The 227,874-nt window shown below is 72.3% G+C and carries 202 protein-coding genes, 1 tRNA gene, 1 rRNA gene and 3 pseudogenes (1 of these 207 cut by a window edge); 144 read left to right on the top strand and 63 right to left on the bottom strand.

The genetic code is table 11. The features are described from left to right. Positions 1-135: 135 nt before the first annotated feature. Positions 136-252, top strand: a 5S ribosomal RNA gene (gene rrf / locus AMK18_RS24860). Between the two features lie 30 nt (positions 253-282). Here rrf and AMK18_RS34955 read toward each other — a convergent pair. Further along, on the bottom strand, positions 283-1,635 hold the full coding sequence (locus tag AMK18_RS34955) for a hypothetical protein (protein ID WP_198957081.1): 1,353 nt from the start codon (positions 1,633-1,635) through the stop codon (positions 283-285). On the opposite strand from AMK18_RS34955, the gene AMK18_RS34950 reads away from it, so the two are divergent. Then, complete coding sequence (locus AMK18_RS34950) at positions 1,606-2,358, top strand: tetratricopeptide repeat protein (protein WP_198957080.1); 753 nt, start codon at positions 1,606-1,608, stop codon at positions 2,356-2,358. The genes AMK18_RS34955 and AMK18_RS34950 overlap by 30 nt on opposite strands. Before the next feature lie 50 nt (positions 2,359-2,408). Here AMK18_RS34950 and AMK18_RS24850 read toward each other — a convergent pair whose 3' ends face one another. Beyond that, positions 2,409-3,689 carry a DUF1015 family protein gene (locus AMK18_RS24850; protein WP_073864552.1) on the bottom strand — a complete coding sequence of 427 codons (1,281 nt, stop codon included), beginning with the start codon at positions 3,687-3,689 and terminating at the stop codon, positions 2,409-2,411. A gap of 71 nt (positions 3,690-3,760) precedes the next feature. On the opposite strand from AMK18_RS24850, the gene AMK18_RS24845 reads away from it, so the two are divergent. The 4 genes from AMK18_RS24845 (at position 3,761) to AMK18_RS24830 (ending at position 7,865) form a co-directional block, all read left to right on the top strand. After that, positions 3,761-4,789 (top strand): HAD-IIA family hydrolase, encoded by a 1,029-nt coding sequence (locus tag AMK18_RS24845; protein WP_073864551.1) that lies wholly within the window; start codon positions 3,761-3,763, stop codon positions 4,787-4,789. 150 nt (positions 4,790-4,939) lie between these two features. Continuing rightward, complete coding sequence (locus tag AMK18_RS24840) at positions 4,940-5,899, top strand: FecCD family ABC transporter permease (RefSeq protein ID WP_073864550.1); 960 nt, start codon at positions 4,940-4,942, stop codon at positions 5,897-5,899. Continuing rightward, entirely contained in the window at positions 5,896-6,966 is a 1,071-nt protein-coding gene (locus AMK18_RS24835; RefSeq protein ID WP_018103590.1) for a FecCD family ABC transporter permease, read from the top strand. Before AMK18_RS24840 ends, AMK18_RS24835 begins: the two co-directional genes overlap by 4 nt. A gap of 68 nt (positions 6,967-7,034) precedes the next feature. Continuing rightward, the gene (locus tag AMK18_RS24830) at positions 7,035-7,865 is read left to right on the top strand and encodes an ABC transporter ATP-binding protein (protein ID WP_073864549.1); all 831 of its coding nucleotides are present in this window, start codon (positions 7,035-7,037) and stop codon (positions 7,863-7,865) included. Positions 7,866-7,904: 39 nt separating this feature from the next. On the opposite strand, the gene AMK18_RS24825 is transcribed toward AMK18_RS24830, so the two are convergent. Then, positions 7,905-8,252 (bottom strand): SCP2 sterol-binding domain-containing protein, encoded by a 348-nt coding sequence (locus tag AMK18_RS24825; protein WP_073864568.1) that lies wholly within the window; start codon positions 8,250-8,252, stop codon positions 7,905-7,907. A gap of 42 nt (positions 8,253-8,294) precedes the next feature. Between AMK18_RS24825 and AMK18_RS24820 the strand changes: the two genes are divergently transcribed. The 6 genes from AMK18_RS24820 to AMK18_RS24795 all read left to right on the top strand — a co-directional run bounded on the left by AMK18_RS24820 (position 8,295) and on the right by AMK18_RS24795 (position 14,382). Further along, positions 8,295-8,579, top strand: coding sequence for a hypothetical protein (locus AMK18_RS24820; protein ID WP_376457431.1), 285 nt, complete (start codon positions 8,295-8,297; stop codon positions 8,577-8,579). Positions 8,580-8,586: 7 nt separating this feature from the next. Beyond that, a complete protein-coding gene (locus AMK18_RS24815) occupies positions 8,587-9,402 on the top strand; it encodes a TlyA family RNA methyltransferase (protein ID WP_073864548.1) in 816 nt (271 codons plus the stop codon). Beyond that, positions 9,399-10,304: an NAD kinase gene (locus tag AMK18_RS24810; protein WP_018103595.1), complete on the top strand. Its 906-nt coding sequence runs from the start codon at positions 9,399-9,401 to the stop codon at positions 10,302-10,304. Before AMK18_RS24815 ends, AMK18_RS24810 begins: the two co-directional genes overlap by 4 nt. A gap of 41 nt (positions 10,305-10,345) precedes the next feature. Next, entirely contained in the window at positions 10,346-12,091 is a 1,746-nt protein-coding gene (gene recN / locus AMK18_RS24805) for a DNA repair protein RecN (RefSeq protein ID WP_198957078.1), read from the top strand. A 207-nt stretch (positions 12,092-12,298) separates the two neighbouring features. Beyond that, positions 12,299-13,372 carry a glycosyltransferase family 4 protein gene (locus tag AMK18_RS24800; protein ID WP_073864546.1) on the top strand — a complete coding sequence of 358 codons (1,074 nt, stop codon included), beginning with the start codon at positions 12,299-12,301 and terminating at the stop codon, positions 13,370-13,372. 74 nt (positions 13,373-13,446) lie between these two features. Continuing rightward, entirely contained in the window at positions 13,447-14,382 is a 936-nt protein-coding gene (locus tag AMK18_RS24795; RefSeq protein ID WP_073864545.1) for a sulfurtransferase, read from the top strand. 70 nt (positions 14,383-14,452) lie between these two features. On the opposite strand, the gene AMK18_RS24790 is transcribed toward AMK18_RS24795, so the two are convergent. Beyond that, the gene (locus AMK18_RS24790; RefSeq protein WP_026171587.1) at positions 14,453-16,255 is read right to left on the bottom strand and encodes a glycoside hydrolase family 15 protein; all 1,803 of its coding nucleotides are present in this window, start codon (positions 16,253-16,255) and stop codon (positions 14,453-14,455) included. Positions 16,256-16,657: 402 nt separating this feature from the next. Here AMK18_RS24790 and AMK18_RS24785 point away from each other — a divergent pair, with 402 nt between their 5' ends. From AMK18_RS24785 to AMK18_RS24720, 14 genes are all read left to right on the top strand, one after another. Further along, positions 16,658-18,331, top strand: a complete 1,674-nt coding sequence (locus AMK18_RS24785) for a CTP synthase (protein WP_018103600.1) — start codon at positions 16,658-16,660, stop codon at positions 18,329-18,331. A gap of 90 nt (positions 18,332-18,421) precedes the next feature. Further along, the gene (locus AMK18_RS24780) at positions 18,422-19,048 is read left to right on the top strand and encodes an NUDIX domain-containing protein (protein ID WP_073864544.1); all 627 of its coding nucleotides are present in this window, start codon (positions 18,422-18,424) and stop codon (positions 19,046-19,048) included. Positions 19,049-19,252: 204 nt separating this feature from the next. Next, the gene (locus AMK18_RS24775; protein WP_073864543.1) at positions 19,253-21,316 is read left to right on the top strand and encodes a tetratricopeptide repeat protein; all 2,064 of its coding nucleotides are present in this window, start codon (positions 19,253-19,255) and stop codon (positions 21,314-21,316) included. Positions 21,317-21,458: 142 nt separating this feature from the next. Then, on the top strand, positions 21,459-22,574 hold the full coding sequence (gene ald / locus AMK18_RS24770) for an alanine dehydrogenase (protein WP_018103603.1): 1,116 nt from the start codon (positions 21,459-21,461) through the stop codon (positions 22,572-22,574). A 368-nt stretch (positions 22,575-22,942) separates the two neighbouring features. After that, positions 22,943-24,061, top strand: coding sequence for a ParA family protein (locus AMK18_RS24765; protein WP_018103604.1), 1,119 nt, complete (start codon positions 22,943-22,945; stop codon positions 24,059-24,061). Beyond that, positions 24,058-24,642, top strand: a complete 585-nt coding sequence (locus AMK18_RS24760; RefSeq protein ID WP_018103605.1) for a hypothetical protein — start codon at positions 24,058-24,060, stop codon at positions 24,640-24,642. The genes AMK18_RS24765 and AMK18_RS24760 overlap by 4 nt, the downstream gene beginning before the upstream one ends. A 94-nt stretch (positions 24,643-24,736) precedes the next feature. Then, positions 24,737-25,717, top strand: coding sequence for a segregation and condensation protein A (locus AMK18_RS24755; protein ID WP_073864542.1), 981 nt, complete (start codon positions 24,737-24,739; stop codon positions 25,715-25,717). Next, positions 25,714-26,361 carry an SMC-Scp complex subunit ScpB gene (scpB, locus tag AMK18_RS24750; RefSeq protein WP_073864541.1) on the top strand — a complete coding sequence of 216 codons (648 nt, stop codon included), beginning with the start codon at positions 25,714-25,716 and terminating at the stop codon, positions 26,359-26,361. Before AMK18_RS24755 ends, scpB begins: the two co-directional genes overlap by 4 nt. Further along, positions 26,361-27,521: a pseudouridine synthase gene (locus tag AMK18_RS24745; protein ID WP_073864540.1), complete on the top strand. Its 1,161-nt coding sequence runs from the start codon at positions 26,361-26,363 to the stop codon at positions 27,519-27,521. Before scpB ends, AMK18_RS24745 begins: the two co-directional genes overlap by 1 nt. 126 nt (positions 27,522-27,647) lie before the next feature. Further along, on the top strand, positions 27,648-28,298 hold the full coding sequence (gene pnuC, locus AMK18_RS24740) for a nicotinamide riboside transporter PnuC (RefSeq protein WP_073864539.1): 651 nt from the start codon (positions 27,648-27,650) through the stop codon (positions 28,296-28,298). Next, on the top strand, positions 28,295-29,374 hold the full coding sequence (locus tag AMK18_RS24735; RefSeq protein ID WP_073864538.1) for an AAA family ATPase: 1,080 nt from the start codon (positions 28,295-28,297) through the stop codon (positions 29,372-29,374). Before pnuC ends, AMK18_RS24735 begins: the two co-directional genes overlap by 4 nt. Continuing rightward, entirely contained in the window at positions 29,371-30,105 is a 735-nt protein-coding gene (locus AMK18_RS24730; RefSeq protein WP_073864537.1) for an NUDIX hydrolase, read from the top strand. The genes AMK18_RS24735 and AMK18_RS24730 overlap by 4 nt, the downstream gene beginning before the upstream one ends. Beyond that, positions 30,102-31,118, top strand: coding sequence for an ADP-ribosylglycohydrolase family protein (locus AMK18_RS24725; protein ID WP_073864536.1), 1,017 nt, complete (start codon positions 30,102-30,104; stop codon positions 31,116-31,118). Before AMK18_RS24730 ends, AMK18_RS24725 begins: the two co-directional genes overlap by 4 nt. A gap of 3 nt (positions 31,119-31,121) precedes the next feature. Next, complete coding sequence (locus tag AMK18_RS24720; protein ID WP_073864535.1) at positions 31,122-31,904, top strand: nucleotidyltransferase domain-containing protein; 783 nt, start codon at positions 31,122-31,124, stop codon at positions 31,902-31,904. Here the strand turns inward: AMK18_RS24720 and AMK18_RS24715 are convergent. Next, the gene (locus AMK18_RS24715; RefSeq protein WP_018103614.1) at positions 31,893-32,594 is read right to left on the bottom strand and encodes a nucleotidyltransferase domain-containing protein; all 702 of its coding nucleotides are present in this window, start codon (positions 32,592-32,594) and stop codon (positions 31,893-31,895) included. The two genes, AMK18_RS24720 and AMK18_RS24715, sit on opposite strands and share 12 nt — an antisense overlap. A gap of 129 nt (positions 32,595-32,723) precedes the next feature. On the opposite strand from AMK18_RS24715, the gene aroH reads away from it, so the two are divergent. From aroH to der, 5 genes are all read left to right on the top strand, one after another. Continuing rightward, positions 32,724-33,086: a chorismate mutase gene (gene aroH / locus AMK18_RS24710; protein WP_073864534.1), complete on the top strand. Its 363-nt coding sequence runs from the start codon at positions 32,724-32,726 to the stop codon at positions 33,084-33,086. Continuing rightward, on the top strand, positions 33,083-34,168 hold the full coding sequence (locus AMK18_RS24705; RefSeq protein ID WP_018103616.1) for a prephenate dehydrogenase: 1,086 nt from the start codon (positions 33,083-33,085) through the stop codon (positions 34,166-34,168). Before aroH ends, AMK18_RS24705 begins: the two co-directional genes overlap by 4 nt. Positions 34,169-34,454: 286 nt before the next feature. After that, complete coding sequence (gene cmk / locus AMK18_RS24700) at positions 34,455-35,171, top strand: (d)CMP kinase (protein WP_018103617.1); 717 nt, start codon at positions 34,455-34,457, stop codon at positions 35,169-35,171. Beyond that, entirely contained in the window at positions 35,168-35,830 is a 663-nt protein-coding gene (locus AMK18_RS24695; protein ID WP_073864533.1) for a lysophospholipid acyltransferase family protein, read from the top strand. Before cmk ends, AMK18_RS24695 begins: the two co-directional genes overlap by 4 nt. A gap of 64 nt (positions 35,831-35,894) precedes the next feature. Beyond that, positions 35,895-37,364 (top strand): ribosome biogenesis GTPase Der, encoded by a 1,470-nt coding sequence (der, locus tag AMK18_RS24690; RefSeq protein WP_018103619.1) that lies wholly within the window; start codon positions 35,895-35,897, stop codon positions 37,362-37,364. A gap of 86 nt (positions 37,365-37,450) precedes the next feature. Here the strand turns inward: der and AMK18_RS24685 are convergent, their stop codons facing one another. Both AMK18_RS24685 and AMK18_RS24680 read right to left on the bottom strand, forming a co-directional pair. Then, a complete protein-coding gene (locus AMK18_RS24685) occupies positions 37,451-37,774 on the bottom strand; it encodes a hypothetical protein (RefSeq protein WP_018103620.1) in 324 nt (107 codons plus the stop codon). A 152-nt stretch (positions 37,775-37,926) separates the two neighbouring features. Continuing rightward, entirely contained in the window at positions 37,927-38,706 is a 780-nt protein-coding gene (locus AMK18_RS24680) for a hypothetical protein (protein ID WP_018103621.1), read from the bottom strand. Between the two features lie 622 nt (positions 38,707-39,328). Between AMK18_RS24680 and AMK18_RS24675 the strand changes: the two genes are divergently transcribed. Beyond that, positions 39,329-39,544 (top strand): I78 family peptidase inhibitor, encoded by a 216-nt coding sequence (locus AMK18_RS24675; protein ID WP_018103622.1) that lies wholly within the window; start codon positions 39,329-39,331, stop codon positions 39,542-39,544. 75 nt (positions 39,545-39,619) lie between these two features. Here AMK18_RS24675 and AMK18_RS24670 read toward each other — a convergent pair whose 3' ends face one another. Then, positions 39,620-40,645, bottom strand: coding sequence for a phosphatase PAP2 family protein (locus AMK18_RS24670; RefSeq protein WP_073864532.1), 1,026 nt, complete (start codon positions 40,643-40,645; stop codon positions 39,620-39,622). 466 nt (positions 40,646-41,111) lie between these two features. Here AMK18_RS24670 and AMK18_RS24665 point away from each other — a divergent pair, with 466 nt between their 5' ends. Beyond that, complete coding sequence (locus AMK18_RS24665; protein ID WP_073864531.1) at positions 41,112-42,836, top strand: MFS transporter; 1,725 nt, start codon at positions 41,112-41,114, stop codon at positions 42,834-42,836. Between the two features lie 40 nt (positions 42,837-42,876). Further along, entirely contained in the window at positions 42,877-44,088 is a 1,212-nt protein-coding gene (locus AMK18_RS24660) for an acyl-CoA dehydrogenase family protein (protein WP_073864530.1), read from the top strand. Between the two features lie 15 nt (positions 44,089-44,103). Here the strand turns inward: AMK18_RS24660 and AMK18_RS24655 are convergent, their stop codons facing one another. Beyond that, positions 44,104-44,547 carry a cell division protein SepF gene (locus AMK18_RS24655; protein WP_018103626.1) on the bottom strand — a complete coding sequence of 148 codons (444 nt, stop codon included), beginning with the start codon at positions 44,545-44,547 and terminating at the stop codon, positions 44,104-44,106. Positions 44,548-44,852: 305 nt separating this feature from the next. On the opposite strand from AMK18_RS24655, the gene AMK18_RS24650 reads away from it, so the two are divergent. The 6 genes from AMK18_RS24650 to AMK18_RS24625 all read left to right on the top strand — a co-directional run bounded on the left by AMK18_RS24650 (position 44,853) and on the right by AMK18_RS24625 (position 52,801). After that, positions 44,853-46,091: a DUF5685 family protein gene (locus AMK18_RS24650; RefSeq protein ID WP_198957077.1), complete on the top strand. Its 1,239-nt coding sequence runs from the start codon at positions 44,853-44,855 to the stop codon at positions 46,089-46,091. Between the two features lie 523 nt (positions 46,092-46,614). Beyond that, positions 46,615-48,459, top strand: a complete 1,845-nt coding sequence (locus AMK18_RS24645; protein WP_073864567.1) for an FAD/NAD(P)-binding protein — start codon at positions 46,615-46,617, stop codon at positions 48,457-48,459. 80 nt (positions 48,460-48,539) lie between these two features. Continuing rightward, the gene (locus tag AMK18_RS24640) at positions 48,540-49,607 is read left to right on the top strand and encodes an LLM class flavin-dependent oxidoreductase (RefSeq protein WP_073864528.1); all 1,068 of its coding nucleotides are present in this window, start codon (positions 48,540-48,542) and stop codon (positions 49,605-49,607) included. After that, positions 49,604-50,908 (top strand): NtaA/DmoA family FMN-dependent monooxygenase, encoded by a 1,305-nt coding sequence (locus tag AMK18_RS24635; protein WP_073864527.1) that lies wholly within the window; start codon positions 49,604-49,606, stop codon positions 50,906-50,908. Before AMK18_RS24640 ends, AMK18_RS24635 begins: the two co-directional genes overlap by 4 nt. 3 nt (positions 50,909-50,911) lie before the next feature. Next, a complete protein-coding gene (locus tag AMK18_RS24630; RefSeq protein ID WP_073864526.1) occupies positions 50,912-51,712 on the top strand; it encodes a DUF1684 domain-containing protein in 801 nt (266 codons plus the stop codon). Between the two features lie 189 nt (positions 51,713-51,901). Beyond that, positions 51,902-52,801: a S1 family peptidase gene (locus AMK18_RS24625; RefSeq protein WP_073864525.1), complete on the top strand. Its 900-nt coding sequence runs from the start codon at positions 51,902-51,904 to the stop codon at positions 52,799-52,801. A gap of 61 nt (positions 52,802-52,862) precedes the next feature. Here the strand turns inward: AMK18_RS24625 and AMK18_RS24620 are convergent, their stop codons facing one another. From AMK18_RS24620 to AMK18_RS24610, 3 genes are all read right to left on the bottom strand, one after another. Next, positions 52,863-53,348, bottom strand: a complete 486-nt coding sequence (locus AMK18_RS24620; RefSeq protein WP_073864524.1) for a phospholipase — start codon at positions 53,346-53,348, stop codon at positions 52,863-52,865. A gap of 137 nt (positions 53,349-53,485) precedes the next feature. Beyond that, the gene (locus tag AMK18_RS24615; RefSeq protein ID WP_073864523.1) at positions 53,486-54,037 is read right to left on the bottom strand and encodes a hypothetical protein; all 552 of its coding nucleotides are present in this window, start codon (positions 54,035-54,037) and stop codon (positions 53,486-53,488) included. A gap of 11 nt (positions 54,038-54,048) precedes the next feature. Then, positions 54,049-55,074, bottom strand: a complete 1,026-nt coding sequence (locus AMK18_RS24610; protein WP_073864522.1) for a DUF3533 domain-containing protein — start codon at positions 55,072-55,074, stop codon at positions 54,049-54,051. 184 nt (positions 55,075-55,258) lie between these two features. On the opposite strand from AMK18_RS24610, the gene AMK18_RS24605 reads away from it, so the two are divergent. From AMK18_RS24605 to AMK18_RS24590, 4 genes are all read left to right on the top strand, one after another. Further along, a complete protein-coding gene (locus AMK18_RS24605; RefSeq protein WP_073864566.1) occupies positions 55,259-58,714 on the top strand; it encodes a DNA polymerase III subunit alpha in 3,456 nt (1,151 codons plus the stop codon). Beyond that, the gene (locus AMK18_RS24600) at positions 58,711-59,733 is read left to right on the top strand and encodes a DNA polymerase Y family protein (protein ID WP_073864521.1); all 1,023 of its coding nucleotides are present in this window, start codon (positions 58,711-58,713) and stop codon (positions 59,731-59,733) included. Before AMK18_RS24605 ends, AMK18_RS24600 begins: the two co-directional genes overlap by 4 nt. Before the next feature lie 219 nt (positions 59,734-59,952). Further along, positions 59,953-60,846: an esterase/lipase family protein gene (locus AMK18_RS24595; RefSeq protein ID WP_073864520.1), complete on the top strand. Its 894-nt coding sequence runs from the start codon at positions 59,953-59,955 to the stop codon at positions 60,844-60,846. An 80-nt stretch (positions 60,847-60,926) separates the two neighbouring features. Then, the gene (locus AMK18_RS24590) at positions 60,927-62,018 is read left to right on the top strand and encodes a methyltransferase domain-containing protein (RefSeq protein WP_073864519.1); all 1,092 of its coding nucleotides are present in this window, start codon (positions 60,927-60,929) and stop codon (positions 62,016-62,018) included. A 17-nt stretch (positions 62,019-62,035) separates the two neighbouring features. On the opposite strand, the gene AMK18_RS24585 is transcribed toward AMK18_RS24590, so the two are convergent. Both AMK18_RS24585 and AMK18_RS24580 read right to left on the bottom strand, forming a co-directional pair. Further along, on the bottom strand, positions 62,036-62,533 hold the full coding sequence (locus AMK18_RS24585; protein ID WP_073864518.1) for a DUF402 domain-containing protein: 498 nt from the start codon (positions 62,531-62,533) through the stop codon (positions 62,036-62,038). Then, positions 62,514-63,434, bottom strand: a complete 921-nt coding sequence (locus tag AMK18_RS24580) for a GNAT family N-acetyltransferase (protein ID WP_073864517.1) — start codon at positions 63,432-63,434, stop codon at positions 62,514-62,516. Before AMK18_RS24580 ends, AMK18_RS24585 begins: the two co-directional genes overlap by 20 nt. Positions 63,435-63,503: 69 nt before the next feature. Between AMK18_RS24580 and AMK18_RS24575 the strand changes: the two genes are divergently transcribed. The 4 genes from AMK18_RS24575 (at position 63,504) to AMK18_RS24560 (ending at position 66,115) form a co-directional block, all read left to right on the top strand. Continuing rightward, positions 63,504-63,878, top strand: a complete 375-nt coding sequence (locus AMK18_RS24575) for a GntR family transcriptional regulator (protein WP_018103642.1) — start codon at positions 63,504-63,506, stop codon at positions 63,876-63,878. Positions 63,879-64,044: 166 nt separating this feature from the next. After that, positions 64,045-64,827: an SGNH/GDSL hydrolase family protein gene (locus tag AMK18_RS24570; protein WP_018103643.1), complete on the top strand. Its 783-nt coding sequence runs from the start codon at positions 64,045-64,047 to the stop codon at positions 64,825-64,827. Positions 64,828-65,022: 195 nt separating this feature from the next. Beyond that, positions 65,023-65,286, top strand: a complete 264-nt coding sequence (locus AMK18_RS24565; protein WP_026171590.1) for a hypothetical protein — start codon at positions 65,023-65,025, stop codon at positions 65,284-65,286. A gap of 166 nt (positions 65,287-65,452) precedes the next feature. Then, entirely contained in the window at positions 65,453-66,115 is a 663-nt protein-coding gene (locus AMK18_RS24560) for a TetR/AcrR family transcriptional regulator (RefSeq protein ID WP_241836637.1), read from the top strand. Here AMK18_RS24560 and AMK18_RS24555 read toward each other — a convergent pair. From AMK18_RS24555 to hmgA, 3 genes are read right to left on the bottom strand one after another with little or no spacing between them, the layout of a single operon-like run. Beyond that, positions 66,076-67,356: a type ISP restriction/modification enzyme gene (locus tag AMK18_RS24555; protein ID WP_443333232.1), complete on the bottom strand. Its 1,281-nt coding sequence runs from the start codon at positions 67,354-67,356 to the stop codon at positions 66,076-66,078. The two genes, AMK18_RS24560 and AMK18_RS24555, sit on opposite strands and share 40 nt — an antisense overlap. Before the next feature lie 8 nt (positions 67,357-67,364). Continuing rightward, entirely contained in the window at positions 67,365-68,165 is an 801-nt protein-coding gene (locus AMK18_RS24550) for a GntR family transcriptional regulator (RefSeq protein WP_073864514.1), read from the bottom strand. A 30-nt stretch (positions 68,166-68,195) separates the two neighbouring features. Beyond that, positions 68,196-69,524 (bottom strand): homogentisate 1,2-dioxygenase, encoded by a 1,329-nt coding sequence (hmgA, locus tag AMK18_RS24545; RefSeq protein WP_073864513.1) that lies wholly within the window; start codon positions 69,522-69,524, stop codon positions 68,196-68,198. Between the two features lie 119 nt (positions 69,525-69,643). On the opposite strand from hmgA, the gene AMK18_RS24540 reads away from it, so the two are divergent. The 7 genes from AMK18_RS24540 to AMK18_RS24510 all read left to right on the top strand — a co-directional run bounded on the left by AMK18_RS24540 (position 69,644) and on the right by AMK18_RS24510 (position 78,673). Continuing rightward, the gene (locus AMK18_RS24540; protein ID WP_073864512.1) at positions 69,644-71,785 is read left to right on the top strand and encodes a right-handed parallel beta-helix repeat-containing protein; all 2,142 of its coding nucleotides are present in this window, start codon (positions 69,644-69,646) and stop codon (positions 71,783-71,785) included. Further along, the gene (locus tag AMK18_RS24535; protein ID WP_073864511.1) at positions 71,782-72,594 is read left to right on the top strand and encodes a hypothetical protein; all 813 of its coding nucleotides are present in this window, start codon (positions 71,782-71,784) and stop codon (positions 72,592-72,594) included. Before AMK18_RS24540 ends, AMK18_RS24535 begins: the two co-directional genes overlap by 4 nt. Continuing rightward, on the top strand, positions 72,591-73,901 hold the full coding sequence (locus AMK18_RS24530; RefSeq protein WP_079199339.1) for a hypothetical protein: 1,311 nt from the start codon (positions 72,591-72,593) through the stop codon (positions 73,899-73,901). Before AMK18_RS24535 ends, AMK18_RS24530 begins: the two co-directional genes overlap by 4 nt. A gap of 40 nt (positions 73,902-73,941) precedes the next feature. Beyond that, positions 73,942-74,559 (top strand): TetR/AcrR family transcriptional regulator, encoded by a 618-nt coding sequence (locus AMK18_RS24525; RefSeq protein WP_018103652.1) that lies wholly within the window; start codon positions 73,942-73,944, stop codon positions 74,557-74,559. 138 nt (positions 74,560-74,697) lie between these two features. Next, complete coding sequence (locus tag AMK18_RS24520) at positions 74,698-76,056, top strand: ABC transporter ATP-binding protein (protein WP_018103653.1); 1,359 nt, start codon at positions 74,698-74,700, stop codon at positions 76,054-76,056. 105 nt (positions 76,057-76,161) lie between these two features. After that, positions 76,162-77,556, top strand: a complete 1,395-nt coding sequence (locus AMK18_RS24515; protein ID WP_073864510.1) for an aldehyde dehydrogenase family protein — start codon at positions 76,162-76,164, stop codon at positions 77,554-77,556. A gap of 37 nt (positions 77,557-77,593) precedes the next feature. Further along, complete coding sequence (locus AMK18_RS24510) at positions 77,594-78,673, top strand: Zn-dependent alcohol dehydrogenase (RefSeq protein ID WP_073864509.1); 1,080 nt, start codon at positions 77,594-77,596, stop codon at positions 78,671-78,673. Here AMK18_RS24510 and AMK18_RS24505 read toward each other — a convergent pair. Next, positions 78,670-79,641, bottom strand: a complete 972-nt coding sequence (locus AMK18_RS24505) for a DMT family transporter (protein ID WP_073864508.1) — start codon at positions 79,639-79,641, stop codon at positions 78,670-78,672. The two genes, AMK18_RS24510 and AMK18_RS24505, sit on opposite strands and share 4 nt — an antisense overlap. A 44-nt stretch (positions 79,642-79,685) precedes the next feature. Further along, positions 79,686-80,333, bottom strand: coding sequence for a TetR/AcrR family transcriptional regulator (locus AMK18_RS24500; protein WP_020207446.1), 648 nt, complete (start codon positions 80,331-80,333; stop codon positions 79,686-79,688). A 65-nt stretch (positions 80,334-80,398) separates the two neighbouring features. Here AMK18_RS24500 and AMK18_RS24495 point away from each other — a divergent pair, with 65 nt between their 5' ends. From AMK18_RS24495 to AMK18_RS24485, 3 genes are all read left to right on the top strand, one after another. Beyond that, complete coding sequence (locus tag AMK18_RS24495) at positions 80,399-81,550, top strand: acyl-CoA dehydrogenase family protein (RefSeq protein WP_073864507.1); 1,152 nt, start codon at positions 80,399-80,401, stop codon at positions 81,548-81,550. 59 nt (positions 81,551-81,609) lie between these two features. Then, positions 81,610-81,900, top strand: coding sequence for a YiaA/YiaB family inner membrane protein (locus tag AMK18_RS24490; RefSeq protein WP_198957074.1), 291 nt, complete (start codon positions 81,610-81,612; stop codon positions 81,898-81,900). Between the two features lie 85 nt (positions 81,901-81,985). Next, a complete protein-coding gene (locus tag AMK18_RS24485; RefSeq protein WP_018103660.1) occupies positions 81,986-82,609 on the top strand; it encodes a TetR/AcrR family transcriptional regulator in 624 nt (207 codons plus the stop codon). Between the two features lie 72 nt (positions 82,610-82,681). Here AMK18_RS24485 and AMK18_RS24480 read toward each other — a convergent pair whose 3' ends face one another. Further along, positions 82,682-83,143 (bottom strand): MaoC family dehydratase, encoded by a 462-nt coding sequence (locus AMK18_RS24480; protein ID WP_018103661.1) that lies wholly within the window; start codon positions 83,141-83,143, stop codon positions 82,682-82,684. Between the two features lie 127 nt (positions 83,144-83,270). On the opposite strand from AMK18_RS24480, the gene soxR reads away from it, so the two are divergent. Further along, entirely contained in the window at positions 83,271-83,792 is a 522-nt protein-coding gene (gene soxR / locus AMK18_RS24475) for a redox-sensitive transcriptional activator SoxR (RefSeq protein WP_018103662.1), read from the top strand. A gap of 48 nt (positions 83,793-83,840) precedes the next feature. On the opposite strand, the gene AMK18_RS24470 is transcribed toward soxR, so the two are convergent. Then, entirely contained in the window at positions 83,841-84,452 is a 612-nt protein-coding gene (locus tag AMK18_RS24470) for a hypothetical protein (RefSeq protein ID WP_018103663.1), read from the bottom strand. A 229-nt stretch (positions 84,453-84,681) separates the two neighbouring features. On the opposite strand from AMK18_RS24470, the gene AMK18_RS24465 reads away from it, so the two are divergent. Continuing rightward, positions 84,682-87,519: a penicillin acylase family protein gene (locus tag AMK18_RS24465; RefSeq protein ID WP_073864506.1), complete on the top strand. Its 2,838-nt coding sequence runs from the start codon at positions 84,682-84,684 to the stop codon at positions 87,517-87,519. Positions 87,520-87,561: 42 nt separating this feature from the next. On the opposite strand, the gene AMK18_RS24460 is transcribed toward AMK18_RS24465, so the two are convergent. Then, positions 87,562-88,854: an exo-beta-N-acetylmuramidase NamZ family protein gene (locus tag AMK18_RS24460; protein WP_073864505.1), complete on the bottom strand. Its 1,293-nt coding sequence runs from the start codon at positions 88,852-88,854 to the stop codon at positions 87,562-87,564. Positions 88,855-89,055: 201 nt separating this feature from the next. On the opposite strand from AMK18_RS24460, the gene AMK18_RS24455 reads away from it, so the two are divergent. Genes AMK18_RS24455 through AMK18_RS24445 form a run of 3 tightly spaced genes read left to right on the top strand, consistent with a single transcriptional unit; the run spans position 89,056 to position 92,108 of the window. Further along, complete coding sequence (locus AMK18_RS24455) at positions 89,056-89,820, top strand: SDR family oxidoreductase (RefSeq protein WP_026171592.1); 765 nt, start codon at positions 89,056-89,058, stop codon at positions 89,818-89,820. Continuing rightward, complete coding sequence (locus AMK18_RS24450; protein WP_073864504.1) at positions 89,817-91,475, top strand: class I adenylate-forming enzyme family protein; 1,659 nt, start codon at positions 89,817-89,819, stop codon at positions 91,473-91,475. Before AMK18_RS24455 ends, AMK18_RS24450 begins: the two co-directional genes overlap by 4 nt. A gap of 39 nt (positions 91,476-91,514) precedes the next feature. Beyond that, positions 91,515-92,108, top strand: a complete 594-nt coding sequence (locus AMK18_RS24445; RefSeq protein ID WP_018103668.1) for a TetR/AcrR family transcriptional regulator — start codon at positions 91,515-91,517, stop codon at positions 92,106-92,108. Here AMK18_RS24445 and AMK18_RS24440 read toward each other — a convergent pair. After that, entirely contained in the window at positions 92,098-92,991 is an 894-nt protein-coding gene (locus AMK18_RS24440) for a LysR family transcriptional regulator (RefSeq protein WP_073864503.1), read from the bottom strand. The genes AMK18_RS24445 and AMK18_RS24440 overlap by 11 nt on opposite strands. Before the next feature lie 74 nt (positions 92,992-93,065). Between AMK18_RS24440 and AMK18_RS34945 the strand changes: the two genes are divergently transcribed. After that, entirely contained in the window at positions 93,066-93,230 is a 165-nt protein-coding gene (locus tag AMK18_RS34945; protein WP_018103670.1) for a hypothetical protein, read from the top strand. Positions 93,231-93,234: 4 nt separating this feature from the next. Here AMK18_RS34945 and AMK18_RS24435 read toward each other — a convergent pair whose 3' ends face one another. Together AMK18_RS24435 and AMK18_RS24430 are read right to left on the bottom strand one after the other, a co-directional pair. After that, positions 93,235-94,449, bottom strand: coding sequence for an acyl-CoA dehydrogenase family protein (locus tag AMK18_RS24435; protein ID WP_073864502.1), 1,215 nt, complete (start codon positions 94,447-94,449; stop codon positions 93,235-93,237). 7 nt (positions 94,450-94,456) lie between these two features. After that, positions 94,457-95,479: a phosphotransferase family protein gene (locus AMK18_RS24430; RefSeq protein ID WP_018103672.1), complete on the bottom strand. Its 1,023-nt coding sequence runs from the start codon at positions 95,477-95,479 to the stop codon at positions 94,457-94,459. Positions 95,480-95,632: 153 nt separating this feature from the next. Between AMK18_RS24430 and AMK18_RS24425 the strand changes: the two genes are divergently transcribed. After that, positions 95,633-96,922, top strand: coding sequence for a glucarate dehydratase family protein (locus tag AMK18_RS24425; protein ID WP_073864501.1), 1,290 nt, complete (start codon positions 95,633-95,635; stop codon positions 96,920-96,922). 47 nt (positions 96,923-96,969) lie between these two features. After that, the gene (locus tag AMK18_RS24420) at positions 96,970-97,914 is read left to right on the top strand and encodes an NADP-dependent oxidoreductase (RefSeq protein ID WP_073864500.1); all 945 of its coding nucleotides are present in this window, start codon (positions 96,970-96,972) and stop codon (positions 97,912-97,914) included. A gap of 11 nt (positions 97,915-97,925) precedes the next feature. On the opposite strand, the gene AMK18_RS24415 is transcribed toward AMK18_RS24420, so the two are convergent. From AMK18_RS24415 to AMK18_RS24400, 4 genes are read right to left on the bottom strand one after another with little or no spacing between them, the layout of a single operon-like run. Next, positions 97,926-98,237: a DUF202 domain-containing protein gene (locus AMK18_RS24415; RefSeq protein WP_018103675.1), complete on the bottom strand. Its 312-nt coding sequence runs from the start codon at positions 98,235-98,237 to the stop codon at positions 97,926-97,928. Next, a complete protein-coding gene (locus AMK18_RS24410) occupies positions 98,234-98,629 on the bottom strand; it encodes a YidH family protein (protein WP_018103676.1) in 396 nt (131 codons plus the stop codon). Before AMK18_RS24410 ends, AMK18_RS24415 begins: the two co-directional genes overlap by 4 nt. A 43-nt stretch (positions 98,630-98,672) precedes the next feature. Then, positions 98,673-99,191: an NUDIX domain-containing protein gene (locus tag AMK18_RS24405; RefSeq protein WP_073864564.1), complete on the bottom strand. Its 519-nt coding sequence runs from the start codon at positions 99,189-99,191 to the stop codon at positions 98,673-98,675. Between the two features lie 46 nt (positions 99,192-99,237). Next, entirely contained in the window at positions 99,238-100,128 is an 891-nt protein-coding gene (locus tag AMK18_RS24400) for a DMT family transporter (protein ID WP_073864499.1), read from the bottom strand. Positions 100,129-100,297: 169 nt separating this feature from the next. On the opposite strand from AMK18_RS24400, the gene AMK18_RS24395 reads away from it, so the two are divergent. Both AMK18_RS24395 and AMK18_RS24390 read left to right on the top strand, forming a co-directional pair. Next, positions 100,298-101,953 carry an FAD-binding dehydrogenase gene (locus AMK18_RS24395; protein WP_073864498.1) on the top strand — a complete coding sequence of 552 codons (1,656 nt, stop codon included), beginning with the start codon at positions 100,298-100,300 and terminating at the stop codon, positions 101,951-101,953. Between the two features lie 87 nt (positions 101,954-102,040). Continuing rightward, complete coding sequence (locus AMK18_RS24390) at positions 102,041-103,282, top strand: FUSC family protein (protein WP_026171593.1); 1,242 nt, start codon at positions 102,041-102,043, stop codon at positions 103,280-103,282. Between the two features lie 223 nt (positions 103,283-103,505). Here AMK18_RS24390 and AMK18_RS24385 read toward each other — a convergent pair whose 3' ends face one another. Beyond that, positions 103,506-103,946, bottom strand: a complete 441-nt coding sequence (locus AMK18_RS24385) for an ASCH domain-containing protein (protein ID WP_018103681.1) — start codon at positions 103,944-103,946, stop codon at positions 103,506-103,508. A 111-nt stretch (positions 103,947-104,057) separates the two neighbouring features. Here AMK18_RS24385 and AMK18_RS24380 point away from each other — a divergent pair, with 111 nt between their 5' ends. Both AMK18_RS24380 and AMK18_RS24375 read left to right on the top strand, forming a co-directional pair. Next, on the top strand, positions 104,058-104,825 hold the full coding sequence (locus AMK18_RS24380) for a molybdopterin-dependent oxidoreductase (RefSeq protein ID WP_018103682.1): 768 nt from the start codon (positions 104,058-104,060) through the stop codon (positions 104,823-104,825). Continuing rightward, positions 104,767-105,450: a cytochrome b/b6 domain-containing protein gene (locus AMK18_RS24375; protein WP_198957073.1), complete on the top strand. Its 684-nt coding sequence runs from the start codon at positions 104,767-104,769 to the stop codon at positions 105,448-105,450. The genes AMK18_RS24380 and AMK18_RS24375 overlap by 59 nt, the downstream gene beginning before the upstream one ends. On the opposite strand, the gene AMK18_RS24370 is transcribed toward AMK18_RS24375, so the two are convergent. Beyond that, a complete protein-coding gene (locus AMK18_RS24370; protein ID WP_073864496.1) occupies positions 105,436-106,833 on the bottom strand; it encodes a GntP family permease in 1,398 nt (465 codons plus the stop codon). The two genes, AMK18_RS24375 and AMK18_RS24370, sit on opposite strands and share 15 nt — an antisense overlap. A gap of 11 nt (positions 106,834-106,844) precedes the next feature. Continuing rightward, entirely contained in the window at positions 106,845-107,354 is a 510-nt protein-coding gene (locus AMK18_RS24365; RefSeq protein WP_073864495.1) for a gluconokinase, read from the bottom strand. A 142-nt stretch (positions 107,355-107,496) separates the two neighbouring features. On the opposite strand from AMK18_RS24365, the gene AMK18_RS24360 reads away from it, so the two are divergent. The 3 genes from AMK18_RS24360 to AMK18_RS24350 all read left to right on the top strand — a co-directional run bounded on the left by AMK18_RS24360 (position 107,497) and on the right by AMK18_RS24350 (position 110,018). Continuing rightward, the gene (locus tag AMK18_RS24360) at positions 107,497-108,198 is read left to right on the top strand and encodes a FadR/GntR family transcriptional regulator (protein WP_073864494.1); all 702 of its coding nucleotides are present in this window, start codon (positions 107,497-107,499) and stop codon (positions 108,196-108,198) included. Between the two features lie 105 nt (positions 108,199-108,303). Then, positions 108,304-109,389, top strand: coding sequence for an S-(hydroxymethyl)mycothiol dehydrogenase (locus tag AMK18_RS24355; RefSeq protein WP_073864493.1), 1,086 nt, complete (start codon positions 108,304-108,306; stop codon positions 109,387-109,389). Further along, positions 109,389-110,018 carry an MBL fold metallo-hydrolase gene (locus tag AMK18_RS24350; RefSeq protein WP_073864492.1) on the top strand — a complete coding sequence of 210 codons (630 nt, stop codon included), beginning with the start codon at positions 109,389-109,391 and terminating at the stop codon, positions 110,016-110,018. The genes AMK18_RS24355 and AMK18_RS24350 overlap by 1 nt, the downstream gene beginning before the upstream one ends. Here AMK18_RS24350 and AMK18_RS24345 read toward each other — a convergent pair. The 3 genes from AMK18_RS24345 to AMK18_RS24335 form a co-directional block, all read right to left on the bottom strand. Next, entirely contained in the window at positions 110,015-110,953 is a 939-nt protein-coding gene (locus AMK18_RS24345) for a pseudouridine synthase (RefSeq protein ID WP_073864491.1), read from the bottom strand. The two genes, AMK18_RS24350 and AMK18_RS24345, sit on opposite strands and share 4 nt — an antisense overlap. A 146-nt stretch (positions 110,954-111,099) precedes the next feature. Beyond that, complete coding sequence (locus tag AMK18_RS24340) at positions 111,100-111,771, bottom strand: nucleotidyl transferase AbiEii/AbiGii toxin family protein (protein ID WP_073864490.1); 672 nt, start codon at positions 111,769-111,771, stop codon at positions 111,100-111,102. After that, positions 111,768-112,115 (bottom strand): transcriptional regulator, encoded by a 348-nt coding sequence (locus AMK18_RS24335; protein WP_073864489.1) that lies wholly within the window; start codon positions 112,113-112,115, stop codon positions 111,768-111,770. Before AMK18_RS24335 ends, AMK18_RS24340 begins: the two co-directional genes overlap by 4 nt. A 215-nt stretch (positions 112,116-112,330) precedes the next feature. Between AMK18_RS24335 and AMK18_RS24330 the strand changes: the two genes are divergently transcribed. After that, on the top strand, positions 112,331-112,687 hold the full coding sequence (locus tag AMK18_RS24330) for a hypothetical protein (RefSeq protein ID WP_241836636.1): 357 nt from the start codon (positions 112,331-112,333) through the stop codon (positions 112,685-112,687). Here the strand turns inward: AMK18_RS24330 and AMK18_RS35345 are convergent. After that, positions 112,653-112,853 (bottom strand): annotated as a pseudogene (locus AMK18_RS35345) (IS5/IS1182 family transposase); the annotation flags it as partial. The gene AMK18_RS24330 and the pseudogene AMK18_RS35345 overlap by 35 nt on opposite strands. A gap of 497 nt (positions 112,854-113,350) precedes the next feature. Between AMK18_RS35345 and AMK18_RS24320 the strand changes: the two are divergent. From AMK18_RS24320 to AMK18_RS24300, 6 genes and pseudogenes are all read left to right on the top strand, one after another. Continuing rightward, positions 113,351-113,689 carry a hypothetical protein gene (locus AMK18_RS24320; RefSeq protein WP_073864486.1) on the top strand — a complete coding sequence of 113 codons (339 nt, stop codon included), beginning with the start codon at positions 113,351-113,353 and terminating at the stop codon, positions 113,687-113,689. Then, positions 113,689-114,282 carry a hypothetical protein gene (locus AMK18_RS24315; protein ID WP_073864485.1) on the top strand — a complete coding sequence of 198 codons (594 nt, stop codon included), beginning with the start codon at positions 113,689-113,691 and terminating at the stop codon, positions 114,280-114,282. Before AMK18_RS24320 ends, AMK18_RS24315 begins: the two co-directional genes overlap by 1 nt. Before the next feature lie 166 nt (positions 114,283-114,448). Next, positions 114,449-114,768: pseudogene (locus AMK18_RS35335) on the top strand (hypothetical protein); the annotation flags it as partial. 105 nt (positions 114,769-114,873) lie between these two features. Then, entirely contained in the window at positions 114,874-115,332 is a 459-nt protein-coding gene (locus AMK18_RS35330) for a hypothetical protein (RefSeq protein ID WP_241836635.1), read from the top strand. Between the two features lie 203 nt (positions 115,333-115,535). After that, positions 115,536-115,616, top strand: coding sequence for a hypothetical protein (locus AMK18_RS35325; RefSeq protein ID WP_241836639.1), 81 nt, complete (start codon positions 115,536-115,538; stop codon positions 115,614-115,616). Positions 115,617-115,647: 31 nt separating this feature from the next. Further along, positions 115,648-116,082: an NUDIX hydrolase gene (locus tag AMK18_RS24300; protein ID WP_073864482.1), complete on the top strand. Its 435-nt coding sequence runs from the start codon at positions 115,648-115,650 to the stop codon at positions 116,080-116,082. Positions 116,083-116,099: 17 nt separating this feature from the next. Here the strand turns inward: AMK18_RS24300 and AMK18_RS24295 are convergent, their stop codons facing one another. The 3 genes from AMK18_RS24295 to AMK18_RS24285 all read right to left on the bottom strand — a co-directional run bounded on the left by AMK18_RS24295 (position 116,100) and on the right by AMK18_RS24285 (position 121,410). Continuing rightward, positions 116,100-117,311, bottom strand: coding sequence for a hypothetical protein (locus tag AMK18_RS24295; RefSeq protein ID WP_073864481.1), 1,212 nt, complete (start codon positions 117,309-117,311; stop codon positions 116,100-116,102). After that, on the bottom strand, positions 117,308-118,372 hold the full coding sequence (locus tag AMK18_RS24290; RefSeq protein ID WP_073864480.1) for a hypothetical protein: 1,065 nt from the start codon (positions 118,370-118,372) through the stop codon (positions 117,308-117,310). Before AMK18_RS24290 ends, AMK18_RS24295 begins: the two co-directional genes overlap by 4 nt. Positions 118,373-118,521: 149 nt before the next feature. Next, a complete protein-coding gene (locus AMK18_RS24285; RefSeq protein ID WP_073864479.1) occupies positions 118,522-121,410 on the bottom strand; it encodes a glycoside hydrolase family 2 TIM barrel-domain containing protein in 2,889 nt (962 codons plus the stop codon). Between the two features lie 241 nt (positions 121,411-121,651). Here AMK18_RS24285 and AMK18_RS24280 point away from each other — a divergent pair, with 241 nt between their 5' ends. The 8 genes from AMK18_RS24280 to AMK18_RS24245 are packed head-to-tail and all read left to right on the top strand — an operon-like array spanning position 121,652 to position 134,830. Beyond that, the gene (locus AMK18_RS24280; RefSeq protein ID WP_241836634.1) at positions 121,652-123,493 is read left to right on the top strand and encodes a hypothetical protein; all 1,842 of its coding nucleotides are present in this window, start codon (positions 121,652-121,654) and stop codon (positions 123,491-123,493) included. A 28-nt stretch (positions 123,494-123,521) separates the two neighbouring features. Next, positions 123,522-124,703, top strand: a complete 1,182-nt coding sequence (locus AMK18_RS24275) for a hypothetical protein (RefSeq protein ID WP_018103695.1) — start codon at positions 123,522-123,524, stop codon at positions 124,701-124,703. Beyond that, the gene (locus tag AMK18_RS24270; RefSeq protein ID WP_073864477.1) at positions 124,700-127,330 is read left to right on the top strand and encodes a hypothetical protein; all 2,631 of its coding nucleotides are present in this window, start codon (positions 124,700-124,702) and stop codon (positions 127,328-127,330) included. The genes AMK18_RS24275 and AMK18_RS24270 overlap by 4 nt, the downstream gene beginning before the upstream one ends. Continuing rightward, positions 127,327-128,646 carry a hypothetical protein gene (locus AMK18_RS35530; RefSeq protein WP_073864476.1) on the top strand — a complete coding sequence of 440 codons (1,320 nt, stop codon included), beginning with the start codon at positions 127,327-127,329 and terminating at the stop codon, positions 128,644-128,646. The genes AMK18_RS24270 and AMK18_RS35530 overlap by 4 nt, the downstream gene beginning before the upstream one ends. Further along, positions 128,643-130,199, top strand: a complete 1,557-nt coding sequence (locus AMK18_RS24260; protein WP_073864475.1) for a vWA domain-containing protein — start codon at positions 128,643-128,645, stop codon at positions 130,197-130,199. Before AMK18_RS35530 ends, AMK18_RS24260 begins: the two co-directional genes overlap by 4 nt. Then, positions 130,196-130,855: a 4Fe-4S single cluster domain-containing protein gene (locus AMK18_RS24255; protein ID WP_073864474.1), complete on the top strand. Its 660-nt coding sequence runs from the start codon at positions 130,196-130,198 to the stop codon at positions 130,853-130,855. Before AMK18_RS24260 ends, AMK18_RS24255 begins: the two co-directional genes overlap by 4 nt. Next, positions 130,845-132,233, top strand: a complete 1,389-nt coding sequence (locus tag AMK18_RS24250; protein WP_073864473.1) for a hypothetical protein — start codon at positions 130,845-130,847, stop codon at positions 132,231-132,233. Before AMK18_RS24255 ends, AMK18_RS24250 begins: the two co-directional genes overlap by 11 nt. Beyond that, a complete protein-coding gene (locus AMK18_RS24245) occupies positions 132,230-134,830 on the top strand; it encodes an AAA family ATPase (RefSeq protein WP_073864472.1) in 2,601 nt (866 codons plus the stop codon). The genes AMK18_RS24250 and AMK18_RS24245 overlap by 4 nt, the downstream gene beginning before the upstream one ends. A gap of 11 nt (positions 134,831-134,841) precedes the next feature. Here the strand turns inward: AMK18_RS24245 and AMK18_RS24240 are convergent, their stop codons facing one another. Further along, entirely contained in the window at positions 134,842-135,834 is a 993-nt protein-coding gene (locus AMK18_RS24240) for a hypothetical protein (RefSeq protein ID WP_073864471.1), read from the bottom strand. Between the two features lie 120 nt (positions 135,835-135,954). Here AMK18_RS24240 and AMK18_RS24235 point away from each other — a divergent pair, with 120 nt between their 5' ends. Both AMK18_RS24235 and AMK18_RS24230 read left to right on the top strand, forming a co-directional pair. Further along, the gene (locus AMK18_RS24235) at positions 135,955-136,275 is read left to right on the top strand and encodes a CU044_2847 family protein (protein ID WP_018103703.1); all 321 of its coding nucleotides are present in this window, start codon (positions 135,955-135,957) and stop codon (positions 136,273-136,275) included. Positions 136,276-136,281: 6 nt separating this feature from the next. Then, positions 136,282-140,697 carry a tetratricopeptide repeat protein gene (locus AMK18_RS24230; protein ID WP_073864470.1) on the top strand — a complete coding sequence of 1,472 codons (4,416 nt, stop codon included), beginning with the start codon at positions 136,282-136,284 and terminating at the stop codon, positions 140,695-140,697. 153 nt (positions 140,698-140,850) lie between these two features. Here the strand turns inward: AMK18_RS24230 and AMK18_RS34940 are convergent, their stop codons facing one another. Continuing rightward, entirely contained in the window at positions 140,851-142,332 is a 1,482-nt protein-coding gene (locus AMK18_RS34940) for an HNH endonuclease (protein ID WP_198957072.1), read from the bottom strand. Between the two features lie 1,960 nt (positions 142,333-144,292). Between AMK18_RS34940 and AMK18_RS24210 the strand changes: the two genes are divergently transcribed. The 3 genes from AMK18_RS24210 to AMK18_RS24200 are packed head-to-tail and all read left to right on the top strand — an operon-like array spanning position 144,293 to position 147,962. Continuing rightward, the gene (locus AMK18_RS24210; RefSeq protein ID WP_143202276.1) at positions 144,293-144,826 is read left to right on the top strand and encodes a hypothetical protein; all 534 of its coding nucleotides are present in this window, start codon (positions 144,293-144,295) and stop codon (positions 144,824-144,826) included. Positions 144,827-144,877: 51 nt separating this feature from the next. After that, positions 144,878-147,178, top strand: coding sequence for a hypothetical protein (locus AMK18_RS24205; protein WP_073864466.1), 2,301 nt, complete (start codon positions 144,878-144,880; stop codon positions 147,176-147,178). 37 nt (positions 147,179-147,215) lie between these two features. Next, positions 147,216-147,962 (top strand): hypothetical protein, encoded by a 747-nt coding sequence (locus tag AMK18_RS24200; RefSeq protein WP_143202275.1) that lies wholly within the window; start codon positions 147,216-147,218, stop codon positions 147,960-147,962. Positions 147,963-148,081: 119 nt separating this feature from the next. Here the strand turns inward: AMK18_RS24200 and AMK18_RS24195 are convergent. Continuing rightward, positions 148,082-148,169: transfer RNA gene (locus AMK18_RS24195), tRNA-Leu, on the bottom strand. Between the two features lie 158 nt (positions 148,170-148,327). Here AMK18_RS24195 and AMK18_RS24190 point away from each other — a divergent pair. From AMK18_RS24190 to AMK18_RS24180, 3 genes are all read left to right on the top strand, one after another. Then, positions 148,328-149,662: a M20/M25/M40 family metallo-hydrolase gene (locus tag AMK18_RS24190; protein ID WP_018103705.1), complete on the top strand. Its 1,335-nt coding sequence runs from the start codon at positions 148,328-148,330 to the stop codon at positions 149,660-149,662. 144 nt (positions 149,663-149,806) lie between these two features. Further along, positions 149,807-150,040 (top strand): chaplin ChpH, encoded by a 234-nt coding sequence (chpH, locus tag AMK18_RS24185; RefSeq protein WP_018103706.1) that lies wholly within the window; start codon positions 149,807-149,809, stop codon positions 150,038-150,040. Between the two features lie 135 nt (positions 150,041-150,175). Further along, on the top strand, positions 150,176-150,937 hold the full coding sequence (locus AMK18_RS24180) for a chaplin (protein WP_073864464.1): 762 nt from the start codon (positions 150,176-150,178) through the stop codon (positions 150,935-150,937). Positions 150,938-151,037: 100 nt separating this feature from the next. On the opposite strand, the gene AMK18_RS24175 is transcribed toward AMK18_RS24180, so the two are convergent. Continuing rightward, complete coding sequence (locus tag AMK18_RS24175) at positions 151,038-151,226, bottom strand: DUF5703 family protein (RefSeq protein WP_018103708.1); 189 nt, start codon at positions 151,224-151,226, stop codon at positions 151,038-151,040. Positions 151,227-151,273: 47 nt separating this feature from the next. Between AMK18_RS24175 and AMK18_RS24170 the strand changes: the two genes are divergently transcribed. Continuing rightward, positions 151,274-151,930, top strand: a complete 657-nt coding sequence (locus AMK18_RS24170) for a hypothetical protein (RefSeq protein ID WP_073864463.1) — start codon at positions 151,274-151,276, stop codon at positions 151,928-151,930. Positions 151,931-152,015: 85 nt separating this feature from the next. Here AMK18_RS24170 and AMK18_RS24165 read toward each other — a convergent pair whose 3' ends face one another. Together AMK18_RS24165 and AMK18_RS24160 are read right to left on the bottom strand one after the other, a co-directional pair. Beyond that, positions 152,016-154,166 carry an ATP-dependent DNA helicase gene (locus tag AMK18_RS24165; RefSeq protein ID WP_073864462.1) on the bottom strand — a complete coding sequence of 717 codons (2,151 nt, stop codon included), beginning with the start codon at positions 154,164-154,166 and terminating at the stop codon, positions 152,016-152,018. Next, positions 154,163-155,146, bottom strand: coding sequence for an aldo/keto reductase (locus AMK18_RS24160; protein WP_073864461.1), 984 nt, complete (start codon positions 155,144-155,146; stop codon positions 154,163-154,165). The genes AMK18_RS24165 and AMK18_RS24160 overlap by 4 nt, the downstream gene beginning before the upstream one ends. Positions 155,147-155,252: 106 nt before the next feature. Here AMK18_RS24160 and AMK18_RS24155 point away from each other — a divergent pair, with 106 nt between their 5' ends. Next, a complete protein-coding gene (locus tag AMK18_RS24155) occupies positions 155,253-156,302 on the top strand; it encodes an LLM class F420-dependent oxidoreductase (RefSeq protein ID WP_018103712.1) in 1,050 nt (349 codons plus the stop codon). A 238-nt stretch (positions 156,303-156,540) separates the two neighbouring features. After that, positions 156,541-157,329 carry a hypothetical protein gene (locus AMK18_RS24150; RefSeq protein WP_018103713.1) on the top strand — a complete coding sequence of 263 codons (789 nt, stop codon included), beginning with the start codon at positions 156,541-156,543 and terminating at the stop codon, positions 157,327-157,329. A gap of 15 nt (positions 157,330-157,344) precedes the next feature. Here the strand turns inward: AMK18_RS24150 and corA are convergent, their stop codons facing one another. Continuing rightward, on the bottom strand, positions 157,345-158,340 hold the full coding sequence (gene corA / locus AMK18_RS24145; protein WP_018103714.1) for a magnesium/cobalt transporter CorA: 996 nt from the start codon (positions 158,338-158,340) through the stop codon (positions 157,345-157,347). A 74-nt stretch (positions 158,341-158,414) separates the two neighbouring features. Here corA and AMK18_RS24140 point away from each other — a divergent pair, with 74 nt between their 5' ends. From AMK18_RS24140 to AMK18_RS24120, 5 genes are all read left to right on the top strand, one after another. Further along, entirely contained in the window at positions 158,415-159,113 is a 699-nt protein-coding gene (locus AMK18_RS24140; RefSeq protein ID WP_073864460.1) for a histidine phosphatase family protein, read from the top strand. Between the two features lie 92 nt (positions 159,114-159,205). Further along, the gene (locus tag AMK18_RS24135) at positions 159,206-159,796 is read left to right on the top strand and encodes a DUF3090 domain-containing protein (RefSeq protein ID WP_020207450.1); all 591 of its coding nucleotides are present in this window, start codon (positions 159,206-159,208) and stop codon (positions 159,794-159,796) included. Continuing rightward, positions 159,760-160,599, top strand: a complete 840-nt coding sequence (locus AMK18_RS24130; RefSeq protein ID WP_018103717.1) for an SCO1664 family protein — start codon at positions 159,760-159,762, stop codon at positions 160,597-160,599. The genes AMK18_RS24135 and AMK18_RS24130 overlap by 37 nt, the downstream gene beginning before the upstream one ends. Positions 160,600-160,709: 110 nt before the next feature. Next, entirely contained in the window at positions 160,710-161,939 is a 1,230-nt protein-coding gene (gene mshC / locus AMK18_RS24125) for a cysteine--1-D-myo-inosityl 2-amino-2-deoxy-alpha-D-glucopyranoside ligase (protein WP_073864459.1), read from the top strand. Positions 161,940-162,061: 122 nt separating this feature from the next. Further along, on the top strand, positions 162,062-165,112 hold the full coding sequence (locus AMK18_RS24120) for an NPCBM/NEW2 domain-containing protein (RefSeq protein ID WP_073864458.1): 3,051 nt from the start codon (positions 162,062-162,064) through the stop codon (positions 165,110-165,112). A 60-nt stretch (positions 165,113-165,172) separates the two neighbouring features. Here AMK18_RS24120 and AMK18_RS24115 read toward each other — a convergent pair whose 3' ends face one another. After that, complete coding sequence (locus AMK18_RS24115; protein ID WP_073864457.1) at positions 165,173-166,309, bottom strand: PAC2 family protein; 1,137 nt, start codon at positions 166,307-166,309, stop codon at positions 165,173-165,175. A 232-nt stretch (positions 166,310-166,541) separates the two neighbouring features. Between AMK18_RS24115 and AMK18_RS24110 the strand changes: the two genes are divergently transcribed. The 5 genes from AMK18_RS24110 to AMK18_RS24090 all read left to right on the top strand — a co-directional run bounded on the left by AMK18_RS24110 (position 166,542) and on the right by AMK18_RS24090 (position 172,331). Further along, positions 166,542-167,879 (top strand): enolase C-terminal domain-like protein, encoded by a 1,338-nt coding sequence (locus AMK18_RS24110; protein WP_018103721.1) that lies wholly within the window; start codon positions 166,542-166,544, stop codon positions 167,877-167,879. Next, positions 167,876-168,655 (top strand): SDR family NAD(P)-dependent oxidoreductase, encoded by a 780-nt coding sequence (locus tag AMK18_RS24105; RefSeq protein WP_073864456.1) that lies wholly within the window; start codon positions 167,876-167,878, stop codon positions 168,653-168,655. The genes AMK18_RS24110 and AMK18_RS24105 overlap by 4 nt, the downstream gene beginning before the upstream one ends. 63 nt (positions 168,656-168,718) lie before the next feature. Next, positions 168,719-169,759: a sugar ABC transporter substrate-binding protein gene (locus AMK18_RS24100; RefSeq protein ID WP_073864455.1), complete on the top strand. Its 1,041-nt coding sequence runs from the start codon at positions 168,719-168,721 to the stop codon at positions 169,757-169,759. Between the two features lie 2 nt (positions 169,760-169,761). Further along, a complete protein-coding gene (locus tag AMK18_RS24095) occupies positions 169,762-171,282 on the top strand; it encodes a sugar ABC transporter ATP-binding protein (protein ID WP_073864454.1) in 1,521 nt (506 codons plus the stop codon). After that, the gene (locus tag AMK18_RS24090) at positions 171,279-172,331 is read left to right on the top strand and encodes an ABC transporter permease (RefSeq protein WP_079199337.1); all 1,053 of its coding nucleotides are present in this window, start codon (positions 171,279-171,281) and stop codon (positions 172,329-172,331) included. Before AMK18_RS24095 ends, AMK18_RS24090 begins: the two co-directional genes overlap by 4 nt. A gap of 108 nt (positions 172,332-172,439) precedes the next feature. On the opposite strand, the gene AMK18_RS24085 is transcribed toward AMK18_RS24090, so the two are convergent. The 5 genes from AMK18_RS24085 to AMK18_RS24065 form a co-directional block, all read right to left on the bottom strand. Further along, positions 172,440-173,111: a FadR/GntR family transcriptional regulator gene (locus AMK18_RS24085; protein WP_073864453.1), complete on the bottom strand. Its 672-nt coding sequence runs from the start codon at positions 173,109-173,111 to the stop codon at positions 172,440-172,442. 109 nt (positions 173,112-173,220) lie between these two features. Further along, entirely contained in the window at positions 173,221-174,834 is a 1,614-nt protein-coding gene (locus AMK18_RS24080; RefSeq protein WP_018103727.1) for a glycerol-3-phosphate dehydrogenase/oxidase, read from the bottom strand. Between the two features lie 5 nt (positions 174,835-174,839). Beyond that, positions 174,840-176,381 carry a glycerol kinase GlpK gene (glpK, locus tag AMK18_RS24075; protein WP_018103728.1) on the bottom strand — a complete coding sequence of 514 codons (1,542 nt, stop codon included), beginning with the start codon at positions 176,379-176,381 and terminating at the stop codon, positions 174,840-174,842. 42 nt (positions 176,382-176,423) lie between these two features. Continuing rightward, entirely contained in the window at positions 176,424-177,215 is a 792-nt protein-coding gene (locus tag AMK18_RS24070; RefSeq protein ID WP_073864452.1) for an MIP/aquaporin family protein, read from the bottom strand. A 239-nt stretch (positions 177,216-177,454) separates the two neighbouring features. Next, a complete protein-coding gene (locus AMK18_RS24065; protein ID WP_198957079.1) occupies positions 177,455-178,219 on the bottom strand; it encodes an IclR family transcriptional regulator in 765 nt (254 codons plus the stop codon). A 240-nt stretch (positions 178,220-178,459) separates the two neighbouring features. On the opposite strand from AMK18_RS24065, the gene metH reads away from it, so the two are divergent. The 3 genes from metH to AMK18_RS24050 all read left to right on the top strand — a co-directional run bounded on the left by metH (position 178,460) and on the right by AMK18_RS24050 (position 184,540). Beyond that, the gene (metH, locus tag AMK18_RS24060; RefSeq protein WP_073864450.1) at positions 178,460-181,972 is read left to right on the top strand and encodes a methionine synthase; all 3,513 of its coding nucleotides are present in this window, start codon (positions 178,460-178,462) and stop codon (positions 181,970-181,972) included. A 119-nt stretch (positions 181,973-182,091) separates the two neighbouring features. Beyond that, a complete protein-coding gene (locus AMK18_RS24055) occupies positions 182,092-182,784 on the top strand; it encodes an HAD family hydrolase (RefSeq protein ID WP_018103732.1) in 693 nt (230 codons plus the stop codon). A 157-nt stretch (positions 182,785-182,941) separates the two neighbouring features. Next, on the top strand, positions 182,942-184,540 hold the full coding sequence (locus tag AMK18_RS24050) for an ABC transporter substrate-binding protein (RefSeq protein ID WP_073864449.1): 1,599 nt from the start codon (positions 182,942-182,944) through the stop codon (positions 184,538-184,540). Positions 184,541-184,562: 22 nt separating this feature from the next. On the opposite strand, the gene AMK18_RS24045 is transcribed toward AMK18_RS24050, so the two are convergent. Together AMK18_RS24045 and AMK18_RS24040 are read right to left on the bottom strand one after the other, a co-directional pair. Continuing rightward, a complete protein-coding gene (locus AMK18_RS24045) occupies positions 184,563-185,234 on the bottom strand; it encodes a response regulator (protein WP_018103734.1) in 672 nt (223 codons plus the stop codon). A 9-nt stretch (positions 185,235-185,243) separates the two neighbouring features. Further along, the gene (locus AMK18_RS24040) at positions 185,244-186,089 is read right to left on the bottom strand and encodes a RecB family exonuclease (RefSeq protein ID WP_237694696.1); all 846 of its coding nucleotides are present in this window, start codon (positions 186,087-186,089) and stop codon (positions 185,244-185,246) included. Positions 186,090-186,272: 183 nt separating this feature from the next. On the opposite strand from AMK18_RS24040, the gene AMK18_RS24035 reads away from it, so the two are divergent. The 3 genes from AMK18_RS24035 (at position 186,273) to AMK18_RS24025 (ending at position 189,291) form a co-directional block, all read left to right on the top strand. Continuing rightward, positions 186,273-187,523 carry a site-2 protease family protein gene (locus tag AMK18_RS24035; RefSeq protein WP_018103736.1) on the top strand — a complete coding sequence of 417 codons (1,251 nt, stop codon included), beginning with the start codon at positions 186,273-186,275 and terminating at the stop codon, positions 187,521-187,523. A gap of 72 nt (positions 187,524-187,595) precedes the next feature. Continuing rightward, on the top strand, positions 187,596-188,501 hold the full coding sequence (locus AMK18_RS24030) for a tRNA (adenine-N1)-methyltransferase (protein ID WP_018103737.1): 906 nt from the start codon (positions 187,596-187,598) through the stop codon (positions 188,499-188,501). 199 nt (positions 188,502-188,700) lie between these two features. Continuing rightward, complete coding sequence (locus AMK18_RS24025; RefSeq protein WP_073864447.1) at positions 188,701-189,291, top strand: hypothetical protein; 591 nt, start codon at positions 188,701-188,703, stop codon at positions 189,289-189,291. Positions 189,292-189,327: 36 nt separating this feature from the next. On the opposite strand, the gene AMK18_RS24020 is transcribed toward AMK18_RS24025, so the two are convergent. Continuing rightward, the gene (locus tag AMK18_RS24020; RefSeq protein ID WP_018103739.1) at positions 189,328-189,639 is read right to left on the bottom strand and encodes a ferredoxin; all 312 of its coding nucleotides are present in this window, start codon (positions 189,637-189,639) and stop codon (positions 189,328-189,330) included. 242 nt (positions 189,640-189,881) lie between these two features. Here AMK18_RS24020 and arc point away from each other — a divergent pair, with 242 nt between their 5' ends. From arc to prcA, 6 genes and pseudogenes are all read left to right on the top strand, one after another. Beyond that, complete coding sequence (gene arc, locus AMK18_RS24015) at positions 189,882-191,648, top strand: proteasome ATPase (protein WP_073864561.1); 1,767 nt, start codon at positions 189,882-189,884, stop codon at positions 191,646-191,648. Positions 191,649-191,888: 240 nt separating this feature from the next. Continuing rightward, the gene (dop, locus tag AMK18_RS24010; RefSeq protein WP_073864446.1) at positions 191,889-193,400 is read left to right on the top strand and encodes a depupylase/deamidase Dop; all 1,512 of its coding nucleotides are present in this window, start codon (positions 191,889-191,891) and stop codon (positions 193,398-193,400) included. Positions 193,401-193,530: 130 nt separating this feature from the next. Continuing rightward, positions 193,531-193,749, top strand: coding sequence for a ubiquitin-like protein Pup (locus AMK18_RS24005; protein ID WP_018103742.1), 219 nt, complete (start codon positions 193,531-193,533; stop codon positions 193,747-193,749). A 105-nt stretch (positions 193,750-193,854) separates the two neighbouring features. Next, positions 193,855-193,999: pseudogene (locus AMK18_RS35315) on the top strand (endonuclease VII domain-containing protein); the annotation flags it as partial. Beyond that, on the top strand, positions 193,951-194,799 hold the full coding sequence (gene prcB / locus AMK18_RS23995) for a proteasome subunit beta (protein WP_026171597.1): 849 nt from the start codon (positions 193,951-193,953) through the stop codon (positions 194,797-194,799). The pseudogene AMK18_RS35315 and the gene prcB, both read left to right, overlap by 49 nt. A 63-nt stretch (positions 194,800-194,862) precedes the next feature. Next, positions 194,863-195,699, top strand: coding sequence for a proteasome subunit alpha (prcA, locus tag AMK18_RS23990; RefSeq protein ID WP_073864445.1), 837 nt, complete (start codon positions 194,863-194,865; stop codon positions 195,697-195,699). A 51-nt stretch (positions 195,700-195,750) separates the two neighbouring features. Here prcA and AMK18_RS23985 read toward each other — a convergent pair whose 3' ends face one another. Beyond that, entirely contained in the window at positions 195,751-196,776 is a 1,026-nt protein-coding gene (locus tag AMK18_RS23985) for a LacI family DNA-binding transcriptional regulator (protein ID WP_073864444.1), read from the bottom strand. 131 nt (positions 196,777-196,907) lie between these two features. Here AMK18_RS23985 and AMK18_RS23980 point away from each other — a divergent pair, with 131 nt between their 5' ends. From AMK18_RS23980 to AMK18_RS23925, 12 genes are all read left to right on the top strand, one after another. Further along, the gene (locus AMK18_RS23980) at positions 196,908-198,167 is read left to right on the top strand and encodes an MFS transporter (RefSeq protein WP_073864443.1); all 1,260 of its coding nucleotides are present in this window, start codon (positions 196,908-196,910) and stop codon (positions 198,165-198,167) included. Positions 198,168-198,176: 9 nt separating this feature from the next. After that, positions 198,177-199,538, top strand: coding sequence for a Pup--protein ligase (gene pafA, locus AMK18_RS23975; protein WP_026171599.1), 1,362 nt, complete (start codon positions 198,177-198,179; stop codon positions 199,536-199,538). Positions 199,539-199,680: 142 nt separating this feature from the next. Further along, complete coding sequence (locus AMK18_RS23970; protein WP_018103748.1) at positions 199,681-200,643, top strand: FKBP-type peptidyl-prolyl cis-trans isomerase; 963 nt, start codon at positions 199,681-199,683, stop codon at positions 200,641-200,643. 43 nt (positions 200,644-200,686) lie between these two features. Next, a complete protein-coding gene (locus AMK18_RS23965; protein ID WP_018103749.1) occupies positions 200,687-201,061 on the top strand; it encodes an FKBP-type peptidyl-prolyl cis-trans isomerase in 375 nt (124 codons plus the stop codon). Positions 201,062-201,177: 116 nt separating this feature from the next. Beyond that, positions 201,178-202,131: a helix-turn-helix transcriptional regulator gene (locus tag AMK18_RS23960; RefSeq protein WP_018103750.1), complete on the top strand. Its 954-nt coding sequence runs from the start codon at positions 201,178-201,180 to the stop codon at positions 202,129-202,131. Between the two features lie 14 nt (positions 202,132-202,145). Next, a complete protein-coding gene (locus AMK18_RS23955; protein WP_073864442.1) occupies positions 202,146-203,102 on the top strand; it encodes a helix-turn-helix transcriptional regulator in 957 nt (318 codons plus the stop codon). A gap of 16 nt (positions 203,103-203,118) precedes the next feature. After that, the gene (locus AMK18_RS23950; protein ID WP_018103752.1) at positions 203,119-203,397 is read left to right on the top strand and encodes a hypothetical protein; all 279 of its coding nucleotides are present in this window, start codon (positions 203,119-203,121) and stop codon (positions 203,395-203,397) included. Positions 203,398-203,411: 14 nt separating this feature from the next. Further along, on the top strand, positions 203,412-203,609 hold the full coding sequence (locus tag AMK18_RS23945; RefSeq protein WP_073864441.1) for a hypothetical protein: 198 nt from the start codon (positions 203,412-203,414) through the stop codon (positions 203,607-203,609). A gap of 219 nt (positions 203,610-203,828) precedes the next feature. Continuing rightward, positions 203,829-204,116, top strand: a complete 288-nt coding sequence (gene tatA, locus AMK18_RS23940; protein ID WP_026171600.1) for a Sec-independent protein translocase subunit TatA — start codon at positions 203,829-203,831, stop codon at positions 204,114-204,116. A 51-nt stretch (positions 204,117-204,167) separates the two neighbouring features. Then, on the top strand, positions 204,168-205,118 hold the full coding sequence (tatC, locus tag AMK18_RS23935) for a twin-arginine translocase subunit TatC (protein WP_073864440.1): 951 nt from the start codon (positions 204,168-204,170) through the stop codon (positions 205,116-205,118). A gap of 17 nt (positions 205,119-205,135) precedes the next feature. Continuing rightward, complete coding sequence (locus AMK18_RS23930; RefSeq protein ID WP_073864439.1) at positions 205,136-206,041, top strand: diacylglycerol kinase; 906 nt, start codon at positions 205,136-205,138, stop codon at positions 206,039-206,041. A gap of 44 nt (positions 206,042-206,085) precedes the next feature. Then, positions 206,086-208,920 carry a DEAD/DEAH box helicase gene (locus AMK18_RS23925; RefSeq protein WP_026171602.1) on the top strand — a complete coding sequence of 945 codons (2,835 nt, stop codon included), beginning with the start codon at positions 206,086-206,088 and terminating at the stop codon, positions 208,918-208,920. A 78-nt stretch (positions 208,921-208,998) separates the two neighbouring features. Here AMK18_RS23925 and AMK18_RS23920 read toward each other — a convergent pair whose 3' ends face one another. From AMK18_RS23920 to AMK18_RS23910, 3 genes are all read right to left on the bottom strand, one after another. Next, positions 208,999-209,445 carry an SPW repeat protein gene (locus AMK18_RS23920; protein ID WP_198957071.1) on the bottom strand — a complete coding sequence of 149 codons (447 nt, stop codon included), beginning with the start codon at positions 209,443-209,445 and terminating at the stop codon, positions 208,999-209,001. 182 nt (positions 209,446-209,627) lie between these two features. Then, positions 209,628-210,275, bottom strand: a complete 648-nt coding sequence (locus AMK18_RS23915; protein WP_073864438.1) for a fasciclin domain-containing protein — start codon at positions 210,273-210,275, stop codon at positions 209,628-209,630. 110 nt (positions 210,276-210,385) lie between these two features. Next, a complete protein-coding gene (locus tag AMK18_RS23910) occupies positions 210,386-211,930 on the bottom strand; it encodes a molybdopterin-dependent oxidoreductase (protein WP_026171603.1) in 1,545 nt (514 codons plus the stop codon). 228 nt (positions 211,931-212,158) lie between these two features. Between AMK18_RS23910 and AMK18_RS23905 the strand changes: the two genes are divergently transcribed. From AMK18_RS23905 to AMK18_RS23885, 5 genes are read left to right on the top strand one after another with little or no spacing between them, the layout of a single operon-like run. Further along, positions 212,159-213,433 carry an NAD(P)/FAD-dependent oxidoreductase gene (locus AMK18_RS23905; protein ID WP_073864437.1) on the top strand — a complete coding sequence of 425 codons (1,275 nt, stop codon included), beginning with the start codon at positions 212,159-212,161 and terminating at the stop codon, positions 213,431-213,433. Then, positions 213,430-214,152, top strand: a complete 723-nt coding sequence (locus AMK18_RS23900) for a DUF1365 domain-containing protein (RefSeq protein WP_079199336.1) — start codon at positions 213,430-213,432, stop codon at positions 214,150-214,152. Before AMK18_RS23905 ends, AMK18_RS23900 begins: the two co-directional genes overlap by 4 nt. Continuing rightward, the gene (locus AMK18_RS23895) at positions 214,149-215,432 is read left to right on the top strand and encodes an SAM-dependent methyltransferase (protein WP_073864436.1); all 1,284 of its coding nucleotides are present in this window, start codon (positions 214,149-214,151) and stop codon (positions 215,430-215,432) included. Before AMK18_RS23900 ends, AMK18_RS23895 begins: the two co-directional genes overlap by 4 nt. After that, entirely contained in the window at positions 215,429-216,760 is a 1,332-nt protein-coding gene (locus AMK18_RS23890; RefSeq protein ID WP_073864435.1) for an SAM-dependent methyltransferase, read from the top strand. The genes AMK18_RS23895 and AMK18_RS23890 overlap by 4 nt, the downstream gene beginning before the upstream one ends. Next, complete coding sequence (locus tag AMK18_RS23885; protein WP_018103765.1) at positions 216,757-217,560, top strand: DUF1295 domain-containing protein; 804 nt, start codon at positions 216,757-216,759, stop codon at positions 217,558-217,560. Before AMK18_RS23890 ends, AMK18_RS23885 begins: the two co-directional genes overlap by 4 nt. 48 nt (positions 217,561-217,608) lie before the next feature. Here the strand turns inward: AMK18_RS23885 and AMK18_RS23880 are convergent, their stop codons facing one another. Together AMK18_RS23880 and AMK18_RS23875 are read right to left on the bottom strand one after the other, a co-directional pair. Continuing rightward, a complete protein-coding gene (locus AMK18_RS23880) occupies positions 217,609-218,370 on the bottom strand; it encodes an anti-sigma factor (RefSeq protein WP_073864434.1) in 762 nt (253 codons plus the stop codon). Then, the gene (locus AMK18_RS23875) at positions 218,367-218,951 is read right to left on the bottom strand and encodes a sigma-70 family RNA polymerase sigma factor (RefSeq protein ID WP_026171604.1); all 585 of its coding nucleotides are present in this window, start codon (positions 218,949-218,951) and stop codon (positions 218,367-218,369) included. The genes AMK18_RS23880 and AMK18_RS23875 overlap by 4 nt, the downstream gene beginning before the upstream one ends. 219 nt (positions 218,952-219,170) lie before the next feature. Between AMK18_RS23875 and AMK18_RS23870 the strand changes: the two genes are divergently transcribed. The 3 genes from AMK18_RS23870 to AMK18_RS23860 all read left to right on the top strand — a co-directional run bounded on the left by AMK18_RS23870 (position 219,171) and on the right by AMK18_RS23860 (position 221,786). Continuing rightward, entirely contained in the window at positions 219,171-219,806 is a 636-nt protein-coding gene (locus AMK18_RS23870; protein WP_073864433.1) for a PadR family transcriptional regulator, read from the top strand. 193 nt (positions 219,807-219,999) lie between these two features. Beyond that, positions 220,000-221,010, top strand: coding sequence for an ABC transporter ATP-binding protein (locus AMK18_RS23865; protein WP_073864432.1), 1,011 nt, complete (start codon positions 220,000-220,002; stop codon positions 221,008-221,010). Beyond that, positions 221,007-221,786 carry an ABC transporter permease gene (locus tag AMK18_RS23860; RefSeq protein WP_073864431.1) on the top strand — a complete coding sequence of 260 codons (780 nt, stop codon included), beginning with the start codon at positions 221,007-221,009 and terminating at the stop codon, positions 221,784-221,786. Before AMK18_RS23865 ends, AMK18_RS23860 begins: the two co-directional genes overlap by 4 nt. 55 nt (positions 221,787-221,841) lie before the next feature. On the opposite strand, the gene AMK18_RS23855 is transcribed toward AMK18_RS23860, so the two are convergent. Further along, positions 221,842-222,684 carry a siderophore-interacting protein gene (locus AMK18_RS23855; RefSeq protein ID WP_073864430.1) on the bottom strand — a complete coding sequence of 281 codons (843 nt, stop codon included), beginning with the start codon at positions 222,682-222,684 and terminating at the stop codon, positions 221,842-221,844. A gap of 80 nt (positions 222,685-222,764) precedes the next feature. Continuing rightward, positions 222,765-223,673, bottom strand: a complete 909-nt coding sequence (locus tag AMK18_RS23850; protein ID WP_018103772.1) for a 5'-3' exonuclease — start codon at positions 223,671-223,673, stop codon at positions 222,765-222,767. Between the two features lie 320 nt (positions 223,674-223,993). Between AMK18_RS23850 and AMK18_RS23845 the strand changes: the two genes are divergently transcribed. The 3 genes from AMK18_RS23845 to AMK18_RS23835 form a co-directional block, all read left to right on the top strand. Beyond that, the gene (locus AMK18_RS23845) at positions 223,994-225,058 is read left to right on the top strand and encodes a quaternary amine ABC transporter ATP-binding protein (protein ID WP_018103773.1); all 1,065 of its coding nucleotides are present in this window, start codon (positions 223,994-223,996) and stop codon (positions 225,056-225,058) included. After that, complete coding sequence (locus tag AMK18_RS23840; RefSeq protein ID WP_073864429.1) at positions 225,051-227,684, top strand: ABC transporter permease/substrate binding protein; 2,634 nt, start codon at positions 225,051-225,053, stop codon at positions 227,682-227,684. Before AMK18_RS23845 ends, AMK18_RS23840 begins: the two co-directional genes overlap by 8 nt. 173 nt (positions 227,685-227,857) lie before the next feature. Continuing rightward, positions 227,858-227,874, top strand: the 5' end (the start) of a protein-coding gene (locus AMK18_RS23835; protein ID WP_018103775.1) for a helix-turn-helix domain-containing protein. 529 nt of this gene lie beyond the right edge of the window; the window shows 17 of its 546 coding nt (coding positions 1-17); it begins with the start codon at positions 227,858-227,860; its stop codon lies off the right edge, out of view.

Genomic DNA, 227,874 nt, shown 5'->3' with positions numbered 1-227,874 from the left:
GTTGCTCGCGTCCACTGTGTTGTTCCCAGGCCACGAACAGTCGTGCTGGTTGAACAGCGTCATTCATTAAATTGAAAAGTGTGCTTGTTCGCTAAGTGCCGATACTCCGCCTTGTTGGGGAGTGGCCGATAGTGTTTCGGTGGTCATTGCGTTAGGGAAACGCCCGGTTACATTCCGAACCCGGAAGCTAAGCCTTTCAGCGCCGATGGTACTGCAGGGGGGACCCTGTGGGAGAGTAGGACGCCGCCGAACAATTTTTGAAGGACCCTTGGTCCCCAGCGTTCAGCGCTGGGGACCAAGGGTCCTTTTTGTTTTGCCCGAAGCGCGTCGGGTGTCCGGCTGCGCAAGAATGTCTGTAGTACCCCGATGACAGGAGCTCCACCCATGTCCACCAACTCTCCCGACGATCGTTCGGAGCGCGAGCCGCGTCGCCGGGACGGCGGTGACCGGGGCGGCTTCGGCGGCGGTCGCGACGACCGCTCGCGCGCTCCGCGCCGGGACGACCGCCCCTCCGGGGGCGGCTTCCGCCGCGACGACCGGGATCGCGACCGGGATCGTGGACCGCGCCGTGACGACCGTCCCTCCGGCGGCTTCCGCCGCGACGACCGGGGTGGTTCCACCGGTGGTGGGTTCCGTCGTGATGACCGTGGCGGCGGCTATGACAACCGTGGTGGCGGGTTCCGCCGTGACGACCGTGCCCCGCGCCGCGATGACGACCGTGGTGGCCGGCCGGGTGGTTTCGACCGCCGTGACGACCGTCGTGATGACCGGCCTCGTGGTCCCCGTCGGGACGACGACAACCGTGGCGGCGGCTTCCGCCGTGACGACCGCCCCTCCGGTGGTGGCTTCCGCCGTGACGACCGCGGCCCCCGTCGTGACGACGACCGTGGCGGCTTCCGCCGTGACGACCGGGGCGGCAACTCCGGTGGTGGCTTCCGCCGCGACGACCGGGACAACCGTGGTGGCGGGTTCCGTCGCGATGACCGTGCCCCGCGCCGCGATGACGACCGTGGTGGCCGGCCGGGTGGTTTCGACCGCCGCGATGACCGCCGTGACGACCGTCGTGATGACCGGCCTCGTGGTCCCCGTCGGGACGACGACAACCGTGGCGGCGGCTTCCGCCGTGACGACCGCCCCTCCGGTGGTGGCTTCCGTCGTGACGACCGCGGCGGCGGCTACGACAACCGTGGCGGCGGTTTCCGCCGCGATGACCGCGCTCCCCGCCGTGACGACGACCGTGGCGGCTTCCGCCGTGACGACCGCGACCGTGACCGTGGCCCCCGCCGCGACGACGACCGCGGTGGCCGCCCCGGCGGCTACGACCGGCGTGACGACCGCCGCGATGACCGCCGTGACGATCGCCCCCGTGGCCCCCGTCGTGACGACAGCCGTCCGTCCGGTGGCGGGTTCCGCCGTGACGACCGGGACCGGGACCGCGACCGTGGCCCCCGTCGCGACGACAACCGGGGCGGCGGCTACCGCGGCCAGCGGGACGACCGCCGTGACGACCGGGGTGGCTATCGCGGCCGCGACGACCGGGGCGGCCGCCAGGGCGGTTACGAGCGCCGGGACGACCGCGACCGCGACCGCGAGCCCATCAAGCGGCTGCCCATCCCGGACGACGTCACCGGTCACGAGATCGACCAGGACGTCCGCCAGGAGCTGCTGAGCCTGCCCAAGACGCTGGCCGAGGACGTCGCGCGGAACCTGGTCATGGTGGCCCGGCTCATCGACGAGGACCCCGAGGAGGCGTACGCGTACGCGCGCATCGCCCTCCGGCTCGCCTCGCGCGTCGCCGCCGTCCGCGAGGCCGCCGGTTTCGCCGCCTACGCGACCCAGAAGTACGCGGAGGCCCTGGCGGAGTTCCGGGCGGCCCGGCGGATGACCGGGTCCGTGGAGCTGTGGCCGGTCATGGCCGACTGTGAGCGCGGTCTCGGCCGGCCCGAGAAGGCCATGGCGATGGCCGGTGAGCCCGAGGTGCAGAAGCTGGACAAGGCCGGCCAGGTCGAGATGCGTCTCGTGGCCGCCGGCGCCCGGCGGGACATGGGGCAGCTCGACGCCGCCATCGTCACGCTCCAGAGCCCCGAGCTCGCCTCGAACGCCGTGCACCCGTGGACCCCGCGCCTGCGCTACGCGTACGCCGACGCGCTGCTCGAAGCGGGCCGCGAGGACGAGGCGCGCGAGTGGTTCGGCAAGGCGCTGGAGGCCGACAAGGACGGCGCCACCGACGCGTCCGACCGCCTCGCCGAGCTGGACGGCGTCGAGTTCGTGGACGCGCTGGACGACGACGAGGCCGAGCCCGTCGCCGCCGACGCGGACCGGGACGACGCCCGCGAGGACGGCGAGTCCCAGGCGTAACGCATGAGAAGAGGGCGGCACCCGGCCACGGGTGCCGCCCTCTTTGGCGTTCAGCCCAGGTTCAGGCTGCGCAGGACCAGGCCCGTCGCCGGCTTCGGGCCGAACGACGTCGACTTGCGGGGCATGGTGACGCCCTGGCGGGCTAGGTCCCGGACGAGCTCCTCGCGTACCGGATGCATCAGCACCGCCGTCGAACCGTTCCGCTCGGCCTGCTCCACCGCGGCGGCGGTGTCGTGGATGTACGCGATGTGCGCCGGGTCGTCCGGGATGCGCCACACCCGGTCGAGCAGCGCCGAGTGCAGGACCGTCGCGTCCAGGGTGCGCCAGCCGGCCGGGCGGTCCGCCGGGACCGTGCGGGCCAGCAGCGCCTCGTCCGGGCGGTCGACCAGATGGAAGCCCCCGTCGCCCGCGAGCAGGAAGGCGTTGCCCTCGGCGGCCGCCCCGGCCAGGGCCTCCATCGCGTCCGGAAGCGGCCCCGCCACCTCCCGTATCCGGAACAGGCCGGTCAGCGCGGCCAGCGCGTCCGCGACCGGCAGTCCGTGCAGCAGGCGGTGGATGGCGCGGACCCGGAGCGGGTAGCGGGCGGTGTCCACCAGCAGCACGAGGCCGTAGTCCCAGGGACCCGGGTCCGTGTGCTCCTGCTGGAGCCTGAGATAGGTGGCCCAGCGGTGGTGGCCGTCCGCGATGAGCGCCTGGTGCCGGGCCAGGTCCGCCTGGATCTCCGCGCGTTCGGCGGGATCGGTGACCGCCCACAGCCGGTGGCAGAAGCCGTCCTCCGTGGTGGTGCGGAACAGCGGCTCGCGCGCGACGGTCCGCTCGACCACCGCGGTCGCCCCCGTCGCCGTGTCCTCGTCGCCCCGGTACGTCAGCAGCAGCGGTTCCAGATGGGCGGCGGTGGCCCGCATCAGGTCGGCCCGGTCCTCGACCACATGCGCCATGACGTCCTCGTGCGGAAGCACCACGCCCTCGGCCGGCTCCGAGAGGGCGAGGGCGCCGATGACGCCCCGTTGCAGGATCTCGTCGTCGCGCTGCTCGTACACGTACAGGGCGGGCTCGGGGTCCGGGGCGAGGACGCCCTCCGCGAGCCAGTCGTCCAGGGTGGCGGCGGCCCGGGCGTTGCGGGCGGCGACCGTGCCGGCCTGCGGCAGGATCAGCCGGACGATGTTGTGCGGGTCCGCCGACTCCAGGTGGTGCAGCCCGTCGGGCCGCACGACCACGTCGTACGGGGGAGAGGTCACCGCGGCGAGGCTGCCGACCCGCTCGGGGACGTACCGCAGGCCGCGGAACGGAAGCAGACGCAGTCCCTGGTCCGTCGTGCCTCGTGTGTTCATCCACGCATCGTATGTGGGGTGCACGGATGCGCGATGATCGGGGGAGAAGCAGTCGAAGAGGAGCGCGGAACATGAGCGGGACGAGCAGGACCAGGCCGAGCGGCAGCAGCACCGCGCTGAGTGAGGCGTACGACACGGCGCTGCTCGACCTCGACGGTGTCGTGTACGCGGGCGGGCAGGCGATCGACCACGCCGTCGAGGCGCTCGGCACCGCCCGCGACGGCGGGATGCACCTGGCGTACGTCACCAACAACGCGCTGCGCACCCCGGCCGCCGTGGCCGCGCACCTCACCGAGCTGGGCGTCCCGGCCGAGCCCACCGACGTGATCACCTCGGCGCAGGCGGTGGCCCGGCTGATGGCCGACCAGCTGCCCGCCGGGGCCCGGGTCCTGGTCATCGGCGGCGAGGGACTGCGCGTCGCGCTGCGGGAACGCGGCCTCGAACCCGTCGAGTCGGCCGACGACGACCCGGTCGCGGTGGTCCAGGGATACGGCGGCCCGGACCTGGCCTGGGGCCGGTTCGCGGAGGCCTCGTACGCGATCAACCGCGGGCTGCCGTGGTTCGCGTCCAACACCGACCTGACGATCCCGGGCGCGCGCGGGATCGCGCCGGGCAACGGGGCGGCCGTCGAGGTCGTCCGGATCGCCACCGGCGCCGAACCGCAGGTCGCCGGGAAGCCGCTCCCGCCGATGCACCGCGAGACCGTGCTGCGCACCGGCGCCGAACGGCCGCTGGTGGTCGGCGACCGGCTCGACACCGACATCGAGGGGGCGTTCAACGGCGGCGTCGACTCGCTGCTCGTGCTCACCGGGGTGACCGACGCGGCCCAGCTGGTGACCGCGGTCCCCGAGCACCGGCCGACGTACATCGACGCGGACCTGCGCGGGCTGCTCACCGGACAGCCCGAGGTGACGGAGGACGGCGGGGGATTCCGCTGCGGCGGCTGGACGGCCTCCGCCGAGGGCGGCGCGCTCGTGCTGGAGGGCGACGGCGACGCGCTCGACGGGCTGCGGGCGCTGTGCGCGGCGGCCTGGTCGCACGCCGGGGACGGGGCCTGTGACCTGGACGCGGACAAGGCCGTGACCCGGCTCGGGCTGTGAGGACGGGCCCGGGATCCCGGAGGCTGGGTAGGCTAACCTAACCGGGTGTTGGTTGAGAGCCCCCCGGATTCCAGTTCCGGCCCGATAGCCGCGCCGGACAAGGCCGCCGCTCCCCGCAGACGTCATGCGGCGAGAGCGGCGGGGCTCCTGGTGGCCGTGGCCGTCCTCGTCCTCGTGTGCCTCGCGTCCATCGGGATCGGCGCCAAGGCGCTGCCGCTCTCCGACGTGTGGCACGGCCTGTTCCACTACGCGGGCAGCGGCGACGACGTCCTCGTACGCAAGGTCCGCGTCCCCCGCACCGTGCTGGGGCTCCTCGTGGGTGCCGCGCTCGGCCTCGCCGGGGCCGTCATGCAGGCGCTGACCCGCAACCCGCTCGCCGAGCCGGGCATCCTCGGTGTCAACGCGGGGGCCTCGGCCGCCGTCGTCTCCGCCATCAGCTTCTTCGGCGTGACCTCGCTGACCGGCTATGTGTGGTTCGCCTTCGCGGGCGCCGCGATCGTGTCGGTGGCCGTGTACTTCCTCGGCGGAAGCCGGTCCTCCACGCCGGTGCGGCTCGCGCTCGCCGGGACGGCCGTCACCGCCGCGCTGTACGGGTACGTCAACGCCGTACAGCTGCTGGACTCGGCGGCGCTGGACCGGCTGCGGTTCTGGACGGTCGGCTCGCTGGCCTCCGCGAACACGGAGACCGTCGGCAAGGTGTGGCCGTTCATCGCGGCGGGCGTCCTGCTGACCGTGTTCATCGCGCGCCCGCTCAACGCCCTGGAGATGGGCGACGACACGGCCAGGTCGCTGGGCGCGAACCTGACCCGGACCAGGGTGCTCGCGATGCTCGCGGTGACGCTGCTCTGCGGGGCGGCGACCGCCGCGTGCGGGCCGATCGTCTTCATCGGGCTGATGATCCCGCACCTGGTGCGCACCCTCACCGGGCCCGACCTGCGGTGGATCCTGCCGTACGCGGCGGTGCTCTCCCCGGTGCTGCTGCTCGGCGCGGACGTGGTCGGCCGGGTCATCGCCCGCCCCTCGGAGCTCCAGGTCGGCATCGTCACCGCGCTCATCGGCGGGCCCGTCTTCATCTACCTCGTACGACGCAAGAGGATGTCCCAGCTGTGAAGGCCACGACCACGAAGGAGACGGCGCGCGCCGTCCGTCCGGTACGGGCCGTGCGGACCGGCGGGTACTCGTTCCGGATGAACGTGCGGGCGGCCCTGGTCGTCCTGCTCCTGGCCGTCGTGGCGGCGGGCGCCGCGGTCGTCCTCATCGGCAGCGGCGACTTCTCGATGACGCCCGAGGAGGTCCTGACCACGCTCTTCGGCCACGGCACCTTCCAGCAGGAGTTCATCGTCACCGACCTGCGGCTGCCCCGGGTGCTCGTCGGACTCCTCGTCGGCGGGGCGCTCGGTGCCGGGGGCGCCGTCTTCCAGACCATCTCCCGCAACCCGCTCGGCAGCCCCGACGTGCTCGGCTTCGGGCAGGGCGCCACGGTCGGCGCGCTCACCGTGATCGTCCTCTTCCAGGGCGACGCGAAGGAGGTCGCGGCCGGTGCGGTCGTCGGCGGCCTGCTGACCGGTCTCGCCGTCTACCTGCTGGCGTGGAAGCGCGGCGTGCACGGCTTCCGGCTGGTCCTGGTGGGGATCGGGGCGGCGGCCATGCTGACCGCCGCGACGCAGTACCTGATCACCAAGGCGAACCTGGTCGACGCGACGCGTGCCGTCGTCTGGATGACCGGCTCGCTCGACGGGCGCGACTGGGCGCAGGTCTGGCCGCTGCTGGTCGTCTGCGCCGTGCTGCTCCCGCTGGTGTACGGGCACGGGCCGGCCCTGCGCGTCATGGAGATGGGCGACGACGCGGCGTACGCGCTCGGGGTACGGGTGGAACGCACCCGCCTCCTCCTCATGGGCGCCGCCGTGCTGCTCGTCGCCGTCGCCACGGCCGCCGCCGGGCCGATCGCCTTCGTCTCGCTGAGCGCCCCGCAGCTGGCACGCCGGCTGACCCGGTCCACCGGACCGAACCTGGTGGCCGCGACGTTCATGGGGGCGGCGCTCCTGCTCGTCGCCGACTGGATCGCGCTCGATGCGTTCGGCGACCGCCAGCTGCCGGTGGGTGTGGTCACCGGGGTGCTCGGTGGCTGCTATCTCGTGTGGCTGCTGGTGACCGAGCGCAAGGCGGGGCGCATATGAGATCCCGCCTCCCCGCCGCCTCTCCTCAACTGTCCGACCCGCGACCGTCCGACCCCCGGAGTACCACCATGCAGCGCCTCACCGCGGACTCGGTGACCCTCGGCTACGACCAGCGGGTCATCGCGGAGAACCTTTCGGTCGAGATACCCGACCAGTCGTTCACCGTGATCGTCGGCCCCAACGCCTGCGGCAAGTCGACGCTGCTGCGGGCGCTCTCCCGGATGCTGAAGCCGAGCCGGGGCCAGGTGCTTCTCGACGGCCAGTCGATCCACGGGCTGCCCGCGAAGAAGGTCGCCAAGACGCTGGGCCTGCTGCCGCAGTCCTCCATCGCGCCCGAGGGCATCACGGTCGCGGACCTCGTGGCGCGGGGTCGGTACCCGCACCAGGGGCTGCTGCGGCAGTGGTCGCCGGAGGACGAGCGGGTCGTCCAGGAGTCGATGGAGGCGACGGGCGTCGGTGAGCTGGCCGATCGCTATGTCGATGAATTGTCCGGCGGTCAGCGTCAGCGGGTCTGGATCGCGATGGCCCTCGCCCAGCAGACGCCGCTGCTGCTCCTGGACGAGCCGACGACGTACCTCGACATCCAGCACCAGATTGATGTGCTGGACCTGTGCGCCGAGCTGCACGAGACGCAGGGGCGGACGCTGGTGGCCGTCCTGCACGACCTGAACCACGCGGCGCGGTACGCCACGCATCTGATCGCGATGCGCGGTGGGGAGATCGTCGCGGAGGGGGCGCCGGGGGAGATCGTCACCGCGGAGCTGGTGGAGCGGGTGTTCGGGCTGCGGTGTCAGGTGATTCCGGATCCGGAGACGGGGACGCCGTTGGTCGTACCTGCTGCGCGGGTGCGCGGGGCGCGCGGGGCCGAAAAGACGTCCTCAATCGCCGGACGGGCTTGAATGTGCCGGCCTTGGTTCGCACGCGGAGCTTGAATTTCGCTACAGCAGTGACTTCAGTTTCAGGAGGTCTCTGAAGCCCGCCTCCAGGCGGACCCGGCCCGAGGCCCATGCCTTCGCGAAGTTCAGGTCGCCGTCGACCATGGCGACCAGGTCGTCGCCGGTCATCGCGAGGCGGATCTCGGCCCTTTCGCGGGGTGGGCCCTCCAGCGTGTCCAGGACCCGGATGCGGCCGCCGGAGAGGCGGCCGGTGAACGTGATGTCCAGGTCCCGGATGTGGCAGCTCAGCGAGCGGTCCAGGTCGGCGGCGCGGCGCACGTCGCCGTCGGCCCCCGCGAGGTTGTCGGAAAGTCTGTCGAGTGCGCTGCGGCACTCCGCCATGGTCGCCATCATGATCGACGTTACCCCAGCGCTTCGCGGTAGCGTTTCCGCATGAGCGACGCGATGCCCGAGCCCGAGACGGACGCCCCGCCGGAGCCGGCCGAGCCCGCGGGCCCGGCGCCCCTCGGCGTCGTACGGACGCCCACCGGCAGCGCCGAGGTGGACGGGCTGCTCGAGCGGCTGGCCGACGCCGACCACCTCGCGGCGGACGGACACACCGAGGTGTACGAGGATGTACACAGGGGCCTGCGCGAGGCGCTGAGCGCGCTGGACGCCGGGCCCGCCCCCGCACCGGGACCACCCGTACCGGTGCCCCCGTACAACCACAGGAGCTGAACCGAACGTGGCAGGAGTCGCCCGTCGCCGTCTCGATGCCGAGCTGGTACGCCGCAAGCTGGCCCGGTCGCGCGAGCACGCCGGACAGCTGATCGCGGCGGGCCGGGTGACCGTCGGCGGCAACACCGCGACCAAATCGGCCACCCAGGTCGAGACCAGCGCCGCCCTCGTGGTCACCAAGGACGACAGCGACCCCGACTACGTCTCGCGCGGCGGCCACAAGCTGGCCGGTGCCCTCGCCGCCTTCGTCCCGCTCGGCCTTGAGGTCGAGGGCCGCCGGGCGCTGGACGCGGGCGCCTCGACCGGCGGGTTCACCGATGTGCTGCTGCGCGCGGGCGCCGCGCAGGTCGTCGCCGTGGACGTCGGCTACGGGCAGCTCGCCTGGTCGCTCCAGTCCGACGAGCGCGTCGTCGTCAAGGACCGCACCAACGTCCGGGAACTGACCCTGGAGGCCATCGACGGCGAACCGGTCGACCTGGTGGTCGGCGACCTGTCGTTCATCCCGCTCGGGCTCGTGATGCCGGCCCTGTTCCGCTGCACGGCCACCGGCGCCGACCTGGTGCTCATGGTCAAGCCGCAGTTCGAGGTCGGCAAGGAACGGCTCGGCAGCGGCGGGGTGGTGCGCAGCCCCGAGCTGCGCGCCGAGGCGGTACGGGAGGTGGCGCGCCGGGCGTGGGCGCTGGGCCTGGGGGTGCGGGGCGTGACCGCGAGCCCGCTGCCGGGGCCCTCCGGGAACGTCGAGTACTTTCTGTGGCTGCGGGCCGGAGCACCGGAACTGGATCCCGCGGATGTCGACCGTGCAGTGGCGGAGGGGCCCCGTTGACGACGCATGAGGCACGAACAGTCTTCCTTCTCGCGCACACCGGCCGCCCGGCCGCGATCCGCAGCGCGGAACTCGTCGTGCAGGGGCTGCTGCGCAACGGCCTGGGGGTGCGGGTCCTCGCCACGGAGGCGGCCGACCTGCCGCTGCCCCCGTCCGTGGAGACCGTCACCGATGCGACGCCCGAGGTGCTCAACGGCTGCGAGCTGCTGATCGTCCTCGGCGGCGACGGGACGCTGCTGCGCGGCGCCGAACTCTCCCGCGCCTCCGGCGTGCCCATGCTCGGCGTCAACCTCGGCCGGGTCGGCTTCCTCGCCGAGGCCGAGCGCGACGACCTCGACCAGGTGGTCGACCGGGTCGTCACCCGGGCGTACACGGTCGAGGAGCGCATGACGATCGACGTCCTGGTGCACAGCAACGGGGACGTCGTCCACACCGACTGGGCGCTCAACGAGGCGGCCGTGCAGAAGGTGTCGCCCGAGCGGATGCTCGAAGTCGTCCTGGAGATCGACGGCCGCCCGGTGACCGGGTTCGGCTGCGACGGCATCGTGTGCGCGACGCCCACCGGCTCGACCGCGTACGCCTTCTCGGCCGGCGGGCCCGTCGTGTGGCCGGAGGTCGAGGCGCTGCTGATGGTCCCGATCAGCGCCCACGCCCTGTTCGCCAAGCCGCTCGTGACCTCGCCCACGTCGGTGCTCGCCGTCGAGGTCCAGCCGCACACCCCGCACGGGGTGCTGTGGTGCGACGGGCGCAGGACCGTCGAGCTGCCCTCCGGGGCGCGGGTCGAGGTGCGGCGCGGTGCCGTGCCCGTCCGGCTGGCCCGGCTGCACCGGGCGTCGTTCACGGACCGTCTCGTCGCCAAGTTCGCGCTGCCCGTCTCGGGGTGGCGGGGCGCGCCCCACTGACCCCACCCGTGTGCACGCGGGCGGGGAAACCTCGTATGGTCATGTCCGTGTTGGAGGAGATGCGGATACGGTCGCTCGGGGTCATCGACGACGCGGTGGTGGAGCTGTCACCCGGTTTCACCGCGGTGACGGGTGAGACCGGCGCCGGCAAGACCATGGTCGTCACCAGCCTGGGGCTGCTGCTCGGCGGGCGCGCCGACCCCGCCCTGGTGCGGATCGGCGCCAAGGCCGCGGTCGTCGAGGGCCGGATCACGGTGGCCGACGGCGACGCGGTGGTGCTGCGCGCCGAGGAGGCCGGGGCCGAGATCGAGGACGGGGCGCTGCTCATCAGCCGCACCGTCTCCGCCGAAGGGCGCTCCCGGGCGCACCTCGGCGGCAGATCCGTGCCCGTGGGCGTGCTGTCCGAGCTGGCCGACGAACTCGTCGCCGTGCACGGCCAGACCGACCAGCAGGGCCTGCTCAAGCCCGCCCGGCAGCGCCAGGCCCTCGACCGGTACGCGGGCGACGGCGTCGCCGTGCCGCTGGCGAAGTACGCCGCCGCCTACCGCCGCCTGCGGGACGTCGCCGCGGAGCTGGACGAGCTGACGACGCGCGCCCGCGAACGCGCCCAGGAGGCCGACCTCCTGCGCTTCGGCCTGAACGAGATCGCCGCCGTCGAACCCCTGCCCGGGGAGGACACCGAGCTGGCCGCCGAGGCCCAGCGGCTCGGCCACGCCGACGCGCTCGCCTCCGCCGCCGCCCTCGCGCACACCGCGCTGGCCGGCAACCCGGAGGACCCGGAGGCCCTGGACGCCACGACCGTGGTGGCCGCCGCCCGGCAGGCCCTGGACGGGGTGCGCTCGCACGACCCGGCGCTCGCCTCGCTCGCGGACCGGGTCGGCGAGATCTCCATCCTGCTCGCGGACGTCTCCGGCGAACTGTCCGGTTACGCGGACCAGCTCGACGCCGACCCGTTGCGGCTCGCCGCCGTCGAGGAGCGGCGCGCAGCGCTCACCGCCCTCACCCGCAAGTACGGCGAGGACATCACCGCCGTACTCGCCTGGGCGCAGGAGGGCGCGGACCGGCTCACGGAGCTGGAGGGCGACGACGACCGGATCGGGGAGCTGACCGCCGAGCGGGACGCCCTGCGCGCCGAACTCTCCGGCCTCGGGCAGGCGTTGACCGACGCCCGGACGGCCGCCGCCGCGTCCTTCGCGGAGGCGGTGACCGAGGAGCTGGCGTCCCTGGCCATGCCGCACGCCCGGGTGTCCTTCGACATCCGGCAGACCGAGGCGGCGGACGAGGCGTCCGGCATCGAGATCGGCGGCCGCAATGTGGCCTACGGCCCGTCCGGCGCCGACGAGGTCGAACTGCTCCTCGCCCCGCACCCCGGCGCCCAGCCCCGGCCCATCGCCAAGGGCGCATCGGGCGGTGAGCTGTCCCGGGTGATGCTCGCGGTCGAGGTGGTCTTCGCGGGATCCGACCCCGTGCCCACGTACCTCTTCGACGAGGTCGACGCGGGCGTCGGCGGCAAGGCGGCCGTCGAGGTCGGGCGGCGGCTCGCGAAGCTGGCGAGGTCCGCCCAGGTCGTCGTCGTCACGCACCTGCCGCAGGTGGCCGCGTTCGCCGACCGGCAGCTGCTGGTCGAGAAGACCGTGGACGGCTCGGTGACCAGCAGCGGGGTCACCGTCCTGGAGGGCGAGGACCGGGTGCGGGAGCTGTCCCGGATGCTCGCGGGCCAGGAGGACTCCGAGACGGCCCGCGCCCACGCCGAGGAACTGCTCGCCACGGCCCGCGCCGACGGATAGCCGTGACGGTCGGGGCGCGTCCGCGCGCCCCGACCGTACGGGTGTCGTGGTGCCGTACACGCTTTCACCCGTGCGGGTGGTGTCGGCCGTCCGATTTGTCGTGGTGAGCCCCGGAGTTACGGTTCCGTCGTGCCGGAACGTGCGTACGGACTGGCATCCTTGGCGGTGTTCGTACCCCCGACTCGGGAGCCCCGGGAGCCAATCGACGTGTCACAGCTGCGCACGGTCCAGGTAGTCGGCGGCGGCAGTGCCGGCAGCAGCACGCACGCCGGTTCGCTGGCCGCCGGGCTGGTCGCCCGGGGCGTGCGGGTCACCGTCTGCGCGCCGGCCGCGCTGGACCGCATCCACGACTTCGCCGCCACCGGCGCCCACTTCGCGCCCGTGCCCCGGCGCAGCGACCCGGCGGCCGTCGCGGCCCTGCGCGCCGCCTGCGCCGACGCGGACGTCGTCCACGCGCACGGACTGCACGCCGCCGTACGGGCCGCCCTGGCGATCGGCCGCCGGCCCGTCCCCCTGGTCGTCACCTGGCACACCCGGTCCCACGCCGAAGGGGCCCGGCGCCGACTGCTGCACCTCTTGGAGCGAAGGGCCGTGCGCGCGGCGGCCGTCGTGCTCGCCACCTCGTCCGACCTGGTCGACCGGGCGCGCGCCCGGGGCGCCCGCGACGCCCGGCTCGCGCCCGTCGCCGCCCCCAGGACGCCGCCCCCGGCCGGGCCGCCCGCCGCCAAGGTCCGCGCCGAACTGGGCGCGGTGGAGCGGCCGTTGATCGTCGCGCTCGGCACGCTCGTCCCGCATCACGGCTACGACACCCTGCTCGACGCGGCGGCCGCGTGGCGCCTGCTCGAGCCCGTACCGCTGGTGGCCGTCGTCGGCGAGGGGCGGGAACGGGCGGCCCTGCGGCGGCGGATCACGGCCGAGGGCCTGCCCGTCGAACTGCTCGGCGACCGGTCCGACGCCGCCGCTGTCCTGGCCGCCGCCGACGTCGCCGTCCTGCCCAGCCGCTGGGAGTCCCGCTCGACCTCCGCCCAGCAGGCGCTGCGGGCCGGGGTGCCCCTGGTCGCCACGGCGGTCGGCGGCACGCCCGAACTCGTGGGGGACGCCGCCGTCCTCGTGCCGTACGCGGACGGCGAGGCGCTGGCCGCCGAGGTGGCCCGGCTGCTCGGGGACCCGGCCGAGCGGGACCGGCTGGCCGCCGAGGGCCTGCGGCAGGCGGCGAGTTGGCCGACCGAGGACGACACGGTGGCCCAGGTGCTCGCGGTGTACGACGAACTGGCCCGCTGAGGAGGCCGTTGACAGCCTTCCGACCGGCTGCGATCTTGGAAAATTCGGACCGGGCGGCTGGGGAGGACACACACATGGGCGAGGGCACACAGGCGTACGGGGACGACAGCGCGTTGCCCGGACCCCTCGTCTCCGTGGACTGGCTCGCCGCGCGCCTCGGCGCCCCCGGGCTGCGGGTGTTCGACGCGTCGGTCGGCGCGCACCGGGGGAGCGGGACGCGGATCACGGGGGCCGGGGTCTTCGACATCGACGGCGCGCTCTCCGACCACGCGGCGCCGGTGCCCCACACCATGCCGGACGCCGCCCGGTTCACCGAGGAGATGCGGGCGCTCGGCCTGAACGACACGGACACCGTGATCGTGTACGACGCGGCCGGGATCTACTCCAGCGCCCGGGCCCGGTGGATGCTCCGGGCCATGGGATTCGACCGGGCCGCCGTCCTCGACGGGGGACTGCCCGCCTGGACCGCCGCCGGGCTGCCCGTCACCGAGGGCGCCCCCGAACCTGCCGCCGGGCGCGGGGACTTCACGGCCCGGCCCCGGCCCGGGCTCCTCGTCGGTGCCGGCGAGGTGGCGAAGGCCCTGGCCGACCCGGGGGCGGTCGTGCTCGACGCCAGGACCCGGGGGCGGTTCGAGGGCACGGAGCCCGAGCCGCGGACCGGGCTGCGCGGCGGCCATATGCCGGGGGCCGTCAGCCTGCCGTTCGGACAACTCCAGGACGAGGGGCGGATGCGGGCGCCCGACGCGCTGCGCGCCGTGTTCGCCGGGGCGGCCGGTGACCGCGAGCGGCTGTACTTCAGCTGCGGGTCCGGGGTGACCGCCTGCGTCCTCGCGCTGGGGGCCGAGCTGGCCGGATACCGGGACCTGACCGTGTACGACGGATCGTGGAGCGAGTGGGGGCTGCCCCAGGCGGACCAGGCGGACCAGGCGGACCAGGCGGACCAGGCGGACCAAGCGGACCCGGCGCACTCGGCGGACCCGCTGGACCGGCCCGTCGTGACGGGCCCGTAGAAGCGCCGATACGGCTCCGCCCGGCCACCGGGATCCGGCAGCCGGGCGGGGAGGTCGCGGACCGCGTCCGTCAGCCCACGTACGCCCCGCTCGCCGTCAGGCGCAGGGCCGTGTCGATCAGCGGGACGTGGCTGAACGCCTGCGGGAAGTTGCCCACCTGGCGCTGGAGGCGGGCGTCCCACTCCTCGGCCAGCAGGCCCAGGTCGTTGCGGAGGGACAGCAGCCGCTCGAACAGCCGCCGCGCCTCGTCCACCCGGCCGATCATCGCGAGGTCGTCCGCCAGCCAGAACGAGCAGGCCAGGAAGGCGCCCTCGTCGCCCTCCAGGCCGTCCACGCCCGCGTCGTCGCCCGCGGTCGGGTAGCGCAGGACGAAGCCGTCCTCCGTGGACAGCTCCCGCTGGATCGCCTCGATGGTGCCGATGACCCGCTTGTCGTCGGGCGGCAGGAAGCCCATCTGCGGGATCAGCAGCAGGGAGGCGTCCAGTTCCTTCGACCCGTACGACTGGGTGAAGGTGTTGCGCTCGGGGTCGTAGCCGCGCTCGCAGACGTCGCGGTGGATCTCGTCGCGCAGCTCGTGCAGCCGCTCGACCGGGCCCTCCGCGTCGCCGGACTCGATGAGCTTGATGGTCCGGTCGACCGCGACCCAGGCCATCACCTTGGAGTGCACGAAGTGGCGGCGCGGCCCGCGCACCTCCCAGATGCCCTCGTCCGGCTCGTTCCAGTGCTTCTCCAGGTACTCGATCAGCTTGAGCTGGAGCCCGGTGGCGTAGTCGTTGCGGGCCAGGCCCGTCATGTGCGCCAGGTGCAGCGCCTCGGTGACCTCGCCGTACACGTCCAGCTGGAGCTGGCCCGCAGCACCGTTGCCGACGCGGACCGGGGCGGAGCCCTCGTAACCCGGCAGCCACTCCAGCTCCGCCTCGCCCAGCTCCCGCTCGCCCGCGATCCCGTACATGATCTGCAGGTTCTCCGGGTCGCCGGCCACCGCGCGCAGCAGCCATTCGCGCCAGGCGCGGGCCTCCTCGCGGTAGCCGGTGCGCAGCAGCGAGGAGAGGGTGATCGCGGCGTCGCGCAGCCAGGTGTAGCGGTAGTCCCAGTTCCGGGAGCCGCCGATGTCCTCGGGCAGCGAGGTGGTCGGCGCGGCGACGATGCCGCCGGTCGGCGCGTACGTCAGGGCCTTCAGCGTGATCAGCGAGCGGACCACGGCCTCGCGGTAGGGGCCGTGGTACGTGCACTGCTCGACCCACTCGCGCCAGAAGTCCGCGGTCGCCTCCAGCGAGCCGTCCGGGTCCGGGAGCGCGGGCGGCTCGTGGTGCGAGGGCTGCCAGCTGATGGTGAACGCGATCCGGTCACCGGGGGAGACGGTGAAGTCGGAGTACGTCGTCAGGTTCTCGCCGTAGGTGTCGACGGGTGTGTCCAGCCACACCGAGTCCGGGCCCGCGACGGCGACCGTACGTGAGTCCACCTTGTGCACCCAGGGGGTGACGCGGCCGTAGCTGAACCGCATGCGCAGCTCCGAGCGCATCGGCACACGGCCGCTGACGCCCTCCACGATCCGGATCAGCTGCGGCGCGCCGTCACGCGGCGGCATGAAGTCGGTCACTCTGACCGTGCCGCGCGGCGTGTCCCACTCCGATTCGAGGATGAGGGAGTCCCCGCGGTAGCGGCGGCGGTCGGCGGCGGGCGGCTCCGCGCCCTCGGGGCGGGCCGGCCCCAGTCGCCAGAAGCCGTGTTCCTCGGTGCCCAGGAGGCCCGCGAAAATGGCGTGTGAATCGAAGCGGGGGAGGCAAAGCCAGTCGGCTGTGCCGTCCCGGCAGACCAGGGCAGCGGTCTGCATGTCTCCGATGAGTGCGTAATCCTCGATGCGCCCGGCCACGTGCATCTCCAGTCGAACGGCCATGTCGCCCCGTAGGGCGCTTACTGCGGGTCAAGAGGTTGTCGCAAGGGGTTGTAGTGGGGGGACCTGCGAACTTCCGGCCTCGCCCGAGCGAGTGTCCGAGCAGGATACGACGCAGCCGGGTGATCCGCGCGACCCTCTTGCCAACCGGAGTGGTCCGATCTAGCGGGGTGCGAGTGGCATATGCGGCTTGCGCCGCGCTTGCGGGCCGGTGGCCGGAAGCAGTCTCCCCCTGTCGCTGATACCCTGGTAGCCCGTGGACCGGTGGTCGTCGGCGAGAGCAGACGAGGCCCCCGAACCGCAGCGACGGCATCTCCGGAATCTCCGGACGGCAAGCCGGCACGCACCTCATGATCGCGACCACGGGAGCCCCCTTTGGCTATGCAGCCCACATCCACGACGACCAAGCACATCTTCGTCACCGGGGGTGTCGCCTCTTCCCTCGGCAAGGGTCTGACTGCCTCCAGCCTCGGTGCCCTGCTCAAGGCGCGCGGCCTCCGGGTCACCATGCAGAAGCTCGACCCGTACCTGAACGTCGACCCCGGCACGATGAACCCGTTCCAGCACGGCGAGGTCTTCGTGACGAACGACGGTGCGGAGACGGACCTCGACATCGGCCACTACGAGCGCTTCCTCGACGTCGACCTCGACGGCTCGGCCAACGTCACCACCGGCCAGGTCTACTCGCAGGTCATCGCCAAGGAGCGGCGCGGCGAGTACCTGGGCGACACCGTGCAGGTCATCCCGCACATCACCAACGAGATCAAGCACCGCATCCGGCGCATGGCCACCGACGACGTCGACGTGGTCATCACCGAGGTCGGCGGCACCGTCGGTGACATCGAGTCGCTGCCGTTCCTGGAGACCGTGCGCCAGGTCCGCCACGAGGTCGGCCGGGACAACGTCTTCGTCGTGCACATCTCGCTGCTGCCCTACATCGGCCCCTCCGGCGAGCTGAAGACCAAGCCCACGCAGCACTCCGTGGCCGCCCTGCGCAACATCGGTATCCAGCCGGACGCGATCGTGCTGCGCGCCGACCGCGACGTGCCGACCGCCATCAAGCGCAAGATCTCGCTGATGTGCGACGTGGACGAGGCCGCCGTGGTCGCCTGCGTGGACGCCAAGTCGATCTACGACATCCCCAAGGTGCTGCACACCGAGGGCCTGGACGCCTACGTCGTGCGCAAGCTCGACCTGCCGTTCCGCGACGTCGACTGGACCACCTGGGACGACCTGCTGGACCGCGTCCACAACCCCGACCACGAGGTCACCGTCGCCCTGGTCGGCAAGTACATCGACCTGCCCGACGCCTACCTCTCGGTCACCGAGGCCATCCGGGCCGGCGGCTTCGCCAACAAGGCGCGGGTCAAGGTCGAGTGGGTCGCCTCCGACGACTGCAAGACCCCGGCCGGTGCGCAGAAGGCCCTCGCCGGCATCGACGCGATCTGCATCCCCGGCGGCTTCGGCGAGCGCGGCGTGGTCGGCAAGGTCGGCGCGATCCAGTACGCCCGCGAGAACAAGGTGCCGCTGCTCGGCCTCTGCCTGGGCCTCCAGTGCATCGTGATCGAGGCGGCCCGCAATCTCGCCGAGATCCCCGACGCCAACTCCACCGAGTTCGACGCCGCGACCTCGCACCCGGTCATCTCGACCATGGAGGAGCAGCTCGCGTACGTCGAGGGCGCCGGCGACCTGGGCGGCACCATGCGGCTCGGCCTGTACCCGGCGAAGCTCGCCGAGGGCTCGCTGGTCCGCGAGGCCTACGACGACCAGCCGTACGTGGAGGAGCGCCACCGCCACCGCTACGAGGTCAACAACGCGTACCGCGCCGAGCTGGAGAAGAAGGCCGGCCTGGTCTTCTCGGGCACCTCGCCGGACAACAAGCTGGTCGAGTACGTCGAGTACCCGCGCGAGGTCCACCCGTACCTCGTCGCCACCCAGGCGCACCCGGAGCTGCGCTCCCGGCCGACCCGCCCGCACCCGCTCTTCGCCGGTCTGGTGAAGGCGGCCGTCGCCCGCAAGACGGGCGCCGCCGCCGCAGGCGAGCAGGGCAAGTAGGCGGTACCTCCGCAGGCGTTACGGTTGACCGGGGCGCGCGTCCGAACAGGGACGCGGGCCCCGGTCACCGTTTTTCGTGGGAGGACGCAGATGGGTTTCCAGGACACGCCCGAGGAATGGCACGTCACCGAGAGCGCGACCCCGTTCCGGGGGAAGAAGACCAGCGTCCGCTCCGACGACGTCGAGATGCCCGACGGTACGGTCGCGCACCGCGACTACCAGGTGCACCCCGGCTCGGTCGCCGTGCTCGCGCTGGACGACGAGGGCCGCGTCCTGGTCCTGCGCCAGTACCGCCACCCCGTCCGCCACAAGCTGTGGGAGATCCCCGCCGGGCTGCTCGACGTGCCCGGCGAGAACCCGCTGCACGCCGCGCAGCGCGAGCTGTACGAGGAGGCGTACGTCAAGGCCGAGGACTGGCGGGTGCTCGCCGACATCTACACCTCGCCCGGCGGCTCCGACGAGGCCGTACGCATCTTCCTCGCCCGGGACGTCTCCGAGGCGGAGGGCGAGCGCTTCGAGGTCTCCGAGGAGGAGGCCGACATGGAGCTGGCCCGGGTGCCGCTCCAGGACCTCGTGCGCCAGGTGCTCGCCGGTGAGCTGCACAACAGCTGCCTGGTCGTGGGCGTGCTCGCGCTCACCGCGGCCCTCGCGGGCGACGGCGTCGACGCGCTGCGCCCCGCCGACGCACCCTGGCCGGCCCGCCCCTTCGAGGCCTGACGGACCGTCTGAAACCGTGCCCGGCGGTCGATGAGGCCCCTCGTACGGTCACTCCCGCGCACCCCCCGATCGTAAAAAATGCTGATCCGATCGGGGGATGCCCGGGTCGTGCTCCCCCCGCTCCGGCCATCCGCCTGAACTACGCTTCGAATGCCCTGACCGGAGTCCCGCAGGGCGACGCGTCAGCGAAGTGGAGCGTGGCCCGTGACGGATCAGGCGGTGGACACCAGCGGCCCGGCCGAGGCAGCGGGGACCGAGGAGCCGCCCGCGCCGGAACCAGCCCGATTCTTCGGCCGCGAACGCGAGTTGAAGGAACTGCGCGACGACATCGAGCGCGCCGGACTCGACACCATGGCCGGCCGCCGCAGCGCCCGCGCCCGGGTCCTCCTGATCGCCGGACGCCCCGGCTCCGGCCGCACCGCGCTCGCCTCCGAACTCGCCCGCCGGCTCCTCGAAACCGGCGACTACCCCGACGGCCTGCTCCGCGTCCGGCTCGCCGAGACCGGCGGCGGCCCCGTCCCTCCGGAGCGCGCCGCCCGCGACCTCCTCGGCGGGCTCGGTCTGACCGGGCCGCCCGGCGCCGACGCCGACGAACTGGGCGAAATCGTCCGCGAGGCCCTGGCCGTCCGCCGGGTCCTGCTCCTCCTGGACGACGCCGCGGACGCCGAACAGGTCGACCCGCTCCTCCCCGACAACCCGGACTGCCTCGTCGTCGCCACCTCCGAGGGCCCGCTCACCGGGATCCCCGGCGTCCGGCCCTGCACCATCGGCGGCCTGGACACGGGCTCCGCCGTCCAGCTCCTCGGCCGCGCCACCGGCCAGGTCAGGATCACCGTCGACCCGCTGACCGCCCAGACCGTGGCCGAGGAGTGCGGCGGGCAGCCGGCCGCCCTGGTCCTCATCGGCGGCTGGCTCGCCGCCCGCCCGACCGCCTCCGTGGCCGACGCCGGACGGCAGCTGCGCGCGCTGCCGGACGACCCCGAACTGCCCGCCGGGACGCGCCCGCTGACCCGCGCCTTCCGCCTCGTCCACGACTCCCTCCCGGCCACCCCCGCCCGGATACTGCGACTGCTCTCCCTCGCCCCCGGCGGCCTCGCCGACGCCCACACCGCCTCCGCACTGGCCGGATGCTCCGTCTCGGCGGCCCGGACCACCCTGGACGATTTCGTCACCCTCGGCCTGCTGCGCCGCGAGGGCACCGGCGAACCGCAGTACGAGGTGCCGGGCTGCCTCGCCGGGCTGCTGCGGGCGCTCCTGGAGGACCGGGACCGCCCCGCCGAGATCCAGCTCGCCCGGGCCAGGATGCTGGAGCGCACCGTGCGCCTCCTCCAGTCCTGCCGCGCCATCACGGACCCCGAGGGCTCGCCGTCCCGCCGCAAGCTGGCCGGCCTCCCGCGCACCCTGCGCTTCCCGGACCCGGAGACCGCCGCCGCCTGGCTGCGCGCCCGCAGGCCCGCCCTGCTCGCCTCCGCCCGGATCGCCGTCGAGGACGGGGACCTCGACACGCTGGCCCGCCGCCTGGTCGCCGCGCTGGTGCGGGCGCTCGCCGCGCACGAGGGCACCGACGCCGCAGCTCCCGACCTCTACGCCCTGCACGGCCTGGTGCTGGCCGTCGCCGAGCGCCGCGACCTGCCCCGCGAGCGGGCGGCGGCCCTGCTCAACCTGGCCGACCTGGACGCCGGGACCGGCCGCACCCGCGAGGCGCTGGCCCGCTACCGGGACGCGCTGGACGCCGGGCGGGCCGCGAAGGACCCGTACGCCACCGGGCGGGCGATGGAGTCCGTGGGCGGCGCCTACGCGGAGCTGGGCGACTACCACCGGGCCTCCGACTGGTACGGACGGGCGCTCGCCCAGCGCCTCACCCAGGGCGAGCCCGCCGAGGCGGCGCGCCTGTACGGGCGCCTCGGCACCGTCCACACCTACGCTGGGCGGTACGGCGAGGCGCTGCGGAACTGGCGCGCCGCCGCGGCGGGCCACCGCAGGCTGGGCGACCTCGCGGCCCAGGCGCGGGCGCTCAGCGAGATGGCCCGGGTCCAGGAGTACGCGGGCCGGCCGCAGGAGTCGCTGCGCACCTGCCGGGAGGCGGTGGAGTGGGCGCGGCGGGCCAAGGACGTACGGCTGCAGGCGGCGCTTGAGCTGCGGCTCGCGGACACCCTGGACCGGCTCGGTGACCCCGCGGCGGCGGGGCTGCACCGGGGTGCGGCCGACAGATTGCTGGGTGAAGCGGGCGCGACCTGCGAAACCGGCAGTGCTTGCTCGGAAAAATAATGCTTTGCAAGGCTAGACAGCGGGAAGCCCTTCATTAGACTGGCTGTACCGCGGCCGTTCGCGGTGCCTTCACATGCGATGCATCTACCCTTTTTGCATTGCTGTGCCCGGATTATCCTCTGAGCCAAGGACCGTGATCGACATGAAGGTCGGCATCCCCCGCGAAGTCAAGAACAACGAGTTCCGCGTGGCGATCACGCCTGCCGGTGTGCATGAGCTCGTCCGTCACGGCCACCAGGTCGTCGTCGAGCGGAACGCCGGAGCGGGCTCGTCCATCACGGACGAGGAGTACGTCGCGGCGGGGGCGGAGATCCTGCCCACCGCCGACGAGGTCTGGGCCGCCGCCGACCTGCTGCTCAAGGTCAAGGAGCCGGTCGCCGAGGAGTACCACCGCCTCCGCAAGGGCCAGACCCTCTTCACCTACCTGCACCTCGCGGCCTCCCGCGCGTGCACGGACGCGCTCCTGGAGTCGGGCACCACCGCCATCGCGTACGAGACCGTCGAGACGGCGAACCGCGCGCTGCCGCTGCTCGCCCCGATGTCCGAGGTCGCGGGCCGGCTGGCCCCGCAGGTCGGTGCGTACCACCTGATGCGCTCGGCCGGCGGCCGCGGCGTGCTGCCGGGCGGAGTCCCCGGTACGGCGGCCGGCCGCGCCGTCGTCATCGGCGGCGGTGTCTCCGGCTGGAACGCCACCCAGATCGCGGTGGGCCTCGGCTTCCACGTCACGCTGCTCGACAAGGACATCAACAAGCTCCGCGAGGCGGACAAGGTCTTCGGCACCAAGGTGCAGACCGTCGTCTCCAACGCCTTCGAGCTGGAGAAGGCCGTGGTCGAGGCCGACCTCGTCGTCGGTGCCGTGCTGATCCCCGGCGCCAAGGCCCCGAAGTTGGTCACCAACGAGCTCGTCGCCAAGATGAAGCCCGGAAGTGTACTTGTCGACATTGCAATTGATCAGGGCGGCTGCTTCGAGGACTCGCACCCCACGACGCACGCCGAGCCGACCTTCCAGGTCCACGACTCGGTCTTCTACTGCGTCGCGAACATGCCCGGCGCGGTGCCCAACACCTCGACGTACGCCCTCACCAACGCGACGCTGCCGTACATCGTGGAGCTTGCGAACCGGGGCTGGGTGGAGGCGCTGCGCCGGGACGCCGCGCTCGCCAAGGGCCTCAACACCCATGACGGACAGGTCGTTTACCGCGAGGTGGCCGAGGCACACGGCCTCGACCACGTCGACCTGAACACGCTCATCGGCTGACCCGGGTCAACCGCTTCGTCAACTCCGTGCGTCCGGCCGGACCTTGCCGTCAAGGTCCGGCCGGACGCATGCCGGGGCCGCGCGCGCCCCCGAGCAACTCGTCTCGAACGTAACCCTTTAACCGTTTCGTACACTCGGGAAAAGTGTGTACCGAGGGTTGCGCGCCCTTGACAGCGGGGCGTTCGATTGCCGACACAACGGGCCGGGTCCGGCGGATTGTGTTGCTGCGGACAGGGGACACGCCATAGAGTCGCCAATCGTCGGCATGGTGCCACGCTGACCTATCGATAAGTTTCCTGGTCACGTCCAAGGAGGTAAGACGACTTGTGAATGAGTCGACAATTACTCCCGGGGGTGTTCAACCAGGGATGCCTGCACGGGGCCAGAGCCCGAACGGGCTGGAGGCTGTCGGCTCCGTCGCTGTCCGCACCTTCTCCACCCACCAGCACATGACGACAGCCCCCCAGATGATGGACGGCCTACACGTGAACGCCATGGCCGGCAACGAGAGTGGCCGGGACACCGCCCCCCTCGCCGACTTCGCCGAGACGCCCCAGGCGCATTTCTACGACCCCGACGCCGAGTACGAGCCCGACCCGGAGTACGCGGCCACGCTCGCGCCGGACGCCGCCCGGCAGCGCCGCGAGCGGATCGGCCCGACCGGCCGCCCCCTGCCCTACTTCCCGATCCCGGGCCCGCTGACCGACCACGGCCCCGCGAAGATCATCGCGATGTGCAACCAGAAGGGCGGCGTCGGCAAGACCACGTCGACCATCAACCTGGGTGCCGCGCTCGCCGAGTACGGACGGCGCGTCCTGCTGGTCGACTTCGACCCGCAGGGTGCCCTCTCGGTCGGCCTCGGGGTCAACCCGATGGAGCTCGACCTCACCGTCTACAACCTGCTCATGGAGCGGGGCATGGCGGCCGACGAGGTCCTGCTGAAGACCGCGGTCCCCAACATGGACCTGCTCCCCAGCAACATCGACCTCTCCGCCGCCGAGGTGCAGCTCGTCAGCGAGGTGGCCCGCGAGTCGACGCTCCAGCGCGCCCTGAAGCCGCTGATGGCCGACTACGACTACATCGTCATCGACTGTCAGCCCTCGCTCGGCCTGCTCACGGTGAACGCGCTGACCGCCGCGCACAAGGTGATAGTCCCGCTCGAGTGCGAGTTCTTCGCGCTGCGCGGGGTGGCGCTGCTCACCGAGACGATCGAGAAGGTCCAGGAGCGGCTCAACCCGGAGCTGGAGCTCGACGGCATCCTCGCCACCATGTACGACTCCCGTACGGTGCACAGCCGCGAGGTCCTGGCACGGGTGGTCGAGGCGTTCGACGACCACGTCTACCACACGGTCATCGGGCGCACGGTCCGCTTCCCGGAGACCACGGTCGCCGGTGAGCCCATCACCACGTACGCCTCCAACTCGGTCGGTGCCGCCGCCTATCGCCAGCTCGCCAGGGAGGTGCTCGCCCGGTGTCACGCCGAGTGAGTCTGCCCGGGGCCGACGAACTGTTCCGTACGACCGGGGGGATGGGGCTGCAGTCCTCGTCGCCCGCGGAGCGGAGGCGCAAGGCGAACGGCGAGGCCCGGGTCCCGGCTCCGGCCGGTGAGAACGAACCCGGGGCCGAGGCGCCGGGGGAGACCGCCCCGGACCCCGGCACCGCGCCCGCCCGCCCGGAGCACGCGGCGGCCGCCGCCGACGCGGGCGACTCGCGCAGCCGGTCCGCCGAGGCCGACCGGGTCGCCGTCGCCGCCCAGGCCGGCCGCCGCCCGCAGCAGCCCGCCGAACCCGCCCCGGCGCCCGTCGTGCAGCAGCAGCGCAGGCGCGGCGGCGGACGCGGTGCGAACCGCCGCCCCAGCGGCCGCGAGCGCCACGACGAGAAGATCACGGTCTACGTCTCCGCCGAGGAGCTGATGGACCTGGAGCACGCGCGCCTCGTCCTGCGCGGCGAGCACGGCCTCGCCGTGGACCGGGGCCGGATCGTCCGCGAGGCGGTCGCCGTCGTCCTGGCGGACCTGGAATCGCGCGGCGACGCGAGCATCCTCGTACGACGGCTGCGCGGCCGCTGACCGGTACGGCGCCGGTAGCCTGCCCGGAAGGCATGCCCCTTCCGTACGGGCCGCCGCCCGCCGCCGTATCCCGTCCCGCGCACCCTGGATCTCCATGCCGACACCCGACGAGCCCGCCCGCACCGCCCGCCGCCCCCTGGGGCGCGGGCCGGGGGCGGGGGACGTGCCCGTGGAGGCCCCGGCTGAGGCACCGCCGGCCGAGCCGCCCGCGCCGGAGGAGGAGGTCCCCGAAGCGGCGCCCGCCCCCGACGACGGCCGGTTCACAGTCCGGCTCGCGAACTTCGAGGGCCCCTTCGACCTGCTCCTCCAGCTCATCTCCAAGCACAAGCTGGACGTGACCGAGGTCGCCCTGTCCAAGGTCACCGACGAGTTCATGGCCCACATCCGGGCGATGGGCCCCGACTGGGACCTGGACCAGACGACCGAGTTCCTGGTGGTCGCCGCGACCCTCCTCGACCTGAAGGCCGCCCGGCTGCTCCCCGCCGCCGAGGTGGAGGACGAGGCGGACCTCGCGCTCCTGGAGGCCAGGGACCTGCTCTTCGCGCGGCTCCTCCAGTACCGCGCGTACAAGCGCGTCGCCGACATCTTCAGCGGCCGGCTCGAATCGGAGGCCCGCCGCTTCCCCCGTACCGTCGGCCTCGAACCGCACCACGCCGCACTGCTGCCGGACGTCGTCATCAGCATCGGCGCCGAGGGCTTCGCCCGGCTCGCCGTGAAGGCGATGCAGCCGAAGCCCGCGCCGCAGGTGTACGTCGACCACATCCACGCCCCCCTGGTCAGCGTCCGCGAGCAGGCGGGCATCGTGGTCGCCCGGGTCCGCGAGGCCGGCGAGATGAGCTTCCGGGCGCTCACCGAGGACGCGCCGGACACCCTCACCGTCGTCGCCCGCTTCCTCGCCCTGCTGGAGCTGTACCGGGAGAAGGCCGTCGCCCTGGACCAGGAGGTGGCGCTCGGCGAGCTGACGGTGCGCTGGGCCGGTGAGGCGGGCGCCGAGCCCGTCGTGACGGACGAATTCGACCAGGAGGCCCCGGACGCCCCGGACGGCCCCGAGACCCCGGAGGACGAGACGCCATGAGCGAGCACCACCCCGACGGCTCCGCGGTCGCGGAGCTCGACCTCAAGCCCGCCCTGGAGGCCGTCCTGATGGTCGTGGACGAGCCCGCCACCGAGGAACACCTCGCCAAGATCCTCGAGCGCCCCCGGCGGGCCGTCGCCGCCGCGCTGCGGGAGCTGGCCGACGAGTACACCGCGCAGGGGCGCGGCTTCGACCTCCGGCTCGTCGCGGGCGGCTGGCGCTTCTACACCCGGCCCGCGTACGCGGCGGCGGTCGAGGGCTTCGTCCTGGACGGCCAGCACGCCCGGCTGACCCAGGCGGCCCTGGAGACCCTGGCGGTGGTCGCGTACCGGCAGCCGGTGAGCCGGTCGCGGGTCTCTGCGGTGCGCGGGGTGAACTGTGACGGGGTCATGCGGACCCTGCTCCAGAGGGGTCTGGTCGAGGAGGCGGGCACGGAACCCGAAACAGGTGCGATCCTGTACAGGACGACGAACTACTTTCTGGAGCGGATGGGCCTGCGTGGCCTGGATGAGCTCCCGGAGCTCGCGCCCTTCCTCCCCGAGGCGGACGCGATCGAGGCCGAGACGCCAGAGGGTGTGCCGTCGTTCGATCCGGACGCACCGGACACCCCGGAAACTCACGCAGACGACAAGACGGACTTTTGATGCGAAGCAGTGGCAGGAACAGCGGTAGCGGCGGCGGCAGGAGCGGCGGCAGCTCCGGGGGCCGGAGCGGCAGGAACAACAGCGGCACCGGCAGGAACAGCAACCCGAACGCGCGGACCCCCCGCTCGGAGCGCGAGGACCGCCGGAACGAGGAGCGCCCCCGCAAGCCCAGGCCCGAGGAGCGCCGCTACGACACGGGCTCCGACAGGCCCGGCACCGACGGCGTCCGCAAGGGGCGCGGCGCGGCGGCCCGGGGCGGCGCCAAGGGCGGCCCGAAGAGCCCGCAGGGCGGCGGCGCGAAGGGCGGCGCCCGGCGCGGCCCGTACGGCGCCCCGGCGCGCCCGCGCGAGCTCGACGCCAAGATCGAGCAGCGCAACCGCGACCGGTACGCGAACAAGCCCGAGATCAAGACCCCGAAGACGCACCCGGGCGCCGAGCAGGAGGGCGAGCGGCTGCAGAAGGTCCTGGCCCGCGCCGGCATGGGCTCGCGCCGCGCCTGCGAGGAGCTGATCGACCAGAGCCGGGTCGAGGTGAATGGCGAGATCGTCGTCGAGCAGGGCATGCGCGTCGACGTGCACAAGGACGAGATCAAGGTCGACGGGCTGACCGTCGCCACCCAGTCCTACCTGTTCTTCGCGCTGAACAAGCCGGCCGGGGTCGTCGCCTCCATGGAGGACCCGGACGGGCGCCAGTGCCTCGGGGACTACGTCACCAACCGCGAGACGCGGCTCTTCCACGTCGGCCGGCTGGACACCGAGACCGAGGGCATCATCATGCTCACCAACCACGGTGAGCTGGCCCACCGTCTCACCCACCCCAAGTACGGCGTGAAGAAGACGTACCTGGCGGCCATCCAGGGCCCCCTCCCGCGCGACCTGGGCAAGCGGCTCAAGGACGGCATCCAGTTGGAGGACGGCTACGCCCGTGCCGACCACTTCCGCGTCGTGGAGAACACCGGCAAGAACTACCTGGTCGAGGTGACCCTGCACGAGGGCCGCAAGCACATCGTGCGCCGCATGCTGGCCGAGGCGGGCTTCCCCGTCGACCGGCTGGTGCGCACCGGCTTCGGCCCGATCGCGCTGGGCGACCAGAAGTCGGGCTGGCTGCGCCGGCTCACCAACACCGAGGTGGGCATGCTCATGCGCGAGGTCGGCCTGTAGCCCGTCCCTCGCAGCGCTCGAAGGCCCGCGGCCGGTTCCCCGGAATTTTCCGGAGGGAACCGGCCGCGGGCCTTTCGCATGCCCGGCCGAGCCTTTATAGTCATAGTGACTATTAAGGAGGCGGGCGTGAGTCTCGCGGACATACTCGATCCCCTGCAGCAGCCCCTGGTGACGGTCCTGGACACCCCGGTCAGCTGGACCGAGGTGCTGGGCTTCGGCAGCGGCGCGCTGTGCGTCTGGCTCGTGGCCCGCCAGCACCTCGCCAACTGGCCGATCGGCATCGCCAACAACCTCTTCTTCATCCTGCTGTTCACCCAGTCCGGCCTGTACGCCGACGCCGGACTCCAGATCGTCTTCATCGCCCTCGCCGCGTACGGCTGGTGGACCTGGACCCACGGGGGTGGACCAGGGACGGACCTCCCGGTGCGGCGCACCACGCGCACCGAGTGGACCTGGCTGCTCGTGGCGGGGGCGGTGGGGACCGCGGCGCTGACCGTCCTGCTGGACCGGGCGACCGACTCGACCGTGCCGTTCTGGGACGCGCTCACGACCGCGCTCTCGCTCACGGCCACCTACGGGCAGTGCCGCAAGCTGGTCGAGTCCTGGTGGCTGTGGATCGCCGCCGACCTCGTGTACATCCCGCTGTACGCGTACAAGGAGCTGTACCTGACCTCGCTGCTGTACGTGGGCTTCCTGACGCTGTGCCTGACCGGCCTGCGCAACTGGCGCCGCGACCTGACCGCAGCCGACCCGCGACCCGCGGAGACCCTGGCATGAAGCGCTACCCGCACGGACTCGTGCTCGGCAAGTTCTACCCGCCGCACGCCGGCCACCACCACCTCGTCCGCACCGCCGCTGCCCGCTGCGACCGGCTGACCGTCCTCGTCTGCGCCGCGTCCGTGGAATCCGTCCCGCTCGCCGACCGGGTCGACTGGATGCGCGAGGCGCACCCCGACGTGACGGTGGTCGGCGCCGTGGACGACACCCGCATGGACCTCCACGACCCGGCGATCTGGGACGCCCACATGGCCGTCTTCACCGCGGCCGTGCCCGAGCGGGTGGACGCCGTCTTCACCTCGGAGTCGTACGGGGACGAACTGGCCCGCCGCTTCGGCGCCGAGTCCGTTTGCGTCGACCCCGACCGCACCGCGTACCCCGTCTCCGGCACCGCCGTCCGCGCGGACCCGGCCGGCTGCTGGGGCTTCCTCGAAGCGCCGGTGCGGGCGGCGCTCGCCCGCCGCGTCGTCGTCCTCGGCGCGGAGTCCACCGGCACCACCACGCTGGCCCGCGCGCTCGCCGCCCACTACCGGCAGCGCGGCGGGATCTGGGCGCACACGGGGTACGTGGCCGAGTACGGGCGCGAGTTCAGCGAACGGAAACTGGCCGAGCTGCGCGAACGGTGGCCCCGGGCCCAGTGGGAGGACGTCACCCTCGCCACCCACGACTTCCCGCACATCGCCGAGGTCCAGAACGCCCGCGAGGAGGAGGCCGCCCGCACCGGCTCCCCGGTGCTCTTCTGCGACACGGACTCCTTCGCGACGACCGTCTGGCACGAGCGGTACGTGGGCGGGCGCAACCCGCTGGTCGAGCGCGTCGCGGACCGGGCCCGCCACCATCTGTGGCTGCTCACGGACCACGAGGGCGTCGCCTTCGAGGACGACGGGCTGCGCGACGGCGAGGAGCTGCGGCCCTGGATGACCGACCGCTTCCGGGCCGAGCTCACCCGTACCGGCCGGACCTTCATCGAGGTGACCGGCAGCCGTGAGGCGCGCCTCGCCCGCGCGGTCGAGGCCGTCGACGCGCTGCTCGCCGAAGGCTGGGACTTCGCCGCGCCCCTCCCGGAGCACCGATGAGCGCCGCCGCCCCCGAGGGCTACGACCCGAGGGCCTTCGAGCCCTTCGCGGTCACCGTGGACCTGGCGGTCTTCACGGTCCGCGCGTCCCGGCTGCACGTCCTGCTCGTCGAACGCGGCGCGGAACCGTACAAGGGCCACTGGGCGCTCCCCGGCGGCTTCCTGCTGCCCCGCGAGTCCGCGGGGGCCGCCGCCCGCCGCGAGCTGGCCGAGGAGACCGGGCTGAGCGACGACACCGTCTCCGGCCTCCACCTGGAGCAGCTGCGCACCTACAGCGCCCCGGACCGCGACCCCCGGATGCGCGTCGTCTCCGTCGCCCACACCGCCCTCGTCCCGGACCTGCCCGAGCCGCGCGGCGGCGGTGACGCGGCGGGCGCGCGCTGGTGGGACGCGGCCCGGACGGACCCGCTCGCCTTCGACCACGACCGCATCCTCGCGGACGCCCGCGACCGGGTCGGCGCCAAGCTGGAGTACACCTGCCTGGCCACCGCGTTCTGCCCGCCGCACTTCACCCTGGGCGAGCTGCAACAGGTCTACGAAACGGTCTGGGGCGTCGAGCTCGACCGCCCCAACTTCCGCCGCAAGGTCCTCGCCACTCCGGGCTTCGTACAGCCCGCGGAGGGCGCCCCGCGCCGCACCGGCGGCCGCGGCAAACCCGCCGCCCTCTACCGGGCGGGCGACGCCACCGCACTCCACCCCCCGCTCCTGCGACCGGAAGGACGCCCAGCATGACGACGACCCGCACGAAGAAGGCCGCGACCGGCGCGCTGACCGGGCTCGCGCTCGGCGACGCGCTGGGGTTCCCCACCGAGTTCAACGACGTGCCGTCGATCCTCGCCAAATGCGGGCCCTGGCGGGAGATGGAGCTGCCGAAGCCGGCCTTCGTCACCGACGACACCCAGATGACCCTGGCGCTGGGCCGGGGCCTGCGCACCGCCATGGGCCGGGGCCCGCTCACCGGGCTGCGGCTGGCCCGCCCGGTGCGCGAGGAGTACGTCGACTGGTACCACTCGCCCGACAACAACCGCGCCCCCGGCCGCACCTGCCTGGAAGCCTGCCACCTGCTCGACGGCGACCGCCCCTGGCAGGAGGCGAGCCGGACCGGCTCCAAGGGCTGCGGTGCCAACATGCGCGTCGCGCCCATCGGTCTCGCGCCCGGCCTCAGCGACGAGCAGCGCTCCGGCGCCGCCCAGCTCCAGTCGGCCCTGACCCACGGCCACCCGACCGCGCTCGCCGCCTCCGACCTGACCGCCCGGGCGGTGCACCTGCTCGCCCGGGGCACCGAACCGCTCGGCCTGATCGGCCAGCTCCGCTCGTACGCGTACGAGAACCGCGAGCGCTACCTCGACCGGTGGCTCGGCGACCTCTGGCGCCACACGCACGACGCCTCGCCCGAGGCGTACATCAGCCGGGGCTGGGACGAGTGCCTGGCCGCCCTGGAGACCGTCCAGGACGCCCTGCGCGCCCCCTCGCCGGAGACCGACCCCTGCGAGCGCACGGGGGACGGCTGGATCGCCGAGCACGCCCTCGCCACCGCCCTGCACTGCTTCCTGCTCTTCCCGGACGAACCCGTCACCGCCCTGCGCCGCGCCGCCTGCACCCGGGGCGACTCGGACTCCATCGCCTGCCTGACCGGCGCACTGGCCGGCGCCCACCTGGGCCCGGACGCCTGGCCCGCCGCATGGGTGGAGCGCATCGAGTACCGCGACGAACTGCTGGAGCTCGGGGCGCTCTGGGACGATTGAGCCATGCCCTCGTACAGCACGCTCCTCCAAGAGGCCGGTCTCCCGGTCACCGACCTCGGCCCGGTCCTTGCAGGTGAACGTCACCCGCTGGTGTTCGCCACGGTCTCCGGGGCGCATCTGTACGGGTTCCCGTCCCGGGATTCGGACGTGGACATGCGCGGGGTGCATCTGCTGCCCGCAGAGGACCTCGTCGGGCTGCGGGAGCCCGAGGAGACCCGCTCGCGGATGTGGGACCGGGACGGGGTGGAGATGGACCTCGTCACGCACGACCTGCGCAAGTTCGTCCGGCTGATGCTGAAGCCGAACGGCTATGTGCTGGAACAGCTGCTCTCGCCGCTGGTCGTGCACACCACCCCGCTGCACGCCGAGCTGGTGGCCCTCGCCCCGCAGGTCCTCACCCGCAACCACGCCCACCACTACCGGGGGTTCGCCAACACGCAGTGGCGGCTCTTCGAGCGCACCGGTGAGCTCAAACCGCTGCTGTACACCTTCCGTGCGCTGCTCACCGGTATCCACCTGATGCGCAGCGGTGAGGTGCTGGCCCACCTGCCGACGCTCCTCGCGCGGGTGGACGCTCCCGGCTACCTGCCCGGCCTCATCGCGGCCAAGGCGGAGGCCGAGCACGGGGGAGCGGACGGTGTGGACGCGGCGGCCGTGGGCCGGGACGTCGCGGGTCTGCACGGGGTGCTCGACGCGGCGCAGGAGGCGTCGGCGCTTCCGGACGGAGCGGGCGGCTTCGACGCGCTTCACGACCTCGTGGTGCGGGCCCGGCTCTCAGAGCGCTGAGGCCGCCGCCGACGCCCGGCGCGTGCGGACGAGGAAGTCCTCGATGCGTGCCCGGTCCGGCTCCTCGGGCAGCGGGGAGGCGGCGGCCGCCTCGTCGTTCTCGGCGGCGAGGAGGGTCATGCGGCGTTCGACCTCCGGCCAGGGGACCTCGCCGCGCTTGACCGCGAGGAGGGCTTCGCGGGCGTCGCCCACCTCGATCGTCAGTTCGCCGGTGCGCAGCAGGTCCCGGCAGCTCGCCAGCAGCCGCAGCAGGTGCATCGCGTGCTTCCAGCGCGGGGCGCCGTGGACGCGGACGTCCGCGTCCAGCTTGCGGCGCTGGCCCAGGGCATAGCGTACGAACGAGTCGTGGGCCCGGCGGGAGAGGAAGGCGCCGCGCAGGGCCAGCAGCTCCCGGCCGGTGTCGTCCACGTGCTCCACGAGCGGCGAGTGCAGGCACTCCAGCACGTTCGGATTGGCCCGCAGGGCCAGCTCGCAGAAGCGTTCCAGCTCCCAGGAGAACTGCTCGTCCGCCGGGCCCTCGATGTGCGTGGGCGGCTTCTCGAAGCGCCAGAACAGCGGGGTCGGCGCCAGGAACACGCCCCGCCGGTCGGTGTCGCTGGTCTCGGTGGCGAGACCGAAGGCGCGCGACCCCATCACACAGGAGTACACCGTGTGGCGGCGCACCAGGTCCTCGTCGGTCGGCGTGATCATGCCGGGAGGCTACGCGAGGACCGGGCGCGGGCGCGTCTCATAAAAAGGGCGGGCGGGCACGGGACCCCGGCGCCCCTCTACGCTGATCGCATACGCACGAAGCGGTACGGAACGAGCGAGGAGCACGACGTGGCGGTACGAGCGGTCCGGGGCGCCGTCCAGCTGGACCGGGACGAGACCGGGCACCTGCACGAGCGGGTCGGCACCCTGCTCACCGCCGTGCTGGAGCGCAACGAACTCGTCGCGGACGACCTGATCAGCATCTGGTTCACGGCCACGCCCGACCTGCACAGCGACTTCCCGGCCGCCGCCGCGCGCTCCCTCGGGATCACCGACGTACCGCTGATCTGCGCCCAGGAACTGGACATCGACGGGGCCATGCCCCGGGTGGTCCGGGTCCTGGCGCACGTCGAGACCTATCTGTCCAAGGCCGAGATCAACCACGTCTACCTCGGCGCCACCGCCGCCCTGCGCAAGGACATCGCCCAGTGAGAACCGCCGTCGTCATCGGTACCGGCCTCGTCGGAACCTCCGCGGCCCTCGCCCTCGCGGGCCGGGGCGTCACCGTCCACCTGGTCGACCACGACCCCGAGTCGGCCAGGACCGCCGCCGCGCTCGGCGCCGGTACGGACGAGCCGCCCGAGGGCCGCGTCGACCTGGCGGTCGTCGCCGTGCCCCCCGCCCACACCGCGACCGTGCTCGCCGCCGCCATGCGCGACGGGGTGGCCCGGGGCTACCTCGACGTCGCCAGCGTCAAGGGCGGCCCGCGCCGCGAGCTGGAGGCGCTGGGGGCCGACCTCACCCCGTACATCGGCACGCACCCCATGGCCGGCAAGGAGCGCTCCGGTCCGCTCGCCGCGACCGCCGACCTCTTCGAGGGGCGGCCCTGGGTGCTCACCCCGACCAGGGACACCGACACCGAGGTGCTGAACCTCGCCCTGGAGCTGGTCGCGCTGTGCCGGGCCGTCCCGGTCGTCATGGACGCCGACGCCCACGACCGGGCCGTCGCGCTCGTCTCGCACACCCCGCAGCTGATCTCCTCGATGGTCGCGGCGCGGCTTGAGGACGCCGACGAGAGCGCGGTGCGGCTGTGCGGGCAGGGGATCAGGGACGTGACCCGGATCGCGGCCTCGGACCCGCGCATGTGGGTCGAGATCCTGTCCGCCAACCCCGGTCCCGTCGCCGACGTCCTCGCGGGCGTCGCCGCCGACCTGGAGGAGACGGTCACCGCGCTGCGCGGGCTCCAGTCCGCCGACGAGGAGAAGCGCCGCGCGGGCACCGAGGGCATCCGCGACGTCCTGAGCCGGGGCAACGCGGGCCGCGTCCGGGTGCCCGGCAAGCACGGCGCCGCCCCGGCCTCGTACGAGACGGTCGCCGTCCTGATCAGCGACCGCCCCGGCGAGCTGGCCGCGATCTTCGCCGACGCGGGCCGGTCCGGGGTCAACATCGAGGACGTGCGCATCGAGCACGCCAGCGGCCAGCAGGCCGGTCTCGTCCAGCTCATGGTCGAACCCAGCGCCGCCCCCGGCCTGGCGGCGGCCCTCCGCGACCGGGGCTGGTCGATCCGTCAGTAGGACCCATGGGACACTAGGGCCTTTCCTTTGGACCAGGCCGGGCTCGCGGGGCCTGGCACCGCACCTCGCGGCGTTGTCGTCAATCACCAACGCTCCGCGTTGCCTCAATCCTCCGCCTTGCGATGCACGGCACCAGGCTCCGCTCCCTGATCCGGCCTGGTCCAAAGGAAAGGCCCTGCCGGTCGCACGCTTGTCCACAGGGGGGACCGGACCCCTCCCCGCACTCGGTAACCTTGTGCGGGGCGGGTTCACGCGTCCCGCCCAGCCCGCCCCGAGCACCAGGAAGGTGTCCACCACCGTGGAAACCGTAAGCGCCGCCGTCCGGACCGCCCCGGCCGCAGTGATCGTCGCCATCGACGGCCCCTCCGGCACCGGCAAGTCCAGCACCTCCAAGGCCGTCGCCGCCCAGCTCGGCCTCAGCTACCTGGACACCGGGGCCCAGTACCGCGCCATCACCTGGTGGATGCTGAACAACGGCATCGACGTGCACGACGCCGCGCAGGTCGCGACCGCCGCCGCCAAGCCCGTCATCGTCTCCGGCACCGACCCCGCCGCCCCGACGATCACCGTCGACGGCGAGGACGCCTCCGGCCCGATCCGCACCCAGGAGGTCACCTCCAAGGTCAGCGCCGTCAGCGCCGTCCCCGAGGTGCGCACTTTGATCACCGAGCTCCAGCGCACCATCGCCGCCGAGGCGGAGAAGGGCATCGTGGTCGAGGGCCGCGACATCGGCACCACCGTGCTGCCCGACGCCGACATCAAGATCTTCCTCACCGCGTCGCCGGAGGCCCGTGCCGCCCGCCGCAGCGGCGAGGTCAAGGGCGCCGATCTCGCCGCCACCAAGGAAGCGCTGATCAAGCGGGACGCCGCGGACTCCGGCCGCAAGACCTCCCCGCTCGCCAAGGCCGCCGACGCGGTCGAGGTGGACACCACCGAGCTGACGCTCCAGCAGGTCATCGAGTGCGTCGTCACCCTCGTCGGGGAGAAGCGGGCCGCGAAGTGACCGACGCCACGAGCGCGCCCTCGCCGCGTGGTGCGGCGGTCGGGCGCGGCATCGGGATCGGGCTGATGTACGGGCTCTTCAGGCCCCGCGTCCTCGGTGCCTGGCGGGTCCCGGCCGCCGGACCCGTCATACTCGCGGTGAACCACTCGCACAACATCGACGGGCCGATGCTGATGGGCACCGCGCCCAGGCCCGTCCACTTCCTGATCAAGAAAGAGGCGTTCGTCGGCCCCCTGGACCCGTTCCTGCGCGGAATCGGGCAGCTGGAGGTGGACCGTACGACCGCCGACCGCACCGCCATCACCCGCGCGCTCGGCGTGCTGGAGGACGGCGGGGTGCTCGGGATCTTCCCCGAGGGCACCCGGGGCGAAGGAGACTTCGCCTCGCTGCGCGCCGGGCTCGCGTACTTCGCGGTGCGCAGCGGGGCGCCGATCGTCCCCGTGGCCGTCCTGGGAAGCACCGAGCGCCGCGGACGGTTGATATCGGCACTGCCGCCGCTGCGCAGCCGCGTCGACGTCGTCTTCGGAGAGCCCTTCGAAGCCGGTGATGGCAGCGGCAGGCGTACGCGTAAGGCGCTGGACGAGGCCACGCTGCGCATCCAGGCCCGGCTGACCGGCCACCTGGAGCACGCCGGGCGCCTCACCGGGCGCACCGGGTAAGACTTGAGTAGTGGACCGCGCGCTGCGTGGTCCATCGATGATGATGCAAAGAGGAACGGACTTCATGAACGACCAGATTCACTCCGGCGGCTCGGACCACGAGCACGGAGAGCTTGGCGATGCCGAGTACGCGGAGTTCATGGAGCTCGCCGCGCAGGAAGGGTTCGACCCCGAGGAGGTCGAGGGCGCGCTGGACGAGGCCGGTCACGGACCGCTCCCCGTCCTCGCCGTCGTCGGCCGGCCCAACGTCGGCAAGTCGACCCTGGTGAACCGGATCATCGGCCGCCGCGAGGCCGTCGTCCAGGACAAGCCGGGCGTCACCCGCGACCGCGTCACCTACGAGGCCGAGTGGGCGGGCCGCCGCTTCAAGGTCGTGGACACCGGCGGCTGGGAGCAGGACGTCCTCGGCCTGGACGCCTCCGTCGCCGCCCAGGCGGAGTACGCGATCGAGACGGCCGACGCGGTCGTCTTCGTCGTGGACTCCACCGTCGGCGCCACCGACACCGACGAGGCCGTCGTCAAGCTGCTGCGCCGGGCCGGCAAGCCCGTCGTGCTCTGCGCCAACAAGGTCGACGGGCAGAGCGGCGAGGCGGACGCCACCTCCCTGTGGTCGCTCGGTCTCGGCGAACCGCACCCCGTCTCCTCGCTGCACGGCCGCGGTACCGGCGACATGCTGGACGCCGTCCTGGAGGCCCTGCCCGAGGCCCCGCCGCAGTCCTTCGGCACGGCCGTCGGCGGCCCCCGCCGCATCGCGCTCATCGGCCGCCCGAACGTCGGCAAGTCCTCCCTGCTGAACAAGGTGGCCAACGAGGACCGCGTCGTCGTCAACGAGCTGGCGGGCACCACCCGTGACCCGGTGGACGAGCTCATCCAGCTGGGCGGCGTCACCTGGAAGTTCATCGACACGGCCGGCATCCGCCGCCGCGTCCACCTCCAGGAGGGCGCGGACTACTATGCCTCGCTGCGCACCGCCGCCGCCCTGGAGAAGGCCGAGGTCGCGGTCATCCTGATCGACTCCAGCGAGTCGATCAGCGTCCAGGACCAGCGCATCGTGACCATGGCCGTGGAGGCGGGCCGTGCCGTCGTGCTCGCCTTCAACAAGTGGGACACGCTGGACGAGGAGCGCCGCTACTACCTGGAGCGCGAGATCGAGACCGAGCTCGCGCAGGTCGCCTGGGCCCCCCGGGTCAACGTCTCGGCCCGCACCGGCCGCCACATGGAGAAGCTGGTCCCGGCGATCGAGACCGCGCTCGACGGCTGGGAGACCCGCGTCCCGACGGGCCGGCTCAATGCCTTCCTGGGCGAGATCGTCGCCGCCCACCCGCACCCGGTCCGGGGCGGCAAGCAGCCCCGCATCCTGTTCGGCACCCAGGCGGGCACCAAGCCGCCGCGCTTCGTCCTCTTCGCCTCCGGCTTCCTGGAGCACGGCTACCGGCGCTTCGTGGAGCGCCGCCTGCGCGAGGAGTTCGGCTTCGAGGGCACCCCGATCCACATCTCGGTCCGGGTCCGCGAGAAGCGCGGCCGCAAGAAGTAAGCCCCGTACACAACCGCACGAGGCGGTACGCGACAGCCCCGGAGCGCTCGGTCACCGAGCGGTCCGGGGCTGTCGCGTACGGGAGGTCAGGCGTCCCGTGAGCCGGGCGGCAGCGCCGCGGGCCGGGTGCGCCCCGCGTGGCGGCCCACCCGCTGCCAGCCGCCGAGGCTCCCGGAGCGGGCGCCCGTGCCGGAGCGGTCGCCCGTCGCCGTACCGCCGGGGGAGGAGTGGCCCGAGTGGCCGCGCAGCGGGGCGCGCGAGCCGAAGAGGCCGAGGGCCTGGAGGCCCAGACTCTCCTCGCCGGTCCGGTCACCCGGCAACGCCCGGAACGAGCGGCGGTACTCGGAGTACAGCGCGTCGTAGATCGGGGTGTGGGACGGGCCGCCCGAGGGGTCCTGCGCGGGACGCATCGCAGGGATCGGGCTCGGACGCTGGTGGGAGGGGTCGTATGAGTGCACGTAGGTGCCAACGACCGCGTGGGCCGTCGGATGCGGGCCCGCCGGGGAAACACCCGTCGGGCAGACAACTGTTCGCCGCCGGGGCTCCGGACGCGCGGTCACGGTCAGGTCCCGGCCAGCGGCATCGCGGCGGCGACCAGCAGCCCGGCGGCCGAGGCCTTCTCCAGCGCGTCGCGCAGCAGGTCCTCGCGGGGCTGCTGGCCGATGGAGCCCGCCGGGGCGGCGTAGACCAGCACGGTCTGCGACTTGTTGGCGGCGGTCCGCCAGCCCTCGGTGACCTGGAGCGGCGCGTGCGCCTGCCACCAGGCGACCGGGGTGCCGCCCCCCGTACCCGGCTGGAGCACGGCGTGCAGCTGGCCCATGGCGAGCAGGATCGACCAGCCGTGCAGCACCTCCGGCACCTGCTCCATGCGGTGGACCGGCTGGAAGCCCTGTTCCAGGAGGAGCTGGAGGAACTGGTCGCCGTCCCGGCCGTCCGTCCCGGGGCGGGCGATCGCGCCGGTCGGCTCGACCACCAGGGCCGGGTGCAGCTCGTCGTCGATCAGGACGAGGCCGCTGGTGATGCCGAGGACGGCCTGCTCGGGGACGACCCGCTCCGGCTCCCCCTGGTCGCCGGTGATGCTGCGGACGGCGCCCTGAAGCTGCTCCTCGGCGACCTGGACGACCTGCGAGGGGATGCAGCTGGCGTGCGCGAAGGCGAGCACGGCGGTCTCGTCGCCGACGAACAGCACCGTGCTGGTGCGCTCCTGCTCGGAGTCGCCGGGGGTGCGGCAGGAGGTGCAGTCGTAACTGCCCGGGGCGTTGTCGCCGACGAGCAGCCGGTCGGCTTCGGCGTCGCCGATCTCGGCGCGTACGTCCTCGCTGACGTCGAGCATGCGCGGCACGGGTGGCTCCTCGAACTCGGTACGTGCGCCGGGGGGTTCCCGGCTCAGAGATGACAACGGGCGAGCCGCTGCCGGGGTCACGCGGGAAGCCGTACGGAATCGGGCCCGGGCGCGCCGGGAGGGTGGGGGATCAACCGACAAAGGAGGAGAAAACCGCCCGCGCGGACGGGTGTGGAGGGGCGGGCGCGGGGTAGACGAGCGAAGCGGGCGGTACCCCCGCCGCGTGCCGGAATGCGCGGAACCGGGTTGTCCGCTATACGGTCCCGCGGCCCCGGGCGGGCCCGTCCGATGGTATGCCTGTCGGTCCCGGAGATAAGGGTGCGATAAGGGAGGGTGAATTACCGGCGAAGCCCGTCCTTGCGGAACGTTTTCCCTCGGGGAATTCGGCCTCGCCCCCGGGTGGAAATCCTCGTCGTTTTCCCGCCCTTCCGATGATCGTCCACCGGCCTGTGCGATTACTGTGCGTCCGGTTGTGAATCGCACGTTCGGGTGAAGGGGGTCGTGGCGAACACGTGTCGGGATCCTGTGACACAAGTGTGACCGGTGAGCGACGTGAGGATGCCGTGTGCCCGCGCGCGGCCCCCGCTACCGCCCCCGCACCCGGGCGCCTACGGTGGGTGGCATGGCACCCATACCGACTCCTCCCGCCCAGCCCGACGACGCCACCGGCGCGTATGTGGGGCTCTCCGCAGAGACCGCCGAGCAGCGGGCCCGGGAGCACGGCTGGTCCACCGTACGGGCCCTGCCGCCGGGCACGGTCATCACCATGGAGTTCCAGGTGGGCCGGATCAACTTCGAGGTCGACGGCGGCGTCGTCAGGCGCTGCTGGACCGGCTGAGCCGCCCGGACTCCCGGCATACGCGTGAGGGGCCCCGACCATGTCCGGTCGGGGCCCCTCACGCGTATGCCGGGATCAGCCGCCGGCGACCGGCCGGGCCGGAGCCGTGCCCCCGCGCGGCGCGCGGTCGGCGTGCGGCGGGCGCCGGCTGCCGGCCGGCGTCACCGGGGACCGCTCCGAGCGCACCGCGTGGGCCGTGGCCGGCGCGGGATGGGGGCGCGGACGGCCGTTGACGGCGGGCGGACGGCCCGCCTGGCCGCGCGCCGGACTCTGTGCCGCCGGCTCCTCCGCGGGCGGCTGTACGGGCGGCTGTGCGGCCGGTACGGGCGCCGGGGCGTCGGCGGCGGGCACCGGGGCCGCGGGACGGCTGCCGGGGGCGCCCAGCCGGGCACGGGCGGCGAAGATCCAGTCCTCGGCGCGGGTGATCAGCGGCTCCACCCAGGGCAGGCCGAGCAGGATCAGCAGGCCCGCCGCCCAGCCGAGGAGCACGTCGCTCAGCCAGTGCGTACCGAGGTAGACCGTCGTCAGTCCGACGCCGAGCGAGACGATCGCGGACATGGCCGACAGATAGCGCCTGGCCCGCGGGGTGGCGGCCAGGTAGGCGAGGATTCCCCAGGTCACGACGGCGTTGGCGGTGTGGCCGGAGGGAAATATATCGCCGCCGGCGAAGAGCTCGGCCGATCCGATCCTGGTCGCGTAGTGCGGGCCGAGCCGGCCGAGGCCGATCTTGACCGCGCCCACCGTCAGGTTGAGCAGCAGCAGCGAGGCGCCGAGCGTCAGCAGCGGACGCAGGGTGTGCTGCCGCCAGGAGCGCCAGCCGAGCCAGCAGGCGACCATGACCGCGGTGGGCCCGCGCTGACCGAGGACCACGTAGTAGTCGAGGGCGGCGTGGATTTCGGGCCACTGCTGGTAGGGCCGGAAGAGCATGACCTTCCAGTCCAGAGCCACCAGCCAGGACGACATGAGCACGGCAACGACGATGGCCAGATAGAACGCCAACGTCCCGCCGAAGAGAGCGATGCGGTGACGGCTCATCCGCGGTGTCTCTATCTTCGGCGGTTCCGGCTCCCGGTCCAGCCGGGCGAAGAAGTCGGTACGCACCCAATCGACGTTACAGCGAGTGAGTGGGCGCGCCTGTCGATCCGGGCGCTTTGTGATGACGATGTGATGTGGAGTATGTCTCAGCCGCCGGGTTTTTCCAGGGAGTCTGAATAACTCCCCTATTCTTTTCGGCCTGTTATGCGATTCCTGTTCGACAAGTAATCCGCTGACGCCTGCGAAGAATTCCGGGGATCCCGAAGTGTGTTTATCCACGGTGCGGCGGAACGGAACGGAGGGTGTCAGTCCGGTTACCGTACGGCTTCGGGCGGGGGGTCTACGGCCCCCGCCGGGCGGCCCGCGCAGTGGCGTACGCCACACTCCACCGGGTCGGGCGGTATGAGATGGACCACGTGTGGCCCGGCCGAACTCGCGTACGCTGACGGATCACTCGCCCGTCGACGCCGGGCCCGGACATCGCGTCCCGTGGGCCCGCCGAGAGCGAGGGAACCATCTGGGAGGTAGATGCATGACCGGGACGCCCAACGCCCGAATCCGCCTGCGCGCAGCCGCCGACGGTGCCAACCGCTGGGTCGTCCTGGTCGTCCTCTGCCTCAGCCTGCTGCTCGTCGCGCTCGACGCGACCGTGCTGCACGTGGCCGTCCCCGCCGTCACCGAGGACCTGCGGCCCAGCGCCGCCGGTCTGCTGTGGATCGTGGACGCCTACCCGCTCGTCTGCGCCTCGCTGCTGATCCTCTTCGGCACCCTCGGCGACCGGGTCGGCCGCCGCCGCGTCCTGCTGCTCGGTTACGCCCTCTTCGGCGTCGCCTCGGCCGTCGCCGCGCTGGCCGACAGCGCGGGCGTGCTCATCGCGGCGCGGGCGCTGCTCGGCGTCGGCGGGGCGATGATCATGCCCGCCACCCTCTCGATCCTGCGCCAGGTCTTCCCCGACCGGCGCGAACGGGCCGTGGCGATCGGCGTCTGGTCCGCCGTGGCCGCCGTCGGCGCCGCCACCGGGCCGGTCATCGGCGGCTTCCTGGTCGAGCACTACTGGTGGGGCTCGGTCTTCCTGATCAACATCCCGCTGATGGCCCTGATCCTCCCGGTCGGCCGGCTGCTGCTCCCCGAGTCCCGGGGCAACGACGACGGACCCTGGGACGTGCTCGGCGCGCTGATGGCCGCCGCCGGGGTGCTCGGCGTGGTCCTCGGAGTGAAGCGGGCCGGCACCGGCGAGGGCTTGGCCGACCTCGCGACCCTGGTGCCGCTGCTGCTCGGGGCCGCCCTGCTCGCCGCCTTCGTGCGCCGCCAGAAACGGCGCACCCACCCGCTGATCGACATCGGCATGTTCACCCGGCCCGCCTTCTCGACCGCCGTCGGCTGCATCGTCCTGGCCATGCTCGCCCTGGTCGGCCTGGAGCTCGTCGCCGTCCAGTACCTCCAGCTCGTCCTGGGCCTCAGCCCCCTGGAGACCGGCCTCCGGCTGCTGCCGCTCACCTTCGCCGCGATGGCCGCGGGCGCCACCGGCTCCCACACGCTGCGCCGGTTCGGGCCGCGCCGGATGGTCGGCTGGGGCTTCGTCCTGACGGCCGCCTCGGTGCTGACCCTGACCGTGATGGGCCGCGACGACCGGCCCGTCCTGCTGGCCGTCGCCTTCGTGGCCCTCGGCTTCGGCCTCCAGTCCACGCTGTTCGGCGCGTACGAGTCGATGCTCAGCGAGGCCCCCGCCGACCGGGCGGGCGGGGCGGCCGCGATCGGGGAGACCTCCTACCAGCTGGGCGCCGGGATGGGGATAGCGCTCCTCGGCAGCGTGATGAACGCCGCCTATACGCCCGGCCTCGCGGGGCTGCGCGCCGACGGCGTCCCCGCCTCCGCGGCCGCCGGGGCCGGGCACTCGCTCGGCGAGGCGTACCAGGAGGCCGCGGCGCTGGGCGGGCCGCTGGGCGCCGTCCTGCGCGCCACGGCCCGGGACGCCTTCATCGACGGGCTGCATGTGACGCTGCTGGTCAGCGCGGGGCTCCTGCTCCTCGGGGCGCTGGCCGCGCTGCGGCTGCCCCGGGTGATGGAGTGCGCCCCGAAGCTCTGCGAGCCCCGGGAGCCGGTGGAGCGGCTCGGCGACGCGCCGCCGAGCGAGGCCGCGGACCGGCTCGACGCGCCGCCCCGGGTGCCCGGGCGGCGCCGGCCGGGCGGTGCGGGCCCCGGACACTCTGGACGTCCCGCACACCGGGTCGTAACGTCGGCAAGGCACCGTAACTAACGCTGCTAGTTTTCGCGCACCCCGCCGGAGGCACACCCTCATGTCCACCGCCCCCACCTCGAAGCTCCCGCCCTTCGACCCCCGCGACCCGATCGGCATCGACGACCTGCTGAGCCCCGAGGACCTCGCGATCCGCGACACCGTCCGCACCTGGGCCGCCGACCGCGTCCTGCCGCACATCGCCGAGTGGTACGAGAACGGCGAGCTGCCCGGCATCCGCGAGCTGGCCCGCGAACTGGGCGCCCTCGGCGCGCTCGGCATGTCCCTCCAGGGCTACGGCTGCGCCGGCGCGACGGCCGTCCAGTACGGACTGGCCTGTCTGGAGCTGGAGGCGGCCGACTCCGGCATCCGCTCGCTCGTCTCCGTACAGGGCTCCCTCGCCATGTACGCGATCCACCGCTACGGCTCCGAGGAGCAGAAGCAGCGGTGGCTGCCGGGCATGGCGGCGGGCGAGACCATCGGCTGCTTCGGCCTCACCGAGCCCGACCACGGATCGGACCCGGCCGCCATGCGCACGTACGCCAAGCGCGACGGCGAGGACTGGGTGCTCAGCGGCCGCAAGATGTGGATCACCAACGGCTCGGTCGCCGGGGTCGCGGTCGTCTGGGCGCAGACCGACGAGGGGACGGCCGGCACCGGCATCCGGGGCTTCGTCGTCCCGACCGACGCGCCGGGCTTCTCCGCGCCAGAGATCCGGCACAAGTGGTCGCTGCGCGCCTCGGTCACCAGCGAACTGATCCTGGACGAGGTGCGGCTGCCCGCCGACGCCGTCCTGCCCGGGGTCACCGGACTGCGCGGCCCGCTCAGCTGTCTGAGCCACGCCCGCTACGGCATCGTCTGGGGCGCCATGGGCGCGGCCCGGTCCAGCTTCGAGGCGGCCGTCGACTACGCGCGCACCCGGGAGCAGTTCGGGAAGCCGATCGGCGGCTTCCAGCTCACCCAGGCCAAGCTGGCCGACATGGCCGTCGAGCTGCACAAGGGCATCCTGCTCGCCCACCACCTCGGGCAGCGGATGGACGCGGGGCGGCTCCGTCCCGAGCAGGTCAGTTTCGGAAAGCTGAACAACGTGCGGGAGGCCATCGAGATCTGCCGCACCTCGCGCACGATCCTCGGTGCCAACGGGATCTCGCTGGAGTACCCGGTGATGCGGCACGCGACCAATCTGGAGTCGGTCCTCACCTACGAGGGGACCGTGGAGATGCACCAGCTGGTCCTGGGGAAGGCGCTCACCGGCCTGGACGCGTTCCGATGAGCGCCCGCAGGGCGGTCAGCTCTGGTTGAAGAAGCCGTCGGCCGGCCGGCCGGCGGCTTCGCCGTTCATCACCTGGGTGTCGGCGGGGGTCAGCAGGAAGACGCGGGTGGCGACGCGGTCGATCGACCCGCGCAGTCCGAAGATCAGGCCCGCGGCGAAGTCCACCACGCGCTTGGCGTCGGCGGAGTCCATGGACGTGAGGTTCATGATCACCGGGACGCCGTCCCGGAAGAGCTCGCCGATGGCGCGGGCGTCCCGGAAGCTGTCCGGCGTCACGGTGGCGATCCGGCGGCCCGTCTCCTCGGCGGTCTCGGAGGCCACCCGCACCCGGGGATCGGTCACCCACGCCTGACCGGTACCGGTCCGTGCACCCTCGGCGTACTCGTCGTCGTCGTAGTACCGCTCGTCGTTGTCCTCTACGAGGCCCAGCCAGGCACTCGCCTTGCGCACCGATCCCATGGACGCCTCCTCTCACCGCGGTTCCTTGGTGTTCCGCATCTCTTTCGTATCCCTATGGTCGTCCATGATGCGGATCGTGCGCCAAGGGGATAGGCGGCGCGCAGGGCATTCGTGACGGTACTGGTGCAGAGGATGTGGCGATTCGTCAGGCTTCGTACGGGTAAGGGGGCCTGAAGAAAGAAAATATGAAGTCCGGGCCGTACGGGTGACATGGGGGACGTACGGGTGAACGGGCCGCTCGATACGATGCCGTCGCATCCGCGCCCGAGCGCGGCACACACGCGAACGAAAACCGGGGGACGGCCGTGTTCGGAATAGTCAGGCCCTGTACGCATCGCCTCTCCGAGAGGCTCAAGACCGAGTGGATGGCCCATCTCTGCGGGCTCTGTCTGGCGCTCCGCTCCGACCACGGGCAGTTCGCCCGGGTCGTCACCAACTACGACGGCCTGATCGTCTCGGTCCTGACGGAGGCTCAGGCCGAACGCACCCCCGGGCAGCGCCGCACGGCCGGGCCCTGCCCGCTGCGCTCCATGCGCACCGCGCCCGTCGCGCGCGGCGAGGGTGCCCGGCTGGCCGCCGCCGTCTCGCTGGTGCTCGCCTCGGCGAAGGTGCGGGACCACGTCGCCGACCGGGACGGCCTGTTGGCCCGGCGCCCGGTCGCCGCGGCGGCCCGCAAGGTCGCGGCGAGCTGGGACCGGGCCGGGGCGCGCACCGGCGCGCAGCTCGGCTTCGACACCGCGGTCCTGGTCGACGCCGTCGACCGGCAGACCGGCATCGAACTCCTCGCCGGACCCGGCACCCCGCTGCTGACGGTCACCGAACCCACCGAGACCGCCACCGCCGCGGCCTTCGCGCACACCGCCGTCCTCGCGGGCAGGCCGGAGAACGCCGAACCGCTCGCCGAGGCCGGACGCCTCTTCGGGCGCCTCGCGCACCTGCTGGACGCCGTGGAGGACCAGGACGCCGACGCCGCGGCGGGTGCCTGGAACCCGCTCACCGCGACCGGCACCTCGCGCGCCGAGGCCCGGCGGCTGGCCGACGACGCGCTGAAGGGCGTACGGCTGGCGCTGTCGGACGCGGAGTTCACCGACGGCAGGCTCGCCCATGTGCTGCTGACCCACGAGCTGCGGCGCTCGGTGGACCGGGCCTTCGCCACGGACGTCTGCTCCCACCGGTCCGGCGGGCTGCTGACCGTATCCGGCGAACCGTCAGGAACGGGGCCCGCGTGCTCCTTCGGGCCGCCGCCGGGCAATCCGTACGCGCCCACGGGACCGGGCGGACCCTCCGGGCCCCGGCCGCCCGAGCCGCCGCGCGACCGGCGCGGGCTCGTCATGGGCTGCCTGGTGTGGGCCGGGCTCGCCTGCACCTGCCAGATGTGCTGCGGCACCTTCGAGGACCCCTGGTCGCGTCAGCGGCGAGAGGGGCTGTGCAGCCAGTGCGACTGCGGGGACTGCTGCGACGGCTGCGATGCGTGCAGCAACTGCTGCGACTGTTGCAGCTGCTGTGACGGCTGTGATGGCTGTGACTGCGGGTGCGACTGCTGAAGCGGCGTCAGCTGTACGTCCCGCTCCGCGGCATGGCGGAGCGGGACGGAGCGAGGGGAGGGTGTGCTGCTGTGCCGGACGTACGAGGGCGCGCCTGGACAGGGGCTCGGACACCGGTCACGGCGCGAGCGGGCAGGCGGCTTGGAGCAGGGCGTCGGCTCAACAGGAACAGGACCACACGCGACCGAAGTCGATGTGGGAGCGCTTGACCAGCCACTGCTGCGATTGCATGGCCCCAGTGGAACAGGCATCCGATAGCCCGTCAACCGCCCTGAGACGCGCTGCTCACAGTGTGGACAGGCTTGACAGTGCGGCGTGGACAGCGCTTCCCTTCGGAGGAGGACCGGGCTGAGGGGCCCGTCCGTCGTGTGTTCCACGCTGCTGTTCTCCGTGCCGAGGGTGCGCCCCGTGTTCGACCGCCGCATCCACGGAGCTTCCGCATGCCCGCGCAGACCGCCCCTCCCGTCGCCCTTCCCGAAGACAACGATGCCGTCCGGTGCGCGCCCGCCGCCCCGGGCCGCCGGTGAGCGCCCGGCCCGCGCTGGCCGTCATCGGCGCCGGGCCCCGCGGCACCGGCCTGGTCGAACGGCTCGCCGCCAACGCCCCCGCCCTGTACGGGGACCGGCCGCTGGACCTCCACCTCATCGACCCCCACCCGCCCGGAAGCGGCCGGATCTGGCGCCGCGACCAGTCCCCGCTGCTGTGGATGAACTCCATGGCCCAGGACGTCACGATGTTCACCGACGACACCGTCCGCCAGGAGGGCCCCGTCCGGGAGGGGCCCGCGCTCGACGCCTGGGCGGCGGACGTACGGGAGGGCCGGACCCCGTGCGCCGAGGCGGCCGCCGACCCCCGGCTGCGCGCCGAGATCGAGACGCTGCGAGGGCGCGACTTCCCGAGCCGGCGACTCCAGGGCGCCTATCTGCGCTGGGTGTACGCGCACGCGGTGGCGGCCCTCCCGCCCGCGGTCACCGTCCATGAACACCGTGCCCCGGCCCTGCGCGTCACCGGCCCGCGCGACGGCCGCCAGCTCGTCCACCTCGCGGGCCGGGACGCACCGCTCGCCGCCGACCTGGTCGTCCTCACCCTCGGCCACCTGGACGCCGGGCCGGACGGCGAACAGCGCGCGCTCTCCGCCTTCGCGGACCGGCACGGGCTCGTCCACCTGCCGCCCGCCTTCACCGCCGACAGCGACCTGAGCGCGCTGCCCGCGGGCGAACCCGTCATCGTCCGAGGACTCGGACTCGCCTTCATCGACCTCATGGTGCTGCTCACCGAGGGCCGCGGCGGACGGTACGAGAACGGGGCGTACGTGCCTTCCGGCCGGGAGCCCGTCCTGTACGCCGGATCGCGGCGCGGCGTCCCGTACCGCGCCAAGATCGGCTACGGGTTAGAGGGCGAACGGCCGCCGCTGCCACGCTTCTTCGGGCCCGAGCGGAGCGCGGAGCTGCGGGACCGGCCGCAGCCGCCCGACTTCCGCCGGGACATCCGGCCCCATGTCGACAAGGAGCTCGGGCACGCCCACTACCACCGGCTGTTCACCGCCCACCCCGAGCGGACCGCCGCCGACCGGGCCGCCTTCGAGGAGAAGTACGCCGCGGCCGGTCCGGGCAGCGCCGAACTGCGGGACCTGATCGCCGACGCCGTCCCCGACCCCGCCGACCGGCTCGATCTCGACGCGCTCGACCGCCCGCTGGACAAGATCCGCCACACGTCGTCCGACGCCCTCCAGGAAGCGGTCCGCGCCCACATCGCCGCCGACCTCGCACGCCGGAACGACCCCGGGCACAGCGAGGACCTCGCCGTCTTCCTCGGACTGCTCTCGGTCTACGGAACGCTCGTCCGGCTCGGCGACATCGGGGACGAGTGGCACGGCTTCTTCAGCTACCTCGCCTCCGGACCGCCCGGCCCCCGGCTGCGGCAGCTGCTCGCGCTCTCCCGGGCCGGCGTCGTCCGCTTCCTCGGCGCCGGCACGACGGTCGAGGCCGACGAGGAACGGGGCGTCTTCCGCGCGGCGAGCGCCACCGTGCCGGGTGCGCGAGTCGAGGCCCGCGCCCTGGTCGAGGCCCGGCTCCCCGCCCCCGCACCCGGGCGCACCCGTTCACCCCTGCTGCGCACGCTGTACGAGGACGGGGCCGCCGCCACCGCCTCCGGGCTGCTCGCGGTCGACCCCGGCGACGGCCGGATCGTGGACCGCGCCGGACGCCCGCACCCGCGCCGCTTCGCGCTCGGCCCGCACACCGGGGCGCGTACGAGCGGGGCGTTCACCCGGCCGCGCACCGGCGGCCCGGCGTTCGGCCAGAACGACGCGACCGCGCGCGCCGCCCTCGTCCTGCTGCGCCGCCTCCACCCGGACCCGGGGGACTGAGCACCGGCGGCCTCCTCCCGCACCCACCTTCACCGTGCCGCCCCAAGGCCGGCACCCACGCTCCGCCGAAAGGACTTGCCATGCCAGCTCTCCGGCCCCTCCACCTGGCCGCCGAGATCGGCGGCCCGCCCCGCTACGACGCCGCGCACCACACCGGGCTCGCCCGGCTCGCGGAGGGCGGGGCGCTCGATTTCGTCACCCTCGGCGACTCGTTCGCCCGGCCGGGGCCCGACGCGCTCGCCGTACTCGCCCGGGTGGCCCCCGCCACCCGCCGCGTCGGCCTGGTGCCGACGGTCACCACCACCCACACCGAGCCGTTCCACGTGTCGTCGGCCGTGGCCACCCTGGACTGGGTCAGCCGGGGCCGGGCGGGCTGGCACGTCGGCGTGTCCACGACCGAGGCGGAGGCCCGGCTGTTCGGCCGCCGTCCCGCGGCGTCCGCCCCGGACCTGTGGCGCGAGGCGGGCGAGTGCGCCGACGTCTCGGCCCGGCTCTGGGACAGCTGGGAGGACGACGCCGAGATCCGCTCCACCGCGACCGGCCGCTTCATCGACCGCGACAAGCTGCACCACATCGACTTCGAGGGCGCCGCGTTCAGCGTCCGGGGGCCGGCCATCGTGCCCCGGCCGCCGCAGGGCCACCCCGTCGTCGTGATCGACGGAACGGCCGAGCCGGCCAGGGACGCCGCCGCGCGCCACGCCGACGTCGTCCTCGTACGGGCCACCACCCCCGAGCGGACCGCCGCGCTCCGCGACGACGTGCGCCGCCGCGCCGCCGCGCACGGCCGGGACCCCGACGCGCTGCGGGTGTTCGCCGCGCTCACCGTGGACCTCGGCGACGCCGAGACGGCCTTCGAGCCCGGGCTGGCGACCGGGCCGCCGCCGCCCGACCGGGGGACCTACTTCCGGGGCGGCCCGGTCGACCTGGCCGATCTGATCACCGAGTGGCACCGGGCCGGCGCGGTCGACGGCTTCCACCTCACCCCGATCACCCCCGCCCGCGACCTCGAACGGATCGTCAACGGCACGGTGGCCCTGCTCCAGCACCGCAGCCTGTTCCGGACCTTCTACCCGGGCGGCACCCTGCGCGAGCACCTGGGCCTGGCCCGTCCCGCCAACCGGTACGCACGCGTGGGGGAACGGGTATGACGGCCGCCGCCCCGAAACGTATGCACCTCGCCGCGCACTTCCCCGGCGTGAACAACACCACCGTCTGGTCCGACCCGCGCTCCCGCAGCCAGATCGAGTTCTCCTCGTTCGAACACCTCGCGCGCACGGCCGAGCGGGGCCTGTTCGACTTCTTCTTCCTCGCCGAGGGGCTGCGGCTGCGCGAGCACAAGGGGCTGATCCACGACCTGGACGTGGTCGGCAGACCCGAGTCCCTGACCGTGCTGTCCGCGCTGGCGGCGGTCACCGAACGGCTCGGCCTCGCCGCCACCGTCAACACCACCTTCAACGAGCCCTACGAACTGGCCCGCCGGCTCGCCACCCTCGACCACCTCAGCGCCGGCCGGGCCGCGTGGAACGCGGTCACCTCGTCCGACGCCTTCACCGGTGAGAACTTCCGGCGCGGCGGCTATCTGGACCGCGCCGATCGGTACACCCGCGCCGCCGAGTTCGTCGCCACCGCCCGCGAACTGTGGGACTCCTGGACCCCCGACGGCACCCCGCGCCCCGTCTCGCACCGGGGCCGGCACTTCACCGTCGAGGGCGAGTTCACCGTGCCGCGCTCCCCCCAGGGCCATCCCGTCGTCATCCAGGCCGGCGACTCGCCCGAGGGCCGGGACTTCGCCGCGTCCGCCGCCGACATCGTCTTCACCCGGCACGGCACCCTCGAAGCGGGCCGCGCCTTCTACGCGGACGTCAAGGGCCGGCTGGCGGCCCACGGCAGGGAGCCCGACGAGCTGAAGGTCATGCCCGGCGTCACCTTCGTGCTCGGCGACACCGACGCCGAGGCGCAGGAGCATGCGGCCGCCATCCGTCTCCAGCAGGTCTCGCCGCAGAGCGCGATCGCCGCCCTGGAGCAGGTCTGGGGCCGCGACCTCTCCGGGTACGACCCGGACGGGCCGCTGCCCGCGACCGACCCGGACCCCGGCGCCGAGCCGGCCCGGGGGCGGGTCCGGCAGGGCGACCCGCTCGCGGTGGCGGCCCGCTGGCGTGCGCTGTCCCGGGAGAAGGGGCTCTCCATCCGGCAGACGGTCATCGAGGCGACCGGCCGCCAGTCGTTCATCGGCAGCCCGGCCACCGTCGCCGCGCAGTTGACGGAGTACGTGGCGGCCGGGGCCGCCGACGGCTTCATCCTCGTCCCGCACCTCACCCCCGGCGGCCTCGACGACTTCGTCGACCGGGTCGTCCCGCTCCTTCAGGAACGGGGGGTCTTCCGCCGGGCGTACACCGGTTCCACCCTGCGGTCGCACCTCGGTCTCGCCGAACCGGTATGGAAGGGTTGATCCATGAGCACGCACGCACAGCAACAGGCAGCGCGGGACTGGGAGCGCTGGCACGAGGAGCGGACCGCCACGGTCTCGGCGCCGTACGGTCCGCTCTCCCTCACCGGGACCCACTGGCTCGCGGACTACCCGGAGGGGCGAATTCCGGCCGTCCCGGGCCGGTGGCGCGAGGAGGACGGCGCACCGGTGCTCGACGCCGCCCCGGAGGACGGGCTGACCGTCGACGGGAAGCCCTTCGCCGGGGAGGTCCGGCTCGGTGCGGACCAGGGGCCGATCGGCGCCTCCCGGGTCGCGCACGAGGGACGCAGGCTCGTCGTGCTCAGCCGCGAGGGCCTGTGGGCGGTCCGCGTCTTCGACCCCGATTCGCCCGCACGGCGCGCGTTCCGGGCGATCGACGCGACCCCGTACGACCCGCGCTGGGCGGTGCCGGGCACCTTCCGCCCGTACCCGGACGCGCGCACCGTCCGGGTCGAGAACGCCGACGGTGTCGAGCGCGGGCTGGGGCTCGCCGGGGAGATCGCATTCGAGCTGGACGGGGCCGGGCACACGCTTCAGGTCGCCGTCGAGCCGGACGGGTCGCTCTGGGCCGTCTTCGCCGACGCGACCAGCGGAAACAGCAGTTACCGCTTCCGGTTCCTGCGGCCCGCCGCACCGGACGCCGACGGCGCGGTGACCGTCGACTTCAACCGGGCGCTGCTGCCGCCGTGCGCCTTCGCGGACCACTTCATCTGCCCCTTCCCGCCGCCGGGCAACACCCTTCCGGCGGCCGTGGAGGCGGGGGAGCGGCAGCGGGCCGACGGCTGAGGGCGGTCGCGAGCTCAGGCCAAAAGGCACCCTTGCGCGAGAAGTTGACGCCTTGAATACTCCCGAGCAGCGCTTGTCAGGGGCACGGCATATCCGGAATGCGGACGGATGGCCGTGTGCCTGACTGCGCCTCACGGGTCCGACCACCCCACAGGCGGGCCCCCGATATTCCCCTCGGGAGGAATGACAGTGAGGATCAAGCGCACCACCCCCCTCAGCGGTACCGCCAGACGCACTCGGGCCCTCGCCATCGCGGCGGGCCTGGTGGCCATAGGCGCCCTGGCCGTCCCCACCGCCCAGGCGAACTCCACCGGAACGTACAGCGCCAACCAGCTCGCCGCCGCCAGTGACGCCGTCCTCGGCGCCGACATCGCGGGCACGGCGTGGAGCGTCGACCAGAAGACCGGGAAGGTCGTCGTCACGGTCGACAGCACGGTCTCCGCGGCGGAGATCAAGCAGATCAAGGACTCCGCGGGCGGCAACGCGGGCGCCCTGCGCATCGAGCACACCCCGGGCAAGTTCAACAAGCTGCTCTCCGGCGGTGACGCGATCTACGCACCCGGCTGGCGCTGTTCCCTCGGGTTCAACGTCCACAGCGGCAGCACGTACTACTTCCTGACCGCCGGTCACTGCACCGACGGCAACCCGCCCTGGTACACCAACTCCTCGAACAGCACCTACATAGGCCCGACGGTCGGCTCCAGCTTCCCGGGCAACGACTACGGAATCGTGCGCTACGACAACACCTCGCTCGCCCACCCGGGCACGGTCGGCAGCGTCACCATCACCGGCGCGGCCAACGCCACGGTCGGCATGTCGGTGACCCGCCGGGGCTCCACGACCGGTGTCCACAGCGGCACCGTCACCGGGCTCAACGCCACGGTCAACTACGGCAACGGTGATGTCGTCTACGGCATGATCCAGACCAATGTGTGCGCCGAGGGCGGCGACTCGGGCGGTCCGCTCTACTCCGGTTCCAAGGCCGTCGGCCTGACCTCCGGCGGCAGCGGCAACTGCAGCTCCGGCGGTACGACGTTCTTCCAGCCGGTCACCGAGGCGCTGAGCGCGTACGGCGTCACGCTGAACTGACGCCCGGTCCCGTACGGACACATGGCCCCCGGTCCCGCCGGGGGCCATGTGCGTGCGCCGGTCAGCCTCTTCCCGCGCCCGCCCCGGCCGGTGCCACGCCGAAGATGTCCACCGCGTGGTAGTACGTCCAGGCCGTGGCGTCGCACGAGGTCCGCTTGGCCCCGGAGTAGGCGGCGCACACGCGTTTGAGGTCCGCGTAGAGGGCGTTGTCGAGCCGGGCCTTGTTGGCGGAGAACGTCCCGGCGGCCTTGTAGTTGCGGTACCCGAAGTCGTGCCGGGCGCAGGCCGTCTGGAACGGGAAGCCGAAGGGGTTGTCGGGCGAGGTGCTGCAGTAGTCCGTCGACCAGTCGAAGCCGTACGAGGACCAGGCGCCCTTGTTGTTGCGGGCGGAGTTCCACGCGTTGTAGCTGGCGGCGCTCGTCTGCGTCCAGGAACTGAGGACCTGGGGTTTGTCCGCGGGGGCCGCCGAGGCGGACGCGACGGGCAGCAGGGCGAGCGGGAGCGACAGCCCGAGGGCGGCGAGCAGGGTGGCGACGCGACGGCGCATGGACAACCTCCGTGGGGAGAGGGGCAGTTGGACCGTCCTCGCGGGTGTGCGAGGTCGCTCCAGAATGCCGCCATGCACCTGTCACGCCTAGGGGCGTGCGGTGGCTCTTCGGTGTTGTGCGCCGCGTGGGGTGCGCGTCAGCGGGCGTGCCGCTGCCCGAGCAGGCGGGCCTGTTCCTTCTTCAGTTCGGTGAAGCCCTTGCGCGCGTACGCGGCTATCTCCCGGCTGGGGAACGACACCACCGAGAGGTGCTGTTCGTGGTTGCCCCGCGACCACCGGGCGGCCGTGATCTCGTAACCCGAGACATGGGCGCACAGCTGGAGCAGGAGGGGTGGCATCACCGGCTCGCTCAGGAGGTCGGCGTGGGTGAGGACGAGATCGCGCATGGCCCGGATGTTCGGGAGGAAGACGGTCGTGACCCACAGCCGCCACTCGGCGAGCTCTTCCTCGGTGGGCGGCGTCTCGTGGTCGAAGGGGGATCTGCCGTCGGGGCGGGCGTTGCGCTCCACGAACGCGGCGAAGATGCGGCTGTTGGCCTCGGTGAGGGCGAACAGGGGGCCGTAGAAGTCGCCGAGCTGGCGGTTCACCCGGGCGAGGCGTTCCTGGCGCTGCGAGAGGCGCAGCCCGTTGAGATAGGTGAGCGCATAGCCGGCGAACGCGAGCCCGACGGTGACGGCCAGTGTGATCATGGGCGCCGATGCTAGCCGGGGGACGCCTCCGTCGTCGCCGGTCGGTCCGGGGTTCTGCGCATCGCCGTCAGCAGCGTGCCCGCCGTGCCCGCCACCGCCCACGCGGACAGGATCAGCAGGGGGCCGGTCACCGCGTTGCCGTGGAAGTACGCGATCGAGCGGGCCGTCCAGGTCGAGGCGCCCGGGGGCAGGGCGGGGCCGATCGCGCGCCAGAAGTCCGGGAGCATCGGGAGCGGGAAGGCGCCGCCCGCGCTCGGGTTGCCCGCGATGACCACGATCAGGACGGCCAGGCCGATGCCGACGATGCCGGTGAGCCCCTCCAGTGCGAGGGTGATCATGCCGACCGCGAAGACGGTCAGCGCGCCCAGGCCCGCCAGCCCCCAGAAGCTGCCGGGCAGGGCGCCGAGGACCGGGCCGATGATGAGCGCGCCGCCGATGCCGCCCGCGATCGCGTACAGCGCCATGACCCCGGTCCGGATCAGCGCGCGCTGCCGGTTGGCGGGGCGGGTGCCCGCGCTGATCGCCAGGATCGAGGCGCAGAGATAGCCGCCGACGCACCAGCCCACCGCCAGATAGAACGCGGACAGCCCGTCGAAGTCCTGGCGCGAGGCCGGGGCCACGTCGACGGCGCGCACGGTGCGCCGCTGGGCCGCCTCCGCCTCCTTGACGATCTTCGTGAGCGAGGTGGCCAGGACGGTGCCCCCGCCGGAGGCGACCAGCACGGTGTCCCGGGTGCCCCGGGGGTCCACGATGAGGGCGCCGTCGATCTCGCGGTCGAGGATCTGCCGGCGGGCGGTGGCCTCGTCGGAGACCGTACGCGGGTCGAGCGGGCCGCCCGGGAGGCCGTCCAGCTGGGCGACGAGCCGGGCGGACGCCTGCTGGGGCGCGACGACGCCGAAGGGGACGTCCGTCGGCTTCGGGTGGTGCAGCGCCCCGATGTAGGACGCGATGAACAGCAGCTGAAGAGCCAGCACCCCGATGACGAGCAGAGCGGCCCGGGGGGTGACGGCGTTCCGCACCTCGTCGGCGAAAGTCATGCCCCCACGCTCCGGGCTGCCCCTCGCGCGCGCAGTCGGGGCGCGGCCGAACGGCGGAAGGGGAGGGGGCCGTGACCGGGGGAGACCGGGCGGGCGCCGAGTATCGTACGAGTGTTCGAAACTTGGTTTATGGTGGAGAGCGAGGGGGGTGGCCAGCGCGTACGAATCGGCTCAGGAGGTGCAGGTGCCCGGGTTCACGCATCTGCATACCGCCTCCGGGTTCTCCCTGCGGTACGGGGCCTCGCACCCGGAGCGGCTGGCGGAGCGCGCCGCCGAGCGCGGCCTGGACGCCCTCGCGCTGACCGATCGCGACACCCTGGCCGGCGCGGTCCGGTTCGCCCGGGCCTGCGAGCGGGAAGGGGTGCGCCCGCTGTTCGGGGCGGACCTCGCGGTGGGACCGGGGACGGGGGAGGCGCCCGCCCGGCGCCCCCGTACCCCTGCCAGGGGAGGTGTCTTTGTCGATGAATCGGCACCCCGGGTCACCTTCCTCGCCCGCGACGGCGCCCTGGGCTGGGCCGAGCTGTGCCGTCTGGTCACCGCCGCCCACGCCGCCGTCCCCGAGGGCGGGCGGCCCCTGGTCGGCCGGCCCGCGCTGCCCGCCGAAGGGCTCACCGTGCTGCTCGGCCCCGCCTCCGACGTGGGCCGGGCCCTGTCCGCGGGCCGCCCCGACCTGGCCGCCGCCCTCCTCGCCCCCTGGCGCGAGCTGTACGGCGACGGCCTGCGCCTCGAAGCCGTCCACCACGGGCGGACCGGCACCGGGCCCGGTTCGCTGCGGCTCGCCGCCCGTACCGTCGGCCTCGCCGCCGAGCAGGGCGTACGGGCCGTGCTGACCAACGCCGTCCGGTATGCCGACCCGGGGCAGGGCCCGGTCGCCGACGTGCTCGACGCCGCCCGCCGGCTCGTTCCCGTCGACCCGCGCCGCGCCCCGCTCGACAGCGGTGAGCGCTGGCTCAAGGACGCCCGTGCGATGGCGGAGACCGCCGAGCGGATCACCTCGGCCGCCGGGCTCGGCGCCGGTGCCGGGGCGCGGCTCCTCGCGGAGACCCGGGACACCGCCGAGGCGTGCGTGGTGGACCCCGGGGGCGACATCGGCCTCGGCTCCGTCCACTTCCCCGAACCCGGCCTCGTCGGCGCGGAGCGGCGCACCGCCCAGCGGGTGCTGGCCTCCCGCGCCGCCGCCGGGATGGTGCTGCGCGGCTACGACCGCAGGCCCGGGTACTGGGACCGGATGCACCACGAGCTGGACATCATCGCCCACCACGGCTTCGCCTCGTACTTCCTGACGGTCGCCCAGGTGGTGGACGACGTACGCGCGATGAAGGTGCGGGTGGCGGCGCGGGGCTCCGGGGCCGGTTCGCTGGTCAACCACCTGCTCGGCATCGCCCACGCCGACCCGGTCGAGCACGGGCTGCTGATGGAGCGCTTCCTGTCCAGGCGCCGCTTCGTGCTGCCCGACATCGACATCGACGTGGAGTCGGCCCGCCGCCTCGACGTCTACCGCGCGATCATCGACCGCTTCGGCGCCGAACGGGTCGCCACTGTCGCCATGCCCGAGACCTACCGGGTGCGCCACGCCATCCGCGATGTCGGCGCCGCGCTCTCCATGAACCCGGCCGAGACCGACCGCCTCGCCAAGGCGTTCCCGCACATCCGGGCCCGCGACGCCCGCGCGGCCATGGAGGAGCTGCCCGAACTGCGCGAGGTCGCCAGGACCAGGGAGACGTACGGGAGGCTGTGGGAGCTGGTGGAGGCGCTGGACGCGCTGCCGCGCGGCGTCGCCATGCACCCGTGCGGGGTCCTCCTCTCGGACGCCTCGCTGCTGCGCCGTACCCCCGTCGTGCCCACCAGCGGCGAGGGCTTCCCGATGTCCCAGTTCGACAAGGAGGACGTGGAGCACCTGGGGCTGCTCAAGCTGGACGTGCTGGGCGTACGGATGCAGTCGGCGATGGCGCACGCGGTCGCCGAGGTGAAGCGGGCCTCGGGGCGCGAGGTGGACCTGGACGCCGTGGAGCCGGGCGACCCGCGCACGTACCAGCTGATCAGGACGGCCGAGACGCTGGGCTGCTTCCAGATCGAGTCGCCGGGCCAGCGGGACCTGGTCGGCAGGCTCCAGCCGGAGAACTTCCACGATCTGGTGGTCGACATCTCGCTGTTCCGGCCGGGCCCGGTCTCCGCCGACATGGTCCGCCCGTTCATCGAGGCCCGGCACGGCCGGGCGCCGGTCCGCTATCCGCACCCCGACCTGGAGGGCGCGCTGAGCGAGACGTACGGCGTGGTGGTCTTCCATGAGCAGATCATCCAGATGGTCGACATCATGACCGGCTGCGGCCGCGACGAGGCCGACCGGGTCAGGCGCGGGCTCTCCCACCCCGAGTCCCAGCCCCTGATCAGGGTCTGGTTCGCCCAGCACGCGGCGGCGCGCAAGTACGACGCGGAGGTCATCGCCCGCGCCTGGGAGATCATCGCGGCGTTCGGCAGCTACGGCTTCTGCAAGGCGCACGCGGTGGCCTTCGCCGTGCCCACGTACCAGTCGGCCTGGCTGAAGGCGCACCACCCGGCGGCCTTCTACGCCGGGCTGCTCACCCACGACCCCGGGATGTACCCGAAGCGGCTGCTGCTCGCCGACGCCCGGCGGCGCGGGGTGCCCGTGCTGCCGTTGGACGTGAACCGGTCGGCGGCCGCCCATCGAATCGAACTGGTGTCTGATGAAGGGGAGGGAAGGGAGCGCTGGGGGCTGCGGCTCGCGCTCTCCGACGTGCACGGGATCAGCGAGGCCGAGGTCGCCCGGATCGAGGACGGCCAGCCCTACAGCTCACTGCTGGACTTCTGGCAGCGGGCCCGTCCGGGAAGGCCGGCCGCCGAACGACTGGCCCAGGTCGGCGCGTTGGACGCGTTCGGAGCCAACCGGCGCGATCTGCTGCTCCACCTGTCCGAACTGCACCGCGCCCAGCGCGGCGCGGGCTCCGGCGCGCAGCTCCCGCTCGGCGGCGGCCGCCGCACCGCGTCCGTCGGGCTGCCCGACCTCAACGAGGCGGAACGGCTCAGCGCCGAGCTGGGCGTGCTGAGCATGGACGTCTCGCGCCACCTGATGACCGATCACCACGCCTTCCTCAAGGAGCTCGGTGCGGTCTCGGCCAAGCGGCTGCGCGAGGCGCGGCACGGGGAGACCGTGCTGGTCGCGGGCGCCAAGGCGGCGACCCAGACCCCGCCCGTCCGCTCCGGCCGCCGGGTCGTCTTCACCACCCTGGACGACGGTACGGGCCTGGTCGACCTGGCCTTCTTCGACGACAGCCACGCCGCCTGCGCGCACACCGTCTTCCACTCCTGGCTGCTCCTTGTGCGCGGGGTGGTGCAGCGGCGCGGGGCGCGCAGCCTGAGCGTGGTCGGCGCGGCCGCCTGGAACCTGGCGGAGCTGGCCGAGCTGCGGCGCACCGGCGGACTCGACGCGGTCGCGGAGCGGCTGGCGCAGGTGCCGGAGCCGGAGGCGGGGGAGGACCCGGAGCCGCCCGGTGACGACGGGCGGCGCATCCGGATGCCCACCGGTTACGAGATGAACCCCTGGGCGGACCTCAAGCCGCCCGGCGAGGGGCTGCCCACCGGACGGAAGCTGTGGCACCAGAGCCCGGGGAGCGCGGGATGAACGGGGCGGCCGGGACGGCCGAAGTCTCTGGGGCCGACGTCCTCTGTCTGCGGTTCCGGCGGGTCGGCGGCGGGTCCCCGGACGCCGCCGGGTACGCGGGGCTGCTCGCCCTGCTCGGCTCGTTCACCCCGGTCGTGGAGGCGACGCCGCCCGACGGGGCGCTCGCCGATGTGCGCGGCGCGCTGCGCTACTTCGGGCGGGACGTGCAGGGCCTGGCCTCGGTGATCCGGGTCCGCGCGCTGGCCCTGCACGGGGTGGACTGCGCGATCGGGGCCGCCCCGAACCCGATGCTGGCCCGGATGGCGCTGCGGCAGGCCGCGCCCGGGACGACCTTCGTGGTGCCCGCCGACGGGGTGGCCGCCTTCCTCGCGGACCGGCCGGCCGCCGCGCTGGACGGCGTCGGGGCGGCGACGGCCCGGACGCTGTGCGGATACGGGCTCGACTCCGTCGGCCGGATCGCCGCCGCCCCGCTCGGCACCCTGCAACGGATCACCGGGACGCGGACCGGGCGCGACCTGTGGGAGCGGGCGCACGGCATCGACCGCACCGCCGTCCGGCCGAACGCCGCCGCCCGCTCGGTCGCCGCCGAGCGCACCTTCCCGCGCGACGAGCTGGACCCGGAACGGCAGCGGCGCGCGCTCATGTCGCTCACCGAGGAGCTGGGGGCGCGGATGCGCGGCGAGGGGCAGGTGTGCCGCGCGCTCGCGGTCTCCGTGCGCTACGCCGACCGCACCGGCTACTCGACGCTGACCCGGAGCCGTACCCTCCGCGAACCCACCGCGCACTCGGCGGAGCTCACCGCGCTCGCGTACCGCATCCACGACTCGTTCGGCCTGCAACGGGCCCGGGTGCGGGGGATCGGGCTGCGCGCGGAGGGGCTGGGCGAGGCCGAACGGGCGGCACGGCAGCTGAGCTTCGACCCAGTGGACGAGCGGGCCCGGCGGATCGAGGCGGTCGCGGACCGGCTGCGCGAGCGGTTTGGCCCCCGGGCCGTGATGCCGGGGCGGCTGGCGGCCTGAGCGGTGCGCGCGGGGCCGCGCGGGCTCCGGACGGCTCGCGGGCCGGTCGCGTAACCCGCCGTCCGGCGGCCCGCAGACTTTTTACCGACGCGTAACTTCCCACCGAACCCTACTCATGCGTAATTTGGCATGAGCACGCAGAACGTCAGTAGAACTTGTGGTCCGGGCCGCAGGGTGCACAGACATCGCAACTCCCTTGAGCCGCAAGGAGACCCCACGATGCTGCCCTGGACCCGTGCGCCGCGCTCCCCACGCGCCCGCCGGACACTCGCCGCCCTGCTCCTCGCCGTCGCGGCGGTCGCCACCCCCACGGCGACCGCGGCGGCCGCCCCCGCCGCCGCGACGGCCACCACCTCGCGCGGCTGGAACGACTACTCCTGCAAGCCCTCCGCCGCCCACCCCCGCCCCGTCGTCCTGGTCCACGGGACCTTCGGGAACTCCGTCGACAACTGGCTCGTCCTCGCCCCCTACCTGGTCAACCGGGGCTACTGCGTCTACTCGCTGGACTACGGCCAGCTGCCCGGGGTGCCGGTCTTCAACGGCCTCGGCCCGATCGACAAGTCGGCAGGCCAGCTCGCCACGTTCGTGGACAAGGTGCTCGCCTCCACCGGCGCCGCCAAGGCGGACATCGTGGGCCACTCGCAGGGCGGCATGATGCCGAACTACTACCTGAAGTTCCTCGGCGGGGCGGCCAAGGTGAACGCCATGATCGGGCTCGCGCCCGACAACCACGGCACCACGCTGCTCGGCCTGACCAAGCTGCTGCCGTACTTCCCCGGCGTCGGCGACCTGCTCAACGCCGGTACGCCCGGACTCGCCGACCAGGTGGCCGGATCGCCCTTCATCACCAAGCTCAACTCCCTGCCGGACACCGTGCCCGGGGTCCACTACACCGTCATCGCGACCCGCTACGACGAGGTCGTGACCCCGTACCGAACCCAGTTCCTGGACGGGCCGGACGTGCGCAACGTCCTGCTCCAGGACCTGTGCCCGGTCGACCTCTCCGAGCACGTGGCGATCGGGACCATCGACCGGGTCGCCTACCACGAGGTGGCGAACGCCCTGGACCCGTCGCACGCCAGCCCGACCAACTGCGCCTCGGTCATCGGCTGACGCCGCTGCGCCCCTGCCCCGGCGAGGTCCCACCTCGCCGGGGCAGGGGCATTGTCAGTGGCGGCTGGCACGATCGGATCATGACGACGACCGACTGGGATTCCCTCGCCGACACCTTCGACCAGGAGGCCGACCACGGGCTGCTCGACCCGGTGGTCCGCGCCGCCTGGGCGCGGCGGACGGAGAGCTGGCTGCCCGCCGGACCGTCCGACGTGCTCGACCTCGGCTGCGGTACGGGGAGCCTGGCGCTGCTCGCGGCCGGGCAGGGCCACCGGCTCACCGCAGTGGACAGCGCGCCGCGCATGGTGGAGCGGGCCCGCGCCAAGCTGGCCGGTACGGACGCCGAGGTGCTGGTGGGGGACGCGGCCCGGCCGCCCGTCGGCGACCGAAGGTTCGACGTGATCCTCGCCCGGCACGTGGTGTGGACGCTGCCCGACCCGGCGGCCGTCCTGCGTCACTGGGCGGGGCTGCTGCGCCCCGGCGGCAGGCTGGTCCTGGTGGAGGGCGTGTGGAACGGGACGGGAATCCCCGCCGAACGCCTCACCGCGCTGCTCGCCCCGCTCACCGAGCGCGTCCACCACGAACGGCTCTCCGGCGACCGCGATCTGTGGGGCAAGGACGTGGACGACGAGCGGTACGCGCTGGTCGCCCCCGTGCGCGGGACGCGCCGCCACACCGAGGTGGTCGACGTGCACCTGATCCTCCGCCGCGGCCCCGAGGTCCTGCTCGCCCGCCGGTCCGGCACGGGTTACGCGGACGGCCTGCTGCACGCCCCGTCCGGCCATGTGGAGGACGGCGAGGACGTGCGGCAGGCGCTGATCCGGGAGGCGGCCGAGGAGATCGGCCTCGACCTGGACCCGGCGGAGCCGCGCGTGGCGCTGGTCATGCAGCACCGGGGCCCGGGCGGCAGTCCCCGCACGGGCTGGTTCTTCGAGGTGGCGTACGACCCCGCCCGGCCCCCGTACAACCGCGAACCGGACAAGTGCTCCGAGCTGGCCTGGTATCCGCTCGACGCGCTCCCCGACGACATGGTCGCCTACTGCCGCGCGGGCCTCGAAGGCTACCGGGCGGGCGAGCGCTTCCTGATCCACTGGCACGAGGACGGCGACCCGATCGCATACGAACCGGAGGGCGAGCGCCGGGCGGTGGTGCTGCCGGTGAGCGAGGGGTGAGGGCGGGCCGCGGGTGCTCAGGTCAGCAGCGGGGTCAGGCCCTCCGGCGAGCGGGCCAGTCGTTCCAACTCGTCCAGGGCCGCCGCCGCGGCCTCCGCCGCCTCCGGGTCGCGGCCGGCCAGACCGCTCGCGGCGAACTCGTCCTCGTCCAGGCGCAGGATCTCCGAGCGGTCGGCCGACACCCACAGGTCGAGGTCCAGGTCCTCCACGACCAGTTCGCCGTCCCGGAGCACGGCCGGGCGGGTCACATCGCAGTACCAGCCCTTGAGTTCGCCCGCGCCGGTGCGGACCTCCTTCACCGCGAACCAGGCGTTCCGCCAGTAGTGCTCGGTGAAGACGTCGCCCGGTTCGAAGCGGACGAAGCCGAAGTCCCGGACGCCGGGGGCGGCCCAGGGGGCCCGGACGGTCACCCGGGTGCCGTCGTCGGAGGCCAGGGCCGCCGGATACCTGATCTTGGTCTTTCCGGCCTTGACCAGGACGACGGTCAGAGTGGAGTCAGTCGAGCCTGCGGGCATGGCGTACCTCCGTGGCGCAGATGTCGTAGCCGAACCAGCGGTTGATCGCCAGCATCGGTCCGTTCCCGGCGTCGTTGCCGGTGTAGGCGTCGGTGTACCCGGCGGCGCGCGCCCGGTGCAGCGAGTCGTTCTTCGCGAGCTTGGCGAGGCCGCGGCCCCGGTACGCCCGCCGGGTGCCCGTCATCGCCGAGCCGTAGCGGCTCACCCCGTCGGTCCGGGCGGCGCTGAAGGCGGCCACCTCGCCGTCGGCCAGGGCGACCGAGGTGAGGTGGTGGTCGAGACCGGGGTCGTTCCAGGTCCCGGCGAGCCAGTCCTCGTAGGAGTCCAGCCGGGCGGGCGTGTCGCTCGGCTCGTCCGCCGTGGCCTCGGCATCCGCCTCGAAGAGCGGGCGGGGATCACCGGCGAAGTCGGCGCCCGTCCGCAGCTCGACCCCGGCCGGCAGCTCCTGACGCGGCGGCAGCGAGCCGTTCGCCAGGTCCAGATGGAGGAAGTGGGCCGGGCGGCTCGGCGTGTAACCGTGCTTCGCGGCGAACGCCCGGTTGCCGGGCGTGTCCAGGACCCAGGTGTGGACCGAGCTCGCCCCGGCCGACGCCAGATACTCCTCGGCGGTCCGCAGCAGCAGCGTGCCCGCGCCCCGGCCGGTCCGCTCCGGGTGGGTGTACGGATTGCAGAACCCCTGCCCCGGCTCCGGGCTCTCATGGGCCAGGCCCACCTGCGCCGTCCCGATGATCTCGCCGTCCTCCTCGGCGACCAGCATCCGGTACCGCCGCGCCGCCGGGGCCCCGGTGAGCTCGGCCGCGGCCTGCTCCGGCGTGGTGATCATGTACGGGAGGGCGGCGCGCCGCACCCGCACCCACCCCTCGGCGTCGTCGGGCCGGAAGTCGCGTACGAGGACAGTCATGCGCCGGACGCTAGCCGCGCCCCGGACCCGTCCGCCTCCCATTTTCCGCCGGTGGGGGACAATCGGCCCGTGACCCTGAAGATCGCCGTGGACCCGGACTCCGGCACCGCCCCGTACGAGCAACTGCGCACCCAGATCTCCGAACAGGCCCGCTCCGGCGTGCTGCCGGTCGGCTACCGGCTCCCGACGGTACGCGGCTTCGCCGAGGAGCTGGGCCTCGCCGCCAACACGGTCGCCAAGGCGTACCGGGCGCTGGAGGCGGACGGTGTCATCGAGACCCGCGGCCGCAACGGCACGTTCGTCGCCGCCGCCGGAGACACCGCCGACCGCAACGCCGCCGCCGCGGCCCGTACGTACGCGGAACAGGCCCGTCGCCTCGGCCTCTCCCGCGCCCGCGCCCTGGAGCTCGCCGAGGACGCGGTGCGCGCGGTCTTCTCCGACTGACAGCCGGGTGGTCACCGGCTGACAGGCCGTCACGGTGCCGTCGGCAAAAGCTCATCCGTTTGACTTGGCATGAACACTTCCGGAATGGCCGTCCGCGCTGCTACCACTGAGTAGGCAGAGATCCTGCCGGTCGCTCAAGGGAGATTCCGTGAAACTGTCCAGACTTGTGGCATTCTCGTCCTCGCTCCTGCTCGGCGCCGTCATCGCCCTGACCGGGGCGGCCACCGCGAACGCCGCACCGTCCGTCGACTACGTCGCCCTCGGGGACTCGTACTCCTCGGGTGTCGGCTCCGGGAGCTACATCAGCTCCAGCGGCGACTGCAAGCGCAGCACCCTCGCGTACCCCTCCCTCTGGGCCTCCGCCCACTCGCCCGCCTCCTTCTCCTTCACGGCCTGCTCCGGGGCGCGTACGGGCGATGTGCTCGCCAATCAGCTCGGGCCGCTGAACTCCTCGACCGACCTCGTCTCGATCTCCATCGGCGGCAACGACGCGGGCTTCTCCGACGTCATGACGACCTGTGTCCTCCAGTCGGAGTCCACCTGCCTCAACCGCATCGCCACCGCCCGCAGCTACGTGGACAGCACGCTGCCCGGCAAGCTGGACTCGGTGTACGACGCGATCGAGGCCAAGGCGCCCTCCGCCCATGTCGTCGTCCTCGGCTACCCGCGCTTCTACAAGATCGGCGGCAGCTGCGTCGTCGGGCTGAGCGACAAGGTGCGCAGCGCCATCAACGGCGCCGCCGACTACCTCAACGCGGCCACCGCCAAGCGCGCCGCCGACCACGGCTTCAGCTTCGGCGACGTCACCAGCGCCTTCACCGGGCACGAGATCTGCTCCGGAAGCGCCTGGCTGCACAGCCTCAACTGGCTGAACATCGGCGAGTCGTACCACCCCTTCGCCGCCGGGCAGTCCGGCGGCTACCTGCCGGTTCTGAACGCGCTCGACTAGGGTGATGGCGCGCCCCGCGAGGGGCGCGCCATCCAGCGGTCGGCCAACTCGCCCCGGGATCAGGCAGATTCGCCGACGCCTCGTCAACCTCCGTATATGTGTGCGCAATCCCGCTCCCGGGATACACGAGTGTCGGTGGCAGGCGATAGGGTTAACCTGCCCGGGCCGAGTGCCCTCGTACGGGTGGGGAGTGACATGGAACAGATAACGGTGCGCAGCAGGGCGCGCGTGCCTGCCATTACATGCGGGAGCAGCGCGACGAGTTCGCGCCTCGACCGCCATCTCGCGGTGCTGGGCGGTCCCGTCGTGCCGCAGCGTGAGGCGGCGGAAGCGACGCTGCTGATGCGCGAGCTCACCTCGCGCGACGCCGGACACACCCGGCGCAGCAGAAGCGCACGGGTGTCGCTCTTCGCGCCACTGCGCCGGCTGCGGCGCTCGCTCTTCGGCAGCCGCCACTGACCCGACCGCGGTCCCGATCCACGCAGCGCGCTGCTGCCCGCTCTTCCGTCATCCCCGGAGCCGGCAGTGGCGCGTCGCCATGTCCGCACCCGGTCACACACGGTGTCCGGCGGGCCCGCATGGGTGCCGAGGTAATTCGGTGCCGAACTACTTCTACACTGTGCCCATGCCCGAGAAGCGAGCCGCGCGTCTGCGCCCCGACGAGCGAAGGGCGCAATTGGTGGCGATTGGCGTGGACATGCTCGCCGATTGTTCCCTGGACGAGCTCTCCACCGATGCCGTGGCCCGGCGGGCCGGCATATCGCGCGGCCTGCTCTTCCACTATTTCGACTCCAAGCGCGACTTCTACCGGTCCGTGGTGCGCCGGGAATGCGACGCGTTCGCCGCTGCCACCGCACCGGACGCCTCGCTGGACCCGGTCGCCTGGATGCGCGCGTTCATCGCCGGTTTCGTCGCGTACGTGACCGGGCGCCGCAAGGTCTACCGCGCCCTCGTCCGGGGCGCCGCCGGCAGCCACCCCGCCGCCGGGGACATCGTGGAGGCCACCCGCGCCACTCTCGCCCGCCGGGTCGTGGAGGGGCAGCGCCGCCTCGGGATGGCGCCGTCGCCCCGGCTCACCCTGGCCGCCCGCTCCTGGCTCGCTTTCGCCGAGGAGGCGGCCACCGGCTGGCCGCTGGACGAGCCGGACGCCCTGGACGAGCTCCGCGCCTTCCTGGAGACGGGCTTCGTCCGCCTCCTCGGCACCCTCGACCGGCCGGCCGCCCTGGCCGAACAGGCCGGCGCCCCCGCTCACAGCAGCGCGAACTGCCCGTCCGGCCCCTCCTCCTGATGGTCCAGGACCGAGGCGGGCCGCCGCGCCGCCTCCCCGACCGGCAGCACCCCCGCCTCCCGCAGCTCGTCCTCCCCGCTCCCCGGGCCCGCCGCCAGCGCCCCGGCCAACGCCTCCTGACGGGGTCGTAGCTCGGCGAGGAGCGCGAGGAGCGTGACCAGCTCCAGCAGCTCCGAGGTCCACTCCTGCGGCCAGGCGCGCGGCCGGACCGCGTCGAGCCCCGCCGCTTCCGCCCCCGGCGCCCCGCACACCGCCGCCCGGCGCTCGAACCACAGATCGAGGACGCGCACCCCGCTCACCCGGAAGTCCCAGGCACCGGCGGGCACCGGCGAGACGCGGCCGCTGCCCAGCACGAGCACCCGCTCCTCGGCCTCGTACGCCAGGGACACCGGGACCGGCGGGACGGCCGCCCGCACATAGGGGCGCTGCCCGCCCGGCAGCCGGGGGCGCTCCGCCCCGCGCGCCCCGCGCAGCTGGAGCCGCAGCAGCTCACGGCCCAGCCCGACCCCCTCCGCCCAGTGCGCGGCGTCCGACGGGAGCGGGACCACGCAGCCGGCCGGTGAGGGGCGGGCCGCCGCCAGGATCCAGGCGAGCACCGACTCGGCGGTGACCGTGTCCCCGTACCGGGCGCGCAGTGCGGGCAGCAGGCCCGGGGCGAGGTTGGGTTCGAGGCCGCCGGGGCGGCGGTACAGCGGGCGGACCCGGCCGGGGCGGCCGGCGGGGGAGTGGCCGTCGGGCAGCAGCGTCGTCACCGACACGGCGGGGCCCGGATCGTGGGGCACCCGGCCGTGCTCGACCAGGAAGAGCTGGTGGTCGTCGGCGACCCGCCACAGCTCGGGCCGGGCCACGTCGATCAGGCGGTGGTCGGGCAGCAGCCACTGTTCGTCGTACGGCCCGTGCAGGATGCGCACCGGCTCCGGACAGGGGCCCGTCTCCCGGGCGAAGCGGCCGGTGGCGCCGGACCGGCCGGGCAGGGCGGCCACGGCGCTCTGCTGCGTACGGGCGCGGGTCGGGGCGAACAGCCGCTCGCGCTCCTCGCCCGACGCCCGCACGAGGCGGTCCCAGCGGGCCCGCAGGGAGGCCGCGTCCGGGGCGGTCACCCAGGCGCGCCCGGTGCGCAGCGGGCGGACCGACCAGGGCATGAGGTCGTCGAGGAGGGGGCCGCGCGGGCCCTCGCCGGACCCGGCCGCTGCCGGTGCTGCCACCGTGTCGTCCTCCCCGCCTGCCGCCTTCCCTGGCATCGTAGGACTCAGTGCGCTTCCACCGTCACCGAGAACGAGAACCGGTCGCCCCGGTAGTGGATCCGGGCCACGTCGACCACCCGGCCGCCCTCGTCGTATGTGATGCCCGTGTAGTACAGGATCGGGCTCAGTAGCGGGACGCCCAGGAGTTCCGCGGTGGCCGGGTCGGCGAGGCGGGCCTCGACCGTGTCGGTGATCCGGGAGATCGGCACGCCGACCCGGTCGCGCAGCACCTTGGTCATCGGCCACCGGTCCAGGTCCGCCGGGTCGAGGTCCGCCGCGACCTCCGGGTGCACCCAGTTCTGCGCCCAGTTCGTCGGCTCGCCGGTCGTCCCGTCGCACCGCAGCCTGCGGTAGCCGACGACCTCCGCGCAGCCCGGGAAGTGCTCGGCCACGTCGCCCGGGACCGGGACCGGCCCGTGGCCGAGCAGGGTGGAGCGCTCGCCCGACTGCTGGGCCACGATCGCGTCGATCGAGCCGAGCAGCCGGACCGGGGAGCCCCGGCGGGCGTGCGGCTCGATGAACGTGCCGCGCCGCCGGTGCCGGCTGATCAGGCCCTCCGCCTCCAGCTCCTTGAGCGCCTGCCGCATGGTCAGCACGCTGACCCCGTAGTGCGCCGCGAGCTGCTCCTCGGTGGGCAGCCGCAGCGTGGCGTCCGGGGCGCGGCCCAGTATGGACGCCCGCAGCGACTGCGAGACCTGGTACCACAGCGGCAGCTTGCGGTTCAGGACCAGCGAGTCGGGCGCGAAGGCGGTGCCCCGGGGCGCGGGGCTGTTCGCGGCGGGCTGCGGCACCTGATCCTCCTGCATGCGTCGTCGCCGGGCCCCGGGCGGGCGCGGTTACGGCCTGAAGTTGCGGCTCAGACCCTGCCATACGTCGTCGTAGCCCTGCTGAAGGTGGTCCGCCGTCGCGGCCTGCGCGGTCGCGGTGACCGGCCAGCGGGTCTCGAACATGAAGGCGAGGCCGTCGTCGATCTTCTGCGGCTTCAGCTCCGCCGCGCTCGCCCTGTCGAAGGTCTCCCGGTCCGGGCCGTGCGCGGACATCATGTTGTGCAGCGAGCCGCCGCCGGGCACGAAGCCGCCCTTTCCGGCCGTCTTCGCGTCGTACGCGCCCTCGATCAGGCCCATGTACTCGCTCATCACGTTGCGGTGGAAGTACGGCGGGCGGAAGGTGTCCTCGCCGACCAGCCAGCGCGGCGCGAACACCACGAAGTCCACGCCCGCCAGGCCCGGCGTGTCCGAGGGCGAGGTCAGCACCGTGAAGATCGACGGGTCCGGGTGGTCGTAGCTGATCGAGCCGATGACATTGAACCGGTGCAGGTCGTAGACGTACGGGCTGTGGTTGCCGTGCCAGGCGACGACGTCGAGCGGGGAGTGGTCGTAGGTCGCCGTCCAGAGGTTGCCGCAGTACTTGTTGATCACCTCGACCGGGCGCTCCACGTCCTCGTACGCGGCGACCGGGGCGAGGAAGTCCCGCGCGTTGGCCAGGCCGTTGGCGCCGATCGGGCCCAGGTCCGGGAGCGTGAACGGGCGGCCGTAGTTCTCGCAGACGTACCCGCGCGCGGTCTCGTCCAGCAGCTCGACCCGGAAGCGGACGCCGCGCGGGATCAGGGCGACATGGCCGGGCTCGGCGCGCAGCAGGCCCAGTTCGGTGCGCAGCAGCAGCCCGCCGTGCTGGGGGACGATCAGCAGCTCGCCGTCGCTGTCGCTGAACACCCGGTCCGTCATCGCCGCGTTGGCGCTGTACAGGTGCACGGCCATGCCGGTGCGCTGCGCCGCGTCGCCGTTGCCGCCGAGCGTCCACAGGCCCGCCACGAAGTCCGTCCCGGGCGCGGGCTCGGGGAGCGGGTCCCAGCGCAGCCGGTTCGGGTCGGGCACGGTCTCGGTGAAGGGGGCGGTGCGCAGCGCGCCGTTGTCGGTGCGGACGAACGGGGGGTGGGCCGCCGAGGGGCGGATGCGGTACAGCCAGCTGCGGTGGTTGTGGGCGCGGGGCTCGGTGAACGCGGACCCGCTCAGCTGCTCCGCGTACAGCCCCAGCGGGGCGCGCTGCGGGGAGTTGCGCCCGTGCGGGAGCGCTCCCGGCACCGCCTCCGAGCTGTGCTGATTTCCGAATCCGGTGGAGTACGCAAGCCCCTCCGCCGTCTTCCTCGCCTGCTCGATGCCGCCCATGTGCGCTCCCGTCAGAAGGAATCCTATGCACAACCGTAGGAATGGAAGCGTGGCGCGTCAACGGCATTCGTCGTGCAGAAGGGGTTCAAAAAGCTGAACAATGCTCTACTCTCCCGCACATGTCGTGGACACGAAGACTTTTGGCGGTTCTGGCGGTGCTCGCCGCCGCACTGCTCGCGGCCCCCGCCGCCCAGGCGCACGAGGAACGGCCGGTCACCCTGCCCGACGGCACCGGCAGCGTCCCCGTGTACCGCACCGGCGAGCCCGACCTCCTGGTCTGCAAGACCGACCGGGCCGACTTCGAGCGCCGGATCTCGGGCTTCCCCGAGGCGTTGAAGGCGCGCAACCTCACGCTCTTCGAACGGTGCCGCACCTCCGGCTACCGCCACCTCCAGCAGGCGGTCGACGCCGTCGACGGGCCCGGGAAGACCATCGCGATCCTGCCCGGCCTGTACGAGGAGGAGCCCTCGCTCCCCGCGCCGAAGGGGGAGTGCGCCCGCCTCAAGGCGCCCGACTCCAAGCTGGGCTACCAGATCCTCAGCTACGCGCAGCAGGCGAAGTGCCCGCACAACCAGAACCTGGTGGCGATCCTCGGCAAGAAGGACCTCCAGATCGAGGGCACCGGCGCGGCCCGCACGGACGTCGTCATCGACGCCAAGTACCGCAAGCTGAACGCGATCCGCTCGGACAAGTCCGACGGGATCTACTTCAAGAACTTCACCGCCCAGCGCACCACCTTCAACTCGCTCTACGTCCTCGCCCAGGACGGCTTCGTCATCGACGACGTGCTCACCCGCTGGAACGACGAGTACGGCTTCCTGACCTTCGCCAGCGACCACGGCCTGTACAAGAACTGCGAGTCCTACGGCAACGGCGACTCCGGCATCTACCCGGGCAGCGCCTCCGACATCAACGACGGCTACGGCTACGACGTCCCGCGCTACTCGATCGAGATCACCGGCTGCCGCAGCCACCACAGCATGGTCGGCTACTCCGGCACCGCGGGCGACTCCGTCTACGTCCACGACAACGAGTTCGACCACAACATGGGCGGCGCCTCGATGGACAGCGCCTTCCCCGGCCACCCCGGACTCCCGCAGAACCACGCCCGCTTCGAACGCAACCTGATCCACGACAACAACGCCGACTACTACCGCTACGTCGCCGACGGCACCTGCGCCAAGCCGCCCGCCGAGCGGGGTTACGAGGACGGCGTCGTCTGCCCGCAGATCTCCATGCCCCCGGGCACCGGCATCATCACCGCGGGCGGCAACTGGAACCGCTACGAGGACAACTGGATCTACGGCCAGAACCGCGCCGCGTTCTTCCTGAGCGCCGTCCCCGCCTTCATCCGCGGCGAGAACGCCCTCGGCAAGCAGACCGACACCTCGCACCACAACCGGTACGCGGACAACCACCTCGGCAAGGACAAGAACGGCAAGTCCCGCCCCAACGCCACCGACGTCTGGTGGGACGGCCAGGGCGACGGCAACTGCTGGCAGTCGGACACCGGCGCCTCGACCCCGCGCTCCCTGCCCAGCTGTGGCGCGAAGCGGGGCGACGTCTCCGGCTCCACCGACCGGCTCCTCGGCGAACCGGTCAAGCTCGCCCAGCTGCTGGTCTGCGCCGACTACGACGTACGCGCCCGGCGGCTCCCGGCCGGCTGCGACTGGTACGGGGCACGCGGCATCGCCCGCATCGAGGTCCAGGCCGCCCTGGGCATCGCCGCGGTCCTCGTGCTCGTCGGCGGGGTGCTCTGGTGGCGGCGGCTCCGGACCAGCCGGCTCGCCACGGTCGCGTCCGCCCTCGGCGTCATCGGCCTCGGCCTCGACGTGGCCGGGTCCACCATGGGCCTCGCCGCCAGCTACGTCCCCGCCCTCGCCCTGCTGCTCACCGGGCTCTGGTGGACCGGCATCGGGCTGGCGCTGCGCCCGGCGCGCCCGGTGTTCGGCTGGGTGACCGTGGTCCTGGGCGCGCTGACGCTGCTCGACGCGCTGGACAAGGGCGTGTTCATGATCCCGTGGATCCCGCTCAGCCCGGCCTGGGTACGGGGGCTGCTCGGCCTGGTCTGGGTCGTCTGGGCCGTCGTGGCCGCCGCCCGGCACGGGGAGCGGGGACGCGCGGAGCGCGCCGAAGGCGGGGACGGCAGGGGGCCGGATGACGCCGCCGTGCCGGAGCCCGTGTCCGCCGCGCCCGCGTCCTCCGCGCCCGTGTCCTCCGCGAAGCCCGACGCCACCGCTTCGGAAGGCGACCCCTCATGACCCGCGCCCGCCCCGCGATCCGCCCCGCCCTCGCCCTGCTCACCGCCGCCGTCCTCGTCCTCGGCGCGGGCGCCTGCGGGGGCAGGGCCACCACCCACCACAAGCCCGGCACCAGCCACGCCGAGGACACCGGCAGCAACGGCCGCCTCCTGAAGGCCGACGACGGCGACGGCCACCGGCTCCGCCAGGTCGACGCCGACGGCGCCCCCGAGGTGGACCTCGCCGTCCGGCCCGACTCGGAGGACGGCTGGAACGTCCACCTCACCGTGCGCAACTTCCGCTTCACCCCGGACAGCGTGGGCGGCGGCGCCCTCGCCGGACGCGGGCACGCCCGCCTCTTCCTGGACGGCCACCCGCTCGCCCGGGTCTACGGCGCCTGGTTCCACCTCCCCGAGTCGCTGCTCCGCTCGGCCGGGGGCGGCACCCACCTCACCGCGGGGCTCTACGCCGACGACCACACCGCCTGGGCCGTCGGCTCCGCCCCGGTCCGGGCCGCCGCCACGCTCGGGGACTCTCCCGCGAGCCCCGCCGCCCCGCCCGACGACGACACCACCACCGTCGACATCGCCATCGAGGACGGCAAGGTGAGCCCCGCGCCCGGCCGCACCGAGATCAAGAAGGGCCGCACCGTGCGCCTGCGGGTCCGCAGCGACCGCGACGACGTCCTGCACGTCCACGGCTACGACAAGGAGGCGAAGCTCCCCGCCGGACGGACCGTCACGATCACCTTCACCGCCGACCGCACCGGCCTCTTCGAGGTGGAGACCCACGAGTCGGACCTCCTGCTGACCCAGCTCGTCGTCCGGTGACGGGCACCTCCACCCCCGGTGCCGTGCGCGTCCTCGCCCACGGCATCGGGGCCCAGCACGACCTGCCCCTCTCGCCGTTCTACGCGTTCGCCGGGGCCTTCGCCGCGCTCTTCGTCTCGTTCCTCGCGCTCGGCCTGCTGTGGTCGGACTCGCGGTTCAAGGGCGACACGGCGGGCCGCCCGCTCCCGGCCGCCGTCCAGCGCCTGGCCGACGCCCGCGCCACCCGGCTCACCGCCCGCGCGCTCGGCCTGGCCGCCGCGCTCCTTGTCGTGCTGTGGCTGCTCCTCGGCCCCGCCGACCCGGACCGCAACCCGGCACCCGGCGCGGTCTACGTCCTCCTGTGGGTCGGGCTCGTCCCCGCCTCGCTGCTCCTCGGCCCCGTCTGGCGGGCGCTCAACCCCCTGCGCACCCTGCACCTCCTCGCCTGCCGGGCGCTGGGCCGGGACCCGGAGACCGGCCGCGCCCTCCCCGTACGCCTCGGGATGTGGCCCGCCGCGGCCGGGCTCCTGGCCTTCACCTGGCTGGAACTCGTCGCCCCCGACCCCGCCTCGCCCACCGCCCTGCTGGTGTTCCTCGGTGTCTACGCGGCCGCCCACCTCGCGGGCGCGGCGGTGTACGGCGCCTCCTGGTTCGACCACGCCGACGCCTTCGAGGTCTACTCCGGCCTCCTCGGCAGGCTCTCCCCGTTCGGCCGCCGCCCCGCCGACGGCCGCCTCGTCGTCCGCTCCCCGTTCAACGGGCTCGACGCCACGCCCCGGCTCCCCGGACTCGTCGCCACCGTCTGCGTGATGCTCGGCTCCACCGCGTACGACGGCTTCTCCGACGCGCCGCGCTGGATCACCACCGTGCAGACCTCGGAGCTCGGCCGTACCACCACCGCCACCCTGGGGCTGCTCGGCGCCGTCACCCTCGTCGCCACCCTGTACGGGCTCTGCGCCGGGGCCACCCGGCTCGTCTGCGGAACCCTGCCCCACCCGCTCACCGCGTTCGCCCACTCACTGGTGCCGATCGCCCTCGGCTACCTCGTCGCCCACTACTTCACGCTCTTCGCCACCGAGGGCCCGCACACCATGCGCCTGGCCTTCGGCGCCGACCGGCCCGCCGTGCCCGAACCGCCCCTCGGGCCGGGCGGCGTCGCGACCCTCCAGGTCGTCGCGATCGTCACCGGCCACGTCCTCGGGGTCATCGCAGCGCACGACAGATCCGTCCGGCTCATGCCGCCCCGGCGCGCCGTCATCGGCCAACTCCCGCTGCTCGTCCTGATGATCGCGTACACCGTGGGCGGGCTCGCCCTGCTCATCGCCTGAGCCCGGGCTCCCGCCACCGCCGCAGGAGGTCCACGGCATCATGGAAGGCGTGCCCGACACGAACAACCTCCGCCGCGCCCCGGTCCAGCAGCGCAGCGCCGAACGCCTCGCCCGGATCCTCGACGCCTGCGCCGGACTCCTGGACGAGATCGGCTACGAGCAGCTGTCCACCCGGGCCGTGGCCCAGCGGGCCGGGGTGCCCATCGGCTCCGTCTACCGCTTCTTCTCCAACAAGCGGGCCCTGGCCGACGCGCTGGCCCGCCGCAACCTGGACAGCTACGCCGAGCGCATCACTGCCCGGCTGGCCGCCATCGAGACCGCCGACTGGCGCGGCGCGATCGACGCCGTACTGGACGAGTACCTGGCGATGAAGCGCACCGTCCCCGGCTTCGCCCTGGTCGACTTCGGCGCCCCCGCGCCCGACGAGGACCCGGCCGACGACGCCAACCAGCGCGTCGCCTCCCGGCTCACCGGACTCCTCGCCGGACAGCTCGGCCGGGAGGCCGACGCGGACCTGCTGCGCGCCATCCTGGTCTGCGTGGAGGCGGCCGACGCCCTGCTCAAACTCGCCTTCCGCAGCGACCCGTCGGGCGACGACGCCCTCGTCGCCGAGACCCGCGAACTCATCCACGCCTACCTCGCCCGGAGGCTCGACTGAACCTCCCCCGGCTGTGAATGCGCCCGGGGGATACCCAACTTTGCGCGAGTCATTCCCTCACCGGGCGCTGTGGGCTAATTTCGGGCCACTGCTGCCGCTCCCCACCGCTCCCTCACGAACCCTCCCGGGCGGAACCACATGACTCGCGCCATCACCCTGCACAACGTCAGCAAGGCATACGGACGGTCCCCGCGCGCCGTCGACCGTCTCTCCCTCTCCATCGACCCGGGCGAGTTCGTCGTCCTGCTGGGCCCTTCCGGCTGCGGCAAGTCGACCGTGCTCCGCATGATCGCCGGCCTGGAGGACACCAGCGAGGGCGAGATCCTCCTCGACGGCGAACCGGCCAACCACCTCACCCCGCGCGAGCGCGGAATGGCCATGGTCTTCCAGAACTTCGCGCTGTACCCGACCATGACCAACCGGGCCAACATCGGCTTCCCGCTGAAGCTGGAGAACCCGCGCGCGGACCACAACGAGCGCATCGAGAACACGGCCAGGATGCTCGGGATCGAGCGCGTCCTGGACCGGCTGCCCGGCCAGCTCTCCGGTGGCGAGCGCCAGCGGGTCGCCATGGGGCGGGCCATCTCGCGCCAGCCCTCCGCGTTCCTCATGGACGAGCCGCTGTCCAACCTGGACGCCAAGCTCCGCAACCACCTGCGCGCCGAGATCGCCCAGCTGACCAAGGAACTCGGCGTCACCACCGTCTACGTGACGCACGACCAGGCCGAGGCCATGTCCCTGGGCCACCGGGTCGCCGTCATGCGCGGCGGGGTCCTCCAGCAGGTCAGCCCGCCGCGCGAGGTGTATGCCCTGCCGGAGAACGTGTTCGTCGCCGCCTTCATCGGGACGCCCCGGATCAACCTCCTCCAGGCCGTGGTGCACGCGCCCCTGGAGGGCCGGATGTCCATCGACCTGGGCCGCCAGCGCCTTCCGCTGCCCGAACCGCTCAGCCCCGACCACCAGCTCCTGCGCATCCAGCAGGGCCGCCCGATCATCGTCGGCCTGCGCTCGGAGGCCGTCCGGATCGCCCCGCCCAGCCACGCCCGCCCGGGCGAGGTCGCGCTCAGCGGCATCGTGGAGCACGTCGAATACCAGGGCCACGAGGCGCTGGTCCACCTCAACACCGGCTCCCGGCCCGCCGTGGTCCCCGAGCTGGAATCGGCCCGCACCGACCGGGGACCCGTGCGCAGGCGGCGCGGCGGCCAGGGCGGTACGGGGATGCTGGACCGGATCAGGGAGCGCGCCGGCTCCTACGTCGGCGGGAACGTCGCCGTCCTGGACGCGCCGGAGGCCGACGACCTGCCGCCGGGCATGCACAGCCCGGACCGCCCCGCCGTCACCGCCAGCGACCTGGTCGTGCGGACCGGGCCCGACATGATGCTGCGCACCGGCGGCCAGGTGCCCCTCCTGGTCGACCTCGCGCACCTGTACGTCTTCGACCACCAGGGCCGCCGCATCTGCCCGCTGCCGAAGGACGTGCCGGGCCTGGACATGTAGACGGGGGAGCCCGACCGTGACGGGGGTCTCTGGCGCCTGAAAACTAACAGCGCTAGTTTGGGCTCCGGACGATCCCGTCCGTCACCGTGCCCGGGAGGAACAGCGATGAAGGCCCACGACGGTATGTACATCGGCGGCGCCTGGCGGCCCGCCGCGGGAACGGACACGATCGCGGTCGTGAACCCGGCGGACGAGCAGGTCATCGGCCACGTCCCGGCCGGCACCGCCGAGGATGTCGACGCCGCGGTACGCGCCGCCCGCGCCGCCTTCCCCGGCTGGGCCGCCACCCCGCCCGCCGAGCGCGCCGCCCGCATCGCCGCCCTCCGCGACGTGCTGGGCGTCCGCGCGGAGGAGATCGCCGAGACGGTCACCGCCGAGCTGGGCGCCCCGCCCGCGCTTGCCGCCTCCGTGCACGCGGGCCTCCCGGTCCTGGTCGCCGGGACCTACGCCGAGCTCGCCGCCACGTACGCCTTCGAGGAGCGGCACGGCAACTCGACGGTGTACCTGGAGCCCGTCGGCGTCGTCGGCGCGATCACCCCCTGGAACTATCCGCTGCACCAGATCGTCGCCAAGGTCGCCCCCGCGCTGGCCGCCGGCTGCACGGTCGTCCTCAAGCCCGCCGAGGACACCCCGCTCACCGCCCAGCTCTTCGCCGAGGCGGTCGCCGAGGCCGGGCTGCCCGCAGGCGTGTTCAACCTGGTCACCGGCCTGGGCCCGGTCGCCGGACAGGCCCTCGCCGCGCACGAGGACGTCGACCTGGTCTCCTTCACCGGGTCCACCGCGGTCGGCCGGCAGATCGGCGCCACGGCCGGTGCCGCCGTCAAGCGCGTCGCGCTGGAACTGGGCGGCAAGTCCGCCAACGTGATCCTGCCCGGCGCGGACCTCGCCAAGGCGGTCAACGTGGGCGTCGCCAACGTGATGTCCAACTCCGGGCAGACGTGCAGCGCCTGGACCCGGATGCTGGTGGACGCCGAGCGGTACGAGGAGGCCGTGGCACTCGCGGCGGCGGCCGTCGCCAAGTACGTGCCGGGGGACCGGGTCGGCCCGCTCGTCAACGCCAAGCAGCAGGCCCGGGTGCGCGGTTACATCGAGAAGGGCGTCGAGGAGGGCGCCCGCCTCGTCGCCGGCGGCCCCGAGGCCCCGCTGCCCACCGGCTACTACGTCAGCCCCACGGTCTTCGCCGACGTCACCCCGGAGATGACGATCGCCCAGGAGGAGATCTTCGGCCCCGTCGTCTCGATCCTGAAGTACGAGGACGAGGACGATGCGCTCCGCATCGCCAACGGCACGGTCTACGGGCTCGCGGGCGCGGTCTGGGCCGCCGACGACGAGACGGCCGTGGCCTTCGCCCGTCGGATGGACACCGGCCAGGTCGACATCAACGGCGGCCGCTTCAACCCGCTCGCGCCTTTCGGCGGTTACAAGCAGTCCGGCGTCGGCCGGGAACTCGGCGCGCACGGCCTGGCCGAATACCTCCAGACCAAGTCCCTCCAGTTCTGAGTCCCGTACCAGCCACCCATCAGCAAGGAGCCAGTCCGTGGTCCGCGCCGCCGTACTGCCCGCCGTCGGAGCTCCGCTGGAGATCACCGACATCGTCCTGCCGGAGCCCGGCCCCGGCCGGGTGCGCGTCCGCCTCGCCGCCGCCGGGGTCTGCCACTCCGACCTCTCGCTGTCCAACGGCACCATGCGGGTGCCCGTCCCCGCCGTCCTCGGCCACGAGGGCGCCGGGACTGTCGTGGCGGTCGGCGAGGGCGTCACCCATGTCGCCCCGGGCGACGGCGTCGTCCTCAACTGGGCGCCCTCCTGCGGCAGCTGCCACCACTGCGGCATCGGCGAGGTGTGGCTCTGCGCGAACGCCCTGGCCGGTGCGGCGGACCTGCACGCCCGCACCGCCGACGGCACCGACCTGCACCCCGGGCTCAACGTCGCCGCCTTCGCCGAGGAGACCGTCGTCGCCTGGAACTGCGTGCTGCCCGCCCCGGACGGCATCCCGCTCACCGACGCGGCGCTCCTGGGCTGCGCGGTGCTCACCGGCTACGGTGCGGTCCACCACAGCGCCCGGGTCCGTGCGGGGGAGTCCGTCGTGGTGTTCGGCATCGGCGGCGTCGGGCTCGCCGTGCTCCAGTCCGCCCGGATCGCGGGCGCCTCGCAGGTCATCGCGGTCGACGTCTCCCCGGAGAAGGAGGAGCTGGCCCGCCGGGCGGGCGCCACGGACTTCGTCATCGCCTCGGAGACCACGCCCCGGGACATCCGGAAGCTCACCGGGGGCCAGGGCGCGGACGTGGCCGTGGAGTGCGTGGGCCGGGCGGCCACCATCCGGAGCGCCTGGGAGTCCACCCGCCGGGGCGGCCGCACCACGGTCGTCGGCATCGGCGGCAAGGATCAGCAGGTCACCTTCAACGCCCTGGAGATCTTCCACTGGGGCCGCGCCCTGACCGGCTGCGTCTACGGCAACAGCGACCCGGCCCGCGACCTGCCGGTGCTGGCGGACCACATCCGGGCGGGCCGCTTCGACCTCTCCATGATGGTCACCGAACGCATCGGCCTGGACGGCATCCCGGCCGCCTTCGACAACATGATCGCGGGCAAGGGCGGCCGGGCACTGGTGGTGTTCTAGGACCCGGCGGTCCTCCGGCGCGAAGGCTGGTGGTGAGCATCCGGGCGGGCTTCGCCCGGCTGCTCACCACCGGTCCGCTTCCGGGAGACCGCCACCCCGGCCAGGCACAGCAGGCCGCCGCCGACGGTGAGCGGGGCGGGCACCTCGTCCAGCAGCAGCCACGACATGAGCACCACGAGCGCCGGGACCGCGTAGGTGGTGGCGCCCATCCGCCCGGCGGTGGTGCGGGCGAGGGCGTACGCCCAGGTGGTGAAGGCCAGCGCGGTCGGGAAGAGCCCGAGGTAGACCATGTTGAGCGTCGCGGACAGCGGCGCGTCGGCGGCGTCCGAGACCAGCGCCCCGGAGAACGGCAGACACGCCACCGTCCCGGCCAGGCAGCCGAACGTGGTGATCTGGAGCGCCGATCCGTGCCGCAGCGCCGGCTTCTGGCCGACCACCCCGCCCGCGTACGCCACCGCCGCCAGCAGGCACAGCAGCACGCCGAGGACCGACGAGCCCCCGTGTCCCGACATGGAGAGCCCCACCACCGCCGCGCCCGCGAAGGACACCGCCATGCCCAGCACCAGCCGGCGCGGCAGCCCCTCGCCGAGCAGCCGGGCACCGAGCAGCGCGATCAACAGGGGCCCGATGTTCACGACCATCGCGGCGGTCCCCGCGTCGACCTGCTGCTCGCCCCAGTTCAGCACCACCATGTACAGGCCGAACCACAGCAGCCCGGACCAGGCGATCCCCGGCCAGGCGGCCCGCGACGGCAGCCCCTCGCGGCGTACGAGCAGCAGCGTGCCCAGCGCCAGGGAGCCGGCCAGCAGCCGGCCTAGGGCCAGGGCGCCGGGGGAGTAGGCGTCGCCCGCGCTGCGGATGGAGACGAAGGCGGAGGCCCAGAGGACCACGGTGGTGGAGGCGGCGGCCGTGGCCCGCCAGTCACGGGCGGCCGGGCGCGCGGCGGCGGGGGAGGGGAGCGTCGTCATGGACCTGACCGTACGGCCGGGAAGGTTCGGCGCCCGCCGAAGGGTCACCGCCCGGACCGGGGCGGGACGTATTGCAGCGCGAGCCCGTCCACCAGCGCCCGCAGCCCCGTCTCGAAGGCGCCCTCGTCCACCTGCTGCCGCCGCTCGGCCAGCAGGTGCGCCTGGCCCAGGTGGGGGTAGTCGGCGGGGTCGTACGCCGTCTCGTCGTCCACGAACCCCCGGGCGAAGGAGCCGAGCGCCGAGCCGGTGATGAAGTAGCGCATCAGCGCCCCGATGTACGTGGCCTGGGCGGGCGGCCATCCCGCGCGCACCATGGCCCCGAACACGGCGTCCGCGACCCGCAGACCGGCCGGGCGGCGCCCGGGACCCTGCGCGAGCACCGGGACGATGTGCGGATGCGCGGCGAGCGCCGCCCGGTAGGAGACCGCCCAGTCGTGCAGGGCGGCCCGCCAGTCCCGGGGGTCGGACTCCTCGAACATCGACAGGTCGACCTGTGCCGAGACGGCGTCGGCGACCGCGTCCAGGATCTCGTCCTTGTTGCGGAAGTGGTTGTACAGCGAGGGCCCGCTGACCCCCAGTTCGGCCGCCAGGCGGCGGGTCGAGACCGCGTCCAGCCCTTCGGCGTCCACGAGGGCGCTCGCCGTCTCGACGATGCGTTCTCTGCTCAGGAGGGGCTTGCGCGGGCGGGCCATGCGGCACATAGTAGGCCCTGCCAGATGAAAACTAGCAGTGCTAATTAAGGCGGAGGGTGCGGCCGATGAACCTGGAGCTGAGCGAGGAGCAGGAGGCCGTCCGGCAGCTCGCCAAGGACTTCGTCGCCCGCGAGGTCACCCCGCACGCGGCCGAGTGGGACCGGTCCGAGAACGTCGACAAGTCGATCGTCAAGAAGCTCGGCGCCCTCGGCTTCCTCGGCCTGACCGTCCCCGAGGAGTACGGCGGCTCGGGCGGCGACCACCTCGCGTACTGCCTGGTGACCGAGGAGCTGGGCCGGGGCGACTCCTCGGTGCGCGGGATCGTCTCGGTTTCGCTCGGCCTGGTCGCCAAGACCGTCGCCGCCTGGGGCGACGAGGAGCAGAAGCGCGCGTGGCTGCCCCGGCTCACCTCGGGCGACGCGGTCGGCTGCTTCGGGCTCACCGAGCCCGGCACCGGCTCGGACGCGGGCAGCCTGGCGACCCGGGCCGTGCGGGACGGCGGCGACTACGTGATCAACGGCAGCAAGATGTTCATCACCAACGGCACCTGGGCCGACGTGGTGCTCCTCTTCGCCCGCACCAACGACACCCCCGGCCACAAGGGCGTCTCCGCCTTCCTGGTCCCCGCCGACGCCCCGGGCCTCTCTCGCCGCACCATCCACGGCAAGCTCGGCCTGCGCGGCCAGGCCACCGCCGAACTGGTCCTGGAGGACGTCCGGGTGCCCGCGAGCGCCCTGCTGGGCCCCGAGGGCAAGGGCTTCTCGATCGCGATGTCCGCCCTGGCCAAGGGTCGGATGTCGGTGGCCGCCGGCTGCGTCGGCATCGCCCAGGCGGCCCTGGACGCGGCCGTCGGATATGCGGGTGAACGCGAGCAGTTCGGCAGGCCCATCGCGGGCTACCAGCTCGTCCAGGAACTCATCAGCGACATCTCCGTGGACACCGAGGCGGCGCGCCTGCTCACCTGGCGGGTCGCCGACCTCGTCGACCGGGGCCAGGACTTCGCCACCGCCGCGTCCCGGGCCAAGCTGTTCGCCTCCGAGGCCGCCGTCCGGGCCGCCAACAACGCGCTCCAGGTCTTCGGCGGCTACGGCTACATCGATGAGTACCCGGTCGGCAAGCTGCTCCGGGACGCCCGCGTGATGACGCTCTACGAGGGCACCAGCCAGATCCAGAAACTGATCATCGGCCGCGCCCTGACCGGGGTTTCGGCGTTCTGAGTATCTTCTGAGTATCCGAACGGATGTGGCGTGCGTCATACCGCCGGATGCTGGGCGCCATGAGTGAGACGACACCGGTCAAACAGCAGACCACCGGCGCCTACTTCGGGCAGGCCGTCGCGTCCTTCGGGATCGCGATGGCCGCGGTGACCCTCGGAATCTACTTCCTCGACGCCGACGCCTGGGTGCGCGCTTTCCTCGCCATCGGCGTCCTCTACCTGGTCACGTCCTGCTTCACGCTGGCCAAGGTCATCCGGGACCGGCAGGAGGCGGGCCAGCTGGTCAGCCGGGTCGACCAGGCCCGGCTGGAGAAGATCCTCGCCGAGCACGACCCCTTCCAGAAGCTCTGAGGCCCACCTGCGAAAAGTTTCCCTAAGCGCTTGCTCAGGATCGGGGTATGGTGTGCGTCCTGCTGACTGAGAGGGGCGAGCGACGATGAGCACGGCGCAGGAGACCGACGCCGAGGACCCGCCGTGGGCCGAGGTGACGCCCGAGGCCGCGCGGCGGCTCCTCGTCGCGGCCGTCGACGCCTTCGCCGAGCGCGGGTACCACGCGACCACCACCCGGGACATCGCGGGCCGCGCCGGAATGAGCCCCGCCGCGCTCTACATCCACTACAAGACGAAGGAAGAGCTGCTCCACCGGATCAGCCGGATCGGCCACGACCGCGCCCTGGCCGTGCTGGAGGCGGCCGCCGACGGCGACGGCACGGCCGCCGAACGGCTCGCCACCGCCGTGCGCTCCTTCGTCCGCTGGCACGCCGAGCGGCACACCACCGCCCGCGTGGTCCAGTACGAACTGGACGCGCTCGGCGAGGAGCACCGCACCGAGATCATCGCGCTGCGCCGCAGGACCGACGCGGTGGTGCGCCGGATCATCGGTGAGGGCGTCGCCTCCGGCGAGTTCGACGTACCGGACGTGCCGGGCACCACGCTCGCGGTGCTGTCGCTCTGCATCGACGTGGCGCGCTGGTTCAACGCGCAGGGCAGCCGGACGCCCGACGAGGTCGCCGAGCTGTACGCGGGCCTGGTGCTGCGGATGGTCGCCGCCGGGCGCTGAGCACGGCCGAACGCCCCCGGTCCCTCGCGCGGGACCGGGGGCGTTCGCGTACGTACGCACGCGGGCGCGGGCTCAGAAGTAGTAGCGCGACACCGACTCGGCGACGCAGGCCGGCTTGTCGCCGTCCTCGCGCTCGACCGTCACGACGGCGGTGATCTGCACGCCGCCGCCCGCCTCCTCGACGCTCTTCAGGACGGCCGTCGCGCGCACCCGGGAGCCGACCGGCACGGGGGAGGGGAAGCGGACCTTGTTGGTGCCGTAGTTGATGCCCATCTTCGCGCCCTCGACCGCCATGACCTGCGGGACGAGCACCGGCAGCAGCGACAGCGTCAGATAGCCGTGCGCGATGGTTTTCCCGAACGGACCGGCCGCCGCCTTCTCCGGGTCCACGTGGATCCACTGGTGGTCGCCGGTGGCGTCGGCGAACAGGTCGATCCGCTTCTGGTCGACCTCCAGCCAGTCGCTGTACCCCAGCTGCTCGCCCACGCCGTCCCGCAGCTCCTGCGCGGACTCGAAGATCCTCGGCTCAGCCATGTCCCTGCTCCTGCCCTTCACGCTCTCCTGATCGTCCACGCTTTCTAAGCGCTTGCTCAGCATCGTGCGCGGGTGCGTTCCTGTCAACGACGGACCCATGGGGGACCGGCCACGTAGGGTTCGACGGGTGCCCCAGATCCCGCAGACACTTCACGAACTCACCGTCGGCCAGCTCTCCGCGCGCAGCGGCGCCGCCGTGTCGGCCCTGCACTTCTACGAGGCCAAGGGCCTGATCAGCAGCCGCCGTACCAGCGGCAACCAGCGCCGCTACAGCAGGGACGCCCTGCGCCGGGTCGCCTTCGTCCGCGCGGCCCAGCGGGTGGGCATCCCGCTGGCCACCATCCGCGAGGCGCTGGCCGAGCTCCCCGAGGAGCGCACCCCGAACCGCGACGACTGGGCGCGGCTCTCGCACGCCTGGCGCTCCGAGCTGGACGACCGGATCAAGCAGCTGGGCCGGCTCCGCGACCACCTCACCGACTGCATCGGCTGCGGCTGCCTCTCGCTGGAGACCTGTGTCCTGTCCAACCCGGACGACATCAACGGCGAGAAGATCAGCGGCTCGCGCCTGATGCCGGAGCGCAGGGCGGAGCGCAAGGCGGACCGCGCGCCGGCCGCCCGTGCGGCGGAGAGCGCCGAGGGCTGCTGCTGACCGGATGCGTGCCGGGCGGCCCCCGCTGCGGGCCGCCCGTATCCCGTCTCAGGCCACCGTCGCCAGCTCGCCCGCCCGGTCGCGGCGGGCCCGCGCCAGGGCCGCCGGGGTGAGCACCGGCTGCGGCACCACGATCCCGCACCCCGTGCAGACCGGGCCCGACCACGGCTCGGTGTCCAGGTCGTGCCGCCAGGTGATCCCCGTCTTGCCGCACACCGGGCAGCCGGCCCCGGGTTCCGCCTCCAGGGCCGAGATCAGACGGGCCAGCACCTCGGCGAGCGGGGCCGAGGGATGGACCGCCGGGTCGTCGCAGCGCGCGACGCCGTTGCCGCCCCAGGTGCGCCGGTGCCAGTCGTCGAAGGCGCCGGGCCGGCGCAGCCCCCGGTGCTTCTCCCGCCTGCGGCGCTCCGCGAACCCCGCCTCGTAACCGAGCCAGACCGTGCGGGCCCGCTCCAGCTCGTCCAGTGCCCGCACCAGCCGCACCGGGTCCGGGGCCCGGTCCTCGGGGGCAATGCCGTGCCGTGCGCACAGATGGTCCCAGGTCGCCCGGTGCCCGTAGGGGGCGAAGCGTTCCAGGCACTTGCGCAGCGAGTACCGCCGCAGTGCCAGGTCGCTTCTCGGGTCGCGGACCTGTCTCGCCAGACTCCGGAAACCGGCCATTGAGCCGCCACCTCCGTCGCTCGTACTCCGTCGCCCGTACTTCGGCGTCAGGGGATGGACGTACGCCTGCCCGGATCGGCTCCATCCAAAGGCCGAAGCGTCCGAAAGATGAGACGCCGCACAGAATCCGGCGGCATGTGGCGATTCGGAAAAGGTGACCGATGTTCATCTTACCGGCCGGTCGTACCGCCAGTAACCTGCCGCGCATCGGCCTCTCGGAGGAGTACGCATGCCCCCACGCACCCGTATGACCCGCACCGGTACCACCAGAGCCGCCGCCCTCGCCGCGGCTCTCGCCCTCGGTACGTCCCTGCTCGCCGCCGCTCCCCACGCGGGCGCCGCCGAGGCGGATCCCGTCCCCGACTACTGCCAGGGGCAGTGCGACGACATCCTGCCGCCCGGCGCGAACGGCAACGCCACCCTGGTGGAGATCCTGGGCAACAAGGCGTTCGGCACCCACCCCGCGCACAGCGACGACCAGCTCGACCGCTACGACGGGCTGGTCGCCGGGCACACCGGGCTCACCGACCAGAAGCTCACCGACTTCTTCAACGACGCCTCGTTCGGCGTCCCGAAGGACCAGGTCGAGTCCGTCACCTCGCCGCGCGACGACGTCACCATCACCCGCGACAAGTCCTCCGGCGTCCCGCACATCAAGGGCACCACGCGCTACGGCACCGAGTTCGGCGCCGGGTACGCGGCCGGGCAGGACCGGCTGTGGCTGATGGACCTCTTCCGGCACATCGGGCGCGGCGAGCTGACCTCGTTCGCCGGCGGGGCCCTCGCCAACCAGGGCCTGGAGCAGCAGTTCTGGCCGCAGGCCCCGTACACCGAGGCCGATCTGGAGGCCCAGGTCGAATACATCAGGACCCATGAGGGGGCCAGGGGCGAACAGGCCATGGCGGACGCGCAGGCGTACGTCGACGGCATCAACGCCTACCGCAAGAAGTCGAAGGACGGCCGCTACTTCCCCGGCGAGTACGTCCTGACCGGCAAGATCGACGCCATCACCAACATCGGCGAGATCCAGCCGTTCAAGCTCACCGACCTGATCTCCATCGCCTCGGTCGTCGGCGGCCAGTTCGGCGGCGGGGGCGGCGGCGAGGTGCAGGCGGCCCTGTCGCTCCTCTCCGCGCAGCAGAAGTACGGCGTCGCCGAGGGCACGAAGGTCTGGGAGTCGTTCCGCCAGCGCAACGACCCCGAGGCCGTGCTCACCATCCACGACGGCACCTCCTTCCCGTACGCCAACAAGCCCGACAAGGCCGTCGGCACGGCCCTCCCGGACCAGGGCTCGGTCACCGCCGAACCCCTGATCTACGACCGCACCGGCTCCGCGGGCACCGGGGTGAAGGCCCCCGTCAAGGCACCGGCCTCGCTCAAGAAGGCGCAGGGCATCTTCGACAAGGGCGTCATCCCGGAGGGCTCGCTGCCCGGGTCCGGCTCCGGCGCCCAGAAGCGCGGGATGTCCAACGCCCTGCTGGTGTCCGGCAAGAGCACCGCGAGCGGGCACCCGGTCGCCGTGTTCGGTCCGCAGACCGGCTACTTCGCACCGCAGCTGATGATGCTTCAGGAGCTCCAGGGCCCGGGCATCAGCGCGCGCGGCGTCTCCTTCGCCGGTGTCGGGATGTACATCCAGATGGGCCGGGGCCAGGACTACGCCTGGAGCGCCACCTCGGCCGGACAGGACATCACCGACACGTACGCGATCGACCTCTGCGAGCCCGACGGCTCCACGCCCACCAAGGACTCCACGCACTACCTCTACCGGGGCACCTGCACCGCGATGGAGAAGATGGAGAAGTCCAACTCCTGGAAGCCGACCGTCGCGGACTCCACCGCCAAGGGCTCGTACCGCATGCAGGTCTGGCGCACGAACTACGGCATCGTCACCCACCGCGCCACGGTGGGCGGCAAGCCCGTCGCGTACACCACGCTCCGCTCCACCTACCGGCACGAGGCCGACTCGATCATCGGCTTCCAGATGCTCAACGACCCGGCGTACGTCACCGACGCGGCCTCCTTCCAGCAGGCGGCGAGCAGCATCGACTACGCCTTCAACTGGTTCTACGCCGACTCCCGCACCGCCGCCTACTACAACAGCGGCATGAACCCGGTGCGCGCGCCCGGCGTCGACCCGGCGCTGCCCGTCCGCGCCGAGAAGGCGTACGAGTGGCAGGGCTACGACCCGGCGGCCAACACCGCCTCGTACACCGCCTTCGCCGAGCACCCGCACTCCAGCGGCCAGGACTACTACATCTCCTGGAACAACAAGCAGGCCGAGGGGTACGCCGCCTCGGGCTTCGGGCTCAGCGCGGTGCACCGGGGCGACCTGCTGGACGACCGGGTGTCCAAGCTCGTCGCCGAGGGCGGCGTGACCCGCGCCTCGCTCACCCGGGCCATGGCGGACGCGGCCCTCACCGACCTGCGCGGCGAACAGCTGCTGCCCGAGCTGCTGAAGGTCATCCGCTCCCAGCCGGTCACCGACCCGGACCTGAACGCGGTGGTCCAGCAGCTGGACTCCTGGCGGGCGTCGGGCGCCCAGCGCAAGGAGACGAGCCCGGGCTCGCACACGTACGGGCACGCCGACGCGGTCCGGATCATGGACGCCTGGTGGCCGCGGCTGATCGAGGCGGAGTTCCGGCCCGGTCTCGGTGACGACCTGTACGGGGCGCTCACCGCGAACCTCGCCACCGACGAGTCCCCGGCCGCCAGCCACGGGCCGAGCGGGGCGCACAGCGGCTCCGCCTTCCAGTACGGCTGGTGGGGCTTCGCCGACAAGGACCTGCGCCAGGTGCTCGGCCAGGAGGTCAAGGGCCCGCTGGCCAAGTCGTACTGCGGCAACGGCGACCTGAGCGCCTGCCGTACGGCGCTGCTCGCCTCGCTCAAGGAGGCGGCGGCGGTGCCGGCGGCCGAGGTCTACCCGGCCGACGACAACTGCAAGGCCGGCGAGCAGTGGTGCACGGACTCGATCATCCACCGCGCGCTGGGCGGCATCGCCCAGAAGGCCATCCACTGGCAGAACCGCCCGACGTACCAGCAGGTGGTGGAGTTCCCGAGCCACCGTTGACACCGCGGCCGGGCGGGTCCTCGCGGGCCCGCCCGGCCCACCTCACCGGTACTGCAAGTACCGCTTACGGACGGCCCGGAACTTCGCGAGGTCCGACGCCCACGCGCCGGTGACCTCGTCCAGGTCCGCCCCCGCGTCGATCATCGTCCGCACCCGCGTGTTGCCGGTCAGCTTGTCGATCCAGTTGTCCGACCGCCACGCGAACCCGCTCCACGTCCGCTTCGCGGTGATCAGCAGCGCGATCCCCGTACGCACCGGGTCGAAGACCTCGCGGTCCAGGACGTGCAGCTGCACGCCGCCCACCGTGACGCCCTGGAACTTCGAGAACGTCGGCGCGAAGTACGCCTCGCGGAACGCCACTCCGGGCAGCTCCAGCGCGTTGGCCGCGTCCGCCCACTTGTGGTCGATGCCCTCCGCGCCCAGCAGTTCGAACGGGCGGGTCGTGCCGCGCCCCTCGGAGAGGTTCGTCCCCTCGAAGAGGCACGTGCCGGAGTAGACGAGCGCCGTGTCGGGCGTCGGCATGTTGGGGCTCGGCGGCACCCACGGCAACCCCGACGCGTCGAAGAAGTCGGAGCGCGACCACCCCGTCATCTTCACGATCTCCAGCTCGGCCGGGCGGTCCTTCAGGAACTCCCCGTTGAACAGCAGCGCCAGCTCGGTCACGGTCATCCCGTGCGCCTGCGAGATCTCCCGCCGCCCCACGAACGTGCCGAACGCCGGGTCGAGCACCGGCCCGAGCGCCGCCCGCCCCGACACCGGGTTCGGCCGGTCCAGCACGACGAACTTCTTGCCCGCGAGCGCGGCCGCCTCCATGCAGTCGTACAGCGTCCAGATGTACGTGTAGAAGCGGGCGCCGGCGTCCTGGATGTCGAAGACGATCGTGTCCACGCCGGACGCCGTGAAGACGTCGGCGAGCGCCTGACCGCTCTTCAGATACGTGTCGTAGACCGGAAGACCGGTCGCCGGGTCGTCGTAGCGCCCCTCGGAACCGCCCGCCTGCGCGGTGCCCCGGAAGCCGTGCTCGGGACCGAAGACGGCGGTGAGGTTCACCCGGCCGTCCGGGTGCATCACGTCCACGATGTGCCGGACGTCGGACGTGATCCCGGTCGGGTTGGTGACGACGCCGACGCGCTGCCCCTTCAGCAGGGCGTAGCCGTCGGCCGCCAGCCGGTCGAAGCCGGTACGGACCCGCTGCCCGCCCCCGTGGCCGTTCCCGTGCCCGTGGCCCTTGCCGTGCGACGTACCGGCGGCCGCGGGGCCGGCCGACGCGGCCGTGGCCGCGAGGGCTCCCATCGCACCGCCGGCGCTGAGCAAACCACGCCTGGACAGGCTCATTCGGCTACCTCCAAGATCGCGACGAGTGTCATGGCCACGCACGCTAGCGCGCCGAGCGGCCCGGGGGAACGTGTCGGACGGGGCCGCCGCGCCGGGAGTGGCCGATGAGACGCCGCCACCCCTTCCCGCACGACACCCCTTCCCACACGACATACCGACTGGTTAGTCTGCCGGTGCAGTCGGCTGAGAGGTGCGAGAGCGATGAGTACGGTGCAGGGCGCTGGCGTAGTGGTCACCGGGGCCGGAGGCGGCATCGGAGCCGCCCTCGCCCGCAGATTCGCCGCCGAGGGCGCACGGGTCGTCGTCAACGACCTCGACGCGTCCCGGATCGAGGCGCTCGCCGACGAGATCGGCGCCACCGCCGTCGCCGGGGACGCCTCCCGGATCGTGGAGACGGCCCGGGACGCCCTGGACGGCACCATCGACGTGTACTGCGCCAACGCGGGCCTCGCCTCACCGGGCGACCCGATGGCCGACGAGGAGGTCTGGGCCGCGGCCTGGGACGTCAACGTGATGGCCCACGTCCGGGCGGCCCGCGCGCTGCTCCCGGACTGGCTGGAACGCGGCAGCGGGCGGTTCGTCTCCACCGCCTCCGCCGCCGGGCTGCTCACCATGATCGGCGCCGCCCCGTACAGCGTCACCAAGCACGGCGCGGTCGCCTTCGCGGAGTGGCTGTCGCTGACCTACCGGCACCGGGGCGTGAAGGTCCACGCGATCTGCCCGCAGGGCGTGCGTACGGACATGCTCACCGCCGCCGGATCGGCCGGCGAACTCGTCCTCGCCCCCGGCGCCATCGAGCCCGAGGCCGTCGCGGACGCCCTGTTCGACGCCATGGCCGAGGACCGCTTCCTGGTCCTGCCGCACCCCGAGGTCGGCCGCTACTACGAAGCCAGGGCCGCCGACACCGACCGCTGGATCCGCGGCATGAACCGCCTTCAGCGCACCTGGGAGGAGACCGGAGCATGACCGAGTCCATCTACGCGGCGAAGCCCTGGCTCCCGATGCTCAGCAAGGCCCAGCGGGCCCCCGTCCACCCCGCCGAGACCCTGGTGCACGCCTTCCGCGCGTCCATGGACCGCGCCCCGGACCACCCGGCGCTCGCCTACTTCGACGGCCGCCTCACCTACCGCGAGACCGACGAGCTCTCCGACTCCGTGGCCGGCCACCTCGCCGCCCGGGGCCTGGAGCGCGGCGACCGGGTCGCGATCATGCTCCAGAACTCCCCGCAGTTCGTCCTCGCGCTCCTCGGCGCCTGGAAGGCCGGCGCCACCGTCGTCCCGCTCAACCCGATGTACAAGTCCGCCGAGGTCGGCCACGTACTCAAGGACGCCCAGGTCACCGCCCTGATCTGCTCCGACCGGGCCTGGGAGGCGTATCTCCGGGACACCGCCGCGGCCGCGCCCGGCGTCCGGATCGCGCTCACCGCCTGCGAGCTGGACCTCCAGACGCAGAACGACGAGCGGGTCCTCAACTTCGAGCGGCTGCCCGTCGCCGGGGACGCCGACGATCTGGTCGCCGTCGCCCGCCAGGGCCTCGCCGCACCCGCCGGACGGGAGCTCACCGCTGCCGACACCGCGCTGATCAGCTACACCTCCGGGACCAGCGGCACCCCCAAGGGCGCCCTGAACTCCCACGGCAACATCATGGTCAACGCCGAACGCCAGCGGACCGGCCACCCCGTCCCCGAGGGCGCCGCCTACTTCGCGCTCGCCCCGCTCTTCCACATCACCGGCATGGTCTGCCAGCTGGCCGCCTGCCTCACCAACGCGGGCACCCTCGTCCTCGCCTACCGCTTCCACCCCGGGGTCGTCCTCGACGCCTTCGCCGAGCACCGCCCCGCGTACACCGTCGGGCCCTCCACCGCCTTCATGGCGCTGGCCGCGACCCCCGGCGTGACGCCCGGGCACTTCGCGTCCTTCCAGGTCATCTCCTCCGGCGGCGCGCCGCTGCCGCCCGCGCTCGTGGAGCAGTTCCGGGCGGGCCTCGGCCCGTACATACGCAACGGCTACGGCCTCACCGAGTGCACCGCCCCCTGCGCCTCCGTGCCCCCGGAGCGCGAGGCGCCCGTCGACCCGGTCTCCGGCACCCTCTCGGTCGGCGTGCCCGGGCCGGACACGGTCGTCCGCATCCTGGACGAGAACGGCGCCGAGGTGCCCTTCGGGGAGCAGGGCGAGATCGCGGTGCGCGGCCCGCAGGTCGTCTCCGGCTACTGGGGACTGCCCGAGGCCACCGCGGCCGCCTTCCCCGACGGCGAGCTGCGCACCGGCGACATCGGCTTCATGGACCGCGAGGGCTGGCTCTACGTGGTCGACCGCAAGAAGGACATGATCAACGCCTCCGGCTTCAAGGTGTGGCCCCGCGAGGTGGAGGACGTCCTCTACACGCACCCGGCCGTCCGCGAGGCCGCCGTCGTGGGCGTGCCCGACGCCTACCGGGGCGAGACCGTCCGGGCCTACGTCAGCCTGCGTCCGGGCGCGACCGTGGAGCCGGACGAGCTGGGCGCGTACTGCAAGGAACGGCTCGCCGCCTACAAGTACCCGCGCGAGGTCGAGATCCTGGCCGAGCTGCCCAAGACGGCAAGTGGGAAGATCCTCAGGCGGGAACTGCGTTCAGCCCGCTAGCACAGACATACGCGTACGCACGGAAGGAAGGCGGCGGCTATGGCCAAGGAGACGGACGGGAGCGGCACCCCCGTCCCGCAGCGACTGCTGGCCGCCGCCACCCGGCTCTTCGCCGAGCAGGGCTACGACCGCACCTCGGTGCAGGAGATCGTGGAGGCGGCCGGCGTCACCAAGGGGGCGCTCTACCACTACTTCGGCTCCAAGGAGGACCTGCTCCAGGAGGTGTACGCCCGGGTGCTGCGCCTCCAGCAGGAGCGGCTCGACGCCTTCGCGAACGCCGAGGCGCCCATCGAGCAGCGGCTGCGCGACGCGGCGGCCGACGTCGTCGTCACCACCATCGAGAACCTGGACGACGCCTCGATCTTCTTCCGCTCCATGCACCACCTGAGCCCGGAGAAGAACAAGCAGGTACGGGGCGAGCGGCGGCGCTACCACGAGCGCTTCCGCGCCCTGGTCGAGGAGGGCCAGCGCAGCGGGGTCTTCTCCACCGCCACCCCGGCGGACCTCATCGTGGACTACCACTTCGGCTCGGTCCACCACCTGTCGACCTGGTACCGCCCGGACGGCCCCCTCACCCCGCAGGAGGTCGCCGACCACCTGGCCGACCTGCTGCTCCGGGCGCTCAGACCGTAACGGGGACGCGCTCCTCGCCGCACAGCTGCCCGAGCAGCGCCTCCGCCGCCGGGTTGCGCGGCCGGGGCGCCCGGCCCACCAGCAGCACGGTCCGCCCCGGCTCCGGCTGCCGGATGGCCACACACGGCAGCCCCGCGTCCTCGCCGATCCGGCGCGGCACGATCGCCACCCCGATGCCCGCCCGGACGAGGTCGACCAGCAGCCGGATCTGCGTGACGTCACAGGTGATCCTGCGCTCCAGACCGCAGTGCGCGGCCAGCCTGCGCACCGCCGTCTCCAGGCCCGTGCCCGCCCGGAAGTCCACGAACGGCTCGTCGGCGAGATCCTTGATCAGGGTGCGCCCCGCCTTCGCCAGCGGGTGCCCGGGCGCGGTGATCAGCACCAGGTCCTCGTGCCAGGTGGCGAACGCGGCGATGCCCTCCGGCAGCTCCGCGGTGTCCGGCGCCAGATAGGCCAGGTCCAGCTCCCCGGCGCGCACCGCCGCCACCAGCTCCGGTGTCGTCGCCTCGCGCAGCGAGATCTGCACCCCGGGCCACAGCCGGTGGAACGCGGCCAGCTCGGCGGCCAGGTCGACGCAGGTCAGCGTCTGGATCGTGCCGACCCGGACCCGCCCGCCGGCCAGCCCCGATACGGCCGCCACCGCGTCCCGGGCGGCGTCCGTCCCGGCGAGCACCGTCCGCGCGGCGGGGAGCAGCGCCCGGCCGGCCTCGGTGAGGACGACCCGGCGGCCGGTGCGGTCGAAGAGTTCGGCGCCCAGCTCCCGTTCCAGGTTGCGCACGGACGTGCTCAGCGCCGACTGCACGATCAGCTCGGCGCGGGCGGCGGCGGTGAAGCTGCCGTGCGTGATCACCGCCATGAAGTGGCGGAGCTGGCGAATCTCCATGCATCTACATTATCGATGGGTACCAGCGAATCCATCTGTTGGACCGCCTCCCGGACCGGGGTCAAGCTGGATTCATGGCGCACATCCAGAGCACCACCCGCATCCCCGCCCTGTGGACCGTGGCCTACGGCCGCCGCCGCTCCCTCCCGGTCAGGCTGCTGGCCCGCACCCTGCTGCGGGTACGGGCCTTCGCCCGCGAACTGGCCCTGGCCGACCACGTACCGTACGGGGGTTATTGAAGCCCTACAGGTACTTCTTGATCTCCCGCCGGGCCAGCGAGCGCTGGTGCACCTCGTCCGGGCCATCCGCGAGGCGCAGCGTGCGGGCCGAGGCCCACAGCTCGGCGAGCGGGAAGTCCTGGCTCACCCCGCCCGCGCCGTGCAGCTGCACCGCCTGGTCGAGGATGGCGACCACCGCGCGCGGGGTGGCGATCTTGATGGACTGGATCTCCGTGTGCGCGCCCCGGTTGCCGACGGTGTCCATCAGCCAGGCCGTCTTCAGCACCAGCAGCCGCAGCTGCTCGACGGTGACCCGGGCGTCCGCGATCCAGTTCTGCACGACACCCTGCTGGGCGAGCGGCTTGCCGAAGGCCGTACGGGAGACCGCGCGCCGGCACATCAGCTCGATGGCCCGCTCCGCCATGCCAATGAGCCGCATGCAGTGGTGGATGCGCCCCGGACCCAGCCGGGCCTGGGCGATGGCGAAGCCGCCGCCCTCCTCGCCGATCAGGTTCGACGCCGGAACGCGCACGTCCTCGAAGACGACCTCCGCGTGGCCGCCGTGCCAGTGGTCCTCGTAGCCGTACACCTGCATGGCGCGCTTCACCGTCAGGCCGGGGGTGTCCCGGGGCACCAGGATCTGCGACTGCTGGCGGCGGATGTCCGCACCGTCCGGGTCCGTCTTGCCCATCACGATGAAGATCTCGCAGTCCGGGTTCATCGCCCCGGAGATGTACCACTTGCGGCCGTTGATGACGTAGTCACCGCCGTCACGGGTGATCCGGGTCTCGATGTTGGTCGCGTCCGAGGAGGCGACCTCCGGCTCCGTCATCGCGAAGGCCGACCGGATCTCCCCGGCCAGCAGCGGTTCCAGCCACCGCTTCTTCTGCTCGTCCGTGCCGAACTCGGCCAGCACCTCCATGTTCCCGGTGTCCGGCGCCGCGCAGTTCGTCGCGGTGGGCGCCAGACGCGGCGAGCGGCCCGTGATCTCCGCCAGCGGCGCGTACTGGAGGTTGCTCAGCCCCGCCCCGTGCTCCGTGCCCGGCAGGAAGAGGTTCCACAGGCCCTGCCTGCGGGCCTCCGCCTTCAGCTCCTCCACGATGCGCGGGGTCTGCCACGGCGAATCCAGCTCCGCGCGCTGCTCGTCCGCGATCCGCTCGGCCGGGTGGACGTGCTCGTCCATGAAGGCGAGGAGCCGGGTGCGCAGCTCCTCGGTACGGGCGTCGAATGCGAAGTCCATGGGGGGTTCAGCCTTCCTGGAGGGTGGTGAGGCCGTGCTCGATGAAGACGGGGACGAGATCGCCGATGCGGTCGAAGCCGCCGCCGACCGTCTGGCCCAGCGTGTAGCGGTAGTGGATGCCCTCCAGGATCACGGCGAGCTTGAACCAGGCGAACGCCGTGTACCAGGAGATGGCGGAGGTGTCGCGGCCGGAGCGGGCCGCGTAGCGCTCGATCAGCTCGGCCGGGGACGGGTGGCCGGGCGCGCCGCTGGTCGTGGAGACCGGCGACTCCGGCAGCCCCAGGTCGGAGCTGTACATGACGAGCAGCCCGAGGTCGGTGAGCGGGTCGCCGAGCGTCGACATCTCCCAGTCGAGGACGGCCTTGATCTCGTCGTCGGCGCCGATCAGCGCGTTGTCCAGGCGGTAGTCGCCGTGCACCACGGTGGGCGCGGGGGAGACGGGCAGCGCGCGGCCGAGCGCCGCGTGCAGCTCCTCGATGCCGGGCAGCTCGCGGTTGCGGGAGGCGGCCAGCTGCTTGCCCCAGCGGCGCAGCTGGCGGTCCAGGAAGCCCTCGGGCCGCCCGAAGTCGCCGAGACCGACCGCCTCGGGGTCGACGGCGTGCAGCTCGACCAGCGTGTCGACCAGGGCCAGGACCGCCGCCCGGGTGCGCTCCGGGCCGAGCGGGGCCAGCTGCTCCGCCGTGCGGTACGGGGTGCCCTCCACGTACTCCATGACGTAGAACGGCGCGCCGATGACCGCGTCGTCCTCGCAGAGCAGCAGCGGTTCGGGGACCGGGACCGCCGTCGGGTGCAGGGCGCTGATCACCCGGTGCTCGCGCTTCATGTCGTGCGCGGTGGCCAGGACGTGCCCCAGCGGCGGCCTGCGGACGACCCAGCGGCCGGTTCCGTCGGTGACCAGGTACGTCAGATTCGACCGGCCGCCCTCCACGACGCGGGCGTCGAGCGGTCCGCTCACCAGTCCCGGGCGCTCGCGGTCCAGGTGTCCGCGCAGCCGGTCGAGATCGAGACCTGGCGGATGGACGTGGCTCATCGTGCGTACCTCCGGGGTGGGCGAACGGTCGCTCTCATGATGCCGACCAGTCGGTATGTCGTCCAGTGCGTCCCCGGAACCGGATGCGGAGTCTCCGGTCCCGGTACCGCCCCGCCCCTGGCGCTCGATCGCATCCCTGAATAGAGTTCACGTATGGATACCGCGCTGCTCATCGAGGAAGTCCGGCTGACCCCGATCCTCATCGCCGACCCACCCCTGCTCAACACCCAGGGCGTCCACCAGCCGTACACGCCCCGGCTCGTCGTGGAGGTCGTCACCCGTGGCGGGGTCACCGGGATCGGGGAGACCTACGGCGACGGCAAGTATCTGGAGCTCGCGAGGCCCCTGGCCGCCGCATTGCCCGGACGGCCGGTCAGCGATGTGAACGGGCTGTTCGCCCTGGCCGACGAGGTGTGCGGCGATTCACGGGCGGCCGACGAGCGGGTCGACGCGGGCGGGCTGCGCGGCGTCCAGACCGCGGACAAGCTGCGGCTCTCCGTGGTCTCCGGCTTCGAGGTGGCCTGCCTGGACGCGCTCGGCAAGGCCACCGGGCTCCCGGTGCACGCCCTGCTCGGCGGCAAGGTCCGGGACCGGGTCGAGTACAGCGCGTACCTCTTCTACCGCTGGGCGGAGCACCCGGACGGCGGGGAGCGCGACGACTGGGGCGCGGCGCTCGACCCGGCCGGGGTCGTCGCCCAGGCCCGCCGGTTCGCCCAGGACCACGGCTTCTCCTCCTTCAAGCTCAAGGGGGGCGTGTTCCCGCCCGACGAGGAGATCGCCGCCGTCCGCGCGCTCGCCGAGGCGTTCCCCGGGCAGCCGCTGCGCCTGGACCCCAACGGCGCCTGGTCCGTGGAGACCTCGCTGTACGTCGCCGAGCAGCTGAAGGACGTCCTCGAATACCTGGAGGACCCGGCGAGCGGCACGGACGCGATGGCCACCGTCTCGGCGGGCACGGACGTGCCGCTGGCCACCAACATGTGCGTCACGACGCTCGCCGAGGTCCCCGAGGCGTTCGCCCGGGACGCCGTCCAGGTCGTCCTGTCCGACCACCACTACTGGGGCGGGCTGCACCGCACCCGCGAACTCGCCGCGATCTGCCGCCTGCACGGCGTCGGGCTCTCCATGCACTCCAACACCCACCTGGGGATCAGCCTCGCCGCGATGACGCACGTCGCGGCCACCGTCCCCAACCTGGACTACGCCTGCGACAGCCACTACCCCTGGCAGACCGAGGACGTCATCACCGCCCGCCACGTCTTCGAGGACGGACGCCTCACCGTCTCCGACGCCCCCGGGCTCGGCGTCGAACTCGACCGGGACCGGCTCGCCGCGCTGCACCGCCGCTGGCTGGACGACGACGGCGCGATGCGCGAGCGCGACGATGCCGCCGCGATGCGCAAGGCCGAGCCGGACTGGCGCACCCCCTCGATCCCCCGCTGGTGACACCCGGCTGAGTTGCGGGCGCCCCGGCCCGCCGCGAGGGTCGGAGCATGAAGGCGATCAGCTACAGCAGGTTCGGCGACGAGGACGTCCTCCAGTACGGCGAGCGGCCCGACCCGAAGGTGGGCCCCGACACCGTCCTGGTCAAGGTCCGGGCCGCCGCCGTGAACCCCGTCGACCGGGCGACCCGGGAGGGCAAGCTCGACTCCCTCCTGGACACGGTCTTCCCGGTGATCCCCGGCTGGGACGTCTCCGGGGTCGTCGTCCAGCCCGGCGTCGCCGTGGACGAGTTCGCGGTGGGCGACGAGGTCATCGGCTATGTGCGCGAGGACTTCCTGAGCCGGGGGACCTTCGCCGAGTACGTAGCGGCGCCCGTGCGCACCCTCGCGCGCAAACCGCTGCGCCTGAGCTTCGAGGAGGCGGCGGGCCTGCCTCTGGCCGGGCTCACCGCCTACCAGGTGCTCCACCGCACCCTGCGCGTCCAGGAGGGCGACACCGTCCTCGTCCACGCGGCGGCGGGCGGCGTCGGCTCACTCGCCGTCCAGCTCGCCCGGCACGCCGGATGCCGCGTCATCGGCACCGCCAGTGAACGCAACCACGACCACCTGCGCACGCTCGGCGCGGAGCCCGTGGCCTACGGGGACGGGCTGGCGGACCGGCTGCGGGCCCTGGCGCCCGACGGCATCGACGCCGCCTTCGACACGGTGGGCGGGGACGCCCTGCGCGCCTCCGCCGACACCCTGGCCCCGGACGGGCGCCTCGCCTCCATCGTGGACCCCGAGGTCTTCTCGTACGGCGGCCGGTACGCGTTCGTCCGGCCCGACGCCGCCGACCTGGCGCACCTCGCGGAACTGGCCGAGCAGGGCATCGTCACGGTCCACGTCGACCGGGTCTTCCCGCTGGCCGAGACGGCGGCCGCCCAGCGGCTCAACGCGGAGGGCCGGACCCGGGGCAAGATCGTCGTCACCGTGGACTGGGACGCGCCCGAGGGCTGAGCGGGGCGCCCTCAGAACAGCATCGCCGCCGCGAACACCGCCAGCGCCACCGTGCACGCGGCGGCCGTGAGCGCGCTCGCCGCCTCCATCGGCCGCGGCCGGGCGCCGCCCATGGACTGCACCCGGCGGTTCGCGACCCACAGGAACCCCAGCCAGGCCAGGGCGCTGAGGGACAGCGCGATGACCCCCGTGTCCGTCGCCCCGCCGTGCAGCGTCTGCCGCACGGCCAGCACCGCGGCCACCGTGCACGACAGGGTCGTACGCCGCCACGCGAGCCGGGTCCGCTCCGGCTGGAGCCCCGGGTCGCGTTCCTCCGCGGTCACCGGCCCTCCCAGCCGAAGAGGACCACCACCACCATCGCCACCGCCACCACGGCGACCGCGATGCTCAGCAGCGTCGGGAACCGCGAGACGGGCAGGTCCTCGCCGCGCCGCATCGCCCGCTCGCACCGCACCCAGTGGTTGACCGCCCGCAGCGCGCACAGCACACCCGCCGCGAGCAGCGCGAGCGCCAGCCCCGTGCGCACCGCCCGGGACAGCTCCGGCAGGAACTGGTCGACCGCGAAGCCCCCGCCGATCAGGGCCAGCGCCGTCCGGATCCAGGCGAGGAAGGTCCGCTCGTTGGCGAGCGAGAAGCGGTAGTCCGGGGTCTCGCCCTCGGAACGGACGCGCTCCGGCGCGAACCACAGCCGCAGGCTCTGTACGAATTCGTTCACGGGTGGACCTTATCCGCCGCTTTTCCGATCGCTTCCGACCGGCTCAGGTGGCTTCCCGGAACGCCCGCAGCCGCCGGTAGCAGTCCAGCCCGTCCGGCACCCACAGCCAGTCGCCGATCCGCCGCTCCAGCTCCGCGTCATCCAGGAAGGTGTGCCAGGCGACCTCCTCCACCTGCGGGTTCACCGGCAGCTCGCACCTGACCTGGTAGACCGCCGACCACCAGGTGTGGTGGCCGCCCTCGTCCTCGTACAAAAACGTGAACAGCGGTTCCGGGCGCGGGAGCCCCGAGACGCCCAGCTCCTCCTCGGCCTCCCTGAGCGCGGCCTCGTCGTAGCTCTCGCCCGCGCCGACCACCCCGCCGACGAACATGTCGTAGTGCGAGGGGAACACCAGCTTGGTCGCGGTCCTGCGGTGCACGAAGATCCGGCCCTCGGCGTCCCGCGCCTCGATGAAGACGCACCGGTGGCGCAGCCCCCGGGCGGTCGCCTCGCCGCGCGGGGCCTGCCCCACCACCACGTCGTTCTCGTCGACGATGTCCAGGATCTCGTCAGAAGGGTTCATGCGGCCATCCAACAGCAGGCCCGCCGGGCCCGGCACCGCCCCGCGCTCAGTGCTGCTGGAGGCTGTGCGTACCGCGCCGCACCGGGCCCTCCGGCATCGCCGGATGCAGCCCCAGCAGCACGATGCCCGTCACGATGGCCGCCAGCCCCGCGGCCTGCCAGGCCAGCGCGCCCGCGTCCGTCCGCACCTGGTCGCCCAGGAACCCGATCCCGCAGGCGATCCCGGCCAGCGGCTGGGCGGCCGTCAGCGCGGGCAGCGACATCCGCAGCGGCCCCGTCTCGAAGGCGCTCTGCACCAGCAGCAGGCCCGTCACCCCGAGCACGAGCACCACGTACGGCTGCCAGGACATCAGCAGCCCCGACCAGCCGCCCTCCGAGAAGCGCTCGCCGCTCACCCGGGTCAGCGCGTCCTGCAAGCCGTAGAGCAGCCCGGCCGCCACCGCGAGCAGCGCCGGGGACGACCGCGACCTGCGGCGCTTGGCGACCGCGGTCAGCACCAGGGCGAGCCCGGCCACCACCCCGACGACCAGCCAGTGCCGCAGCGGGCTCGACACCGCCTCGCCGCCCTTCGGCTCGCCGGCCACCAGGAACGCGGCGACCCCGAGGGCCAGCAGCCAGAGCCCGGCCCAGCCCTGGCGGCCGAGGCGCTGGCCGGTGCGGTGCCGGGACAGGGCCATCGCGAAGAGCAGGTTCGTCGCCAGCAGCGGCTCCACCACGGAGACCTCGCCCTTGCCGAGCGCCAGCGCCCCCAGCACCATGCCGCACACCATGAGCCCGATGCCCGCCAGCCAGCTGCGCACCTTCATCAGGTCGAGCAGCAGCCGGAACGTCAGATAGTCGCGCTTGGGCGCGTGCGCGGCGGCGGCCTGCTGGAACACGAAGCCGAAGCCCAGGCAGCAGGCGGCCGTCACGGCGAGCACGAGGACCAGCACCGACACGCTTGTCCACCCCACGTCAGGCCGGAGGAGGGTGATGTGTTCCGACGATAACCGCCCGCCCCGGCCGGTGCGGCGACGGCGCGGCCGACCGGGCGGTTGACGCGGGGACGGGTGGTGCCCAAGATCTGACGCACGAGTAACTTCGCGAGCCCCGACAAGGATGGAAACCATGGCGTACGACGCTGATGTGATCGTGATTGGGGCGGGGCTCGCCGGGCTCGTGGCCACCGCGGAGCTGGTGGACGCGGGGCGCTCGGTCCTCGTGCTCGACCAGGAGCCCGAGCAGTCGCTCGGCGGCCAGGCGCACTGGTCCTTCGGCGGCCTCTTCCTCGTGGACTCGCCCGAACAGCGCCGGATGCGCATCAAGGACAGCCACGAGCTGGCCCTTCAGGACTGGCTGGGCACGGCCGGTTTCGACCGCGAGGAGGACCACTGGCCGCGCAAGTGGGCCGAGGCGTACGTCGACTTCGCGGCCGGTGAGAAGCGCTCCTGGCTGCACGCCCAGGGCATGCGGTTCTTCCCCGTCGTCGGCTGGGCGGAGCGCGGCGGCTACGACGCGAACGGCCACGGCAACTCCGTCCCCCGCTTCCACATCACCTGGGGCACCGGCCCCGGCGTCGTCGCCCCCTTCGAGCGCCGGGTCCGCGAGGGCGTCGCCAAGGGCCTGGTCACCTTCCGCTTCCGCCACCGGGTCACCGGCCTCGCCCGCACCGGGGGCGCCGTCGACACCGTGACCGGCGAGATACTGGAGCCGAGCGCCGCGCCGCGCGGGACCGCGAGCAGCCGGGAGACCGCGGGCTCCTTCGAGCTCAGGGCCCAGGCGGTGATCGTCACCTCCGGCGGCATCGGCGGCAACCACGACCTCGTACGCGCCCAGTGGCCCGAACGGCTCGGCACCCCACCGGCCAAGCTGCTCTCCGGCGTCCCCGCGCACGTCGACGGGCTGATGCTCGGGGTCGCCGAGAAGGCGGGCGCCCACCACATCAACCGGGACCGGATGTGGCACTACACCGAGGGCATCGAGAACTGGAACCCCATCTGGGACAAGCACGCCATCCGCATCCTGCCCGGCCCGTCCTCGCTCTGGCTGGACGCCACCGGCAAGCGGCTGCCCGTCCCGCTCTTCCCCGGCTTCGACACGCTGGGCACCCTCGAACACATCATGCGCACCGGCCACGACTACACCTGGTTCGTGCTCGACCAGAAGATCATCGGCAAGGAGTTCGCGCTCTCCGGCTCCGAACAGAACCCCGACCTGACCGGCAAGTCCGTCCGCGGCGTGATCGGCCGCGCCCGCGCCGACGTCCCGGCCCCCGTGAAGGCGTTCATGGACAACGGGGCGGACTTCGTCGTGGAGCAAGACCTCGGCGCCCTCGTACGCGGCATGAACGCGCTCACCGGGGACGGCCTCATCGACGAGGACGCGCTGCGCCGCGAGATCACCGCCCGCGACCGGGAGATCGCCAACCCCTTCACCAAGGACCTCCAGATCACCGCGATCCGGGGCGCCCGCAGCTATATCGGCGACAAGCTGATCCGCACGGCGGCGCCCCACCGCATCCTCGACCCGAAGGCCGGGCCGCTCATCGCCGTACGGCTGAACATCCTGACCCGCAAGTCGCTCGGCGGCCTCCAGACCGACCTGTCCTCGCGCGTCCTGACCGGGGACGGCACCCCGCTGCCCGGGGTGTACGCGGCGGGGGAGGCGGCCGGCTTCGGCGGCGGCGGGGTGCACGGCTACCGCTCGCTGGAGGGCACGTTCCTGGGCGGCTGCATCTTCTCCGGCCGCGCGGCGGGCCGGGCGGCGGCGCAGGCGGTCGGCTGAGGGCTCTGCCGCCCCGGGCGCGTCCGTCCGGTGGGGTTCCGGGGGCGGAACCGTGGGGAGACGGTCCTATCCGGGCATGGGAAGAAGATGCCAGGAGTAGCCGAACCCGTCATCAACCTCGTCCGGCGCACCACGGAGCCCGTGGCGGCGCAGACCCTGCGCTCCACGGGCGCGGCGGTCATCGCCTTTGCCGTGGCGACCGCGACGCTGTCCGAGCCCGCGCCCCTGACCGCACCGCTGACCGCCCTGCTCGTCGTCCAGGTCACCCTCTACGCCACCGTCAACATGTCGGTCAAGCGTGTGGTGGCCGTCGTCGTCGGTGTCCTCATCGCGAGCGGCTTCAGCGCCCTGGTCGGCCTGTCCTGGTGGAGCCTGGGGCTGACCATCTTCACGGCGCTGATCATCGGCAGACTGGTCCGGGTCGACGAGTTCGTCCCCGAGGTGGCGATCAGCGCCATGCTGGTCCTCGGCGTCACCTCGCAGTCCGCGCGCTCCAGCATGGCGTGGGAGCGGGTGTACGAGACGCTGATCGGCGCCGGTGTGGGCCTGCTGTTCAACCTGCTGTTCGCGCCGCCCGTCTGGGTGCAGACCGCGGGCGCCTCCATCGACGGACTGGCCCGCGAGATGGGGCAGATGTTCCGCGACCTGGGCAGCGACCTCGCCCGCCCGGTCACCGTCCCGGAGGCCGCCGAGCGGCTGCACCGGGCCCGGCGGCTCGACCACGACATCGTGGAGGTGGACGCCTCCCTGCGGCAGGCCGAGGAAAGCCTCATGTACAACCCGAGGGTGCGGCAGGGGCTGCTGCACCGGGTGGTGCTGCGGACCGGTCTGGACACGCTGGAGATCTGCGCCGTCGTCGTCCGGGTGCTGTCCAGGACCCTGACCGACCTCGCCAAGGACCGGGGCGACGCACCCCAGTTCCCTCCCGAGGTCGCCGCCCACATGACGGAGCTGTTCGAGCAGATGGCGGGGGCCATCGAGAGCTTCTCGCTGCTCATCACGACCCCGGTCGCCGCCAGCGCCGAGGAGGCCGAGGACCGGCTCACCGACGCGCTCGACACCAGCCGCAGGACCCGCGACCTGGTGGCGGACATGCTGCTGGCCGCCGTCCAGGAGCACCCCCGGAAGTGGCAGCTGCACGGGGCGCTGCTCGCCGAGGTGGACCGCATCCTGGACGAGCTCGACATCGAGAAGCGCGCCGAGCGCCTGGGCCAGGAGCTCGACCGCCGCTCGGCCGTGCTGCACGAACGCCATCCCCGGATGCTCGCCTTCCGCCGCCGCCTGGGCCTGGTGAAGGGCGGGGGCCGGGAGAAGGAGACGGAGGCCTAGGGCCTGTCGTCAAATTCCCGTCTGCCGTTCGACGCCATGCACGCACTCTCGCCGCACCGGCCCCAGACCCCAGTACATCCAGTACAGGGGTCTGGGGCCGGCACGCCGAGGAGTGGGGTCTCCCCTGTTCGAGCGGAGCCGAGAACTCGGGGATGCACCTGACGCCGCCCGGCCCGCCCTCCGGGCGGACGACGGGAATTTGACGACAGGCCCTAGGGCTCGCTCAGCCTTCCGCGTCCGGCTCGATGCGCTCGACCACCCGGAACCGCTCGGCGACGATCATCGTCCCGTCGTCCACCGTGAACTCCGGGTCGCCGAGCGCGTCCCGCATCTCCTCGCTGTGCCAGAACCGCTCGTGCCCCGCCCGCCACTCGGCGACCGACGCATAGCCCTCGCCCTCGTCCAGCGCGTGCTGGAGGTCCACGTCCGCCAGCGGCAGCACCCGTACCTCGGTCACTTCGAGTACGGCGATCTCCCGGCCGTCCGAGTCGATGAGGGCGGACCGCTCGCCGACCGGCGGCAGCTCCTCCTGCTCGATCTCGTACTCCACGAGCAGTCCGGAGGTCGACACCTTCCGCCCGTCCAGAACCGCGGCGACCAACTGGTCGCGCAGCGGCCCGGGGAAGGCGAGCAGGAAGGGCTTGAGCGCTTCACGGTTCGGCATGGCGCCAGTCTGGCACCCGGCCCCGGACCGGCGCGCGGCAGAATCTGACAGGACGGTGACGGCCCGCCGCCGCCCCTGGCGTCCGGGCGCCCCGGGTGCTCGAATCGTCGGGTGAACAGTTCCCCACCCGACGACGGCCCGGAGGACGACGGCCCACCCGGCGACGGCCCGGACGGCGTCGGCGCCCCCGTCGGCCGCCGCCTCGTCCTGGCCATGCTGGGCCTCGGCGCCGCCGGACTCGTCGCCGCGCCCGTGCTGCAACGGACCCTGGAATCGGGCCTCGGCGCGGTCGCGGGCAAGGACCCCACGGGGCTCACCGGGCTGCTGCCCAACGGCGGCGGCTTCCGCTACTACTCCGTGGCCTCCTCCGTACCGGCCAAGGGCGCCGCGGACTACCGGCTCAAGGTCGACGGGCTGGTCGACCGCCCGGCCACGTACACGCTGGACGCCCTGCGCGGCATGGAGCAGACCCGGACGGTCCGGGACGTCCAGTGCGTCACCGGCTGGCGGGTGCCGCAGACCCCCTTCGAGGGCGTGCGGCTCTCCGCCCTGCTCGACGCCGCCGGGGTGCGGTCCGGGGCGAAGGCCGTCCGCTTCACCTGCTTCGACGGGACCTACAGCGAGAGCCTGACCCTCGCCCAGGCCCGCCGGGCCGACGTGCTCGTGGCGCTGCGGATGAACGACGCGCCGGTGTCCCACGCGCACGGCGGGCCGGTGCGGCTCTACGTGGCCCCGATGTACTTCTACAAGTCGGCGAAATGGCTCTCCGGGATCACCGTCACGGACTCCGTACGCCCCGGTTACTGGGAGAAGCTCGGTTATGACGTCGACGCCTGGGTCGGCCGGTCCAACGGCCGCGAGGACGCCCCCACCGTCTGAACCGGCGGGCCGGGTCCACCGGTTCGCCCGCCCGGTGCGCCTGGTGCACCGGGCCACCGCCGCGCTGATGCTGCTGTGCGTGGCCTCGGCCGCCTGCCTGTACGTGCCGCAGCTCGCCGAACTCGTCGGGCGCCGCCACCTCGTGGTGACCGTGCACGAGTGGTCCGGGCTGCTCATCCCCGTACCGCTGCTCGCGGGTCTCGCGGCGCGGTCGCTGCGGGCGGACCTGCGGCGGCTCAACCGGTTCGGGCCGCACGACCGGACCTGGCTGCGGGCGGTCCTGCGGCGCGACCGGCGGCCCGGCGCGCGCCCGGCCGGGAAGTTCAACGCCGGGCAGAAGCTCTACGCGGCGTGGATCGCCGGAGCGGTGCTCGTCATGGCGGGCACCGGGCTCCTGATGTGGTTCACCGGATTCGCCCCGCTGGTCTGGCGCACCTCCGCGACCTTCGTCCACGACTGGCTGGCCCTCGCGGCGGGCCTGGTGCTGGCCGGGCACATCGCCAAGGCATACGCCGACCCGGAGGCACGCCGCGGCATGCGCTCCGGGTCGGTGGGCCGGGCGTGGGCCCGCCGCGAGCACCCGCTGTGGGCACCCGGGGCGGAGGACCGGCTAGAGGATCAGTGACAGCAGCAGGATGAAGACCAGCGAGACCACGGAGATGATCGTCTCCATCACCGACCAGGTCTTCACCGTCTGGCCCACGTCCATGCCGAAGTACTCCTTCACCAGCCAGAAACCGGCGTCGTTGACATGGCTGAAGAAGAGCGAGCCCGCGCCGACGGCGAGGACCAGCAGGGCCGCGTGCGAGGTCGACATGTCGGCCGCGAGCGGGGCGACCAGACCGGCCGCCGAGATCGTCGCCACGGTCGCCGAGCCGGTCGCCAGCCGGATCGCGACCGCGATCAGCCAGCCGAGCAGCAGCGCGGGGATCGACCAGTCCTCGGAGAAGTCCAGGATCATCTGGCCCACGCCCGCGTCGATCAGCGTCTGCTTGAAGCCGCCGCCCGCGCCCACGATGAGCAGCACACCGGCGATCGGGGCGAGGGACTTCTCCACGGTGGTGGAGAGCCGCGCCTTGGTGAAACCGGCCGCCCGGCCCAGCGTGAACATGCCCACGATCACGGCCGCGAGCAGCGCGATCAGCGGCGAGCCGATCACATCGGTGACCTTCTGGAGCCCCTGCTCGGGGTCGTCCACCACGATGTCCACGAGCGCCTTGATCAGCATCAGCACGACGGGCAGCAGGATGGTGGCGAGGGTGGCGCCGAAGCCGGGGCGGCGCTCCAGGTCCTCGGAGGGGCGCTGCGGGATCATCTTCTCCGGCGCCTTGATGTCCACCCAGCGGGCGGCGTAACGCGAGAAGACCGGTCCGGCCAGGATCACCGTCGGGATCGCGACGACCACGCCGAGGGCCAGCGTGACACCGAGGTTGGCGTCCAGCGCGTCGATCGCGACGAGCGGGCCGGGGTGCGGCGGGATGAGGCCGTGCATCACGGAGAGGCCGGCCAGGGCCGGGATGCCGATGCGCATCAGGGAGTAGTTGCCGCGCTTGGCGACGAGCAGCACGACCGGGATCAGCAGGACGATCCCGACCTCGAAGAACAGCGGCAGGCCGATGATCGAGGCGATGAGGACCATCGCCCACGGCATGGCCCGCTTGCTCGTCCGCGCCAGGATCGTGTCCACGATCTGGTCGGCGCCGCCGGAGTCCGCGAGCAGCTTGCCCAGGATCGCGCCGAGCGCGATCAGGACGCCGACGCCCGCGACGGTGGAACCGAGGCCCGCGGTGAAGCTGGCTATCGTCTTCGCGGGCGCGGCACCGGCGAAGGAGCCGAGCGCCAGCGAGCCGATGGTGAGCGCGAGGAACGCGTGCATCTTGAACTTGGTGATGAGCAGGACGATGACGGCGATGCCCGCCAGGACGGCGATGCCCAACTGCGCGTTGCCGGCCGAGGTGATCGGTTCGACGGCGTCCGCTGCCAGCGTCTCGACGCTGAGACTGGTCACGGTGGTGGTCCTTAGCTGTCGAGCCGGCGCAACGCGGCGACGGCTCGCTGGGTGATTTCTTCGGGGGAGCCGGAGACGTCCACGGAGACGCCGGCCTCGTCGTCCTCCAGCGGCTGGAGGGTGGCGAACTGGGAGTCGAGGAGCGCGGTCGGCATGAAGTGGCCCTTGCGGCCCGCCATCCGCTCCTCGATCAGGGACCGGTCACCGGTCAGGTGGAGGAAGACCGCGCCCGGGGCCTCGGCACGCAGCCGGTCCCGGTAGGCGCGCTTGAGCGCGGAGCTGCTGACGACCCCGCCGAGCCCCGCCCGGCCGTGCGCCCACTGTCCGATCGCGTCGAGCCAGGGCCACCGGTCCGCGTCGTCCAGCGGGGTGCCGGCCGACATCTTGGCGATGTTCGCCGGGGGATGGAAGTCGTCGCCCTCGGCGTACGGAACGCCCAGTGCGTCGGCGAGCAGGGGGCCGATCGTGGTCTTGCCGGTCCCTGCCACGCCCATCACCACGACGACGTGGGGGGTGCTCATAGCGGTGCCTCGCTGTCTCTGCGATGTCTTCCTCGACATCGGTCCGTCGCGCCACTGAAACCTATACGTACGACTTATTCAAGAGGGTGTGACGTAAACGTCGTACTTAATGACGCTGGAGGTCGCCCCGTACCCTGGATCCATGACCACACCTGCCCAGGGGCTCCACACGCATGTCCTGGACACCCTGGGCCTGGAGATCGCCGCCGGGGAGCACCCGCCCGGCCAGGTGCTGCGCACCGACGAGCTGGCCCAGCGCTTCGACGTCTCGCGCACGGTGGTCCGCGAGGTGATCCGGGTCCTGGAGTCCATGCACCTGGTCGAGTCCCGCCGCCGCGTCGGCGTGACCGTACGGCCGACCGAGGCGTGGAACGTGTACGACCCCCAGGTCATCCGGTGGCGGCTGGCGGGCGCCGACCGCCCGCGCCAGCTGCGCTCCCTCACCGTCCTGCGGTCCGCGATCGAGCCGGTCGCCGCCTCGCTCGCCGCCCGCCACGCCACCCCGGAGCAGTGCGCCGAGCTCACCGAGCGCGCCCTCGGCATGGTCGCCACCTCGCGCGGCCAGCAGCTGGAGGGCTACCTCGAACACGACATCGCGTTCCACCGCATCGTCCTCAACGCCTCCGGCAACGAGATGTTCGCGCGCCTGGGCGACGTGGTCGCCGAGGTCCTGGCGGGCCGTACGCACCACCAGGTGATGTTCGAGGACCCCGACCCGGCGGCGGTCACCCTCCACGTACGCCTCGCCGAGGCCGTACGCGCGGGCGACGCCGACGAGGCCGAGCGGCTGACGAAGGAGATCGCCGTCGGCGCCCTCCACGAGCTGGACGTCCTCGCGCCCTGAGTCCGGCGGACACTCCGCACGGCGTACCGTGGCCCGTGATCGATCCCGGCCGAAAACCGGGAGCACCGGTCTCAGTGAAGAGTCGGGAAAAGGGAGTCCACGGGAATGCCGCAGCACGTACAAGGGGTCATCGCGCCGGGGAAGAACGAACCGGTCCGCGTCGAGACGATCGTCATTCCGGACCCCGGCCCCGGTGAGGCCGTGGTCAAGATCCAGGCGTGCGGCGTCTGCCACACCGACCTGCACTACAAGCAGGGCGGCATCAACGACGAGTTCCCCTTCCTCCTCGGCCACGAGGCCGCAGGCGTCGTGGAGTCCGTCGGCGAGGGCGTCACCGACGTCGCGCCCGGCGACTTCGTGATCCTCAACTGGCGTGCGGTGTGCGGCCAGTGCCGCGCCTGTCTGCGCGGACGCCCCTGGTACTGCTTCGACACGCACAACGCGAAGCAGAAGATGACCCTCCTCGACGGCACCGAGCTGTCCCCGGCCCTGGGCATCGGCGCCTTCGCCGAGAAGACCCTCGTCGCCTCCGGCCAGTGCACCAAGGTGGACCCGGCGGTCGCCCCCGAGGTGGCCGGGCTCCTCGGCTGCGGTGTCATGGCGGGCATCGGCGCCGCCATCAACACCGGCCAGGTCGGCCGCGGCGACTCGGTCGCCGTCATCGGCTGCGGCGGCGTCGGCGACGCGGCCGTCGCGGGTGCCCGGCTGGCCGGAGCGGCGAAGATCATCGCCGTGGACATCGACGACCGCAAGCTGGAGACGGCGAAGTCGATGGGTGCCACGCACACCGTCAACTCCCGCTCCACCGACCCCGTCGAGGCCATCCGCGAGCTGACCGGCGGCAACGGCGCCGACGTCGTCATCGAGGCCGTCGGCCGCCCGGAGACGTACAAGCAGGCGTTCTACGCCCGCGACCTCGCCGGCACCGTCGTCCTCGTCGGCGTCCCCACGCCCGAGATGCAGCTCGAACTCCCGCTGCTCGACGTCTTCGGCCGCGGCGGCTCGCTCAAGTCCTCCTGGTACGGGGACTGCCTGCCGTCCCGCGACTTCCCGATGCTGATCGACCTCCATCAGCAGGGGCGGCTCGACCTCGCCGCGTTCGTCACGGAGACCATCGGCCTCGGTGACATCGAGCAGGCGTTCGGCCGGATGCACGACGGCGACGTCCTGCGCTCGGTGGTGGTGTTCTGATGACCGCCCGCATCGACCACCTCGTCACCTCCGGCACCTTCGCCCTCGACGGCGGCGAGTGGGACGTCGACAACAACGTCTGGATCGTCGGCGACGACTCCGAGGCCGTCGTCATCGACGCCGCCCACGACGCGGCCGCGATCGAGGAAGCCCTCGGCGGCCGCACGCTGCGCGCCATCATCTGCACTCACGCGCACAACGACCACATCGACGCGGCCCCCGCGCTCGCCGACGCCACCGGCGCGCCGATCCTGCTGCACCCGGACGACCTGCCGCTGTGGAAGCAGACCCACCCGGACCGGGCCCCCGACGGCGAACTGACCGACGGCCAGGAGATCACCGTCGCCGGGACCACGCTGACCGTCCTGCACACCCCGGGCCACGCCCCCGGCGCGGTCTGCCTGTACGCCCCCGGGCTGGCCACGGTCTTCACCGGTGACACGCTCTTCCAGGGCGGCCCCGGCGCCACGGGCCGCTCTTTCTCCTCCTTCCCGGTGATCGTGGACTCGATCAAGGACCGCCTGCTGGCCCTGGACCCGGCGACCGAGGTGCGCACCGGCCACGGCGACTCCACGACGATCGGCGCGGAGGCCCCGCACCTGGACGAGTGGATCGCCAGGGGCCACTAGCCCTCTTCCGGCCACGCGGAGAGCCGCAGCTCGCTCTCGAAGCGGCGCGGCTCTCCCGTGACCGGGTCGGTGAACTCCAGCACCCGGGCGAGCAGTTGCAGCGGGCGCGAGAAGTCGCCGGGCGCCGGGTCCGGCTCGGTCACCGGGTACACCGGATCGTCGACCAGCGGCAGGCCCAGGCTGTTCATGTGCACCCGCAGCTGGTGCGTGCGCCCGGTCGCGGGCAGCAGCCGGTACCGGCCGAGCCCGTCCCGGTGTTCCAGCAGCTCGATCCGGCTCGCGCTGTTCGGCTCGCCCGGCTCCTCGCGCGCGGCGAGCACCCCGCGCTCCTTCACGATGCGGCTGCGCACGGTACGCGGCAGCGCGAGCGAGGGATCGTACGGGGCCACCGCCTCGTACTCCTTGCGCACCAGCCGGTCCCGGAACAGCGTCTGGTACGCCCCGCGCTCCCCGGGCCGCACCACGAACAGCACCAGCCCCGCCGTCAGCCGGTCCAGCCGGTGCGCGGGCTGCAACTCCGGCAGATCCAGCTCACGGCGGAGCCGGGCCACCGCCGTCTCCGTGATGTGCCGGCCCCGCGGCATCGTCGCCAGGAAGTGCGGCTTGTCCGCGACGACCAGATGCGCGTCGCGGTACACCACGCCGACCGGGAACGGCACGGGCACCTCCGGCGCGAAGTCCCGGTGGAACCAGAGGTAGAGCCCCGCCGTGTACGCCTCGTCGCCGGTGACCGGGCCCTCCGCGGAGACGAACCGCCCGCGCGCGAGGAGCGCCACCACCCGCTCCGCGCCGATCGCCCCGGCGAACCGGTCGAGGAGATGATCCCCGACTGTCGCCCACCGCCCGTCCGGGTCGGCGGGAAGCCGCACCCGTACCGGATCGACACCGTCACGCTGGGGAAGCGGCGCCGACGGCGGCTTAGCCCGGCCCCTCACCGGGGGCCGCCGCCCGACACCGTAAATCTGATGGTTCTCATGGTGCCGGGCATCCTTTCACGGAGCCGGGGGCTTCTAGACGCGGATTCCCTGGTGCTTGGCCTGGTGCAGTCGCAACGTGTCACGCGGCCGGTATCGTCAGGCCGTTAATCCTCGTGCGGGGACTCGAGCTCGTGAAGTCGTTCTCCGATGTCGTCGGCCCAAGCTTGTGCCCACTGGCGGAGCTCGGCGATCGCCTCCCGGCCGAGTCCGTAGGCGGCGAATTCCGTGTCATCGACCCAGTCGGCTCCGGCCAGACGAGCTTGGAGCTCGCTGAGATCGAAGGAGTCCCGGGCATGGCGCCGGCCGAGTTCTTCGAGTTCGACGGGGTTCCAACGGTCGGTGGCGGCCTGTACGTCGATCAAGTCCCTGGCGAGCCCGCGGTCGGCCAGGGCGCGGACCTTCGTGCCCACGACATCTTCGAGGGACAGCACCAAACCGTGCTCGGTGTGTACGGGAGGCCTCCAGAGTGCTTCTTTGAGGATGTCGACCTCACACTCTTCGTGGCTGGCAGGGTCGGTCACGATCAAGCGCGCGGAGAGCGGGTCTGCCTCCAGAGCTTCTACGTTCCACCCGCGCTGCTCCAGTCCGGTCCGTACGGCGGCGGCGATGTCCTCCATGCGTTCTGGGTTCTCGGTCGCGACATCGAGGTCCTGACTGAGCCGGTCCACCAGGCCGTGGGCCTGGACCGCGTAGCCGCCGGTGAGTGCGAGGGGGTACGCGCCGCCCACGGCGAGCACGTCTGCGAGCAAGCGGCGGTGCAGGTCGGTGAGGTTCACGCAGCGGCCCGCGCGCTGCCGCCCAGCTCGCCGAAAGAGCTCTCCCAGACTTCACGGATATCTCGGCTGACCAGTGTGCGCAAAGTCGGCCACAGGCCGACGAGAAGGTCCCGGTCGAGGTACTGAACCAGATCGTCGCGCTGCCCCTCGGCCAGAACGATGCGGTAGTAGCTCATCCGCAACCGGGGCTGGTCGAGGTCGAACGTGGTCAGCCCCGACCACGCAAGACGGAGCGGCAGACGCACGGGGCCGTGCTTGGGCCCGGCGAGCTCGGAGAGCGCTGCGGGCAGGCGCCGGGCGAACTTGGCACGGCGTAGATCGGGAAGACCGGGCTGTGATGCCATGCGTCGATTATCCAGGAAGAATCAGCGTCGAGCCGCTTGGCCCACAGGCAACGCTCCCGCGAACACGAGGCGGGCCGGACTGGTGACTGCCCCGCCAGCTGCGAAGCTGCGAACAGATAAAGCCCCCGAGGGGGACAGCCAGTTTGAGTCCGGCGAGGCTGGGGTGGGCGGATACTGTGGAATGGCTCACCGGAGCGGCGGTCTTAGGGGGGGGAGTGGGACGCAACAGGCTGCCTGTGGAGAACGCAGGCAACGGCGACCTCTGTCTCTTCATCGAGCCGTACGGTGAGGACTTCTACCTGAAGCCCGGGGAGGTCTTCACGATCACACCTGAAGCTGAGGGGGCCGATGTCTGGTCCTCCACCCTCGTCTGGGAGGGAGGCATCACGGTGTGGCTTTACGAGAACGGCGACCCGACCAGGATCGTCTTGGAGTACACAGTGACGGACGCCGACGGAATCCAGCTGGAATGCGGGCACCAGAGGCCGTCGAAGTCGGCTGGCTCTGACGTGGCGGAGCGGGAGGTGAGCCTCCCGGTCACGGGGCCAGGGCGAGATTCTGCAGGTGGGTGATGCCTAGCATGGTGTGGTGGATACCGTCACCTCTGAGGCGGCAGCCGCGGAGGATTTTCCATGTCTTCATAAGGGTGAAGACGTGCTCGACGCGGGCACAGGCCTGCTTATGAGGCCTGTCGCGTGCTTCCTTCCAGAGAGTGGGTTCGGACTGCCCGCCTCGGCGAGGCTGGTCGTGAACCGAAGCCGTCAGGATGCGGCGTGGGTTGCTAGGAGTTCCGGAAGAACCGAACGCTGGTCGCCGTGGCGAGGGCGACCTCCATACTCACTAACCGCGAACACTGACCTGGCTGAGCGGATCCGTCCCCAGTTCTTCCTACGGGCTCGATCGCCAAGAGCGGCCGCAGCTGATGTATGCCCCGGCACACAGTGGCCGACAACAATCGAACGGCGGGGCAATCTGACGCATTGGGAGGCCGTTCGCCAGCATGCCGCGACCAGCAGGGCCCGGTCCTTGGGCGGAACGCTCCACGGTCGGCCCTTGCGGGCCGCGTCCGCAACCCGTGCTGCAGAGAGGCGTCACCAGTCACCAGAGAGGCGGGCGGATCCCGTTTTTGCTGTCGCCGGAGCCGCCGCGGGCTCGTCCAGTAGCCGCTCCCGTTCCAAGCCGGTCAAAAATCGCATTGCCCTGCAACCGATGTCCCGCTTCGATACTTTCCTCTTATGGTCAACGCCACTGAAGCCGCAGTCGCAGTTACCGAAGCTGTCGCCGCAGGTGCAGCCACAGGGCTCCTGGACCGCGTACGTGAACGCGTCAAGGCGCTCGTCTCCGGCGCGCCCCGGGAAGTCCAGGACCGGTACGCGGAGGAGGCCGCCGACCACGCGGTCCTGCTCAGGGAGGAAGCTCTCCCGCTGGAAGACATCGCCGCTTACTGGAGGGTCAGGCTCACCCAGCACAACCTGACGATCGACAACTCGACCTCCACCGTGATCTTCGGCGAGGTGCACGCTCAGACGAACTACAACGTGGGCAGAGACTTCAGCGGCACCATCAACCTCTGATGGGCGACAAGCACCTCTCCTTCCACTCCGGCTGGGACACCCACATCGTGATCAACGAAGTGGCGAAGGAGTTCCCCGACGTAGCCTCAGCCCTCAACCGCCTGGACGCGAAGGTCCTCAAGGACTTCTCCAACGCGCTTTCAAGCAAGATGAACTGGTCGATGGCCGAGATGTTCAGCCAGGCGGCCAACGGCCTGAGCATGGATGTCCTCGAAGGCTTCGCCAGCACCGCGCATCTGGTGGATTCGAGACGGCTGGACGAATTCTCGCGGGCCGTGAACTACCTGGAGAGCGATCCCGTGATCTCGGACCTTGGCCGGGTCCTGGAGGATATGAAGAAGCTGGTGGAGGCCAAGAGGGATACACTGTCCGTCATCGCCGAAGCGAACCGAGGGCTCACGGAAGCGAAGAATTCCCTGGTCAAGTTGGACGTGGTGGTCCTCGCAGAGAGGTATCACTGGCAGCAGGAGCAAGGTAGGCGGCAGTACACTGCGAAGCTGAAGAAGCTGGAGCAGGAGCTCCAGGACTGGAAGACTCGGTGCATGTACGCGGTTGGCATTGCGGTGATCGCTGTTTTTCTATTCGTGCGCTGAATAGTTATCTGCAGTTCGTGAGCTTGTGGCGCAGTGCGTCCGCGCAGCCAGGCGGTACATACGCAGCATCGGCCCCTGCTCGTTGTGTCCCTGGCTGACTCTGGGCGGGGACAGCCTGGCAGCTGGTGTCTGGCGGCCTGAGCGGGCGCTAGTCCACCTCTTTGTCGAGGCAACCGCCAAGGCCGCCGCCGGTCAGGCCGTCGGTAGCTACCTGGACAACGGACTCGTCGTCTCGCACCGCCGCGAGCGCGGCCAGACAGAGCCCCCGAATTGGAAAGAAGAGCACAACCGGTCTCACAAGCAGCCCGGGCCCGGGGCGAACACACCTTCGCCCCCATGAAGGCCCGCAAGATTTTCCTCGACTACCGCCTCAAGGGAGGCAGTGTCAACCCCGCGATGCTCGACACCGCCCGCGTGTTCAGCCTGCCTTCGTCGATAGGCAAGGTCGCACGGCCCTCGCCCCGCAGCGGCTTGGCGAGCTTTTAGGGGACGGCCCGAGCCCGTAACGCGGGCCGCACGCTCGCGTAGCTGCTGAGCCTCCGGGACCCCGTCGTACCGGCGCAGACGGACGCGCATGTCCTGGAGAGCAGCTTGGACCTTCACCGAGCGAATGCCGTCGGCGCAGTCCAGGAAGTCGCTCCAGGTGGCCATGGCGCCGTCGACGTCTCCTTGGCGCAGGCGGACGCCGCCGAGGTCGGCGAGGACGATGGCGCGGGTGTGGCGGCGGTCGAGGCGGTGGATGTCGAGGGCGAGGTGGAGGTGTTCCTCGGCGGCGTCGACGGCGCCGAGGCGGGAGAGGATCATGCCGGATTCGTGGGCCCATCGGCCGGGGGAGTAGTGGGCGGCCCAGGATTCGCCGGCTGCGGCGGTCGGCTTCCCGATGGCGGTCTCGGACAGGGCGAGGTGCTTGGTTGCCATCCGGCGGTCGTCGTCTTGGGCTGCGGCGAGGGTGGCCTTCTAATAGACGATTGCACGCGGATCGTCGAGGTGGCGGCCGCCCACTACCGCACCTGCCACGCATTCACCCCCGGCATGATCGAACGCAGCTGAGGCCGGGTCGTGCACATCGGCAGCATCAACGCCCGCGCCGGCCGGACGAACCTCGTCGCGTACAGCACCGCGAAGGCCGGGCTGCTGGGGCTGACCGCTCCCTCGCCCGCGAACTGGGTCCGTTCGGGATCTGCGTCAACACCGTCATGCCCGGAGCTATCCAGTAGAGGCCGAGAACGCCCTCCCCGCCCGTCGCCGCCCTGGTGGCGTTTCTCGTAGGCCCCTCCGCCTCGTTCATTACGGGGCAGTCCGTCCACGTCGATGGTGGCTGGCTGCTCCACTGAGACCCACCAACAAGCAAGGAGACCCAACGAAATGATCGAACGAGTCCGTGCCGTCCTCGTCACCCCCGACCACACGATGCTGGTCATCCGCCGCACCAGGCCTGGGCGCCCCGTGTACTGGGTCCTGCCCGGCGGCGGCGTCGAGCCCACCGATGAGTCTCGCGAGGCCGCGCTTCACCGGGAGATCCACGAGGAGATCGCGGGGAAGGCCGACATCGTCCGCCTGCTCCACACGATGGAGTCCGATGGTGAGCGTCAGCTCTTCTACCTCGCCCGCACCGCGACCTGGTCCTTCGAGGACCGCACCGGTCCCGAGTTCAGCGCCGAAGGCCGCGGTGAGTACGCGCTGGAGGAGATCCCGCTGACCCTGGAGGGCCTCGACGGTATCGACCTCAAGCCCGAGGACATCGTCCACGTCCTACGAGGAGTCATCGGGGCCGACTTCGAGGTGAGTCGGCCCCGATGACGTCGCTCGCTCGGCGCTCAGGACGTCGGGAACGTGAGCTTCTGCGGGCCGCAGCCGATGCGGTCGGCCTCGGCCGCCGCGTAGGCCGGGAGCAGGTCGCGGGTGAACGTGAAGTGGCTGCCCGGGCCCGCGGGGCGGAGTTGCTCCAGTACGAACATCACCTGGCCCGTCTGGCAGACCGCCCGGAACACCGCGCGGTTCCCGCCCACCTTCCCGAAGCCCCGGGTCCCCTGGACGGATGCGCCGGAGTGCAGGGCGGCCGAGCCGTAGATCGAGGCCAGCACCGGGTCGGTCACCGTGGTCAGCCGCACGGTCTTCTGGTCCACGCCGGTCCCCGCCTCGCAGATCCGGGCCGGGCCGCCCTCGCCGCTGACGCGGGTCTCCCGCAGTTCCTTCCGGTACGCCGCCGGCAGGGTGAGGCCCTTGATCCCGCAGAACCCGGACATCCGGGTGGTGTCCCACCGGACGGGCGGGTGCAGATCGCGCGGTTCGCGGTACGTGCCGGAGCAGCCGAAGTCCTCGATGACGCCGTTGGCCGCGTCGATCAGAGCCCCGGTCAGGGCCGCGCGGTCCCGCAGGGTGTACTCGGAGGACACCTCGAAGTCCGCCCGGCCCATGCCGATGTCCACCACCGTGGGCCCGGTGAATTCGTCGCGCCCGGTGCACGCCTGCGGCAGCGCGATCCAGGCGCGCGAGGACGAGGTCATGCCGGGCAGGCCCTCGCCGAGCGGCACCATGCCCGAGGACAGGAACTCGCTCGGCCAGTCCTGGGAGTCGGTGCCCCGCAGCCCGTCCAGCCGGCGCACGTTCACCGTCACCTGGCGGCGGGCCCGGTCGCCCTCGTAGCTTGTGATGCGGCACTGCCCGTACGCACCGTCGTCGCCCATCGGGTCGTTGTGCAGCGACTGCTCCTCGACCTCGGTCCGGCGGTCCCCGAACAGGGAGTCCATCGAACCGGAACCCAGCGAGTCCCAGCAGGGGGAGGGGCCGAGCAGCGGGAGCGTGTCCGTGCGCCAGGCGACCGTGCCCGCGCCCAGCAGGACCCCGGCCAGCGCGGCGGCGGTCGCGGCGCGCACGGTACGGCTGCGCAGCAGACGGCGGACGAGCGGGGGCCGGGGGGCCTCGGGGAGCTCCGGGGCCTCGGGGGCCGCCGGGTCGGTCGCGGCTTCGGTGTCCGTCACCGGGTTCTCCTCGACGGGCTCTTCCTCGAAGGGCTTCTGCTCGCTCACGCGTCCTCACCGCTTCCGCATCCGATGCGCGTCCCCACGGACTCCACGAACCGCTCGAACACCCGCTGGTCGGAGGGGCGGCCCCGGTCCTGGAGACCGGTCTCCACATGCCCGTAGAACACGGTCCTCCGCCCGTCGCAGCTGCGGCGTACCAGCCCCTGCTTCGCCCCCTCCGGCAGGCCCTCGAACAGGTCCGCCAGACGGCTTCCGTTCGCCATCACGTACTGCGCGGACGGCTCGTCCGGCATCCGCGCGGTCTTCCACACCACCGAGCAGGTCTGCAACCGGTCGGTGACCGCGCCCACCTGCTGCTCGTAGCGGGAGCCCTCGCCGTAGTCGAAGGTCATCCCCGGTATCCGGCACAGCGGGGAGGAGGCGGACTCCTCGTCCTCGGCCACCGTCACCATTGGGGAGCTGCTGCGCAGAGGGTGTGCGGGTGCACATCCGGCCTTGTCCATCGCGGTGCCGGCGGCGTCCAGCAGCATCCGCAGGACGTCCGCACGGGTGCCGATCGTGAACGGCATGGCGACCTTGCCGAGATGGCCGTCGCCCGTGCTCGCGCCGCGGATCGTCACCACGGTCGGCCCGCCGTCCCGGTCGCAGGCCGACGGCAGCACCAGCATGCCCCGGTCCCCGGCGACCAGCCCGTCGAGCCCGTCCGGCAGCGGCGAGGCCGAGCCGTGGAAGTTCCGGGCCAGCCAGTCCCGGTGCTCCTTCACCTCCGCGGGTACGGGCCCGAACTCCAGGGTCACCGAATCCTTGAAGGTCAGCGGCTCGTCGGAGTCGTCGTCCTCGACCTCGGAGCTGACGGTCACCGTGCACGTGCCGTGCGGGCCGTCCGCCGAGGACCCGGCGGACTCGGTGGCGCGGCGCTCGGAGCCGGACTTCAGCAGCGCCTTGTCGCCCAGGAAGGACGGCCCGCTGTTCTGCTCCCAAGCGCCCCAGCAGTATCTGTCCCGGAACGGCCCGCTGTCCGTCGCCCACAGCGTGGTGCCCGTCGCCAGCACCGCCCCGGCCACCACCCCGGCGATGACCGAGGCCCGTCGCCTCCCGATGCCCATCACATTCCCCCTTGTGAAGCAGTAAAGATCGCGCAAAGTGCCGATGCTACGACGTCACCACTCGCCCCGGGGAAGGGGGGCACGGGCCCAACTCGGCACAGAACGGACCCGGTTGCCAATTCCGTACGGCACCGGGCCCGCCCGGAACCTCAGCCGAGCGCCGAGAACACGAAGGAGAACTCCGCCGGTGCCGCGTCCAAGCGGTACGCGGGCAGCACGCCCGGCCCGCACGACCCCGAACCGATGCCCTGCACCGCGTGGTCCAGGCCCACCCGGACCCGGTCCCCGGCCACCAGATCCGTCAGGTGCTCCGCCGCGTCCAGCTCCTCGCCCGTCCAGCGCCGCGCCGTGAACGAGAAATCCGCCCCGCCCTCCGCGCGCAGCCCGCCGCCGTCCGCCCCGGCCAGCTCCACCCAGCGCACCCCGGCCCGCGCCCCGTTCTCCTGCGGCCGGACGTACGGGGTCTGGAGCGCGTCCACGCCCCTGGCCCACTGCCCGAGCATCGCGGCCGCCCGGGTGTCCGGATACGCCTCGCCCGGACCGCCGCCGAACCACCGCACCGCGTCGTACGCGGAGGGCAGCGCGAACCGCACGCCGAGCCGGGGCAGCGGCACCCGCCAGTCGCCCTCCGGCGTCACCGACACCGTCAGCCCGAGCCGGTCCCCGGCGGCCGTCCACCGGTACACGGTCCGCAGCCCCAGGTCCCGGCCCGCCGGAGCCACCCGGGTGCGCACGGTCAGCGCGTCCGCGCCCGCCACCACCGCATCCAGGCGATGGCGCATCCGGTGCAGCCCCTGCTCCCGCCACAGCAGCCCGTACCGCTCGTCCGGCTGCCACGCGGCCCCGTTGTCGTTGTCGGTGGGCGCCCGCCACACATCGAGGCGCAGCCCCTCCACCGGGACGTCCCCGACGCGCAGGAGCGCCCCGGTCGCCGCGTCGAAGACACCCGGGCCGAGCGAGACCGTCGAGCCGGAGAGACGCGGGCGTTCCCCGGTTGCCGGGGGAGGGGCGGCCGGGGTGCCCGTCTCGGCCTGGCCCCAGGCCACCAGGTGGCCGCGCCCGGCCCAGTCCGTCGCCTCGGCGAGGACCGCCCGCAGCGTCCACAGCCCGTCACCGGAGGGGGCGTCGGGTGCGACGTCGGCCGAGGCGCCCGGGGCGAGCGGGGGCACGGCGAGGGTGCCCGAGGCGACGAGGACGCCGTCCGCCTCGTGCGACCAGCGGAACTCCAGGTGGTCCAGGCCCGTGAAGTCGTAGCCGTTGGTGACGGTGAACGAACCGGGCGCCGTGCCCGGGGCGATGCGCACCGGCTCGACGACCTTCTTGTACTCGGCCAGGCCCGGGGACGGGGTGCGGTCCGGGAAGAGCAGCCCGTCGCACACGAAGTTCCCGTCGTGCAGCTCCTCGCCGAAGTCGCCCCCGTACGCGAAGCCCAGCCCCGGGTGGGCGAGGCCGTGGTCGATCCACTCCCAGACGAAGCCGCCCTGGCAGCGCTCGTACCGCTCGAACAGCCGCTGGTACTCGCTCAGTCCGCCCGGTCCGTTGCCCATCGCGTGCGCGTACTCGCACAGCACGAACGGCATCGCGCGCCGCCGCGCGTCCAGCTCCGGGTCCTTCAGCGGCTCCTCGGCGCGCCGCCCGATGAGCTCCACCTCGGCGTGCGACGCGTACATCCGCGAGTACAGATCGACGTCCGCGCACGACGGGTCGCCCTCGTAGTGCAGCGGGCGGTCCGGGTCGCGCTCCCGCATCCACCGGGCCATCGCGCCCAGACCGGCGCCCGTGCCGCACTCGTTGCCCAGCGACCAGACGATCACCGAGGGGTGGTTCTTGTCCCGCTCGACCATCCGGGCCGCCCGGTCGAGCAGCGCGGGCGTCCAGCGGGGGGCGTCCACCGGGTTGTTCCGCCAGTCCACCTCCGCGAAGCCGTGGGTCTCCAGGTCGCACTCGTCGATCACCCAGAGGCCCAGCTCGTCGCAGAGGTCCAGGAAGGCGGGGTGCGGCGGATAGTGGCTGGTGCGCACGGCGTTGACGTTGTGGCGCTTCATCAGGACCAGATCGCGCCGCATGGTCTCCGCGTCGACCGTCCGGCCCGTCTCCGGGTGGAACTCGTGCCGGTTCACGCCCCGGAACAGCAGCCGCCGGCCGTTGACCCGGAGGACACCGTCCTCCACGGCAACCGTACGGAAGCCGATGCGCAGCGGGACGCGCTCGCCGGGCGTCACCAGCTCCCCTTCGTACAGCCGGGGCGTCTCGGCGGTCCACGGCTCGACCGGCAGCGTCACGGCCTCGCCCGTCGCGAGGTCGAGGCCGAGCCCGGGCACCAGGACCCGCCCCTCCGTCCCCTCGCACTCCACCCGCAGGGTCCCCGAACCGGTGCGGTGGTCGTAACCGGCGTGCACGAAGAAGTCGACCGGCGCCCCCGCCGGGCGGTGCAGCAGCGTCACGTCCCGGAAGATCCCGGGCAGCCACCACTGGTCCTGGTCCTCCAGATAGCTTCCGGACGACCAGGCGTGCACCCGTACCGCGAGGACGTTGGCACCCGGCCGCAGCAGCTCGCCCACGGCGAACTCGTGCGGCAGCCGCGAACCCTTGAAGTCGCCCAGCTCCAACCCGTTCAGCCACACCCGGGCGGCCGACTCCACCCCGTCGAACCGCAGCACGCTCCCGCCGCCGTCCGGCCAGTCGCCGGGCAGCTCGAAGACCCGCAGATGGTCGCCGGTCGGATTCTCCGACGGCACCCTCGGCGGATCGACCGGGAAGGGATAGACGACATTGGTGTACGCGGGTGCCCCGCCCGCCCCCTGAAGCACCCAGTGCCCCGGCACGGCGACCGTCGCCCAGCCCGATGCGTCGAATTCCGGCCGTACGAACGAGGTGTCCTCGCCGTCCGCGCGCGGCGAGAGGCGGAACGCCCAGCGGCCGTTCAGCGACAGCCGCCGGGCGTCGGACTCCGCGTACCAGGCACGCGGCGGCAGACAGCCCGTGCCGGGGGACGGATTCTCGTACCAGGTGAGCGAGTCGGTGTCGGTGCGGCTCAATGCGTCTCCTCCGTCGGCGGGACCCTCCGCGATCACGCTAATGAGCGAAGAACCGGTTCACCACGGGGCGTTCGGCGAGATGATCGGGTTCATCCTTCCGAACCCTGACGGGCGCGCCCGCCGTTGTGTCACCATGACGCCCCGGAGCCGAGCGCTTGTGGTCGGTGACCATGCGCGGAGGTGAGCGACGGGCTACGAGGGGAGCCGGGGTGTGGCGAGGGGAACCGGTGCGGTGTGTCCCGTGTGCGCGACACCGGACACGGGCGGCCGGAAGTGCGACGGCTGCTCCTGGCGCATGTGGGACGACCCGGTCCTCGGCGCCCTGACCGACGAGGACACCGAGACCGCCCGGACCGCCCTGCACACCGCCCAGCACGCCTGGGACTTACGGGCCGCGACGCTCTCGCAGGGCTGCGCGGAAGGCGTACGGCGGCTGGCGCCGCTGCTCAGGGCCGGACCCGCGGATCCTGCGCCGCCGTCCTTACCCCGGGGCTCCTTACCGCCGCACGACTCCGCGCGCTGGCAGCAGATCCTCACCGACCTGGTCGCCGGACGCATCCCCGACGTGGTGTTCGCCGAATTCACGCCCGACGGCCTGCACGTCATCCGGGCCGCCGCCGACCGCAGCGGCATACCCCGCCAGACCGACGCCGGGAGCACCGACTGGGCCGCGCTGCTGCCCCTGCTGGACGGCGACGCCGCACCGCGCCGCTTCCGGCTCGCCGGGGGCATCGGCACCCAGGAGCCCCTGGACCGTGCGGAGTTCGACGCGGCGGTCACGCAGTGGCTGCGCGCCCACCCCGCGCTCTCCCGGGCCCGCACGCTCGTGATCCTCGGCCGCCGCAGCGGCTGGGTCCTCCTCGACCGGGCCGCCGGACTGCTGCGGTCCGTGCACCGGCCGAGCGCCGAGATCGGCCCCGGGCCCGGCGAAGCCGCCTCCGGCAACGACGGCAACGACGGCACCGACACCGCCGACGCGGTGCGCGCGGCGCTGCGGACGGCACCGCTGGCCGTCGACCACTCCCTGCTCCTCGCCCGCGTGGACCGCCGCACCGGCGAGGTGCACGCCCACACCCAGGTCCTCTTCCCGGCCGGTTCCCGGCTGCGGCGCGGCGAGACCGCCACCGCCGAGATCACCGTCTACGGCGGACTCGCCGCCCGCGCCCCGGTGCTGCTGCCCGTCCTCGCCGGCACCCCGGGGGCCGACGGCAGCGGCGCGGTCACCCTCTCGGCGCGGCGGACCGACCTCGCCGCCTTCGCACCGCGGCGCCTCGCGTTCGTCCTGCACGGCCCGGGCGAGGTCACCCCGCACGAGGGCGCCCACGCCGAGGGCCGGGGCGAACTGCCCGACATCCCCGCCCTGGTGGGCAGCCTGCCCCGGCGCGTCATCCACCCGCCCGCCCTCGACGTGTTCCTCACCGTCGACATGAGCGGCGCCGACGCGGGCGAGACCGGCGAACGGCTCGGCTTCGCCCGGGACGTCATCGCCACCCTGGCCCGACGGCACGGACCCGGCCTGCGTGTCGGCGTCGTCGGCCACTACGACCACGCGGTCCACGAGAACCGCTACGGTCCCCGCCCCGTGCTCCTGCTGCGCGTCCCGGCCGGGCCCGCCCGGGCCGCCCTCGCCGCGCTGACCGGCTGGCGGCCCGCACGGCGCGAACAGGACACCGCCTCCTCGCTGGAGGACGCCCTCAAGGAAGTGGGCCGGCTCGTCCGGGCCCGGCCCCGCACCGCGCGCGCCCCGGACACCCAGCGCGTCCTGCTCGTCGTCGGCCGCCGTCCGCCCGGACTGCCCGAACAGCACGAGGTGGTGCCCGCCTGCCCCCTCGGCGCCGACTGGCGCGCCGAACTCGACGCCCTGCGCGCCCGGGACGTGCGCGTCCTCGCCCGCGCGGACCCGGACACCGGCCCGAAGGGCCCCGTACACCACTACACCGCGTCCGCGTGGGACGCCCTCGGGGCCGGGGGCTCCTTCCGCCCCGGCTCCGACACGGCCGACGACGTCGCCGACACCCTCGCCCCTCCCTGGCGGTGGGACGGCCTGCCCTGCCCGCTGGCCCTCGCGACCCCGCTGCTGTGACCGACCGCTCCGGTACGAGGAGAGACACATGACCGATCCGTACTACGACCCCAACGAGCCGCCCGAGGACGTCGTCGGGCCCTCCGAACCGCCGGGTCACACCGCCTCGTCCTCCGACCCCGACGCCACCACCGCCCCCTGGGGCAGCCTGCCGCCGCAGCCCGACCCCACCGCCGCGTACGGGCCGGAGCCCTCCTCGTACCCCTCGGCCGACGGGCATCTCGAACCCCTGCCGATCCCGGTCGCGCCCACCGGCGTGGAGAACCCGGCGGCCGACCGCGTCCGTATCGGGCTGTGGGGGGCGCCCCGCTCCGGCAAGACGACCTACCTCGCCTCGATGGCCATCGCGGCGATGCAGCAGCAGCGCCACAGCCGCTCCAACTGGGTCATCGGCGGGATGAACCCCGAGTCCATCGAATTCCTCAACGACGGCGTCACCCAGCTGGCGATCCAGCGCCGGTTCCCGGACGCGACCGTGGGCCTCCAGCCGCTGTCCTGGTCCTTCCAGGGCGACGAGCCGACGGCGGGGCCGTTCCGGAGGAACAAGGAGACCGGCTTCATCCTGGAGGTCCAGGACGTCACCGGCGAGGCGTTCCGGGGCGACGAGGCCAACGCCCTGCGGCCCAGGGTCCTCGACCAGCTGGCCCGCTCCCAGGGGCTGATCTACCTCTTCGACCCGCTGCTCGACAGCCAGCGGGCCGGGGAAGGACTCAACTTCCTCTACTCGATGCTCACCGAGCTCAACGCCCGGGTCCGGGACGCCGGAAAGCTCCACCGCAACCGGCTGCCCCACCATGTGTCGGTCTGCATCACCAAGTTCGACAACCCCGAGGTGTTCCGCCCGGCCGTGGAGGCGGGCTGGGTGACGCAGAGCCAGGAGGGCAACCGGCTGCCGCGCGTCCCCGACCACCAGGCGGCCCGCTTCTTCCAGTGGATGTGCGACGACGTACGCGGCGCCAGCGCCCGCCTGGTGCGCGACGGGCTGGCCAACTTCTTCCACCCGACGCGCATCTCGTACTACGCGACCTCCGCCATCGGCTTCCGGCTCAACCCGCAGAACGTCTTCGACTACCGCAACTACCTGAACGTCGAGGTCGTGGACGGCGTCCGCCGCATCTGCACCTCGCCCGTGCCCATCAACGTGCTGGAACCGCTGATCGACCTCGAAAAGCGCATCCGGTCCGGCGGCTCGAAGCTGTGGCAGCGGTGAGCGAGAGCCCGGGCGCGGTCCCGCTGCCCGCCGACTGGGCCGTGCTGGGCAAGCGGGCGGGCCGTTCCCTGGGATACGAGGTGCTGGACGGCAGCCTCCCCGGGGACCGGGCCCAGCGCTACCTGTGGACCGCCACCACCGGCACCCCGGACAGCCGCGACCCGGACGGCGAACTGCCCTGGCGGGTCTTCCTCTCCACCGCGGACGGCGAGGACCGGCCGGTCTGCGCGGTGGTCGACACCACCTGGGACGGCTCCAAGGACGGCACCGGCACGCCCAGTTACACCTGGCGGCTGCTGCTCACCGAATGGCGGCCGGCCGCCCGGGCCGGGGTGACCTGGACCTCCCTCGACCGGGCCGCCGCCCGCACCGAGACCCCGCCCGGAGCCGAGGCCGTCCTGCACGCCGAGCGCACCCCCGCCTCCGAACTCGCCGACACCATCGACCGGCTGGGCTTCGACTGGGCCGCCGGAGCGGCCGCCCTCCTCCTCGACGGCCGGCACCTCGTCATCACCGCCCCGCGCGGCGGCACCCTCCCCGGCATCGACGAACGGGTCCGGGTCCTCGACGCCATCTGCGCGCTGCTGCCGTACGGCTGCCGCACCTGGCTCAGCGGCGCCACCTGGGCCGGGAAGACCGAGCACGCCCTGCGGCTGGTGTTCGCCGGGTCCGCGCGCAGCGGGCAGCTGGAGATCCCGCTCGCCACCGGCCGGGCCCCGTCCCCCGGCGGCGACGTCGCCCGCACCTACCTGGCCGAGCTCTCCCGGGTCCGCGCCAAGCGGGAGTCCACCGCCGACGTCGTCGCCCACCTGCTCGCCGCCACCGCCCCGGTCCCGCTGCGCGAGGGCGCCGACGCCGTCCGCGTCCTGCGCGAACTGGACCTCCTCGACTCCGTCCTGGAGGCCGTCCGGCAGGGCAGGGGCCAGACCGAGGAGATCGGGCGGCTGCTCGCCCTGCACACCCTGGACACCGTGGACGAGCGGGGGCAGCGGGAGCTGGTCTCCTTCCTCGCCCGCACCGCCGTGCGCCCCGACGACGGCGCCGCCTCCGCGCTCCTGGCCCGCCACTGGACCCTGCGGGTCCCGGACCTGCTCGCCGCGGACGTCCTCGCCCAGCCGGCGTCCAAGGAGACCTTCGCGCTGGCCCGGAAGTACCTGAGCCTGACGCACGCCCTGGAAGGGGCCGGCCGCCCCGGCGCGTTCGGCCGCCTCTTCACCGCGCTGGCGACCGCCCCCGGCTACGACCCCGTCTGGGCCGGACAGCTCGCCTACATGGCGGAACGCGAGTACGGCTACCGTACCGAGGCCACCGACCGGGTCCTGCTGGCCTCACCGGAGGCCGGACTCGCCTGGGTGCGCGGCCTGTTCACCAACCACGCCCGCGACATGCGGCCCCTGGAACGGCTGCTGGCCCTCGCGGCCGCCTCCGGCGCGGGCCCGGTCCCCGGCTGGCTGCGCTTCGCCGGGGCGCTCACCGGTCGTCACGCGGCCGCCACCGAGGCCGACGCCACCGCGTTCGTCGGGGACAACGAGGAAGCCTGGCGCATCGCCCTGGAGACCGCCCGCGACCACGTGCAGCCGGGCGTCATCAGCCCGCTGTGGCCCGTCCTGCGAGACGTCGTGCGGGGCAGCCGGCGGGCCGAACTCCGCACGCTGCTCGATGATCTGGCCCGCCCCGGGGACCCCGGGCTCCCGCCGGACGCCGCCGCCGACGCGGACCTGCTGTGGCTCACCGGCCGGGCGGCGGACCCCGGGGCGCGCCCGGCGGCCGCGCTGCCCCGGCTGCGCGGCATCACCGACGGACCCCCCGCCCTGGACCGGTACGCCGACGCGCTCGTGGCCCGCACCGACGGCGACCCCGCCCTGCGCGACGACGTGATCGCGGCCCTCCTCGGGGACCGGCCGGACCCGGTGCACGGCTGGCCCGTGCTCACGCGGTGGATGAGACAGCGGCCCAGCATCGAGACCACCGTGGGCGAGGGCCTGTCCCGGCGGCTGATGGCCGCGGACTACGCCCACTGGCTCGACCTCGACCTCCCCACCGACCTGGTCGAGGGCCTGGAACGCTCCGGGCTCGGCTGGCTCCGGGCGGTCCGGCGGCTGCGGCTGGCCGTCAACGCCCGGGCGGAGCTGGACGAACTGGCCAGGATCATCATCAGCGGCTGCCCGCACCGCTCGGTCACCGGCCGCCTGCTGGACGAGGTGGCCGCCCTCGTCGGCGAGCACGGCTCCGCGTTCGGCTACGCGCTCACCACGGAACTCGACCGGCAGCAGCCCGGCCTCGGCCTCGCCGTGTACGAGGGACTGGGCCGGGACGCCCGGTACGGCGAGCTGTGCGCCCGGCTCGTCCGCTACAGCAACCACGAGGAGGTCCGCCACCGCCGGATCATCGGCGCCCTCAGCACCCCCGCGCGCACCGCCCCGCCCGCAGGCCCGTACCAGCACCGCCCCTACCCGCCCGCCGCCCCGCCGTCCGGCCCCCAGCCGCAGACCCCCGCCCCCGGCGGCCCCCGGGGCACCCCGCCCCCGAGGCCCGACGGCCACCCCGACTACCCGCCCGCCTCCGCGTACCAGGAGGAGCGCTCGTCCCGGTGGGGATTCCGGTTCAAGAAACGGGGGGACGGATGACGGCGCTCGCGATCGACGCCGGTTCGCGGTACGTGCGCCTCGCCCGCGTCGCACCCGGCGGCCCCGAACCCGTCGAACTCCCGGGCGCGGTGCCCGGCGAGGGCCTGCCCGTGCCCGAGGCGGCGCGCGGCGACCGGGCCGCCGCCCTGCGCACCGCGTACGACGCCTACCTCCGGCACCACGACGCCCCGGCCCGGCTGCTCGTCGTCGTCCCGCAGCACGACCGGGCCGGCCACGCGCGCCGCGCCGCCGACGCCCTCGCCACCCCGCCCGCCCGGGGACCGGCCCCCGACGTGCGCACCCTCGCCACCCCGCACGCGGTGCTCGCCCTGCTCCGGCACACCGGCGGCCTCGCACCCGGCCGGTACGCGGTGTGCGACCTCGGCGCGGCGGCCGCCGAGGTGGCCGTTTGCACCGTGACCCCCGGCGCGGTGGCCGTCGCCGCCGCCTCCCGGCACGCCCCCGACGACGGCTACGGCGACGGCTTCGACGCCGCCCTCCTCACCCGGTCCGGGCTCACCCCCGACGACGACACCCGCCGCGCCCTGGCCGCCGTCCGCGCCGAGCCGGGTGCCGGGCGCCGCCTCGCCCTCGTCCTGGACCGGGCCGCCCGCGACCCCGCCCGCTTCGAGACCACCGCCGTCCACCACGTCGCGGGCCGCCCCGTCACCGCCGGGACGCTCCGCGCCGCGCTGCCCCTGCTCACCGACGGCCTCGACCGGGCGCTCGCCGAGGCACTGGGCCCCGGGCGGACCGCCCCGCTCGCCCTGACCGGGGGAGTCGCCCGCTTCGGCCCCCTCCGCCCCCACCTGGACGCTGCGGGGCTGCCGCTCACCGCGCTGCCCGACGGCACCGACCCGGCCCACGCGGCCGTCCTCGGCGCCGCGCTCGTCGCCGCAGGACGCGTCGACCCGGCCGACCGCTACCCGTACGAGCTGTGGATCGGCGCCCACCGCACCGAGGCCGGGCGCCCCGCGGACCGGGAGCTGCGGATCAGCGCCGCCGGAACGCTGGAACCGGGCGGACCCCCCGTCTACGCCGAGGACGGCGGGCGGCGCGTCGGCGTCCGCACCGCGCCCGGCCGCCCGGTGCGGGTCCGGGTGACCGACCCCGCGAGCGGCGCGGGCACACCCCTCGGCCCCCTCACCCTGCCCGGCGGCGGCGAGACGGACCGCTTCCACGTGGGCGTCCGGCTCGCCGTCGACGGGACGGCGGCCCTGATCCTGCACCCCCTCGGCGCCGGACCGCCCGGAGCGTTCCCGCTGGGCACCCTGCCGGCCGACATCGGCACCGACTCCAAGGAAGTGGGCCCGTGAACCACACCGCCCCCGCGCGCTCGCTCCGGCGCTGCGCCACGCTGCTCACCGCCGCGCTCCTCGCCGCGCTCCCGGCCGCCCCCGCACAGGCCGCGCCCGCCGCCCCGGACCCCACCCGCGCCGAGATATACCGGGCGCTCCAACTCGAACAGGAACCCGCCGACTACGCGATCCTCGTGGACACCTCCGGCTCCATGACGCAGGAGGGCCGGTACGACACCGTCCGCGCGACGCTGCGCCCCTTCCTCGACGGGCTCACCCCCGAGGACCACGTCGCGCTGTTCACGTTCGACTCCCGCACCGAGGCGCGGTACGTGGGCCCGGCCGGCGACACCTCGAAGATCATCGCCGCGCTCCCGGCCGCGCCCACCAAGGACGGCGACACCGATATCGGGGCCGCACTGGACGCCGCCCTGAAGGAGGTGGCCCGCGACGACGCGTCCCCGGTCGCCTCGGTCGTCCTGCTCACCGACGGGGAGCACCGCCCCGCCGCCCACTCCCGCTACCCCAAGGCGTCCGGCCCCGCCTGGGACGCGCTCACCAAGCGGGCCAAGGCGGTCGCCGGACGCACCGAACTCGCCGGATACGCCATCCCCCTCGGCGGCGGCGCGACCGGCGCCGGCCTCCTGGCGAACGTCGTCCCCGACACCACCGTCCTGCGCCCCGACGGCATCCAGGACCTTGGTGCCTACCTCGCCCGGGCCGGCGACCGCACCCGGGCCCGCAAGGCCGCGCGGCTCCTCGCCCCCGACATCGGCAAGGGCGTCACCGCCGCCTGGCAGGACGGCGACGCGCCCGACCTCGGCGACGGCTCCGCCACCAAGAAGCTCACCCTGCGCTCGGCCACCGCCCACGTCCCCCTCACCGTCACCGGGCTGCGCGCCACCGTCACCGGCCCGGACCTGACCGTCGGCGGACTGCCCGACCGGCTCGCCCTGGAACCGGGCGAGTCGCAGACGTACACCCTCCGGCTGCACGGCCGGCTTTCCGGCGGCGCCCTGCCCTACCGCCGCACCGAGAACGCCACGGCCACCTTCCACCTGACGGGCAGAGTCACCTCCAGCTGGCAGCGGCCCCTCGCCCCCGACATCCAACTGAAGACCCCGGCCGCGATACGCGTCCAGCGGACGGACCTGCCGCTGCGGGCCGACGTGGGCTCCGCCGCCTTCCTGCCCGTTCTGGCCGCCGGGCTCCTCGTCCTCGTCCTCGCCGGATGGCTGATCTGGCGGCGGGTCAACCGGCCCCCGCTGCGGGGCGTGCTCCTGCTGGCCACCCCCTTCGGCGGCCCGCTGCCCGAACGCATCGAGCTGCGCGGCCGCCGGATGGCGCTGCGCCCCGCATCGGCCGGCGGCCGGGGCACCGTGCACGGCAGGCGCAGGTCCACCCGCGAGGGCCCCCGCACCGATCTGCGCATCCGGTTCTCGCCGGACGGCACCGCCGCCCGCGAGAGCGGCGCGGTCTGCGCACCCGGCGCCGAAGTCGTCGTCAGCGGGGTCTCCTTCACCTACCTGGACGGGCCCGGCCACGCCCCCGCCCCCGGATGGCCCGGATGACCGGCACCGCCCTCAACGTGGCCGCCACCCGTGTCGGCACCGAGGCGCTCGGGCCCGGCGTGCGGTCCGCGCTCTGGGTCCAGGGCTGCCCGTTCAGCTGCGCCGGGTGCATGGCCCCCGACTGGATCCCCTTCCGGCCCGCCCGGCAGGCCGCACCGGCGGAGCTGGCCCGGGAGCTGCTGGCCGATGCCCGGGTGACCGGACTGACCTTCTCCGGCGGCGAACCGATGGCCCAGGCGGCCGGCCTCGCCGAAGTGGCCCGGCTGGCCCGGGAGATCCGCGACGTGACGCTGATCTGCTTCACCGGCCACCGGCTCGAACGGCTCCGCGCCCGGCCCCCGGGACCCGGCGTCACCGCGCTCCTGGCCGAGGTGGACGTCCTGGTCGACGGCGTGTACATGGCCGCCCTGGACGACGGACGCGGGCTGCGCGGCAGCACCAACCAGCGCGTCCACCACCTCACCGGACGCCTTACGGAGACGGGTTACGACTTCGAGCACCGCACCCGGTCCGCCGAGATCGCCGTCAACGGCCCGGAGGCCCTGCTCATCGGCGTACCGCCGCCCGGCCTGCTGGACGCCTTCGACCTCGCGGTCGACGCGGTCCGCGCCCGTACCACGACCCCCGTGAGAGGACAGGAACACGATGAGCGGTAGGAAGCGCATCCAGGTCGACGAGTCCGAGTGGTACCGCATCCAGCGCAAGGCCCAGCAGCTCAAGGACGTCCAGCGCAACATCCCCGACCTCATTGAGGAGGTCCGCCGCAGGACCGGCGAGGACCTGGACCGGGTCTTCTCACAGGTCGAGGAGCGCCAGCAGCGGCACGACACGGTCGTCCAGGGCCTCAGCGAGCAGACCCGCCGCATCGAGGCCGACACCGCGCGCCGGCTCCGCGACCAGGCCGCCGAGGTGCGCGGGGCGCTCGCCGCGTCCGCCGGGCAGATCCGCGAGGAGACCCGGCAGCGCCTCGCCGACCAGCAGGAACGGACCCGGCGTGCCCTCGCGGACGAACGCGCCGAACGCCGGGCCGAGACCGCCCGGCTGGCCCGGGAGATCGGCGCGCACACCGAGGACCGGGCCCGCGCGGACCGTACGGCACGCAGCTGGCTCGCCGACGCCCGCGCCCTGGCCGCCGACCTCGCCGAGGCCGGGCTCCACGAGCGCTACGCACCGGGCGAGCTGGACCGCCTGACCGGCCGTCTCGCCACCGCCGAACAGAACGCCGCCGAGGGCAGGTTCGACGCCGCCCTCGCCCTCGTCCAGGAGGTCTGCCACTCCCTGAGCGAGCTGCGCGCCGACACGGAACAGCGCGAACTGGAGCGCTGCACCGCCCAGATGGCGGCCATCGACGCCCTGGCCACCGTGTCCGGCGCGATCGAGGGCAGCCGCGAACAGCCCGTCACCGGACCCGACGGCGCCGTCCTGCCCGACTACACCGTGGACGTCGCCTACTGGTCCGAAGGCGACTGGGACCGGCTGCGCACCGAGGCCGCCGAGACTCTGGCCCGCGCCCGCGACGACGCCACGGGCACCGACGAACTCCTCGGCCTGCGCGACCGAGAGGCACCCCGCCTGGAGGACGAGCTCGGCGACACCGTGGGACGCGCGACCATGCGCCACCTCGCCTCGCAGCTCCGGGTCAACCTGGCCGACACCGTGGCCCACAGCCTGAGCGAGCTCGCCTACTACGACTTCGTGGACGGCGAGTACGAGAACGCCGACCCCCGGGGCTCGTACTACGCGAAGCTGCGCCACGAGAACGGCAACGAGATCGTCCTCGACATCTCGCAGGCCGCCCCCGACTCCGGCGAACAGGTCGTCCGGGTCCTCTCCTACGACTACGACACCACCTCAGAGGACCAGCTCCGCGACCGCGCCGAGGCCGTCCGCCGGGCCCTCGCCGAGGACGGCCGGGCCGCCCCGGCCGCCCCCGAGGCCGAACCCGGCACCCCCGACCGGAGCTTCCTGGACATCGAGGGCCACCGCCGGCGCGGGGAGCAGGCCCGGCGGAGGGGGACGGGGAGCGGCGCATGACCCGGCTGGACAAGCCGCCCCACCCCGCAGTCGCCCCGGTCGTGGAACGCCTCGACCCGGCGGCCCTGCGCGGCGGCGAACCGTTCACCCTCCTCTACGGGCCCGGCGCGGGCGACGTCTTCGTGGACACCGCCCACCAGGTCTGCCGACTGGAGGAGGCGCTGTGGCGGCTGCTGCGCGCCGAGGGCTACGAGCGCATCGTCTTCAGCTCCACCGACCACCCCGTCTACTTCCGGGACACCGCGTCCCGCGACCTGTCCCGCCCCGGCGGCCGCGCACCCGGCCCCCGCACGGGCGGCGGCACCGGACGCCCCGTCATGCGCACGCCGGGCATGCGGGGCCCGATGGGCAACCTCCGGGTCACCGGCGCCGCGCCCCGCGAGGACAGCGCGCCGCTGCCCGCGCCCGGCCCCGCGCCGAGCCCCGCGCCCGGCGTCAGCGACCCGTTCGCCGTGATGACCCTGAAGGGCTACCTGACGCAGCGCCAGCACCGTACGGCCGTGGTCTTCGCGCACGCCGAGGCCAGCCTGCTCCACTACCGCGCCCAGCGCGAACTGGCCGGGGCCATGGACGCCTGGACCGACGACCACGGCAACGGCAACCTCTGGCTGATGGTCTTCCGCCAGTCCGGACTGGACGAGGTCGCCCGGTTCGTGGAGTCCTGCCACGCCTACCCGGTCCTGGAAGCCCTGACCCGGCGGCAGGCCGCCACCCCGGGCCGCCCCGGCACCGCCAGGATCGGCCACCCGCCCGCCGCCGAGGTCGGACGGCTCATCCACGCCGTACGGCTGCGCACCGGGCTGCGCGTCGGGGACTGGCGGGAACTGGACTCCGTCGTCAAGGCGATGGGCAGCCACCCCCGCACCGCGCGCGCCTGGCAGGTGTGGCTGGAACAGCTGGCCGGGACCCCGGGCGCCGTCCTCGGCCCGGCGGCCGTGCGCGAAGCCTTCCCCGGCGCCACGGCGGGCGACCCCCGCAGCCCCTGGGACCGACTGGCGGCCATGCCGGGGCTCGACCTGGTGCGGGACCGCTTCGAGCAGCTGCGGGCCGAGGTCGAGACGGCGGAGGCGCTGCGCGCGGGCGGCCGGGCCGGTGTCTTCGAACCGCCCTCCCTGCACCTCGCGTTCACCGGCAACCCGGGCACCGGCAAGACCACGGTGGCCCGGCTCGTCGGCGAGATCTACCGCGACCTCGGACTCCTGGAGCGCGGCCATCTGGTCGAGGCGAAGATGAGCGACCTGGTCTCCGGATACATCGGCCAGACGGCCGGGCTCGTGGACGCGGCGGTCGACAGGGCCCTGGACGGGGTGCTGTTCATCGACGAGGCGTACGGACTGAGCGACCAGCGCGACGGCTTCGGCGACGAGGCCATCCAGGCGCTCCTCACCCGCATGGAGAACGACCGGGGCCGGCTCGTCGTGATCACCGCTGGATACCCGGACAAGATGACCGAGTTCCTGTCGGCCAACCCCGGCCTGCGGAGCCGGCTGGCCGAGGACAACATCCTGCGCTTCCCCGACTACGAGCCGCCCGCCCTGCACGCCATCGCCCTCGGCCGGCTCCGCGAGCGCGGGGCCCGGCCCGCCCCCGAGACGGAGTCCCAACTCCTGCGGATCGTCACCGAGCTGCACCGCACCCGCGACGAGACCTTCGGCAACGCCCGCGACATGCGCACCCTCGCCGACGCCGTCTTCACCCGCTGGTCCCACCGGGTCCGCAGCCGGGTGGACGAACCCGTCGTCCCCGACGACCTGCCCGAGCGCTACCGCACCTACCTGGAACGCCCCGCGCCCGACCCCGCGCGGCTCCTCGCAGGGCTCGACGCGTACGTGGGACTCGGCCCGGTCCGCGAGGTGCTGACCGGCCTCGCCCACCGGCAGCGGCTGCGCCAGGCCCACGGCACCGGCGAGCTGACACCCCCGCACCTGGTGTTCACCGGGCCGCCCGGGACCGGGAAGACCTCCGTCGCCCGGCTCGTCGGCACCCTCTTCCGCGACCTGGGCCTGCTGCGCAAGGGACACGTCGTGCAGGCCAGCCGGGCGACCCTGGTCGGCGCCTACCTCGGCGAGACCGCCCGGCTGGTCCGCCAGGCCGTGCAGGACGCCCTGGACGGGGTGCTGTTCATCGACGAGGCGTACAGCCTCGCCCACGACCTGCGCGGCGGCTACGGGCAGGAGGCGATCGACACCCTGGTCCTGGAGATGGAGCAGTGGCGCGGCCGCCTCACCGTGATCGTCGCCGGCTACCCCCGTGAGATGGACGCCTTCCTCAACGCCAACTCCGGCCTGCCGTCCCGCTTCACCGAGCACGTCCCCTTCCCGCACTACGGGCCGGACGACCTCCTGGAGATCCTGCGCCGGATGGCCGGGGGCCAGGGCTACACCCTCCACCCCGAGGTCCCCCGCCACGCGGGGGAGTGGCTGGCCGCGACCCGCCGCGCCGACCCGTCGGGCTTCGGCAACGCCCGTACGGTCCGCAAACTCCTCGAACTCATGGAATCCCGCCTGGCCGCCCGCTTCGCCCGGGCCGGCGAGGGGGCCGAGCCCGGGACCTTCAGCCAGTTCCTGCCGGAGGACGTACCACCGCCGCCCTACTGAACGGGAGCCTCTCAGGGCGTCCGGTGCACCACCGACTTCCCGCCCCGGTCCCGCGCGTCCCGTTCCGCCAGTACGCGCCCCAGCGCCTCGTCCGCCGCGCCCAGCCGCCGTTCCATCTCCTCCGTCGCCGCCGCCACCTCGGCCAGCGCCACCCGGTGCTCCGGCGCCACCACGCCCTCCGGCGCGCCCCCGGGCGCCGCCAGCGCTCCCGCCAGGTCGCGGTCCACCGCCGCGTACCGCCGCAGCGAGGCGACCCGGTCGCCCTGCGCCTCGCGGATGTGTTCGAGCCGGGCCTGCCGCTCCGCCAGGTCCGCCGCCGCGTCGCCGTGCACCCGCTCCTCATCGGCCAGCGCGCGCTGCGCCGCCTCGGCCCGCTCCAGGACCTCCCGGGTGCGCGGGGCCAGCGCCGCGAGCCGGTCCTCCGAGAGCCGGACCAGCGCGTCGCTGCTGGTCCGCAGCGTCCCCTCGACCCCCGCGTCCCGGCCCCGCAACGCGGCCAGCCGCTCCGCGATGACCTCCTGCTGATCCTGGAGCGCGTCCAGGGCGAGCACCAGCCGCTCCAGCCTCCGCAACTCGTCCACCTGGCGGCGCAGCGCCTCGTGCTCGGCGAGCCGGTCCCGCAGCGCCCCCTCGGCGGCCGTCAGCTTCTCCAGCGCGGCGTGCGCGAGATCGGTCCGCTCGCGCTCCTCCCGGACCCGTTCGCGTACGGCGGCGAGCCGGCGCATCAGCTCCTCCGTACCGCCGCCGAACGCCTCGCCCGGCATCGCCGCCGCCAGCAGCCCCGGAAGCGCCCCGGCCAGCGCCCCGGACTCCACGAGCGCGTCCTCCAGCGCGAACAGCGCCTCCAGGGCCGGGGTACCGCTCTGCCCGCCGTCGACCCGGCCCAGCGCCGCCCCCGCCCACCGGAACGCCAGGCCGAGGACCCGCAGCGCCACCTCCGCCTCCGGGCCGTCCGACCCGGCACTCGACAGCGCGGCGGTGATCTCCTCCGTGGCCTCGTACACGACCCTCTCCGTCCCCCGGGTGCACATCCGCACCACCATCACATCACTCGAAACGCCCGCGCGGGGTCCGTCCCGGCCGATACGATCGACGCACAACCCACCCGAACGCAGGGGGACTTCATGCCGGAAGTCGTGTCCTTCGAAGGGCCGGACGGCGCCTCGCTCCAGGTCGAGGTCCCGGATGACGCCCCCGGACTCGAACGCATCTCGCGCGACTCCGGCGAGGTCGTGCGCGCCGGGCGGCGGCTGGAGGACGCGCTCGCCCAGACCCGCCCCGCCCTCCGCTCCGTGATGGAGTCCGTGCGGGCGCTCGGCCCCGACGCGTACGAGATCGAGTTCGGGATGAAGTTCAACGCCGAGTCCGGCGTGGTGATCGCCAAGACCGCGATCGAGGGGCACTTCGCGGTCAAGGTCTCCTGGAACCGCCCCCAGGCGGACTGACCTCCGGTGCCGCCGGACTGGGAACGCCCGCCCTGGCTGGTCAGCGTACGCAGGACCGAGCACGGCGACCCGGTGGGCGCCGGATTCCTCGTCACCCCGCGCCACATCGTGACCTGCGCCCATGTCGTGGGCCCCGGCCGGGCCCCGGAGCCGCCCGCCCGGCCCGTCTTCGTACGGTTCCAGCACGCCGCCCCGCACGAGCCGCTGCCCGCGACGGTCGTCCCCGGCGGCTGGCACCCGGACACCGGCGACGGCACGGGCGACGTCGCCGTCCTCGAACTCGCCGCGCCCGCACCCCCCGAGGCCCTGCCCGCCCCGCTCCGCACCACCGACCCCGGCACCTGGGACCACCGCTTCCGCGCCTACGGCTACCCCGAGGAGCACAAGCGCCGGGGCGTCCCGGTCCGCGGCGAGATCATCGGCCACGCGGGCAGCGAGTGGATCCAGGTGGAGGCGGGCCCGCACACCGGCTGGGGCCTGGAGAAGGGGTTCTCGGGCGGCCCCGTCTGGGACGTCGACCGGCAGGGCGTCGTCGGCATGCTCGTCGCCCGCGACTCGGTGACCTCCGTCGACCGGCGCACCGCCTACGCGATCAAGGCGGAGGCCCTGGCCCGCTACTGGCCCGGACTCGGCCCCCTCGTCCGCGACATGACGACGACCGAGGTACGCGACCGCCTGGAGGCCCTGCTCTGGACCCCGCTCACCGAGGACGGCGGCATCCCGCGGGTGGCCGAGGTGGACCCGTACGACATCGGCGTCTGCCGCTCCAAATACAGTGACCCGGACCGGGGCGGCCCCGCCCGCGCCCCCTACGTCCGCCGCAGGCCCCAGGACGACCGTCTCGCCGAACTCCTCACCGACCGCCGGTTCGTGCTCCTCGCCGGGCGCTCCAAGGCGGGCAAGTCCCGCACCCTGTACGAGGCGCTGGTCCGGGCCATGCCGGACGCCCGGCTCCTCGTGCCGCGCCCCGGCGACTCCGCCCGCCGGACGCTGGACGACCTCAGCCGCCTCGGCCTGCCCACCGGATCCGACCCGGTGGTGCTCTGGCTCGACGACCTGCACCGCTACCTCCACCCCGGCGGCCTCGACCTCCAGATCCTGGACCGGCTGGCCCGCAGACGGCCCGCCGTGACGATCGTGGCGACCATCCCCGCCAAGCAGCGGGCCGCGCTGACCGCCATGGAGAGCGACGTCGGCCGCGTCGCCCGCACCGTCCTCGACAAGGCGAGCACCGTCGAACTGCCCACCCTGCTGGGCCCCCAGGACGCCGAGGCGGCCCGCGAGCTGTACCCGGGCGAGGACTTCGCGGCCCGGGGCATCGGCGAACTCATGGTCGCCGCCCCCAGCCTGGAACGGCGCTTCACCGACGGCGCCGAGAGCTGCCCGCCCGGCTGGGCCCTGGCCCGGGCCGCCGCCGACTGGATGCGCATGGGCGTCACCGACCCGGTCCCGGAAGCCGTCCTGCGTGAACTCTTCGCCGGCTACCTGGCCGAGCACCACCCCGCGCTCGACGCCGACGACACCGCCTACCGCACCGCCCTGGCCTGGGCCCGTGAACCGGTCGCCGGCACGATCGCGCTGGTCCACCGCGCCCCCGGCCCCGGCGGTTATGCCGGCACCCCGTATCTGGCGGAGTACCTCGACAGCCGCGACGACGACCCCTCCGCCCCGGTCCCGTGGTTCGCCTGGAAGTACCTCGCCGACCGCCGCCCCGCCGCCGCACTCCTCCCCAGTGCCTACACCGCCCTCGTCCGGGGCGAGGCCGCGATCGCCGAACGGCTCCTGGAACGCATCGCGGACGGCACCGACGACCGCGACAGCGCCGCCTGGGCCGCCCTCATGCTCGGCGAGATGCACCTCTACCTCGCCGACTTCGACGCGGCCGCCCGGCTCCTGGAACGCGCCGCGGAGTCCGCCGTGCCCGGCGTCGTCCCGCTCGCCCAGACCGTCCTGGCCGAACTGCTCATGATGTACGGGGACCGCGACCGCTCACGCCGCCTCCTGGAGAGCGCCGTCGCCGCCCGCGACCCGCAGCTCTCCCAGGTCGCCCAGGTCGGCCTGGCCACCCTGCTCTTCGCGGACGGCGAGGAGGACCGCGCCGAACGCATGCTGGAGGCGATCGTCGCGGCCGGCGACACCGAGGCGGCCCCGCTCGCCCAGGCCCGCCTGGTCAGCGTCCTCAGCGGCGCCGACGGCGACGCCGCCGGAGCGCGTACGGGACAGCGCCCCGGCAGCGGCCAGGGCAAGGGCACCATGCGCGCCGGTGGCACCCCGGCCGGGCGCACCGAACCCGTCGAGCAGCCCTGGTCGCTCTCCCGCGCGGTCGGCGAGTCCATGGCGGGCCAGGTCGCTTCGGTCGCCCAGGCCAGCCTCGGCTCCCTGCTGGCCGGCCAGGGCGACGTCGACCGCGCCGAGGAGCTGCTGCGCTCCGCCCTGGCCGGCGGACGCGTCCACGCCGTGCCCCGGGCGCAGGTGGGCCTCGGCGAGCTGCTGATCGTCCGCGGCCGCAACGAGGAGGCGGAGGAGGTCCTGCGCGCCCTCATCGGCTCGGGCAACCCGCTCCTCATCCCGTACGCGAAGATCCTGCTCGCCGTCTCGCTGCGCCCGCGCGGGCTCATCGACCAGGGCATGGACCTGCTCCGCGAGGCCGCCGCCTCCGGCCACCCGGCCCAGGGCCCGCGCGCGCTCTGCGGCCTCGCCGAGTGGTACGCGAACGACGGCGACCTGACCGCCGCCGAGGAGTTCTTCGGGCGGGCCATCGCCACCGGCCACCCGGAGTGGGGCGGCATGGCCCGGGTCGAACTGGCCCTGATGCTGGCCGGCAGCGGCGAGGACCTGGACCGGCCCGCCGCGCTGCTGGACACCGTCATCGAGGCCCGCCACCCCGGTCTCTCCCCGCTCGCCGCCGCCGCGCTCGGCGACCTCCTCGTCCGGGACGGCCGCATCGAGGACGCCGAGCGGGCGTACGGCCTCGCGGTCGCCTCCGGACACCGCGACTGGGCCCAGGTCGTCCGCATCGAACTCGCCCTGCTCCAGGCGGCCCGGGGCGACAGCGACGGCACGGCGGCGGCCGCGGACCTCTTCACCGCAGTCATCGACTCCGGCCACCCCCACCAGGGGCCCCGCGCGGCCGACCTCCTCGGCGACCTCTTCGTGCGCGAGGGCCGCTTCGAGGACGCCGAGCACTCCTACCGCGCGGCCATCGACTCCGGCCACCCCCAGTGGTCGCTGATCGCCCGCATGGACCTGGCCGTCATGCTCGCCGACCACGGCGACTTCGAGGAGGCCGAACGCCTGCTCCTGGTGGTCGCGGCCTCGGACGACCCGGGCGCCGAGGCCTGGGCGCGCGGCGTCCTCGGCGTCGTCCACCTCGGCAACGAACGCCCGGAGGAGGGCCGCGAGCAGCTGCGGGCCGCCGCCGACGCCGACGTGGGCGCCGCCTCCCAGTTCGCCCGCTTCCACCTCGCCAAATGCCTGGCCGCCGACGGCGAGGACGAGGCCGCCGAGGCCTTGGTCCGCACGGTGGTCGACGGCGAACCCTCCCAGGTCACCGAGGTCGCCCGGGCCTGGCTCGCGGTCCGGCTGCTGCACCGCGACCCGGACGCCGCGCAGGCGCTCCTGGTGCGGGTGGAGGACTCCGGCGACGCGGAGGCCATCGTCGCCGGCTACCTCGGCGCCGGCGAATACCTGCTGGAGACCGGCGAGGTCCAGACGGCCGGCGAACTGCTCGAAGCGGCCCTGGAGCTGGCCGGTCCGGACTCCGCACCCCGGATCGGCGCCCTGCTCGGCACCGTCCGGCGCTCGGTCAACGACCTGGACCGGGCCCGCGAACTCCTGACGGACGCCCTGGCCGCGGGCGACCCGGAGACCGAACCGCTCGCCCGCCGCTACCTCGGCAGCACCCTCTTCCGCCTGGGCCTGCTCCCCGAGGCCGAGGAGGTCCTGCTGCCGCTGGCCCGCTCCGACGACACCGAGCACCGCCCCCAGGCCCTGCTGCTGCTCGGCCGCGTCCTGGCGGCGGACAACCGCCCGGAGGAGGCGTACCCCTGGCTGGAGGCGGCCATCGAGTGCGCCGCCGGGGACGCCGATACGGAGACCGGCGCCCGCCAGACGTACGCGGAGCTGCTGCTGAGCGCGGGACAACGGGAGCGCGCCATGGAGATATGGCGGCCCTTGGTGACGCTGGAGGAGGAAGACACGATCATGGACGGCACCGCGCCCCCGGATACCGACCGCCCGACGCTCACCCTGCCCGCCCCCACCCCTCCCGCGCCCGCCCCGCACCCGCTTCCACCGGCGCTGCTCGCGCTGCTGGGCGATGTGGCGGACGCGGAGGGCGCCCACGAGGAGGCCGCGTTCTGGTACGGCCTGGCCGGCCGCGACGGGGAGGTCCGCACAACGACACAGGCCCACGATTCCTGAGGAACCGTGGGCCTGTGGCTGGTGTCCGAGGGGGGACTTGAAGCCTCCCCTTCAAGGTAAGTCGGTCATTTGGTCGAGCATCTTCATTGCTGGTGGAGCTGAGTCACCCAACGGCTTCGATAAGTTGCCGTCGCAGCGCCCTCAGCGGTCGGCTCACGGGTACGTCCGCGGCGGGCTTGCCTTCCACGCTCGGTCGAGGGAATCGTCCCAGGTGCCGTCCCGATCGAAGCTGGCAGCCCGGCAGCCACGGGACATGGGCGCCGCAGCACTATGGCGCCATAGAGCGTTCCCGATTTGGGCTATAGCGTGGCCGCAGTGTCGGCAGACTGCGTGCCGCATCAACTCGTCAGTTAGTCGCTCGAACTGCGCAGTGCGGTCAGCGATCTCTTCTTTGATGCCCCGCAGCACCTCCTCGGCGCTGGAGACCCCTGCCGAGGCGATGATGTCGCGCACGAGCGCTGCCGCTTCGGTGGCGATGTCGGCTCGGCGCGCGGCATCGACAAGGCTCTGCGTAGAACCATTCTGGGACGATTTGCGTACTGTTCGCTTGGCCAATTGAACCGACGCATGGCTCGATACTGACGGCTGGTCATCACCAGCCTCGGGCTCGGGCACCCCATCTCGCAGGCGTCTGCGCGCTACCTCGAAGGCCCATGCCTCGGTGGATGCCTTCTTGGCGACATTGAAGTGGGTACTGGTCGCTGCATCCATCACCGTATGGAACTCTTCCATCAGCGCACCCCAATGGTCGCCACCAGCGAAGTCCTCAGGGGCCCAGCCGTAATGACGTACGAGTTCGTCACGAACACGACCGAAATGGTGGAGGCTCTTTCTCACCGGTCCGGACGTGTCGATGCGAAGGCCGACACGTTCTGCCTTGGCCAGTATTTCGGGATCCACGCCTTCCCACTTCATATGGCCATCCCGGTGACAGGCGTAGTCGACCCAGGACCAGAACGCCTCGGCGTCTGCGACGTCCGGGGCTTCACGGTGGTGGCGCGGGCAGAGGAGGGCAAAGTTGCGGACATCGTTGGAACCGCCGAGTGACTCCGGGACCACGTGAGCCCTCTCCACGGGCGCCTGCCAGCAGATGAGGCAGATCGGCTCGCCGATACCGAGATAGTCGGCGATGGCCTGGACCGGAGGTCTGGAGCGGCGTTGGTCGGGGTTACTTTCCCGGTTCCGCACGCGCAGCTCGCGATGGTCGTAGGCGTGTTCACGGTCAGGGTCTCGAATGTTCAGAACCTCAGGTACGTCCTCACGTTGCGGCCCTGGATTTCTCACCCGGCAGAGCGGCGTGCTGATCTCTGTGAGGTAGGGGCCGAGGAAGCCCAGCAGAAACTCCTGGATGATCTCCAAGGCATCGGTGTCGAAGCCTCCGGCGGCGTTGCGGTGTCCTTGGACGTCCAGGAATAGGTATCGCGGGGCGCCTGGGGTGGCAGTAGCGGCTTGCTTGAGTATCGAGAAGAGGCGGGTAGCACACTTGGTGAAGTCCTCTTCAACCCTCATGTCGTGATACAAGGCGATGCCCTTAGCCGTCCCGTCGCCTTCCTGCTGCTCAGGTGCGACTGTCCCATGGGTGGTCGAGCGAGCTGGTCGCTGACGCGGAGTCGATTTCTGTGTGCTGTCGTTCATGGGTGAACAGTAGGTTCCGTGACTGACAATCGGCTTGAGCGGCGGCTGACTTAGGGCTGGTTGGCCTGCAAGGACCCGGGGCTCGTGGACTTGGTGTTCGTTCACAACCCCGAGCGCCACGGGCACGACCAGATGGTCATTGCCAAGCAGGGCGGTCCTCTATATCCAGGCTTCCTGGAGCGGCCAGCAGGATCGTCCCCAGCCGCAAACGGTGATCCATCGGCGACGCCCCTGAGCGACGGCGCCGGACTGGCACGGTGTAGGGATAAGTCCCTGACAGCCAGGCCCTCTTCATGCCACCAGTGGCATGGCGGACGAAGAAGGCCAGTACCTCCGCAAGCTGCTGGCACTTCTGGACGGCGCGCGACGGTTCGGCATGTACACCCAGGAGAACAAGGGCCAGTGGCAGGTTCAGCCCCGAAGTTCCTTGGCAGGCGACGATGCTAAGAGCCACCTCCATGCGTAGGGCTCTCTGGTACGGGGTGTTTTCGAGAACTCGGCCCGTGCTGTATGGCTACTGGAGCCAGCGAACCGCCTTGAGCGCCTCACTCGTTGCCTGAGCTTGCAGGCGAAGGAAGTTGAGCACGGGCACGGGTTGCGGGAGCTAGTGCAGTTGCTGAGCGTGAAGACAAAGGAGGAGCACCTCCAGGTCCTTGTGGACCTCCTGATCAAGGCCGGGGCCTCCGCTGAGGATGCGGAAGGCGCTGAGGGCTCGCCCTTCGTACAGGCGGATTATCCGTGAAACTGGCCACCACGCGTGAGCCGCCGGGTGATGCGGGCTGCGATGCGACGCCGCCAAGCAGTTCACCGGCTGCGACCTGGTCGTGGACCTAGTCCACCGCGACCTTGGCAAGGACGTCGTCGAGCGCTCACCATCCAGCACCACCACCATTGGGGCGGCAACCACTCGAGCTGGCTGCGGCCACACAGACGGACACAACCCCACCCGGCTGACCGCTCGCACCAAATTGAGTCGTCTGCCCAACGAACTTAGGTCGTTCCGCCGCCCGTCTCAGCGAACCTGGCCATGCGTCTCGGCCCGCTACGGTCATGACCATGGCCTACGGGTTCGGGGACAACCGTGCGTGCCTTCGGCGCACCCAGAAGATCACTCCGATCCTGCTGCGGGAAGCAGACGCGGTCTCGTCTCCCTGTGCGGTGCGCAATCTGGCTCAAGGACGCCGCAGCATCGCCGAACCGTGGGTTCGGTGGGGCCGCACCCCCTTGGATCGACGATGGCCTGACTGACTTCGACCGCACGTGCGGCTACCCGGCGGACCGCCTACTGCCACCCCACTCGGCTCATCCAGACCGACACACTCGCCGGGCTGCAGCCGTCCCCTTCGGCTGACGCAACTAAACGGGCAGTCGGCTGCGTGGAACGGCACAGTCTTGATCAAGAAAATCAGTGCGAGTGGGAATCCGCTGCGCTTCGGTTGTTCACCTATGTGACAGCAGTTAACTCCTGAGGTTGAATTTACAGCGGGATATTGGCTGGAAACGCCGAAGGGGAGACTGGTTCCGCCTGGCACACTCGCCACATGAAATTGATCGCGACTCGCTTCGCTCTCTCGCCGCTCACCAGCCTGAAGACAGTCCGCATGATGCATAAGTCGGACTGGAGCTTGTCGTTCGACGTGGCTTGGCGAGCCATCCGGGTCGCTACCTGCCCTGATGAGCTCGGCTACCGCGAGCACGGCCACAGTCCGAAGGTCATCCGGAACCCCGCGACGGATCAGGCTCCACCTCCCCCTTGAATGGATTGAACTCAATGCGCATACAAGCCGCAGGCGATTCTCATTCGAACCAATTTTCGCAATGTCGGTGTTGATCATCTGCTGCGGTCTAATTTAAGCCATGCTCGGTTGAATTGGGGTGCGTGGCGGAGGTGGCGCGGTACTAATGGACCTCGTTATATGTCCGGGGCCATGTCTTCTTGGGGGATCTCGTGTCTGGTGTCGTGGACTTTTCCGCAGTCGTCGGTGGTGCTTTGCCGGTGACGCTAACGTTCCTGTACCAGCGGTTGGACGCGGTCTTGGAGCGCCGGCGTTCCGGTCGAACGGCAGAGCCCGAGGCCGATCCGGAGATCCCTGCCGAGCTGGTGGGCGATCTGGAGTTGCCGCTTCGCATCGACTCGGACCGCCTCGCATCCCGACTCCCTGTGCTGGAGGTCTTGGCCCTCGCCATGACGCCTTACACGCGCGCCCCGGAACGGATCACCGCCGAGGACGCCGAGCTGCTACAAGTGATGGGGCGTGCGCGAGAGGCCTTGGAGGATGTTTACGGTCAGCGGTTCACCTTCCAGGGTGAGACCCGCGAGCGATCGGGGCCGTTCAGTGAGCAGCATTACGACACGGTGGCCGGCGAAGTGACCGGCTTGGAGGCAGAGGAAGCGATCCGCGGTTCGGCCTCGAGCGTGATCAGGGCAAAGCGTGTGGAACCAGGCGGAAGGGTGGTTGGTATGCGGGCACCGGTCATCGACGGCCGAACCTGACGCTCCCTCCCAACGCCGGGTCCGTTCACACCAGCCAGAAGGAGACCATGCATGGCCGAGCCCGCTTCTGACAACACCGATACCGCCGCCGAGCCTGACCTGGAAGAAGGCGGGACGGACGGCGAAGGACAGGCTTCGGACGCTGCACCCGGAGGCGTGGCTGCGGATCCTGCGGGCCCGCACGCGGAGGGGGAAGCGACGGGTTCGGCCGCAGCCCCTCGAAGGGGCGCGGAGCTCGGCGCTGCGACCGAGGACGAGACCGATTCCACGGCTGACCGCGATCCTGCCCCCTCACGGGCGGGCCGTCCCGCCGGTGCGTATGCCAGTGTCCATGCGGATACCAACCATGGCACCCAGATCGGGCAGTGGTTCGAGGCCGTTCAGCGTCACAGTGGTGCGCCTTTGCCTCCGGAGACGGTAGAGCGAGACCTCGCGGACTACGTTTCCATCGAGAACGAGGTGGAGCTCTCTCGGCTGCTGGAGCACAACCGCACCCTCGTGCTTTTCGCGGACCACCGCGGCAGCGGCCGCTGGACCGCAGCCCTCCATCTCCTTGCCACCAGGCCTGGCGAAGTGCTGACGCTGCGACGGATACGCCGGGAACCCGGTGACAGCTTCAGCGCGGAGGGGCTCAAGGGGCACAAGCGCACCGGGTGGATCCTCGATCTGCGCGCGAGGGAGGAGAGTATTCCCCCCTCTTGCGACTTCGGGCTTGAGCTCATGCAGGCTGACGACTTGCGCGATGACGGCTCGTACCTGGTCGTTATCCTGCGTACAGACCTGTGGAACCGCATCGGGTATGGCGCCGGAGACCTCGCACGCAGGCCGCACCCGCCCACACCAGCATCGCTCCTTTTGAAGTACCTGAGCTCCGGCGGCATTGCCGACCCGAAGCAATGGGTTGACGACCACCGCATCAAGGAGAAGCTGGCTGGTCTGCGCCCGGGCCAAGTTCGGGAGTGGGCCCAGACCCTTGTACGGGCTGAGTCCGACTACCGGACCACCACCGGTCGGAGTACCGAAGCCGGGTCCGACGGCTTCAACGAGGCTATCGACGCTGCAAACAAGGCCGTTTCGGGTTGGATGGATGTGCTGACCGACTGGCACTCCAAAGATGGGCGCACCAGCTACGACCGCAACTACTTGCTCCTGGCCGCGGTCTATGACGGCGAACCCGTCGACAACGTGCACGACAGGATCCTCTCCCTTGCCCGTGCGTTGGGTGAGAAGAGCGACACCTCCACCAGGTTGACGGGGCAGCAGGGGCCAGGCTTGATCCAACTCGCCCACCAGCTTGATGCGGAACTCCGCCCCGATGGCACACTGCGCTTCCCCGGCCCCGGCTTCGCCGAAGCGATCGTGCGCTACTTTCTGATGGACCGCCCCGAACTCATCGACAAGTTCATCAGGTGGACAGCACAGTTGTGCGTTGACTTGGCGGCACCCAAGGCCGAGAAGCTCGCCGAGCGCCTGGCGCCGTGGATCCTGCACCATGCGCAGGCCGCCCGATCCACACGCACGTTGCTCGTCGTGGCGACGAACTGGTCAGCGGACGGCCTCCTGGACAGGCATGCACACGGGCTATTGGTCACGGCAGCTCTAGACTCGGAGATCGGCCAGCTCACACGGAACGCCACCAGCAACTGGATCGAGAAGGGCAACGCTCCTCTCCTGAAGACCCTGGCCCACGTTTTCCAGAGCGTCACCCCGGCCCACCCCGAGCAGATGCTTCGCCGTCTGGGCGACTTGGCGAGCTCGCTCGATCAGCGGGTGCAGTTCGACATTGAAGAAAGGGCTGGCGTAGCGGACGCTGTTGGCGCAGCCGTCGACGGCCTTTGGGTCGACGACGGTTTGCGCTCCTTGCTACGCAAGACGCTGAACACCTGGTTCGCGAGTGACCATAAGGGGCAGCAGCAGGCTGCAGGGAGCGCCTTCCTGTATCTGGCGCTGCAGCGGGATGATACTGGCTGGCTCGTTCTCCTGAGTAGCTCCGAGGACTCCATTCCGGACTGGGTGATCCGCGGGTGGCGAATCGCCCTCGAAGCCGAGGAGCCCACTTCGCTGACGCGCCGAGCCTGTGCTGCCTGGCTGGATGCGGCAGTGGCGCACCCAGGTGCGGCGGACCTGATCGTCAGCACGATGGTGCGCGCAGTACATGACTCGCCCCGTGACTACCTGAGAGGCCTGCGCTTCCTCAACCTAGTCCGGCTTGCTGAGCACTGGGTGTCTGAAGAGGACGCACCCAACAGGGAGGCCCGCCACCGGTCCCACGCCACCTTGATGCGTAGTGTCAGGGAAGCAGATCCGCACCGAGGTCGCTCACAGAGCGAGGGCGAGCTGGCGGGTGAGTAGAACCCGGCCCTGGTCGGCGCGACGGGGTTCGTTCTCTGTGGACTTCACCGCTGCGAGCGCCGACGAGGGCTTTCACTTTACCGTCCACGCGGAGGGGCAGTGGCGTAGAAGAGGGCGCCAACTTCATCACGCACCTGAGGCGGTCGCGGCAGCCCATGTGGTCGATGCGTTCTCGGAAATGGCGGCCACCTACCCGATCGTCACCGCCGAGGGATTGCAGTACCGTGCCAATGCCCGGTTTGGCCGACATACGGACCTACCGGACGACCGAGTCCGCGTTAATTGGGCCACTGTGCAGGTCTATGTCAGCCCGGAGGACCTGCATCTGGCGCAGGACCGCATACGCCTTCGCGCCCGCGCGCAAACGGACAGGGAGCTCAGGCAGCTGCAGGTCGTCCAGGCGCTGGCCTACCGCGATCAGCTACGCGAAGACCCTACGTTGATTCTCGCGCAGCTGCTTCTTGATTCGCCTGCGGCGGTCACCGACCAGACCCTCACGATGATTCCCAAGATCGCTGCGCACGTGGGTACCTACGCCCCAGGTGCAGCATGGGTGCAGACCGCCCACCTGCTGGACGAGTGGTACGGAGGGTTGGCCTCGGACGCCAAGCAATTCGTCGTCGATCGCCTGTGCACTGTGGCTAGAGAATTTGGGGGAGAAGAAGTCTCCCAGCGCTTGAAGGACGCTCACAGGGTTGCTGCAGACTCATCCGGACCCCCAGCGGCCACCTTCCCGACACCACCCCGGGAGCCTGACCCACCCCACCCCTCACACCCCACCTGAGCAGCGCAAACGCATCTGGCCCTCTGCGAACCCGCAGAGGGCCAGATCACGTCACAACAACAAAGCCGGTCGAAGCGACAAACTGTCGCTTCGACCGGCTTCATTTGGTCGGTTGACCGTGGTGTCCGAGGGGGGACTTGAACCCCCACGCCCGATAAAGGGCACTAGCACCTCAAGCTAGCGCGTCTGCCATTCCGCCACCCGGACAAGGTGTCTGTCTCGCGGGCCTGGCCCGTTCCGACGTGGAAAACCATAGCAAACATTGGAGGGTGCTCGATCACGCCCGGTCCCGTGGGGGCCTTGGGTGCGCGGGCCCGGCGATGGAGGATGGGAGGGAGCACCACAGCGACAGGGAAGGAACCAGCGTGAGCGAGAGCAATGCGGCCCGGAGCGGCTCGGGCGAGACCGCCGAGAACGAGGTCGTGGACCTCTGTCGTGACCTGATCCGGATCGACACCAGCAACTACGGCGACCACTCCGGGCCCGGCGAGCGGGCGGCCGCCGAGTACGTGGCCGAGAAGCTGGCCGAGGTCGGGCTCGAACCGAAGATCTTCGAGTCCCACAAGGGGCGCGCGTCGACCGTGGCACGGATCGAGGGCGAGGACCCGTCCCGCCCGGCCCTGCTGATCCACGGCCACACCGACGTCGTCCCGGCCAACGCGCACGACTGGACGCACCACCCGTTCTCCGGGGAGATCGCGGACGGCTGCGTCTGGGGCCGGGGCGCGGTCGACATGAAGGACATGGACGCGATGACGCTGGCGGTGGTGCGCGAGCGCATGCGCAGCGGCCGCAAGCCCCCGCGCGACATCGTGCTCGCCTTCCTCGCGGACGAGGAGGCGGGCGGCACGTACGGCGCGCGCTACCTCGTGGACAAGCACCCCGACCTGTTCGAGGGCGTCAACGAGGCGATCGGCGAGGTCGGCGGCTTCTCGTTCACCGTCAACGAGAACCTGCGGCTGTACCTCGTGGAGACGGCGCAGAAGGGCATGCACTGGATGCGCCTGACCGTCGACGGCACGGCGGGCCACGGCTCCATGACCAACGACGACAACGCGATCACCGAGCTCTGCGAGGCGGTCGGCCGGCTCGGCCGGCACACCTGGCCGGTCCGGGTGACCAAGACCGTGCGGTCCTTCCTGGACGAGCTGTCGGACGCGCTCGGCACCCCGCTGGACCCGGAGGACATGGAGGCCACCCTCGCCAAGCTGGGCGGCATCGCCAAGATGGTCGGCGCCACCCTGCGCAACTCCGCCGCCCCGACCATGCTCGGCGCCGGCTACAAGGTCAACGTGATCCCGGGGCAGGCCACCGCCCACGTCGACGGCCGCTTCCTGCCGGGGTACGAGCAGGAGTTCCTGGCCGACCTCGACCGCATCCTCGGCCCGCGCGTCCGGCGCGAGGACGTGCACGGCGACAAGGCGCTGGAGACCGACTTCGACGGCGCCCTCGTGGACGCCATGCAGACGGCGCTCAAGGCCGAGGACCCGATTGCCCGCGCCGTGCCGTACATGCTCTCCGGCGGCACGGACGCCAAGTCCTTCGACGACCTGGGCATCCGCTGCTTCGGCTTCGCCCCGCTGAAGCTCCCGCCGGAGCTCGACTTCGCGGGCATGTTCCACGGCGTGGACGAGCGCGTTCCGGTCGAGGGGCTGAAGTTCGGCGCCCGCGTTCTGGACCGGTTCATCGACCACAGCTGACCCGCGAGGGCGTAAATCGCCAGGATGTACGCCTCTAACCGGAACGAGTGAATGGGGCGTTTGCCTCGTAGCCCCGTTACTTCCTCCTCGTTACAGGGGGTGCGGTCCGCGGCTGGGACCGCGCTTTGGCAACTAGGAGGAATCATGATCAAGAAGATTGCCGCCGCCGCGGCTGTCACCAGTGGCCTCGTGCTCGCCGGCGCCGGCATGGCCGTCGCCGACTCGGGCGCCCAGGGTGCTGCCATCGGCAGCCCCGGCGTCATCTCGGGCAACGTCATCCAGGTTCCCGTCCACGTTCCCGTGAACGTGTGCGGCAACACGATCAACGTGATCGGGCTGCTGAACCCGGCCTTCGGCAACGTCTGCGTCAACGACTGACGTTGCGCGTCAACCCGTAAGGGTTTGAGCCCGCTCGGCCCCGGACCGCACTCCATGCGCTCCGGGGCCGTCGGGTCCTTTGCCTCCGCACGGTAGTCCGGGGGTACTCCGGAAGGTAGAAGGCAGGAAACACCTATGCGACAGGTCACGCGAAAAGGCCTGATCACCATGGCGGCCGCGGGTGGCGTTCTCGCCCTCGGCGGCGGCTACGCGCACGCCGACGCGGGAGCGTCCGGCGGCGCCTCGAATTCCCCGGGGGTGCTTTCAGGGAATTCGGTGCAGGTTCCGGTCAGTGTGCCGGTCAACGTCTGCGGAAACTCCGTGGACGTCGTCGGGCTGCTCAACCCGACCTTCGGCAACTCCTGCCGGAACGGCTCGGGCGGTTCGTCCGCCGGCACGCACGACTCCGCGTCGGGCACGTCCGGCAACCACGCCGGGAACCGGGCCGTCGAGCGCGGTCAGGGGGCGAAGGGGGGAACCGGCAAGCACCGGGCCTCCGGTGACAACGGGGGCGGGGCCACCGCGGAGGGGTACACGCACGGATCACCCGGTCTGCTCTCGGGCAACCAGATCCAGGCGCCCATCGACATTCCCGTGAACGCCTGCGGCAACAGCATCGACGTCGTCGGCCTGCTGAACCCCACGTTCGGCAACGAGTGCGAGAACGAGAGCACGCCGCCGGTCGACGTTCCGGAGCCTCCTCCGGTCCACCACGTCACGCCGCCGACGCCCGAGAAGCCCACTCCGAACACGCCGGAGCCGCAGACCGTGCCGGAGGCGCCGCAGCTCGCCCACACCGGAGCGGGCGGGCTCGACCTGCTCATTCCGGCGAGCGCGGGCATGCTGCTGGCCGGCGCGGGCACGGTGCTCTACCGCCGCGCGAAGGCCGCCGCCTGACGGCAGCGCCGCACCGGCGAGCACGCAGAGAAGGAAACGGGCCCCGCGACCGCGGGGCCCGTTTCGCGTGCTCGGACGTTCTGCGGCCGGTCCTTCCGGCTCACCATGTGGCCCGTAGCTGACGGATGATCCGGCGGCGCAGCCGCACGCGGCGGCTGCCGTCCCGGCGCAGCGTCAGACGGTCCAGCTCCCAGTGCCCGTACTCGGCATGGTCGGTCAACAGGCGGGCCGTGTCCTTCCGGGACACCCCGCGTGGCACGTACACATCGACAAATTCGTATTCCGGCATCGAATCCATTGTGCGGGCAAGGCCCCGGTACGGATAGCGTCTGCCCCATGTCTGATGCTGCGCAGCCCACCGCTGCCGAGGTACGCGCCGCCGCCGATGCGGTCAAAGCCGCGATCGACCACCACCTCGCGGCGGTCGAACGCCGGTCGGGGGACGATGATCCCGCTGTCTACGACGCGTTCAACGCACTGGCCGCCGCCGCCGAGGTCTACGACGAACTCCTCTACGACCGCCACGACGAGGTCACCCCGTTCGAGATCCCGGGGGAGCAGGACGCCCTGCCGCCCTACAACGGACCCGACGAGCCGCACGCGCTCAGCGTGCTGATCCGCCGCGACTACGCGGTGGTGGAACCCCAGCGGCTGCTGGCCCAGGCCCAGCGCCTCGCCGACGCCGACCCGGACGAGCGGGAGGACGCCGGGGCGGCGGTCGTCGGCACCAGCGTGCACGCGGCCCTCGGCGTGCTCTTCGGGGAGTACGAGGCGGACGAGATCGCCTCCCGGCACACGGAGTTCGGCCTGGAGGAGGGCGACTCCACGCTCTGGGTCGCGGCGGCGGACGAACTTCCCGAACCGGGGGAGTGGCTGGCCGCCCCGTTCGACGACGCCGACCCCGAGCTGGTGGTCTGCCGCTTCGACGTCAGCGCGGTCTTCGACGACGACCTCGACGACGAAGCGGAGGGACCGGGGCACCCCGCCGGCTGACCGGCTGGACCGGAACCCCGCCAGGAACGACCGGAGGGCCCCCGCGAACGCGCCAGGCGTACGCGGGGGCCCTCCGGGGCCCGTCTCACCGCTCCACGGGCTCCTGGGCCTCCTGGGACGCCTCCAGCAGGGCCCGCAGGCGCGTACTGCGCTCCTGGGCGGGCACCTCGGCCACCGCGCGCGGCAGGGCCTGGTCGACGCCGTGCACCACGGAGAGATGGCGCTCGCCCCGGCCGAACGCGGTATAGACCCACGGCCGGCTCAGCCCGCGCGCCGCGTCGCCCGGCAGCACCACGACGGCCGCCGGCCACCGCATCCCGGCCGCCTGATGGGCACTGAGCGCCCACGCGTGGCGCACGGAGTCCGCCACCCGGTCCTGCGGTACGACGACGGGGGTCCCCGCACAGTCCAGGTGCAGCCCCTCCGCGTCGGCCGAGACGACCACGCCGGGCACCGTCCGCCCCGGCGCCGGGACATGCGCGACCCGGTCGCCCGGGTCGAACCCGCCGAAGCGGCCGGGGCCCGGGTTGAGCCGCTGCTTCAGGGCCTCGTTCAGCACCCGGGTGCCCGCGGCGCCGCCGTGGCCCACCGTGATGACCTGGGTGTCCTCGGACGGCACCCCGAGGGCGCGCGGCACCGAGTCGGCGACGAGCTGCACCGTGCGGTGGACCGCCTCGCCCGCGTCCCGGACCGGGACGATGACGACCTCCTTGCCCGGCGCCTCCACCTGGTTCAGCTCACCGATGCCGATGCCCGAGACCAGCTCGCCGACCGGGCCCGGGTCCGGGGTGCGGGAGGAGACGCGGGGGCAGGCGCGGGCGGCCAGCACATCGGCGAACACCTGCCCGGCGCCCGCCGAGCCCAGCACGCCCGGGTCGCCGCTGAGGACCAGGCGGACGCCGTCGCCCAGGGACTCCACCAGCATCGCGCCGGTCTCCACGTCCAGCTGGGGCGCGTCCAGCACGACGAGCAGGTCGAGCGCGAGCGCCCCCTCCTCGTCCCGCCCCGGCCCCTCGGCACCCGACAGCAGCCCGGCGAGCGTGACGGCCGCCTCCGGGGCGCCGGTGTCCTGGGCGAGCCGCCGACGGCCGTCCACGCTGTGCGCGGCGCCCAGGGCGCGCAGGCCGAGCCCCCGGGCGGCGGCGATCAGGGCGGCGGGCTCGGCCCGGGCCGCCTCGCCGCCCGTGTGCGCGACGAGGCCGTGGGAGGCGGTCGCGCGGATCAGCTCGGCGGCCGACGGGGAGGGCGCGGCGGCGGCCGCCTCCGACCAGTCCGCCTCCTTGTCGCCGCCGTTGACCAGCCGGGCCAGCCCGTCGGCCAGGCTCTCCTCCGCCAGCGCGTACCGGTCGAGGCCGAGGAGCACGGGGCCCGGCGGGGCGGCCTCGGCCGCCTCCTCGTCGCCCTGTTCCTGCTCCACCTGCTCCTCCTGCTCCTCCGGGCCGTCCTGGAAGACCAGCACGACGCCCTCCGCGACGGCGTGCTGCACGGCCGCCTCGGGGTCGCTCACGCCCCGGCCGGCCAGCGCCTCGCGCACCCGGTCCGCGTCCAGCGCGGTGTGGCCCCGGAGCGCGGCCTGCTCCAGGACCCAGCCGGTCAGGGCGGCGGCGCGGCGCTCGTCGTCGGGCCCGCAGGCGGGGCCGAGCAGCGTCCGGGCGAAGCCGTCCGCCTGCTCGGGCCCGACGCCGGGCAGGGCCAGCAGCTGCCAGGGGTCCTCGCGCAGGAGCTCGGCCGCCCGGTCCCCGAGCAGCGCGGCGGCGGGCCCGCCCAGCGCGGCGGGGGCCCCTCCGGCGGACAGCACGGCCGCCACGGAGGCGACGCTCTCGGGCGAGGCGGCCCGGGGCGCGGGGGCCTGTTCCCGTGCCGGGGCCGGGGCGGGGGCCGACGTTCGGCGGGCGGGCGTCGGTGCGGGCGAGTCGTAGAACGCCGTGGCGGGCTTCTGCCCGCCCTCCACGGCCCGGACGGCCGCCAGCAGATCGGCGGCGGTTCCGCTCAGCTTCCCCCCGGCCTCGATGGGCCCGTCCTTCTCGGCCTTCCGCTTCTCGATCCGCTCCCGCAGCTCCCGCTGAGCGGCGATCTCGGCCTCGGCCTCGGAAAGCGCGGGGGCGCCTTCGGTGCCGGGCTCCGCCTCGCTCGCCGCGTCAGCGGCACCGGCAGGGCCCGGATCGTCCGGGACGGCGACGGTGTCGTCCTCGGTGGCCGGGGAGCCGGGGGATTCGCCCCGGGGTAGCGCGGTCACAGCGTGCTCCAGTCCTGGTCGGGATAGCGGTGCACGGGCGCCGACACATCGTCCAGCGCCTGGCAGATCTCGTCAGGAAGACTAAGCGTCTCCACTGACAACGCCTCCGTCAGCTGCTGCGCGTTGCGCGCGCCGACGATCGGGGCCGCGACGCCGGGCCGGTCCCGGACCCAGGCCAGCGCGACCTGCGCGGGCGTGGTGGCCAGCCCGTCGGCGGCGGTCGACACCGCGTCCACGATGCGGCCCGCCGCCTCGTCCAGATACGGCTCCACGAAGGGCGCCAGCAGCTCGGACGCGCCGCGCGAGTCGGACGGTGTGCCCGTGCGGTACTTGCCGGTCAGCACGCCCCGGCCCAGCGGCGAGGAGGGCAGCAGCCCGACGCCGAGGTCGAGCGCGGCGGGCAGCACCTCGCGCTCCACGCCGCGCTGGAGCAGCGAGTACTCCATCTGCGTCGCCGCCAGCCGGGTCCGCGCCCCGGGCGCGGCGAGCTGCCAGGTGGCCGCCTTCGCGAGCTGCCAGCCGCAGAAGCCGGACACCCCGGCATAGCGGGCGCGCCCGGAGGACACCGCGAGGTCCAGCGCCTGGAGCGTCTCCTCCAGCGGGGTGTCCGGGTCGAACGCGTGGAGCTGCCACAGGTCCACGTAATCCGTGCCGAGGCGGCTCAGCGAGGCGTCGAGGGCCGCCAGCAGGTGTCCGCGCGAGGCGTCGACCCTGCGGTAGGGGTCGGCGACGCTGCCCGCCTTGGTCGCGATGACCAGGTCGCGCCGGGGCACCAGGCCGTCCACCAGCCGCCCGAGCAGGTACTCGGCCTCGCCGCCGCCGTACACATCGGCCGTGTCGACCAGCGTGCCGCCCGCCTCCCAGAACACCTTCAGCTGCTCGGCAGCGTCGTGCTCGTCGGTGTCCCGGCCCCAGGTGAGGGTGCCGAGCCCGATCCTGGACACACGAAGGCCGGTGCGGCCCAGATGCCTCTGCTCCATGGGCGCTGAGATTACAACCGGCGTGGGGCGGCCCCCTGCCGGATCAACTTCCCGCGCGCTAGAGTCCGGAACTCAGGGACGTTACTGATCGGTAAGGGGTTCGGCTATGCGGCTCGGCATCAATCTCGGCTACTGGGGCGCGGGGATGGACGGCGACAACCTCGCCGTAGCGCAGGAGGCCGACCGGCTCGGCTACGACGTCTGCTGGGCGGCCGAGGCGTACGGCTCCGACGCGCCGACCGTGCTGGCCTGGGTGGCCGCGCAGACGGAGTCCATCGACGTCGGCTCGGCCATCCTCCAGATCCCGGCGCGCCAGCCCGCGATGGCGGCCATGACGGCGGCCACGCTCGACTCCCTGTCCGGCGGCCGCTTCCGGCTCGGCCTCGGCGTGTCGGGCCCGCAGGTCTCCGAGGGCTGGTACGGCGTCAAGTTCGACAAGCCACTGGCCCGCACCCGGGAGTACGTGGACATCGTCCGCAAGGCGATGACCCGCGAGCGCCTTTCGTACGAGGGGGAGCACTGGACGCTCCCGCTGCCGGACGGACCGGGCAAGCCGCTCAAGCTGACCGTGCACCCGCAGCGCGAGCACATTCCGCTCTACATCGCCGCGATCGGCCCGAAGAACCTGGAGCAGACCGGCGAGATCGCCGACGGCGCCCTGCTGATCTTCCCCTCGGCCGAGCACCTGGAGGAGACCGCGATCAGCCACCTGCGGGCCGGCCGGGAGAAGGCCGGGAAGACGATGGAGGGCTTCGACGTCTGCCCGACCGTCCCGCTCGCCGTCGGCGACGACATCCCCGGCCTCGCGGACATGTTCCGCCCCTACACCGCGCTGTACGTCGGCGGCATGGGCAGCGCCAAGCAGAACTTCTACAACCGGCTCGCGCAGCGCATGGGGTACGAGAAGGAGGCCGCCGAGATCCAGGAGAAGTACCTCTCCGGCGACAAGAGCGGCGCGGCGGCCGCCGTACCGCACCAGCTGATCGACCAGACCACGCTGCTCGGCTCCGTGGACCGGATCGCCGAGCGCATGCAGGCGTACGCGGAGGTGGGGGTCACGACCCTGACCCTGGCCCCGGCCGGCTTCACGCTCGACGAGCGGATCGCCGCGCTCCGGGCCGGCACGGACGCGCTGGAGCGGGCCGGGCTCGCCTAACGGGAAGAGGCTCTGCGGCCGTGGTGGGGGCTCGGGGGGTCCTCCCCGCCACGGCCGTCACGGGGAACAACGCGGGCGGCCCGGCGGGGTTACGGGTGTACGCAAAAACGGTTCGCCGTCCGCGCTGGAGCCTCCACGCGCCGCCACCCGTTCGGCCCAGCCGCCGCCCGCTCCTGTTGCCCGCCCCGGCCCGGCGCATTTGACTGGCGCTCGGCGACGCGGCACGGAGGTGGCAGTGATGCTCTCGGCAAAGAACCTGTTCGAGGAGATCCTCGACAACGACGACTCGTTCCGGCTGTTCTGCTCCATCGCGGCCAGCGGCGAGTCCCAGGGCGGCTGGGAGAACGGCCGGATCGCGGCCCTCGTCCCCGAGAGCCAGCGCCCGCTGGCCCCCAAGATCGCCCGGCACGGCGCCGACGAGGACAAGCACGGCCGAATCTTCAACGCGCTGCTCAAGAAGCGCGGCCTGGCCCCCGGGCCCGTCCCCCCGGACACCGACTACACGATGCTCCTGGAGCGCCACGGCATCGGACTCGCGCACGAGCAGCTGGGCCGCGACGAGCCCCTGACCGAGCGCGACATCATCACGTACCTGGCCCACAGCCGGGTCACCGAGCAGCGCGCGTCCGAGCAGATGCAGCTGCTGACCAAGCACTTCGCGGACCACCCCGAGCTCGGCCGCGCGGTCCGGATGATCTCCAACGACGAGGACAACCACCTCGCGTACTGCCACGAGGAGCTGCTGCGCTTCGCGTACGCCGGGCACGGCCGCACGATCCAGCGCATCCTGCGCGAGTGCGCCCTCGCCGAGATCCGGGTCTACCGCGACGTCAGCCTCGCCGTCATGGACCACATGGGCCGGGTGCTCGGCTGGTCCCGCGCGAAGGCCGCCGTGCTCGCCGCGGGCATCCACGCCATGTACGCGTACGAACGCCTCGGCGGCTGGCGGCGCATGGTCAGCCTGGCCCCGCCCGCCCGGCGCGACGCCCTCGGCGGACCCGCGACGCCCGCGCCCGAGTACGCCTGACGGGCGGCCGGGGCGTCAGAGCCAGCCGCGCCGCTTGAACTGGCGGTACAGGCCCACGACCGCCCCGGCCATCAGCAGCAGCACCACCGGGTACGAGCCGACCCACCGCAGCTCCGGCATGTGGTCGAAGTTCATCCCGTAGATCCCCGCGACCATCGTCGGCACCGCGGCCATCGCCGCCCAGGCGGAGATCTTGCGCATGTCGTCGTTCTGCCGCACCCCCATCTGCGCGAGATGCGCGGACAGGATGTCGGACAGCAGCCGGTCGAGCCCCTCCACCTGCTCGTTGGCCCGGGTCAGGTGGTCCTGGACGTCCCGGAAGAACGGCTGCGCGTGCTCCTGGACGAACGGCACCCCGGCGCCCGCCAGCCGGGCCATCGGCCCGGTCAGCGGGACCGTCGCCCGGCGGAACTCCAGCACCTGGCGCTTGAAGGTGTAGATGCGGGCCGCGGTGTTCTTGGAGTCGTCCGTACCGCTCGGCGCGAAGACCTGCGTCTCCAGCTCCTCCAGGTCCACCTGGAGCTCGCCCGCCACGTCTATGTAGTGGTCCACGATCGCGTCGCTCACCGCGTACAGGACCGCCGTCGGCCCGTGCTTCAGCACCTCGGGGTCGGCCTCCAGGCGTCGGCGTACGGCCGCCAGCGGCGCGCCCTCGCCGTGCCGGACGGTCACGACGAACGAGTCGCCCATGAACACCATCAGCTCGTGCGTGGTGACCGTGTCGCTGTCGTGGTCGTACAGCACCGGTTTGATCACCGCGAACAGTGAGTCGTCGTACACCTCCAGCTTGGGCCGCTGGTGGGCGGAGAGGGCGTCCTCCACGGCCAGCGGGTGCAGCCCGAACTCGTGGCTGACGAGGTCGAACTCCTTCTCCGTCGGCTCGTGCAGGCCGATCCAGAGGAACGCGTCGCCGGACTCCCGCGCCTGGGCGAGCGCGTCGGAGAAGTCGGCGGGGCCCTCGGTCCGGCGTCCGTCGCGGTAAATGGCGCAGTCGACAATCACGGCGCGCATTCTTCCCTGCCTGCGGACCGGTATGCACCTTTGGCCCCGTCAGGAAACCGGGTCGCGCCCGTACGCTGGACCGCATGCCCACCCTGATCCTCGTACGCCACGGACGCTCGACCGCCAACACGGCCGGGGTGCTCGCGGGCCGGACGCCCGGCGTCGCCCTGGACGAGCGTGGCGCCGCGCAGGCCGCCGCGCTCCCCGGCCGGCTGGCCGCGCTGCCGCTCGCCGCCGCCGTCAGCAGCCCCCTGCAACGCTGCCGGGAGACCCTGGAACCCCTGCTGGCCGCCCGCCCGGACCTGCCGCTGCACGTCGAGGACCGGATCAGCGAGTGCGACTACGGCGACTGGTCGGGCCGCAAGCTCGCCGAGCTCACCGACGAACCGCTGATGACCGTCGTCCAGCAGCACCCCTCCGCCGCCGCCTTTCCCGGCGGCGAGTCGATGCGCGCGATGCAGGCCCGCGCCGTCGACGCCGTACGGGAGTGGAACGCCCGGATCGAGGCGGAGCACGGCGAGAACGCGGCGTACGTCATGTGCTCGCACGGCGACATCATCAAGGCCCTGGTCGCCGACGCGCTCGGCATGCACCTGGACCTCTTCCAGCGCCTCCAGGCCGACCCGTGCTCGGTCACCGCGATCCGCTACACGAGGCTCCGCCCCTATCTGGTGCGCCTCGGCGACACGGGCGACCTCGCCGGACTCGCGCCCCGCGAACCGGGTCCGGACGCCGGAGCCGCCGGGGACGCGGCGGTAGGGGGCGGCGCTGGGGCGCCGTGATCGCCGCGCGCAGTAGGGTGGACGCGCCGTAGAACGCTTTCCGAGGCTCCGGCCCACCCCATCTGCCCGTCGACTCTCAAGGGAGACAGGACGTGTCCCGTCAGGTGTTCCTCTACGACCCCCCGGACCGCTTCGTGGCCGGCACGGTCGGGCTGCCTGGACGCCGTACGTTCTTCCTGCAGGCATCCTCAGGCGGACGTGTCACCAGCGTGGCCCTGGAGAAGACCCAGGTCGCCGCGCTCGCCGAGCGCGTGGACGAACTGCTGGACGAGGTCGTACGCCGCACCGGCGGGAACTCCCCGGTGCCCGCCGTCGCCCCGATGGACGTCACGGACACCGCGCCGCTCGACGTCCCCGTCGAGGAGGAGTTCCGCGTCGGCACCATGGCGCTCGCCTGGGACGGCGAGGAGCAGCGCATGATCGTGGAGGCGCAGGCCCTGGTCGAGCTGGACGCCGACTCCGTCGAGGACCTGGCCGAGGCCGAGGAGCGGCTGCTCCAGGACGAGGAGAACGGCCCGCCGATGCTCCGCGTCCGGCTCTCCGGTGCCCAGGCCCGCGCCTTCGCCAAGCGCGCCCTGGACGTGGTGAACGCCGGCCGGCCGCCCTGCCCGCTGTGCAGCCTGCCGCTCGACCCGGAAGGACACGTATGCCCGCGCCAGAACGGATACCGCCGGGGCGCCTGACCGACGCGGAGCACGTCGCCCTGCTGGCCGAGGGCACGCTCACCGTCCTCGGGCAGGTCCGCGGCGCGTCCAACGCGGTGCTGTACTGCTCCGTCGCCCACGAGGGCGCGGAGGCGTACTGCGTGTACAAGCCCGTGGCCGGCGAGCAGCCGCTCTGGGACTTCCCCGACGGCACCCTCGCCCAGCGCGAGGTGGCCGCCTACGAGGTCTCCGAGGCCATGGGCTGGGGGCTGATCCCGCCGACCGTGCTGCGGGACGGGCCGTACGGCCAGGGCATGTGCCAGCTGTGGATCGAGGCCGAGGAGCCGGGCGAGGACGAGCCGGGGCTGCTCGCGCTCATCGAGGACGAGGAGCCCGGCGAGGGCTGGAAGGCCGTCGCGTTCGCCGAGGTGGGGGAGGGGAAGACCGCCCTGCTGGTGCACGCGGACGACCCCCGGCTGCGGCGGCTCGCCGTCCTGGACGCCGTCATCAACAACGGCGACCGCAAGGGCGGCCACCTGCTGCCCGCGCCCGGCGGCCGGCTCTACGGCATCGACCACGGGGTGACCTTCAACGCCGACGACAAGCTGCGCACCCTGCTCTGGGGCTGGGCGGGCGAGCCCCTGACCCCCGAGGCCGTCGAGGTCCTGGACCGGCTGGCCGCCGCCCTGGAGCCCGGGGCCCCGCTGGTCACCCGGCTGGCCCAACTCATCACGGCGGCCGAGACCGAGGCCCTGCGGGCCCGGGTGGCCGGACTGCGGGAGACCGGGCTGCACCGGGAGCCCAGCGGTGAATGGCCCGCCATCCCCTGGCCGCCGGTCTGACGGCCGGTCCGCCCCGATGCACGCCGGGCGCGGCGGCGCAAGAGTGCCTCTTCGGTCAGGATCACCCCTCCGGTTCGTATCCGGAAGCCGCATCCGGTTACGCTCGTGGCATGCATGCCTGGCCCGCTTCTGAGGTCCCCGCCCTGCCCGGCAAGGGCCGCGACCTTCGGATCCACGACACCGCGACCGGCGGACGGATCACCCTTGACCCCGGTCCCGTCGCCCGCATCTACGTCTGCGGCATCACGCCGTACGACGCGACCCACATGGGTCATGCGGCGACCTACAACGCGTTCGACCTCGTGCAGCGCGTGTGGCTCGACACCAAGCGGCAGGTTCACTACGTCCAGAACGTGACGGACGTGGACGACCCGCTGCTGGAGCGGGCCGTGCGCGACGGACAGGACTGGACCGAGCTCGCGGAGCGCGAGACGGCCCTGTTCCGCGAGGACATGACCGCGCTCCGCATGCTCCCGCCGCGGGACTACATCGGAGCCGTCGAGGCGATACCCGGCATCGTGCCGCTCGTGGAACGGCTCCGCGACGCGGGCGCCGCCTACGAGCTCGACGGCGACATCTACTTCTCCGTGGACACCGACCCGCACTTCGGCGAGGTGTCGAACCTCGACGCCGAGGCCATGCGCCTGCTCTCCGCCGAACGCGGCGGCGACCCGGAGCGCCCCGGCAAGAAGAACCCGCTCGACCCCATGCTCTGGATGGCCGCCCGCGAGGGCGAGCCCAGCTGGGACGGCGGCTCCCTCGGCGCCGGACGCCCCGGCTGGCACATCGAGTGCGTGGCCATCGCCCTCGACCACCTGGGCATGGGCTTCGACGTCCAGGGCGGCGGCTCCGACCTGGCCTTCCCGCACCACGAGATGGGCGCCTCGCACGCCCAGGTGCTCACCGGCGAGCACCCCTTCGCGCAGGCTTACGTACACGCGGGCATGGTCGCCCTGGACGGCGAGAAGATGTCCAAGTCCAAGGGCAACCTCGTCTTCGTCTCCGCGCTCCGCCGCGACGGAGTGGACCCGGCCGCGATCCGCTTGGCCCTGCTCGCCCACCACTACCGCTCCGACTGGGAGTGGACCGACCAGGTGCTCGCCGACGCGGTGGCCCGGCTCGGCCGCTGGCGTGCCGCCGTCTCCCGCCCCGACGGGCTGTCCGCCGACGCCCTGGTCGAGGAGGTCCGCGCGGCCCTCGCCGACGACCTGGACGCCCCGGCCGCGCTGGCCGCGGTCGACCGCTGGGCCGAGCGGCAGACCAACGAGGGGGGCACGGACGAGGGCGCGCCCGGCCTCGTCTCCCGCACCGTGGACGCGCTTCTCGGCGTGGCCCTGTAGCTCTTTTTCGTAACTCTCCGTCGTAGCAGCCGACTTCGCCGGCCCCGGACTTCTTCATGAAGTTCGGGGCCGGTTCCGTTTTGTCCATGGTCAAATGCTCGGTGCTGCGCTAAAAGCGCTCTATGCAATCATCAACGCGCATCAGATCGGCGGTAGTTGCAGCGCTGCTGGGACTCCTCGCCGTACTCACCGGACCGGGCGCCGCCCGCGCCGACGACACGGCGGAGCCCGCCGGCACGACGGTCGGCGATCTCACCGGCTTCAAGGCCGACGGGGCCGTGTACCGCCTGACGGCGGGGGACGCCGCGGCCCGGGTCAGCTTCGTCTCCGAGGAGACCTTCCGCATCGAACTCGCACCCGACGGCACCTTCGAGGACCCGGCCGGCGACGCCATCGTGCTCCCGCAGGGCACCCCGCCCCGCACCCGCTGGAAGGAGCGCGGCGACCGCTACGAGCTGTCCACCCGGAGCGTCACCCTCCGTGTCTACAAGTCGCCTTTGCGGTTCGCCCTGTACCGGGCCGACGGCAGCCAGGTCTGGTCCGAGGCGAAGGGGCTGAGCTGGGACGCCGAGCAGACCACCCAGACCCTGGCGCGCGGCGCGAACGAGCAGTTCTACGGCGCCGGGATGCAGAACGGCCGGGGCAACACCTCGCACCGGGACAAGACCGTCGAGGTGGGCGTCGACTACAACTGGGACGACGGCGGCCACCCCAACTCGGTGCCGTTCTACCTCTCCTCGGCCGGCTACGGCGTCTTCCGCAACACCTTCGCGCCGGGCACCTACGCCTTCAACGACCCGGTGACCACCAGCGAGAAGGAGCGGCGCTTCGACGCGTACTACTTCGCCGGTGACAGCGCCAAGGACGTCATCGGCCAATACACGCAGCTCACCGGCAAGCCGTTCCTGCCGCCCGTCTACGGCATGGAGATCGGCGACGCCGACTGCTACCTGCACAACGCCAACCGGGGCGAGCGCCACACCCTGGACGCGCTGAAGGTCGCCGACGGCTACCTCGACAACGACATGCCCAACGGCTGGATGCTCGTCAACGACGGCTACGGCTGCGGTTACGAGAATCTCGCCGAGACCGCGAAGGGCCTCCAGGACCGGGGCATGCAGGCCGGGCTCTGGACCGAGGACGGCATCGACAAGCTCGGCGACCAGGTCAAGGCCGGGCAGCGCGTGGCGAAGCTGGACGTGGCCTGGGTCGGCGACGGCTACAAGTTCGCGCTCGACGGCTGCAAGGACGCGTACAAGGGCATCGAGGACAACAGCGACGCGCGCGGCTTCACGTACGCCCCCGAGAGCTGGTCCGGCGCGCAGCGCTGCGGGGTCCAGTGGTCCGGCGACCAGTACGGCACCTGGGACTACATCCGCTGGCAGATCCCGACCTACGCGGGCGCCACGATGTCCGGCCTCGCCTACACCACGGGCGACGTCGACGGCATCTTCGGCGGCAGCGCCAAGACGTACACCCGTGACCTCCAGTGGAAGATGTTCCTGGGAACCACGATGACCATGGACGGCTGGGCGGCCAGCGACAAGCAGCCCTTCCGCTACGGCGAGCCGTACACCTCCATCAACCGCGACTACCTCAAGCTCAAGGAGTCGCTGCTGCCCTACCAGTACTCCTACGCCCACGAGGCCACCAAGACCGGTGTCGGCATGGTCCGCCCGCTGGTCCTGGAGTACCCGGACGACCCGAAGGCCGCGACCGACGCCGCGAAGTACGAGTTCATGTCGGGCGAGGACTTCCTCGTCGCGCCGGTCTACGAGGACAGCACCGAGCGCGACGGCATCTACCTGCCGAAGGGCACCTGGACCGACTACTGGACCGGGCGCACCTACCAGGGCCCCGTCACCCTCGACGACTACAGCGCCCCGCTGGACACCCTGCCGCTGTTCGTGAAGGCCGGGGCGAGCGTGCCGATGTGGCCGGGCATCCGCTCGTACACCGACCGCACCGCCGACTCCCCGCTCGCCTGGGACATCTACCCGCAGGGCCGCTCCTCGTTCACGCTGTACGAGGACGACGGTGTGACCCGCGAGCACCGCGACGGCGCGTACGCCACGCAGACCGCCGACGTCCGCGCACCGTCCCGGGGCTCCGGCGACGTGACCGTGGACATCGGCGCCAGCAAGGGGGAGTTCAAGGGCAAGCAGAGCAGCCGCCCGTACGAGTTCACCGTGCACACCGGCTCCGAGCCGAGCGCGGTCCAGCTGGGGGGCAAGCTGCCCCGCCTCACCTCGGCGGCCGCGTACGCGAAGGCGAAGCAGGGCTGGTTCTACGACCGGGACGACCGGGGCGGCGTGGTGAAGATCAAGACCGCACCCCTGCCCACGGACCGGAAGTTCTCCGTGCGGCTCGAGCACACCAGCGCGGTCGGCGGCCGGAACGCCACCGCCACGGCCGCCGTCACCGCCCCGCGCGGCCAGGAGACCGGCGCGGGCGCCCCGAGCACCGTCGCCGTCGACGTGACGGCGGGCCGGGCCGACGTCACGGACGCGTCCGTCACGCTCGACGTCCCCGAGGGCTGGCAGGCCACCCCCGCCGCGCCCGTGAAGCGGATACCGGCGGGCACCACCCGCCGCGTCGAGGTCCGGGTCACCCCGGCGAAGGACGCGAAGGCGGGGGAGCAGCGGCTGACCGCCCTCGCCCGCTACCGGTCGGCGGGCGAGTCCCGCACCGCCACCGAGCGGCTGGCGGTCTCCGTCATGCCCGCCCCGCCCACCGGTGAGACCTGGGCGAGCGACATGGAGTGGCTGACCGCGACCAACGGCTACGGACCCGCCGAGCGCGACCGCAGCAACGGCGAGTCGGGCGCGGCCGACGGCCACCCGCTCACGCTGGCCGGGAAGACGTACGAGAAGGGGATCGGCACCCACGCCGACTCCGACATCGAGGTCTACCTCGGCGGCCAGTGCTCGCGGTTCACCGCGGACGCCGGCATCGATGACGAGATCAACGGGTACGGCGAGGTCGCGTTCTCCGTGGAGGCCGACGGCAAGGTGCTGTGGACCTCGCCGAAGGTGACCGGGGCGTCCGAGACCGTACCGGTCGATGTGGCGCTCGACGGGGCGCGGCACGTACGCCTGAAGGTCACGGACACGAACGGGTCCAAGACCGGTGACCACGGCGACTGGGGCGCGGCGCGCTTCATCTGCTCCTGAATGACGGTCACATCGCACAGGAGCCGGGCGGGTTCGCACCCGCCCGGCTCCGTGCCGCGCTCAGTCCTGCGAGTGGGGGCCGTCGGCCCCGTCACCGTCCGCCGGGCCGCTGTCCGGGCCGTCGCCGTCCGGCTCGTCGTCGGGACGGTTGTCGGCCCTGCTGCTGTCGCCCGAGCGGTCGTCGGGTCCGTCGGACGGCGGCTTCACGGGGTCGGGCTGTCCCGGCCCGCCCGGCTGTCCGGGACCGGCCTCCGGCCGGACCGGCTTCGGCGGTCTCGTCCGGCCGCTCGACGTGTCCCGCAGGTACGTCGCGTCGCCGCTCTCCGTGGCATGGCCGCCGGGCGGCGGCGCGGAGCCCGGTTCGCGGCGTCGGAGATAGCGCTCGAACTCGCGGGCGATCGCCTCGCCGCTCGCCTCGGGGAGCTCGGCGGTGTCCCGGGCCTCCTCAAGGGTCTGCACGTACTCGGCCACCTCGCTGTCCTCGGCGGCCAGTTGGTCGACGCCGAGCTGCCAGGCGCGCGCGTCCTCCGGCAGCTCACCGAGCGGGATGCGCAGCCCGATCAGGTCCTCAAGACGGTTCAGCAGGGCCAGCGTCGCCTTGGGGTTGGGCGGCTGCGACACATAGTGCGGCACCGCCGCCCACAGGCTCACCGCGGGCACCCCGGCATGGGTGCACGCCTCCTGGAGGATGCCGACGATGCCGGTCGGGCCCTCGTACCTGGTCTCCTCCAGGTCCATGGTGCGGGCCAGGTCCGGATCGGACGTCACCCCGCTGACCGGGACCGGGCGGGTGTGCGGGGTGTCGCCCAGCAGCGCACCGAGCACCACGACCATCTCGACGCCCAGTTCGTGCGCGAAGCCCAGCAGCTCGTTGCAGAACGAGCGCCAGCGCATCGACGGTTCGATGCCCCGGACCAGCACGAGATCGCGGGGCTTGTCCCCGCCGACGCGGACCACGGAGAGCCGGGTCGTCGGCCAGGTGATCTTGCGTACCCCGTTGTCCAGCCACACCGTCGGGCGGTTGACCTGGAAGTCGTAGTAGTCCTCGGCGTCCAGCGCCGCGAACACCTCGCCCTTCCACTCCCGGTCCAGATGCGCGACCGCTGTGGAGGCGGCGTCACCGGCGTCGTTCCACCCCTCGAACGCGGCCACCATGACCGGGTCGATCAGCTCGGGCACGCCCTCGAGCTCGATCACCCCAGCCTCCTTCCGAAGTTCCCTTGCGTACGGACCAACCTTACGGCCTGCGGCCTCCCGGACCGCAGCCCCCGTGCACGGCCGGGTGCTCGTCTGGTACAGCAGCGTACTGCCGATACATCCGAGCTGTTGGCGGAAGATTCGTACCTCTCTCTGGACTTGCGCCCTCGGAGGCGGCTATACATCGGATGACCGGAACAGAGGTCCGATGTTATTTCCCCTGGGGGCGCGCATGAGTCAGACCGTCACGGATTTCGAGGTCCACGACATCCGTTTTCCGACCTCGGAACAACTGGACGGCTCGGACGCCATGAACCCCGACCCCGACTACTCGGCCGCCTACGTCGTCCTGCGGACCGACGCCGCCGGTGCGGACGGCGAGCCCGTCGAGGGCCATGGCTTCTGCTTCACCATCGGCCGGGGCAACGAGGTCATGGCCGCCGCGATCGAGGCCCTGCGCCCCTATCTGACCGGGCGCCCCGTGCCCCGTACGGCCGACGCCCTCGGCGCCCTGTACCGGGACCTCACGCACGACTCCCAGCTCCGCTGGCTGGGCCCCGAGAAGGGCGTGATGCACATGGCGGCCGGTGCGGTGGTCAACGCCGCCTGGGACCTGGCGGCCAAGCTGGCGGGCAGACCCGTCTGGCAGTTCCTGGCCGGGATGACCCCGGAGGAGCTGGTCTCCCTGGTGGACTTCCGCTACCTCACCGACGCCCTCACCCCCGACGAGGCGCTGGCCATCCTGCGCGCCGCCGAACCGGGGCGCGCCGAACGCGCCGCCCGGCTGCGCGCCGAGGGCTACCCCGCGTACACCACCTCGCCCGGCTGGCTCGGCTACTCCGACGACAAGCTGGTCCGGCTCGCCAAGCAGGCCGTCGCCGACGGCTTCACCCAGATCAAGCTCAAGGTCGGCGGCCGGGTCGAGGACGACGTCCGCCGCATGGCGCTCGCCCGCGAGGCCGTCGGACCCGGCGTCCGGATCGCCGTCGACGCCAACCAGCGCTGGGACGTCGCCGACGCCGTCGCCTGGATGACCGCGCTCGCCCCGTACGACCCGCACTGGATCGAGGAGCCCACCAGCCCCGACGACGTGCTCGGCCACGCCGCCGTCCGCGCCGGACAGCCGGTCAAGGTCGCCACCGGCGAACACGTCGCCAACCGGGTCGTGTTCAAGCAGCTCCTCCAGGCCGGGGCCGTCGACTTCGTCCAGATCGACGCCGCACGCGTCGCCGGGGTCAACGAGAACCTGGCGATCCTGCTGCTCGCCGCCAAGTACGGCATCCCGGTCTGCCCGCACGCGGGCGGCGTCGGGCTCTGCGAACTCGTCCAGCACCTCTCGATGTTCGACTACGTCGCCGTCTCCGGGACCTGCGAGGACCGGGTGATCGAGTACGTCGACCACCTCCACGAGCACTTCACCGACCCGACCGTCATCGTGAACGGCCGCTACACCGCCCCGGCGTCCCCCGGCTTCTCGGCCAGGATGCGCCCCGAGTCCATCGCCGCACACCGCTACCCGCAGGGCCCCGTCTGGCAGGCCCGGCGCCACGACAAGGAGGAGAGCCGATGACCGGCACACGCGACTTCGAGGGGATGAACGCCCTGGTGACCGGCGGCGCCTCCGGCATCGGGGCCGCCGTCACCACCCTGCTCCTGGAACGCGGCGCCCGGGTCGCCGTCCTCGACCGGGACACCTCCGGCGCACCCCGGGGCGCCCTCGCCGTCGAGGCCGACGTCACCGACGACGCCGCCGTGCGCGCCGGGGTGGACCGGGCCGCCGCCGCCATGGGCTCCCTGCACACCCTCGTCTCCAACGCGGGCATCGGCGCCATCGGCACCGTCGCGGACAACGACGACGCCGAATGGGCCCGGGTCCTCGACATCAACGTCCTCGGTATGGTCCGGGCCGCCCGGCACGCCCTGCCGCACCTGCGCCGCGCGGCCGCCGAGCGCCCCGGAGCCGTATCCATCACGCACACCTGCTCCATCGCCGCGACCGCCGGGCTGCCCCAGCGCGCCCTGTACAGCGCGAGCAAGGGCGCCGTACTCGCGCTCACCCTCGCCATGGCCGCCGACCACGTCCGCGAGGGCATCCGCGTCAACTGCGTCAACCCGGGCACCGCGGACACCCCGTGGATCGGCCGGCTGCTCGACCGGGCGGACGACCCGGCCGCCGAACGCGCCGCGCTCAACGCCCGGCAGCCGCTGGGCCGGCTGGTCTCCGCCGACGAGGTGGCCGCCGCGATCGTCTACCTCGCCGGACCCGCCGCGGCCTCCGTGACGGGCACCGCCCTGGCCGTCGACGGCGGGATGCAGGGCCTGCGCCTGCGCCCCGCCGGCAGCTGAACCCGCACCCCCGCCAACGCCCACCGGGTCCGAGCCGCGACCCCACACAGGAACGGGACACCAATGAGAGTGCGTACGACGAGTGCGGCAGCCTGTGCCGTACTGCTGGCCGTCACCGCCCTCGCGGGCTGCAACCGCGAGTCGTCGGACGACGGGGCGGGCGGCGGCAAGGTCGGCATCGACCTGCCGCGCAGCGACAGCGACTTCTGGAACTCCTACCAGAACTACATCAAGAAGGGCGTCAAGGACGGCGAGGTCTCCGCGCTGCCGCTGACCAACTCGCAGAACGACATCGGCAAGCTCGTCGCCAACGTCCAGACCTTCACCGACCAGGGCGCCAAGGCCGTCGTGATGGCCCCGCAGGACACCGGCGCGATAGCCGAGTCCCTCAACACGCTCAACGAGAAGAAGATCCCCGTCGTCAGCGTCGACACCCGCCCCGACAAGGGCGACATCTACATGGTGGTGCGCGCCGACAACAAGGCGTACGGCACCAACGCCTGCAAGTACCTCGGCGAGCAGCTGAAGGGCAAGGGCAAGGTCGTCGAGTTCCAGGGGGACCTGTCCTCCATCAACGGCCGCGACCGCTCCGAGGCGTTCAAGGCGTGCATGGACAAGGACTACCCGGGCATCCAGGTCTTCGAGCTGGCCACCGACTGGAAGGGCGACGTCGCCTCCGCGAAGCTCCAGTCCACGCTGGCCGCCCACCCCGACATCAACGGCATCTACATGCAGGCCGGCGGCGTCTTCCTGCAGCCCACCCTGGCCCTCCTGGAACAGAAGAAGCTGCTCAAGCCCGCCGGTGCGGACGGCCACATCACCATCATCTCCAACGACGGCATCCCCGAGGAGTTCGACGCCATCCGGGCCGGGAAGATCGACGCCACCATCTCCCAGCCCGCCGACCTGTACGCGAAGTACGCGCTGTACTACGCGAGGGCGGCCCTCGACGGCAAGACCTTCAAGGAGGGCCCCACGGACCACGACTCCACGATCATCAAGATCTCCAACGGCTACGAGGACCAGCTCCCCGCACCCCTGGTGACCAAGGAGAACGTGGACGACCCGAAGCTGTGGGCCAACCAGCTGGAGAAGAAGAGCTAGCCATGGACGCTCAGGCACCACCACCCGCCGTACAGGCGGAAGGCGTCGTCAAGCGCTTCGGTCCGACCGTGGCGCTCGACGGGGTGAAGCTGACCGTGCGGCCCGGCGAGTCCCACGCGCTCGTCGGCCGCAACGGCGCCGGCAAATCGACCCTGGTCGGCGTCCTCACCGGCCTCCACAAGGCGGACGCGGGCACCGTCACCTTCGGCGGCGAGCCCGCCCCCGCCTTCGGGGACACCACGGCCTGGCAGTCCAGGGTCGCCTGCGTCTACCAGAAGTCCATGGTCGTCCCCGACCTCACCGTCGCCGAGAACCTCTTCCTCAACCGGTTCGAGGAGAACGCCCGCTGGATCAGCTGGGGCAGGCTCCGCAAGCGGGCCGAGCGGCTGCTCGCCGCGTACGGCGTGGAGGTCGACCCGAACACCCGGGCGCGTGATCTCGCGGTCGAGCAGCGGCAGTTCGTGGAGATCGCCCGTGCCCTGTCCTTCGGCGCCCGCCTCATCGTCCTGGACGAGCCGACCGCCCAGCTCGACGCCCGGGGCATCGCGCGGCTCTTCGACAAGCTCCGCGAACTCCAGTCCCAGGGCGTGGCGTTCCTCTTCATCTCGCACCACCTCCAGGAGGTGTACGAGCTGTGCACCGCGGTCACCGTCTACCGCGACGCCCGCCACGTCCTCACCGCCCCCGTCGCCGAGGTCGCCAAGGAGGACCTGGTCGCCGCGATGACGGGCGAGCAGGCGGCCGGTGCCACCGCCTGGCACGCGGCCGGTGACGCGGCGCCCGACCCCTCGGCCGAACCCGTTCTGAGCACCGAACGGCTGAGCCTCCCGGGCCGGTTCGAGCCCCTGGACCTCCAGGTGCGCCCCGGTGAGGTGCTGGGCCTCGCCGGGGCGGCGGCCAGCGGCAACACCGCCGTCGGTGAGGTGCTGGCCGGGATGCGCAAGGCGGGCGGCGGCACGGTCCGGGTGCGGGGCAGGGCCGTACGGGCGGGCAGCGTGCCGGACGCGCTGGCCGCCGGGATCGGCTACATCCCCGAGGACCGGCACGACCAGGGCCTCGTCCCGGAGCGCAGCGTCGCGGAGAACGCCACGCTGACGGTCGCCGACCAGCTCGGCCCCTGGGGGACCGTCCTGCCCTCCCGTACAAGGCAGTTCGCCCGGTCCATGATCGCCTCGCTGGACATCAAGACCCAGGGCCCCGAGCAGCCCGTCTCCGGGCTCTCCGGCGGGAACCAGCAGAAGGTCGTCGTCGCCCGCGCGCTGGCCCGCGACCCCAGCGTCCTCGTGGCGGTCCGGCCCACGGCGGGCGTGGACGTCAAGTCCAAGGACTCCCTGCTCGGCGTCGTACGCCGGGTCGCCGACGCGGGCAACGCGGCCGTCGTCGTCTCGGACGAGCTGGACGACCTGCGGGTCTGCGACCGGGTCCTCGCCCTCTTCCACGGGCGGGTCGTCGCAACGTTCGACAGCGGGTGGACCGACGGGGAACTCGTCGCCGCCATGGAAGGTGTGGGGGAGAAGGAATGACCGGCACGGTACGGCCGTCCACGGCCGACGACTTCGACACGGAGCTGAAGGGCTCCCCGGGCGGGGACACCCCGCTGAGCAGGCTCAAGCTGATCCGGTGGAGCGATTTCTCGCTGGTGCCGGTGATCCTGGTGCTGATGCTGATCGGCTTCATCGTCTCGCCGGTCTTCCTCACCTCCGACAACCTGATCAGCGTCGTCCAGCAGTCCTCCGAGCTGAGCCTGCTCGTCCTCGGCCAGGCGCTGATCCTCATCTGCGGCCGGATGGACCTCTCGCTGGAATCCACGATCGGCATCGCGCCGGTCGTCGCCATGTGGCTGGTGCTGCCCACCGACGGCGGCCGCTTCGCCGGCCTCGGGCTGCTCCCCGCCTGGTCCGCGATCCCGCTCTGCCTGCTGGTCGGCCTGGCGATCGGCGCCGTCAACGGCTTCCTGATGCTGAAGCTCCGGGTCAACGGCTTCATCGCGACGCTCGGCATGCTCACGATGCTGCGCGGCCTCCACATCGGCATCACCGAGGGCAAGTCCATCACCGATGTGCCGGAGTCCTTCCGCTACCTCGGCAAGAGCGAGTGGTTCGGGGTCCCGGCCGCCGTCTGGATCTGCCTGGTGCTCTTCGCGGCCGGCGGCGCCGCGCTCGCCTGGCTGCGCCACGGACGCGCGCTGTACGCGATCGGCGGCAACCCGGAAGCGGCCCGCGCGGCCGGTATCCGCGTCGACCGCGTCACCTGGATCGTCCTCGCCGTCGGCGGCCTGCTCGCGGCCTTCGCGGGCATTCTCTACACCGGCCACTACGGGGCGGTCGCCGCCACCCAGGGCGACGGCTGGATCTTCCAGGTGTTCGCCGCCGCGGTGATCGGCGGCATCAGCCTCAAGGGCGGCCGCGGCACGCTGTTCGGCGCCCTCACCGGCGTACTGACGCTCCAACTGGTCGTCAACGTCATGACCCTGGGCGGCGTCCCGGCCCTCTGGAACCAGTTCCTGAACGGCGCGATCATCATCGTGGCCCTGGTCATCTCCCGCTTCGCAAGCGGCGAGAAGCAGGACTGAACCTTTTGGTCCTCAATCGCCGGACGGGCTCCTTCAGCCCGTCCGGCGCTTCTTTTCAAGCCCCTCCGGCGATTGAGGAGCGGGGCCCGGGGCGGAGCCCCGGAACGGTCACAAGGTCGACCGCAACCACTGCTCCACGCTAGCCACATGCACCGTGGCCCACGCCCGCGCAGCCTCCGCGTCCCCATCCCGCAACGCCGCCAGAATCGCCCGATGCTCATGCAGCGTCCGGCTCACCGCGTCCTCCTGCGTCAGCCCGCGCCACACCCGCGCCCGCGTCGTCGGCCCCGACAGGCCGTCCAGCAGCGAGCAGAGCACCGAGTTGCCCGACGCCTGCACGATGCCCCGGTGGAAGTCCAGATCGCAGGCGACCAGCTCCTCCACCGAAGGCCGCTCGCCCAGCGCGTCGAGCTGCGCGCTCAGCGCATCCAGCTCCTCCTCGCCGATCCGGCTCGCCGCCATAGCCGTCGCGGCCGGCTCCAGGATGCGGCGTACCGCCAGGAACTCCAGCACGGTGTCGTCGCGGTGGAAGTCCACGACGAAGCTCAGTGCCTCCAGCAGCAACTGCGGGTCGAGACTGGTCACATACGTGCCGTCGCCCTGGCGGACGTCGAGAATGCGGATCAGCGACAGCGCGCGCACCGCCTCCCGCAGCGAGTTGCGGGAAAGCCCCAGCTCCGAGGCGAGTTCGCTCTCCTTGGGGAGACGATCGCCGGGCCGTAGCGCACCCGAGACGATCATTCCCTTGATCTTCTCGATGGCCTCGTCGGTGACAGCCATGGGCGACCTCCAGACATCCGATGTATCGCCCCATTATGCGGCCACGACAAGGGCCGGTACGACCGTCGGACCAACTCGTGGTCCGCCGGCCGTACCGGCCCGTCCGCGCTCAGCCGCGCCGCTCGCCGAGCACCTTCTCCACACCCGCCCGGACCTCGTCCGTCGCCAGGCCCCGGATCGTCAGCGTCGTCCGCCGCCGCAGCACGTCGTCCGCGGTCTCGGCCCACTCGTGGTCCCGGGCGTACGCCACCTGCGCCCAGACCTCCGGCGCGTCCGGGTGGATCCGCTCGGCCAGCGCCGGGTTCTCGTTGGCCAGCCGGGCGATGTCGAACGCGAGCGAGCCGTAGTGCGTGGCCAGGTGCCGCGCGGTGTCGGGGGCCATCCGGGGACCGGGCGTCCCGCCGTCCACCAGCAGCCGGTGCGCCACCGCGTTCGGGGATGCGATCCCGGGCAGCGGCAGCTTCCTGGGCAGCCGGGACATCGGCTCCATGTCCTCCGCCAGCGGGTGCCCGGGCAGCGCGGCCAGCTTGTTCATCACCGTACGGCCGATGTGGCGGAAGGTCGTCCACTTGCCGCCGGCCACCGACAGCATCCCGCCCCGGCCCTCCGTGACGACCGTCTCGCGCTTGGCCTTCGAGGTGTCGCCGGGGCCGCCCGGCAGCACCCGCAGACCGGCGAAGGAGTACGTGATCAGGTCCCGGGAGAGCTGCTGGTCCCGTACCGAGAACGCGGCCTCGTCCAGGATCTGCGCGGTGTCCTTCTCGGTCACCGCGACATCCGCCGGGTCGCCCTCGTACTCCTCGTCCGTCGTGCCGAGGAGCAGCATGTCCTCCCAGGGCAGCGCGAACGTGATGCGGTACTTGTCGATCGGCGTGGCCAGCGCGGCCTTCCACGGCCGGGTCCGCTTCAGCACCAGGTGGGCGCCCTTGGACAGACGTATGGAAGGCGCCGCGTTCGGGTCCTCCATCTTCCGCAGGTGGTCCACCCACGGCCCGGTCGCGTTCAGCACCAGCCGGGCGGTCACCCCGAACTCCGTACCGTCCATGGAGTCCCGCAGCTCCGCGCCCGTCACCCGGCCCCGGGTGAAGCGCAGCCCGGTCACCGCCGCGTGGTTCAGCACCACCGCGCCCGCGTCGACGGCCGCGCGGACCGTCATCAGCGCCATCCGCGCGTCGTTCATCTGGTCGTCGCCGTAGACCGCGACGGCCTTGAGGTTGTCCGTACGCAGCTCCGGCACGTCGCGCGCCGCCCGGGACGGGCTGATCACATGGCCGACGCCGTCGCCGAAGGCGGACAGCGCCGAGTACGCGAACACGCCCGCGCCGAGCTTCGCCGCGCCGTGCGGCCCGCCCTTGTACACCGGCAGGTAGAAGGTGAGCGGGTTGGCCAGGTGCGGGGCGACCTGGCGGGAGACCGCACGGCGCTCGAAGTGGTTCTCCGCCACCAGCTTCACCGCACCGGTCTGCAGGTAGCGCAGGCCGCCGTGCAGCAGCTTGGAGGAGGCGGAGGAGGTGGCGCCGGCGAAGTCACCGGCGTCCACCAGGGCCACCCGCAGTCCGGACTGCGCGGCGTGCCAGGCGGTGGAGATGCCCAGGATGCCGCCGCCGATCACCAGGAGGTCGTACGTCGCCTTGGAGAGCTGCTCCCGGGTCTCGGCACGGCTCGGGAGGGAGCCGGAGGCCGGATGCGTCCCGAGTGCGGGGACGCTCTGCAGGGTGGTCATGTTCTCTACTCCTCGTCGTCCAGCCAGCCCATGGTGCGTTCCACGGCCTTGAGCCAGCTCTTGTACTCGCGGGCGCGGGTGTCCGCGTCCATGCGGGGGGTCCACTCGGCGGCCCGGCGCCAGTTGGCGCGCAGCGCGTCGGTGTCCGGCCAGAAGCCGACGGCCAGGCCGGCGGCGTAGGCGGCGCCGAGGCAGGTGGTCTCGGCGACCATCGGCCGCACCACGGGCGCGTCCAGGAAGTCGGCGAGCGTCTGCATCAGCAGGTTGTTGGAGGTCATGCCGCCGTCGACCTTGAGCGCGGTCAGCTCGACGCCGGAGTCCTTGGTCATGGCGTCGCTGATCTCACGCGTCTGCCAGGCGGTGGCCTCGAGAACGGCACGGGCGATGTGCGCCTTGGTGACGTACCGGGTGAGACCGGCGATGACACCGCGGGCGTCCGGGCGCCAGTACGGGGCGAACAGGCCGGAGAACGCGGGCACGAAGTACGCGCCGCCGTTGTCCTCCACCGAGGAGGCCAGGGTCTCGATCTCGGCGGCGGACTGGATCAGCCCCATCTGGTCGCGCATCCACTGCACCAGCGAACCGGTGACGGCGATCGACCCCTCCAGGGCGTACACCGCCTTCTGGTCGCCGATCCGGTAGCCGACGGTCGTCAGCAGCCCGTTGTACGAGTTGACGGGCGTCTCGCCGGTGTTGATCAGCATGAAGGTGCCGGTGCCGTACGTGGACTTGGCCTCGCCCTCGGCGAAGCACGTCTGGCCGAACAGCGCCGCCTGCTGGTCGCCCAGCGCGGAGGCCACCGGCACCCCGTCGAGCACGCCGCCCTTGGTGGCGCCGTACACCTCGGCGGAGGAGCGGATCTCGGGCAGCACGGCCATGGGCACGCCGATGGACGAACAGATCTTCTCGTCCCACTGCATGGTGTGCAGGTTCATCAGGAGCGTCCGCGAGGCGTTGGTGACGTCGGTGACGTGCACGCCGCCGTCGGTGCCGCCGGTCAGGTTCCAGATGACCCAGGAGTCCATGGTGCCGAAGAGGATGTCGCCGCGCTCGGCCCGCTCGCGCAGCCCCTCGACGTTGTCGAGGAGCCAGCGGACCTTGGGCCCGGCGAAGTACGAGGCGAGAGGCAGCCCGGTCTCACGGCGGAAGCGGTCCTGGCCCACGTTGCGGCCGAGCTCCTTGCAGAGCCCGTCCGTACGGGTGTCCTGCCAGACGAGGGCGTTGTGGACGGGCTCACCGGTGTGCTTGTCCCACAGCAGGGTGGTCTCGCGCTGGTTGGTGATGCCGATTGCCTTCACGTCGGCGGCGGTGATGCCCGCCTTGGAGATCGCCCCGGCGACGACTTCCTGGACGTTCTCCCAGATCTCGGCCGCGTTGTGTTCGACCCAGCCAGGCTTGGGAAAGATCTGCTCGTGCTCCTTCTGGTCGACGGAGACGATCCGCCCGTCCTTGTCGAAGACGATGCAGCGGCTGGAGGTCGTGCCTTGGTCGATGGCCGCGATGAACGGCCCTGCGCCGTGGCTGCCGGTGGTGTGTGCGTCGGTCACGGTGTGCTCCCGGAGGTCTGTGCGGTGTGGGGTGAGGGCGGATCAGGCGAACGCGAGGTTGTAGAGGCCGCCCGCGAGTGCGCCGCCGATCAGCGGGCCGACGATCGGGACCCATGCGTAGCCCCAGTCGGAGCCGCCCTTGTTCGGCAGCGGAAGCAGCGCGTGCACGATACGCGGACCGAGGTCGCGGACCGGGTTGATCGCGTAGCCCGTCGGCCCGCCGAGCGACAGGCCGATGCCGACGACGACCAGGGCGGTGATCAGCGCGCCCAGCGTGCCGAGCCCGTTGCCGTCGTCGTTGAGGCCCTGGGTGAGGATGGCGAGGACCAGCACGACCGTGGCGATGACCTCGGTGAGGACGTTCTGCACGGCGTTGCGGATCTCGGGGCCCGTCGAGAAGACACCGAGGACCGGTCCCGCCTTGGGGGCGGCGGCCTGGTCGACCATGCCCTCCTCACCCGAATGGGCGCGCAGGATCTCCGGATCGGTCAGGTGCGCCCGGAACTGCCCGTAGTAGGTCAGCCAGACCAGCACCGCGCCGATCATCGCGCCGAGCAGCTGAGAGGCCAGGTAGAGCGGTACGTCGCTCCACTTGGTGCCGCCCTCGATGGCCAGGCCGATGGTGACGGCGGGGTTGAGATGCGCCCCCGACACGCCGCCGGCGAGATACGCGCCGGTCAGTACCGCGAAGCCCCACCCGAAGGTGATGGCGACCCAGCCGGCGTTCTGCGCCTTCGAATGCTTGAGCGTGACGGCGGCACAGACACCGCCGCCGAGCAGGATGAGTACGGCGGTACCGATGGTCTCGCCGATGAAGATGTCGGAGCTGGACACCCGCGACTCCTTTGTCCTTCGTCCAGGAAGCCGAACCCCGGGTCCCTCCGGTGGTCCGCGCCCTCGTGTGAGGGCTTGGCCGGCCCTAGGCACCGTCACACCCTAACGCGAATATCCGTTAAGTGTTCGACAATGCCGACCGATGAACGGCAGTGTTTCTCCCGGGTGAAGGCAGCGTCAAGAGGGATGTGACGTACGAATCGATCGTTACGGGAAAGCCGGCCGGGTACCCGGGCGGCTCAGAAGCGACGGGCGCCCAGGTCCCGCGAGACCGCGCGGGCGCAGTCACGGACCGCCGCGACCAGCTCCGGGCGCAGCTCGCCGTCCTTGCAGACGCGCTCCACCGCACCCGTGACGGCTATGGCCCCCACCGGCATCCGGCGCCGGTCGTGGATCGGCGCGGCCACCGCGGCCACGCCCTCCCAGGTCTCCTCCACGTCGGACCCCCAGCCCCGGGCCCGTACGAGGTCGAGCACCGCCTCGAACTCCTCGGCACCGGTCACCGTCCGGGGCGTGAACGGCTGCCGCTCGGCCTCCATGGCCTCGGTGTGCGCCACCGGGTCGTACGCGGACAGCACCTTGCCCAGGGCCGTGGAGTGCAGCGGCTGCATGGCGCCCACCTCCAGCACCTGGCGGCTGTCGTCGGGCCGGAAGACGTGGTGGACGATGAGGACGCCCTGCTGGTGCAGTACGCCCAGATGGACGCTCTCGCCGCTGGACCGGGCCAGGTCGTCCGTCCAGACCAGGGCCCGGGCCCGCAGCTCGTGCACGTCGAGATAGCTGTTGCCCAGGCGCAGCAGCTCCGCGCCCAGCTGGTAGCGGCCCGAGGCGGCGTCCTGCTCCACGAAGCCCTCGTGCTGGAGCGTGCGCAGGATGCCGTGTGCGGTGCCCTTGGCCAGGCCCAGTGAGGACGCGATGTCGGACAGCCCCAGCCGCCGCTCCCCGCCTGCCAGCAGACGCAGCATCGCGGCCGCCCGCTCCAGCGACTGGATGTTCTTGGCCATCGCGCCGTACTCCTCCACCTTGTTCGACAATGCTGAACACTATCGGCCGATGCCGACCCGTGCTCGACCGCGGGGGAATTCCGCAGCACCCCGTGACACCGGAACCGCCCCCGTCATCAGGATGCCGTCCGGCTCGTGGGACAGAGTGACGGCCCTGGTCGCGGCCCGGCTACCCTGGCCGGGTGCGCCTTCCGCCGAAGACGCAAAGCCGACAGCCGTCGCATCCCAGGGAGTACATCCATGGCCTCGTCGCCGACCCCTTCCGCCGACAGCCGGAACCGATCCGCAGCCCTCCGTGAGGCACTCGCCACCCGTGTGGTGGTGGCCGACGGCGCGATGGGCACCATGCTCCAGGCCCAGGACCCCACGCTCGCGGACTTCGAGAACCTCGAAGGCTGCAACGAGATCCTGAACCTGACCCGGCCGGACATCGTGCGTTCCGTGCACGAGGCGTACTTCGCCGTGGGCGTGGACTGTGTCGAGACGAACACCTTCGGTGCCAACACGGCGGCGCTCGGCGAGTACGACATTCCCGAGCGGGTCCACGAATTGTCCGAGTCCGGCGCGCGCATCGCCCGCGAGGTCGCCGACGAGTACACCGCGTCCACCGGCGAGCAGCGCTGGGTCCTCGGCTCGATGGGCCCCGGCACCAAGCTGCCGACCCTCGGCCACGTCCCGTACGCCACCATCCGCGACGGCTTCCAGGCGAACGCCGAGGGCCTGATCGCCGGCGGCGCCGACGCGCTCATCGTCGAGACGACCCAGGACCTCCTCCAGACCAAGGCCGCCGTCCTCGGCGCCCGCCGCGCCCTGGACGCCCTGGGCAGCGACCTCCCGCTGCTGTGCTCCCTGGCCTTCGAGACGACCGGCACCATGCTCCTGGGCTCCGAGATCGGCGCGGCCCTGACCGCCCTGGAACCCCTCGGCATCGACATGATCGGCCTGAACTGCTCGACCGGTCCGGCCGAGATGAGCGAGCACCTGCGCTACCTCACCCGGCACTCCCGCATCCCGCTGCTCTGCATGCCCAACGCCGGACTGCCGGTCCTCACCAAGGACGGCGCGCACTTCCCGCTGGACGCCGAGGGTCTGGCCGACGCGCAGGAGACGTTCGTCCAGGAGTACGGCCTCTCGCTGGTCGGCGGCTGCTGCGGTACGACCCCGGAGCACCTGCGCCAGGTGGTCGAGCGCGTACGGGGCACGGTCCCGGGCGCCCGCGACCCGCGCCCGGAGCCGGGTGCCGCCTCGCTCTACCAGACCATCCCGTTCCGGCAGGACACGGCGTATCTGGCGATCGGTGAGCGTACGAACGCCAACGGGTCGAAGAAGTTCCGGGAGGCCATGCTCGAAGGCCGCTGGGACGACTGCGTGGAGATGGCCCGGGACCAGATCCGTGAGGGCGCGCACATGCTCGACCTGTGCGTGGACTACGTGGGCCGCGACGGCGTCACCGACATGGACGAGCTGGCCGGCCGGTTCGCGACCGCCTCCACGCTGCCGATCGTGCTGGACTCCACGGAGCTGCCCGTGCTCCGGGCGGGCCTGGAGAAGCTGGGCGGCCGCGCGGTCCTCAACTCGGTCAACTACGAGGACGGCGACGGCCCCGAGTCCCGCTTCGTCAAGGTCACGCAGCTGGCCGCGGAGCACGGCGCCGCGCTGATCGCGCTGACGATCGACGAGGAGGGCCAGGCCCGCACCGCCGAGCACAAGGTCGCCATCGCCGAACGGCTCATCGCGGACCTGACCGGCAACTGGGGCATCCACGAGTCGGACATCCTCATCGACACCCTGACCTTCACCATCTGCACCGGTCAGGAGGAGTCCCGCAAGGACGGCATCGCCACCATCGAGGCCATCCGCGAGCTGAAGAAGCGCCACCCCGACGTGCAGACCACGCTCGGCCTCTCCAACATCTCCTTCGGCCTCAACCCGGCCGCCCGCGTCGTGCTGAACTCGGTCTTCCTGGACGAGTGCGTCAAGGCGGGCCTGGATTCGGCGATCGTGCACGCGTCGAAGATCCTGCCGATCGCCCGCCTGGAGGAGGAGCAGGTCAAGGTCGCCCTCGACCTGATCTACGACCGCCGCGCCGAGGGCTACGACCCCCTGCAGAGGCTCATGGAGCTGTTCGAGGGCGTCAACATGAAGTCGATGAAGGAGGGGAAGGCGGAGGAGCTGGCCGCTCTTCCGTTGGACGAGCGTCTTCAGCGCCGCATCATCGACGGCGAGAAGAACGGCCTGGAGGACGACCTCTCCGAGGCGCTGACCACTCGCAAGGCCCTGGACATCGTCAATGACACGCTGTTGGAGGGCATGAAGGTCGTCGGCGAGCTCTTCGGCTCCGGTCAGATGCAGCTGCCGTTCGTCCTCCAGTCCGCCGAGGTCATGAAGAGCGCGGTCGCCTACCTCGAACCGCACATGGAGAAGTCGGACGCCGAGGGCAAGGGCACGATCGTGCTGGCCACCGTCCGGGGTGACGTCCACGACATCGGCAAGAACCTGGTCGACATCATCCTGTCCAACAACGGGTTCAACGTCGTCAACATCGGCATCAAGCAGCCCGTCTCCGCGATCCTGGAGGCCGCCGAGGAGCACAAGGCCGACGTCATCGGAATGTCCGGCCTCCTCGTCAAGTCCACGGTGATCATGAAGGAGAACCTGGAGGAGCTGAACCAGCGCAAGCTGGCCGCCGACTACCCGGTCATCCTCGGCGGCGCCGCCCTCACCCGCGCCTACGTCGAACAGGACCTCCACGAGATCTACGAGGGCGAGGTGCGCTACGCGCGCGACGCCTTCGAGGGCCTGCGCCTCATGGACGCGCTCATCGCCGTCAAGCGCGGTGTCCCCGGCGCCACCCTGCCCGAGCTGAAGCAGCGCCGCGTCCCCAAGCGCGACACCCCGGTCCTGGAGGTGAACGAGCCGGAGGAAGGCGTGCGCTCCGACGTCTCCGTCACCAACCCGGTCCCCACCCCGCCGTTCTGGGGCAGCCGGGTCGTCAAGGGCATCCAGCTCAAGGAGTACGCCTCCTGGCTGGACGAAGGCGCCCTCTTCAAGGGCCAGTGGGGCCTCAAGCAGGCCAGGGCCGGTGACGGACCCACGTACGAGGAGCTCGCCGAGAGCGAGGGACGCCCGCGGCTGCGCGGCCTCCTCGACCGGCTCCAGACGGACAACCTCCTCGAAGCGGCCGTCGTCTACGGCTACTACCCCTGCGTCTCCAAGGGCGACGACCTCATCCTGCTCCACGAGGACGGCTCCGAACGCACCCGCTTCACCTTCCCCCGCCAGCGCCGCGGCCGCCGCCTGTGCCTCGCGGACTTCTTCCGCCCCGAGGAATCCGGCGAGACGGACGTCATCGGCCTCCAGGTCGTCACCGTCGGCTCCAGGATCGGCACCGAGACCGCCAAGCTCTTCGAGGCCAACGCCTACCGCGACTACCTGGAGCTGCACGGCCTCTCCGTCCAGCTCGCCGAAGCCCTCGCCGAGTACTGGCACGCCCGGGTCCGCTCGGAGCTCGGTTTCGCGGGCGAGGACCCGGCGGACGTCGAGGACATGTTCGCCCTGAAGTACCGGGGCGCGCGCTTCTCGCTCGGCTACGGCGCCTGCCCGGACCTGGAGGACCGCGCCAAGATCGCGGACCTGCTGCAGCCGGAGCGGATCGGCGTCCACCTCTCCGAGGAGTTCCAGCTCCACCCCGAGCAGTCGACCGACGCGATCGTCATCCACCACCCCGAAGCGAAGTACTTCAACGCGCGGTAAGACTCCGTTCGACGCGTCGTAGCCGATCACGTCGTACACTGGTCGGTCCAGCGCAGGCCGGTCGCCCATCCTCCGGGACGGGTGGCCGGCCTTCTCGTCCCTCATGGAAGGTGTGCCGGATGACCAGTACGGTTCCCGCGTCCCTGACCCGCACGGCGGAGGGCGCTGCCCTCCAGGCCGTCTTTCTCGACATGGACGGCACCCTGGTCGACACCGAGGGCTTCTGGTGGGACGTCGAGGTCGAGGTCTTCGCCGGCCTCGGCCACCGGCTGGACGAGGCATGGCGCGACGTGGTCGTCGGCGGGCCCATGTCCCGCAGCACCGGATACCTCATCGAGGCGACCGGCGCGGACATCACCCTCGAAGAGGCCGCCGTACTGCTCAACGACCGGTTCGAGAAGCGCATCGGCAACGGGGTGCCGCTGATGCCCGGGGCCGCCCGCCTCCTCGCCGAACTGCGCCGCCACGAGATCCCCACCGCCCTCGTCTCCGCCTCGCACCGCCGCATCATCGACCGGGTCCTGGACTCCGTGGGCCACCACCACTTCGCGCTCACCGTCGCCGGCGACGAGGTCACCCGCACCAAGCCGCACCCCGAGCCCTACCTCACCGCCGCGCGCGGCTTCGGCGCCGATCCCCGGCTGTGCGCCGTCATCGAGGACACCGCGACCGGGGTGGCCGCCGCCGAGGCCGCCGGCTGCCGGGTGGTCGCCGTGCCCTCGGTCTCCCCGATCGCGCCCGCCGAGGGCCGAGTGGTCGTGGGATCGCTGGAAGAAGTGAATCTCACATTCCTTCGGAGCCTCATCAACTGAATGCGCCGGTGCGGGCACCGAGAGTATTCCTGTGAATGAAGGGAAAAGCTCTCGCGGCGGCCGTGCGAAAGAATTCCGCGCACGACCCCCGTCCCATATTGCGGAACGGGCCCGCTAATGTATTTCTCCCTGAACCGATGAGGGAGAACGGCCAATCATGAAACGCAAGACCCTGGTGCTGCCGGCTGTCGCGGGCATCCTGGCGCCCGTGCTCGCCGGCTGCGGTACGGCGGGCGGCACCGGGAGCGGGACCGGCGCCGTCGTCGTCGGCACCACGGACCGGATCGCCGCGTCCACCGAAGCGCCCGCCCCGCTCGACCCGGCCGTCGGCTACGAGGCGGGCGTCTGGAACGTCCTGCGGCAGACCGTGCAGACCCTCATGGCCACCCCGCGCGGCGGCGGCCTCCCGGTCCCGGAAGCGGCCGAGAGCTGCGGTTTCACCGACCGCGAGAGCGAGAGCTACCGCTGCCGGCTGCGCGCCGGGCTCACCTTCGCCGACGGCACCCCCGTCACCGCCGACGACGTCAAGTACTCCCTCGACCGGGTGCGGCGCATCAACTCCGCGAACGGGCCCGCCGCGCTCCTCGACAACATCGACACCGTCGAGACCGCCGGCACCCGTGGGGTCGTCTTCCACCTCAAGACGCCCGACGCCACCTTCCCGTACAAGCTCGCCACCCCGCCCGCCGGAATCGTCCCGCGCGACCAGTACCCCGCGAATTCCGCCCGCAGCGGATTCCAGGTGGACGGCTCGGGGCCGTACACCATGAAACCGGAAGTGAAATCCGGGCGGGTTGTGAAAATCTCCTTCACCAGGAATCCCCATTACCGGGGGAGTTACGAGGTGCGGAGCGGATCCGTCGAACTCGACCTCTTTCCCGACGCCACCGCCATGGGCAAGGCGTTCGACGCCGAGAAGATCGACATGATGGCCCGCACCCTCTCCACCGGGCAGGCCCAGCGCATGCTGGACAAGCCCGAGGACGGGGTCCGGCTCACCGAGATGCCCGGGCTCTCCATCAGCTACCTCGGCTTCGACACCGAGGAACCCGCCCTCCGGAACAAGGCCGTCCGCCAGGCCATCGCCCAGGTGGTCGACCGGGGCAGGATCGCGAGCGAGGTCTACGGCACCACCGTCGAACCGCTGTACTCACTCATCCCGAGCGGGATCACCGCCCACGACAACGCGTTCTACAGCACCTACGGCGAACCCAGCGCCGCCAAGGCCGCCGGCCTCCTCAAGAAGGCGAAGATCCGCACCCCGGTGCGCTTCACCCTGCACTACACCGACGACCACTACGGCCGGGACACCGCCACCGAGTTCCGGGCGCTGAAGAAGCAGCTCAACGACACCGGGCTCTTCGACGTCACCGTCGAGGGCACCCCGTGGAGCCGCTACCGCCCCGCCGAACTCCGCGGCGACTACGCCGCCTACGGCATGGGCTGGTTCCCCGACTTCCCGGACCCCGACAACTACACGGCGCCCTTCCTCGGCCCGGACAACTTCCTCGGCTCGCCCTACACCTCCACCGAGGCCCGCGAGCTCATCGCACACTCCCGCCGCCAGGCCGACCGGGGCGCCGCCGCGCCCGCCTTCGAACGGCTCCAGGACATCGTCGCCCGGGACGTGCCCGTCCTCCCGCTCTGGCAGGGCAAGCAGTACGTCGCCTCCCGCGACGGCCTGAGCGGCGTCGAATGGGCGGTCGACTCGGGCGCCGACCTCCACCTCTGGGAACTGGGCCGGGGCACGGACTAGAACCGGCCCCCGCGCCCCGGTGTCACTGCGCGCCGGGGCGCACCAGGCCGCTCTCGTACGCGTACACCGCGGCCTGCACCCGGTCGCGCAGCCCCAGCTTCGTCAGCACATGGCCCACATGGGTCTTCACCGTCGTCTCGCTGACGAACAGGTCGGCGGCGATCTCCGCGTTCGACAGGCCGCGCGCGACCAGCTTCAGCACCTCGACCTCGCGGTCCGTCAGCGTGTGCAGCGTGTCCGGCACGGGCTCCTCGCCCGACGGCAGATGGTCCGCGTACTTGTCGAGCAGCCGGCGCGTCACGCTCGGGGCGAGCATCGCCTCGCCGCCCGCCACCACCCGGATCGCCTGCACCAGCTCATCGGCCGGCGCGTCCTTCAGCAGGAAGCCGCTCGCCCCGGCCCGCAGCGCCTCCACCACGTACTCGTCCAGGTCGAACGTGGTCAGCACCAGCACCTTCGCCGGACCGTCCCGGCCCGGACCGGTGATCTGCCGGGTCGCCTCGACCCCGTCCATCCGCGGCATCCGGATGTCCATCAGCACCACATCGGGCTGGAGCGCGCGCACCTGGTCGAGAGCCTGGAGACCGTCACCGGCCTCACCCACCACCGCCAGATCGCCCTCGGCCTCCAGAATCATCCGGAAGCCCGTGCGCAGCAGCGGTTGGTCATCGACCAGAAGGACGCGGATAGCCACCAGATCTCCTCAATGCCCGTCGTGGGCCACAGGCCGGCCGGCCTCGGCCCGGACCGGCTCCATTCTGCCCTGGTCATCCTCCGCCGGACCGGCCGGGCGGACCGTCAGCGGATAGACCGGGGGAGTCCCGCCGAATTCCGGACAGAGCGCCTGGTGGTCGCACCAGCCGCACAGCTTCGTCGGACGCGGCCGCCACTCGCCCGTCCGCGTCGCCAGCGAGATCGCCTCCCACAGCGCCAGCAGCTTGCGCTCCACCCGCTCCAGGTCCGCCACCACCGGGTCGTACGTCAGCACGTCACCGCTGCCCAGATAGACCAGCTGGAGCCGGCGCGGCACTACACCCTTCAGCCGCCAGATCACCAGGGCGTAGAACTTCATCTGGAACAGCGCGCCCTCCGCGTACTCCGGACGCGGCGCCTTCCCCGTCTTGTAGTCCACGATCCTGACGTCGCCCGTCGGCGCCACGTCGATCCGGTCGATCACCCCGCGCAGCCGCAGCCCCGACTCCAGCTCCGTCTCCACGAACAGCTCGCGCTCCGCCGGCTCCAGACGCGTCGGGTCCTCCAGCGAGAACCAGCGCTCCACCAGCCGCTCCGCCTGGGCCAGCCACCCCGCCAGCCGCTCGCCCCCCGGATCCTCCGCGAAGAGCTCGCCCAGCTCCGGCTTCGACTCCAGCAGCCGGTCCCACTGCCCCGGGATCAGAGCCGTCGCCCGGCCGGGCGTGCGCTCCACCGCCGGATTGTCGAACAGCCGCTCAAGCACCGCATGGACCAGCGTGCCGCGGGTAGCCGCTTCGCTGGGCTTCTGCGGCAGCTTGTCGATGACGCGGAAGCGGTACAGCAGGGGGCACTGCATGAAATCGCTCGCCCGCGAAGGGGAGAGCGAGGAAGGCGGCTGCGGCACCGGCTGGGACGGCGGCGGAACGGAGGTCATGCGAAGACCCTACGACCCGCCACCGACACCAACCGGCATACCATCGACCACAGACCCTCGAACACTGCATCATCGTGCCGAATGGCACCGAACCGAAGGGACCTCGTGGACGAGAGCGGCGACGGCCGGCGACCGCAGCCCGGCCCGGCGGCCCCCGGCCCCGGAGACGGCCCCGGCAAGGACGCGCCCCCGCGCCGGGACGAGCCCGGAGGCGGCATCCTCATGGGCCGCCCCTTCGGCGTACCCGTCTACGTCGCCCCCAGCTGGTTCCTGGTGGCGGCCCTGATCACCTGGGTCTTCGGCGGCCAGCTCGACCGGGTGCTGCCCGACCTCGGCGCCGCCCGCTACCTCGTCGCGCTCTTCTTCGCGATCGCCTTCTACGCCTCCGTCCTCGTCCACGAGCTCGCCCACACGGTCGCAGCGCTGCGCTACAAGCTCCCCGTCCGGCGTATCCAGCTCCAGTTCTTCGGCGGCGTCTCGGAGATCGAGAAGGAGTCCGAGACCCCCGGCCGCGAATTCGTCCTCGCCTTCGTCGGCCCGCTGCTCTCGCTCGTCCTGGGCGGGCTCTTCTACGTGCCCCTGCGCTTCGTGGAACGCGGCACCGTCCCGGCCGTCCTGCTCGGCGGGCTGATGATCTCCAACCTCATCGTCGCCGCGTTCAACCTGCTGCCCGGCCTCCCGCTCGACGGCGGCCGCATGCTCAGGGCCGTCGTCTGGAAGATCACCGGCAAGCCGATGAGCGGCACCGTCGCCGCCGCCTGGGTCGGCCGGGCGCTCGCCGTCGGCACCCTCGTCGGCCTCCCGCTCCTCACCCGCAGCGGCTCCCTCGGCAACGACGCCGGCGAGATCAGCGGCATGGACACCGTCACCGACGCCCTGCTCGCCGCGATCCTCGCCGCCATCATCTGGACCGGCGCCGGCAACAGCCTGCGCATGGCCCGGCTCCGCGAGCACCTGCCCGGGCTGCGCGCCCGCAGCCTCACCCGCCGCGCCGTCCCCGTCGAGGCCGCCACCCCGCTCTCCGAGGCGCTGCGCCGGGCCAACGAGGCCGGCGCCCGCGCCCTCGTCGTCGTGGACGGCACCGGCGAGCCCAAGGCCCTCGTCCGGGAGACGTCCATCGTCGCCGTCCCCGAGCACCGCCGCCCCTGGGTCGCCGTCAGCGGCCTCGCCCAGGACCTCACCGACGGCATGAAGGTCCCCGCCGAACTCGCGGGCGAAGCCCTCCTGGACCGCCTCAAGGCCACCCCCGCCACCGAGTACCTCGTGGTGGAGGAGACCGGCGAGATCTACGGCGTCCTCTCCACCGCCGACGTCGAGCGCGCCTTCGTCGCCGCGATGGCCCGCCCCGCCGCCTGACGCCCGCCCGCATCCCCGTACATCCGTACGGGCGGCGGTCGGCGGCCCGTGAAACACCGGTACGCTGGTCACATGTCTGAACCGACCGGTGCCGCCCGCCGACGCGGGCCCTTCAAGGTCGGGGACCAGGTCCAGCTCACCGATCCCAAGGGACGCCACCACACCTTCACGCTCGAAGCCGGAAAGAACTTCCACACCCACAAGGGTTCTTTCCCGCACGACGAGCTGATCGGTGCCCCCGAGGGCAGTGTGGTCCGTACCACGGGAAACGTCGCCTACCTCGCGCTGCGCCCCCTGCTCCCCGACTACGTCCTGTCCATGCCCCGCGGCGCCGCCGTGGTCTACCCGAAGGACGCGGGCCAGATCCTCGCCTTCGGCGACATCTTCCCCGGCGCACGCGTCGTGGAAGCGGGCGTCGGCTCGGGCGCGCTCTCCACCTTCCTGCTCCGCGCCATCGGCGAACAGGGCATGCTGCACTCGTACGAGCGCCGCGAGGACTTCGCCGAGATCGCCCAGCAGAACGTCGAGCGCTACTTCGGCAGCCCGCACCCCGCCTGGCAGCTCACGGTCGGCGACCTCCAGGACAACCTCACGGACACCGACGTGGACCGCGTCGTGCTGGACATGCTGGCCCCCTGGGAGTGCCTGGACGTCGTCTCCAAGGCGCTCGTCCCCGGCGGCATCCTCTGCGCGTACGTCGCCACCACCACCCAGCTCTCCCGGACGGTCGAGTCCATCCGTGAGATCGGCTGCTTCGCCGAGCCGCAGCCCTGGGAGTCGATGATCCGCAACTGGCACGTGGAGGGCCTGGCCGTGCGCCCGGACCACCGCATGATCGGGCACACCGGCTTCCTCGTCACCGCCCGCCGGCTCGCCGACGGCGTCGAGGCCCCGGCCCGTCGCCGCCGCCCCTCCAAGGGCGCCTACGGCGAGGACTACGACGGCCCGGGCGGCCGGAGCGCTCCCTCCCGCGACTGACCTCGCGGCAACGCACCGGCGCCGCCGCCGAGTTCCCGGACCGACCCGGGGACCCGGCGGCGGCGCCTTCTCCGTATGCGGCGCGTCATCCCGGCGCACCCCACCGTTCCGCTGCCGTGTGAGGTGTGGCACGATGCTGGCCACCCCCGTACCGCCGACGCCGACGGCCGCACCACAGGAACCACAGGAGACAGCCCGCGTGCAGACCTCCGCGCTCCCGGACCTCGCGCACACCGACACCAGGCCCATGCACTGGCTCGCCACCGCGGCGGCCATGGCCGCAGTCATCGCGGCAGCCGGTCTGCTCCAGCCCCACAGCAGCGCCTCGGCCTCCACCCGGCACCGCACGACGGCCCAGCAGCAGCACGAGGAAGCGGCCGTAGCACCGGATCCGGCCAAGGCGGACTTCCCCCTGGACTGCGGCAACGTCGGCAACACCGTCGCCAAGCAGGCCCCCGGCGACCTCGACGGCGACGGCAGGCCCGAGACCGTCGCGGTGGTCCACTGCGCGGCCGGATCGGGCACCCCGCCCAGCGGCATCTACGTCCTCACACAGGCGAGCGGGGCCGCACCCAGGATCGTCGCGACCCTGGTGGACCCCGCCCAGCAGCTGACCATCGGCGACTTCACGGTCCGCGACGGCGTCATCTCCGCCACGCTCCTCGGCTACTCCTCCTCGTCGGTGCCCTCGTGCTGCCCCGACCAGCAGGAGAAAGTCACCTGGAAGTGGCAGAACGGCGCCTTCACGCGGAACAGCGATACGGCCGGGAGCACCGGCGCCGGCGTCTGAGCCCGGCCCGGCACCGCCGCCCGGCACCCCGGAAGGTCAGGCCGCCTCGGGCCCGTAGACCTCGACCCTGTCCGAAACGCGACGCACATGAATGCAGTCGCCCGGGCACTCCTTGGCCGAATCCACGACGTCCTGGAGCAGCGGCAGCGGCACCGGCGTGGTCGCGCCCTTGTCCTGCAGCAGCTCGTCGTCGTCGCTCTTCACGTACGCCAGACCGTCGATGTCCAGCTCGAACACCTCGGGCGCGTACTGCACGCAGATGCCGTCCCCCGTGCACAGGTCCTGGTCGATCCAGACCTCCAGGTCCTGCGCCTCGCCACCGGTGGGAGAGTCCTGCCGCACGGTCATGTCGCCTGCCGTTTCCTGCGTAGCCGGACCGGGAAAGAGCCAGCCCTGACGGGTGTTGAACGCTTTGACGATACAACCGGCCGCTTTCCGATGTTGAACGGTGGGTATCCACCTGGCACGGGGGAGAGCGCAAGGGTGAAGATCGGACACACCTCACAGTCTTTGTGATCTAGGGGTTTCAATCACCACCCACGCAGGTAGGGTCAGGAAGCGTCCAGCTCCCCTTGGAGGAGGTGAGGACCGTGGCAGCCCACGACGACGACATCAACCGCGGCATCCGGCCCGGGCGGGGGTCCGACGACCCAGCCGGCCAGGTCGCCTATCTCGAGCAGGAAATCGCCGTCCTGCGACGTAAGCTCGCCGACTCTCCGCGTCATACGAGGATTCTCGAAGAGCGGATCGTCGAACTGCAGACCAACCTCGCAGGCGTGTCCGCCCAGAACGAGCGGCTCGCCGGCACACTCCGCGAGGCCCGCGACCAGATCGTGGCCCTCAAGGAGGAGGTCGACCGGCTCGCACAGCCGCCGGCCGGCTTCGGGGTGTTCCTGCAGGCGAACGAGGACGGCACCTGCGACATCTTCACCGGGGGCCGCAAGCTCCGGGTGAACGTCAGCCCCAGCGTCGAACTCGAAGACCTCAGGCGCGGCCAGGAGGTCATGCTCAACGAAGCGCTCAATGTGGTCGACGCCATGGAATTCGAGCGTGCCGGGGACATCGTCACCCTCAAGGAGATCCTTGAGGACGGCGAACGCGCCCTGGTGATCGGGCACACCGACGAGGAAAGGGTGGTGAGGCTCGCCGAGCCGCTGCTGGACATCACCATCCGCCCCGGCGACGCCCTGCTGCTCGAACCCCGTTCCGGCTACGTCTACGAAGTCGTGCCCAAGAGCGAGGTCGAAGAACTCGTCCTCGAAGAAGTGCCCGACATCGACTACGACAAGATCGGCGGCCTGGGCGACCAGATCGAGCTGATCCGCGACGCGGTCGAGCTTCCCTATCTCCACCCCGACCTCTTCAAGGAGCACGAGCTCCGCCCGCCGAAGGGCATCCTGCTCTACGGTCCGCCCGGCTGCGGCAAGACGCTCATCGCCAAGGCCGTCGCCAACTCCCTGGCGAAGAAGGTCGCCGAAGTCACCGGACAGCCCGCCGGCAAGAGCTACTTCCTCAACATCAAGGGCCCGGAGCTCCTCAACAAGTACGTCGGCGAGACCGAGCGGCACATCCGCCTGGTCTTCCAGCGTGCCCGCGAGAAGGCGAGCGAGGGCACCCCCGTCATCGTCTTCTTCGACGAGATGGAGTCCCTCTTCCGCACCCGTGGATCGGGCGTCAGCTCGGACGTGGAGAACACCATCGTCCCGCAGCTGCTCGCCGAGATCGACGGCGTGGAGGGCCTGGAGAACGTCATCGTCATCGGCGCCTCCAACCGCGAGGACATGATCGACCCGGCGATCCTGCGCCCGGGACGGCTCGACGTCAAGATCAAGATCGAGCGCCCCGACGCGGAGGCCGCGAAGGACATCTTCGCGAAGTACCTCACGCCTTCGCTGCCGCTGCACGCGGACGACCTGGCCGAGCACACCGGCTCGAAGGAAGCCGCCGCGCACGCCATGATCCAGTCGGTCGTCGAGCGGATGTACACCGAGTCCGAGGAGAACCGCTTCCTCGAGGTCACGTACGCCAACGGCGACAAGGAAGTCCTGTACTTCAAGGACTTCAACTCCGGCGCGATGATCCAGAACATCGTGGACCGGGCCAAGAAGATGGCCATCAAGGCCTTCCTCGACCACGGCCAGAAGGGCCTTCGCGTCTCCCACCTCCTCCAGGCCTGCGTGGACGAGTTCAAGGAGAACGAGGACCTGCCGAACACCACCAACCCGGACGACTGGGCCCGTATCTCCGGCAAGAAGGGCGAGCGGATCGTCTTCATCCGCACGCTCGTCACCGGAAAGCAGGGCGCGGACACCGGCCGCTCCATCGACACGGTGGCCAACACCGGTCAGTACCTGTAGAAGGCGTACCGGCTGCGGATGCCCGGCCGGGCATCCGCAGCCGGTTGCTTTCCGGCCAGCCGCGGGCGACACCGCGGCAATGACGACGCAATTGATCTCCCCACCGGCACGCGGGCGTTCTAGGCTCAGGCGTACCGCCCGTTCGCGCAGCGCGGGACGGGCAGACCGCGCACGCACCGAACAAGCAGCGGTACTTGAGCGCCGCCCCGGAAGGGAGCGCCGCCGGGCAAGGAGGGCCGCATGACCGTACGGCGAGTAATGGGCATCGAGACGGAGTACGGGATCTCCGTCCCCGGACACCCCAACGCCAATGCCATGCTCACCTCGTCCCAGATCGTCAACGCCTACGCGGCGGCGATGCACCGGGCGCGCCGCGCCCGCTGGGACTTCGAGGAGGAGAATCCGCTGCGGGACGCGCGAGGCTTCGACCTCGCCCGCGAGACCGCCGACTCCAGCCAGCTCACGGACGAGGACATCGGCCTGGCCAATGTCATCCTCACCAACGGGGCCCGGCTCTACGTCGACCACGCGCACCCCGAGTACAGCTCCCCGGAGATCACCAACCCCAGGGACGCGGTCCTGTGGGACAAGGCCGGCGAGCGGATCATGGCCGAGGCGGCCGAGCGCGCGGCGCAGCTCCCGGGCGCCCAGCCGATCCACCTCTACAAGAACAACACCGACAACAAGGGCGCCTCCTACGGGACGCACGAGAACTACCTGATGAAGCGGGAGACCCCGTTCTCGGACATCGTGCGCCACCTGACGCCGTTCTTCGTCTCGCGGCAGGTGGTCACCGGCGCCGGACGGGTCGGGATCGGCCAGGACGGCGGCGAGCACGGCTTCCAGCTCAGCCAGCGCGCCGACTACTTCGAGGTCGAGGTCGGCCTGGAGACCACGCTCAAGCGCCCCATCATCAACACCCGCGACGAGCCGCACTCGGACGCCGAGAAGTACCGCCGGCTCCATGTGATCATCGGCGACGCGAACCTCTCCGAGATCTCGACGTATCTGAAGCTCGGCACCACCTCGCTCGTCCTGTCCATGATCGAGGACGGCTTCATCAACGTCGACCTGGCCGTCGACCAGCCGGTGCGCACCCTGCACCAGGTCTCGCACGACCCCGGGCTCCAGCAGCTGATCACGCTGCGCAGCGGCCGGACACTCACCGCGGTGCAGCTCCAGATGGAGTACTTCGAGCTGGGCCGCAAATACGTCGAGGAACGGTACGGGGCGGACGCCGACGAGCAGACCAAGGACATCCTGAGCCGGTGGGAGGACACCCTGAACCGGCTGGAGAACGATCCGATGAGCCTGGCCGGCGAGCTGGACTGGGTGGCGAAGCGGCAGCTCATGGAGGGCTACCGGCGCCGCGACGGCCTGGACTGGGACGCCGCCCGGCTGCATCTGGTGGACCTGCAGTACGCGGACGTACGGCAGGACAAGGGGCTGTACAACCGCCTGGTGGCCCGGGGCCGGATGAAACGGCTCCTGGACGAGCGCGAGGTCGAGGAGGCCCGTACGGCGCCGCCCGAGGACACCAGGGCGTACTTCCGCGGCCGCTGCCTCGAACAGTACGCGGACGACGTGGCCGCTGCCTCCTGGGACTCGGTGATCTTCGACCTGCCGGGCCAGGACTCCCTCCAGCGGGTGCCCACGATGGAGCCGCTGCGGGGCACCCGGGAGCACGTGAAGTCGCTCCTGGACCGCTGCCGCACGGCGCAGGAGCTGGTCGACGTCCTCTCGGGCCGCTGAAAGCGCCTGAAAGGGCTCCCGGCTGGGAATCATTCCGATGACCTCCGGACGTTGAGACAAGTACCGGGCCAATGTCGGACCCCATGGGTAGGGTCTGATCAAGTGCTTCGAACCGAGCGGGGTGAGCTAGATGGCGACCAAGGACACCGGCGGCGGACAGCAGAAGGCGACGCGCTCCACGGAGGAGGTCGAGGAGCAGGCGCAGGACGCGCAGGCTTCCGAGGACCTCAAGGAACGCCAGGAGAAGCTGAGCGACGACGTGGACGACGTCCTGGACGAGATCGACGACGTACTCGAGTCCAATGCCGAGGACTTCGTCAGGTCATTCGTACAAAAGGGCGGCGAGTAACCGGCCCCGCGCCGGAGGCCGGCGGCGGGTGTGCGGCACGGGCGGACCGCCCGTGCCGCACACCGCGGGCACGGTCCGCGCCCCCGTCCGATTGCCTGCGTCTTCTATGTGGATCACTGCCGCGGGGCGGGTAGGGTCCGGGGCGTAATGTGCTTCAACTGCAATGCGGCGCAGGGTCATCGCATACCTGGAGGGAAACGCGTGGAAGCCAACACTCGTAGCACCGGGCGTCTGCCGGCTGCCTTCCTGACGCCGGGATCGTCCTCCTTCATGGACTTCCTGTCCGACCAGGCGCCGGAGATGCTGCCGGGCAACCGTCAGACACCGCCCCTGAAGGGAGCCGTCGAGGCGCCGCACGGCACGACGATCGTGGCCGCGGCCTTCCCCGGCGGTGTCGTCCTGGCCGGTGACCGGCGGGCGACCATGGGCAACATGATCGCGCAGCGCGACATCGAGAAGGTCTTCCCGGCCGACGAGTACTCGGCGGTGGGCATCGCCGGTACGGCGGGTCTGGCCGTGGAGATGGTCAAGCTCTTCCAGCTGGAGCTGGAGCACTTCGAGAAGGTGGAGGGCGCCCAGCTCTCCCTGGAGGGCAAGGCCAACCGGCTCTCCACGATGATCCGGAGCAATTTGGCGATGGCCATGCAGGGCCTCGCCGTCGTCCCGCTCTTCGCCGGTTACGACATCGACCGCGAGCGCGGACGCATCTTCAGCTACGACGTCACCGGCGGGCGCTCCGAGGAGCATGTCGGCTACGCGTCCACCGGTTCCGGTTCGATCTTCGCCCGGGGCTCGATGAAGAAGCTCTACCGCGACGACCTGACGGAGGAGGAGACGCTCACGCTGGTCGTGCAGGCGCTGTACGACGCGGCGGACGACGACTCGGCGACGGGCGGCCCGGATGTGGGCCGGCGTATCTATCCGATCGTCACCGTCATCACGGAAGAGGGCTTCCGGAAGCTGACCGACGCGGAATCCGCCGGGATCGCCCGCTCGATTCTGGAACGCCGCCTGGAACAGCCCGACGGCCCGCGCGCCGCGCTGCTCTGAGCACGCGTTCGTTTCCAGCCTTCTTCGATGCTCCCGCCACTGACAGAAAGGGACGGATAGCCGGTGTCGACGCCGTTCTATGTCTCACCTCAGCAGGCCATGGCCGACCGGGCGGAATACGCCCGGAAGGGTATCGCCCGCGGTCGCAGCCTGGTTGTGCTGCAGTACGCCGACGGAATTGTGTTCGTCGGCGAGAACCCGTCCCGTGCGCTGCACAAGTTCAGCGAGATCTACGACCGGATCGGTTTCGCCGCCGCCGGCAAGTACAACGAGTACGAGAACCTCCGCATCGGCGGAGTCCGTTATGCCGATCTGCGCGGTTACACCTATGACCGCGACGATGTGACGGCCCGTGGACTGGCGAACGTTTACGCGCAGACGCTCGGCACCATTTTCTCCAGCGCGGCCGAGAAGCCGTACGAGGTGGAGCTGGTGGTCGCCGAGGTGGGCGCCGAGCCCGAGGGCGACCAGATCTACCGGCTGCCGCACGACGGCTCCATCGTGGACGAGCACGGCTCGGTCGCGGTCGGCGGCAACGCGGAGCAGATCAGCACCTTCCTGGACCAGCGCCACCGCGACGGGATGTCCCTCGCCGAGGCGCTGAAGCTGGCGGTGCAGGCGCTGTCCCGCGAGGCCAACGGCAACGAGCGGGAGATCCCCGCCGACCGGCTGGAGGTCGCGGTCCTGGACCGCACCCGGCCGCAGCAGCGCAAGTTCAAGCGGATCGTCGGGCGGCAGCTGGCCCGGCTCCTCGAAGCGGAGGCCGACGCGTCGACCCCGACCGACGCCCCGTCCGACGCCGAGGACGGCGAGTCCACGGACAGCCCGACGGCCACGACGGACCCGAAGGGCACGAAGGGCACGACCGACACCACGGATTCCGGCGGCGACGTGGAGTAACGCCACCCGCCCCGCCGAGCCCCGGCCCGCCCCAGGCGGACCGGGGCTCCGTCATGCCGGCGGCGGGGCGGTGGAGCCCCGGACCACCAGCCGCACCGGCAGGCTGCCCGGCTCGGCGGCCCGCCCGTCCAGGACCGCCAGCAGAGCGGCCATCCCGCGCTCCCCGACCTGCACGGCGGGCAGCCGGACCGTGGTCAGCTCCGGCTCCACCGCCGTGGCCAGGGCCAGGTCGTCGAAGCCGGTGACCGAGACGTCGTCCGGCACCCGCAGCCCGAACCGGCGGGCCGCCTTGCACGCGCCCGCCGCCAGGATGTCGTCGTCGCAGACGATCGCGGTGGGCCGGGGCCCGGGCAGCCCGAGCGCGCGTTCCGCGGCGTCCCGCCCCGCCCGCACGTCCAGTGCGGCGGTCACCGTGCGGACCTCGGTGCCGGGGGTCCGGCGCAGCTCCTCGCGCAGTGCGTCCGCCCGGCAGGCGAAGGTCCAGGTGTCGACGGCCGAGGCGAGGTGGAGGAAGCGCCGGTGGCCGAGGGCGAGCAGATGGCGGGCCACCTGGCGCATCCCGTCGGCGATGTCCAGGTTGACCCGGGCGGCGGGCCCGGGCGCCGAGGGGTCGCTGTCCAGCATCACGAGGGGGACGTCCGCGCCGTGCAGGGCGTCGAGCGCGTCGGCGGCCATGGAGGAGGCGATGACCCCGTCCAGCGCGGCCCGGGCCGACGGGAACGGGTCGCGGGCCGGGCCGGTGCCGTCGGGGGAGGGGTAGAGGACGACCCCGAAGCCGTGCTCGGCGGCGACCGCGGCGGCCCCGGTGTACACCCGGGCGAAGAACTCGTTGGTGAGGGCCGGGACGACCAGGAGCGCCGTCCGGGTGCGGCCCAGGCGCAGATTGCGGGCGGCGAGATTAGGCCGGTAGCCCAGGCCGCGGGCGGCGTCGCGGACCCGGTCGGCGGTGGACTCGGAGACCCGGCCCCGCCATTTGTCGCCGAGCACCAGCGAGACCGTGGCCTGGGAGACGCCGGCGGCCCGGGCCACGTCACGGCTGGTGGGCCGGGGCGGGCCGGGCGGTGCGGGGCTGGTCACGCGGGCCTCCGGGCCGTTCGGTTCAGGCCCGTGAGGTGGACCTGCGGACGGGCTCATGGTACGTATGAACCCGGAAGTTATACGTAACACCTCGCAGGCCCGCACAGGCACCCGAGGGAGAGGGGCGGGACATGGCCGCGGGATATCTGGACATCCTCCGGGCGCGGCACGCCGCCAGGCTGCTGACGGGCACCCTGGTGGGACGGCTGCCGAACGGCACGGCGAGCATCGCGATCGTGCTGTTCGTCCGGGCCGAGGGTGGCAGCTACAGCATCGCGGGCGCGCTCGCGGCGGTGTACGGGCTGGCCACGGCGGTCGGGCAGCCGCTGCTCGGCCGGGCGGTGGACCTGTACGGGCAGCCGCGCGTCCAGCTGCCCGCCGCCGTCGTCTCCGCGCTCGGCATGGCCGTCCTCGCCGTGGCCGGGACCGGCTCGCTCGCCCTCGCCTACGCGGCGGTGGCGGTGGCCGGGCTCTTCACGCCCCCGCTGGAGGGCGGCCTGCGGGCGCTGTGGCCGAGCGTGCTGGGCGGTGAGGACCGGGTGCACCGGGCCTACGCCATGGACGCCGTCGCGCAGGAGATCATGTTCACCGCGGGGCCCCTGCTCGTGACGCTCCTGGTCGCCCTCTGGTCGCCCGCCACGGCGCTGCTGGTCATCAACGCGATCGGGGTGCTCGGCGCGCTGTCGGTGGTGCTCTCGGAGCCCTCGCGGGTCTGGCGCTCCGCGCCGCGCGAGGCGCACTGGCTGGGCGCGCTGCGCTCGCCGGGGCTGCTGGCGCTGCTCGGCTCGTTCTTCTTCGTGGGCCTGGCGCTGGGCTCGATCACCGTGGCCGCGATGGCGTACGCGGACGACCGGGGCCGGGAGTCGGTGTACGGCTGGCTGATGGCCGCGCTCGGCCTCGGCGCCCTGCTCGGCGGGGTGGTGTACGGGGCGCGGCAGTGGGCGGGGGCGCCGGAGCGGCGGCTGCGGGTCATCGTGGCGCTGCTCGCGGTGGGCTATCTGCCGCTGGTGCTGACGCCGGGGCCGGTCGCGATGACCGTGCTGGCGGCCGTCTCCGGGGTGTTCCTCGCCCCGGCCGTCGCGTGCTCGTTCATCGTGGTCGACCGGCACGCGCCCCGGGGGACGGTGACGGAGGCGTTCTCGTGGCTCGTGACGACCTTCGGGGTGGGCGCGGCCGTGGGGACGGCGGTGGCCGGTCCGGCCGTCGAGCTGGGCGGGACGGCATGGAGCTTCGCGGTCGCGGGGGCCGGTGGAGTGGCGGCGCTGCTGGTGTTGCTGGCCACCGGGAAGGTCCTCGTGGCTCCGCCCCGTACCGCCGTCGCGGTGCGAGGGTCGGAAAATGATCGAAACGGTGCCGTCGAACCCGGTTTCAGCTCGGGCCATCAGGCGTAATGTTCAGTCATGGACCGCCGCATTTTCGGGCTGGAGAACGAGTACGGCGTCACGTGCACGTTCAGGGGACAGCGCCGACTGTCTCCTGATGAAGTGGCGCGCTACCTCTTCCGCCGTGTTGTGTCATGGGGCCGCAGCAGCAATGTCTTTCTGCGGAACGGCGCCCGCCTCTACCTCGACGTGGGATCGCATCCGGAATATGCAACCCCCGAATGCGACAACCTGACCGAACTGGTCACCCACGACAAGGCCGGCGAGCGCATTCTCGAAGGCCTGCTCGTCGACGCCGAACGCCGCCTGCACGAGGAGGGAATCGCCGGCGACGTCTATCTCTTCAAGAACAACACCGACTCCGCGGGAAACTCCTACGGCTGCCACGAGAACTACCTCGTGGCCCGGCACGGGGAATTCTCCCGCCTCGCGGACATCCTCATTCCCTTCCTCGTCACCAGGCAGCTGATCTGCGGCGCCGGCAAGGTGCTCCAGACCCCCCGGGGCGCGGTCTACTGCGTCAGCCAGCGTGCCGAGCACATCTGGGAGGGCGTCAGCTCCGCGACGACGCGCTCCCGCCCGATCATCAACACCCGCGACGAGCCGCACGCGGACGCGGAGCGCTACCGCCGCCTCCACGTCATCGTCGGGGACTCCAACATGTCCGAGACGACCATGCTGCTCAAGGTCGGCGCGACCGACCTGGTGCTCCGCATGATCGAGGCGGGCACGGTGATGCGTGACCTGACCCTGGAGAACCCGATCCGGGCGATCCGCGAGGTCAGCCACGACACCACCGGGCAGCGCAAGGTCCGCCTCGCCAGTGGCCGGGAGGCCTCGGCCATAGAGGTGCAGCGCGAGTACTACGAGAAGGCCGTGGACTTCGTGGACCGCCGCGGCATCCGCACCGGCAACGTCGAGCGCGTCCTCGAACTCTGGGGCCGCACGCTCGACGCGATCGAGGCCGAGGACCTCGACCGGATCGACACCGAGATCGACTGGGTCATGAAGTACAAGCTCATCGAGCGGTACCGGGCCAAGCACAACATGACCATGTCGAATCCGCGGGTCGCGCAGATAGACCTCGCCTACCACGACATCCACCGCCGGCGGGGGCTGTACTACCTGCTGGAGCGCAAGGGGCAGGCCGCCCGCATCTGCAACGACCTCAAGATCTTCGAGGGCAAGTCGGTGCCCCCGCAGACGACCAGGGCGCGGCTGCGCGGGGACTTCATCCGGCGGGCCCAGGAGCAGCGGCGGGACTTCACCGTCGACTGGGTGCACCTCAAGCTCAACGACCAGGCGCAGCGCACGGTGCTGTGCAAGGACCCGTTCCGGTCGGTGGACGACCGGGTGGAGAAGCTGATCGCGGGTATGTGAGGCGCAGGATACGCTCCGGCGCCGGCGCGACTCGGGCCCCGTACGTTCCTCGTACGGGGCCCTTCGCACGGCCTAGAGTGGCGGGGTCCCCGGACCCCCGGGGCGCGTCCCCCACATATGCCGTCTGAGATCTGAGGAACCAGTGCGCCGACTTGCCGGCCTTCTCGTCGTCCCCCTGCTGCTGTTGTCGTCAGCGGCCTGCGGCAGCGACGACGACAAGGGCTCCGACTCCGCTTCCGCCTCCGCGTCCGCCCCCTCCAAGGGCGGCTTCCCCGCCATCACCGCGGGCGAGAAGTTCGGCGAGAAGCCCACCCTGGCCAAGGGCACGGGTACGCCGCCCAAGGAGCTGAAGACCAAGGTCATCAGCGAGGGCGACGGCGCGAAGCTGAAGAACGGCGACGTCACCCAGGTCAACTACCTCGGCCAGGCGTACGACTCCACCAAGCCGTTCGACAACAGCTTCGACCGCAAGCAGCCGTTCGACCTGACGCTCGGCGCGGGCATGGTCATCCAGGGCTGGGAGAAGGGCCTGGTCGGCCAGAAGGTCGGCAGCAGGGTCCAGCTGGTGATCCCGCCGGACCTCGGTTACGGGGCCCAGGGCCAGGGCGACATCAAGCCGAACGCCACCCTGGTCTTCGTCGTGGACATCCTGAAGGCGAAGCAGATCCCGGCCTCGGCCAAGGGCACCGCCGTCGCCCAGGACAACATGGACCTGCCGAAGGTGGGCACCAACACCGACGGCAAGGCGCCGAGCCTGACCATCCCGAGCAAGGTCACCCCGCCGAAGAAGCTGGTCTCCAACTACGTGCTGGAGTCCAAGGGCGACGTGGTGAAGGAGACCGACTCGGTCGTCGTGAACTACGTGGCCAAGCTCTGGAAGGACGGCAAGGAGTTCGACAACACGTACACCACGGGCAAGACGCAGACCTTCCCGCTGGCGCAGGTCACCCTCAAGGGCCTGAAGGACGGCCTGGTCGGCAAGAAGATCGGCAGCCGGGTGCTGCTGGTCGTGCCGCCGGACCAGGGCCTCGGTGACAAGGAGCAGTCGGGCGTGCCCGCCAACTCCACGCTGGTCTTCGCCGTGGACCTCCTGGCGAAGATGTAAGACTGTCCCGGTTGCCCAGTTCATCTGTAAGAGGAGCAAGTCAGTGAGCATCGAGAAGCCCGAGATCGACTTCCCGGGTGGCGAGCCGCCGGCCGACCTGGAGATCAAGGACATCTGGGAGGGCGAGGGCGCCGAGGCCAAGGCCGGCCAGACGGTCTCCGTCCACTACGTGGGTGTCGCCTTCTCCACCGGCGAGGAGTTCGACGCCTCCTGGAACCGCGGCACTCCGCTGCAGTTCCAGCTCGGTGCCGGCCAGGTCATCGCGGGCTGGGACAAGGGCGTGCAGGGCATGAAGGTCGGCGGCCGTCGCCAGCTGACCATCCCCGCGCACCTCGCCTACGGCGACCGCGGCGCCGGCGGCGGCCGGATCGCCCCGGGCGAGACGCTGATCTTCGTCTGCGACCTCGTCGCCGTCTGATCCGCGCGTAGTAGCACCAGCAGGGCCCGCGCCGCCAAGGTGCGGGCCCTCGCTTTTGTCCGGACACCCCGGGGCGGTACGGTCGAGCGTCGTAGAGCACGAGGGAAAGGGCGTCGATGGCGATTGCCAAGGCCGAGCGGCTGATGAATCTGGCGCTGTGCCTGCTGGGGACCCGGCGCCCGCTCAGCAAGCGCGAGCTGCGCGGCTCCATCGAGGCGTACCTCGAAGCGGCCTCCGACGACGCCTTCAACCGGATGTTCGAGCGCGACAAGGACGACCTGCGCGAGCTCGGCCTGGTCATCGAGACCGTGGAGAACCTGGACGGCGACACCGGCTACCTCGCCCGCCGCGACAGCAACCGGCTGCCGCCCATCACGCTGGACGCCGAGGAGGCCGCCGCGCTCGGCCTGGCCGCCAAGGTCTGGCAGCAGGCCCGCCTCGCCGGCGCGGCCAGCGGAGCGCTGCAGAAGCTGCGCGCGGCCGGGATGCCCGAGACCGAGGACGCCTACGAGGTGCACAGCGCCCTCGAACCCCGCATCCCCGTCCACGAGGCCGCGTTCGAACCCCTGATGCTGGCCTGCCGCGACCGCCGCCCGGTCACCTTCGACTACCGCAAGGCCAACGCCGCCCAGCCCGAGCAGCGCCAGGTCGAGCCGTGGACCCTGGAATGCTGGCGCGGCCACTGGTACCTCGCCGGCTGGGACCGCGAGCGGGGCGCCGAGCGCGTCTTCCGGCTCTCCCGGATCACCGGCAAGGTGCGCTCCCGGGCCGGTGCCTTCACCGCCGAGGTGCCCGACGTGGTCACCGTCCGCGAGACCGTGGAGAGCTGGGCCGGGGAGACGGCCACCCGGACCGCCCTGATCAGGCTCCGCACCGACTCCGGCTACCCGCTGCGCGCCCGCGCCCTGTCGGTCCGGGAACTCGGGAACGGGTGGGACGAGTTGGAGATCCCGTACGGACACGGGCTGGACGCCTGGCTCGTGGAGTTCGGGCCCGACGTCGTCGTCACCGGACCCGAGGACCTGCGGGCCGACGTGGTGGACCGGCTGCGCGCCGTGGCCAAGGACTGAGGGGACCGACTTCCATGGCCACGAACGCCATCGACCAGACGCGCCGGATGCTCTCCCTGGTGACGTACCTGCGCGAGCGCCCCGGCGCCCACGTCCAGGACGTCGCCCGGGCCTTCGGGATCACCGAGGACGAGCTGATCGCCGACCTGGACGTGCTGCCCATGTGCGGGACCAGCTTCCGGGGCGGCGACCTGCTCGACATCGACACCGACGGCGACCGCATCTGGTGGCACAACGCGGACGACGTCGCCGAACCGCTGCGGCTCGCCGCCGACGAGGCGACGGCCCTGCTGGTCGCCGCCCGCGCCGTGGCGACCCTGCCCGGGCTGCGCGAGAGCGACCGGCAGGCGCTGCTGCGGGCCACCGCCAAGCTGGAGACCGCCGCCGGAGAGGTGGGCGCCGCCAGCTCCCGGCTCTCGGTCACCTTCGAGTCCGAGGGCGGCGTCTTCGCCGAGGTGGACCGGGCGATCTCGGAGCGGCGCCGGCTCTGGCTGCGCTACTACTCGCCCGCCCGCGACGAGCTCACCGAGCGCGAGGTGGACCCGATCCGGCTCTTCGCCGTCGGGCACACCTATATGGAGGCGTGGTGCCGCTCCTCCGAGGACCGGCGCACCTTCCGCCTCGACCGGGTCGCCGAGATCCGGCTCCTCGACGAGCCCGCCGCCCCGCCCGAGCTGGAGCTGCGGGACCTGTCCGAGGGGCTCGTCCAGCCGGCCGCCGAGGACCCGGAGGTCGTGATCGAGGTCGGCCCCGGCGGGCGCTGGGTCGCCGAGTACTACCCGCACGACCGGGCGGAGGAACGGCCCGACGGCGGTCTGCGGATCACCCTGCGCACCCCGGACCCGGCCTCGCTGCGCCGGCTCGCGCTGCGGCTCGGCCGGGAGGGGCGCATCGTCTCGCCCCCGGAGCTGGCCGGGAGCGCGCGGAGTGCGGCGCGCGCGGCGCTCGCCGCGTACGACGGCACGGCCTGAGGGGGCGACCGCACCCATGGGCCACCTGTCCGCGCTGCCGGGCCGCGCCGCCGTACCCACCGTGGCGGTGCCGGAGTCGGCGCGCTTCAAGGCCGCCTGCCCGGACTGCCGTGCGCGGTTCGAGCTTGCGGCGGCGGAGTTCCGGCTGGTGATCGGCGCGACCAGCCGCACCACGTTCTACTCCTTCACCTGCCCCGACTGCGCCGCGTGCGTCCGTAAGCCGGCGGGGGAACGGATAGTGGAGCTCCTGACCGACGGCGGCGTCCGCACGCTACGCCTGCACACCGGCTCCTGAAAGGCTCCTCGCGCATGTTCTGGCCCATGCTCGCCATCGCCCTGGGATTCCTCGGAATCGCCGTGCTCGGCACGCTGGCCATCAGGGTGTTCACCGAGGCCCAGCGCCTCGGCCACCAGGTGACCCGCACCACGGAGCGCATCAACCGCGCCGCCGACGACCTGGAACGCGCGGCCGAACGGCTCGCCGCGACGGGGAAGGCCAGGCCCTAGAGGGCCCGTGGACGCGGCCTCCTGTTTCGGGGGCCCGGGAGGTACGCTGCTGCAGGACGGCCCAGGCAGGGAGGTGCGGGCCGCTATCGAAAGTATGCACGGGCATTGCCTCGCGTTTACTCCCGCGGGTTACGATCGCTGCCGGCGAATGGTCGGATGTGTATCCGCCACTCAAGGGCAGCGAGCCCACCTCCAGCCGCCTCAGCTAGAAGGAAGCACATCATGGGCAATCTGAAGCCTCTCGAGATCGTACTGATCATCGCTGTCATCCTGCTGTTGTTCGGCGCCAAGAAGCTTCCCGACATGGCCCGTTCGCTCGGCAAGTCGGCCCGCATCCTCAAGAGCGAGGCCAAGGCCATGAAGAAGGACGACGAGCCGACGGCCCCCGCCACCACGGACGCCCCCGCCGACGCCCCGCAGGCCGCCGCCCGTACGATCCAGGCCGCGCCCGGCGACGTCACGAGCTCCCGTCCGGTGAGCGAAGCGAAGCCCACCACCCAGAGCTGACCGCGCTGACGGATTCCTCCGCCGGCCGCCGCACGAGACGAGGGAAGTGGGTTGCTCAAGTCTGCCCGCAAGCAGGAGAAGGACAGCGAGGGGCGGATGCCTCTCGCTGATCACCTGCGAGAGTTGCGTAACCGACTGCTGATCGCGGTTGTGGCGATCCTCGTGATCACCTCGATCACGGCCTTCTTCTACCAGGACCTGATCACCTTCCTGATCAAGCCCATCCTGGAGTCGGTCGGCTGCGCCCATGGTGAGGCGAGGCAGCTCAACGGCAAGCCGTGTGCCGAGATGACGGTGAACGGAATCGTCGCCCCGTTCTCCATCGCCCTCAAGGTCTCCCTCATGGCAGGGGTGGTGATCTCCTCCCCGGTCTGGCTGTACCAGTTGTGGGCGTTCCTCGCGCCCGGCCTGCACAAGCACGAGAAGCGGTACGCGCTCTCCTTCGTGGGCGTCGGCGCGCCGCTCTTCCTGGCGGGTGCGACCCTCGCCTACGTGCTGATGCCGCAGACCGCGTCGGTGCTCCAGGAGTTCACCCCCAACGACACGAAGCCCCTGCTGCCGGTCGACGAGTACCTCGACTTCATCACGCGCATGGTGGTCGTGTTCGGCCTCGCCTTCGAGCTGCCGCTGCTGCTCGTCCTGCTGAACTTCACCGGGATTCTCACGGCCAAGCGACTCGCCTCCTGGTGGCGCTGGATGGTCATGGGCATCACGATCTTCGCCGCTGTGGCGACCCCGACCGGGGACCCGCTCACGATGATCACGCTGGCCGCGCCCATCGTGCTGCTGTACTACCTCGCCCTCGGCGTCTGCATGGCCAACGACCGGCGCCGGAAGCGGAACAACCCGGACGCCGACCTCGATGACGACGAGGCGTCGGATCTGGACCTCACCCCCGAGGACATCGGCGACATGGAGCAGGTGTCGGCGTCTCCGACGGTGCCCGGTCAGTCCGACGGCGGACGGTCCTCCGCGCGCGACGGTTACGACGACATCACCTGACCTTGTAGGGTCCCCGGGTGACCAGCGAGATCACCCTCTTCGTCAATCCCACCGCGGGACGCGGCCGGGGCGCGCGAGCCGCGCAGCCGGCCGCTTCCGCGTTGCGGGAGGCCGGCTTCTCCGTACGTACGATCCTCGGCGAGGACGCCGGTGACGCGCTGCGCCGGGCCCGGGACGCGGTCGCGGAGGGGACCGGCGCGCTCATAGCCGTCGGCGGGGACGGGCTCATGTCGCTGGCCCTCCAGGCGGTCGCCGGGACGCTCACCCCGCTCGGCGTGGTCGCGGTGGGGACCGGCAACGACTTCGCGCGCGCCCTGGGCCTGCCGATACGCGACCCGGAGGCGTCGGGCCGGCTCGCCGCCGATGCGCTCAAGGGCCGGGCGCCGGTGCGCGAGATCGACCTCGGCCGGGCCGGGGAGCGCTGGTTCGGCTCCGTGCTCGCCTCCGGCTTCGACTCCCGGGTCAACGACCGGGGCAACCGGATGCGCTGGGGCGGCCGCTTCAAGTACGACCTGGCGATCCTCGCCGAGCTGGCCGCCTTCAAGCCGGTCACGTACCGCATGACGCTCGACGGGGGGCCGTCCCGGGAGCTTCGGGCGACGCTCGTCGCGGTGGGCAACGGCACCTCGTACGGCGGCGGCATGCGGATGTGCGCCGACGCGGACATGGGTGACGGGCTCTTCGACATCACGGTGGTCGGCGAGTGCAGCCGTACGACCCTGCTCAAGGTCTTTCCCCGGGTGTACAAGGGAACGCACCTCAGCCACCCCGTCGTCACCGTGCACCGGGCCTCGTCGGTCACCCTCGAAGCCGTCGGCGTCACCGCCTACGCGGACGGCGAACCGCTCGGCGCGCTCCCGCTGACCGCCACCTGTGTGCCGAAGGCGGTACGGGTTCTCGGAGCCCGGACCATGGGCGATTAAAGATCGCGTCACTGTCGGAGGCGGCGGGTAGGCTCGACAGCAAGATGACAGACGACCTCTCACCAGCTGAGCGCTACCAGGCTTCCCGGCTCCGGGCGGCCGAGCAGGCGACCGCTCTCGGGCCGTTCCGCGAGATGTACGACTTCGATCTCGACCCGTACCAGATCGAGGCGTGCAAGGCGCTGGAGGCCGGGAAGGGCGTGCTCGTCGCCGCCCCCACCGGCTCGGGCAAGACGATCGTCGGCGAGTTCGCCGTGCACCTCGCCCTGGAGCAGGGCCGCAAGTGCTTCTACACCACGCCGATCAAGGCCCTGTCGAACCAGAAGTTCGCCGACCTGGTCCGGCGCTACGGCTCCGACAAGGTCGGCCTGCTCACCGGTGACAACAGTGTCAACGCGGACGCCCCGGTCGTCGTCATGACCACCGAGGTCCTGCGGAACATGCTGTACGCGGGCTCCCAGGCGCTGAACGGCCTCGGACACGTGGTCATGGACGAGGTGCACTACCTCTCCGACCGCTTCCGGGGCGCCGTCTGGGAAGAGGTGATCATCCACCTCCCCGAGTCGGTCACCCTGGTCTCCCTCTCGGCGACCGTGTCCAACGCGGAGGAGTTCGGCGACTGGCTGGACACCGTGCGCGGCGACACCGAGGTGATCGTCTCCGAGCAGCGGCCCGTCCCGCTGTGGCAGCACGTGCTGGCCGGGCGGCGGATGTACGACCTCTTCGAGGAGGAGACCGACCACGGAGGCCGCGGCACCGGCCGCCGCGAGGTCAACCCCGACCTCGTCCGCCTCGCCCGCATGGAGAACCAGCGCGGGTACAACCCCCGCGAACGCCGCCGCGGCAAGATGGTCCGCGAGGCCGACCGCGAGCGCGAGCGGCGTCAGCGCAGCCGGATCTGGACGCCCTCGCGCCCCGAGGTCATCGACCGGCTGGACGCCGAGGGGCTGCTCCCCGCGATCACGTTCATCTTCAGCCGGGCCGCCTGCGAGGCCGCCGTCCAGCAGTGCCTGCACGCCGGGCTCCGGCTCAACGACGAGGACAAGCGGCGCCTCGTGCGGGAGATCGTGGAGGAGCGGACGGCGTCCATCCCGTCCGAGGATCTGCACGTCCTGGGCTACTACGAGTGGCTGGAGGGCCTGGAGCGGGGCATCGCCGCGCACCACGCCGGGATGCTCCCGCGGTTCAAGGAGATCGTCGAGGAGCTGTTCGTCCGGGGCCTCGTCAAGGCGGTCTTCGCGACGGAGACGCTGGCCCTCGGCATCAACATGCCCGCCCGCTCGGTGGTCCTGGAGAAGCTCGTCAAGTGGAACGGCGAGCAGCACGCCGACATCACCCCCGGCGAGTACACCCAGCTCACCGGCCGGGCCGGGCGGCGCGGGATCGACGTCGAGGGCCACGCCGTGGTGCTCTGGCAGCGCGGCATGGACCCGGGCGCCCTCGCCGGACTCGCCGGCACCCGCACGTATCCGCTGCGCTCCAGCTTCCGACCCTCGTACAACATGGCCGTGAATCTGGTCCACCAGTTCGGGCGGCACCGCTCGCGCGAGCTCCTGGAGACCTCCTTCGCGCAGTTCCAGGCGGACCGGTCGGTGGTCGGGATCTCCCGCCAGGTCCAGCGCAACGAGGAGGGCCTGGAGGGCTATCGCGAGGGGATGACCTGCCATCTCGGTGACTTCGAGGAGTACGCGCGGCTGCGCCGCGACCTCAAGGACCGGGAGACGGAGCTGGCCAAGCAGGGCGCCTCGCAGCGGCGGGCCGCCGCCGCCGCGTCCCTGGAGAAGCTGAAGCCCGGCGATGTCATCCATGTGCCGACCGGCAAGTTCGCCGGCCTCGCGCTCGTCCTCGACCCCGGGCTCGCTGCCGGGCGTACCAACGGGCACGGGCACCGCGGCATGGAGTACCACGACGGGCCCCGCCCGCTGGTGCTGACCGCCGAGCGGCAGGTGAAGCGGCTCGCCTCGATCGACTTCCCGGTGCCGGTGGAGGCCGTGGAGCGGATGCGGGTGCCGAAGTCGTTCAACCCGCGCTCGCCGCAGTCGCGCCGGGACCTGGCCTCCGCGCTGCGTACCAAGGCCGGGCACATCGTCCCGGACCGGCACCGCAAGGGGCGCGCCCCCGCCGCCGACGACCGCGAGATCGCGCGCCTGCGGGCCGAGCTGCGCGCCCACCCCTGCCACGGGTGCGACGAGCGCGAGGACCACGCCCGCTGGGCCGAGCGCTACCACCGGCTCCAGCGCGACACCCGGCAGCTGGAGCGCCGCATCGAGGGGCGCACCAACACCATCGCCCGCACCTTCGACCGGATCGTCGCCCTGCTCACCGAGCTGGACTACCTGCGCGGCAGCGAGGTCACCGAGCACGGGAAGCGGCTGGCCCGGCTCTACGGCGAGCTGGACCTGCTGGCGAGCGAGTGCCTGCGCGCCGGCGTCTGGGAGGGGCTGAACGCGGCGGAGCTCGCGGCGTGCGTCTCCGCCCTGGTGTACGAGGCGCGGCAGGCCGACGACGCGGTGGCGCCGAAGCTGCCGTCGGGGCCCGCGAGGACCGCGCTGGGCGAGATGGTCCGCATCTGGGGGCGGCTCGACTCCCTGGAGGAGGACTTCAAGATCAACCAGGCGGAGGGGGTCGGCCAGCGCGAGCCCGATCTCGGCTTCGCCTGGGCGGTGTACATGTGGGCGTCCGGCCGCTCGCTGGACGAGGTGCTGCGCGAGGCGGACATGCCGGCGGGCGACTTCGTGCGCTGGTGCAAGCAGGTCATCGACGTGCTGGGCCAGGTGGCCGCCGCCGCGCCGCGCGAGAACAGCACGGTGGCCCGGAGCGCCCGCAAGGCGGTCGAAGAGGTGCTGCGGGGCGTCGTCGCGTACAGCTCGCTGGGCTGAGACACGCGGAAGCCGGCCGGATCCTGTCGGGTCCGGTCGGCTTTCGTACAGGCTTCCCTTCCTCCGGGGGAGGGCCGGCTAGGACCGGCCGCCTCGGCTCATTTTCATCGACGCGCCCGCGCAGACCAGTCCGAGCAGGGCGGTCAGTCCGCCGATGATGACGTTGTTGAGGATGACGCCGGTGTCCGGGCTGCTGCCCACCACCCAGGGCGAGATGATCATCCACGCCCCCATGGCGCAGATGGCCCAGCTCAGGCCGTACATCCGCTGCGGCATCGCCGTGAACCCGAGGCCGAGCACGGCGATCGCGATGCCCATGACCAGGTTGTGCGTCACCAGGGCGGACTGCGAGGTGGTGAAGTGCAGCACCCACGGGGAGACGGCGCAGTAGAGACCGACCAGGAAGACCGGCGCGTCCACGAGCGCCACGTCGCGGCCGCCCATCACACGGGCGTAGCGGTCGCTCATTTCCGATACATCGGGGTGTCCGGCCATGTCGTGGCCGACGTGCGAGACGTTTGACATGAGTTTCGTCCCCTTCGGATCATGCGGACCCGGTCACCGCCACACGCGGGAAGTGGCCCGCACTGTCCATTCTGCTCTTATCCGTCGCTTATGTGTAGGTTCAAGGCGACGGGATTCCGCAGGATCCGCACCGGCCCGCCCGGGGCCCGCGGTGGGCCGGTGGCCCACCGCGGGGGATGTGATCAGGCGGCGGGCGGCATCAGGACCGTGTCCACGATGTAGACCGTGGCGTTGGCCGTGGGGACGTTGCCGCAGACGACCTTCGACGAGTCGTTCACGGTGTACGTCATGTCCGAGCCCGAGGTCGTCAGCTCGCCCTTCTCCAGCGTCTCGAAGGAGCCCTTCTCCAGCTGCTGCGGCGTCAGCTTCTGGCCCACCACGTGGTACGTGAGGACCTTGGTGAGCGCGGCCTTGTCGGCGAGGAGCTTGTCGAGGTCGGCCTTCGGGACCTTGGCGAAGGCGTCGTTGGTCGGGGCGAACACGGTGATGTTCTGGGCGTTGTTCAGGGTGTCGACCAGACCGGCCTTCTTGACCGCGGTGACCAGGGTGGACAGGGCCGGGTTGTGCGAGGCCGCCGTGGCCACCGGGTCCTTCGCCATGCCGTTGAAGGAGCCCGCGCCGCTCTTCGGGACCGAGGCGCAGGCCGGGCCGAAGGGCTTGTCCGGGTCCATGGACTTCTCGGCGGACGGCGAGGCGGGCGCCTTCGCGGAGCTGGCGCTCGATCCGGACGCGCTGTCCTTGGAGTCGCTGGAGCAGGCCGTCAGGGCCAGCGGCAGGATCGCCGCCGCGGTGAGGGCGAGGGCGGCGCGGCGGGCGTGGATGACCTTCATGGTGTTCTCCTGTTGAGTAACCGATTGATTGCGTACGGTAGTTGACTGGGGGTGCGCGAAGCCCGGGCGGACCTGCGCACGGCGTGGGGGAGGCGGCGGGCCCGCGGGGATCAGGTCACGTCGACCACCACCGAGTGCCGGCCCGTCGCGCCGTCCGGCACGGTGCCGGCGCGCCGGGCGGTCTGGACGGCGCCGGTCCCGTCGGTCGCGCGGACCTCCAGGGTGTGGCTGCCCGGGGTGGCCGGCCACTCCCACACCCACTGGCGCCAGATGTCCCGGCCGGCCGGTGCCGCGAGCCGCGCCGGGTGCCAGGGGCCCTCGTCCACCCGTACCTCGACCCGGGTGATCCCGCGGTGCTGGGCCCAGGCGACCCCGGCGACCGCCACCGTGCCCGCCTTCGGGGACGCGAAGGGGCGCGGGGTGTCGATGCGGGCCTGGGTCTTGATGGGCGCCCGCCGGGACCAGGACCGCTTCACCCAGTACGCGTCGTACGCGTCGAAGGTGGTCAGCTCGATGTCCTTGATCCACTTGCAGGCCGACACATATCCGTACAGGCCGGGGACGACCATCCGGACCGGGAAGCCGTGCTCGAAGGGCAGCGGCTCCCCGTTCATGCCGAAGGCGAGCAGGGCGTCGCGGCCGTCCATGACGTCCTCGACCGGGGTGCCGATCGTCATGCCGTCCACCGAACGCGCCACGAGCTGGTCGGCCCGGCCGCCCTCGGACGGGGGCCGCACCCCCGCCTCGCGCAGCAGGTCGGCCAGGCGCACGCCGAGCCACCGGGCGTTGCCGACGTACGGCCCGCCCACCTCGTTCGAGACGCAGGTCAGCGTGATGTCGCGCTCCACGGCCTTCCGTCGCAGCAGGTCCTGGAAGCCGAGCGTCACCGGACGGGTCACGCCCTTGCCGTGGATCCGCAGCCGCCACTCCCCGGCGTCCACCCTCGGCACGACCAGGGCCGTGTCGACGCGGTAGAAGTCCTTGTTGGGCGTGACGAACGGGCTCAGCCCCCGGACCTCCAGCTCCGCACCGGCCGGTACGGCGGGGGCGGGCGAGGCGGGCGCGGGGAGCTTCAGATCGCGCCGGGACGCCTCCGCCCCGGCCTGCACGGCCGAGGTGAGACGCCGCCCCAGCAGCCCCGCCCCGGCGGAGGCCACCGCCGCGACACCCGCCGCGACGACGAATCCGCGCCGGTCGAAGCCCCCGGTGGCCCGCTCCCCGGCGGGCCGGGGCGCGACCAGCCGCCCGGACAGCAGATACAGCACCCCGGCACCCGCCAGCGCGCCCACCACCGACGGCAGCGCGTCCGACACCCGGCCCTCCGGACGCCCGACCGCCGCCGTCGCCCCGACCGCGCCGAAGACCAGCACGGCCGCCGACCCGGCGATCCGGTGGCGGAGCGTCAGCAGCCCGACCGCCACCGCGAACAGCGCCAGGATCGCCAGGATCCCGAGCTCCAGGACCAGCTTGTCGTTGGTCCCGAAGTTCCGTACGGCGAAGTCCTTCAGCGCCGGGGGAGTGCGGTCGATCACCGCACCGCCCACCGCCGCCACCGGACCCGCCTCAGGCCGCACGACCGCCGCCGCCAGCTCGGCGACGGCCAGGGAGGCGAACCCGGCGATCACGCCGCCGAGCGCGGCACAGGCCGCACGCAGCGCTCGGGACCGCCGGGGCTCGGCTGCCCCGGTCTCCGGATCGTTCCGCTCTTCACTCACGACGGGGATTCGGCGCCGGGCTGCGAGCGGATTGGTCTGTCACCCGATCGGATGAACGACGGGTTCCGCCAATCCGCCGGACGGCCCGCAACGAATCACTTCCAAAGAGGCATCCGCCGCGCCTCCGCCTCCGGGGGAGGGCGTCGGGGCCGGTCCGGAAGGAGCGCAATGAGCGACAGGCGGCGACGCACGGCCGTCGTGGGCAGCGGGGTGGCGGGGCTCACGGCCGCGCACATCCTGCGAAGGGCCCATGACGTGACGCTGTTCGAGGCGGACGACCGGGTGGGCGGCCACGCGCACACCCACGACCTGCCCGGGGCCGACGGCCGCGTCCACCACGTCGACTCCGGCTTCATCGTGCACAACCGGCGCACCTACCCGCACCTGCTCCGGCTCTTCGCCGAACTCGGCGTGCCCACGCAGGAGTCCGAGATGAGCATGTCCGTCCGGTGCGAGGGATGCGGCCTGGAATACGCGGGGGCACGCGGCCCGGCCGGTCTCCTCGCCCGTCCGGCGTCCTTCCGCGATCCCGCCTATCCCCGGATGCTCGCCGCCGTCCCCCGCTTCCACCGGCTGGCCCGGCGGCTGCTGCGGGACGGCGGACCCGACGCGGAGACGCTGACCCTCGGCGAGTTCGCCGCGCGCGGGCGCTTCTCGCCGTACTTCACCGCCCACTTCCTGACGCCCGTGGTGGCGGCGGTCTGGTCCTGCGACCCGGGGACCGCGATGCGCTACCCCGCGCGCTACCTGTTCCGCTTCCTCGACCACCACGGCATGCTCGCGATCGGCGGCTCCCCGGTCTGGCGGACCGTCACCGGGGGCTCGCGCACCTACGTGGAGCGCGTGACCAAGCAGCTCTCCGCCGTCCGCACCGCCACCCCGGTCCGCAGCGTCCGGCGGCACGCGGACGGCGTCGAAATCACCACGGACGACGGCACCACCGAGCCCTTCGACCACGTCGTCGTCGCCACCCACCCCGACCAGGCCCTCCGCCTCCTCGCCGACCCCACCGACGACGAGACCCGCACCCTGGGCGCCTTCCGCTACTCCCGCAACGCCACCCTGCTGCACACCGACACCCGGCTGCTGCCCACGGCGCCCGGCGCCCGCGCCTCCTGGAACTACCTGATGCCGGACTGCGCCGCCGACGCCTCCCACGTCACCGTGAGCTACGACATGAACCGGCTCCAGCGGCTCGACGCCCCCGAGACCTACGTCGTCACGCTGAACGGCGCCGACCGCGTCGCTCCCGGCCTCGTCCGGGCCCGCATGCTCTACGAACACCCCGTCTACACCCCGGAGTCCGTGGCCGCCCAGGCCCGGCTGCCCGCCCTGTCCGGGCCGGTCACCGCCTACGCGGGCGCCTACCACGGCTGGGGATTCCACGAGGACGGCTGCCGCTCCGGTGCCGAGGCCGCGGCCGCGCTGGGGGTGGACTGGTGAACGCCCTCTACCCGTGCACGATCACCCACATACGGACCGCGCCCACCCGGTACGGCTTCCAGCACCGCACCTACCTGTGGCTGACGGACCCCGACGGGCCGCCGCCGCTCCCGCGCGCCCTGCGCTTCCTCGCCCGCTTCGACGCCCGCGACCACTTCGGCGGCACCGCCCCGACCATCCGGGCCGGGCTCGCCCGCTTCCTGGCCGCGCGCGGCGTCGACCTCGCCGACGGCACCGTCCTCATGCTGACCCAGGCCCGGGTCCTCGGCTACGTCTTCAACCCGCTCACCGTCTACTGGTGCCGGCGCGCCGACGGCACCCCGCTGTGCACGGTCGCCGAGGTGCACAACACGTACGGCGAACGCCACTGCTACCTGCTGCGCCCCGACGACCGGGGGCGGTCGGTCACCAGCAAGGAGTTCTACGTATCGCCGTTCTTCGGCACCGACGGCGCGTACTGGATGCGGCTGCCGGAACCGGGCCCGCAGCTGCGGCTGACGGTCCACCTGGAACGCTCCGGCACCCGCCCGTTCACCGCGACCGTCCGGGGGGAGCGACGCCCGGCGACCGCCCGCGTCCTGCTCGGCCTGGCCGTGCGCCACCCCTGGTCCACGGCCGTCGTCTCCGCCGCCATCCGCCTGCACGGCATACGCCTCTACCTGCGCGGGCTGCCCGTCCGGCCCCGCCCCCACCACCGCACCCAGGAGGGCATGCGATGACCGCCTCCACGTTCCGTACCCCGTCCGTGCCCGCCCCCGCCGCGCGCGTGGGCATCGACCCGGCACGCTGGCCGGACGTCGTGGCCCTGCCCCGCGCCTCCCGGCTCCGGACGGCCGTCGCCGAGCGGATCGTCCGCCGCGCCCTGGCCCGGCTGCCGCTGCGGGTGCGCCTCGACGGGCGGGAGGACATCGGGCTCGGCGGGCCGCTGATGGACGTCCACGACCCGGACGCCTTCTTCCGCAGGATCGGCGCGGCCGGGCTCATCGGCTTCGGCGAGTCGTACATGGCTCGGGAGTGGGACGCGCCCGACCCCGTCGGCGTCCTGACCGTCCTGGCCGGGCAGGTCGCCACCCTGGTCCCGCAGCCCCTGCAACGGCTGCGCGGACTGTGGGCGCGCCGCCACCCCGAGGCGCAGACCGGCACCCGTGAAGGGGCCCGGACCAACATCAGCCACCACTACGACCTGTCCAACGACCTGTTCGCGCTCTTCCTGGACGAGACGCTCAGCTATTCGTCGGCACTGTTCCGCGGCTTCCCCGCCGAACCGGCCCTGCTCCCCGCCGCGCAGCACCGCAAGATCGACCGGCTGCTCGACCTGGCCGCCGTCGGCCCCGGCACCCGGCTCCTGGAGATCGGCACCGGCTGGGGCGAACTCGCGCTCCGTGCCGCCGAGCGCGGCGCCCACGTCGTCTCCGTCACCCTCTCCCGGGAACAGCGCGATCTGGCCCTCCGGCGGATCGCGGCGGCGGGCCACGCGGACCGGGTCGACGTCCGGCTGTGCGACTACCGGGAGATCGAGGGGACGTACGACGCGATCGTCAGCGTCGAGATGATCGAGGCGGTCGGCGCGGAGTTCTGGCCCGTCTACTTCCGCACCCTGGACCGGCTGCTCGCCCCCGGCGGCCGGATCGCGCTCCAGGCCATCACCATGCCCGACGACCGCATGCGGGCCGGCCGGTCCACCTTCACCTGGATCCAGAAGTACATCTTCCCGGGCGGCCAGCTCCCGTCCACCGAGGCCATCGACCGGGTCACGGCCGCCCACACCGGACTGCGCGTGGAGCGCTCCGACGGCTTCGGCACGCACTACGCCGAAACGCTCAGGCTGTGGCGCGAACGCTTCGCCGCAGAGGCGGAGGCCGTCGACGCGCTGGGCTTCGACGCGACCTTCCGCCGCATGTGGACCCTCTACCTCGCCTACTCCGAAGCGGGCTTCCGCTCCGGCTACCTCGATGTGCGGCAGCTGCTGCTGACCCGTCAGGAACAGGAAACGGCATGACACTCACCGACAAGCGCCCCGCCCACGGGGCCGCCCAGCGCATCGAGCCCCTGGCCGAGCAGTTCCTCGGCGGCCGGCTCCCGGTCAGGGTGCGCATGTGGGACGGCAGCGAGACCGGCGCCGCCGACGGCCCCCTGATCCACGTCCGGACCCGCCGCGCCCTGCGCCGCCTCCTGTGGGAACCGGGCGAACTCGGCCTCGCGGAGGCGTACATCACAGGGGACATCGACATCGAGGGCGACCTCGCCGAGGGACTGCGGGCCGTGCACCGCGCCGTACGCGAACGCGGACTCGCCGCACCCCGGCCGAGCCTCGGCGACCGGCTGCGCGCCGCCGGCACCGCCGTGCGCCTCGGCGCGGCCGGGCTCCGGCCGCCCGTGCCCGCCGCCCGGGCCACCGGACTCGACGGCGCCCTGCACAGCAAGGCCCGCGACCGGGCCGCGATCAGCCACCACTACGACCTCTCCAACGCCTTCTACGCCCTCCTCCTGGACGAGACCATGGCGTACTCCTGCGGCTACTGGACCAGCGAGGAGCCCGGCTACGGCGCGGCCGACGCGCAGCGCGACAAGCTGGAGCTGATCTGCGGCAAGCTCGGGCTGCGCCCCGGTGCGCGGCTGCTGGACATCGGCTGCGGCTGGGGTTCGCTGACGCTGTACGCGGCCGAGCGTCACGGCGTCCGCGTCACCGCCGTCACCCTCGCCGCCGAACAGGCCGCCCATGTGCGCCGACAGGTCTCCGAGCGCGGCCTGGACGACCTGGTCGAGGTGCGCTGCCGCGACTACCGCGACATCGCGGACGCCCCGGACCACGAGGGCGGCTACGACGCGGTGTCCACCATCGAGATGGGCGAGCACGTCGGGGACGCCCAGTACCCGGCTTTCGCGGCGACCCTGCACGGCATGGTCCGCCCGCGCGGCCGGGTGCTCGTCCAGCAGATGTCGCGCGGGCGGGAGGCGCCGGGCGGCGGCGCGTTCATCGAGGCGTACATCGCGCCCGACATGCACATGCGCCCGGTCGGCGAGACCGTCGCCCTGCTGGAGGGCGCCGGTCTCGAGGTGCGCGACGTCCATGGGCTGCGGGAGCACTACGTCCGAACCGTCGACGCCTGGCGCCGGACCCTGGAGGAGAACGAGGCGCGGTTCACGGACCTGGTCGGCGAGGAGACCGTACGGGTGTGGCGGCTGTACCTGGCCGGCGGCGCCCTCGCCTTCGCGGAGCGGCGGATGGGCGTGGACCAGATCCTCGCCGTACGGCCCGGTGGTGACGGGGAGTCGGGGATGCCGGCCACCCGCGAGGCGCTGCGCACCGTCGGGGACGCGTCGTGAGCGGCTTCGCCTGGGAGGCGTTCGCGCGGGGCCTCGCGCCCTGCGCGGGCGCCGCGCTGGTCGTCCTGCTCGTCGCGTTCGCCGCCGGGGTCCGCAAGGGCATGCACCGGGGCGTGGACGTCGCCTGGGGTCTCGGCTTCGCCGCCGTCGCCCTCGTCTCGTACGGCCTGTCGGCGGGGGAGGGGGACGCCACGCGCCGCCTCCTCGTCACGGTGCTCACCACGGTCTGGGGGGTGCGCCTGGCGTGGCACATCGCCCGGCGCGGACGGGGGCACGGCGAGGACCCGCGCTACGCGAAGATGCTCGCGAAGGCGCCCGGCAACCCGGACCTCTACGCCCTGCGGAAGGTGTACCTCCTCCAGGGCGCCCTGGTCTGGCTGATCTCGCTCCCCGTGCAGGCGGCCGGCTGTCTCACCGGGCCGGTGAACGCCCTGGCCTGGGCCGGGGCCGCGCTCTGGGCGCTCGGCATGTTCTTCGAGGCGGTGGGCGACCACCAGCTGGCCCGGTTCAAGGCCGACCCGGACAACCGGGGCGCGATCATGGACCGGGGGCTCTGGTCCTGGACCCGGCACCCCAACTACTTCGGGGACTTCTGCGTCTGGTGGGGCCTGTTCCTGATTGTCTGCCAGGCTCCGGCCGCCGCCGCTGCCACGCTGGTGGCGCCCGCCCTGATGACGTATCTGCTCATCGGCGGCAGCGGCAAGGCCCTCCTGGAACGGCACATGGCCGACCGCCCCGGCTTCGCCGCGTACGCCGCGCGCACCAGCGGCTTCTTCCCGCGCCCGCCGCGCCGGGGCTGAACGCACGCGCGGACCGTGCGCCCGGGGGACCGCCCCCGGGCGCACGCCTCACGCCGGGAACTCCATCAGCGCCACCGGGTCCGAGGTCGGCCGCGCCGAACCGCCCGCCGGTTCCACGGTGATGCCCATGCCCGTCGCCCCGTCCACCGGGCCGTCGAGCAGCGTCGTGTACGTGGTCGAGGACGGGCCCGAGGCGCGCATCAGGCCCGCCGAACGCATCGTGCCGCCGTCGTCGAACCACAGCTGGTAGACCTTGCCGCTGGGCGCCTCGGCCAGCCCGGTGGCCAGGAACACCGCCCGGTCCTCGCTGCGGGAGACCACCACCGTGCCCTGCGCCCCGTCGTCCAGCTTGCCGGACGAGGTCTTCGCGTCGGGCGCGGCGAGGACCCGGGCCACCTGCTCGGCCCGGAGCCCGGCCGCGTCCGCCCGCTGCCGGGCGTCCCGGGCCTCCTGGTGCTGCCACACGGCGATCCCGCCGAAGCCCACCGCCGCGGCGAGGCACGCGGCCAGGGCGAACCGGGACCACCGGGCCGCCCCGCCCCGCCGGTCCGGCGAGCGCCCGCGGCGGGGGAGGGCGGGCGGCTCCTGGCGTACGGTCGTGATCTCCCGGAGCACCCGCTCCCGCAGCTCGCGGGGGGCCGGGGCGGCGACGGCGAGACCGAGGCGGGTCGCGGTCTCGGAGAGCTCGCGCACCTCGGTGGAGCAGGCCTCGCAGTCGCCCAGGTGCCGTTCGAAGTCCCGGCGTTCGGTGTCCGGCAGGGCGTGCAGGGCGTAGGCGCCCGTCAGTGTGTGGAGTCCGGCGTCGGTCATGAGGTCACCCCGAGGCAGTCGCGCATCCGGATCAGCCCGTCGCGCAGTCGAGTCTTGATCGTGCCGAGCGGTACCGCGAGCAGTTCGGCCACCTCGCGATAGGTCAGCCCCCGGTAGTACGCCAGGGTGACGGACTCGCGCTGGATCTCGGACAGCGTCCGCATGCAGCGGCGCACCTGCTCGCGTTCCAGCCGGGTCTCGACCTGTTCGGTGACCTCGTCGAAGGCGGGCGTGCGGTCGAGCAGGGCGGCCTTGTGCTCGCGGGCGGCCGACGCCTGCGCGGAGCGGACCCGGTCGACGGCACGGCGGTGGGCGAGGGTCAGCACCCAGTTCATGGCGCTGCCCCGGGCCGCCTGGAAGCGGGACGCGGTGCGCCACACCTCCACCAGGACCTCCTGGGCGACCTCCTCCGACTGGGCGGGATCGCGCAGCACATTGCGGACGAGCCCGAGCACCGGGCCGCTCACCGCGTCGTAGACCTGGGCGAACGCGTCCTGGTCGCCCCGGGCGACCTGCCCCATCAGCTCCTGGAGATCGGGCCCCGCCGAGGCCATTCCGCTGATGTACACGGCTTCTTTCACGCGGGGTTCCCTTCGGTGGTCATCGCTCTCCGGGGGTGATTCGGAGCCGGTGCCCTGGCGGATTGGCCGGAATCCGGGGATCCTTCCACGACTTCCCGGCGGCCCGCTCGGAAACGGCTCCAAGAATCGCGATACATCGCGGTTGACGCGTCGTCGGAAATCGAGCTATGTTCGGCCACGAGTATTCGTGAACGAGGAAATCTACGGAGGTGGGCGGCGGTGGCCAAGCGGCGCAAGCTCAGCAATCCGCTGGCGCTCACGGTGATGGTGCTGCTCGCCGAGCGGTCCATGCATCCGTACGAGATCGCCCAGACCCTCCGCAGGCGCGGCAAGCAGCACAGCGTGAAGATCAACTTCGGTTCGCTGTACACCGTCGTCCAGAACCTCGAGAAGCACGGCTACGTCGAGGTGACGGGCGTCCAGCGCCAGGGCAACCGCCCGGAACGCACGCTGTACGGCCTCACCGAGGCCGGGCGCGCCGAGATGCTGCACTGGCTGTCCGACCTGATCGCGGTGCCGGCCGAGGAGTACCCGGTCTTCGAAACGGCACTGGCCCTGCTTCCCGCGCTGCCCCCGGAGGAGGTGGGGGAACTCCTCGCGGACCGCGAGCAGGCGCAGATCGTGCGGGCTGCCGCGCTGCGCGGGGTCCTCGCCCAGCTCGGGGGCTCGCTGCCCCGCGTCTTCGTCGTGGAGACGGAGTACCAGCTCCACATGCTGGAGGCGGAGCTGGAGTGGATCGCCGCGTTCCGCCAGGAGATCGGCGAGGCCACCATCAGCGGTATCGAGGAGTGGAGGTCGTTCCACGAGACCGGCGAGGTCCCGCAGGACTGGCAGGACCTCGACGACCGGGAGTAAAGACGAAAAAAGACCCCGGCGGGACTGTTGCAGCAGTCCGCGCCGGGGTCTCGAACCCCAAAGCCGGACCACCGTGGAGGCGGCCCGGGCGATCGAGGTGCGGCACACCCAGGATAGCCCGGCACTCCCACGCGGACCGGCCCCACGGCGTCCGGACAACCGGACGCCCGGCCGACCACAGGAGAGCTCCGTCATGAGCACCCGTGCGCCCGCTGTCGAGGCGCGACAACTCGTCAAGACCTATCCGGGAGGGGTCACCGCACTGCGCGGCATGGACCTCACCGTCACCGCCGGCACCGTCTTCGGGCTCCTCGGGCCCAACGGCGCCGGGAAGTCCACCACCGTCAAGATCCTCACCACCCTCGCCCGCCCCGACTCCGGGACCGCGTCCGTCGCCGGGCACGACGTCCTCGCCCACCCGGACCGGGTGCGCCGCGCGATCGGTGTCGTCGCCCAGAAGTCCGGCGCCGACCCGGTCGCCACCGGCCGCGAGAACCTGCTCCTCCAGGGCCGGCTGTACGGGATGCGCGGGGCCGCCGTGCAGCGCCGCGCCGATGAGCTGCTGGAGCGGTTCGCCCTCGCCGACGCCGGGAAGCGCCTGGTCAAGGGGTACTCGGGCGGCATGCTGCGCCGCCTGGACGTGGCGCTCGGGCTGATGCACCGCCCCGAGGTGCTGTTCCTGGACGAGCCGACGACCGGGCTCGACCCGGAGGCCCGGACGGCGATGTGGGACGAGATCTCCCGGCTGGCCGGTGACGAGGGCCTGACCATCGTCCTCACCACGCATTACCTGGAGGAGGCGGACCGGCTCGCGGAACGCATCGCGATCGTCGACCGCGGCCGGATCGTGGTCGAGGGCACCCCCGACGAGCTCAAGGGCGAGCTGCGCGGCGACGCCGTCCATGTGGAGCTGCGCGCGGACGCCGGTGCCGAGGCCGTCACCGCGCTCGCCGGGCTGCCCGGGGTGCACGAGGCGGTGGCCGAGGGGCGCCGGGTCAGCGTCCGGGCCGAGGACGGCGCGGCCGCCGTACCGGTGCTGCTGGCCGCCCTCGAACGGGCCGGGGCCGCCGTCGCGGCGGCCACCGTCGCCCGGCCCTCGCTGGACGACGTCTATCTGCGGTACGCCGGCCGCCGCTTCCAGGACGCGGAGTCGGAGAGCGCGGCGACCGCCCCCGAACCGGCTCTCGCGGGAGGTGCCCGATGAGCGGTCAGGTCCTCTCCGAAACCTGGTACATGACGCAACGCCAGCTGATGGCGATCCTCCGGCAGCCCGTCTTCCTGGCGATCTCCCTGATCCAGCCGGTGATCTGGCTCTTCCTCTTCGGCAACCTGTTCAAGAAGGTGGTCGAGCTCGGCGGCTTCGGCACCACCTCCTACCTGGACTACCTCGTCCCCGGCATCGTCGTGATGAGCGCCCTCGGGTCGAGCATGTGGGCCGGGATGGGCACCCTGGAGGAGATCGAGCGCGGCACGCTCAACCGCTTCCTCACGACGCCCGTCAGCCGGAACGCCCTGATGAACGCCAACGTCGTGCAGAACGGCATCGCCACCACCGTCCAGTCCGTGGCCATCCTGCTGCTCGGCTGGGCGGCGGGCGCGGGCTATCCGGGCGGCGCGGCCGGACTGCTGATCCTGGTCGCCGCCTCGGTGCTGCTCGGCACGGTCTTCGGGGCGCTCTCGAACGCCGTGGGCATGATCGTGCGGGAGCGGGAGTCGATCATCGGCATCAACACCTTCCTGCTGATGCCGCTCACCTTCCTGTCCACGTCCTTCATGGCGCCCAGTCAGATGCCCGGCTGGATGCGGGACATCGCCGCCTTCAATCCGGTCAACTGGGCCATGGTGGCGGGTCGCTCGGCGCTCGGCCCCGACCCTGACTGGCAACTGGTCCTCACCCGCTGCGGCGGGCTCGTGCTGCTCGCCGCGGCCGCGGTGGCGCTGTCGACCCGTACGTTCCGCTCGTACCAGAAGTCCGTCTGACGAAACAGCTGTGCCCCGGCCCGTCGGACCGGGGCACAGCCATGTCGTACGGAGGTCAGGCCGCGCTCTCCTGCTCGCGCTCGACCTGCTCGTTCCACTCGCGCTTGACGGAGCGCCAGGCCTCGTCGTCGTGGCCGAGGCGCCAGTAGCCGGAGATCGACAGCTGGGAGGCCGGGATCTCGCGCTCCAGGCGCAGGTGGCGGCGGATCTCCTTGACGAAGCCCGCCTCGCCGTGCACGAAGGCCTGGACCCGGCCGGACGGGAACTCCAGCCCCGTCACGGCCTCGGTGAGCGCCGCGCCGACGGGCCGCCCGGCCCGGTGCAGCCAGGTGACCTCCACGCCGTCCGGCGTGGCGATCTTCTGCTCCTCCGCCGCGTCCGCCACCTCGACGTACGCGTGCACCACCGCACCCGCCGGCATCTGCTCCAGCGCGGCGGCGACGGCCGGGAGCGCGCTCTCGTCGCCCACCAGCAGGTGCCAGTCCGCCGAGGTGTCGGGGGCGTAACCGCCGCCGGGGCCCAGGAACGTCACCTGGTCGCCCGGCTTCGCGCCCGCGGCCCAGGGCCCGGCGAGGCCCTCGTCGCCGTGCACCACGAAGTCGATCGCCAGTTCCCGGGCGGCCGGGTCCCAGGAACGCACCGTGTAGGTACGGGTGGTGGGCCACAGCTCGCGGGGGTACTCCTCGCGGATGCGGGCCATGTCGAAGGGGTGGGTGTAGTCCGCGCCCTCGGGGGCGAAGCACAGTTTGACGTAATGGTCGGTGAAGCCCGCGAGCGCGAACTCGGCGAGACCGTCGCCGCCGAGCACCACCCGGATCATGTGCGGGGTGATCTGCTCGGTGCGCAGCACGTGCGCCCCCTGAGCCTTCGGTGCCCGCCGCTCCGGTCGTTCTGCCACGAGGTGTGCTCCCTGCTGCCGGAATTGGATAACCGTCAACCGATGCCGACATCGGCCTTAGGGTTACCTAACTTAACACCTCAGGATTGCAGTGCGGAGTGGAGGCGCTGGAGGGCCCCGCCCAGTCCCCACCGGGTCGCGAGCGCGTCGAGGGCGGCCGGATCGCGCGGCGCGGCGGGCAGCGCCGGGTCGAAGTCCGGCAGCGGTACGTCACCGGCGACCCGCACCACCTTCGGCGCGACGGCCACATAGGCGCGGGCCTCGTCCAGCCGCTTGCGCTGCGAGGGCGTCAGCTTGGCCGCCGGATCGTCCACCGCCGCCATGATCCCGGCCAGGTCGCCGAAGGCGTCCAGCAGCTTCGCCGCCGTCTTCTCGCCGATCCCGGGCACGCCCGGCAGCCCGTCGCTCGGGTCACCGCGCAGCAGCGCCAGGTCCACGTATCCGGCGCCGTCCACCCCGTACTTCTCACGCAGCCACGCCTCGTCCGTCAGCTGGAGGGTGCCGACCCCCTTCAGCGGGTAGAGCACCCGCACCCCGCGGGCGTCGTCCACCAGCTGGTACAGGTCCCGGTCGCCGGTGACGATGTCGACCGGGCCGGCCGCCCGCCCGGTCAGCGTGCCGATCACGTCGTCCGCCTCGTACCCCTCGGCGCCGACCCGGGCGATGCCCAGCGCGTCCAGCACGTCCGCGATGACCGGGACCTGCGGGGCCAGCGTGTCCGGCGTCTCCTCCTCGTCGGGCACGCCCGCCCCGGTCTCGACGGCCACCCGGTGCGCCTTGTACGTCGGGATGAGGTCGACCCGCCACTGCGGCCGCCAGTCCGCGTCCCAGCAGGCGACGAGGTCGTCCGGCCGGTGGTCCTGCACCAGGCGGCCGATGAAGTCCAGCAGCCCGCGCACGGCGTTGACCGGGGTGCCGTCCGGCGCGCGCACCGAGTCGGGCACGCCGAAGTAGGCGCGGAAGTAGAGGGAGGCGGTGTCGAGGAGCATCAGGCGTCGCGTCACACGCCGATGATGCCGCACGGCACCGACAGCGGCCGCCGCGGACGCGGTTCCCGGAAAACCAGGCTGTTTCATGTGATCCAGGTCACTCTTGTGTTTGCTCCGGATAAGCCGGGGCAGGCGCGCCATCGGAGCGGACCACGTCGCATTTTCAACTACTGCGCGTGTCATGCGGACAGAATCCGTGCCGCTCCACGGTCTGCCGGCGGGGGTGGCAGACCGTTCTCGGTTCAACGCGTGAGGTGTATGTGTCCAGGCTGCAAGCCGAGCACTTGTACAAAGTGTTCGGCAGACGACCCGATCAAGCCGTGCAGAAGCTGCGGAGCGGCACCGGCCGCGACGCGCTGCGCGCCGACGGAACCACCGCAGCGGTGATCGACGCGTCGTTCACCGTCGAACCGGGCCAGATCTTCGTCGTGATGGGTCTGTCCGGCTCGGGCAAGTCCACCCTGCTGCGGATGCTCAACGGCCTGCTGGAGCCCACCTCCGGCCAGGTGCTCTTCGACGGCCAGGACCTGACCGCCCTGAGCCCCGCCGAGCTCCGCCGGGTCCGCTCCACCAAGATCAGCATGGTGTTCCAGCACTTCGCGCTCTTCCCCCACCGGAGCGTCCTGGAGAACGCCGCGTACGGCCTGGAGGTGCAGGGCGTCCCGCGCGCCGAGCGCAACCGCCGCGCCACCGAGGCCCTGGAGCTGACCGGCCTGGCCGGCTGGGAGAAGTCCTGGCCCGACGAGCTGTCCGGCGGCATGCAGCAGCGCGTGGGCCTCGCCCGCGCGCTCGCCACCGACGCCGACCTGCTCCTGATGGACGAGTCCTTCAGCGCGCTCGACCCGCTGATCCGCCGCGACATGCAGGACCAGCTCCTGGAGCTCCAGAAGCGGCTGAAGAAGACCATCGTCTTCATCACCCACGACCTCAACGAGGCCATGCGCCTCGGCGACCGGATAGCCGTGATGCGCGACGGCGAGATAGTCCAGCTCGGCACCGCCGAGGACATCCTCGTCACCCCGGCCAACGACTACGTCGCCTCCTTCACCCAGGACGTGGACCGTGCCCGGGTGCTGACCGCCGGCGCGATCATGGCCGAGACGGACACCGTCATCGGCACGCTCTGCGACAAGGGCACGGAGATCCGGAACACCGACGACGTGCTGGCGGCCACCCCGGCCACCGTCACCGAGGCCACGCCGATCATCGAGCTGTTCACACCCTGCTCGCAGAGCCGGGTCGCAGTCGCCGTGACCGACGACAAGGGCAAGCTCCTCGGCGTCGTGCCCCGCGAGCGGCTGCTCGCCGTGCTCGGCGAGCCGATGACCCCCGCCCAGGCTCCCCAGGACGCCGCGACCTCGCTGAAGAAGGTGGCCGGTGTTTAGGCTCCATCTCGGCGACTGGGTCGACTCCGCGGTCGACTGGCTCCAGAACCACCTCTCCTGGCTCTTCGACTTCATCAGCTCCGTCGTGAGCGGGATGTTCGACGGCATCGCCGCCGTGCTCTCCGCTCCCGCGCCCCTGCTCTTCGCGGGCATCGTCGCCGTCATCGCCTGGTGGCTGCGCGGTCTGCTCGCCGGTGTCCTCGCCTTCGTCGGCTTCGCCCTCATCGACTCGGTCGAGCTGTGGGACGAGGCGATGGACACGCTCACGCTGGTGCTCGTCGCGACGATCGTGACGCTGGTCCTGGCCGTGCCGCTCGGCATCTGGGCCTCCCGCTCCAAGACGGTGAGCGCGGTGACCCGGCCGGTCCTGGACTTCATGCAGACCATGCCCGCCATGGTCTACCTGATCCCCGGCGTGATCTTCTTCGGCGTCGGTGTCGTTCCCGGCATCATCGCCACCATCATCTTCGCGCTGCCCCCGGGCGTCCGGATGACCGAACTCGGCATCCGTCAGGTCGACGGCGAGCTCGTCGAGGCGGCCGAGGCCTTCGGCACCACCTCCCGCAACACCCTGCTGCGGGTCCAGCTGCCGCTGGCGCTGCCCACGATCATGGCGGGCATCAACCAGGTCATCATGCTGGGCCTGTCCATGGTGGTCATCGCCGGCATGGTCGGCGGCGGCGGCCTCGGCGGCTCCGTCTACCGCGCCATCGGCAACGTCGACGTCGGCCTGGGCTTCGAGGCCGGTGTCTCCATCGTCATCCTGGCCATGTACCTGGACCGGATGACCAGCGCCCTGGGCCGCGAGGTCTCCCCGCTCGCCCGCCGCGCGGTCGCCAAGGCGCAGTCGATGGCCGGCGGCCTGAAGATCTGGCACCACCGCCCGCAGCCCGTCGTCGCCGTCGCGGGCGTCGTCGCCCTGGCGCTCGTCGCCGGCGGCATGGGGATCTTCGGCTCCTCGGACGACGACACCGCCACGGCCTCCGACACCACGAAGATCGGTGCCGGCAAGAAGATCAGCATGGGTTACATCCCGTGGGACGAGGGCATCGCCTCCACCTTCCTGTGGAAGGAGCTGCTGGAGCAGCGCGGCTTCGAGGTCGACGTCAAGCAGTACGAGGCCGGCGCGCTGTACACCGGCATGGCGAGCGGCCAGATCGACTTCGAGACCGACTCCTGGCTGCCGGTCACCCACGCCTCGTACTGGAAGAAGTACAAGGACCGCCTGGAGGACATGGGCTCCTGGTACGGCCCCACCTCGCTGGAGCTGGCCGTCCCCAGCTACGTCAAGGACGTGAAGTCCCTGACCGACCTCAAGGGCAAGGCCTCGCAGTTCAAGGGCCGGGTCGTCGGCATCGAGCCCAGCGCCGGTGAGATGGGCCTGCTCAAGGACAAGATCCTGCCGGGCTACGGCCTGGACAAGGAGTACAAGGTCGTCGACGGCTCCACGCCGTCCATGCTGGCCGAGCTGAAGCGCGCGTACGCCAAGAAGGAACCGATCGTCGTCCCGCTGTGGTCGCCGCACTGGGCGTACAACCAGTTCGAGCTGACCAAGCTCAAGGACCCCAAGAACCTTTGGGGCAAGGGCGACGGCATCCACACCCTGACCCGCAAGGGCTTCACCGGGGACAACCCCGAGGTCGCCCAGTGGCTCAAGGACTTCAAGATGAGCGAGGACCAGCTCACCAGCCTTGAGGCCCAGATCCAGAAGAGCGGCTCCGGCAAGGAGCAGGAGGCCGTCCGCACCTGGCTGAAGGCCAACCCGGACGTCGCCGACAAGTGGACCCCGGTGAAGAAGTCCGCCCCGGCCAAGGGCGCGAACGGCAAGGACGAGCGCGACCGTCCGGTCGAGATGGCCTGGTTCCCCTGGGAGGAGGACATCGCCGCCACGTACCTGTGGAAGGCCGTCCTGGAGGAGCGCGGCTACAAGATCAACCTCAAGCAGTTCGAGGTCGGTCCGATGTACACCGCGATGTCGCGGGGCCAGATCGACGTGCAGTTCGACGGCTGGCTCCCGTTCACCCAGAAGAACTACTGGTCCAAGTACGGCTCCAAGCTGACGGACGTCGGCTCCTGGTACGGCCCGACCTCCATCGAGGTCGCGGTGCCCGACTACGTCAAGGACGTGAAGTCCCTGGCCGACCTCAAGGGCAAGAGCTCGAAGTTCAAGGGCCGGATCGTCGGCATCGAGCCCGGCACCGCCACGATGGAGAACCTGAAGAAGAACGTGCTCCCGGCCTACGGCCTGGACGACGAGTACAAGGTGGTCGACTCCTCGACCCCCGGCATGCTCGCCGAGCTGAAGCGCGCGTACGCCAAGAAGGAGCCCATCGCCGTCCTGCTGTGGACCCCGCACTGGGCGTACAGCGAGTACGGGATGACCAAGCTCCAGGACCCGAAGAAGGCGTTCGGTGAGGGCGACCGGCTGCACACCATCGCCTCCAAGGAGTTCCCGGAGAACTACCCGCAGCTGACGAAGTGGTTCAAGGACTTCAAGCTGAGCGAGAAGCAGCTCGCCGGCCTGGAGAACCAGATCCAGAAGCTCGGTACAGGGCACGAAGAGGAAGCCGTGAAGGCCTGGATGGAGAAGAACCCGGGCATCGCGGACAAGATGGCCCCCCAGTAGGAGCCGTCACCGGCCCCGACCAGGGCCGCAGCCCGTGAAGGGGTGGGTCGCGCCGACGGCGCGACCCACCCCTTCCGGCGTTCCGGAGTGCTCACTTTCCGGTCCGTCCTGGCCTAACGGTGTGCGCGAAGGCCCCACAACCGGAAGGATGGCGTTTCGGGAGGGAGCCGGACATGGACGAGAAGGAAAC

The organism is Streptomyces sp. CB01249, from assembly GCF_001905735.1.
In the GTDB taxonomy this organism is placed as follows: Bacteria; Actinomycetota; Actinomycetes; order Streptomycetales; family Streptomycetaceae; genus Streptomyces.
This window is presented reverse-complemented; position numbering and strand designations above follow the sequence as displayed.

Bases quoted from the DNA above. Each gene is read 5' to 3' on its own strand.
- AMK18_RS24735 (WP_073864538.1), top strand. From the start codon at position 28,295: ATGAAGCGCTACCCGCACGGACTCGTGCTCGGCAAGTTCTACCCGCCG.
- AMK18_RS24595 (WP_073864520.1), top strand. From the start codon at position 59,953: ATGCTGCCCTGGACCCGTGCGCCGCGCTCCCCACGCGCCCGCCGGACA.
- AMK18_RS24520 (WP_018103653.1), top strand. From the start codon at position 74,698: ATGACTCGCGCCATCACCCTGCACAACGTCAGCAAGGCATACGGACGG.
- AMK18_RS24360 (WP_073864494.1), top strand. From the start codon at position 107,497: ATGACCACACCTGCCCAGGGGCTCCACACGCATGTCCTGGACACCCTG.
- AMK18_RS24335 (WP_073864489.1), bottom strand. From the start codon at position 112,115: ATGGCATCACAGCCCGGTCTTCCCGATCTACGCCGTGCCAAGTTCGCC.
- AMK18_RS24405 (WP_073864564.1), bottom strand. From the start codon at position 99,191: ATGAACCCTTCTGACGAGATCCTGGACATCGTCGACGAGAACGACGTG.
- AMK18_RS24845 (WP_073864551.1), top strand. From the start codon at position 3,761: ATGAGCGGGACGAGCAGGACCAGGCCGAGCGGCAGCAGCACCGCGCTG.
- AMK18_RS24180 (WP_073864464.1), top strand. From the start codon at position 150,176: ATGCGACAGGTCACGCGAAAAGGCCTGATCACCATGGCGGCCGCGGGT.
- AMK18_RS24350 (WP_073864492.1), top strand. From the start codon at position 109,389: ATGACCGCCCGCATCGACCACCTCGTCACCTCCGGCACCTTCGCCCTC.
- AMK18_RS24460 (WP_073864505.1), bottom strand. From the start codon at position 88,854: ATGAGCCTGTCCAGGCGTGGTTTGCTCAGCGCCGGCGGTGCGATGGGA.
- AMK18_RS24445 (WP_018103668.1), top strand. From the start codon at position 91,515: ATGGCCAAGGAGACGGACGGGAGCGGCACCCCCGTCCCGCAGCGACTG.
- AMK18_RS23890 (WP_073864435.1), top strand. From the start codon at position 215,429: ATGACACTCACCGACAAGCGCCCCGCCCACGGGGCCGCCCAGCGCATC.
- AMK18_RS24745 (WP_073864540.1), top strand. From the start codon at position 26,361: ATGCGAAGCAGTGGCAGGAACAGCGGTAGCGGCGGCGGCAGGAGCGGC.
- AMK18_RS23905 (WP_073864437.1), top strand. From the start codon at position 212,159: ATGAGCGACAGGCGGCGACGCACGGCCGTCGTGGGCAGCGGGGTGGCG.
- mshC (WP_073864459.1), top strand. From the start codon at position 160,710: ATGCATGCCTGGCCCGCTTCTGAGGTCCCCGCCCTGCCCGGCAAGGGC.
- AMK18_RS24420 (WP_073864500.1), top strand. From the start codon at position 96,970: ATGAAGGCGATCAGCTACAGCAGGTTCGGCGACGAGGACGTCCTCCAG.
- AMK18_RS24550 (WP_073864514.1), bottom strand. From the start codon at position 68,165: ATGCAGGAGGATCAGGTGCCGCAGCCCGCCGCGAACAGCCCCGCGCCC.
- AMK18_RS24660 (WP_073864530.1), top strand. From the start codon at position 42,877: ATGTCCACCGCCCCCACCTCGAAGCTCCCGCCCTTCGACCCCCGCGAC.
- AMK18_RS24540 (WP_073864512.1), top strand. From the start codon at position 69,644: ATGTCGTGGACACGAAGACTTTTGGCGGTTCTGGCGGTGCTCGCCGCC.
- AMK18_RS24105 (WP_073864456.1), top strand. From the start codon at position 167,876: ATGACCGGCACACGCGACTTCGAGGGGATGAACGCCCTGGTGACCGGC.
- AMK18_RS34945 (WP_018103670.1), top strand. From the start codon at position 93,066: ATGGCGCACATCCAGAGCACCACCCGCATCCCCGCCCTGTGGACCGTG.
- scpB (WP_073864541.1), top strand. From the start codon at position 25,714: ATGAGCGAGCACCACCCCGACGGCTCCGCGGTCGCGGAGCTCGACCTC.
- AMK18_RS24440 (WP_073864503.1), bottom strand. From the start codon at position 92,991: ATGGAGATTCGCCAGCTCCGCCACTTCATGGCGGTGATCACGCACGGC.
- AMK18_RS24500 (WP_020207446.1), bottom strand. From the start codon at position 80,333: ATGGCCCGCCCGCGCAAGCCCCTCCTGAGCAGAGAACGCATCGTCGAG.
- AMK18_RS24725 (WP_073864536.1), top strand. From the start codon at position 30,102: ATGACGACGACCCGCACGAAGAAGGCCGCGACCGGCGCGCTGACCGGG.
- AMK18_RS24480 (WP_018103661.1), bottom strand. From the start codon at position 83,143: ATGGCTGAGCCGAGGATCTTCGAGTCCGCGCAGGAGCTGCGGGACGGC.
- AMK18_RS24825 (WP_073864568.1), bottom strand. From the start codon at position 8,252: ATGGCGACCATGGCGGAGTGCCGCAGCGCACTCGACAGACTTTCCGAC.
- AMK18_RS24055 (WP_018103732.1), top strand. From the start codon at position 182,092: ATGACCAGTACGGTTCCCGCGTCCCTGACCCGCACGGCGGAGGGCGCT.
- AMK18_RS24620 (WP_073864524.1), bottom strand. From the start codon at position 53,348: ATGCGCCGTCGCGTCGCCACCCTGCTCGCCGCCCTCGGGCTGTCGCTC.
- AMK18_RS24095 (WP_073864454.1), top strand. From the start codon at position 169,762: ATGGACGCTCAGGCACCACCACCCGCCGTACAGGCGGAAGGCGTCGTC.
- AMK18_RS24300 (WP_073864482.1), top strand. From the start codon at position 115,648: ATGATCGAACGAGTCCGTGCCGTCCTCGTCACCCCCGACCACACGATG.
- der (WP_018103619.1), top strand. From the start codon at position 35,895: ATGAACGACCAGATTCACTCCGGCGGCTCGGACCACGAGCACGGAGAG.
- AMK18_RS24065 (WP_198957079.1), bottom strand. From the start codon at position 178,219: ATGGCCAAGAACATCCAGTCGCTGGAGCGGGCGGCCGCGATGCTGCGT.
- AMK18_RS24490 (WP_198957074.1), top strand. From the start codon at position 81,610: ATGAGTGAGACGACACCGGTCAAACAGCAGACCACCGGCGCCTACTTC.
- AMK18_RS24640 (WP_073864528.1), top strand. From the start codon at position 48,540: ATGCCAGCTCTCCGGCCCCTCCACCTGGCCGCCGAGATCGGCGGCCCG.
- AMK18_RS24565 (WP_026171590.1), top strand. From the start codon at position 65,023: ATGGAACAGATAACGGTGCGCAGCAGGGCGCGCGTGCCTGCCATTACA.
- AMK18_RS24080 (WP_018103727.1), bottom strand. From the start codon at position 174,834: ATGACCACCCTGCAGAGCGTCCCCGCACTCGGGACGCATCCGGCCTCC.
- AMK18_RS24175 (WP_018103708.1), bottom strand. From the start codon at position 151,226: ATGCCGGAATACGAATTTGTCGATGTGTACGTGCCACGCGGGGTGTCC.
- hmgA (WP_073864513.1), bottom strand. From the start codon at position 69,524: ATGGGCGGCATCGAGCAGGCGAGGAAGACGGCGGAGGGGCTTGCGTAC.
- AMK18_RS34940 (WP_198957072.1), bottom strand. From the start codon at position 142,332: ATGAACGACAGCACACAGAAATCGACTCCGCGTCAGCGACCAGCTCGC.
- AMK18_RS23955 (WP_073864442.1), top strand. From the start codon at position 202,146: ATGGCCACGAACGCCATCGACCAGACGCGCCGGATGCTCTCCCTGGTG.
- pafA (WP_026171599.1), top strand. From the start codon at position 198,177: ATGGACCGCCGCATTTTCGGGCTGGAGAACGAGTACGGCGTCACGTGC.
- AMK18_RS23950 (WP_018103752.1), top strand. From the start codon at position 203,119: ATGGGCCACCTGTCCGCGCTGCCGGGCCGCGCCGCCGTACCCACCGTG.
- AMK18_RS24355 (WP_073864493.1), top strand. From the start codon at position 108,304: ATGCCGCAGCACGTACAAGGGGTCATCGCGCCGGGGAAGAACGAACCG.
- AMK18_RS23895 (WP_073864436.1), top strand. From the start codon at position 214,149: ATGACCGCCTCCACGTTCCGTACCCCGTCCGTGCCCGCCCCCGCCGCG.
- AMK18_RS24140 (WP_073864460.1), top strand. From the start codon at position 158,415: ATGCCCACCCTGATCCTCGTACGCCACGGACGCTCGACCGCCAACACG.
- AMK18_RS24505 (WP_073864508.1), bottom strand. From the start codon at position 79,641: ATGACGACGCTCCCCTCCCCCGCCGCCGCGCGCCCGGCCGCCCGTGAC.
- metH (WP_073864450.1), top strand. From the start codon at position 178,460: ATGGCCTCGTCGCCGACCCCTTCCGCCGACAGCCGGAACCGATCCGCA.
- AMK18_RS24515 (WP_073864510.1), top strand. From the start codon at position 76,162: ATGAAGGCCCACGACGGTATGTACATCGGCGGCGCCTGGCGGCCCGCC.
- AMK18_RS24170 (WP_073864463.1), top strand. From the start codon at position 151,274: ATGTCTGATGCTGCGCAGCCCACCGCTGCCGAGGTACGCGCCGCCGCC.
- AMK18_RS24030 (WP_018103737.1), top strand. From the start codon at position 187,596: ATGTCTGAACCGACCGGTGCCGCCCGCCGACGCGGGCCCTTCAAGGTC.
- AMK18_RS24100 (WP_073864455.1), top strand. From the start codon at position 168,719: ATGAGAGTGCGTACGACGAGTGCGGCAGCCTGTGCCGTACTGCTGGCC.
- AMK18_RS24435 (WP_073864502.1), bottom strand. From the start codon at position 94,449: ATGGACTTCGCATTCGACGCCCGTACCGAGGAGCTGCGCACCCGGCTC.
- AMK18_RS23860 (WP_073864431.1), top strand. From the start codon at position 221,007: ATGAGCGGTCAGGTCCTCTCCGAAACCTGGTACATGACGCAACGCCAG.
- AMK18_RS23945 (WP_073864441.1), top strand. From the start codon at position 203,412: ATGTTCTGGCCCATGCTCGCCATCGCCCTGGGATTCCTCGGAATCGCC.
- AMK18_RS24315 (WP_073864485.1), top strand. From the start codon at position 113,689: ATGGGCGACAAGCACCTCTCCTTCCACTCCGGCTGGGACACCCACATC.
- AMK18_RS35530 (WP_073864476.1), top strand. From the start codon at position 127,327: ATGACGGCGCTCGCGATCGACGCCGGTTCGCGGTACGTGCGCCTCGCC.
- AMK18_RS24130 (WP_018103717.1), top strand. From the start codon at position 159,760: ATGCCCGCGCCAGAACGGATACCGCCGGGGCGCCTGACCGACGCGGAG.
- AMK18_RS24205 (WP_073864466.1), top strand. From the start codon at position 144,878: ATGGCCGAGCCCGCTTCTGACAACACCGATACCGCCGCCGAGCCTGAC.
- AMK18_RS24765 (WP_018103604.1), top strand. From the start codon at position 22,943: ATGCCTGCACGGGGCCAGAGCCCGAACGGGCTGGAGGCTGTCGGCTCC.
- AMK18_RS24290 (WP_073864480.1), bottom strand. From the start codon at position 118,372: ATGGGCATCGGGAGGCGACGGGCCTCGGTCATCGCCGGGGTGGTGGCC.
- AMK18_RS24635 (WP_073864527.1), top strand. From the start codon at position 49,604: ATGACGGCCGCCGCCCCGAAACGTATGCACCTCGCCGCGCACTTCCCC.
- AMK18_RS24580 (WP_073864517.1), bottom strand. From the start codon at position 63,434: ATGACTGTCCTCGTACGCGACTTCCGGCCCGACGACGCCGAGGGGTGG.
- AMK18_RS24720 (WP_073864535.1), top strand. From the start codon at position 31,122: ATGCCCTCGTACAGCACGCTCCTCCAAGAGGCCGGTCTCCCGGTCACC.
- AMK18_RS24085 (WP_073864453.1), bottom strand. From the start codon at position 173,111: ATGGCTGTCACCGACGAGGCCATCGAGAAGATCAAGGGAATGATCGTC.
- AMK18_RS24320 (WP_073864486.1), top strand. From the start codon at position 113,351: ATGGTCAACGCCACTGAAGCCGCAGTCGCAGTTACCGAAGCTGTCGCC.
- AMK18_RS24040 (WP_237694696.1), bottom strand. From the start codon at position 186,089: ATGCAGTGCCCCCTGCTGTACCGCTTCCGCGTCATCGACAAGCTGCCG.
- AMK18_RS23960 (WP_018103750.1), top strand. From the start codon at position 201,178: ATGGCGATTGCCAAGGCCGAGCGGCTGATGAATCTGGCGCTGTGCCTG.
- AMK18_RS24715 (WP_018103614.1), bottom strand. From the start codon at position 32,594: ATGATCACGCCGACCGACGAGGACCTGGTGCGCCGCCACACGGTGTAC.
- AMK18_RS24250 (WP_073864473.1), top strand. From the start codon at position 130,845: ATGAGCGGTAGGAAGCGCATCCAGGTCGACGAGTCCGAGTGGTACCGC.
- AMK18_RS24390 (WP_026171593.1), top strand. From the start codon at position 102,041: ATGCCAGGAGTAGCCGAACCCGTCATCAACCTCGTCCGGCGCACCACG.
- AMK18_RS24590 (WP_073864519.1), top strand. From the start codon at position 60,927: ATGACGACGACCGACTGGGATTCCCTCGCCGACACCTTCGACCAGGAG.
- AMK18_RS24110 (WP_018103721.1), top strand. From the start codon at position 166,542: ATGAGTCAGACCGTCACGGATTTCGAGGTCCACGACATCCGTTTTCCG.
- AMK18_RS24585 (WP_073864518.1), bottom strand. From the start codon at position 62,533: ATGCCCGCAGGCTCGACTGACTCCACTCTGACCGTCGTCCTGGTCAAG.
- AMK18_RS23920 (WP_198957071.1), bottom strand. From the start codon at position 209,445: ATGTCAAACGTCTCGCACGTCGGCCACGACATGGCCGGACACCCCGAT.
- AMK18_RS24050 (WP_073864449.1), top strand. From the start codon at position 182,942: ATGAAACGCAAGACCCTGGTGCTGCCGGCTGTCGCGGGCATCCTGGCG.
- AMK18_RS24395 (WP_073864498.1), top strand. From the start codon at position 100,298: ATGGCGTACGACGCTGATGTGATCGTGATTGGGGCGGGGCTCGCCGGG.
- AMK18_RS24150 (WP_018103713.1), top strand. From the start codon at position 156,541: ATGCTCTCGGCAAAGAACCTGTTCGAGGAGATCCTCGACAACGACGAC.
- dop (WP_073864446.1), top strand. From the start codon at position 191,889: ATGACCGTACGGCGAGTAATGGGCATCGAGACGGAGTACGGGATCTCC.
- AMK18_RS24730 (WP_073864537.1), top strand. From the start codon at position 29,371: ATGAGCGCCGCCGCCCCCGAGGGCTACGACCCGAGGGCCTTCGAGCCC.
- AMK18_RS24485 (WP_018103660.1), top strand. From the start codon at position 81,986: ATGAGCACGGCGCAGGAGACCGACGCCGAGGACCCGCCGTGGGCCGAG.
- AMK18_RS24665 (WP_073864531.1), top strand. From the start codon at position 41,112: ATGACCGGGACGCCCAACGCCCGAATCCGCCTGCGCGCAGCCGCCGAC.
- AMK18_RS24785 (WP_018103600.1), top strand. From the start codon at position 16,658: ATGCAGCCCACATCCACGACGACCAAGCACATCTTCGTCACCGGGGGT.
- AMK18_RS24385 (WP_018103681.1), bottom strand. From the start codon at position 103,946: ATGCCGAACCGTGAAGCGCTCAAGCCCTTCCTGCTCGCCTTCCCCGGG.
- AMK18_RS24675 (WP_018103622.1), top strand. From the start codon at position 39,329: ATGGCACCCATACCGACTCCTCCCGCCCAGCCCGACGACGCCACCGGC.
- AMK18_RS24755 (WP_073864542.1), top strand. From the start codon at position 24,737: ATGCCGACACCCGACGAGCCCGCCCGCACCGCCCGCCGCCCCCTGGGG.
- corA (WP_018103714.1), bottom strand. From the start codon at position 158,340: ATGCGCGCCGTGATTGTCGACTGCGCCATTTACCGCGACGGACGCCGG.
- AMK18_RS24255 (WP_073864474.1), top strand. From the start codon at position 130,196: ATGACCGGCACCGCCCTCAACGTGGCCGCCACCCGTGTCGGCACCGAG.
- AMK18_RS24120 (WP_073864458.1), top strand. From the start codon at position 162,062: ATGCAATCATCAACGCGCATCAGATCGGCGGTAGTTGCAGCGCTGCTG.
- AMK18_RS24600 (WP_073864521.1), top strand. From the start codon at position 58,711: ATGAACGGGGCGGCCGGGACGGCCGAAGTCTCTGGGGCCGACGTCCTC.
- AMK18_RS23850 (WP_018103772.1), bottom strand. From the start codon at position 223,673: ATGCTCCTCGACACCGCCTCCCTCTACTTCCGCGCCTACTTCGGCGTG.
- AMK18_RS24655 (WP_018103626.1), bottom strand. From the start codon at position 44,547: ATGGGATCGGTGCGCAAGGCGAGTGCCTGGCTGGGCCTCGTAGAGGAC.
- AMK18_RS24820 (WP_376457431.1), top strand. From the start codon at position 8,295: ATGAGCGACGCGATGCCCGAGCCCGAGACGGACGCCCCGCCGGAGCCG.
- ald (WP_018103603.1), top strand. From the start codon at position 21,459: ATGAAGGTCGGCATCCCCCGCGAAGTCAAGAACAACGAGTTCCGCGTG.
- AMK18_RS24275 (WP_018103695.1), top strand. From the start codon at position 123,522: ATGACCGATCCGTACTACGACCCCAACGAGCCGCCCGAGGACGTCGTC.
- AMK18_RS23925 (WP_026171602.1), top strand. From the start codon at position 206,086: ATGACAGACGACCTCTCACCAGCTGAGCGCTACCAGGCTTCCCGGCTC.
- AMK18_RS24020 (WP_018103739.1), bottom strand. From the start codon at position 189,639: ATGACCGTGCGGCAGGACTCTCCCACCGGTGGCGAGGCGCAGGACCTG.
- AMK18_RS24235 (WP_018103703.1), top strand. From the start codon at position 135,955: ATGCCGGAAGTCGTGTCCTTCGAAGGGCCGGACGGCGCCTCGCTCCAG.
- AMK18_RS24610 (WP_073864522.1), bottom strand. From the start codon at position 55,074: ATGACTTTCGCCGACGAGGTGCGGAACGCCGTCACCCCCCGGGCCGCT.
- AMK18_RS24535 (WP_073864511.1), top strand. From the start codon at position 71,782: ATGACCCGCGCCCGCCCCGCGATCCGCCCCGCCCTCGCCCTGCTCACC.
- AMK18_RS23880 (WP_073864434.1), bottom strand. From the start codon at position 218,370: ATGACCGACGCCGGACTCCACACACTGACGGGCGCCTACGCCCTGCAC.
- AMK18_RS23865 (WP_073864432.1), top strand. From the start codon at position 220,000: ATGAGCACCCGTGCGCCCGCTGTCGAGGCGCGACAACTCGTCAAGACC.
- AMK18_RS24830 (WP_073864549.1), top strand. From the start codon at position 7,035: ATGCAGCGCCTCACCGCGGACTCGGTGACCCTCGGCTACGACCAGCGG.
- AMK18_RS24685 (WP_018103620.1), bottom strand. From the start codon at position 37,774: ATGCGTCCCGCGCAGGACCCCTCGGGCGGCCCGTCCCACACCCCGATC.
- AMK18_RS24245 (WP_073864472.1), top strand. From the start codon at position 132,230: ATGACCCGGCTGGACAAGCCGCCCCACCCCGCAGTCGCCCCGGTCGTG.
- AMK18_RS23915 (WP_073864438.1), bottom strand. From the start codon at position 210,275: ATGAAGGTCATCCACGCCCGCCGCGCCGCCCTCGCCCTCACCGCGGCG.
- recN (WP_198957078.1), top strand. From the start codon at position 10,346: ATGTCCGTGTTGGAGGAGATGCGGATACGGTCGCTCGGGGTCATCGAC.
- AMK18_RS24615 (WP_073864523.1), bottom strand. From the start codon at position 54,037: ATGATCACACTGGCCGTCACCGTCGGGCTCGCGTTCGCCGGCTATGCG.
- AMK18_RS24780 (WP_073864544.1), top strand. From the start codon at position 18,422: ATGGGTTTCCAGGACACGCCCGAGGAATGGCACGTCACCGAGAGCGCG.
- AMK18_RS24430 (WP_018103672.1), bottom strand. From the start codon at position 95,479: ATGAGCCACGTCCATCCGCCAGGTCTCGATCTCGACCGGCTGCGCGGA.
- AMK18_RS24455 (WP_026171592.1), top strand. From the start codon at position 89,056: ATGAGTACGGTGCAGGGCGCTGGCGTAGTGGTCACCGGGGCCGGAGGC.
- AMK18_RS24555 (WP_443333232.1), bottom strand. From the start codon at position 67,356: ATGCCAGGGAAGGCGGCAGGCGGGGAGGACGACACGGTGGCAGCACCG.
- AMK18_RS24450 (WP_073864504.1), top strand. From the start codon at position 89,817: ATGACCGAGTCCATCTACGCGGCGAAGCCCTGGCTCCCGATGCTCAGC.
- AMK18_RS23980 (WP_073864443.1), top strand. From the start codon at position 196,908: ATGGCCGCGGGATATCTGGACATCCTCCGGGCGCGGCACGCCGCCAGG.
- AMK18_RS24005 (WP_018103742.1), top strand. From the start codon at position 193,531: ATGGCGACCAAGGACACCGGCGGCGGACAGCAGAAGGCGACGCGCTCC.
- AMK18_RS24850 (WP_073864552.1), bottom strand. From the start codon at position 3,689: ATGAACACACGAGGCACGACGGACCAGGGACTGCGTCTGCTTCCGTTC.
- AMK18_RS24425 (WP_073864501.1), top strand. From the start codon at position 95,633: ATGGATACCGCGCTGCTCATCGAGGAAGTCCGGCTGACCCCGATCCTC.
- AMK18_RS24365 (WP_073864495.1), bottom strand. From the start codon at position 107,354: ATGAGCACCCCCCACGTCGTCGTGGTGATGGGCGTGGCAGGGACCGGC.
- chpH (WP_018103706.1), top strand. From the start codon at position 149,807: ATGATCAAGAAGATTGCCGCCGCCGCGGCTGTCACCAGTGGCCTCGTG.
- AMK18_RS24630 (WP_073864526.1), top strand. From the start codon at position 50,912: ATGAGCACGCACGCACAGCAACAGGCAGCGCGGGACTGGGAGCGCTGG.
- AMK18_RS24090 (WP_079199337.1), top strand. From the start codon at position 171,279: ATGACCGGCACGGTACGGCCGTCCACGGCCGACGACTTCGACACGGAG.
- AMK18_RS24375 (WP_198957073.1), top strand. From the start codon at position 104,767: ATGACGTCGACGCCTGGGTCGGCCGGTCCAACGGCCGCGAGGACGCCC.
- AMK18_RS24795 (WP_073864545.1), top strand. From the start codon at position 13,447: ATGGGCGAGGGCACACAGGCGTACGGGGACGACAGCGCGTTGCCCGGA.
- AMK18_RS24495 (WP_073864507.1), top strand. From the start codon at position 80,399: ATGAACCTGGAGCTGAGCGAGGAGCAGGAGGCCGTCCGGCAGCTCGCC.
- AMK18_RS24525 (WP_018103652.1), top strand. From the start codon at position 73,942: ATGGAAGGCGTGCCCGACACGAACAACCTCCGCCGCGCCCCGGTCCAG.
- AMK18_RS24470 (WP_018103663.1), bottom strand. From the start codon at position 84,452: ATGGCCGGTTTCCGGAGTCTGGCGAGACAGGTCCGCGACCCGAGAAGC.
- AMK18_RS24560 (WP_241836637.1), top strand. From the start codon at position 65,453: ATGCCCGAGAAGCGAGCCGCGCGTCTGCGCCCCGACGAGCGAAGGGCG.
- AMK18_RS24465 (WP_073864506.1), top strand. From the start codon at position 84,682: ATGCCCCCACGCACCCGTATGACCCGCACCGGTACCACCAGAGCCGCC.
- AMK18_RS24155 (WP_018103712.1), top strand. From the start codon at position 155,253: ATGCGGCTCGGCATCAATCTCGGCTACTGGGGCGCGGGGATGGACGGC.
- AMK18_RS24160 (WP_073864461.1), bottom strand. From the start codon at position 155,146: ATGGAGCAGAGGCATCTGGGCCGCACCGGCCTTCGTGTGTCCAGGATC.